Annotated in this window: 173 protein-coding genes, 2 tRNA genes and 2 pseudogenes (1 of these 177 cut by a window edge); 77 read left to right on the top strand and 100 right to left on the bottom strand. The window is 37.9% G+C overall.

Annotated features, from left to right (window positions below):
- Positions 1–134: the 5' portion of a hypothetical protein gene (locus IPP64_00885; protein MBL0327989.1), read on the bottom strand. 70 nt of this gene lie to the left of the window's left edge; the window shows 134 of its 204 coding nt (coding positions 1–134); the start codon lies at positions 132–134; its stop codon lies beyond the left edge, outside the window.
- Between the two features lie 118 nt (positions 135–252).
- Here IPP64_00885 and IPP64_00880 point away from each other — a divergent pair, with 118 nt between their 5' ends.
- Positions 253–522: a hypothetical protein gene (locus tag IPP64_00880; protein ID MBL0327988.1), complete on the top strand. Its 270-nt coding sequence runs from the start codon at positions 253–255 to the stop codon at positions 520–522.
- Between the two features lie 49 nt (positions 523–571).
- On the opposite strand, the gene IPP64_00875 is transcribed toward IPP64_00880, so the two are convergent.
- The 3 genes from IPP64_00875 to IPP64_00865 form a co-directional block, all read right to left on the bottom strand.
- Complete coding sequence (locus IPP64_00875; GenBank protein ID MBL0327987.1) at positions 572–7,639, bottom strand: PKD domain-containing protein; 7,068 nt, start codon at positions 7,637–7,639, stop codon at positions 572–574.
- Positions 7,640–7,771: 132 nt separating this feature from the next.
- The gene (locus IPP64_00870; protein MBL0327986.1) at positions 7,772–8,518 is read right to left on the bottom strand and encodes an SIMPL domain-containing protein; all 747 of its coding nucleotides are present in this window, start codon (positions 8,516–8,518) and stop codon (positions 7,772–7,774) included.
- A 50-nt stretch (positions 8,519–8,568) separates the two neighbouring features.
- Complete coding sequence (locus IPP64_00865; GenBank protein MBL0327985.1) at positions 8,569–9,294, bottom strand: DNA/RNA non-specific endonuclease; 726 nt, start codon at positions 9,292–9,294, stop codon at positions 8,569–8,571.
- 125 nt (positions 9,295–9,419) lie between these two features.
- Here IPP64_00865 and IPP64_00860 point away from each other — a divergent pair, with 125 nt between their 5' ends.
- The 4 genes from IPP64_00860 (at position 9,420) to IPP64_00845 (ending at position 13,260) form a co-directional block, all read left to right on the top strand.
- Positions 9,420–9,914, top strand: coding sequence for a histidine phosphatase family protein (locus tag IPP64_00860; protein MBL0327984.1), 495 nt, complete (start codon positions 9,420–9,422; stop codon positions 9,912–9,914).
- Positions 9,915–10,003: 89 nt separating this feature from the next.
- Positions 10,004–10,261: a hypothetical protein gene (locus IPP64_00855; GenBank protein MBL0327983.1), complete on the top strand. Its 258-nt coding sequence runs from the start codon at positions 10,004–10,006 to the stop codon at positions 10,259–10,261.
- Positions 10,262–10,296: 35 nt separating this feature from the next.
- Positions 10,297–12,357 carry a polyphosphate kinase 1 gene (gene ppk1, locus IPP64_00850; GenBank protein MBL0327982.1) on the top strand — a complete coding sequence of 687 codons (2,061 nt, stop codon included), beginning with the start codon at positions 10,297–10,299 and terminating at the stop codon, positions 12,355–12,357.
- A gap of 6 nt (positions 12,358–12,363) precedes the next feature.
- Positions 12,364–13,260, top strand: coding sequence for a rod shape-determining protein (locus IPP64_00845; GenBank protein ID MBL0327981.1), 897 nt, complete (start codon positions 12,364–12,366; stop codon positions 13,258–13,260).
- Here the strand turns inward: IPP64_00845 and IPP64_00840 are convergent, their stop codons facing one another.
- The 10 genes and pseudogenes from IPP64_00840 to IPP64_00795 form a co-directional block, all read right to left on the bottom strand.
- Positions 13,261–13,953, bottom strand: coding sequence for a DUF2071 domain-containing protein (locus IPP64_00840; protein MBL0327980.1), 693 nt, complete (start codon positions 13,951–13,953; stop codon positions 13,261–13,263).
- Positions 13,950–14,428 (bottom strand): annotated as a pseudogene (locus IPP64_00835) (SRPBCC family protein). Before IPP64_00835 ends, IPP64_00840 begins: the two are co-directional and overlap by 4 nt.
- The gene (locus IPP64_00830) at positions 14,421–15,335 is read right to left on the bottom strand and encodes a TIGR01777 family protein (protein ID MBL0327979.1); all 915 of its coding nucleotides are present in this window, start codon (positions 15,333–15,335) and stop codon (positions 14,421–14,423) included. The pseudogene IPP64_00835 and the gene IPP64_00830 overlap by 8 nt, the downstream one beginning before the upstream one ends.
- Before the next feature lie 455 nt (positions 15,336–15,790).
- A complete protein-coding gene (locus IPP64_00825) occupies positions 15,791–16,231 on the bottom strand; it encodes a hypothetical protein (GenBank protein MBL0327978.1) in 441 nt (146 codons plus the stop codon).
- A 12-nt stretch (positions 16,232–16,243) separates the two neighbouring features.
- Positions 16,244–16,606, bottom strand: coding sequence for a hypothetical protein (locus tag IPP64_00820; protein ID MBL0327977.1), 363 nt, complete (start codon positions 16,604–16,606; stop codon positions 16,244–16,246).
- A 52-nt stretch (positions 16,607–16,658) separates the two neighbouring features.
- A complete protein-coding gene (locus IPP64_00815) occupies positions 16,659–17,165 on the bottom strand; it encodes a transcriptional regulator (GenBank protein ID MBL0327976.1) in 507 nt (168 codons plus the stop codon).
- Between the two features lie 120 nt (positions 17,166–17,285).
- The gene (locus IPP64_00810; protein ID MBL0327975.1) at positions 17,286–21,485 is read right to left on the bottom strand and encodes a gliding motility-associated C-terminal domain-containing protein; all 4,200 of its coding nucleotides are present in this window, start codon (positions 21,483–21,485) and stop codon (positions 17,286–17,288) included.
- Between the two features lie 133 nt (positions 21,486–21,618).
- A complete protein-coding gene (locus IPP64_00805; GenBank protein MBL0327974.1) occupies positions 21,619–24,927 on the bottom strand; it encodes a gliding motility-associated C-terminal domain-containing protein in 3,309 nt (1,102 codons plus the stop codon).
- Between the two features lie 315 nt (positions 24,928–25,242).
- The gene (locus tag IPP64_00800) at positions 25,243–26,217 is read right to left on the bottom strand and encodes a gliding motility-associated C-terminal domain-containing protein (protein MBL0327973.1); all 975 of its coding nucleotides are present in this window, start codon (positions 26,215–26,217) and stop codon (positions 25,243–25,245) included.
- 2 nt (positions 26,218–26,219) lie between these two features.
- Positions 26,220–26,750 carry a sigma-70 family RNA polymerase sigma factor gene (locus tag IPP64_00795; GenBank protein ID MBL0327972.1) on the bottom strand — a complete coding sequence of 177 codons (531 nt, stop codon included), beginning with the start codon at positions 26,748–26,750 and terminating at the stop codon, positions 26,220–26,222.
- Between the two features lie 116 nt (positions 26,751–26,866).
- On the opposite strand from IPP64_00795, the gene rnr reads away from it, so the two are divergent.
- On the top strand, positions 26,867–29,284 hold the full coding sequence (gene rnr, locus IPP64_00790) for a ribonuclease R (GenBank protein ID MBL0327971.1): 2,418 nt from the start codon (positions 26,867–26,869) through the stop codon (positions 29,282–29,284).
- Positions 29,285–29,371: 87 nt separating this feature from the next.
- On the opposite strand, the gene IPP64_00785 is transcribed toward rnr, so the two are convergent.
- From IPP64_00785 to IPP64_00750, 8 genes are all read right to left on the bottom strand, one after another.
- On the bottom strand, positions 29,372–30,124 hold the full coding sequence (locus IPP64_00785; GenBank protein ID MBL0327970.1) for a response regulator: 753 nt from the start codon (positions 30,122–30,124) through the stop codon (positions 29,372–29,374).
- Between the two features lies 1 nt (position 30,125).
- Entirely contained in the window at positions 30,126–33,839 is a 3,714-nt protein-coding gene (locus tag IPP64_00780) for a PAS domain S-box protein (protein ID MBL0327969.1), read from the bottom strand.
- Between the two features lie 173 nt (positions 33,840–34,012).
- Positions 34,013–35,617: a toxin-antitoxin system YwqK family antitoxin gene (locus tag IPP64_00775; GenBank protein MBL0327968.1), complete on the bottom strand. Its 1,605-nt coding sequence runs from the start codon at positions 35,615–35,617 to the stop codon at positions 34,013–34,015.
- Between the two features lie 81 nt (positions 35,618–35,698).
- Positions 35,699–37,705: a hypothetical protein gene (locus IPP64_00770; protein MBL0327967.1), complete on the bottom strand. Its 2,007-nt coding sequence runs from the start codon at positions 37,703–37,705 to the stop codon at positions 35,699–35,701.
- Positions 37,706–37,708: 3 nt separating this feature from the next.
- Positions 37,709–38,725, bottom strand: a complete 1,017-nt coding sequence (locus IPP64_00765; protein ID MBL0327966.1) for a PorP/SprF family type IX secretion system membrane protein — start codon at positions 38,723–38,725, stop codon at positions 37,709–37,711.
- The gene (locus IPP64_00760) at positions 38,722–39,087 is read right to left on the bottom strand and encodes a gliding motility-associated C-terminal domain-containing protein (protein MBL0327965.1); all 366 of its coding nucleotides are present in this window, start codon (positions 39,085–39,087) and stop codon (positions 38,722–38,724) included. Before IPP64_00760 ends, IPP64_00765 begins: the two co-directional genes overlap by 4 nt.
- On the bottom strand, positions 39,087–42,704 hold the full coding sequence (locus IPP64_00755; GenBank protein MBL0327964.1) for a gliding motility-associated C-terminal domain-containing protein: 3,618 nt from the start codon (positions 42,702–42,704) through the stop codon (positions 39,087–39,089). Before IPP64_00755 ends, IPP64_00760 begins: the two co-directional genes overlap by 1 nt.
- A 72-nt stretch (positions 42,705–42,776) precedes the next feature.
- Positions 42,777–44,666 (bottom strand): tetratricopeptide repeat protein, encoded by a 1,890-nt coding sequence (locus IPP64_00750; GenBank protein MBL0327963.1) that lies wholly within the window; start codon positions 44,664–44,666, stop codon positions 42,777–42,779.
- A 115-nt stretch (positions 44,667–44,781) separates the two neighbouring features.
- Between IPP64_00750 and IPP64_00745 the strand changes: the two genes are divergently transcribed.
- From IPP64_00745 to IPP64_00705, 9 genes are all read left to right on the top strand, one after another.
- On the top strand, positions 44,782–48,483 hold the full coding sequence (locus IPP64_00745; protein ID MBL0327962.1) for a GHKL domain-containing protein: 3,702 nt from the start codon (positions 44,782–44,784) through the stop codon (positions 48,481–48,483).
- Between the two features lie 94 nt (positions 48,484–48,577).
- Positions 48,578–48,985: a cobalamin B12-binding domain-containing protein gene (locus tag IPP64_00740; protein MBL0327961.1), complete on the top strand. Its 408-nt coding sequence runs from the start codon at positions 48,578–48,580 to the stop codon at positions 48,983–48,985.
- Between the two features lie 10 nt (positions 48,986–48,995).
- Complete coding sequence (locus IPP64_00735; protein MBL0327960.1) at positions 48,996–49,775, top strand: enoyl-CoA hydratase/isomerase family protein; 780 nt, start codon at positions 48,996–48,998, stop codon at positions 49,773–49,775.
- A 6-nt stretch (positions 49,776–49,781) separates the two neighbouring features.
- The gene (locus IPP64_00730; protein ID MBL0327959.1) at positions 49,782–51,257 is read left to right on the top strand and encodes a polysaccharide biosynthesis C-terminal domain-containing protein; all 1,476 of its coding nucleotides are present in this window, start codon (positions 49,782–49,784) and stop codon (positions 51,255–51,257) included.
- On the top strand, positions 51,254–51,688 hold the full coding sequence (gene dut / locus IPP64_00725) for a dUTP diphosphatase (protein MBL0327958.1): 435 nt from the start codon (positions 51,254–51,256) through the stop codon (positions 51,686–51,688). Before IPP64_00730 ends, dut begins: the two co-directional genes overlap by 4 nt.
- A 25-nt stretch (positions 51,689–51,713) precedes the next feature.
- Positions 51,714–52,715: an NTP transferase domain-containing protein gene (locus IPP64_00720; GenBank protein ID MBL0327957.1), complete on the top strand. Its 1,002-nt coding sequence runs from the start codon at positions 51,714–51,716 to the stop codon at positions 52,713–52,715.
- A 7-nt stretch (positions 52,716–52,722) separates the two neighbouring features.
- Positions 52,723–54,492 carry a tetratricopeptide repeat protein gene (locus IPP64_00715; protein ID MBL0327956.1) on the top strand — a complete coding sequence of 590 codons (1,770 nt, stop codon included), beginning with the start codon at positions 52,723–52,725 and terminating at the stop codon, positions 54,490–54,492.
- On the top strand, positions 54,485–55,363 hold the full coding sequence (locus tag IPP64_00710) for a DUF4292 domain-containing protein (protein MBL0327955.1): 879 nt from the start codon (positions 54,485–54,487) through the stop codon (positions 55,361–55,363). The genes IPP64_00715 and IPP64_00710 overlap by 8 nt, the downstream gene beginning before the upstream one ends.
- Positions 55,332–56,588, top strand: coding sequence for a peptidoglycan DD-metalloendopeptidase family protein (locus tag IPP64_00705; protein ID MBL0327954.1), 1,257 nt, complete (start codon positions 55,332–55,334; stop codon positions 56,586–56,588). The genes IPP64_00710 and IPP64_00705 overlap by 32 nt, the downstream gene beginning before the upstream one ends.
- 3 nt (positions 56,589–56,591) lie before the next feature.
- Here IPP64_00705 and IPP64_00700 read toward each other — a convergent pair whose 3' ends face one another.
- Genes IPP64_00700 through IPP64_00690 form a run of 3 tightly spaced genes read right to left on the bottom strand, consistent with a single transcriptional unit; the run spans position 56,592 to position 63,200 of the window.
- Positions 56,592–57,584, bottom strand: coding sequence for a type IX secretion system membrane protein PorP/SprF (locus IPP64_00700; protein MBL0327953.1), 993 nt, complete (start codon positions 57,582–57,584; stop codon positions 56,592–56,594).
- Positions 57,574–59,193: a PD40 domain-containing protein gene (locus IPP64_00695; protein ID MBL0327952.1), complete on the bottom strand. Its 1,620-nt coding sequence runs from the start codon at positions 59,191–59,193 to the stop codon at positions 57,574–57,576. Before IPP64_00695 ends, IPP64_00700 begins: the two co-directional genes overlap by 11 nt.
- Before the next feature lie 2 nt (positions 59,194–59,195).
- Positions 59,196–63,200, bottom strand: coding sequence for a PKD domain-containing protein (locus IPP64_00690; protein MBL0327951.1), 4,005 nt, complete (start codon positions 63,198–63,200; stop codon positions 59,196–59,198).
- Positions 63,201–63,406: 206 nt separating this feature from the next.
- Between IPP64_00690 and tatA the strand changes: the two genes are divergently transcribed.
- From tatA to IPP64_00635, 11 genes are all read left to right on the top strand, one after another.
- Entirely contained in the window at positions 63,407–63,601 is a 195-nt protein-coding gene (tatA, locus tag IPP64_00685) for a twin-arginine translocase TatA/TatE family subunit (GenBank protein MBL0327950.1), read from the top strand.
- Between the two features lie 73 nt (positions 63,602–63,674).
- The gene (gene gatA, locus IPP64_00680) at positions 63,675–65,102 is read left to right on the top strand and encodes an Asp-tRNA(Asn)/Glu-tRNA(Gln) amidotransferase subunit GatA (protein MBL0327949.1); all 1,428 of its coding nucleotides are present in this window, start codon (positions 63,675–63,677) and stop codon (positions 65,100–65,102) included.
- A gap of 191 nt (positions 65,103–65,293) precedes the next feature.
- Positions 65,294–65,740 (top strand): hypothetical protein, encoded by a 447-nt coding sequence (locus tag IPP64_00675; protein MBL0327948.1) that lies wholly within the window; start codon positions 65,294–65,296, stop codon positions 65,738–65,740.
- A 6-nt stretch (positions 65,741–65,746) separates the two neighbouring features.
- The gene (locus IPP64_00670) at positions 65,747–66,733 is read left to right on the top strand and encodes a LysM peptidoglycan-binding domain-containing protein (GenBank protein MBL0327947.1); all 987 of its coding nucleotides are present in this window, start codon (positions 65,747–65,749) and stop codon (positions 66,731–66,733) included.
- 62 nt (positions 66,734–66,795) lie between these two features.
- A complete protein-coding gene (locus IPP64_00665) occupies positions 66,796–67,251 on the top strand; it encodes a CHAP domain-containing protein (protein ID MBL0327946.1) in 456 nt (151 codons plus the stop codon).
- A gap of 129 nt (positions 67,252–67,380) precedes the next feature.
- Positions 67,381–68,637 carry a hypothetical protein gene (locus IPP64_00660; GenBank protein MBL0327945.1) on the top strand — a complete coding sequence of 419 codons (1,257 nt, stop codon included), beginning with the start codon at positions 67,381–67,383 and terminating at the stop codon, positions 68,635–68,637.
- A gap of 2 nt (positions 68,638–68,639) precedes the next feature.
- Positions 68,640–68,906, top strand: a complete 267-nt coding sequence (locus tag IPP64_00655; protein ID MBL0327944.1) for a hypothetical protein — start codon at positions 68,640–68,642, stop codon at positions 68,904–68,906.
- Positions 68,828–69,466, top strand: coding sequence for a hypothetical protein (locus IPP64_00650; protein ID MBL0327943.1), 639 nt, complete (start codon positions 68,828–68,830; stop codon positions 69,464–69,466). Before IPP64_00655 ends, IPP64_00650 begins: the two co-directional genes overlap by 79 nt.
- A 31-nt stretch (positions 69,467–69,497) precedes the next feature.
- Positions 69,498–70,052 (top strand): T9SS type A sorting domain-containing protein, encoded by a 555-nt coding sequence (locus IPP64_00645; protein MBL0327942.1) that lies wholly within the window; start codon positions 69,498–69,500, stop codon positions 70,050–70,052.
- Between the two features lie 19 nt (positions 70,053–70,071).
- On the top strand, positions 70,072–71,742 hold the full coding sequence (locus IPP64_00640) for an SBBP repeat-containing protein (protein ID MBL0327941.1): 1,671 nt from the start codon (positions 70,072–70,074) through the stop codon (positions 71,740–71,742).
- Between the two features lie 21 nt (positions 71,743–71,763).
- The gene (locus tag IPP64_00635) at positions 71,764–72,582 is read left to right on the top strand and encodes a T9SS type A sorting domain-containing protein (GenBank protein MBL0327940.1); all 819 of its coding nucleotides are present in this window, start codon (positions 71,764–71,766) and stop codon (positions 72,580–72,582) included.
- A gap of 65 nt (positions 72,583–72,647) precedes the next feature.
- Here the strand turns inward: IPP64_00635 and IPP64_00630 are convergent, their stop codons facing one another.
- The 6 genes from IPP64_00630 to nadA all read right to left on the bottom strand — a co-directional run bounded on the left by IPP64_00630 (position 72,648) and on the right by nadA (position 79,314).
- Entirely contained in the window at positions 72,648–73,805 is a 1,158-nt protein-coding gene (locus IPP64_00630) for an aminotransferase class V-fold PLP-dependent enzyme (GenBank protein MBL0327939.1), read from the bottom strand.
- A 23-nt stretch (positions 73,806–73,828) separates the two neighbouring features.
- Positions 73,829–74,197: a DMT family protein gene (locus IPP64_00625; GenBank protein MBL0327938.1), complete on the bottom strand. Its 369-nt coding sequence runs from the start codon at positions 74,195–74,197 to the stop codon at positions 73,829–73,831.
- Between the two features lie 797 nt (positions 74,198–74,994).
- Positions 74,995–75,879, bottom strand: a complete 885-nt coding sequence (locus IPP64_00620) for a class I SAM-dependent methyltransferase (protein MBL0327937.1) — start codon at positions 75,877–75,879, stop codon at positions 74,995–74,997.
- 36 nt (positions 75,880–75,915) lie between these two features.
- On the bottom strand, positions 75,916–76,314 hold the full coding sequence (locus tag IPP64_00615; protein ID MBL0327936.1) for a hypothetical protein: 399 nt from the start codon (positions 76,312–76,314) through the stop codon (positions 75,916–75,918).
- A 13-nt stretch (positions 76,315–76,327) separates the two neighbouring features.
- Positions 76,328–78,232, bottom strand: coding sequence for a tRNA uridine-5-carboxymethylaminomethyl(34) synthesis enzyme MnmG (mnmG, locus tag IPP64_00610; GenBank protein MBL0327935.1), 1,905 nt, complete (start codon positions 78,230–78,232; stop codon positions 76,328–76,330).
- Positions 78,233–78,327: 95 nt separating this feature from the next.
- On the bottom strand, positions 78,328–79,314 hold the full coding sequence (nadA, locus tag IPP64_00605; GenBank protein ID MBL0327934.1) for a quinolinate synthase NadA: 987 nt from the start codon (positions 79,312–79,314) through the stop codon (positions 78,328–78,330).
- 506 nt (positions 79,315–79,820) lie between these two features.
- Here nadA and rpiB point away from each other — a divergent pair.
- From rpiB to IPP64_00580, 5 genes are all read left to right on the top strand, one after another.
- Positions 79,821–80,255, top strand: a complete 435-nt coding sequence (gene rpiB, locus IPP64_00600; GenBank protein ID MBL0327933.1) for a ribose 5-phosphate isomerase B — start codon at positions 79,821–79,823, stop codon at positions 80,253–80,255.
- 77 nt (positions 80,256–80,332) lie between these two features.
- Positions 80,333–81,874: a M28 family peptidase gene (locus tag IPP64_00595; protein MBL0327932.1), complete on the top strand. Its 1,542-nt coding sequence runs from the start codon at positions 80,333–80,335 to the stop codon at positions 81,872–81,874.
- Between the two features lie 40 nt (positions 81,875–81,914).
- Entirely contained in the window at positions 81,915–83,297 is a 1,383-nt protein-coding gene (locus tag IPP64_00590; GenBank protein ID MBL0327931.1) for an iron-sulfur cluster-binding protein, read from the top strand.
- A 7-nt stretch (positions 83,298–83,304) separates the two neighbouring features.
- Positions 83,305–83,733: an rRNA maturation RNase YbeY gene (gene ybeY, locus IPP64_00585; protein ID MBL0327930.1), complete on the top strand. Its 429-nt coding sequence runs from the start codon at positions 83,305–83,307 to the stop codon at positions 83,731–83,733.
- Positions 83,730–85,676, top strand: a complete 1,947-nt coding sequence (locus tag IPP64_00580; protein MBL0327929.1) for a glycosyltransferase family 39 protein — start codon at positions 83,730–83,732, stop codon at positions 85,674–85,676. Before ybeY ends, IPP64_00580 begins: the two co-directional genes overlap by 4 nt.
- Before the next feature lies 1 nt (position 85,677).
- Here the strand turns inward: IPP64_00580 and IPP64_00575 are convergent, their stop codons facing one another.
- Entirely contained in the window at positions 85,678–86,868 is a 1,191-nt protein-coding gene (locus IPP64_00575; protein ID MBL0327928.1) for a phosphoglycerate kinase, read from the bottom strand.
- Between the two features lie 111 nt (positions 86,869–86,979).
- Here IPP64_00575 and IPP64_00570 point away from each other — a divergent pair, with 111 nt between their 5' ends.
- From IPP64_00570 to IPP64_00525, 10 genes are all read left to right on the top strand, one after another.
- Positions 86,980–87,948, top strand: a complete 969-nt coding sequence (locus IPP64_00570; protein MBL0327927.1) for a T9SS type A sorting domain-containing protein — start codon at positions 86,980–86,982, stop codon at positions 87,946–87,948.
- Between the two features lie 98 nt (positions 87,949–88,046).
- The gene (gene holB / locus IPP64_00565; GenBank protein ID MBL0327926.1) at positions 88,047–89,186 is read left to right on the top strand and encodes a DNA polymerase III subunit delta'; all 1,140 of its coding nucleotides are present in this window, start codon (positions 88,047–88,049) and stop codon (positions 89,184–89,186) included.
- A gap of 143 nt (positions 89,187–89,329) precedes the next feature.
- Positions 89,330–90,697 (top strand): hypothetical protein, encoded by a 1,368-nt coding sequence (locus tag IPP64_00560; GenBank protein MBL0327925.1) that lies wholly within the window; start codon positions 89,330–89,332, stop codon positions 90,695–90,697.
- A 5-nt stretch (positions 90,698–90,702) separates the two neighbouring features.
- Positions 90,703–91,194 carry a gliding motility lipoprotein GldH gene (locus IPP64_00555; protein MBL0327924.1) on the top strand — a complete coding sequence of 164 codons (492 nt, stop codon included), beginning with the start codon at positions 90,703–90,705 and terminating at the stop codon, positions 91,192–91,194.
- A gap of 22 nt (positions 91,195–91,216) precedes the next feature.
- Positions 91,217–93,469, top strand: coding sequence for a transglycosylase domain-containing protein (locus IPP64_00550; GenBank protein MBL0327923.1), 2,253 nt, complete (start codon positions 91,217–91,219; stop codon positions 93,467–93,469).
- 27 nt (positions 93,470–93,496) lie between these two features.
- Positions 93,497–94,204: a CoA transferase subunit A gene (locus tag IPP64_00545; GenBank protein ID MBL0327922.1), complete on the top strand. Its 708-nt coding sequence runs from the start codon at positions 93,497–93,499 to the stop codon at positions 94,202–94,204.
- Positions 94,205–94,299: 95 nt separating this feature from the next.
- Positions 94,300–94,956 carry a CoA transferase subunit B gene (locus IPP64_00540; GenBank protein ID MBL0327921.1) on the top strand — a complete coding sequence of 219 codons (657 nt, stop codon included), beginning with the start codon at positions 94,300–94,302 and terminating at the stop codon, positions 94,954–94,956.
- 78 nt (positions 94,957–95,034) lie between these two features.
- Entirely contained in the window at positions 95,035–96,945 is a 1,911-nt protein-coding gene (locus tag IPP64_00535; protein MBL0327920.1) for a hypothetical protein, read from the top strand.
- A 3-nt stretch (positions 96,946–96,948) separates the two neighbouring features.
- Positions 96,949–97,671, top strand: a complete 723-nt coding sequence (locus IPP64_00530) for a glycosyltransferase family 2 protein (GenBank protein ID MBL0327919.1) — start codon at positions 96,949–96,951, stop codon at positions 97,669–97,671.
- 786 nt (positions 97,672–98,457) lie between these two features.
- Positions 98,458–99,279 (top strand): hypothetical protein, encoded by an 822-nt coding sequence (locus tag IPP64_00525; protein ID MBL0327918.1) that lies wholly within the window; start codon positions 98,458–98,460, stop codon positions 99,277–99,279.
- A 46-nt stretch (positions 99,280–99,325) separates the two neighbouring features.
- Here the strand turns inward: IPP64_00525 and IPP64_00520 are convergent, their stop codons facing one another.
- Positions 99,326–99,988 carry a hypothetical protein gene (locus IPP64_00520; GenBank protein ID MBL0327917.1) on the bottom strand — a complete coding sequence of 221 codons (663 nt, stop codon included), beginning with the start codon at positions 99,986–99,988 and terminating at the stop codon, positions 99,326–99,328.
- A gap of 400 nt (positions 99,989–100,388) precedes the next feature.
- On the opposite strand from IPP64_00520, the gene IPP64_00515 reads away from it, so the two are divergent.
- The gene (locus tag IPP64_00515; GenBank protein MBL0327916.1) at positions 100,389–100,598 is read left to right on the top strand and encodes a hypothetical protein; all 210 of its coding nucleotides are present in this window, start codon (positions 100,389–100,391) and stop codon (positions 100,596–100,598) included.
- 276 nt (positions 100,599–100,874) lie between these two features.
- Here IPP64_00515 and IPP64_00510 read toward each other — a convergent pair whose 3' ends face one another.
- The 5 genes from IPP64_00510 to IPP64_00490 all read right to left on the bottom strand — a co-directional run bounded on the left by IPP64_00510 (position 100,875) and on the right by IPP64_00490 (position 107,928).
- A complete protein-coding gene (locus IPP64_00510; protein ID MBL0327915.1) occupies positions 100,875–102,818 on the bottom strand; it encodes a hypothetical protein in 1,944 nt (647 codons plus the stop codon).
- A gap of 52 nt (positions 102,819–102,870) precedes the next feature.
- Positions 102,871–104,376, bottom strand: a complete 1,506-nt coding sequence (locus IPP64_00505; GenBank protein MBL0327914.1) for a hypothetical protein — start codon at positions 104,374–104,376, stop codon at positions 102,871–102,873.
- Between the two features lie 389 nt (positions 104,377–104,765).
- On the bottom strand, positions 104,766–106,100 hold the full coding sequence (locus tag IPP64_00500) for a hypothetical protein (GenBank protein ID MBL0327913.1): 1,335 nt from the start codon (positions 106,098–106,100) through the stop codon (positions 104,766–104,768).
- Entirely contained in the window at positions 106,100–107,524 is a 1,425-nt protein-coding gene (locus tag IPP64_00495) for an MBOAT family protein (GenBank protein ID MBL0327912.1), read from the bottom strand. The genes IPP64_00500 and IPP64_00495 overlap by 1 nt, the downstream gene beginning before the upstream one ends.
- Positions 107,525–107,526: 2 nt before the next feature.
- Positions 107,527–107,928, bottom strand: a complete 402-nt coding sequence (locus IPP64_00490; GenBank protein ID MBL0327911.1) for a hypothetical protein — start codon at positions 107,926–107,928, stop codon at positions 107,527–107,529.
- On the opposite strand from IPP64_00490, the gene IPP64_00485 reads away from it, so the two are divergent.
- Positions 107,927–108,070 carry a hypothetical protein gene (locus tag IPP64_00485; GenBank protein MBL0327910.1) on the top strand — a complete coding sequence of 48 codons (144 nt, stop codon included), beginning with the start codon at positions 107,927–107,929 and terminating at the stop codon, positions 108,068–108,070. The two genes, IPP64_00490 and IPP64_00485, sit on opposite strands and share 2 nt — an antisense overlap.
- Positions 108,071–108,144: 74 nt before the next feature.
- Here IPP64_00485 and IPP64_00480 read toward each other — a convergent pair whose 3' ends face one another.
- The 7 genes from IPP64_00480 to IPP64_00450 form a co-directional block, all read right to left on the bottom strand.
- The gene (locus IPP64_00480) at positions 108,145–109,491 is read right to left on the bottom strand and encodes a hypothetical protein (GenBank protein MBL0327909.1); all 1,347 of its coding nucleotides are present in this window, start codon (positions 109,489–109,491) and stop codon (positions 108,145–108,147) included.
- Positions 109,488–111,422 (bottom strand): hypothetical protein, encoded by a 1,935-nt coding sequence (locus tag IPP64_00475; GenBank protein ID MBL0327908.1) that lies wholly within the window; start codon positions 111,420–111,422, stop codon positions 109,488–109,490. The genes IPP64_00480 and IPP64_00475 overlap by 4 nt, the downstream gene beginning before the upstream one ends.
- Before the next feature lie 19 nt (positions 111,423–111,441).
- Positions 111,442–113,247, bottom strand: a complete 1,806-nt coding sequence (locus IPP64_00470; GenBank protein MBL0327907.1) for an ABC transporter ATP-binding protein — start codon at positions 113,245–113,247, stop codon at positions 111,442–111,444.
- A 108-nt stretch (positions 113,248–113,355) separates the two neighbouring features.
- Entirely contained in the window at positions 113,356–113,895 is a 540-nt protein-coding gene (locus IPP64_00465; protein ID MBL0327906.1) for a hypothetical protein, read from the bottom strand.
- A 74-nt stretch (positions 113,896–113,969) separates the two neighbouring features.
- Positions 113,970–114,686 (bottom strand): 3'-5' exonuclease, encoded by a 717-nt coding sequence (locus IPP64_00460; GenBank protein MBL0327905.1) that lies wholly within the window; start codon positions 114,684–114,686, stop codon positions 113,970–113,972.
- A gap of 26 nt (positions 114,687–114,712) precedes the next feature.
- Entirely contained in the window at positions 114,713–115,117 is a 405-nt protein-coding gene (locus IPP64_00455; GenBank protein MBL0327904.1) for a hypothetical protein, read from the bottom strand.
- 180 nt (positions 115,118–115,297) lie between these two features.
- Positions 115,298–116,467 carry a serine hydrolase gene (locus tag IPP64_00450; GenBank protein ID MBL0327903.1) on the bottom strand — a complete coding sequence of 390 codons (1,170 nt, stop codon included), beginning with the start codon at positions 116,465–116,467 and terminating at the stop codon, positions 115,298–115,300.
- Between the two features lie 122 nt (positions 116,468–116,589).
- Here IPP64_00450 and IPP64_00445 point away from each other — a divergent pair, with 122 nt between their 5' ends.
- The gene (locus IPP64_00445) at positions 116,590–117,573 is read left to right on the top strand and encodes a lipid A deacylase LpxR family protein (GenBank protein MBL0327902.1); all 984 of its coding nucleotides are present in this window, start codon (positions 116,590–116,592) and stop codon (positions 117,571–117,573) included.
- Here the strand turns inward: IPP64_00445 and IPP64_00440 are convergent, their stop codons facing one another.
- The 3 genes from IPP64_00440 to IPP64_00430 all read right to left on the bottom strand — a co-directional run bounded on the left by IPP64_00440 (position 117,574) and on the right by IPP64_00430 (position 127,368).
- Positions 117,574–120,540, bottom strand: a complete 2,967-nt coding sequence (locus IPP64_00440) for a GAF domain-containing protein (GenBank protein MBL0327901.1) — start codon at positions 120,538–120,540, stop codon at positions 117,574–117,576.
- A 121-nt stretch (positions 120,541–120,661) separates the two neighbouring features.
- Positions 120,662–121,726 (bottom strand): PorP/SprF family type IX secretion system membrane protein, encoded by a 1,065-nt coding sequence (locus tag IPP64_00435; protein MBL0327900.1) that lies wholly within the window; start codon positions 121,724–121,726, stop codon positions 120,662–120,664.
- 17 nt (positions 121,727–121,743) lie between these two features.
- Positions 121,744–127,368: a gliding motility-associated C-terminal domain-containing protein gene (locus tag IPP64_00430; protein MBL0327899.1), complete on the bottom strand. Its 5,625-nt coding sequence runs from the start codon at positions 127,366–127,368 to the stop codon at positions 121,744–121,746.
- Positions 127,369–127,773: 405 nt separating this feature from the next.
- Between IPP64_00430 and IPP64_00425 the strand changes: the two genes are divergently transcribed.
- On the top strand, positions 127,774–129,240 hold the full coding sequence (locus IPP64_00425) for a hypothetical protein (protein MBL0327898.1): 1,467 nt from the start codon (positions 127,774–127,776) through the stop codon (positions 129,238–129,240).
- Between the two features lie 206 nt (positions 129,241–129,446).
- Here IPP64_00425 and IPP64_00420 read toward each other — a convergent pair.
- The 5 genes from IPP64_00420 to IPP64_00400 all read right to left on the bottom strand — a co-directional run bounded on the left by IPP64_00420 (position 129,447) and on the right by IPP64_00400 (position 135,753).
- Positions 129,447–129,517: transfer RNA gene (locus IPP64_00420), tRNA-Cys, on the bottom strand.
- Between the two features lie 62 nt (positions 129,518–129,579).
- Positions 129,580–133,485 carry a T9SS type A sorting domain-containing protein gene (locus IPP64_00415; protein MBL0327897.1) on the bottom strand — a complete coding sequence of 1,302 codons (3,906 nt, stop codon included), beginning with the start codon at positions 133,483–133,485 and terminating at the stop codon, positions 129,580–129,582.
- A gap of 58 nt (positions 133,486–133,543) precedes the next feature.
- Complete coding sequence (locus tag IPP64_00410; GenBank protein ID MBL0327896.1) at positions 133,544–133,714, bottom strand: cysteine-rich CWC family protein; 171 nt, start codon at positions 133,712–133,714, stop codon at positions 133,544–133,546.
- Between the two features lie 87 nt (positions 133,715–133,801).
- Entirely contained in the window at positions 133,802–134,155 is a 354-nt protein-coding gene (gene folB, locus IPP64_00405; protein ID MBL0327895.1) for a dihydroneopterin aldolase, read from the bottom strand.
- A gap of 65 nt (positions 134,156–134,220) precedes the next feature.
- Positions 134,221–135,753 (bottom strand): glutamate--tRNA ligase, encoded by a 1,533-nt coding sequence (locus IPP64_00400; GenBank protein ID MBL0327894.1) that lies wholly within the window; start codon positions 135,751–135,753, stop codon positions 134,221–134,223.
- A gap of 122 nt (positions 135,754–135,875) precedes the next feature.
- On the opposite strand from IPP64_00400, the gene IPP64_00395 reads away from it, so the two are divergent.
- Positions 135,876–137,891 (top strand): SpoIIE family protein phosphatase, encoded by a 2,016-nt coding sequence (locus IPP64_00395; protein ID MBL0327893.1) that lies wholly within the window; start codon positions 135,876–135,878, stop codon positions 137,889–137,891.
- Positions 137,892–137,927: 36 nt separating this feature from the next.
- Positions 137,928–138,803, top strand: a complete 876-nt coding sequence (locus IPP64_00390) for a class I SAM-dependent methyltransferase (GenBank protein MBL0327892.1) — start codon at positions 137,928–137,930, stop codon at positions 138,801–138,803.
- A 10-nt stretch (positions 138,804–138,813) separates the two neighbouring features.
- Here the strand turns inward: IPP64_00390 and IPP64_00385 are convergent, their stop codons facing one another.
- The 5 genes from IPP64_00385 to IPP64_00365 all read right to left on the bottom strand — a co-directional run bounded on the left by IPP64_00385 (position 138,814) and on the right by IPP64_00365 (position 141,625).
- Positions 138,814–139,002, bottom strand: a complete 189-nt coding sequence (locus IPP64_00385; protein ID MBL0327891.1) for a hypothetical protein — start codon at positions 139,000–139,002, stop codon at positions 138,814–138,816.
- 96 nt (positions 139,003–139,098) lie between these two features.
- Entirely contained in the window at positions 139,099–139,590 is a 492-nt protein-coding gene (locus IPP64_00380; GenBank protein MBL0327890.1) for a hypothetical protein, read from the bottom strand.
- Positions 139,580–140,824, bottom strand: coding sequence for a hypothetical protein (locus tag IPP64_00375; protein ID MBL0327889.1), 1,245 nt, complete (start codon positions 140,822–140,824; stop codon positions 139,580–139,582). The genes IPP64_00380 and IPP64_00375 overlap by 11 nt, the downstream gene beginning before the upstream one ends.
- Positions 140,808–141,290 carry a hypothetical protein gene (locus tag IPP64_00370; protein ID MBL0327888.1) on the bottom strand — a complete coding sequence of 161 codons (483 nt, stop codon included), beginning with the start codon at positions 141,288–141,290 and terminating at the stop codon, positions 140,808–140,810. The genes IPP64_00375 and IPP64_00370 overlap by 17 nt, the downstream gene beginning before the upstream one ends.
- A gap of 134 nt (positions 141,291–141,424) precedes the next feature.
- Positions 141,425–141,625: an HTH domain-containing protein gene (locus IPP64_00365; GenBank protein MBL0327887.1), complete on the bottom strand. Its 201-nt coding sequence runs from the start codon at positions 141,623–141,625 to the stop codon at positions 141,425–141,427.
- A 269-nt stretch (positions 141,626–141,894) separates the two neighbouring features.
- Between IPP64_00365 and IPP64_00360 the strand changes: the two genes are divergently transcribed.
- The gene (locus IPP64_00360; protein ID MBL0327886.1) at positions 141,895–142,287 is read left to right on the top strand and encodes a hypothetical protein; all 393 of its coding nucleotides are present in this window, start codon (positions 141,895–141,897) and stop codon (positions 142,285–142,287) included.
- On the opposite strand, the gene IPP64_00355 is transcribed toward IPP64_00360, so the two are convergent.
- From IPP64_00355 to IPP64_00325, 7 genes are all read right to left on the bottom strand, one after another.
- The gene (locus tag IPP64_00355; GenBank protein MBL0327885.1) at positions 142,288–143,535 is read right to left on the bottom strand and encodes a TlpA family protein disulfide reductase; all 1,248 of its coding nucleotides are present in this window, start codon (positions 143,533–143,535) and stop codon (positions 142,288–142,290) included.
- Positions 143,536–143,667: 132 nt separating this feature from the next.
- Complete coding sequence (locus IPP64_00350) at positions 143,668–145,224, bottom strand: aldehyde dehydrogenase family protein (GenBank protein MBL0327884.1); 1,557 nt, start codon at positions 145,222–145,224, stop codon at positions 143,668–143,670.
- Positions 145,225–145,300: 76 nt separating this feature from the next.
- On the bottom strand, positions 145,301–145,534 hold the full coding sequence (locus IPP64_00345) for a hypothetical protein (protein ID MBL0327883.1): 234 nt from the start codon (positions 145,532–145,534) through the stop codon (positions 145,301–145,303).
- Complete coding sequence (locus IPP64_00340; protein ID MBL0327882.1) at positions 145,531–146,085, bottom strand: hypothetical protein; 555 nt, start codon at positions 146,083–146,085, stop codon at positions 145,531–145,533. The genes IPP64_00345 and IPP64_00340 overlap by 4 nt, the downstream gene beginning before the upstream one ends.
- Positions 146,086–146,105: 20 nt before the next feature.
- Entirely contained in the window at positions 146,106–147,422 is a 1,317-nt protein-coding gene (rseP, locus tag IPP64_00335; protein MBL0327881.1) for an RIP metalloprotease RseP, read from the bottom strand.
- A gap of 122 nt (positions 147,423–147,544) precedes the next feature.
- Positions 147,545–148,699, bottom strand: coding sequence for a 1-deoxy-D-xylulose-5-phosphate reductoisomerase (locus IPP64_00330; GenBank protein ID MBL0327880.1), 1,155 nt, complete (start codon positions 148,697–148,699; stop codon positions 147,545–147,547).
- Between the two features lie 98 nt (positions 148,700–148,797).
- Positions 148,798–149,667 carry a M23 family metallopeptidase gene (locus tag IPP64_00325; GenBank protein MBL0327879.1) on the bottom strand — a complete coding sequence of 290 codons (870 nt, stop codon included), beginning with the start codon at positions 149,665–149,667 and terminating at the stop codon, positions 148,798–148,800.
- Between the two features lie 173 nt (positions 149,668–149,840).
- Between IPP64_00325 and IPP64_00320 the strand changes: the two genes are divergently transcribed.
- From IPP64_00320 to atpG, 10 genes are all read left to right on the top strand, one after another.
- Positions 149,841–152,525, top strand: coding sequence for a tetratricopeptide repeat protein (locus IPP64_00320; protein MBL0327878.1), 2,685 nt, complete (start codon positions 149,841–149,843; stop codon positions 152,523–152,525).
- Positions 152,526–152,596: 71 nt separating this feature from the next.
- Positions 152,597–152,998: a polymer-forming cytoskeletal protein gene (locus IPP64_00315; protein MBL0327877.1), complete on the top strand. Its 402-nt coding sequence runs from the start codon at positions 152,597–152,599 to the stop codon at positions 152,996–152,998.
- Between the two features lie 22 nt (positions 152,999–153,020).
- Positions 153,021–153,182, top strand: coding sequence for an AtpZ/AtpI family protein (locus IPP64_00310; protein MBL0327876.1), 162 nt, complete (start codon positions 153,021–153,023; stop codon positions 153,180–153,182).
- 36 nt (positions 153,183–153,218) lie between these two features.
- On the top strand, positions 153,219–153,599 hold the full coding sequence (locus tag IPP64_00305; protein MBL0327875.1) for a hypothetical protein: 381 nt from the start codon (positions 153,219–153,221) through the stop codon (positions 153,597–153,599).
- 146 nt (positions 153,600–153,745) lie between these two features.
- A complete protein-coding gene (gene atpB / locus IPP64_00300) occupies positions 153,746–154,912 on the top strand; it encodes a F0F1 ATP synthase subunit A (GenBank protein MBL0327874.1) in 1,167 nt (388 codons plus the stop codon).
- A gap of 86 nt (positions 154,913–154,998) precedes the next feature.
- Positions 154,999–155,256 carry an ATP synthase F0 subunit C gene (gene atpE, locus IPP64_00295; protein ID MBL0327873.1) on the top strand — a complete coding sequence of 86 codons (258 nt, stop codon included), beginning with the start codon at positions 154,999–155,001 and terminating at the stop codon, positions 155,254–155,256.
- A gap of 110 nt (positions 155,257–155,366) precedes the next feature.
- Complete coding sequence (locus tag IPP64_00290) at positions 155,367–155,861, top strand: F0F1 ATP synthase subunit B (GenBank protein ID MBL0327872.1); 495 nt, start codon at positions 155,367–155,369, stop codon at positions 155,859–155,861.
- Positions 155,862–155,931: 70 nt separating this feature from the next.
- The gene (gene atpH / locus IPP64_00285) at positions 155,932–156,438 is read left to right on the top strand and encodes an ATP synthase F1 subunit delta (GenBank protein MBL0327871.1); all 507 of its coding nucleotides are present in this window, start codon (positions 155,932–155,934) and stop codon (positions 156,436–156,438) included.
- Positions 156,439–156,546: 108 nt separating this feature from the next.
- A complete protein-coding gene (locus IPP64_00280; GenBank protein ID MBL0327870.1) occupies positions 156,547–158,124 on the top strand; it encodes a F0F1 ATP synthase subunit alpha in 1,578 nt (525 codons plus the stop codon).
- Positions 158,125–158,197: 73 nt separating this feature from the next.
- A complete protein-coding gene (gene atpG / locus IPP64_00275; GenBank protein MBL0327869.1) occupies positions 158,198–159,076 on the top strand; it encodes an ATP synthase F1 subunit gamma in 879 nt (292 codons plus the stop codon).
- A gap of 61 nt (positions 159,077–159,137) precedes the next feature.
- On the opposite strand, the gene IPP64_00270 is transcribed toward atpG, so the two are convergent.
- Entirely contained in the window at positions 159,138–159,731 is a 594-nt protein-coding gene (locus IPP64_00270) for a CvpA family protein (GenBank protein MBL0327868.1), read from the bottom strand.
- A gap of 162 nt (positions 159,732–159,893) precedes the next feature.
- Between IPP64_00270 and IPP64_00265 the strand changes: the two genes are divergently transcribed.
- Complete coding sequence (locus IPP64_00265) at positions 159,894–162,905, top strand: T9SS type A sorting domain-containing protein (GenBank protein ID MBL0327867.1); 3,012 nt, start codon at positions 159,894–159,896, stop codon at positions 162,903–162,905.
- A gap of 32 nt (positions 162,906–162,937) precedes the next feature.
- Here IPP64_00265 and IPP64_00260 read toward each other — a convergent pair whose 3' ends face one another.
- Entirely contained in the window at positions 162,938–164,443 is a 1,506-nt protein-coding gene (locus tag IPP64_00260; protein MBL0327866.1) for a hypothetical protein, read from the bottom strand.
- Between the two features lie 267 nt (positions 164,444–164,710).
- On the opposite strand from IPP64_00260, the gene IPP64_00255 reads away from it, so the two are divergent.
- The 12 genes from IPP64_00255 to IPP64_00200 all read left to right on the top strand — a co-directional run bounded on the left by IPP64_00255 (position 164,711) and on the right by IPP64_00200 (position 183,492).
- Positions 164,711–166,261: a T9SS type A sorting domain-containing protein gene (locus IPP64_00255; GenBank protein ID MBL0327865.1), complete on the top strand. Its 1,551-nt coding sequence runs from the start codon at positions 164,711–164,713 to the stop codon at positions 166,259–166,261.
- Between the two features lie 595 nt (positions 166,262–166,856).
- A complete protein-coding gene (locus IPP64_00250; GenBank protein MBL0327864.1) occupies positions 166,857–168,983 on the top strand; it encodes a HEPN domain-containing protein in 2,127 nt (708 codons plus the stop codon).
- Between the two features lie 147 nt (positions 168,984–169,130).
- Positions 169,131–169,907, top strand: a complete 777-nt coding sequence (gene cobA, locus IPP64_00245; protein ID MBL0327863.1) for a uroporphyrinogen-III C-methyltransferase — start codon at positions 169,131–169,133, stop codon at positions 169,905–169,907.
- Between the two features lie 332 nt (positions 169,908–170,239).
- Positions 170,240–171,742 carry a TSUP family transporter gene (locus IPP64_00240; protein MBL0327862.1) on the top strand — a complete coding sequence of 501 codons (1,503 nt, stop codon included), beginning with the start codon at positions 170,240–170,242 and terminating at the stop codon, positions 171,740–171,742.
- Positions 171,742–172,389, top strand: a complete 648-nt coding sequence (locus tag IPP64_00235) for a phosphoadenylyl-sulfate reductase (protein MBL0327861.1) — start codon at positions 171,742–171,744, stop codon at positions 172,387–172,389. Before IPP64_00240 ends, IPP64_00235 begins: the two co-directional genes overlap by 1 nt.
- 99 nt (positions 172,390–172,488) lie before the next feature.
- Complete coding sequence (locus IPP64_00230; protein ID MBL0327860.1) at positions 172,489–173,694, top strand: homoserine dehydrogenase; 1,206 nt, start codon at positions 172,489–172,491, stop codon at positions 173,692–173,694.
- Positions 173,695–174,044: 350 nt separating this feature from the next.
- Positions 174,045–174,401 carry a GxxExxY protein gene (locus IPP64_00225; GenBank protein MBL0327859.1) on the top strand — a complete coding sequence of 119 codons (357 nt, stop codon included), beginning with the start codon at positions 174,045–174,047 and terminating at the stop codon, positions 174,399–174,401.
- 252 nt (positions 174,402–174,653) lie between these two features.
- On the top strand, positions 174,654–177,164 hold the full coding sequence (locus IPP64_00220) for a TonB-dependent receptor (protein ID MBL0327858.1): 2,511 nt from the start codon (positions 174,654–174,656) through the stop codon (positions 177,162–177,164).
- A 44-nt stretch (positions 177,165–177,208) separates the two neighbouring features.
- Entirely contained in the window at positions 177,209–180,067 is a 2,859-nt protein-coding gene (locus IPP64_00215; protein MBL0327857.1) for a histidine kinase, read from the top strand.
- A gap of 76 nt (positions 180,068–180,143) precedes the next feature.
- Positions 180,144–180,887 carry a response regulator gene (locus IPP64_00210; GenBank protein ID MBL0327856.1) on the top strand — a complete coding sequence of 248 codons (744 nt, stop codon included), beginning with the start codon at positions 180,144–180,146 and terminating at the stop codon, positions 180,885–180,887.
- Between the two features lie 92 nt (positions 180,888–180,979).
- Entirely contained in the window at positions 180,980–182,284 is a 1,305-nt protein-coding gene (locus tag IPP64_00205; GenBank protein ID MBL0327855.1) for a hypothetical protein, read from the top strand.
- A 41-nt stretch (positions 182,285–182,325) separates the two neighbouring features.
- Positions 182,326–183,492: a hypothetical protein gene (locus IPP64_00200; GenBank protein ID MBL0327854.1), complete on the top strand. Its 1,167-nt coding sequence runs from the start codon at positions 182,326–182,328 to the stop codon at positions 183,490–183,492.
- A 117-nt stretch (positions 183,493–183,609) separates the two neighbouring features.
- On the opposite strand, the gene IPP64_00195 is transcribed toward IPP64_00200, so the two are convergent.
- The 15 genes from IPP64_00195 to IPP64_00125 form a co-directional block, all read right to left on the bottom strand.
- The gene (locus IPP64_00195; protein MBL0327853.1) at positions 183,610–184,167 is read right to left on the bottom strand and encodes a YdeI/OmpD-associated family protein; all 558 of its coding nucleotides are present in this window, start codon (positions 184,165–184,167) and stop codon (positions 183,610–183,612) included.
- A gap of 48 nt (positions 184,168–184,215) precedes the next feature.
- Positions 184,216–184,800 carry a hypothetical protein gene (locus IPP64_00190; GenBank protein MBL0327852.1) on the bottom strand — a complete coding sequence of 195 codons (585 nt, stop codon included), beginning with the start codon at positions 184,798–184,800 and terminating at the stop codon, positions 184,216–184,218.
- A gap of 109 nt (positions 184,801–184,909) precedes the next feature.
- Positions 184,910–186,691 carry a prolyl oligopeptidase family serine peptidase gene (locus IPP64_00185; protein MBL0327851.1) on the bottom strand — a complete coding sequence of 594 codons (1,782 nt, stop codon included), beginning with the start codon at positions 186,689–186,691 and terminating at the stop codon, positions 184,910–184,912.
- A 194-nt stretch (positions 186,692–186,885) separates the two neighbouring features.
- Positions 186,886–187,794 (bottom strand): hypothetical protein, encoded by a 909-nt coding sequence (locus IPP64_00180; protein ID MBL0327850.1) that lies wholly within the window; start codon positions 187,792–187,794, stop codon positions 186,886–186,888.
- Between the two features lie 223 nt (positions 187,795–188,017).
- Positions 188,018–188,959 (bottom strand): prolyl oligopeptidase family serine peptidase, encoded by a 942-nt coding sequence (locus IPP64_00175; protein ID MBL0327849.1) that lies wholly within the window; start codon positions 188,957–188,959, stop codon positions 188,018–188,020.
- Between the two features lie 263 nt (positions 188,960–189,222).
- On the bottom strand, positions 189,223–189,603 hold the full coding sequence (locus tag IPP64_00170; protein MBL0327848.1) for a hypothetical protein: 381 nt from the start codon (positions 189,601–189,603) through the stop codon (positions 189,223–189,225).
- A gap of 188 nt (positions 189,604–189,791) precedes the next feature.
- A complete protein-coding gene (locus tag IPP64_00165) occupies positions 189,792–191,042 on the bottom strand; it encodes a DUF2029 domain-containing protein (GenBank protein ID MBL0327847.1) in 1,251 nt (416 codons plus the stop codon).
- A 323-nt stretch (positions 191,043–191,365) separates the two neighbouring features.
- Positions 191,366–193,252 (bottom strand): cation-translocating P-type ATPase, encoded by a 1,887-nt coding sequence (locus tag IPP64_00160; protein MBL0327846.1) that lies wholly within the window; start codon positions 193,250–193,252, stop codon positions 191,366–191,368.
- Positions 193,230–193,619, bottom strand: coding sequence for a DUF3703 domain-containing protein (locus IPP64_00155; protein MBL0327845.1), 390 nt, complete (start codon positions 193,617–193,619; stop codon positions 193,230–193,232). The genes IPP64_00160 and IPP64_00155 overlap by 23 nt, the downstream gene beginning before the upstream one ends.
- 11 nt (positions 193,620–193,630) lie before the next feature.
- Positions 193,631–194,905: an efflux RND transporter periplasmic adaptor subunit gene (locus IPP64_00150; protein MBL0327844.1), complete on the bottom strand. Its 1,275-nt coding sequence runs from the start codon at positions 194,903–194,905 to the stop codon at positions 193,631–193,633.
- Between the two features lie 12 nt (positions 194,906–194,917).
- Positions 194,918–199,273 (bottom strand): CusA/CzcA family heavy metal efflux RND transporter, encoded by a 4,356-nt coding sequence (locus IPP64_00145; protein ID MBL0327843.1) that lies wholly within the window; start codon positions 199,271–199,273, stop codon positions 194,918–194,920.
- A 781-nt stretch (positions 199,274–200,054) separates the two neighbouring features.
- Positions 200,055–201,047, bottom strand: a complete 993-nt coding sequence (locus IPP64_00140) for a hypothetical protein (protein MBL0327842.1) — start codon at positions 201,045–201,047, stop codon at positions 200,055–200,057.
- Between the two features lie 189 nt (positions 201,048–201,236).
- Entirely contained in the window at positions 201,237–202,802 is a 1,566-nt protein-coding gene (locus tag IPP64_00135; GenBank protein ID MBL0327841.1) for a T9SS type A sorting domain-containing protein, read from the bottom strand.
- Positions 202,803–202,889: 87 nt separating this feature from the next.
- A complete protein-coding gene (locus IPP64_00130; protein ID MBL0327840.1) occupies positions 202,890–206,156 on the bottom strand; it encodes a SpoIIE family protein phosphatase in 3,267 nt (1,088 codons plus the stop codon).
- Between the two features lie 9 nt (positions 206,157–206,165).
- Complete coding sequence (locus tag IPP64_00125) at positions 206,166–207,515, bottom strand: hypothetical protein (GenBank protein ID MBL0327839.1); 1,350 nt, start codon at positions 207,513–207,515, stop codon at positions 206,166–206,168.
- A 113-nt stretch (positions 207,516–207,628) separates the two neighbouring features.
- Here IPP64_00125 and IPP64_00120 point away from each other — a divergent pair, with 113 nt between their 5' ends.
- Positions 207,629–208,015, top strand: coding sequence for a glyoxalase (locus IPP64_00120; GenBank protein MBL0327838.1), 387 nt, complete (start codon positions 207,629–207,631; stop codon positions 208,013–208,015).
- Here the strand turns inward: IPP64_00120 and IPP64_00115 are convergent.
- From IPP64_00115 to IPP64_00075, 9 genes are all read right to left on the bottom strand, one after another.
- The gene (locus IPP64_00115) at positions 208,007–208,597 is read right to left on the bottom strand and encodes a pseudouridine synthase (GenBank protein ID MBL0327837.1); all 591 of its coding nucleotides are present in this window, start codon (positions 208,595–208,597) and stop codon (positions 208,007–208,009) included. The genes IPP64_00120 and IPP64_00115 overlap by 9 nt on opposite strands.
- 103 nt (positions 208,598–208,700) lie before the next feature.
- Positions 208,701–209,369 (bottom strand): hypothetical protein, encoded by a 669-nt coding sequence (locus tag IPP64_00110; GenBank protein MBL0327836.1) that lies wholly within the window; start codon positions 209,367–209,369, stop codon positions 208,701–208,703.
- Between the two features lie 68 nt (positions 209,370–209,437).
- The gene (locus tag IPP64_00105) at positions 209,438–210,280 is read right to left on the bottom strand and encodes an ABC transporter permease subunit (GenBank protein MBL0327835.1); all 843 of its coding nucleotides are present in this window, start codon (positions 210,278–210,280) and stop codon (positions 209,438–209,440) included.
- Positions 210,280–211,200: an ABC transporter ATP-binding protein gene (locus tag IPP64_00100; GenBank protein MBL0327834.1), complete on the bottom strand. Its 921-nt coding sequence runs from the start codon at positions 211,198–211,200 to the stop codon at positions 210,280–210,282. The genes IPP64_00105 and IPP64_00100 overlap by 1 nt, the downstream gene beginning before the upstream one ends.
- A gap of 42 nt (positions 211,201–211,242) precedes the next feature.
- Complete coding sequence (locus tag IPP64_00095; protein ID MBL0327833.1) at positions 211,243–212,556, bottom strand: deoxyribodipyrimidine photo-lyase; 1,314 nt, start codon at positions 212,554–212,556, stop codon at positions 211,243–211,245.
- Positions 212,557–212,646: 90 nt separating this feature from the next.
- Positions 212,647–213,153, bottom strand: coding sequence for a sigma-70 family RNA polymerase sigma factor (locus IPP64_00090; GenBank protein MBL0327832.1), 507 nt, complete (start codon positions 213,151–213,153; stop codon positions 212,647–212,649).
- Positions 213,154–213,339: 186 nt separating this feature from the next.
- Complete coding sequence (locus tag IPP64_00085) at positions 213,340–214,209, bottom strand: MerR family transcriptional regulator (protein MBL0327831.1); 870 nt, start codon at positions 214,207–214,209, stop codon at positions 213,340–213,342.
- A gap of 70 nt (positions 214,210–214,279) precedes the next feature.
- Positions 214,280–214,981 (bottom strand): lipoyl(octanoyl) transferase LipB, encoded by a 702-nt coding sequence (gene lipB, locus IPP64_00080; protein ID MBL0327830.1) that lies wholly within the window; start codon positions 214,979–214,981, stop codon positions 214,280–214,282.
- Between the two features lie 154 nt (positions 214,982–215,135).
- Positions 215,136–216,119 carry a bifunctional phosphoglucose/phosphomannose isomerase gene (locus IPP64_00075; protein ID MBL0327829.1) on the bottom strand — a complete coding sequence of 328 codons (984 nt, stop codon included), beginning with the start codon at positions 216,117–216,119 and terminating at the stop codon, positions 215,136–215,138.
- 133 nt (positions 216,120–216,252) lie between these two features.
- Between IPP64_00075 and lysS the strand changes: the two genes are divergently transcribed.
- The 4 genes from lysS to IPP64_00055 are packed head-to-tail and all read left to right on the top strand — an operon-like array spanning position 216,253 to position 223,279.
- The gene (gene lysS, locus IPP64_00070) at positions 216,253–217,959 is read left to right on the top strand and encodes a lysine--tRNA ligase (GenBank protein ID MBL0327828.1); all 1,707 of its coding nucleotides are present in this window, start codon (positions 216,253–216,255) and stop codon (positions 217,957–217,959) included.
- A gap of 20 nt (positions 217,960–217,979) precedes the next feature.
- Positions 217,980–220,223, top strand: coding sequence for a hypothetical protein (locus IPP64_00065; protein ID MBL0327827.1), 2,244 nt, complete (start codon positions 217,980–217,982; stop codon positions 220,221–220,223).
- A 44-nt stretch (positions 220,224–220,267) separates the two neighbouring features.
- Entirely contained in the window at positions 220,268–221,266 is a 999-nt protein-coding gene (locus tag IPP64_00060; protein MBL0327826.1) for an NAD(P)H-dependent glycerol-3-phosphate dehydrogenase, read from the top strand.
- Between the two features lie 9 nt (positions 221,267–221,275).
- Positions 221,276–223,279 carry a glycosyltransferase family 39 protein gene (locus tag IPP64_00055; GenBank protein MBL0327825.1) on the top strand — a complete coding sequence of 668 codons (2,004 nt, stop codon included), beginning with the start codon at positions 221,276–221,278 and terminating at the stop codon, positions 223,277–223,279.
- On the opposite strand, the gene uvrC is transcribed toward IPP64_00055, so the two are convergent.
- The 6 genes from uvrC to IPP64_00025 all read right to left on the bottom strand — a co-directional run bounded on the left by uvrC (position 223,251) and on the right by IPP64_00025 (position 228,400).
- A complete protein-coding gene (uvrC, locus tag IPP64_00050) occupies positions 223,251–225,038 on the bottom strand; it encodes an excinuclease ABC subunit UvrC (protein ID MBL0327824.1) in 1,788 nt (595 codons plus the stop codon). The two genes, IPP64_00055 and uvrC, sit on opposite strands and share 29 nt — an antisense overlap.
- Positions 225,039–225,131: 93 nt before the next feature.
- Positions 225,132–225,335: a T9SS type A sorting domain-containing protein gene (locus IPP64_00045; protein MBL0327823.1), complete on the bottom strand. Its 204-nt coding sequence runs from the start codon at positions 225,333–225,335 to the stop codon at positions 225,132–225,134.
- Positions 225,317–226,102: a hypothetical protein gene (locus IPP64_00040; protein ID MBL0327822.1), complete on the bottom strand. Its 786-nt coding sequence runs from the start codon at positions 226,100–226,102 to the stop codon at positions 225,317–225,319. The genes IPP64_00045 and IPP64_00040 overlap by 19 nt, the downstream gene beginning before the upstream one ends.
- 17 nt (positions 226,103–226,119) lie before the next feature.
- Positions 226,120–226,686 carry an aminoacyl-tRNA hydrolase gene (locus tag IPP64_00035; protein ID MBL0327821.1) on the bottom strand — a complete coding sequence of 189 codons (567 nt, stop codon included), beginning with the start codon at positions 226,684–226,686 and terminating at the stop codon, positions 226,120–226,122.
- 69 nt (positions 226,687–226,755) lie between these two features.
- Complete coding sequence (locus IPP64_00030) at positions 226,756–227,385, bottom strand: 50S ribosomal protein L25/general stress protein Ctc (GenBank protein ID MBL0327820.1); 630 nt, start codon at positions 227,383–227,385, stop codon at positions 226,756–226,758.
- Positions 227,386–227,464: 79 nt separating this feature from the next.
- A complete protein-coding gene (locus IPP64_00025) occupies positions 227,465–228,400 on the bottom strand; it encodes a ribose-phosphate pyrophosphokinase (GenBank protein MBL0327819.1) in 936 nt (311 codons plus the stop codon).
- Positions 228,401–228,614: 214 nt separating this feature from the next.
- Here IPP64_00025 and IPP64_00020 point away from each other — a divergent pair.
- Positions 228,615–228,694, top strand: a tRNA-Leu gene (locus IPP64_00020).
- Here IPP64_00020 and IPP64_00015 read toward each other — a convergent pair.
- The 3 genes and pseudogenes from IPP64_00015 to IPP64_00005 form a co-directional block, all read right to left on the bottom strand.
- Positions 228,648–229,754, bottom strand: coding sequence for a recombinase family protein (locus tag IPP64_00015; protein MBL0327818.1), 1,107 nt, complete (start codon positions 229,752–229,754; stop codon positions 228,648–228,650). The two genes, IPP64_00020 and IPP64_00015, sit on opposite strands and share 47 nt — an antisense overlap.
- Positions 229,728–230,255 (bottom strand): annotated as a pseudogene (locus IPP64_00010) (recombinase family protein). Before IPP64_00010 ends, IPP64_00015 begins: the two are co-directional and overlap by 27 nt.
- Entirely contained in the window at positions 230,230–230,460 is a 231-nt protein-coding gene (locus IPP64_00005) for a hypothetical protein (GenBank protein ID MBL0327817.1), read from the bottom strand. The pseudogene IPP64_00010 and the gene IPP64_00005 overlap by 26 nt, the downstream one beginning before the upstream one ends.
- Between the last annotated feature and the right edge of the window lie 226 nt (positions 230,461–230,686).

Here is a 230,686-nt window from a genome sequence, read left to right as displayed (position 1 = left end):
TCGGTGCATTTCATCGGACATTGGTATTGTTCTGCAGCAACTTCTGTAGGTGTTTCCGCTTTTTTGTCGGAACTTGAACAAGCAGCAAATGTAAGTGCTGTGATTGAAAATAGGACAAGGACAATTCTTTTCATTTGATAAATAAATTATTAATTATTCACTAAATTACATATTTTTATCAGCTAATGAAATAAAATTGAAACTAATAATTATATTTGTCGTTAACATACATTCAAAACATTTTTGTAGATAATGAAAAAATTAATCTTTTTACTTTTAGTGTGTTTCGGGTTAAGCACGGTTGGTTACTCTCAGGCCGCGGGAAAAGGTGGAGCGGAAAGAGGTTCGGAGTCGAAAGTAAAGCCGCGTGGACAAATGCGCCACTTTGAAAGACGGAAGAGAGACCCGAAGATGAAACACAACGGAACAGCTTACAACAGAAGAAAGAAAAAAGAATACAAAGTGGATGGTGATGGGTTTAGCAACTCTCCCGGAAAAGGAAAAAGAAGAAGAAAAAAATAATTCAATCCTATAAAAAAATCCCTACTCCTTTCGAGTGGGGATTTTTATTTTACTTTACAATTGTCACACTTCCTATGTAGCTGTGGTCGTTCCGTAGCAAATCTTTTGTAAATATCTTGTATACATAAACATCTTGCTGAACGATTTCACCAACACCTTTTACACGTCCGTTCCAGCCTTCGTTCATGTCTTCTGTCCTAAAAATTTCATTGCCCCATCGGTCGAAAATGAACATTTTAAATTCTAAAACTCCATACATTTTCGGTGCAAACACATCATTTAATCCATTGTTATTCGGAGTGAATGCATTCGGGATGTAGGTTGTTGTTTCCCCATAAATATGAATATCGTGTTCTGCTGTATCTGTACAACCATATTGATTGATTGCAATTTGGGTGATGGTATACGTTCCAGTATCAGGATAAACATGATACGGATTTTGATCGATGCTCGTTTCGTTGTCACCTAAGTTCCAATCCCAGAGCGTTGCACCGGAAGACAAATCGGTAAGCTGAATGTTTGGTTCATAGATAGATGCTTGCCATGGACTTGCTGAAAACTCCGCAACGGGAACCGGATAAACTACAATTGGGAAATTGAGTGTATCGCTCATCACACAACCATAGGAAGAGGTTACTGTTAATCCAACATAATAGTTTCCGGCCACATCGTAGGTATGAATTGGGTTTTGAGAGAATGTAAAATTTCCATCGCCAAAGTCCCATAACCAATTAACAATCGTACCACCGCTGACCGTTGTATTGTCTGTAAATTGAGTTGTAAATTCCACACAACCACTTGTAGCTGCTGGGCCAAAATCAAAAACAGGAAGAGGATGTGTTGTTACAATTTGTGTAACAGTATCCACACAACCGTAACTGGTCACAATGGCCAATGTCACATTAAATGTATTTGTTGTTGTTCCTAAAACATGATCCGGATTATAGATTGTAGACGTACTTCCATCACCAAAATCCCACCATGTGGAAACGATAACGCCATCAGTAGTGGTAGAGGTATTTACAAAAGTGGTGGTATCACCCCAACAAACAACATTGCTGGTAAAGGATGCATTCGGTTGTCCGTAAACGGTTATCAATTGATTTGTTGTATCTGCACAACCAGCAGCAGTATTCACAATTAATGTAACGTTATACGCCCCGTTTGTTGCATATGGATGTGTAGGATTTTGAAGCGCGCTGGTTGTCGCATCACCAAAATCCCAATCCCATGCTGTTACACCACCGGTTGAACTATCAGTAAAAATACTTGGCTGAATTTGGCATGTGTTAGCGGATGTAAAGCTTGCCACCGGCAATGGGTTGACAACAATGGTATCTATAGCTGTGCTTGCACAACCGCCATCCGAAATAACCACATGTGTGATGATATAAGTTCCAGGTGTTGTGTATACATGCGTGGTGTTTAATGTGTTTGCAATAGGAGAGCCGTCACCAAAATCCCAGGTATCCGACAAAATAAATCCAGATGTAATTACAGAGTTATCGTTAATGGCAACCAATTCATTTACACATGCACTGTTGTTTGCTGCAATATCTGCCTGTACATCACTTCTCACCACAACAATTTGGAAAGTTGCATCTGCACAACCTACTCCACTGGAAACGGATAAAGTAGTAATGAATGAACCTGCTGTTGCGTATACATGTGTTGTAACAGGACCGGTTGTGCTTGTTGTGCCGTCACCAAAATCCCAAGTCCACGCTGTTGGACTTCCTGTTGAAAGATCTGTAAAAGTGGTTGGCGTTCCAATACAAACGGTGTCGACAGAATAGTTTGCTACCGGCATTACATTCACTGTTATTGGCATTGTAAATGTGCTATCACAACCATTAATGTTTGCAACCGTTAACGAAACATTGTAAGTGCCTGCAGCAGCATAAATATAGTTCGGATTTTGTGATACGGAATTATTTCCATCACCAAAATCATAAAACCAGGATGCAATTGCAACGGCATCGGTTGATAAATCTGTAAACGATGTGATGGTTCCTTGACAGCTTACATTGGCTGTAAACAATGGTGTTGGAACGGTGTTTACAAGTATTGATTGTACAACTGTATCCAAACAACCGGATGCATTTCCAACAATTAAGGTCACATTATACGTTCCACCAAGTGAATAGATATGTGTTGGATTTTGTAAGTTGTTGATTGGTGAACCATCACCAAAATCCCAGCTCCAGTTTGTCATTAAAGGGCCAACGGTTGCATCAGTAAACAAAACGGATTGTCGTGCACATACTGTGCTAAATGTAAAATCAGCTTGTGGTTGTTGCAATACAGTTATTGTTTGCGAAGACGAATTGGTACAACCAAAACTGTTTGTAACAAGCAATGTTACAGTGTAATTCCCGGGGTTTGTATACGTATACGCTGGCGATTGATTTGTGTTTGCCGCAGTCGCATCACCAAAATCCCAACTCCACGAAACAGCAGCAGTAGATAAATCTGTAAAAACGGTTGGATAGGTATGGCATGCTGTTGTTGCCGTATACGATGAAACAGGATTCGGATTTACGATAATCGAATGCGTGATGGTATCAGTGCATCCAAACATATTTGTTACGATTAAAGTAACGTTGTATGTTGCTGCAGCAGGATAAATATGTGTTGGCGAATTGCTTGTACTTGTTATTCCATCACCAAAATCCCATGCCCAAGAAACTGCTGCTGTGGATTGATCTGTAAATGTTGTTATTGCTCCTTCGCAAACTGTATCAAAGACAAATGCTGATACTGGCAGTGGATTGACAATGGTACTAATTGTTATGGAGTCCTGACAACCAAATACGTTTTGTGTAAGCAATGCAACGGCATAGGTTCCTGCTGCTGCGTATACATGCGTTGGGTTCTGCAAGGCACTCGTATTTCCGTCTCCGAAATTCCAATTCCATTGTGTTGGAGAATTTGTGGTCAAATCTGTAAAGCTTGTTGAAACATTTAAACAAGGCGTAGTGCTTGTAAAATTTGGAACAGTAAGTGGAAAGGCAGTGACAGGAATGGTAAGCGCATTGGTACATCCTGTAGCGGCATATCCGACAGTGAGCGTAACATTATACGTTCCTGCAGTTGTATATACATGTGTTGGTGAAGGGTTGTTGGTGTTGTCAGAAAAGCCATCGCCAAAATTCCAAACAAATGTATCTGGTGTTCCAATGGATGTGCTGTTAAAAAACATGGTATCGTTCGTACAAACCGATGCAAAATTGAAGTTTGCTGTTGGAACAGGATTGACAGTAACCACATTTGTAATGGTATCCGAACAACCGCTTCCTCCGAAAGAAATTAATGTAACGTTAAATGTTCCGGCTGTCGCATATATATGCGTTGGATGCTGTGTATTGCTTATCGGAGAAGCATCACCAAAATTCCAAATCCAATTAATGGGAGTGCCGCTTGTTAAATCTGTAAACGCTGTTGGTTGACCCAAACAAACTGTTGTATTACTAAATGCAGCCACAGGAACAGCATTCACAACAACCGCTTGCGTGATTGAATGTGTACAACCAAAAACATTTGTCACCGTTAGTGTAACATTGTATGTTCCGTTAGACGGATATGTATGCGCTGGGTTGGCCGTTGCTACAATAGGAGAACCGTCTCCAAAGTTCCAGCTCCATGATACAATACTTCCAATGGATGTGTTTGTAAACTGTGTTGCAAAGCCTAAACATTCTGTTGTATTTGTAAATGCTGCAACAGGAACGGTATCTACCACAATTAATAATTGTGTGGTATCCAAACATCCGAATGCGGAAGATGCAATGAGTTGGGTTGTATAAGTATTTGGTATTGGAAACGTATGTGTTGGATTTGTTGTTGTACTTGTAGTTGCATCACCAAAACTCCATTGATATGTTGTTGCTCCGGTTGATGTATTAAAATAAGAAATGCTGGTGTTCGCACAAACAGTATCGTTGCTGACACTAAAATTAGCAACCGGATTCGCGTGAACTGTAATGGTTTGGGAAACACTATCCTGACAACCATTTGCAGCAGAAATTACTAATTGAACAACATACAAACTATCAATTGTTGTTGCAGTATATGTTTGTGATGGCGGATTAAAAAGTGTAGAAGTTGCACCATTATCAAACGTCCACAAATACGTATCACCGGCAGTAACACCGCTGGTATTATTAAACACGGTAGTAACCGGTGAGCATCCGGAAACGGGAGTTGCAGTAAAACTCGGAGTTGGTAATGGAGCTATGTTGATAAACGCTGTATCATTTGTAATACAGCCCAGCACATTCACAACTACATACACCAGTTGATTTCCGGAAGTATTAAAAGTAATAACCGGTGGGGAATAAAGTGTAGATGAGGCCGGTGTAGCACCGTTGAATGTCCAATTATAAGTCCCACCTAAAGTAGAATTGTTGTTAAATGTTACTTGCAAACCGGCACAACCGGCATTCACATCAGGAACAATATCTGCAATTGGCATCGGGTTTACTGTAACGATAACCGGTGTTAACGGACTAATACAACCTGATATGGTTGTTTGCACATAATACGTTGTTGTGGAGGTTAATATCGGAGTGGTGTAGGAAGCGCCTGTGTTTAATAGTGTTCCGGCAACCGGGGCATCAAACCATTCATATGTTCCCCCTGGAGCAGTGGCAGTAAGCGTTGCTGTGTTCCCTGTACAAATATTTATCGGGGTAACTGTAGGTGCCGCAGGAGTAGGAGTTACAATCACCGTAACAATTGTTCGCGGACTTGTACATCCGGCAACTGTTGTTTGAACAAAATAGGTCGTGGTAACCACTAGTGGCGGAGTGTTAAAAGAAGCTCCTGTTCCTAAAAGCGTTCCACCAACAGCCGCATTGTACCATTGATAGGAACCACCCGGAGCAGTTGCGGTGAGTGTTGCAGAATCGCCTGCACAAATGGTTGTTCCAATTGCTGTTGGCGCAACCGGTGTTGGGGTTACAACAACAGGAACTGTTGTCATTGGACTCACACAACCTAAAACTGTTGTTTGAACATAGTAGGTTGTTGAAGCTGCCAAAACTGGTGTGGTATAACTGGCGCCCGTTTGTAAAAGTGTTCCGGCAACCGGTGCCGAATACCATTGATAGGTTCCACCTGGAGCGGTAGCTGTTAATGTTGTATTTGTGCCCGAACAAATATTTGCACCCAATGCTGTTGGAGCCACCGGAATAGGGTTCACCACAACAATTGCAGAGGCGGTATCTGTTCCACAAAATCCGGTAACAGTTAACAACACATTGTATGTCCCGGCTGTAGGATACGTTTGTGCCGGAGGAGTTGCAGATGCGGATGTATTCCCGTTTCCAAATGTCCACGCATATGTTAACAATGTTCCTTGTGAGGCTTGTGTAAATGTAACACTGCCCCCTGCACAAATTGTAGAAACCAGTGGTGCAACGGTGGCGACTACTGGCGGATGTACCGTTATGGTAACGGTTGTATCGTCAACACCACAATGATTGGAAACTCTTAAGCGGATGGTATGCAATGCAACTGTTGTTCCTGCAGGCGCTGTAAATATTTGATTCGGTATCGTCACCGATGTATATGTCAATACACCATCAATAAACCATTGATAGGATAATGCACCACCGACAGAACTATTCGTTGTGGTTACCGTTAATGGAGAACAGCCAATCAATGGTGTTGCGGTCATGATTGCCGTTGGAATTGTATCCACCACAATCGTACGATACATAGTATCCGAACCACACGCGTTTCCTGACACCATCATGATGGTCCAGGTTCCTTGATAATACACTTGAGGTGGGGGAAATTTCACGCCACTTAATGTGTTTCCATTTCCAAAATCCCAATAAAAATTATTGATTGGAGAAGCGCCTGTGGTAGTGTTTCCAAAAGTTACTGTTTGTGGTGAGCAACCCAGTGCTGGTGTGGCAGTGAAATTAAGTATTGGTGGACCAACAATGGTGATAGGACCTACAGTTGAAGTAGAAGAGTTACAGCTATTGGACGCCACAACAGAAATAGTATACGAACCTCCAGTAGTATACACGTGACTTGGTGCAACAGGACTTGTTGTTGTCACAGATGGCGTTCCATCACCAAAATTCCAAACATATAAATTTGCATTTTGAGATGCATTAACGGGTGTTACGGTATGTGGCACACAACCTGAGAATTCGGCCAAAGGAACCACAAATGATGCAGAAACAAATTTATCAAAGACAACGGTGAGAGTTGTTGTTGTTGTACATCCGTTTGCACCAGTTGCTGTCATCGTAACGGTGAAAGTTCCGTAGGAACTATAAGTGTGCGTAAAACTTGCCAATGATGCAGTTGTGAAAACAGGACTTCCATCACCAAAGTTCCAACTATAGGAAACCGCACCAGTTGTGGTATTAAAAAACGTTACGACTTCTGAAGTGGTATTGTCAACAGGCGATAAACAATATTGTGTGTCGCCATCGCCATCGTCCCCTGAAATGGCTGCGACTGGGCGCGGCAACACGGTAACTGTTGTATTAAAAGTGCTGGCACAACCCGCTCCGTTTGTAACGGTTAATGTAACATTGTATGATCCGCCTGCTGCATAGACATGCGTTGGGCTTACTGCGGTTGATGTTCCTGCATCTCCAAAATTCCAGGCATAGGTTGTAAAGGCTCCGGTTCCAGTTGATGAATTCGTAAATACAATGGTTGTTCCCGCACATTGATTGTTGGGAGTAAATGTAAAATTGGCCACTGGAATCGGACGAATAATCACTTGTACAATCGCTGTATCTCTGCAGCCAGAAGGGCCATGTGCAATCATCATGTAATTGTATGTTCCGACTAGTGATATGGTAGAAGTATTGGGAGCAGACAATCCGCTGGAGGTGTCGAAAAATGTCCCATTCAAATACCAAAAGTAATTTGCTCCTGCCGCATCAACACCCGTACTCGTATTTGTAAAACTAATGACATTGGGTCCAGGACCGCAAATAAGAACTTGAGAAGTTGTGAAAGAGGTAACAATTCCCGGACAATCCGCTTTTGTTGTTTTAGATAAAAAAACAAAGGCAACAATACAAAGCAGTGTTGTTAGGGATTTAAGCCCTTCTGGGAGTATGTTTTTTGCTGTTGGGAGCATGCGCTATATTCAGATGTTTTTTATCGCTTTTTAGTTGCATTCAAAAGCGACAAAAAAACCTTTGTATCAATCTGTTAATGATTGATACAAAAGCATTATCAAATATAGAAATTTTATTGAATAAAAATAGTATTACTGAATGGCAAATTCAGCATTTATGACATAATTCAGTTTTATGGTTTTATCACCGATGGTATTGTCTGATCCACTCTCATCTCCACTTCCAATCATATAACGCGTTTGTACAAGCGAATTTGACATGCTTGAATAATTATTAATATAATCTCTTCCGTTGCGCGTTCCATCATCCACAGTAACAAAACCTGTCTTCTCTTCAACAAAGATCGCCTTTCCAGCTTTTTCACCAATCGCTTCCAGCAAATAATTTGCTTTCTCTCTTGCTGCCTTTATCGCTTTTATTTTGATTTCCTTTTTGTATTCATCCATTTTACTATGTGAATACTTACTTACAAAAGCTTTGCTTATTCCTAATGAATCCATTGCCGAATAAAGCATATAGACTTGTTGCGAATTTTTAAATTTAACATCATAACTTTTTGAAATTATTTCATCTTTGTTCTTGCGCTTCATGCTCAACACATATGCACTCATGTTGTCCATTTTGATATCTTTCTTGTCCGTAACTGTTACTTTTTCAATAAAGTTTACCAAATTTTTTTCCAGTTCCTCTATTGTAAATTTCTTTTTGTCTTTGGTATATTCTCTCAATGTAACCGACATGTATATTTCATCCGGAACGATTTCCATCTCTGCTGTTCCAATCACTTTGATACTGTGTTCCGTTTTGGTGTCTTGCGCTTTTGTAGTAAACGCCAATGCCGAAATTGCAACTAAAATTAGAATTGTTTTTTTACTCATGGCTATTATGTTTTTAAATGAATTCGTGAATACTTTATACTTCATATGTTTTAATTTTTCCATAGTTCAACGTTCAACATCGACTCTAAATTGTTTTCAATATTATCCGGCAATGCAGGAAAAAAGTTGATTTGAGTTAATCGTTCTACCGAATCAATGGTAACTGCAAAATCAAAAATGGATTCTTTGCTTCCTTCATTGGGCATCACAAAGGCAATAGCCTTCTTTTCCTCACCCTTTACATCCAAAATAATTTTATAGTAATATTTCGGGATGGCTACTTTATTTTTTTCTCCAATGGTTGGAAGTCCCTTCTCCAGAACACCGGCTGTAACGATATAAATTTCTTCTTCATTTTTAGCCCATTCGCGCACTTGTGTCTCCAACGTTTTCCATATGCCACGATTGAATTTGGGGGCTTGCGGACTCATATTACTCATAAAAAAAGATTCACTCATGGCAATTGGGCTCCAGCTCATATCACCAGCCGGACAAAGATGTCCTCGATCATAACCGGATTTTTTATAATCATCGGGGATAGCAGAACCTGTTTTTATAGATTTGTCTTCACGAAAATCATCTGTCCGCTCTTCCTCATTGTTGTTGCACATTCCAGCCGTTAAACGATACGCGACCCATTTTGCTTGTTCATAATTTTCATCATAACAGAGTGTATATCCCAGATGTTTTATCACTTGTTCCTTCTTCTTAAATTTCGGGTAAAATGTTTTTGAAAAATTTTTAATGCTATCTGAAAGAGCTACCTGAAAAGGCATAGACGAGGAGACGTTTTCCCCGGAATTTAAATTGCCGAAATAAGAAATAACCAAAAGTGGAAGGAAAATCCTTAAAAATAGCATACATTTACTTGTATAATTTCAGCTTAAAGATAGTTTAAAAAATGAAATCACTTTATTTCATCCGTCATGCAAAATCCGATTGGTCCATTAACCACCTCTCTGATATCGACCGCCCTTTAAATGAAAGAGGCTATAACGATGCGCAAAAGATGAGTCTGATTTTAAAAGAGAAAAAAATTATTCCGGATTTAATCATCAGTAGTCCTGCTATCAGAGCCATATCAACAGCATTAATTTTTTGCAGAAGTTTAAATTATGATCCGCAATCGATTCATATCACCCAAAAGCTCTATGATACTTCGGTTAAAGATTACTTACAAGTGATATCCAAATTAGAATCGAAACATGCAATAGTTTTATTGTTTGGGCACAACCCAACCATTACCAATACGGCCAATACATTGACCAATGCACTGGCGCAGGAAATGCCAACGTGTGGAATCGTTGGAATACAATCCGAAGCAAAAGATTGGGAAACATTTTCAAAAAAAAATAATGCATTAATTTTCTTTGATGTTCCCAAAAACCATCCCTAACGGGCGGTTAAAAAATTGTTAAGGTTGGGTTAAAACGCTTTTTGCATGCATTATTTTCACACATTTAACTATTATTAAAACATTAAATCATGAACAAAAAAGAACTCCGTAAAGAACTTGAGCTTACTTTGGTAAAAACAATTGAAGAAGTGTTAAGTAAAAAAAATGCTGAATCGGCAAAGAAAGTGCGTAAAACAACACATGACGCAAGTAAAACAATTGCTAAAAAGTTTTACAAAGCATTGAAAGAAAAAACAGTTACTAAACCTGCTGTAAAAACAAAAACAGCGGTGAAAACAAAAGCGAAAGTGGCTGCTCCCGTTAAGAAAACAAAAAGCAAAAAATAAATTTAGTACTTTTGTGATGTAATTTTTTGTGGTGTATGGCGAAGAAAAGTATTGTTTTAATCAATCGAGAATTAAGCTGGCTGGCCTTTAATGAAAGGGTTTTACAAGAAGCCGAAGATAAAACTGTTCCGTTGATTGAACGCCTGAAGTTTTTAGGAATCTATTCAAATAATCGGGATGAGTTTTTTCGGGTTCGGGTGGCAACACTTAAACGTGTTGTAAAGCACCAGAAAAAAGCCGAAGAGTTAATGGGTGAAAACCCTGTTCGTCTTTTAGATAAAATTCAAAAAGCGGTTATTACTCAACAAGAAAAGTTTGAACGCACGTATCAAGTTATTATCCGTGATTTAAAAAAGCACAACATTTCCATCATTAATGAAAAGCAATTGACTCCCATTCAAGGTGCTTTTGTTAAAGACTATTTTAGAGAAAAAGTAAAATCGTCACTTTTTCCAATCATGCTGGACAATACACCAGCATTTCCTTATTTAAAAGACCGTTTAGGTTACTTAATTATTAAACTAGGCAAAAATGATCTTTCCAAAAAAAGCAAATTTGCAATAGTAGAAGTACCAACAGATAACATTTCCCGTTTTTTGGTTTTACCGAAAAACAATGAAAATAGTTTTATTATTTTACTAGATGATGTCATTCGTTTTTGCTTAGAAGATGTATTTCAAAATTTTGAGTACGATTATATTGAAGCCTATAATATCAAGTTAACAAGAGATGCAGAAATTGATATTGATACAGACCTTTCTAAAAGTTTTGTAGAGAAAATTTCTAAGGGACTAAAAGCGCGTAAAAAGGGACAACCCGTTCGATTGGTATACGATAGTGCTATTAGTTCAGACATGTTAGATTTTATTATGAAAAAAATCAAACTTGGAAAAGAAGACAACCCTATTCCGGGAGGAAGATACCACAACTTTAAAGATTTTATCTCTTTCCCAAATGTTGGCCACCCCAATCTGAGCTACAAGAAAATTATTCCAATCAAACACCCTGATTTAATAGACCAGTCCTCTATTATTAAAATTATTAAAAAGAAAGATGTCCTCTTAACCTACCCATATCAGTCATTCGATCATATTATTGACTTGTTAAGAGAAGCCTCAATCGATCCAAAAGTACAAAGTATTAAGATTACGCTTTACCGAGTTGCAAAAAACTCAAACATCGTTAAAGCGCTAATCAACGCTCTAAAAAATGGGAAAGAGGTGACTGCAGTTATTGAATTACAAGCGCGCTTCGATGAAGAAGCAAACATTTACTGGTCTGATAAATTGCAGGAGGAGGGCGCTAATGTAATCTACGGTGTTCCTGGATTAAAAGTACATTCAAAAATGTTTTTAATAACCAGAAGAGAATCGGGTGTACTTAATCAATACGCTCATATTGGAACGGGTAATTTTAACGGTGATACATCCAAAGTATATACCGACCATACACTTCTTACTGCAAACAAAAACATAACGGACGAGGTTGAAAAAGTGTTCAATTTTTACTCGGATAATTTTAAAGGCGGAACCTACAAACATCTTTTGGTTTCACCATTTTTTATGCGTAAGCGTTTAGTGCAACTTATTAACAAAGAAATCCAGAATGCAAAAGCGAACAAGCCAGCGTCTATTGTCTTGAAATTAAACAACTTAGTAGATGCTGACATGATACGAAAACTTTATGATGCCAGCTCTGAGGGTGTAAAAATAAAGTTGATTGTACGAGGGATTTGCTCACTTGTAGCCGGGGTTAAAGGATTGAGTGAAAATATAGAAGCCATTAGTATTGTGGATAAATATTTGGAACATAGCCGAGTGTTCATATTTCATAACAATGGTGAAGAGAAATACTTTATATCTTCGGCAGACTGGATGACACGAAATTTAGATCATCGTTCGGAGGTTGCTGTTCCTATTTATGACAAAAATGTACAAAAAGAGTTGCGCAGCATCATTGATACATTATGGTCAGACAACACAAAGGCTCGAGTATTGGGCAGTCAGCAAAATAATGAATACCGTAAACCCCTAGGCAAGTTAAAGGTTCGTGCACAAGAGGAAATGTTTAATTTAATGAAATCGAAAAGAAACTAATATCCATTGAAGTTTGCTGCTATTGATATAGGCTCCAATGCCGTTCGCTTATTGTTTTGTAATGTATATGAAGACAATGGCAAAACATTTTACAAAAAAGCAGAACTCATTCGTGTACCCATTCGTTTGGGTGAAGACTCCTTCCTAAATAAAAGAATTTCCACTAAAAAGGCCGACAAACTAGTAACAGCGATGAAAGCATTTAAACATCTGATTGATGTGTATGATGCTGTAGATTATCGCGCCTGTGCAACATCTGCGATGCGCGATGCAGAAAATGGTTACGATGTGGTAGCACGTGTTAGAAAAGAAGCAGGTATAAAAATTGAAATCATTGACGGTAAAACCGAAGCAGATATTATTTTTTCCAATCACATCGAAGAGCATTTAGATAAAGCCAACAACTATTTATACATTGATATTGGTGGTGGCAGCACAGAGATTACATTGTTCTCTAAAAATAAAGTGGTGGTTTCTCAATCGTTCAACATTGGAACCATACGAATGTTGCACGAGCAAATCGACAAAGAATACTGGAATTACTTTAAAAATTGGGTGAAAGAACAAACAGCAGGATACAAGCCGCTCATCGCAATTGGTTCTGGTGGTAACATTAATAAGCTTTTTAAAATGATTGGGCGAAAACCCAACAAAGCAATTTCAACCTTAAAAATAAAGAATCTCTACGAAGTACTCGAATCGTATACATACGAAGAGCGGATGCAGGTGTTCGGGTTAAATCCCGATCGGGCAGATGTTATTATTCCCGCATCAAAAATTTTATTGAGCGTGCTGAAAAAAGCGGAAATTGAAAAGGTGCTTGTTCCACAAATCGGCCTTTCTGACGGAATTGTGCATCAACTTTATGAAAAACAGCTGGAGAAAAAAACAGCGAATGCATAGCTATTTTTTGTCGAAGACTTTTACTTCCGACCCTTTTGCCAATAGCACGTTGAACGGTTTTTGAGAATCCAAAAACGCCCACTTCTTCCCGTATATTTTTTCAAAACACACATTCGACTCGACCTTCGGGTTTGGATAAACTTCCCAAACAGGATGTTCCACCAGATATTCTATTGTTCTATTTTTTTTACTTTTTCCAAAACCAATATCGTGCTCTTTAAAAAAATGTTCCATGCTTTCAAAAGGCGGAATTATGCTTTTGTTTTCTGCTGTTACACTTATGTCAAACCATTCTTCCTGCAGACAAAAAGAGTGTTTTACACGAATCTCATTGTTGCTATTTTCAACTGTGTTTTTCATTTTAATAGATGAATAGGGCTCATTATAAATCGTGTTTGCAATCCGTGCAACAAAATATTTCGGAACAAACTCTTTTATAAAAACCACTCCACGTTTTCCGTTTTTATTTACATAAAAACGTAAGTTGATTTCCGGAAAGCTCCTGTGAAAAGGGATTCTAAAGCCTTTTACGCAAACATCATTAAATTCAAAGGCGACAAAACTAACAAATGCTTTTCCATCAATAATATCTAAATTCAAGCCTTTCGGCAAATGTGGCAAGAGTATTTCAGGATCAACAGCGTAGGTGATGTTGATAAGGTTGTTCCATTTTGCAGTTAAAAAAACGCTCATTGTTTCAAATATTTTTTCCAGTTTTCTGTTTCAGCGACCTTCTTAATTTGTTGATTTCTCTCTTCTAAAAAAAGCGATACATGTAGTTCGTTAGGACAAACTGATTAAACAATTTTCCAAAAATGCCTAGAGGCGATTCAAACTCAAACACGTCTACCATGATGGTTCTTCCATCCTTTTCTTCGAACAAATGTTGGTGTTGAATCTTTTTAAACGCCCCTTTCAACATTCTATCTTCAAACATAAAAGGCGGATTCATTTCTGAAATTTCGGATGTAAGTGTTTGAACAATTCCAAAATGTTTCGCTTTCCAGGTAACGGTTTTTCCTTTATTTATAAGTCCTTTCGTTTTGCCGGCAATCGCTTTTTCTCCTGTTCGTGCAGAAGTGTATTGATGTAAATCGATACTTCTAGCCAGATCAAAACAGCGTTGAATGGGAGCTCGGATTTCTGTTGAAATGGTGATTTTAGGCATCGCATAAATTTTTTAATGCTTGTTCCACTGTCGGATATTTAAATACAAAACCCTCATTTTTCAATTTTGTAGGAACCACTCTTCTACTTTTAAGAATCAACTCTGTTTCTGTGCCGATGAAAAAAGCTCCGACTTCCAGCATCCATTCAGCAGCAGGCAATCCAATACCTATGTTTAATTGTTTCCGCATTAACTGCATAAATTCCTTGTTTGGCAAAGGGTTAGGAGCTGCAAAATTGTATGCTCCTGAAGATGTTTCATGTTGAATTAAATGTTCCATCGCATCCAAAAAATCTTCTTCATGTATCCAGCTAATAAACTGCTTTCCATTTCCCATTTTTCCTCCCAAGCGTGCCTTCACTAATTTTGTCATTACAGGAAGAACACCTCCGCCCTTTCCCATTACCATGGATATCCGCATAATTACTTTTCGTGTTTGAGGGTTCTGGATTTCGTTGAATGTTTTTTCCCATACTTGACAAACACCAACAGAAAATCCTTCTCCAACTTCTCCGTCAAACTCATCCATTGCTCTGTCTTCCGCATTTCGGTAAATCGTTGCAGAGGCAGCATTCAACCAAACTTTTGGTGGGTGAGCGGTTTCATTGATGGTTTCACCCAAAATTTTTGTGGCGTTTACACGAGAAGAAATTATTTCGGCTTTGTTCTTTTCGTTATATCTGCAATCGACACTTTTCCCGGTCAGATTAATCAACACATCCGCACCATCGAGTTCTTTTGTCCACTCGCCTTTTGTTTTCCCATCCCAGTGAATGTAACGCACCTTGTTTACAACTTTCGTTGTGCCCCGTGTGAGTAAAATTATTTCTGTTCCAGTTTTAAAGTATCTGTCGACAATTGCTTGGCCGAGAAAACCTGTTCCCCCAGCTAAAATAAGTTTATTGATTTGCATTTATATAAGTATAAAAATTAATATTAAAAAACGATATAGCACCCATGTATAAGAAATATACCAGGGCATGCATAGTAAGTAGACTCTTCTTTTATGTTCAAAGAACATAAACAACACAACCGCAAAAAAGTACAAACAGTTTAGTATATTGTTTAAAAAAAAGAAGTGATTAAAAACAATCAATGGTAAAAGTAAAATTGAACCCATCATAGAAACAATTAACATATTAAAATAATAGTTCCACTTTTGTTCTGTCGTTGTTTTATAAATAAATGGGAATTGAAAAATAAGCTGTCCTAACACCATGTACAATTCAAACTTCCAGTCATATTTTATTGTTATTAATTCTTGAATCAACTTAGCAAACTGATTTAAGCTAGCAGAAGTAATCACAATACATAACAACATGATTGTTATTTTATATGTTATTAATTTCTCTCCGTACATTTTTACACTCCTTTCGCTACTATATTTTGGGAAGGAGTGTAAGTAGTTTGAGTGCGTGGTTTTGAACCGCTTCTAAGAATTAGCAATAAGAATAAATTGATGAACAACATCAATCCTAAAATTAAAATAAAAGAGCCCAACTTATAACTCAACTCTTCAATCATGCTTTGTGAATTGTTAATTTGTTCCTGAAAATTTTGTCCTGTAACCTTATCGTATTCCCATCTTGGGTTTATTTCCAATTTAATAATAGCAAAGCCTAAGCTTATTAGATAAAACCCTACTTGTAACAATTTGTTTACGGAAATGGCCAATTCATTTTGTCCATGGAAGATGTCCACTAAAAAAACTTTTCCGTTGGCGTGAAGGGTGCGAGCCACCCAAATGGTTAATGCAACTGCAATTGGCAGATAAATGCTGTAAGCGAGTACAATGTAGTCCATGATTTCTAGTTTTTATTGGTTAGTAATATGTTGTTTTCTTTTTTTACCGAATAGCACAAGGCTGACAATATTTATAAAGTGCATCATTCCAAGTGTTATCACAATTGCTCCTATTTTTAGACTCAATACATTTATCATAACGATTGGAGAAGGAACGTGTTCCCAAATTTTTAGTGCAATTATGGTATATCCGATATTCGTGAGGTAATAGCCCGCTAAAAGAAATTTATTGACGGCATCGGCCAGCGTTTCATTTCCTGAAAAAGTGTTCACAAGAAAAGGTCGGCCATTTTTGTACAACGTTTGACCAACGTACAGTACAACAAACAAGAGTACTATAAAATAAAGGGCATACGTTAGAATGTTGTAATTCATTTTTTCAGAACTTTCAATAATTATTGAAACTTGTAATCAAAAAAATATTCTACTATTTCATCAATTTCATAAAAGAGCCAACCAGCCAATTTTCATCTGCCTTAATCATTGTTTCCAAAGTGCGGTCTGCCTTTTTGGTAAAGCGCTCAATGTCTTCAATCGCATCTACAAAGGATTTAATGTTTTTATCACGTTTATCGCCTTCCACATTCTTCACCTCATCCAACACCTTAAAAATTGGCTCTAATTCGCGTTTTCTGCGCTCTTTGGCAATTTGCTTGAATACTTTCCAGATGTCTTTTTCGGCTGTAAAAAACTCCTTGCGTTCGCCTGAACGAGTTTCTTTAAATACCAACCCCCAATCAATCAATGTTCGCACATTCATATTGGTGTTTCCTCTGGAGATCGTTAATTCTTCCATAATGTCTTCAGCACTGAGCGCATCCGGAGAAACCAATAACAAAGCATGCACCTGCGCCATGGTGCGATTAATTCCCCAGCTGGTTCCCAAAGTCCCCCAGGCATTGATGAATTTCTCTTTACTTTCTATTAGTTTCATTATCTAATTCTCATTTAACGATACAAATATATAACTCTTTTCTAACTTTCAAAACTTTCTGAAACTTTATTTTTATTTTTTCATAAAAAAAACCCGAGCGGTTGGCTCGGGTTTTCGTTTTTACTTGATTAACTGAACAAATCCGGTTGCATCGTATTCCTTGTCATCAAATCCGATGGCTTTAATCACATAATAATACGTTCCGTCTTCTGCTGCTTTCCCATTGTGCTTTCCATCCCAACCCATTGTTGGAGCACCATCCCATTCGTATATCTTGTTTCCCCAACGGTTAAAGATGGTTCCACTTAATTGTTTAATTCCTTGCGACTGCACAACAAATAAATCGTTCGTTAAATCGCCATTTGGTGTAAACACATTCGGCACAATTAGTATAGCCTCATCAAATACATTAATGATAACCGTTGTGGTATCTGCACAAGCAAACGAACCATTGTATGCGATTAACAAAATTGTATATGTTCCGTTTACGGTATATACTACAGATGGGTTTGTAAGTATAGAAGACGTTCCATCACCAAAATCCCAAATGTAATCACTCGCTCCGGTTGATGTATTTGTAAGGTTTACGGTAAGTGGGCTTGTACCTGATGTTGGACTTGCAGAGAAGGATGCGTTCACACCCAGCACTCCTCCAACTACAACGGTCTGCGTAAACGTACAACCGGCATTATCAGTCACCGTTAACGTATACGAGCCGGAAGCTAATCCGGTAAATGTTGCGGATGATTGTGTTGGGCCGCTATTCAATGAATATGTAAAAGGAGCTCCTCCACCGGTAACCGCACCTGCTGTAATTGTTCCATCCGTGTTTCCACAGGTTGCACTTGTGGTGGTTGCTGTTGCCATCGACAAGGTCGAGTTCACAGTAACGGTGACCGTTGCGGTATTTGTACAAAATCCATTCGAAACAGAAACCGTATAGGTTGTTGTTGCACTTGGCGATGCTGTTGTTGTGGCAGATGTTGTACTACTTAATCCTGCAGCCGGACTCCAAGAATAAGTTCCTCCTCCACCAGCAGTTAATACCGTTGAAGCACCATTACAAATGGTAACATTTGGACTGGCTGTTGCCGTTGGCACAGCATTAACAGTAACAACAACACTTGCAGATGCTGTACATCCGCTCGCAGCTGTAACGGTTACTGTATAGGTTGTAGATGTTGTTGGTGAAGCAGTAGGTGAAGCAACGGTAGAACTGCTCAGTGTTCCTGAAGGAGACCAAAGATAGGTTCCTCCTCCAGAAGCACCTAATATTGTTGATGATCCGTTACATATACTTACTGCAGAACCTGCACTTGCTGTTGGTAATGGATTAACAGTTACGGTAACTGAATTGGTTGAAGTACAGCCGTTCAAATCTGTACCAACAACTGTATATGTTGTGGTTGTGGTTGCCGAAGAGGTTGGTGTGGCTGTTGTTGCACCTGTCAATGAGCCTGCTGGAGACCAAACATATCCTACGCCTCCCGATGCTGTTAAACCCGTGGTTGTTCCTGAGCAAATTGAAACCGGACTACCTGCACTAATGATTGGTAATGCATTTACATTTATTGTTACAAACGCTGTATCGCTGCAACCCACACCAGCTGTTCCTATTACCGTATATGTTGTAGTTGTGGCTGGTGTTGCAATTGGATTAGCACTTGTTGAGCTACTCAAGGAACCAGCAGGAGACCAGAGATAACTTGTTCCACCCCCACCACTCAAGGTCGTACTTGACCCATTACAAATTGTAGTTGATGCGCTGCTTGCTGTTACTGTTATTCCGCTTACGTTGATTGTAACTGTATCTGTTGATGAACAACCATTAATGTCCGTTCCAGTCACGGTATATGTTGTCCCTGTTACTGGTGTCGCTATAGGGTTAGAAATTGCTGCGTTGTCTAAAGATGCGGCTGGTGTCCATAAATAATTGCTTCCTCCAGTAGCGCTTAGTGTAGTGCTGCTACCCGGACAAATACTCAAACCTGTTCCAGCATCAATTACCGGTAAAGGATTTACTGTTATTGTAACATTATCTGTTGAAGAGCACCCGCTTACATCCGTTCCGACTACCGTATAGGTTGTGGTTGTGGTTGCGCTAGATGTAGGATTAGAAACGGTTGTGCTGCTCAATGTTGCACCCGGTGACCATACAAAACTTGTTGCTCCTGTTCCACTCAATGTCGTGGTCGTACCTGTACAGATTGCTGTCGCAGGACCTGCATCTACAATAGGTAGTGGATTTACAATCACAGTTACAAACGCTGTGTCGTTGCATCCTGCACCACCTGTACCAATAACAGTATACGTTGTTGTGGTGGTTGGTGTGGCAACTGGTGTTGGAATGGTTGAGGCACTTAAGCTTCCGGCAGGAGACCAAAGATAACCAACTGCACCACCAGCAGTTAATGTTGTGCTGGAGCCAGCACAAATTGCACTGGTTCCGCTGGTTGCAGTAACTGAAATTGGAGTAACAGAAATAGTAACGATATCCGTTGATGAACATCCGTTAATATCAGTACCTGTTACTGTATATGTTGTTGTTGCTGAAGGTGATGCTGTTGGACTCGCAATTGCGGCATTGTCCAATGAAGCCGCTGGTGTCCACAAATAACTTGTCCCTCCTGTACCGGTTAAAGTTGTGTTTGAACCCGGACAAATACTTACGCTTGTTCCGGCATCAATTGTTGGCAAAGGATTAACGGTAACCACTACGTTATCAGTAGAAGTACATCCATTCACATCTGTACCAACCATTGTATAGGTTGTCGTTGTTGTTGCACTTGAAACCGGGTTGGCAATGGTAGAGCTACTTAATGTTCCTGCCGGAGACCAAACATATCCGGTAGCACCTGTTCCATTTAATGTTGCAGTTGAGCCGATACAAAGTGATACCGGTGCTCCGGCATCTACTACTGGCAATGGATTAACCGTTACTGTAACAGAAGCTGTTGATGTACACGCCAAAGCTCCTTGTGTAACAGTTACGGTATAGGTTGTGGTTGCAGTAGGCGTTGCCACAGGGTTTGAAATAGCCGGATTGCTTAATCCTGCCGCGGGGCTCCAAGAAAAAGAAGAACCACCGGTTGCATTCAAGGTTGTGGACGCGCCTGCGCAAATCGCGACATTAGATCCTGCATTTGCAATTGGATTTGCCAAAGCAACGGTAACCGTATCTGTGCCTGTACAACCCAAGGCATCAACTACAGAAACGGTATAAGTTGTTGTTGCGCCTGGTGTTGCTGTAGGATTTGAAATGGTTGAGCTGCTTAAACTTCCTGCCGGAGACCAGAGGTATCCAGTTGCTGTTGCAGAAGTTGCACTTAAACTTGCTGTTTGTCCGGCACAGATTGGCGTATAAGCACCCGCATCTACTGCTACTGAGTTTGAAAGAACAACAACGGTATCTGTATTGGGAGCTAATCCGGTAGGACAAGCATTAATATCCACCACCTCTGCATAATAAAACTGTGGAGAGGTTGGCGGTGCAACGGTAATTGGAGATCCTGTTCCAATCAATGTATTTGCCGGTAAAATATACCAATTGATTTGGTAAGATGAGGTTCCATTTGGTGTATATCTCCATCCTTCATTTGAGGCAGTCCAAGCGGTACTGTTTCTTCCTGGAACAGTAAACGCAACGGTTCCTGCTGCATTGTGAATCCCTTGAACGGCAGTTCCTCCTGCCCAAGCTAAACAAGCAGGCTTTGTTTCAATATGGTTTTCAATGATGTTACTCGTTTCATAAATGATAATTTGAAATCTACCCAATGTTGTAGTACACGAAAACATCGGACAGTTGTTCCAAGAAACTACTAACCTTCTGTTTGGCGCAGTTCCTAATGTCTGGTAGTTAATGTAAGGGCCACCGGCAACGCCCGGGTGCCAATCTTGCCAAGGACCCATGATGCAATTCTTAGGTATTGCTGCTGCTACAGAAGGTATTGGAGCTGATGTAAAGGTAGTTGCCGTTGGTCCAAAAGCAATCCAACCATTTGAACCAATGTGAAAATTGGTATAATTGTTTCCAAAAAAACAGAATGTAAACCCAATAGGAAGTGCACCTGTTTGAGAGTCATCCGATAGTGTAACAAATGTTCCAGTATTGTATGGATCTGGTGCATACCCAATCGAACTTACAGCATAGCTATTTGTTGGTGCGCTTCCGCCTCCACCTCCGGGAGTAACAACAGCCGTAAGTGTCGCACTGCCTCCTGCACAAATTGTTTGTGTCTCAGGAGAAGCATCTATTGTTTGAGCAACAACATGTGCTAAGCCGAATACTGAAGCTATAAAAAGTGTAGTAATTTTTTTCATGTATCTAAGTAATTTTTCCTTTACAAATATAGTTAGTAATGCCCTCTTTTCAGCTGTTTTATAGAGGATTTGTTAGAAAAAAAACCCTCAAATAGGTATTTGAGGGTTTTTTAGAGAGATGTGAATCTTTTTATTATTTTTTTCCTAATAATTGAAGGTATCCCTTTTGATCAAATTGTTTTCCATTAATTGATTCAGCTTTAATAATGTAGAAGTAGGTTCCATCTGTTGAATCTCCTCCATCCCAGCTCTTGGTAATGTCTTCGGATTCAAAAACGCGAGTTCCCCAACGATTATAAATCGAGATAGAGAATGTTTTGATTCCGTTTGCAGAAATCAAAAAGAAATCGTTATTCCCATCTCCATTTGGAGTGAATACGTTTGGAACATTTAAGTCGCAATCTAAAATTACATCCACCACAACCGTGTCGACTGTTATATTACCGCAAGCATCTACCACTAAAACCTGATACACATTTGTTGCCGGTGCAGAAGGAGTTACTGAGGCTGATGGTGAATTTGAATTTTGAATTGAATCCCCAGCAAAACCTGAAAGTTGGGTCCATGAATATGTATTGCTTCCAAAACCACCACTGCTGCTTGAAATTAGTCCAAACGGAGAACCAACACAAACTTCCTGACTTCCTCCAGCATCAACACTGAGAGGGCCAACGATTGGAACGATCACCGTAACACTATCAACACCGGCACCGGCAGCACATTGACTTGTACCTGAAACCGTATAGGTTGTTGTAACCAACGGACTCGCTACCGGGTTCGAAATAAGAGGATTTGAAAGTGTTGCAGCAGGCGTCCAGACGAACTGAGATGCACCGGTAGCATTTAAGTTTGTAGGTGCACCCGGACAAATAGTAACATCTGTACCAGCATCCACAGAAAGGGTCGTTACGTTTGCAATCACATCCACATAAGCTGTATCAAAACATCCGCTTACAGAATCTGTTACAATTACATAATATTGGGTGTTTGCAGCAGGAACAGCACCTGTAGTTTGATTGGTGGTGTTGAATACTCCCGCTGGTGGCGCCCAGATATAGGTATAATTTGTTGAATCCGGAGCCGCTCCACAATAGTGAAAACGTACGTTTGGACGATTGCTGATTGCTGTGGCAAATCCTAAATCCGGACACATTGGTGATGAGTCACTCAAGTTGTATAAACACGATACAAATGGAGTGGTTGTGTAAGGTGATGTACAGCTTTGTGTATAATTTGGAAATGGTGGACCTTCATTAAAACAGATTTCAACAATCAAGTTTGAGATTCCATCCCATTCGTAAGCCACATCAAAATTGTGTGCATTCCAACCCACACTCACCGTATGTGTTTTTGGTGTATAAACATTCGACAATCCTGTAACCCAAGTAGTAAGGGCACTCAAGCTGGTACAACCCATATTAATTGTGTAATTGTGATATACCGAAATACCATTTATGGCAACTACGTTAAAATCGAGCTGATCAATTTTCCCGCCTGTAATTCCTACAGCGTTTAATTCAGATGCTCTGAATAACATTTGATGTTTTCCGGAGGTATACCAATTTGCATAAGGTGCTGGCCATGTGGTTGCGGTGTTTGTTGCAGTACCTGTTCCAACTTGTCCCATTAACGATGCTGAACAACCAACAGGATTTGTTCCACAAACAGAAGGAACACCGGCTCCAAAAGTAACACCCAATTGCACGGTATCTCCAACACAAACAACGGAATCAGAAATATACGAAACAGGATTCGGAGGATAGCTGGCATTGATTACAATTGTTGCGGTATCCACTTTTGTACAACCCAAAGGACTGGTAATTTCAACATAATAAGTGTATGTTCCCGGACTGGTAATGGTTGCTGTTGGGTTTGAAATAGAAGTGTTATCGAGATATGTAGCAGGTGACCAAGAATAGGTATATGTTCCGCCTGGTGTTGCTGTCGCATCAAATTCGATAGGCTGCAACAAACAGGAAGTTGTTGCACTTTGCGCTGTTACATAACTGAAATCTGCCACAACAGTAACGGTAACAGTATCTCTGTTTACACAGGTTCCGCTCAAATCACTGACAACCTCATATACAGTTGTAGAAACAGGCGAAGCAACAGGGTTATCACAAGGATTACAAGAGAAGTTTGTACCCACGACCATTGGTGGACCACTTAAAACACTCCAAGTAAAAACGTTTCCACCAGTTCCGGCCAAAGTTGCTGTTTGTGTTCCACAGATGATTTGATCCGGTCCACCAAGTGTACGCGGGTTTACATTTACATCATACACGAAGGTTTGTTGCCCCATAATCGGACAAGCCCCATCATTCACCGTAACACTAAAGTTTGTATTGGTTCCCGCACTTCCTCCAGGAGCGGTCCAGCTAATTGAAACGGTAAGTGGATTTACTCCGGTAACAGTAATGGTTGCACCAGGTAAAACAGACAACAGATTGGTAACAATAGAAAGTGAATCTCCCGGATTCGCATCGGTGTATGTTGCAGTAAAGTTGAAGTTAGCACCTTCACACATTTCGATTTCGTAAGGACCTGCCAACACCGCTGTTCCAGTCATTCCGGTAATTGCCCCGGCAGTAGGGGCGGGATCGGGAACAATGTTCGAGCACGTTTGAACAATAAACTGAATATCTCGCATCACTGTGCCAATGAGGTTTCCGGCAGCATCGAACTCTTCCACGAGCACCACCACCACAAAATTTCCGAGTGTCATGGGCGTAAAAGTTAATTGACCTGTTAATGGGTCGATTGTGATTCCTGGGATTGGAGATGTTGCAGAGTATCCTGCTGTATAAGTCAACAATGTACCTCCTGCTCCCATAGCATTGATTAATGAAAAGTGCAATGAGTCACCATCTGCTTCTACCACACCATAGTTGTAGTTAACCAACTGTCCTTGACAAACATAAGGGATGGGTTGAGACGTAAAATAAGGAGAGTTATTACAAGAGTCGGTTGCGCTGTTTATTGTTGCTTCAATATAAGAACCTAAACTGGCTGGAGTAACAAGATTAACAATGGCTCCATTTCTACAACAAACTTCCCAACTCATGGTCCATGTATCGCATGGAGGCGCTAATGTTACTACGCCTGTAAAGTTAAACAACCACATTCCTGGTAAGGTTCCACCACTGCACGTACTGTTTCCTATTTGAGAAGGACACAACTGAGAGATTTCTGTTCCGCCTGGATTGGTAACGTTAACGGTAGCTGTAGCTGTTCCGCCACATGTACTGGTAAACGAAATGGTTTGACTTGCACCTGGATCAAACCCCAAACAATCTACGAATAGATTTAAGTTCAGCTGATATTGATTTCCACCCAAGCACGTATAACTCAAATCGCCTCCGGCAATATGAGAAGCATTTACTTTGTTTGAAAACAAGATTGCAAATGAAATCAGAAAAAAGAGTGTAATTTTTTTATTCATGTTTTTCTTTTTAAGAAATTGGTGATCCACTTTCATCCAATTCATTGAGAGGATGAATTTAATATTTAAAAAGCAAATATAGCAAAAAACAAAAACGGTATCAAAACCTCACTTGGTCATTGATACCTTTTTGTTTAAATACCTATTGGAGTAGCAACAGGTTTCAAAAATAGAACTAAAAAATTGGAGACACCGGAAACAAAAATCGTGTATGTAGTGGTGGTAGAGCTAAAAACAGGATTAATATTTTTGAACTTATTTTTGCTTGACGTTGGACCAAGCTCCATTAAGTTCTTCCCGATGCCCCAATTTTTATTATCTCGTTAATTTAATTTTTCCTTCTTGTTTGTATTTTTTTCCATCTGCACCATCCGCTGCAATCACATACAAATAAATACCATCTTTTGCTTTTTCTCCGTTTTTCTTCGTTCCGTCCCACTTACCATCAATCCCTTTGTATTCATAAACAACATTTCCACTTTTATCGTAAATCGTTGCATTCATATTAACAATGTTTTTACTTGTAAAAGCAAAGAAATCATTCACTCCGTCACCATTAGGAGAAAACTCTGCTTGGTTTGGTGCTAAAGAAGAGTTGCTGAACGCTTCTACTTTAATACTGTCTATTGCTACTTTTCCTTCCGAATTTGTAGAGGTAAGTGTAATGGTGTAAATTCCCGGTTCATCGAAAAACTTAACTGGATTAGCACCTGTCATCGGTTTACTACCATCGTTAAATGTCCATTTATTGATTTTTCCGCTTCCAATATTTGAAAGATTAATAATTAATGGAACCGCTCCACCAACACAGCTTGAAGAAATTGATGCGATACGATCGTTTGATAATAGCGCCTCAATTGCTTTTTTATCTTTTTTAATTGTTGATGTTTCGTTCGACTTTGGTGTTGTTTCCGGTTGCGCTTCTGTTTGCGATTCCGGTTTAACATCTGTTTTAGCAACACTGTTTTCGGGAGCTAAAAAGGTTTTGATTTCTTCGACCGTTGGTTTTTCAGCTACAATGTTTGGTACAACTGTTTCTTTAGGTGTTTGTTTTTTCGTTTCCGTTTTTGTTCCATTCATTACAAATACGGTAGCAATAACTGCCGCAGCCGAAGAAACAATTGAAATAACGGCACTTGAGCCAAGCTTATTCATGAGCATTTTGCCCAACAAGCCCAAGCCAACCCCTTTTAGGGCAGTTTGTACGTTTTTCCAAACACTAGGATTAACGTCTGCTTCAAAGTTCTCGAAAGAATCTTTAAATAAATCTTCAAAATTGTCTTTCTTCATAATTACTCCTTATCTATGGGAATGATTTTCTGTAAATGTGCTTTTGCCCTTGAATATTGTGATTTAGAAGTTCCCTCTGAAATGTTCAGCATTTCTCCTATTTCTTTATGTGAATAACCCTCAATGGCATAAAGGTTAAAAACTGTTTTAAATCCGACCGGTAGCGTTTGTATAATCTTTAACAAATCCTTTGCCGCAAAGCTATCGTTCTGATGTATATTGGAAGGAAGCATAAACTCTACGCTGTCCAACTCAATGTTTTGTTTTAATTTTTTGTTTTTACGGATATTAGTAAGCGCAGTGTTTACCATTATCTTTCTAACCCAACCTTCTAAAGAACCCGTCCCTTTAAAGGACTCAATATTTTCGAAGATGCTAATGAATCCATTTTGCACCACATCCTCTGCTTCCTCTGTACTATCGCAATATCTGAGGCAAACCCCCATCATCTTGCGAGAAAATTTTTCGTACAAATTTTTCTGAGCAATTGCATTTTTATCGATGCACCCTTTTACTATTTGCTCATCAGTCATAATCGATTTCTGTTGTATAGATGCAAAGTTGCATTATTTGGTTGCACGAATAAAGTTTTTTTTAGTTTTTATCAACAAATCTTTCTTTATCCATAAATCCATAGCACATTTGGGGTATGGCAAAGAAGTTTAAAAGCAAAACAGAGGGAAAGAAAAAGAGCTTTTTTTTCGAAGAAATACTAAAAGTATTATCCGCAAATAAAAATAAAGCGCTGAACTACAAGCAGATAGCTGCAGAATTGAACGTGACCGACTTTGGTCAGCGCCAGATTATCAATGTCATCCTGGAAGAATTAAAAAACAATGGTTCTGTTGTGGAGCCTGAGCGTGGCAAATTCAAAATTAAACGAGTAGAACTCTTTATTACTGGCCGTGTTGACATGACCTCTTCCGGAAATGCATACATTGTATCGGACGAAACCGAAAAAGATGTAATTATTGCTCCTAAAAAAACACTCAATGCCATGCATGGTGACATCGTGAAGGTGCGCATTTTCCCACAAGGAAAAGGAAAACAGGAAGGAGAAATTGTGGAGGTGATTGAGCGGAATAAAACGGAATTTGTGGGAACAGTCCAAGTTTCACCAAAATTCGCATTCCTTGTCCCAAGCAATATAAAAGTGCATGTTGACATTTACATTCCGATTGAAAAGCTGAATGGAGCAAAAGATGGACAAAAAGCTATTGCCAAAATTGTGGAATGGCCGAAAAATGGGGTTAATCCCATTGGCGAAATTAAAACCGTTTTAGGTGATGTAGGAGAAAACAATACCGAAATGCATGCTATTTTAGCTGAATTCGGGCTTCCTTATGAATTCCCCAAAGATGTGGAGCGCGCAGCAGACCTTATTCCGATTAAAATTACCGAAGAAGAAATTTCCAAAAGACGCGATTTCAGAGAAATTACCACCTTTACAATCGACCCTGTTGATGCAAAAGATTTTGATGATGCACTTTCCATTCAGAAATTAAAAAATGGTAATTGGGAAATTGGCGTTCACATTGCCGATGTGAGTCATTACGTAAAACCGGAATCGATGATTGATAAAGAAGCGATTTCACGCGCCACCTCTGTTTACCTTGTCGACAGAGTGGTTCCTATGCTTCCGGAAGTTTTATCAAATAATGTTTGTTCGCTACGGCCAAATGAAGAAAAATTGTGTTTCTCTTCCGTATTTGAAATGACGGACGATGCAGAGGTGGTAGCCGAATGGTTTGGAAGAACCATTATTAACTCCGACAGACGTTTTACATACGAAGAAGCACAACAGGTAATCGAAACAGAGGAAGGAGATTTTAAAGAGGAGATTTTAACCTTAGATCGATTAGCAAAAATATTACGCAGCAATCGTTTCAAAAAGGGAAGCATCGCTTTCGAAAAAATGGAAGTAAAATTTCATTTGGATGAAGTTGGAAATCCAACCGGTGTGTTTTTTAAAGTAGCAAAAGATTCCAATCAATTGATTGAAGACTTTATGCTTTTGGCAAATCGGAAAGTAGCGGAGTTTGTTGGGAAAAAGAAAAAAGGGAAAGAGGAAATACAAAAAAAGGAAGATCCGAAAGAGTCGCAAAGGCCATTCATATATCATATTCACGACAAGCCAAATCCTGATAAGTTGCAGAATTTTTCGGAGTTTGTTGCAAAGTTTGGTTATAAGCTAAATCTAAAAAACATTAATACCGTTGCCGATTCAATGAATAATTTATTGAAAGAAGTAAATGAGAAAAAAGAATCGGGAATGATTGAAATGCTTGCTATCCGTACGATGGCGAAGGCGGTGTATACAACAAAAAACATTGGCCACTACGGATTAGGGTTTGATTATTACACACATTTTACTTCTCCTATCCGAAGATATCCGGATGTGATGGTGCATCGTTTATTACAACATTATTTGGATGGCGGGAAAAACCCGGACATCGATAAATTGGAAGAACAATGCAAACACTCCTCCGACATGGAGAAGCTGGCGGCAGATGCAGAGCGTGCTTCTATCAAATACAAACAAGTACAATACTTAACGGATAAGATCGGTGAGGAGTTTGACGGTGTGATTTCAGGTGTTACCGAGTGGGGAATTTTTGTAGAAATTATTGAAAATCATTGCGAAGGCATGGTGCGTTTGCGTGAATTGCGTGACGACAATTATTATTTTGATGAAGATAATTATTGTTTGCGCGGAAGAAAGTCGGGAAGGGTATTAACACTTGGAGATACTGTGAGAATAGAGATCAAACGTGCCGACTTAGTAAAAAAACAATTGGATTTTGCCTTGGTGGAGGTGTTGGAAGATTCAAATAAGAAGCAAGACACAAGAAGTAAGAATCAAGACAAAGGACAAAATAGTTCACGATCAAAACGCGAACAACACAAGGCTAAAACGAAGAACTTTAAGGAGGAAATGAAGTCGGCAACGGAAAAGAACAGACAAAACAAAACTGTTTCGGATGCTGATGATAAACCAGCTGAACCAAAACCACAAAAGCCTTCTACCGGTAATCCGTTTTTAGATGAGTGGGGGTTTGAGGTGTAAAAAACAAAAATGCCACCTCATCGGTGGCATTTTTTATTTGTGAAAATCTGTGCTCCCGATAGCTATCGGGACTGTGGCTAAAACTCACTAGATCATATTCAATCGCTTCGCTAAATCATCTTTGTAAGAACCACCGATTGGAATTAATTTTTTGTCTTCTTCCAAAATTAGATTCGGTTGTTCGATTGCAACAATTTTATCGATGCGAACGATGAAAGAGCGGTGAACGCGGATAAAATCGCTGGTTGGCAATTTTTTCTCAATGTCTTTCATGGTGCTATGAATCGTGTAACGAGCGCTGTTGGTGTTAATAACAACGTAGTCTTTTAATGCTTCCACAAAATAAATATCGCTGGTTTTTACTTTCACCAAACGGGAATTTGATTTTACGAAAATGATGTCTTTTGATTCTTTATTTTCTACAATCGAGTAAAGGAAATCTCTTTCTTTTTTAACATCTGTTTCCTTCTCATGCTTGTAAATCGCCATTTCGATGGAGGTGTGCAAATCGATTTCTTTGAATGGCTTGATAATATATCCGTAGGGTTCTGACACTTTTGCTTTACTCAATGTGCTTTCGTCAGCGTAAGCTGTTAAGTAAATAATAGGAATATTGTATTTTTCACGAATTTGTCCAGCCGCATCAATTCCGCTCATATCGCCTTTCAGCATGATATCCATCAACACTAAATCGGGTTTTGTTTCTTCTGCTGTTTTAATCGCATCTTCTCCTGTTGAACACATTCCAACAACGGTGTATCCCAGCTTTTTAAGGCTATGTTGAATATCTTTTGCAACAATGCTTTCATCTTCAACTATAAGAATGTTTGTTTTTGACATTTTATATGCGGTTTTTTACTTGATTATGTTTAAATATAATGGTGTAGTTTGTTCCTTTTTCTAAATCCAGTTCAATTGTTCCACTCAATTGGTCGGTCAAAGTTACAACTAATTGTAATCCGAGCGACTCTGTATTTCTGTAATCGATGTTTTTCGGCAAGCCTTTTCCGTTATCTCCAATTCTCAACTCGAGGTAATCGCCACTGGTTTTCATTCGAATGGTAATCTCACCGCCATCGGTTTTGTCGACAAATGCATATTTTAATGCGTTGGAAACAATTTCATTGATGATGAGTCCGCATGGAATCGCCAGGTCTAAATTAAGAAAAACATTTTGAATGTCAAGATTTAATTTTATTTCATGATCAAAGTTTGAATAGGAATGAATTAAGTTTTGCGATAAGTTAATCACATATTCCGTAAAATTAATACTTGAAAAATCCTTCGTTTGATACAAACTCTCATGGATAAAAGCCATTGATTTGATACGGTTCTGGCTTTCCTTTAAAATTTGCAATGTTCCTTCATCTTTTACATAAGACGACTGAAGATTTAAAATACTTGAAATCACCTGTAAATTGTTTTTCACGCGGTGATGTACTTCTTTTAAAAGCACTTCTTTCTCCTGTAATGACAGGCGAATGCGTTCTTCCGAAAGTTTCTTTTCTGTAATATCGTGGCTGATTCCGGAAACCTCCATCACTGCTCCATCTTCAGCAAGAATAGGATTGAGGTAAATTTCTCGCCAGTTTTCTGTGCCGGTGGCATCCAAGAAGCTGATATCAAAATATTGCGGCTCTCCCTTAAATGCTCCTTCGTATTTTTTGATTAAAAATTCATTGTATTGCTTACCGGTGCCTGAACGAGCAAAGAACATGGACTGTCCAATTTTTGCACTTTCTCCATATCTGGATTCTACTTCTTTGTTGAAATTCTGGTTAAAAGTGGTCAGACAAAAGTTTTTATCTACCGTCCAAATAAAGTGAGAGCTACTTTCAATGATTGCGTTAAACTTTGCTGACTGCGTTCTGAGGGCTTCATCGGCACGTTTGAGTTCAGAAATATCTCTGGAAACGCCCATTGCACCAATTACTTCTCCATCTTCATTTTTTAGGACAGATGCAGAGAGGTAGGCAACAAATTTTTCCCCATTCTTTCTGATGTTTACGACTTCTCCTGCAAAAACTCCTTTTTTGTAGAGTTCATCGTCTGTGATTTTTAATCGTTGATTTGGATCAGCATACAGCATGCTAACATGTTTGCCAATGACCTCTTCTGCAGAGTAGCCGAATGTTCTTTGAGCTGCTTGATTAAATTCGGTAATAAAACCTTTTCGATCGGAGGCACAAATCATATCAATAGAACCGTTAATAATTAAGCGGGTATATTTTTGTGATTCCTGAAGTTGTAATTGAATAACCTTTCGTTTGGTAATTTCCTGCTCTAGTAATTCATTTGTTTCTTCCGCAATTTGAGCACGTGCTTGTTCCTTTAACAAAAGCTTTTTCTCGGAGATATCATGAAAAACGACTTGAATGGCTTCATATCCATTAAATTTAATCAGAATTGATTTCGTTTCAAGAGTAATGATTTCGCCTTTTTTGTTTTTTATCTTCACCTCCACAAAATCTAAGTCTTCACCGGCTTTCGTCCGTTTTATCCGATCAATAATCAGCTGATGATATTCCGGTAAAAAGAAATTAAATGCAGATACATTTTCAAGTTCTTCGAAACCATTGACCCCAATTATTCTGATTGCACTTGGATTCGCAAATTTTACGATTCCATCCACATGAATAATTACTCCATCGGGAGAATAATCTACCAAACTTTTATAATTTTCTCTGCTTCGTTTTAATTCTTTTTCAAATTGTTTTTTATCACCAATATCTGTGATAAATCCTTCTAAAAACAGAAGTTTGCCTTCCTCTGAAAAAACGCCTTCCCCTTTTTCCCATACCCACTTTTCTTCACCGTTTGCGGTAATCAAACGGTATTCAATTTCAAATGGGGCTTGATTTTTTAATGCTCTTCGGATGTCTTCTTTTCCTAAATGACGGTCTTTCGGATGTATAATATCAGAAAACGCGCGCTTTTTATTATTTATAATTTCCTTTGGACTATATCCGGTAAGTTCCTGAAAACCTTTGCTTACAAATCGCATGGTCCACTTATCATCATTTTCACAACGATAAGCCATGCCGGGAAGATTGTTCATGAGTGTAGAAAGCGTTCGCTCGCTTTCTCTTAAATTAAACTCGTATTGTTTCCGTTCTGTAATGTTATAAATAACAGTGGCTCGAATTGTTTTTCCAAAATAAGGAATATTTTGCCCTTTGGTTTCGACAGTAATTCTTGTTCCATCTTTACGAATGGTATCTACTTCAAAAGGTTTAGAGACAGGTAAACGAACATACTTCTTAGCAAGTGACTTTTGATCATCAACAACAAAGTCATCAATGATGCTTTTTCCTAAAATTTCTTTGGCAGATTTATAGCCATACATTTTTACAAACTGATCGTTTGCATCAATGATTTTACCATTTTCAGAAAACACAATCCCTTCGAATGTTGCATTAGAAAGAATTTTAAAGCGCTCTTCGCTGTCTTTGGATTTTTCCTCGCTTAGTTTTTGTTTGGTGATATCACGAGATATGCCTTCAATCGCCACGAGTCGACCGCTACTATCAAATATTGGTTTGTTTCGTGTTTCTGTCCAAATGATCGACCCATCCTTTTTAATCCAACGCACGGTCACTTCTGGTCCTTTTACATTTCTTAATTTTAATTTATTCTTGATGAGGTTTTCAGAATCTCCCAAAAGGTGAACATCTTCCGGATGCACAATCTTAAATCCTAAAAAAGGCTTTGCATAAAATTCCTCTGACGTGTAGCCAGTAATTGCCTTTACAGAAGGACTAATATACTCATACTTAAAATCTGGGTAAACGCGACACCGATAAATTAAATCAGTCGCGTTTTCGGTGAGCATTCTGAATTTCGCTTCGCTTTCAAGAATTGCAGCTTCTGCCTTTTTTCTTTCGGTAACATCTCTTGATATTCCTTCAAACGCAACAATATTCCCTTTTTTATCTTTAATAGGATTATTAATTGTTTCAAACCAAACAATTTTTCCTTTTTTATGTAATAATCGAAAAACAACCGGCTTCCCTAAATTCTCCTTTATGGTTTGTGTTGTTACCAATTGTCGGTCATCAGGATGAACAATTTTTAATCCCAAATATGGATCCTTATAATAATCTTCAGGGGTGTAACCTACTATATTCTTAATAGAAGGGCTGATATATTCTTGCTTATTCTCCGGAAAAATTTGATAGCGAAATATAACATCCGTTGCGTTTTGAGCGAGCGTTCTAAAACGTTCTTCGCTTTCCTTTAACTTGAGTTGTATGTTTATTTCATTGGTTATTTCGGTAGCATCAATGATTGCTGCTACTACCTTTTTATTCTCTATGATTGCCGTTGCTTTGCTCTTGTAATACCGGGCAACACCATCAATATCTTCTCTCCAACTATTGTATTCCTCTGATTTTTTTGTTTTAAACACTTTTTCGATTGCCGCCTTCATGTTTTTTGCAGCATCTTTCGAAACAAATGCATAGGCACTCTTACCAATAACATTGTTTTTTGAAAATGGCTTATCGACTTTATTGAGATCCAGAATTATTCCTTTCTTATCAACGATAAAAATCATGTTAAGTGAGTTTAAAAAAAAGGACTCCCATTTGGAATCCTTTAAACTCGGCTTTTGGGGTGATGATGACGCCCCTTTTTCTTTTTGAACAGCATCTAACTTTCGCTGAAGTTTTTTAACTTCTGCAACCAATTGAGATTTTGTTTTATTAGAAAGCGTCATGAATACAAAATTTATTTGATACTCGGCTCAGAAGAAGATTCAGGGAGCACTTTGATTCCATCGAATCGGATTTCAATATCGTTTTTGAAAAGAATTGTAAGGAATAAAAAGCCCGCTTCATCATAAAACTTCCATTCCCCTTCCTTTAATCCACCTAAATATTTTCCAGTTTGTCGCTCCTTTCCGTTTAGGTAATAGTAGGTATGAACGCCATCCGGAATGCCATCAACAAATTTTCCAATGAATCTTAGTTTTCCGTTTTCTGTATAATAATGTTTCCATTCTCCATCGCGTTGATCTGCCTTAAAAACACCTTCTTCTTTATATTCTTGAAGTTCGAGCATCCAAGGCCCTTCTTTTAGGCCATCAATGTAATCGCCTTTTGTAATTACTTGTCCTGAATCACTATACTCGGTCATTGTTCCATCTTGTAAATCGTTCCGATAGTTTTCTTCACGAAGCAGGTTTCCGCTTTCATAATACCATTTCCAAGGACCTTGCGCTCTCCCTTTTTTATCATATTTTCCCTTTTGTTCGAGTTTTTTGTTTGAATGATAAAAGGTCCAATCACCGATTCGTTTGCCATTCAAATATTCTCCTTGTGATTTCAATTCCCCATTTGGATGATACTCTTTCCATGGACCTTGTTGACGGCCTGCGGTATCCAAAATCCCTTCCCCTGTTAAATAGCCATCCACATATACTTTTGCTGCAATAACCTTCCCTTCAGGAGAAAATTCTCTGTGTATTCCCTCCGCAACACCATCTCTATAGGTTCCTGTAAATTTTATAGCTCCGGTTTCATGATATGATGTTTTAACATCCAGTTTTGCTAATTCAGGTGCATTGGTTTGAAGCACACCATTCGTGTATTTTGTTGTATTGAGCAAACTTCCGTTGATTCCATACTCTTTGAAGTATCCATTCATTTTGTCATCCGAATAGTTTACTTCATTTTTCACAAGTCCGGATGGATAAAATGTTTTCCACACTCCTTGTTTCCACCCATTTGCATCTCTACGATTGACTTTTTCTTCCCGTTGAATAAATCCCATTTTATATTGGGTGAGTGTAATAACAGTGCTGTCTGAAGCCAATTCATAACCTTGACCCTCTTCTTTTCCGGCAACAAAAGGTATAATTTGTTTTACTCTGGAAGGTCCAAGTGTTGAGTCTGCTTGTTTTTGTGGTTTATAATAAACGGTAGTAATTCCTTGTTTTACATCATTCTCAAAGTTTTCGGCAGTTGTAATGAATCCGTCTTTGGTATCGAATGATTTTTTTAACCCATTCTTCTTTCCCTCTTTATAATTGAACTCAAACGCAAGTTTTCCTTGTTCACTATAAAATTTCCAGGTGCTGTCTAATTGAAAGTTTTTTCTGTTTCCTTCCGATTTCAGAACACCGTTCTGAGAATAGGTTTTCCAGTATCCATCGGGCTTCCCATCGCGCATGGATCCTTCACTGGAAACTTTTCCGTTTTCATAATAGAACTTATTGTATCCGTTGGGGTCAATATTTTGTTGCGTTTGAGCAATCAAAACGGAAGGAACCACCACGAAAAAAAACTTTAAAATACTGCGCATAAAATAGTCGTCTCCTACAAAATTAAACAATTTAGGGGATTTTTGAAAGGAAAAAAGGGGCTGATTTTTCCTTAACGTTCAGATAACAAACGTTGGTCATCTGAAAATGTTTTACTCCCTATTGGAAGAAAAAGTAGAGATGGCAATAATCTGTATTTTTCGCTCTAACGCGGCCACAGGATTGTAGATAGAATTTTTTGTATCATAGTAGTCATCACTGACATTGGGCCGTGCTTTCAGCTCACCAATGTCTTCATCCAAGAAAGTGATGCTCCCTTCGTTTGGGTTTTTATTATCAATATACTTTACAAAAACACCATTCTCATATTCTCTAAAATAGTTTCTCAAACTAGATATTCTTCGTTTGGCAAGGTTTACATTGTAATCGGTAGAGGCAAGCGGACTGCAAAACCCTTTCATTGTTATCGTAACTTTTTCGCTATCTGCTAATACTTTTTTGAGCAGTTGCGCAAACTTTTCCAAGTCCTGCATTCCAGCATCTACTGAATCTTCGAAGAGGTTATCAATGTCTCCGATTGCTCTTTCCAAGTCAGCATCTTTGGCTCCTTTTGAATATTCTTTTTTATACAAATCACGCATAGCAGAATAGTCTTCGTACGTTTTTTTGTAATTTTTTGGGGTGGTAATGGCCAACGTTTTTTTATCCGGCTCATCGTTATGGAAATATAATGTAAGCGGAACCAATAACTTCATTTGTGTAACAAATACCTGCGTACTATCCACCTTTTTAGGTGGTTCGTCCACCTTAGGAAGTTTAATCATATAAATATCGTTGCAGCAACTTTCCTTTTCTTCGAAATAAGAGCCGATTCGATTAGATGAAATAAACGCTTCGGTTTTTTTTGAATTGATTGAAAAGTAAATGTCATTTAAGTTGCTGTTAAAGGGCAATCCTAGATTTTTAGGATCTCCGAGTTCATCATTTTTAAATTCGCTTTTAAAAATGTCAAACCCTCCCAAGCCTTTGTGCCAGTTAGAACTAAAAAACAATTCCTGACAAGGTTTACAATAGTACGGTGTAATTTCATCATCAATAGAATTTACTCTCTTGCCAGCATTTACAGCTTTTCCATAACTTCCGTCTTTGTTAATTTTACTATACCAGATATCCATTTTACCTTGACCTCCGCTGCGATCAGAAGCAAAAAACAACACCTCTTCGTTTCCTAAAAACCCAACAGCCGGCTGCGTATTTGTGTATCCCTTTGTATTAATTTCAGAAGGAAGTTTTTGCAGTGTTCCCCAGTGCCCATTTTTATATTCAGATGAATAGATGTCGCAATTGAATTCCATTGAATTTTTGGGGACACATCGTGTAATGTATACTTTTGTATAATCGGCATTGAAGGACGTGTTCGCATTGTGTATTCCATTGCGGTTAAACAAAGTATCGAGTTCAATCGCTTTTTGCCATTTAACAGAATCGTTTTGAATGGCTGTATAAATTTTGTTGTAGTTCACACTGTTTTTTTTGTCACGGTCTTTCCCATCCCTCAAGGACGAGAAGTACAAAAGGCTATCAACCTGAAAAGGCGCATATTCTGAAACTTTACTGTTTATATTGGTATCTAAGTGAACAATGCTAACGGTTTTGTCGGGGCTCGCCATCAGAAGCTGAGCAAAATCACAAGCGGCTACTTCCTGAATTGCTTTTTTTACAAAATAACTATCCTTCTTTTTTTTGTTTTTCTTGGCATATTTGTCAAACATTTTTTTTGCATCCTTGTAATTCACTTTGCTTTTTTTAAGTGTTGCGAGCCAAAATGAACACTCCGGATACAACTTCCCTTGCGCATCTTTTTTAAACACTTTTGTGTACCAGTGTTCGGCAATATCATAATCGAAATTTAATCTACTTGCTTCTGCGTATTTGTATTGCACCGCAATATCAGTGGAGTCTTGAAGGATCGCACGGTTATAATAAGCTGCTGCAGAAAAAAAATCCTTGTCTGCAAAAGCTTTGTCGCCATCCGCTAGCAGTGTTTTTGTTTTCTGTGAGAATACAGGGGAAACAAACAGTAAAATACAAGAAGCAAGAAAAAATATTTTTTTCAGTTTCTTAAAACGATTGGGGTTTTCTTTTGTCTCAACACGCATACACTACATATAAATTGGACAAACACGTTTCTTCGCAATAAACGGAGTAACTTTTTTGAAAATATAGATCACCGAAATTTCAAAGCCTCCTCTACGATTTGTGGCTTCAATTAACTTGGATGTGTTGATGTCATAACTTACTCCAACATTAAAATTTTTATAGTCCATGTTCGCAACTAATATAAATGCATCCTTCATCCGGTAAAACCCACCGAGTGATACGGCTGTTGTCATTCCATTAATCGGTTTTAAATGATATTTGCCAAACAATCCAACAACTGTTTCTTGAAATTTGCCTTGTCGTTGATACATTATAGAAGGCAATACATCCAATTGGGCTGCAACCGGAAATTCTGCAATACCGCTTACGCATGTTTTCATATCCAAACGAATGTCGTCATTATTAAAAAACGATTGTTTCGGACGATTTAGGTGAAGAACGGACACGCCAACATTTACAAGCGTTCGGTGATTTTTTCTCCAGAGATAGGCAATTCCACCTCCTAGATCAAAATAGGTCATCCGTGTTTTCGGAAAGTTTTCTCCACTTGATAATGAAGCATTGTAAGCATCACCATCGTATTGATTGTCGAAAGTAAGTGCTGATAAGTTGAAACTTTTTGTCGTTATTCCCGGCTGAATTCCCAGCGAAACAAAGTGTGTAGAATCCTTATTCAGTTTTTTTATGTATGCTCCCGAAACCAGTATCTGTGTTGTAGTAAATTTTGAGTCTCCCGATTTGTCTGTATTAACAATAAGTCCGGCAGCAGGTACATCCTTTTCCAATTTTGTTTTTAAACGCGTGTCAGCTGCGAAAGAAAATGTTCTGTAGGGAACAGGAATAACAGACCATTGACTTCTAAAATTTCCAACAAAGCGCCAATCGCCATCAAACAAGCCTGTTTGGGCAGGATTTAGATTTTGTGGAGAAGCATTAAACTGAGAATAATGAATGTCTTGAGCACTCAGAAAACCGGTGCTTAAGACAAATAAAAAGAGTATGATCTTGTATTTTTTCATTTTCTTACTAGGGTTGTGCTCCCTTGTTTTTTTAGTTCTTCCCCATTATTGCATTTCACAATTAAATACCAATAATAAACTCCCTCTTTAGCGTCTTTGTTTTTATATCTTCCATCCCAACCATCGCTCTGATAGTTTGTTTCAAACATTTTTTCTCCCCACTTATTAAATATTATAAAATTAAACTCACTTATCTTAAATGCGCTAGCATATAATACATCGTTTTCACCATCAGCATCCGGTGAAAAACTCTCCGGAACGATTAGCTCTTCTTTAGAACATTTCTTTGCCTGCTTTTGAGAATAGATGTTAACAGCCCAGAAGTTCAGAAACAAAAAGAGTACAATCTGGTTTGTCTTCATTACCTAATTAATGTTGTATTTCCTTGTTTTTTTAGTTCACCTCCATTATAACATTTTGCTCTTAAATACCATGCAAATACGGCAGGATCCGCTTTCATGCCTTTATAAATTCCATCCCAACCAACCGTTTGGCTGTTTGTTTCAAACACCATTTCACCCCAACGATTATAAACAGCAAAGTACATTTCGGTAATCATGTTTCCTCGTACAAATAAAATATCGTTTTGTCCATCCCCATTCGGAGTAAACGTATTGGGGACAAAAACATCTGCCGGATCGCATTGCATCGATACAACATAAATGGTTACGGTTGCTGTTTTCGGACAGCCCAAAGAGTCTGTAATCGTCACCGTATACGTTGTTGTAACCGTAGGCGAAGCAATCGGATTAAACGAAGTTGGGTCGCTGAGTGAAGCAGATGGGCTCCATAAAATTGACAGTGTTGTATCGGTGATTGCGTGGATGATTGTTGTTTCACCCGCACTTAGTGTATCGTCATCTACTGTTGCAGAAAGCAAAAATGTAGAAGGATCCGAAACAAAAATGGTTGTTGTAAGCACCTGAATACACGTATCACCTAAACCATTTACAGTTGATATTGAAACCGTATAGGTGGTTGTAGAATCAGGATTTGCCATCGGGTTGGGAATGGTGGTACCGCTTAAACCGGTTGAAGGCGACCACAAATACGCAAAACCTCCTGTTGCCAGAAGTTGTGCTGTATTTCCTTCACAAATAGAAATATTTGGATTAACCGTAACGGGTGTCGCTCCAACAAAATTGACGGTAACATCCGTGGTGTCGGTACATCCATTTATATTGGTTGTTATAAGAGAAACCACATATGTTCCGGTGGTATCGTATAAATGAGCAGGGTTTTGAAGTGTTGATGTATTTCCATCATCAAAATTCCAAAGCCAAGAAACGGGTCCAACAGCGGATGAATCGCTGAATGTAACTTGATTGGTACAAGGTACTGTTACAAAATCAAAATCGGCTGTAATCGGAGGATACACCGTTACATATTGAAAAGCGGTATCCCACAAGTTACAGCTGGAAGGATCGTTCACATAGAGTTCAACTAAATACGTTCCTGGAGTTGGATATACTCGGATCGGATTCACATCTGTGGACGTAGTGTCGCCTCCACCAAAATTCCACATATACGATGATCCGGCTGAACTTTGGTTATCAAATTGAACAGTGAGCGGTGCGCAACCATCCAAATAATCCAATGTAAAGTTTGCATCGGCAATCGCCACTTGAAAATCGAATTTAAACGTTCCATTGTTGCAATTCGAATTCATGTTGATTCCTGTTGAAGGCACACCGGGGGTGAAAGGTGTGTAAATCGGACTGGTATATGGCCATGAACCAGGAGTTACAGGAAAATCATCATTGCCGCCACATCCTGCACAAACCGATTGGTAAATAATTCCCTTTTTATCAAAGCGGCTTGTTCCTCCATCCACATGTTCCCAGCTACTCGCTCCACCAAAATAAGTTGCATACAGCAAAGATGTTGCGTTGGTGGAAAGCACCATTAAATAAAAATTATGTCCATCTGTGGTCGGTTGGATAGCATCTGCAGTAACGGGCATTCCGGTTGTACTTGTAATGGGTGGTACAATTTTTCCACCCCAACCGGAAATGTAAATGTTTTCACAATAATCGATTAGAAAGGCCGAAGGAGAAATATTTGGAATACCACCACCGTTACCAAAAACGGTAGAAAAGATAAGGGTGCTGAGCGACTCATTCATTTTTGTAATGAACTGGCCACTACCGGGATTGTTGTAAACGCCAGCTGTTACAGGCATCGGCCCTTCTGTTTGTCCAACCACATACACATCATTGTCTTTGTCCAATTGCACAAAATAGCATTGATCGTAGGCGCCTGTACCCCAATAAGTAGAAGATAAGATGGCGGAACCATCATTTTTTATTTTTGTAATGTAGCCATCTGCTTTCCCTGCGCCATACGTTGGTTGTAAAACACCTGCAGTTGTTGGGAAATTGTTACTTCGGGTTCCACCAGTAATAAAAACATTGGTTGAATCATCAATCGACAAAGCGTATCCGGCATCGTTGTGACTGCCACCCAAGAATGTGCTCCAGATCAGAGTAGAAAGTGTGCTGTTAAACTTGAACGCTACTGCATCTTGTTTTCCACCCAGTGTGTTGTCAAATGCACTCACTGTTGGAAAGTCTCCGGAGCGTGTAGAGCTTGCGATATAGGCGTTTCCGAATTGGTCAACATTGATTTCCCCACGAAACTGATCTCCATAATTGTATTGCAAGGAGTCAGATGGAAACTCATAAACAGCGGGAGGTCCGGCAGAAAAAAGAACACTGTCGTTGTTCACATTTACACCATCATTCAATCCACCACCAATGTAGGTTGATGCTAAGAGCGATGTTCCTGTGGAATTAAATTTCGCAACATAAATATCGGTTCCATTGTCAAAGTAACTTCCGTTATATACAAACCGCAAAAGAATTCCTCCATTGAATGTTGTATCGTAAGCTGTGGAAGTAACAGGGAAATCAGACGATCCTGTAGCTCCGTAGAGAAACAAATCATTCGATCCGTCAACGACCAAACTAGTCACAATTTCTGTACTTGTAGCACCTCCAATGTAAGTAGAGTATTGCAAAAAAGTTCCGGACGAATCGTATTTTGTAACCACAACATCTGTTCTTCCATAAGCTGTTGCGCCATTAAAGGTAACATCATAAGCCCCAAGGGTTGTTGGGAAACCAACGTCAAAACAGGTTCCGCCAGAATATAAGTTCCCATCAGCATCATATGTTGCTGTCATTCCAAAATTGTCGGCAGTAGAGCCGGAGGAGCAGGCAAAAACCAAAATCGGGTCAATCACTAATTCGTAGCCCTTATCATATCCTCTCGGAAAAGAAAAACTTACCTTGTTGTTACTTAATATAAATTCACATGGCACCTCCACACGTTTCCCGCCAATCCATTGATAGGCGTATGGGTGCTGTTCCGTCATTTCATTTACGCTGGTTTTTAATAGCAAGGCACCTTTTTCAAGTGTGATTTTGTCTAAGCCTTCATAATACAAAACAATATTATTGGGATCGGCCATTGGCGCCACAAACAAGTTATACTTTAAACTGTTTTCAAGTCCAAGTACTTGTAAATTAATTCCTGTGTAAAGATTTTTGTAATTTACTTCACGGTAATTTTTAGCACCGCCCACCCACTTTTTTTTATCTTTTCCCAAATAAAAATTGCAATAATCGGAGGTTTTTTGAGTAGAAGAGGTTTCAACCGTTTTTAATGCATTTAAAAAGGTCATTCGAAAGGCGTGTGAACGAACAGGTGAGCCGGAAGGCTTATTACTCTTGCCCATGTGATTATTCCGTAGCGTTTCTTTGTCGTAAAAGTTATAGGTAAACGCGTTTTTTTCAAGAAACAAAACTCCACCATCCAATTGGGCGCGATAGACTACTTTTTTATCCCACTGATTTTTATTTTCTGTAAATTTTATAGCGCTTTGTGATTCGTTGTTGCTTTTCACTTGAGCATTGCTGCACAAAACAAACAGGCATAAAAAAAAGGAAAGAATATATTTTTTACCTGTAAACGACATTTTAAAAGAGTAGTTATGGATTCGAAATACAATGTTATAACCAAAAATAGTAATAATTTTTCGCTTTTCAAACTATTGTGCCGGTATCGCCAACAAGCCTTTTTGGGCTTCTGCGTGATCCGGTTTATATTTTAATGTTTGTGTCCATGCATTTTTTGCTTTCACAAAATCTTTGTTCGTAAAACAAGCGCCACCTAAGTTATACCAATACTCCACATTTGTGGAGTCGATGCTGATTGCTTTCTCAAGCCAGACAATCGCTTCGGGGATGTTTTGTGCACCAATCGTCATTCCTTGATTGAAGTAGGTTGCACCTAAAAGCTCTATGTTTCTTTTGACAAAAGGGTTGTTCGGATAAATCTCTTTTGCTTTGTCCCAATTTGCTTTTGCTTTGTCATACTCCTTTAACTTAAAATAACCTACACCAAGGTTTAAGTAGCCGTTAACGTATTTGTCGTGGATACTCACGGCTCGACTTAAATGATATATTCCTTTGTTTATAAGCGCTATTTCTTGCGTTTTGTTCTCAGGCATTTCAGAAAGGTCGATGTATGCTTTTCCTGCATTCCCGTTTACCAATGCACTATTGGGAACTGTTGCTGCATCTGCGATAAAAAGAGTTTTATCGTTTTTCCATTCTGCATTTCTGTTTATTGTTTTTGCGCCACACCACAAAACCAGCAGCGAGGCGAGGCTCAAACCAATTACCTTTTTTGTTTGAACAGCTTTTATTTTTTCGGAAATCCAAACAATGAAAACGGCCATTGCTATTGCAAAACCAAAGGAAGAATGATATACCATCCGTTCGCCCATCGTTGCACCGACATTAAAAATCAAGTTGGATATTAAAAACAGGTGCAACAAATAAAACGCAATAGCAAAGGACAAGATGTTGCGTTTAAAAAACAAAACAACTGCGGCTACACAAAGTGAAACATGAATAACAATAGATAACCAAACACCGGCAGAACTAAAATTTGCAAATGGTATGGTACTGTAGGAATAATCGCTGGAAAGCGGTGTTGGATAGAACAGCAATTTTAAATAACGCAACAACACTTCAATTTTAGTAGCAAGTTTTTCTGGTTGTGAAGCATATAAATATGGGTTGTTCAACACATCCGGGTTTTCAAATTTCGCTCCTGCTCCAACAATTTTAAAGCGGATTAGCAAATAAACAAGTGCTACTAAAAAATATGGTAAGGCAACTAAAATTGATTTTATAAAGGTTTCATTCAATACGATGTAAACCAACATCGGAATTAAAATCAACAATGTGATGGCGTATTCTTTTGAGAGAAGAGCTAAAAAATAAAACAAGAGCCCGACCGCGAGCTGGCGTTTACTGCCGGTTTCCCGATATTTAAAAACTGAAATAAAGGTAAGCACAATAAACAATAGGGATAAAATTTCATCTCTACTCTTCACATTGGCAACCACTTCGGTATGCATTGGGTGAATCAAAAAAATTAAGCATGCAACAAATGCAACAAGGTGATTTTCTTTAAAAATGTATTTTCTAAGGAAATAGAGCAACAACACAATTGACAATAAATAGTACACGACATTCATGAAATGTCTGACCGTTGCCGCATCGTCCGGAGGCTTAACCTTTTCGCTGCTTCCGAAAAACTGCTGTTCAATTGCAAATGTGACAACAGAAAGCGGACGATATCTTCCTCCTTCGAGCTGTTGTTTTGCCCCCATGTGTCTGTAAAAACTTTCGTAAGCATCCGTGCTTAATATCTTAAAAATGCCACCAAAACCATCTTGAACATAATCGTTGTTTTGTATGACAATTCCGTCATCCAAGGCGTATTCATTTGAAAAAGAATTTGCATAAAAGATAAACCCAATCACAACAAGTACGATTGCTTGCATTTTAAAGCTCCACCAGTTATAACCTTCGGCTTTTTCAATTGACAATGCTGGCGATTCTTTTTTTACTTTTTGACGAGACATATTCTTTGGTACAATTTCTGTGGCTGAAAGTGCCTTGTTTATTTATTTTATTCGCACCTTTGTTATTCGTGATGTTCTGTTTTCGTAAGCACTAAATGTATTAATAATAATTTTCTTGAAAAAGTTTTTTAAAAATAAATATTCTCTTTTTCTTTTTTCCTTTGTTTTTTTTGCTACTGGGGCGCTACTTTATTCTGCATTTTCAGATGGAGCCGCACCCACGATTAGTGTTTTTGAAAAGGTTTTGCACGAAAAAGAAATTCGGTTAAATACCGAAATGCTTTCCTTAGCAAAACGAGCAGAAACAGAAAGCTACAATGAACTTTTTACCAAAAGTCCGGGCTATTACAGCCAGCTGATGAATGATGAAGGCATTGCTTTGCTCATCTATGAAAATGACACATTAAAATTTTGGAGCGACAATTCAATTGCTGTTGAAAACTGGGTAAAAGAAGTTTGCTTGGATTCAAAAATGGCAAAGCTCCATAATGGTTGGTTTGAAGTGGTGCGCCCACATACAAACGCAACAACAACAAAAGCGATTGTTGGCTTGGTGCTTATTAAAAACGAATACCCCTATCAAAATAATTATTTAGTAAATGAGTTTCAGAAAGATTTTGCGCTTCCTGCTGCCACCAAACTGATTACGGATAATCCCAATGCCAGCAACGGTATTAAAAACTTTTCCGGCAACTATCTGTTTTCGCTGGAGTTTAATCCTGCCAATAATTCTGTTTCGTTTGCTACGTATCTTTCTGTTTTTCTAAGTCTGTTGGGATTTCTTTTTTTTATTGTCTTCCTTAAAGCCTTCTTCCGAGATCTATTTTCGAAACAAGGAAAAAATTTTTCAACCATTATTTTTCTCCTCAGCATTGTTTTGATACGCTATTGCTCACTAATTTTTGGCGTTCCCGAAAGTTTTTACTCATTTGACCTTTTTAGCCCGACCATCTTTGCAAATGCCAATTCCATTTGGTTGACGTCCTTAGGTGATTTGTTGCTCAATGTAATTCTATTGTTTTATTTAACGTATACCTTCTTTAGTGATTGTGAATTTGATGCGCTTGTAAATCGTTTACAACGCATCAATAAACTGATTATCTCTTTCACTTTTTTCCTTGCCTTTTTTTGGTTTTCATGGCTTATCAATGGTTTGTTTACCGGATTGATTAAAAATTCAAACATCCCATTCGGTATAAATAATTTGTTTACACTTAACCAATACAGCTATGTTGGCATTGTTATTATTGGACTTTTATTATTTATCTATTTTTTGTTTGCCGACAAACTTGTTTCGGTTTTAAAACAGCTGCGACTAAACAATAAGCAGTATTTTTTCGTTTTTGTTGTCTCGTCAGGTGTACATATTCTCATCTCACATCTACTTGGAAACCTTGATTTAATTGTAATTTTTTGGCCATTCCTCTTGGTTCTATCCATCGCGTTAATCAAGCGTAAACAAATTATATATCCGTTTTCGAGCATTATCTTTTTGGTCTTTTTGTTCTCACTATATTCTGTACATATTTTCATAAAACATTCCGGCCTAAAAGAAGTAGAAAGCAGGAAAATCTATGCGGAGAAGTTGGCTGCAGAGCAAGACCCTGTTGCAGAATTACTCTTTAAAGAAGTAGAAAACAAACTGCAAGCAGACACCATCCTTTTATCCCTTGTAAATGGTTTAGAAAAGCAGCCGGAAGCATTTGAAAAAAGAATCAAACAACAATACTTTAGTGGGTTCTGGGAAAAATACGATGTGCATGTCGCCCTTTTTGATAGCGCTTGTGCTCCAATTATTCGTTCGCAAAATCCCTTGTTTGACAACAACTTCTATTTTGATGAATTGATTGAAAAGCGCGGCCAACAAACGACCTGTGAGGGTTTTTACTTTATCAACAACTCCTCCGGCAAGATCAGTTATCTGGCAAAACTTCCGCTTTATAAATCGGCAAACTCAAAATACGGAACCATTTATGTGGAGTTGGATGCAAAATTTATTTCCGATGAAATTGGTTTCCCGGAACTGTTACTCGATAGAAATGTCGGGCTCTCTCAAGAGTTGAGTAACTATTCATATGCGAAATATAAACACAATCAACTCTTAAACCAATACGGGAAATACGCGTACCATTTAACTGCTTTCGATTTTAAAATTTCCTCCGAAGATTTTATTTTTCAAAATAAAGACGGATTCAACCACTTGCTTTATCGTCCCAATCCGGAAACACTGGTGGTGTTAAGCAAAAGAAACGAAGGGCTCATCGGAAAGGTGACAACCTTCTCCTATTTATTTGCTTTCTTTAGTTTGCTGCTTTTGTCGATTTTATTTTTTCGTCAAGTTTCGTTAGGCCGTTTATTAGAAAATTTTAGTTTTAAATACCGTATTCAAGTGCTGTTGGTGTTGATTGTTTTGGCGTCTCTTGCCTTGTTTGGTGGTGGAACAATTTATTATATCAAACAACAATTTGAAGTAAAAAACCAAGAAAACATCAGCGAAAAAATACATTCTGTTTTGATTGACTTGGAGAGTAAATTGTCGACAGAAACGATTTTAAACAAAGGGCTAACAGAATATGTGTCGTTCACGCTTAAAAAATCTTCTTCTGTTTTTTTTACTGACATCAACTTTTATGATGTAGAAGGAAACCTTTACGCTTCCTCCCGTTCAAAGGTTTTTGATGAAGGGTTGACGTCTAAAAAAATGAACCCTGAAGCCTATTTACAAATTGCTGTTTTAGGAAAATCCGAATTTATTCATGACGAGCGGATTGGGAAACTGGAGTATTTGTCGGCCTACATTCCTTTTAAAAACAAAGATGGCAAACTGCTCGCCTACTTGAATCTTCCTTATTTCGCAAAGCAGAGCGAGTTGGAAAAAGAGATTTCCGGATTCTTGGTGGCGTTGATAAACATCTATGTATTATTGTTTGCGCTATCAATTGTAACAGCCATCTTCATTTCAAATTATGTAACAAAACCGCTTAAATTAATTCAAGACAAGCTGAGTAAAATAAAGCTCGGAACCACCAATGAACCCATCGAGTGGAAAGAACATGACGAGATTGGAAACTTGGTTAGCGAATACAACCGGATGATTGCGGAACTATCGAAGAGTGCGGATTTGTTAGCCAAATCTGAACGAGAAAGCGCTTGGAGAGAAATGGCAAAACAGGTGGCACATGAAATTAAAAATCCGTTAACACCAATGAAGTTAAGTGTTCAACACTTGCAACGCACTTGGAAAGATGATGGACCGGATATGGATGAAAAAATGGAGCGTTTAACCAAAACAATCATTGAACAAATAGACACACTTTCGTCCATTGCAACAGAGTTTTCCAACTTTGCGAAAATGCCAAAAGCCAATTTAGAAAAAACGAACATCAAAGATGTTATTACAAATACAATTGCTTTGTTTCATGATTCTGAAAATTTGGCAATTGTTTTCGAAACGAAAATAGATTCAGACGTATTTGTTTTTGCCGATAAAGAACAACTTTTGCGTGTTTTCAATAATCTCATCAAAAATGCTGCGCAAGCCATTCCGGAAAATCGAAAAGGAAACATTGTTGTTGCATTAACCCAAGAAAAGCAAAATTTTTTAGTTTCAGTCACCGACAATGGAAACGGCATTGACGATGATGTGTTGGACAAAATTTTTGTTCCAAATTTCACGACTAAAACCGGAGGAATGGGTTTAGGATTGGCAATGGTAAAAAACATTGTTGAAACCATTAACGGAAGAATCTGGTTTGAAACGAAAACAGGAGTTGGAACCACATTTTATGTTTCATTGCCTTGTTATCAGGAAGACTAGTTTTTCCTTTCTTTTTTCAGGTTTTTTCTTCTAGTAAAAACCCACATTCCAAGCAATACATTTTGTATATTCGTATCCTATAATTTTTGTTATTATGAACAGACCAATACGTGTTTTAGTTGCTAAAGTAGGACTTGATGGACATGATCGCGGTGCAAAGGTGATTGCTTCTTTTTTGCGTGATGCAGGAATGGAAGTAATTTATACCGGACTGCGTCAAACACCCGAAATGGTTGTAAACGCTGCCTTACAAGAAGATGTAGATGCAATCGGTGTCAGCATTTTGTCAGGAGCACACAATACCGTTTTCCCTAAAATAATGGGCTTGATGAAAGAAAAAGGGTTAAATGATGTGTTGTTAACCGGAGGAGGAATTATTCCGGATAACGACATACAAAACCTCAATAAATTGGGCGTTGGAAAGCTTTTTCCTCCGGGAACCGACACCAAAGAAATCATTGAATACATCACAAACTATGTTAAAGAACACAGAAACTTTTAATTCTTCCGTTATGACCTTCGAGAACCTTTTAACTCAAATAGAAAATAATATTTTAACGATTACCATTAATCGTCCGGATAAACTTAACGCGCTCAATAAAAAAACGGTAGAGGAAATTGGCGTGGCTGTAAAAAATGGCGAAACCAATAATGATGTAAAAGCAATTATCATAACCGGAGCTGGACCAAAATCATTTGTTGCGGGTGCCGATATTGCTGAGTTTGTTGGTCTTTCTGTTGAACAAGGAAAAGCATTGGCACAAGCAGGACAAGGTGTTTTTAAACAAATTGAAAACTGTTCGAAACCTGTAATTGCTGCTGTAAATGGGTTTGCTCTAGGTGGTGGCTGCGAATTATCAATGGCTTGTCATTTGCGAATTGCTAGCGACAATGCAAAATTCGGTCAGCCAGAGGTTAACCTTGGTTTGATTGCCGGATATGGCGGAACACAGCGGTTAATTCAATACATAGGAAAAACAAAAGCAATGGAATTGCATATGACAGCAGATATGATTAATGCGGAGCAGGCTTTGAATTTGGGATTAGTAAATTATGTTGTTCCCCAAGATCAGCTGATGGCAAAGTGTTCTGAGGTAATCGAAAAAATAAAAACAAAGTCACCAAAAGCAATCACCGGGGTGATTAACAGCGTGAATGCTTACTTTGAAGAAGGAGTAAATGGTTTTGATGCCGAAATAAATGAATTTGGAAAATGTTTCGCAACAGAAGACTTTAAAGAAGGGACGTCTGCCTTTTTAGAAAAACGCAAAGCGAATTTTACAGGAAAATAATTCAGATTGAGCCCTTTAAAAAAACTTGCTTCTCAAACAGCCATCTATGGCCTTCCTACGATTGTCGGACGGCTGTTGAATTACTTTCTTACACCGATTCATACTACCCAATTTCCTAATCCGGCAGAATACGGTGATGTCACTTCTGCTTATTCCTATGTTTCTTTCCTGCTAATTTTTCTGACTTATGGAATGGAAACCACGCTTTTCCGTTTTTCTCAATCCGAAATTGAAAAGGAAAAAGTGTATTCTACTGCACTGACTTCTCTGTTAATTTCTTCGTCCTCTTTTATAGTTTTAGCGTGTTTGTTTGCTGCACCTATTTCGGATTGGCTCAAATTTGAAGGGCATCCAGAATACATTATCTGGTTCGCAGTCATTCTGGGATGCGATGCCTTCTCTGCTATACCGTTCGCAAAGTTGCGCGAACAAGGGAAAGCCAAGCGTTTTGCAATTATAAAATCCATAAACATTGCAATCAATATTGGATTGAATGTTTTCTTCGTTTGGTTTTGTAAAGACGTGTATGATGCTCCGGAATCAGACTACAAAGCATTTGTAGAAAAAATTTATGACCCAACAATTGGCATCGGATATATTTTTATTTCCAATCTATGCGCTAGCGTAATTACTCTTCTGTTGTTAGGTCCTGAGATTTTAAACGTTAAATGGAAGATTGACCCAGAGCTTTGGATGCGCATGATGAAATATGGGTTGCCGCTACTTATTGCAGGAATGGCGGGAATGATTAACGAAACACTCGACCGTACCATTATTCCTCACCTCATCCCTGGTGAGCTTGGAAAAAGCATGAACGGAATTTATGGCGCTTGTTACAAGGTTGCTATTCTTATGACCATCTTTATTCAGGCGTTTCGATTTGCTGCAGAACCTTTCTTTTTCAGTCAATCGAAAGAAAAAGATTCGAAGGAAACGAACGCCATCATCATGAAATATTTTGTACTCATTTGCTCTGTCATCTTTCTTGGTACAACCATGAATCTTCCTTGGATACAATATTTTGTTGGTGAAAATTACCGTGTAGGAATGAATGTGGTACCAATCCTTCTTCTTGCAAACCTCTTCCTTGGTATTTTCATTAATCAATCGATTTGGTATAAACTCACGGGGCAAACAGGTTATGGTGCTTTGCTCACCATTTTTGGCGCAATTATCACCATTTCACTTAACTTTTACTGGATTCCGCGCATTGGATACCTCGGCTCTGCTTGGGCCACGCTTATTTGTTATGCCAGTATGATGGTTCTTTCCTACTTCTTGGGTAATAAACATTACCCTGTTAATTACGACCTTAAACGAATCTTCACTTACTTGGGTTTATCCTTAACTTTGTACTTTCTGACCCTTTTAATTCAAACGGAATCCGTGGCGATAAATCTGGTTGTGAATAATGTTTTTCTTGTCGGATTTATTTTGTTTGGGTGGAAAATGGAAAAGCATAATTTTAAAAAATTAACATGAAAATCAAAGTCATAAATAAATCAAAACACGAATTGCCGAGCTATGCAACAGGAGCTGCTGCCGGAATGGATTTGCGTGCAAATATTTCTGAACCGATTGTATTAAAATCTCTGGAAAGAACACTCGTTGCTACTGGTCTATTCATCGAATTACCCGTTGGCTTTGAAGCACAAATTCGTCCGCGAAGTGGGTTGGCGTTTAAAAACGGACTAACGGTTTTAAACTCTCCCGGCACAATTGACGCAGATTACAGAGGAGAAATCAAAGTAATTTTAGTAAACCTTTCGAAAGAAGATTTTATTATAAATGATGGTGAGCGCGTTGCTCAAATGGTAATTGCAAAACACGAACAGGCTGAGTGGCAAGAAGTGGAAGTACTTGAAGATAGTGCCCGAGGCGATGGCGGATTTGGAAGCACTGGTAAAAAATAAATTTAAAACACAGAAAACACTTTTTATGAAGATTATTATCCCGATGGCAGGAATGGGCAAAAGAATGCGCCCACATACGCTTACTACTCCGAAACCACTTATTCCGATTGCCGGAAAACCAATGGTTCAGCGCATTGTTGAAGACATTATAAAAGTTTGTGATGAAAAAGTGGATGAAATCGCTTTTGTGGTTGGCCGATTCGGAAAAGAAGCAGAAGACAACTTAATTGCTGTCGCAAAAAGCCTCGGTGCAAAAGGAAGTATTTTTTATCAAGATACTCCGCTTGGAACAGCACATGCGATTATGTGTGCCGAACCATGCGTAACAGGGAAAGTTGTTGTGGCGTTTGCTGATACCTTGTTTAAGGCTGATTTTAAAATGGACTCATCCCTAGAAGGAATCATTTGGGTTCAGAAAGTAGAAGACCCAAAGCCTTTTGGGGTAGTTAAAATTGATGCCAACAATGTTATCACCGATTTTGTTGAGAAACCACAAGAATTTGTTTCTGACCTTGCCATTATTGGTATTTACTACTTTAATGATGGCGATTATTTGAAACGAGAATTAAAATATTTGTTGGATAACGACATTAAAGAAAAGGGCGAATACCAGCTAACAAACGCTTTAGAAAACATGAAAGCGAAGGGAACGAAGTTCTCTCCCGGAAAAGTAACCGAGTGGTTGGATTGCGGTAATAAAGATGCAACCGTGTATACCAACCAGCGAATTTTAGAGTTTATAAAAGGTACGGATATTGTTGCTGCCTCTCATAAAAATAACAATTCAAAAATTATTGAGCCGTGTTTTATTGGTGAAAATGTACAGCTGATTGATTCGGTAATAGGGCCGCATGTATCAATTGGAAATAATTCCATCATCGAAAATTCGGTTGTGAAGAACAGCATCATTCAAACAAACAGCAAAATTAAAAATGCCGAACTGAGCAACGCAATGGTTGGAAACTTTTCGGAATATACAGGGAAGTCAAGCGATTTAAGTCTTGGCGACTACAGCACAATTAGATAAAACGATTTTGATAAACAAGAACTCCATTTTCTTTTATTTCTTTTCTAAAAACAAGACCTTTTTTTTGTTGTTGGTTCTTTTTGCTGTTGCTTGCAAAGCGCCCAAAAGCAGTCAGGAACAAGGTTCCGCAAAGGGCTCTGTTAAAGGTTCTGACAAGGATATTGTTCTGTTCAAGCGTTTTTTCTTTGACGCAAACAAAGAGCGCATCCTAGGAAACTACGATATGGCTGAAACGCTTTTTTCACAAGCGTTAAAAATCGACCCCAACAGTGCTGCAACCATGTACGAGTTGGCAAACATTTATTCTTTTCAAAACGACAAAAACAAAGCGCTCTATTACAGTAAAAAAGCGGCATCCATCGACCCCAAAAACGTGTGGTACCAGCTACTGTATGCAAGTTGTTTGAAAGAAAATAAAATGATTAACGAGGTGGCGACCGTGTATGAGCGATTAATAAAAGACAATCCCGACAACTTCGACTTTTATTACGAGCTGGCAAACGTTTATTTATACCTGAACAAAACAAATGATGCAGTAAAAATTTACAACCAAATTGAAGCGTCTATCGGTATTACCGAAGAAGCATCTATGCAAAAGCTGAAAATCTATAAGCGCACCAATCGTTTTGAAAAAGCTGTAGAAGAAGCGAAAAAGCTCATTAAAACGTTTCCGAAAGAATCAAAATATTACGGCATACTCGGAGAGCTGTATCAGGAGAACGGCATGAACGAAAAAGCGTTCGAAGCATATACTGATTTAATTAAGCTGGATTCTACAAACGCTTATGTACACCTTTCGTTGGCAGATTATTACCGCAACATCAAACAAAACGACAAAGCCTTCCAGGAAATAAAAATTGCTTTTAAGAGTAAGGAGTTGGACATAGACACAAAGGTTAAAATCCTTTTGTCGTACTACGACATTACCGAAAATTTTCCTGATTTAAAGTCCGATGCTGATGAGTTGTGTAAAATTATTGTAGACGTGCACCCTGATGAAGCAAAAGCTTTTGCGGTTGCGGGGGATTTTTTATTTCGAGATAAAAAGTATGAATTGGCCCGAACACAATATCGAAAAGCCATTTCTCTTGACAAAGAAAAATATGCCTTGTGGAATCAGTTGTTGGTAATTGAATCAGAATTGAGTGATTTTGTTTCTATGGAAAAAGAAAGCAAAGAAGCAATGGAGCTGTTCCCTAACCAACCGCTTCCCTACTTCTTTAATGGTGTTGCCAATTATCAAATGAAAAAGTATGACGATGTTGTTTCTGTTTTGATGGAAGGAAAAGAGTTTGTTTATGACAATCGTCTTTTATTGGCTCAGTTTTATTCCACAATGGGCGATGCTCACAATCAACTTAAAAAACACGAAGAGTCAGATGCGGCCTACGACAAAGCATTAGAGCTTGATCCAACCAACGTTTCTGTATTAAACAATTATGCGTATTTCCTTTCGTTACGGAACAAAAATTTGGAAAAAGCAGAAACGATGTCGAAAAAATGTAATACGCTGGAGCCGAACAACAGCTCTTACCAAGACACGTATGGTTGGATTTTATACCAAATGAAAAAATACGATGACGCAAAAGTATGGATTGGCAAGGCAATTGATGGTGGTGGAAAAACAAACGGGACGCTTTTAGATCATTATGGCGACATTTTATTTCAACTAGGGGATACAGATAATGCGGTGAAGTTCTGGATAGATGCTAAAAAGTACGGTGGAGGGTCACCGTTAATTGACAAAAAAATTGCAGACAAAAAACTCTATGAATAAGTTTAATACTAACTTTTCTTTCATAAATGCAAGGCAACCGTCTTGGGTACTTTGTCTGTTCTTTTTAATTTCATTCTCCTTTTCCGCTTGTAAAACACAGAAAAAAATCACCCTAAACAACGGCAGATGCATTCTGGATTTTAAAAATGCACGAACCCTTTCCTCCAATTTAAAAGCAAACGAATTTAAGTTTGATCGTTTGAATGCAAAACTTTCAGCAGATGCAGAAATCGATAGCACCTCCGCTTCTTTCACGGTTACTTTGCGAATGAAAAAAGACAGCATTATTTGGATGTCCATTTCTAAACTCGGTATTGAAGGAGCCCGCGTTTTAATCACAAAGGATTCGGTAAAGCTATTGAACAGAATTAAAAACAGCTACTTTGTTGGCGACTTTGCTTATATCAGCAAACTTGTAAACACCGACCTTGATTTTGAAATGCTCCAGTCTATTTTAGTGGGTAATAGTGTTGAGTTTTACGATGAAGATGAAAAAATAAAACCGGGAATCGATAATTGTCAGTATACTCTGGGAACCATTCGCAAAAAGAGGCTTCGGAAAGTAATGGAAAAAGGTAAAGAGTTAAAGGAACCTGCACAAAGTATTTATATGGTTCCCGAAACGTTTAAAATTGCGAGAGTTCTATTCTATGAATTTGCTCCGGATCGAAGTTTCGATGCCGTTTATAGTCAATATGAACAAAAAGACTCTACGCAGCTGTTCCCGATGAAAATGAATTATACGATTCGGGCACAAAAAAACGTTAAGATAGACATCGCTTATAATAAAGTGGTTTTAAACGAAGAACAAACATTTCCTTTTAAGATCCCGGATAACTATGAAGCCATTACGATTAAAGAAAAAAAGTAGTTTCTTTTTGTTTCTTTTTCTTTTCTCTTTCGCATTGTTAAATGCTGGCTCTGCCTTTGCTCAAAAACAAACAAAAAAGGAATTAGAAAATAAAAAGAAGCAACTTCAAAAAGAAATTGAGCAAACGAATCAGCTACTTGCTGAAACGAAAAAAAACAAAAAACTTTCTCTGAATCAATTGGTGATGTTGAATAAAAAAATCAGCGCACGTGAAGAGTTAATTGCAACCATTAACAACGAAATTGCCGTTTTAAACAAACAGATAAGAGAAAACAACGAGTCGATTAACGGACTCCAAAAAGACCTCACCAAGTTAAAAGCAGAGTATGCTAAAATGATTTATTACGCCTATAAAAATCAAGATTCATACAGCCGATTGATGTTTGTTTTTGCGGCATCTGATTTTGAACAAGCCTATATGCGTTTGAAATATCTTCAACAATACAGCGAATACCGACACAAACAAGCCGAACGAATTATTTCTACAAAAAAACAGTTGAACGAAAAAGTTCAAGAGCTGGAAACAAAAAAATCTGATCAGCGCGTTTTGCTGGGCAGCGAAGAATCGGAAAAACAAAATTTAACGTCTGAAAAAACAGAGAAAGAACAGGTGTTTTCAGAATTACAACAACAGGAGAGCAAACTCAAAAAAGACCTTGAAAAGAAAAAGAAAGATGCACAAAAGTTGCAACAAGCCATTCAACGCGTTATCGAAAAAGAATTAGAAAAAGCACAGGCGCAGGCCGTAAAAGAAAACAAGCCGAAACCACAAAAACTGGTTTTAACTCCGGAGTCGCAACAGTTGTCCAACTCCTTTTCTAGCAATAAAAGCAAACTCCCTTGGCCTGTTGCAAAAGGTGTCATCAGTGAACGATTTGGTGTGCACCCACACCCATTAATGAAAGACATTGATATCAACAACAACGGTGTTGATATAACAACAAATAGCGGTGCACTTGCGCGAGCAGTTTTTGAAGGCGAAGTAAAGGCGGTGGTAAGCATGCCGGGAGCCGGACAGTTTGTTTTGTTAAGACATGGTGAGTTTTTGACGATTTACTCCAATTTAAAGGATGTTTATGTTGCTGTTGGTGACAAAGTAACAACCAAGCAAAATATTGGCTCAGTGCTCCTGGATGACGATGACAATAAAACCGTCATGCACTTTGAAGTTTGGAAAGGCCAAACGAAATTAAATCCGGAAGACTGGTTGTATAAAAACAATTAGTTTTTAAAATTTCGGACAGCTTACATACACCCGCTTTCTCTTGCTTTTCTTTGCAATTTCATAAATAATAGAAAGCTCTGCTGCACCAAATGACTGTGCTGCCAAACGTGAAAGAGTAACATCATAACTCAATCCGATGCGCATATCGTAATCTTTGATGTCCAAGCCCACCAAAAAGCTAAGTGCATCCGTATTCGGATACGCTGGTTCGTAGTGCTTCAATGGCAATCCACGATACCACACACCCAAACTGATGGGTGAATAAAAATAATACGCACCAATATCTAACTGATCAAATTTATGTTGGTGGCGATAATTAAAAGCAGGAGCAAAATATTTTTCAAGAAAATTTCCTTTTTTAGAAATAATAAAACGATATCCTCCATGCATTGAAAATTTCATCGGTAAAGGGTTGCTCCCTTCTACGAGTGAAGTGTTGGGCTTATTGATGTTGTGAAGCGCAACCCCCGCCCACAACAGTCGTGTTGTATAAAGAGCGCCCACATTTGCGTTGATAAAATTAATTTTCGGGGTTACTTCCATATCGTTGGAGGAAGAAGAACCGGTATACAATTGATCGTTAAACGTTAACCGATTATAATCGTAATACTTACTGATATACCCCAGCTGCAAGCCCATGCGAATTTCTTTGAACTTTTGAACTTGGTAATAATAGGCATACGAAAGATTAAACCCGGTGGTTGTCAACAGCGATGTTCCTGCTCTGTCCCGCAAAATTTGAAGACCAACTCCGCTTTTTATTTCCGTCATGTTGTAATCGTATGAAATAGCAAACGTATTAAAGGCTTTAGTAATCCCGGGCCATTGATTTCGATAATTGGCAACAAAACGATGCTCAAATGTTGCACCCGTATAAGCAGGATTTAAAAAAATGGGATTCGCATAAAACTGCGTAAACTGCACATCTTGCGAAACAACCTTGATGGTTGCTATCGCAAAAAAACAGAGCAGGTAGTATTTAATTTTAGTTATCAAGTGTTTTAAATTCTAATGTTAATAGATCTACCTCCACCTCATAGTCTTCTTGTTCTACAAGTGGAATAAAGGGAATTGTAAGCGTTTGGTATCCTTTTGCTTCGGCAATAATTTTATACTTATCATACGGATTAACGGTAAAAACAAAACTGCCGGAACTGTTCGGCTTGTAGGTTCCAATTACTTTTTGTGTCACCTCATCATATACTGAAACAAGAACTTGCACCGGCTGATCCTGCTTTCTATCAAACACACAACGCCCTTTTTTAATACAGGTCTCGTTTTCTCCGTAACGCATGTCAATTAAAAAGATGTCATCACTTAAATAGTTTGGGTCGGTTTTGTCTTCGTTCAAAGAAGAAAAATAACCGTGTTTTCGGTCTGCACTAATCACAAAAAAGATATCGTCACCAACTGAGTTTATTGGGTATCCTAGGTTTTGCGGTTGACCAAATGTGAAATCGGAAAATGCGTCAGCTTTAAAAATATCATAGCCACCGATTGTATTGATTCCATTTGAACTAAAATATAAATACTGTCCGTTCGCAGAAAAGAAGGGTGCGTCTTCGTCATACTTCGTGTTGATGGTTGGGCCGAGGTTCTGAGGTGTACTCCACTTTCCGTTTGGCAATGTAACAATTCGGTATAAGTCTTTCCCTCCAAAGCCTCCCGGACGATCGGAGGTAAAAATAATCATTGTGTTATCATTGTTATTACACGCGCTCAACTCTTTAAATTCAGAATTAATTTCTTTACCTAACACAACTGGTTCTCCCCAGTTCTTTCCATTCCAAAAAGTAGAATACAAATCTCCACTGCTCAAATCTTCGCTTGTTCTAAAAATTAACATCTGTTGGGCGTCCGGAGACAAACTAACACAGGCATCGTGTTTTTCTGTGTTTACGGGACTTCCGATGTTTTCCGGTGTTGTCCAAGCACCATTCTCCTTGTAGGAAACATAAACGTCTTCATTGTAGTTTCCTAAAACATCTGTTTCTCCACCAACACTTCCTGGTCTGCGTGAAGTAAAAAACAATTTCGTTTCATCTGCAGAAATCAGCGGAACGTACTCCGGATACTTGGTGTTAATGGCTGCGCCCACATTTTTAATCAATGCTTTGTGGGGTTGCTGCATTTCGCTTTTTGCAAGTATCGACATTTGTATAAATCGATTTACTTCTTCATTGTTTTGTTCTCGTGATTTTTCATCAAATGATTTATAGCGATTATAATGTGCAATTGCTTCATCAAAGCGACAAGCAAGATGATAGGTTTTTCCCAAATAAAGTTGTGTATTTGCGAACGAACTTTTTTCTGCTTTTAATAGATAAGGAAGAATTTCATCCGGAAATTGCTTCAGCTTAAATTTACAGATAGCAATATTTAAATTAATTTCTTCGTTGAGTGAGTCGTTCGGTAAAATACTTAAATAAAGGGCTTCAGCACTTTTATAGTCTTCCATTTCAAAAAAATCGTCTGCTTCTTGTAGCTTTTTCTTAAACTGAAAACTATTTTTTGTCGACTGAGCAGCAACAACAGAACACGAAAACGCAAGAAGGAACAGCAACGCTATCCACCGGTTAATTCGTATTTCTTTATTTTTTATCATTTTTATCGTAACAAGGTTACATCACCTGTTTTAACAATTACTTCATCCGAATTGCTTGTCGCTTTAATCTTCCAGATATATACATCTTGTTGACAAAGCTCGTTTCTGTAATAACCATCCCAACCAATCTTAGGGTCAAGACTTTCAAAAATTAATTCACCCCAGCGATTATAAATGCTCAGCTGGTATTTCTTCACTCCTGTTACATTTGGGTGAAACACATCGTTTGATAAATCGCTTGGATCAAAGCCACCGCCATTGCCTCCACCTTCGTTTGGTGTAAAGGCGTTCGGAACCTCAATCTCCGTTGATGCCTCAACAGTTACCAGGCTTGCTAAATTAAAGGTATCCTTACATCCAAAAGCATTTGTTGCTATTAATGTAATTTGATATTGTCCTTGGGTTGGGTAAATGTGGCTCGGACTAACACTTGTTGAGCCGCTTCCATCGCCAAAATCCCAGATATAGCTTGTTGCACCAGTACTTAAATTAAGGCATACCACCGGATCACCTGTGGCGCTTACCAATAATGGATTCGCAACAAAAGCCGCAGTTGGAATATCGTGAACAATCGCGCTATCAACACCAACAACGCTAACAACACCTCCCGGACCGGTTGCGGTGAGTGTGATTGTAAAGTTTCCAGCATTGTAATAGGTATACGTTGGATTGGTGGCGGTTGATGTTCCAATGCCATCGCCAAAATCCCAAAGATAGGATGTTGCAAACTGTGATGTATTTATTGGGGCTATCGTTAATGGTCGACACCCTTCAAAAACACCAAGGAAACTGGCAACCGGAGGTGGCGGAACAATTGTAACAACTTGAGCAGTCGTATCAAAACAAAAACCGTTGGTTACGATTAACGTCACATTATATACACCCCATGTTGCATAAACATGCGCTCCCGGTGTAATCAATGTTGAACTATTACCATCACCAAAGTCCCACGCATGTGTATAACTCGCAGCGTTTACGGTTGTGTTCGTAAAAGTAACTGTTGTTGCTGGAAACGTTTGTGTTAATGGTGTTGCGATGAAAGTGGCAACTGGCGTTGGGTAAACGGTATATGGTTGTGAAAAAACAGAGCTGCATCCAAAAGAAGATGTAACGGTTAGTGTAATCGTAAAGTTGATGGAGGCTGGTCCGGGGTTGGTATACGAGTTGGTTGGTGAAAACAAGTTGCTGGTATTTCCATCACCAAAATCCCAACTATAGGTGCTTCCGCCTAAACTCAAATTATTGAATGTTGCTGCACTTGGTGAACAAATTGGCGTGTTTGCAGTAAAATCAGAGACCACAGAAGGGTAAACAATGATGCTTGTGGTGGTGGTATCAATACAACCAAATGCGCTCGTGGCAATCAATTGAACAGCAAAGGTATCCACAACACTTGTGGAGGCGTTGTTAAAAATATGAGTCGGATTAGCGGAAGTATCAATTGGTGATCCATCGTCAAAGTTCCATTGATACGAAACACCACCGATACTTGTATTGGTAAAATTAACAGAAAGTGCAGGGCAACCTTGAGTAACAGAGGATGTAAATGCCGCTTGTGGCTGCGGATAAACCAGCACATCTCCATAGGTTGTATCCTGACAAGTAAACGCATTTGTTGCAATCAATTGAACGGTATACGTTACCGGAGCGGCAGTTGCATTTGTAAAAACATGTGTTGGGTTTGCTCCTGTTGATGTAAATCCATCGCCAAAATCCCACATATATAACACGGCACCCAATACCGATGGAAAGTTCACCGTTAAGGCTGTACAGCCGGAATCGGGAACCATTGAAAAACCAAAGATGGGTTCAGGATAGGCTTGCACAATCATTGTTGCAGTATCCGTGCATCCTCCTGCATTGGTGGCAATCAATATTACATTGTAATTTTGAATAAACAGTGTCGTGTTTTGAAAAAGATGTGTGGGGTTCACTGCTGTTGATGTTGCGGAACCATCACCAAAATCCCAGAGATAGGTGATTGCTGCAGTAGAAGTATTTGTAAAGTTAACCAAAACCGGTGCACAGGCTGCAACGGCATTAGAGGTAAAAGAAGCCAACGGCTTTCCGAAAACGGTTACACTGTCCGATATACTATCGGTACAACCCAATGCTGTTGTAGCAACCAAGGAAACAAAATAGGTGGTATCGGTGCTGCCGGGGTTCGTGTATGTTTCCGTAGGGCTTACTGTTGTGGATGTGTTTCCATTTCCAAAGTTCCAGAAATAGGTTGATGCGCCAATAGATGTATTCGATAATGTTACAAGCAATGGTCCGCAACCGTTGGTCGGTGCCAATGTAAACGTAGCTGCTGGAACCGGATTAATGGTGATGGTTGCTGTTGTTGAGTCCGAACAGTTTGCTGTGTTTGCAAAAAAGGTTATGGTAAATGTTCCTGCTGTAGAATACGTATGTGATGGGTTTTGAAGAGTGCTTAATGGAGAACCGTCACCAAAATCCCAACTCCAAGACGTAAGTGGATCACCAACAGAGCTTGTCGAAACATCTGTAAAATTAACTGGTGAGCCTTGGCAGGTTGGTCCGGTTGTAAAAGCAGCCACAGGAGTTTGATAAACGTTGACTGTTTGTTGACTATTATCAGGACAACCATTAGAGGAAACCACATCCAAAGAAATGACATACGATCCGACTCCATAATTTTGAACGGGTGGATTTTGGAGTGTAGATGTGTTTCCGTTTCCGAAATCCCAGCTCCAAGAGATTGCTGAAATAGAAGCATCTGTATAGGTAACACTCAGCGTATCACAAGCAACAAGTGATGATGCGTTAAATGCTGAAATTGGACTAGGAAAAACAGTAACCACAACGGTAGCGGTATCTCTACATGTTGCTCCGGCACCTGGCACAAACGCAACAACACTTACAGTATACGTTCCAGCAACTGCGTATGTATAATTCACGATTCCCAATGGTAAAGTTGTAAAACCCGGTGTGTCGCCAAAGTTCCAAGAATAGCTATATCCGGGCGAGCTGGTATTGTTGAAGCTGAACACTTGTCCTACACAGCCCGTTGCAGCAACAACATTAAGTCCTGCTGTTGGAGGATTTACGATGCTAACTGTAACAAATGCAGTATCTAAACCACACATGCTGCTATCCACCAACATCGCTGTGTAGCTGCCAACACCTGGATAAGTTAAAGAATGTGGAAAAGTTGGTGGCCAGATCGTCCAATTGATAATTGAATCATGACCAAGCCCCCAATAGTCGCCAAAGTTCCAATATTCATAACGTTGTTGAACATTTCCCTGTGCCAAACAGTTTCGTGCAGTTGTGTTGGTAAATGTAAACGTGTTATCCGGGAAGCACTTCAACACAGCATCTGGAGTAATGGCCGCATCATCAATATCATAAATTTGAATTGGATTAAAGGATGCAAGTGTTGCGCTACCAAAGCTGCAATAGTTTTCAGCAGTGAGCATAACTGCTGTTTGGCAGTTTACGGTCCCTTGCAAATAAGTGTGACTCACTGTTTGTCCAGCATTTGTATAATCAAATGTTACCGGCGGAGAGCCGTCACCAAAGTCCCAAATAAAGGTGGTTGTTGGAGAAACGTCTGTGCTGGAATTTGTAAACAGAAGCGCTGCCGGAGCGCACGCGGTAGTAACACCACCAATTGGAATTTGAATGGATGCATTTACGGGTTCTTCCATAACGACCGTTCCCGTAAGCACACAAGCAATGCCGGTGTTCGTTGTAATGGTCACCAAGAAGGTATCAATGGTGGCGGTATAATTGTGAACAATAGGGGTGTTTGCCGGTTGCGGTCCACCTGCGGTTACGGGCGATCCATCACCCCAATCAATGGAATAAGTAATAAGCGGTGAAGGTGATGAAACATTCAGTGTATAGGCTCCACCCGAACAGCTGATCCAATAGGGCGCAGAGGAGGGAACGCCCAAACCATCATAAAACTGGGGGCATTGCGCCTTTAGTGTTACGGTAGACAAACAAATAAAAAAAAGTAGGTAAAGTTTTTTAATCATGCGCCTCGCTTTATATCACAGTTACAACAGTTAACCTATACGTAAGCAAATATACGAAGTTCCGTCATTTTCCGTTTTCTATTCACCGATTTAATCCAGAGGTAAACCGACTTTCTTGTGTTGTTGTTTCCAAATACCGGAATTTTTATTGAAAACGGGATAAGAATTTTTAGTATCTTTGTGGCTCATAACAAAATCTTAACATCATGTTAAATAGTATTTTTCTTCTTTTCGGTTTAGGTGGTACAGAAATGATTATCATTTTGGTAATTGTTTTATTGCTTTTTGGCGGTAAAAAAATTCCAGAACTTATGAAAGGGCTTGGTAAAGGCGTTAAAGAATTTAAAGATGCATCGAAAGGCGAAGATGCTGGCAGCGCTTCTGCAGATAAAAAAGACTAATTTTTATTTTTAATAAAACCCTCTCCTCTTCCCACCGGAAGAGGATTTTGTATTTAATAATATTCCTTCGTTTGTGAAGCATTACAATTCCTTTTCCGAGATAAAATCTGATTTAGAAAGCGGTAACACATCCTGTGTTGCTCTTGTGAATGCGTATACAAAAACCATTGAAGCAAACAAAAACTTAAATATCTTTTTAGAAGTTTTTGAAACATCTGCACGTGAACAAGCAAAACGCGTTGACGAAAAAATTAAATCCAAAACGGCAGGAAAGCTTGCCGGAATGGTGATTGCGCTGAAAGACAATTTGTGCTACAAGGGACATCACGTTACTGCTTCGTCAAAAATTTTAGACGGGTTTGAATCGCTTTACAGCGCTACCGTTGTGGAACGCCTTTTGGCAGAAGATGCCATTATTATTGGGCGCTGCAATTGTGATGAGTTTGCGATGGGCAGTTCAAACGAAAACTCTGCTTATGGCAACGTATTAAATCCATTAGACATTACACGTGTTCCTGGCGGATCTTCCGGTGGCTCTGCTGCTGCTGTTGCTGCAAACATGTGTATTGCTGCGCTTGGAACAGACACGGGTGGCTCGATTCGTCAACCGGCATCTTTTTGTGGCGTTGTAGGATATAAACCGAGTTATGGTCGCGTGTCGCGTTATGGCGCCATTGCTTATGCCTCTTCGTTTGATCAAATCGGACCACTTACAAAAAATGTGGAGGACACCGCTTTAATCATGGAAGTAATTGCTGGTCAAGATGAGTTTGATAGTACTTCTTCCTCAAAACCTGTTGAACACTATTCTAAAGAATTAAAAAATATTCCAACAAAACTTCGCATTGCCTACATTAAGGATTGTTTGGAAAACGAAGGATTAAATCCTGAAATAAAAACACGTATCAACGACATTATTGGAAAACTCAAGGCGGCTGGCCACACGGTTGAAGCGGTTGATTTTCCCTACTTGGATTATTTGGTTCCAACGTATTATGTTTTAACCACAGCAGAAGCTTCTTCTAACCTTGCTCGTTTTGACGGAATTAATTTCGGATACAGAAGTAAAAATGCAACCGATCTTGAATCCACTTATAAAAAATCGCGTAGCGAAGGATTTGGAGCAGAAGTCAAACGAAGAATCATGCTTGGTACATTTGTGTTAAGTTCCGGATATTACGATGCATATTATTCTAAAGGTCAAAAGGTGCGCAAATTGTTGCAAAACAAAACCAACGAGATTTTAGAAAAATTCGATTTTATTCTTTTGCCAACCACACCTGGAACAGCATTTCAATTCGGACAAAAAGGTGCCGATCCGATTGCAATGTATCTAGAAGATATTTTTACAGTACAGGCAAATATTACTGGGCTTCCTGCAATTTCATTGCCAATGGGACAACACTCCAACGGCTTGCCATTTGGCGTTCAAGTGATCGGAAAAAACTTTGCAGACAAAGATGTGTTTGCCTTTTCCGAATACCTGATGAAAAATTGCTAATGACTTTTTCTGTCTAATTTTTCTCCTTTAACAATTTTTGGTTAATAAGTACGCTTTACTAATGCGGTAATTGCTTGTTATTCTAAACAATCATTGCGATATTTGTAATGGTGGTAAATTTTATTTTTTCATACAAAAAAACGAATTCAATCGTTGGGGCTCTCCTTTTTTTGTTTGTTTGCACAACCTCGTTGCGCGCTCAAACAGCTGTGGGGTATGCACCCGAAACAATGATGGACGACCCAATCGCGGCAGCGCTTGATAGTCTTTATAAACTCAATCTTTTCGAAAAGGGGTATGGCAAAATTGCATACCCCAAAAATCCGAAATACAATTTTCCGCACGACTCTGTTCCACGCTACGATGAGATGGTTTTGGAATCCCGCTTGGCAAAATTAGATGCCGCCTCCCCATTTGATTTGCAATACAATCCGGTTGTGAAAGGTTATATTGATATGTATACACTCCGCAGAAGAGAGTTGGTATCAAGGATGATGGCCTTATCACAATTTTATTTTCCGATGTTTGAAGAGCAACTCGACAAATACAATTTGCCATTGGAGCTTAAAAATCTTGCCATTTGTGAGTCGGCTCTTAACCCTTTGGCAAAAAGCCGTTCGGGAGCAATGGGATTGTGACAATTCATGTATCCTACCGGAAAAATTTACGGACTACAAGTATCTTCTTATGTTGACGAACGCTGTGATCCCTATAAATCAACCGTTGCAGCTTGCGAGTATTTTAAATACTTATATGGCTTGTTTGGCGATTGGCAAATGGTAATTGCTGCATACAACTGCGGCCCCGGTAATATAAACAAAGCCATTCGCAGGAGTGGCGGTAAAACCACCTATTGGGAAATTCGTCCGTTTCTTCCCAAAGAAACACAAGGGTATGTTCCAGCATTTATTGCTGTGAATTATGTGATGAACTATACATCAGAACACAATCTTTACTCGGCTGTTCCGAAAAAAACTTTTTTGCAAATTGATACTGTTGCTGTTAAAAAGCAAGTTTCTTTTTCTCAAATCTCCAGCGTGCTGGGCATTCCAGAAGACGAATTGCAATATCTAAATCCAAGCTATAAAAAAGGGGTGATTCCTTTTTCTCCGGATGAAGTCAATACACTAGCGCTTCCATCTGCAAAAATGGGCATTTTTGTTGCCAACGAAGACAGTATTTACAACAAGGGCTTAAGCAAAATTCACAGTCAGGATGTGCTTGCAACACAGGAAACAGTAAAGTATCATACCGTTAGAAAGGGCGAACACCTGAGCACAATTGCCAAGCGTTATGGTTGTACAGTAACTGACATTAAAAATTGGAATAGTTTAAAATCAACCACCGTAAAGCCAGGAAAGAAACTAACCATTTATGTTTACGGGAAAAAACCGGTTGTAGAAAACAAAGCCGTTGTTGCAGATAATAAACCCGAAAAAACAACAGAGGCCCCAACAAATACAACAACCACATCCGGAAAATATAAATATTACACCGTTAAGAAAGGTGATTCGCTTTATAAAATTGCACAAATGCACAAGACCACCGTTCCTGAATTAAAGCGCTTGAATAATTTTGGAGACAAGTTTTCGTTATTGCCGGGAAAGAAAATTAAAGTGGGAACAATTTAAGTTACATAAAGTAGCTGACCAACAATTCCATTGCATCTATTCACTTCATAAATAAGTTAAACATGTTTGCTCGCGTTCCCTTATTAATCCTATTCCTCTTCTTTGTTGCGTCTACAAACGCGCAAGAATCAAATTCCATTGCTAAAAAAATTCTTTCATTTTGTGATGCCAACAAAGGAAAAAAAGTGGGCAAGGGAGAATGTTGGGACCTTGCAAAAGAAGCACTAAACAATGCAGAAGCAACCTGGACACCACCCTACGCTTTCGGAAAGGAATTGAAAAAAAAGGATTTGATTTTGGCTGGTGATATCATTCAATTTGAAAAAGTAACAATTGAATATCCTGATGGTGCTTGGAAAGACTTGCCACATCATACAGCCATTATTTACAAGGTTGTAGAAGGCCAAAAGCTTATTGTGGCAGAGCAAAATGCCAACGGAAAACGATTCGTTATCTTTTCTGAAATCGATTTATCGTATGTCAAAAAAGGTAAATTCACTATTTATCGCCCGCAGTAAGGGCCTCTCGCCCCAGCGGATCCCCATAGCAATCGAGACGAATTAGCGAACAAAAAGAGCTTTCCTATCCGACAAACCTTTTCTTTTGTTTTTCCGGATTTTGTTATAAATTAGCAAAAAACTCTTCACATGCAAAAGATGTTACGTTGCTTATTTATTGCGCTGGTTGTCTCTTCATTCAGCGCCACAGCTCAGGATTTTTCTTATTCGAATGTTGATTTGGTGAGCGCCACTTTTAGTGGTGGAAACCTAAATATCCGCAAGGATGATGGAACCGGAATATATTCCGCTCCACAATATGTTGCCAGTGCAGCAACACAAAATCCTGTTGCATATGTTAGTGGAAACGCACCAACGGTTGCTGCTGCCTTTACCATTGATTGTCCAACAGTTCCTACAACAATAAATGTAAGAGGGTTCGGTTCCGATTTAATTAATTTTGCTTCTGTAACCTGTACAGTAAACCCTTCTGCAACAAGCGTCCATACGTTTAACTATCCAGCAACTGTTGGCTCTCATGTTTTTACCGCAGCTATCGTTCGTTTCTTTAAGCCATACACGATTAACTGGGAAGTTTCTTTTGACGGAGGCACCACCTGGAAACCTGTTGGAACAAGTTCCAACACACTTTATGTAACGCGCAGTATGCCTCAGTCTGAGGGCACAAACTATAAATGGTATCATACCGTATTTGATTTAAGTTGCCGAAACGCACAATACATGAGCTTAGATACTGCTATCATCTCTCATGTGTGGAGTGAGTTTACCGATCAAATTGTGTTGAACTACAACAATGATAGTTTGTTTTATTATAAAATCATGAACTCTCCAAACGTAACGCTGGGAAGCCTTTTGCAATATCGTGATGCCGAATGTTATACGTTTGCTCAACTTTTTTTAGCAGCAATTAAAATTCAAGGAGTTATCAGAACGAGTAACTATGTTTACATAACACCCATCAACAATACGGTGTGCGGATATACAGTGAATCGTTTTATTGTAAAAAACTGGAACTTTGGGACCGCAACAGGTGCTGCAACTTGTTCTTCCTTTCCTTGGAAAAACACCTATAATTCGGCAACGGGATCCATTCCCCCGCCATACAATCAATATGTTTTTCTAACCTCTGATGTAACCGATCAGTCGGGAATACCAGGATCTTGTAACATTCGTCCGGCTTCTTATTTCAACAACCATCAGATTGCAAAAATTGATGGTGTGTATTACGATGCTTGTTATGGTGTTACGTTTCCATCGCTTGTATCAATTAAAACTGCTGCATTTAGTGGTTGGAGCTTCCGCTATACCAGTGGCGGAACAACAAATTGTTTCTTTACAAACAACATGTCATTATCCGATTTATCGGAATCGATTAGCACATTTTAATAATGCAAAAAACGTTCTTTGTTTCTTTTTTTATTTTCCTTACTTCTCTGTTATTGGGGCAATCCATCGAGCGAAAAATAATTATCCAAAACGGAAACTATTTTTTTACAACGATTGACGACAACAATCAGCTGGCAACATTGCATACCGGAAAAGATACTGCAGCGATTAGAAATGCAAAAAGCTGGCCATGCCTGTTGGAAGAAATTATGATGATCCGATTGTTCCTTTTGCTTGGGATATTGTTGACACAAGTGTTTATGCGGTGAGCTTTTTGCTTCACCCTTTAAACGATAGAAACGAAGCCATCAAAAGGCTTTTGATTTCTTCTTTAAAAACATGGGATCAATCGCCTACGCCTATGGAATTAATAAACCTAAGCATTGACATGAATCCATATGCATACAATGATCCATACTTGTTTGTAACCAGAAGGTCGAATCTGATTGAGGGTTTCTTTTATGATTTGGTCGCTCCCGACAACAATTCAATGACGATGGCAATTAGCAATAATGGTGAGTTGAGCATCTGGAACTATACTGGTGCCGCTTGGGAACATGGAGAAGTTGTAAAATTTCCTGTTGATGGTTATTTTTCACTCTTCGAGCTCAACAAAAAAAGCTATTTAATTACCAACAGTGGAATATTATTTGAGGTATCAACAAGCGGGACAAAGCAATTAAAAAAGGATCTTAACATTTCTTTGAAAGACGGTTTCTTAATTGTAAACAAAGACCTTCAGACCGTTTCTTTTATGAAGAACAGCGACCTGAATCAACAAACACCATTGAATGAATTGATCACAAAAAAAGCAAAACGTATTTTATAACTCTTATTTGAAATCTTTAAAAAAAATTAAAATGAATAAAAAAATTATTCTTTCCATCTTCTCGGTTTTCTTGTTTATTGGCGCTTTTGCGAGCGACTTAACATTTACTGTAGTAAACACCACTCCAGGATTATTTACGGGCTCCATTGACCTTTCTGTTTCGGGAGGCGTTGCTCCGTTTACATATAGTTGGACTGGGCCATCTGGTTTTACTGCAACAACAGAAGACATCAGCGGTTTAGAATATGGGAACTACACTGTTACCGTAACGGATAAATATTGCGGAATAGCAACCATTACGGTGCTTGTAGACAATGATTTAGCGAGCACCATTCAAGAAAACAATATTAATCCGATTGCCGTTTTTCCCAATCCGGCCAGCGGTTCTGTGAATCTTGTTTCATCAAAACCATTGACCGATGCAACATTTAAAATGGTAAATGTTGCTGGACAAGTGGTGCTTGAAAAAAAAGAGATTGGCGGAAACACATTTGTTTTTGATGCTTCCGAGCAAGCTGCAGGAATTTATTTTATTGAAATAAACAACGAGGGTGTTATCTCAAGAACACGTTTTGTAAAGAATTAAGATATAAAAAACTTTTTTATTGAGTAATTCAATTCGGCTAATTTTTTCTTTTCTTTCTGCATTACTTCTTTTTTCGAACGAGAACAGTTGCGCTCAGTCTGTTGATTTTTTGTGGGCAAAAACGGCCCCTGGACCTGAGTCATTAGATTTTGCAAAATCTGTTTGTACAGATTCGCAAGGGAATATTGTTGTGGCAGGCTTTTTTACAGACACTATAATTTTTGACACCGATACACTAATAAACCACTCCACACAATGGGATGCCTTTCTTGTGAAATACGATCCATTAGGAAATGTTTTATGGGCCCGCGGAGCAGGTGGCTCCGAGCACGATTGGGCCGAAAGTGTTTGCGTTGATTCTTTAGACAACATATATATTACTGGCTCCTTTCAAAGCCCTCAAGCTTTTTTTGAAAACGACACACTACAAAATGTTGGTACATGGATTTATGCCGATTTTTTTCTCGCTAAATATAGCGCAGGAGGAGACCTTCTTTGGGCCAAAAGTGCTGGTAGCAACAGTATAGAAGCAGGCCTTTGCGTTACTTCAGATGGTATTGGTGGAGTTTATGTTTCGGGGGAGTTTGCCGGAAGCACACTTATTTTTGATGGAGATACCCTGTTTAACTATGGTGATCGAGACGTTTTTGTTGCTAAGTATGACTCTATAGGAAATGTGCTATGGGCAAGAAGTGCGGGCAGCTTTTCTGAAGACAGGGGGCTCGGAATAGATTGTGACATTTCAGGAAATGTTTATGTAACGGGGTGGATGGATGGTGTTACCGCAGACTTTGGCGACACCGCCTTCGCTTGCAGTGTTGATTTTTTTCTAGCAAAATATGATACGCAAGGCTCCTTTGTTTGGGTTCGGAGCGCTGGTGGTACCCAAGACGACCGCGGTGAAAGCGTTTGTGTTGACCCCAACGGCAACATCTTGGTGACGGGGCTTTTTCAGAGTCCACAAGTTGTTTTCGGAAACGATACAATAATAAATTCTTCTTTTGCTCGTGACGCACTTGTTGTAAAGTATGACTCTCTGGGAAATGTAATTTGGGCAAGGGGTCTTGGCGGACCAGGAATGGATTATGGAGAATCCGTTACTTCTGATTTATTTGGTAATGTTTATGTAACAGGTCCGTTTGGAAGTGCTAGTTTGGTTTTTGGGACGAACTTTTTGACCAATATAAACCCCGGATCAGACGATTGTTTTATTGTAAAATTTGATCCTTCGGGGGCCCCCATTTGGGCTGGCAGCGCAGGCGGTCCTAGCTATGATAATTCATACAGTGTTACTACAGACTCACAAGGAAATGTTGTTATTTGTGGTCTTTTTTCTGACTCAACCTTTCAGGTTGGATCAATCCCGCTTGTTGGCCAAGCAAGCTCTTACAACATTTTTGTTGCCAAAATGGACAAATCCACGATGGTAAACGAGCCTTCACATTACCCGAACAAAGTCGCATTTTATCCAAACCCTTTTTCCAACAACGCTATTCTTGAAATAAAAGATTATAAAAACGATAATTCTGTTTTATATTTGTTTGATATTGCCGGCCGGGAAATTTTTAAAAAACAAATCACAAACAGTAAAACAGAAATTCAAAAAGGGAATTTAAGTCCGGGAATGTACTTTTACAAGGTTCTATCTCAGCGTAATCTAATTGATTCTGGAAAAATTATTATTCAATAATAAACTTAAAACTACTACTACATGAAAAAAAACTACTTAACGATTCTTGCCCTTGCCTTTGTGTCTTTTGTTTCAGCACAAACGGTTTGTAATCCATCCGGAAACCTTGTCATCTATGCAAATTATGATGGTGGAACATTAAACATTAATGTAGATCAAAACATACCGAATTTAAAAATCGGGATTGTTAGCTACGAAGCGGTGAGCGTTACCATCTCTGGTACATTTGCCAGCAACCTTACCGGAATTGCTTACGCAGGTTATAACAACAGTCCAAACACCAACTGCAGTCCAAGTATAGCAACAACAGCGTTTTATGGCATCGGAAGCGCAACTTCAAACATCGCTTTTTTGCCTCCAGCAACACTTGCAAACCCAAATGGCTACACCTCCATCGATTGTGCCTATAGCTGTTCAACCACAACCAGCCAAGGTGGATGCAATACCATCGACCAAGTAGAGAATTATTTTTTAACGTATTTTCCGGGAAGTTCAATTTTTTCCACCACAGCTCAATATGGCTGCTGGAGCGCAACAGAAGTTGTTTCCTCTGGAGGAAATTGCTGCCCGCTTTCAACAGGAATAACAACGTTTTCTTCAGAGAACACCCTTTCTGTTTTCCCAAATCCTGCAACAAACACCATTACGATTTCATCCGTAAGCCCTTTAAATAAAGCAAGTGTAAAGATTTTTAATGTTTCCAGCCAGGTAGTTAAAGAAACAAACGGAATAAGCGGTAACGCTACAACCCTTGACATTAGCGAATTATCACAAGGAATCTTTTTTATAGAAACAACAAACGCTGGAGTAGTTTCACATACTCGATTCATAAAAGAATAAAGCCTTTTCAACAAAAAAAGCCCGAATCAGTTCATGTTTCGGGCTTTTTATTTTTTAGCAACTGACTAAACTTTATCCAGCGCTTGTTTTAAATCTTCAATCAACAAATCGGCATCTTCGAGTCCAATGTAAAGTCGAACCATGTTCCATGGCAAAGGGTTCTCAAAGCTTTTGCTGGCTGCCAAAGCGCAAAGCGGAAACAATAACGATTCGTAACCACCCCAAGATGTTGCCATTACAAATCGTTTTAAATTATCACAAAAACGCTCTATTCCTGCTTCATCTTTTGCATCAATCACAATCGACAAAAGTCCTCCTCCCTGTTTCATTTGTTTCTTGGCAAGTTCCAATTGGGGGTTTTTGCTTGCAAAAGGATAGTTCAATTGTTTTATTTTAGGGTGGTTTTCTAAGAAACTAGACACTTTTTGGGCGCTGTTGGCACTTTGGTTCACCCGAAGCTCAATTGTTCTTAAACCACGCAAAATCAAGCCGGCATCGTGAGCCGAAATACAGCTTCCAATGGTCATGTATTCTTCTGCCATCATTTTCATAATTCGCTCGTGGGAACCGCAAACAACACCACAAACCACATCGCTGTGTCCATTTATGTATTTCGTCCCGGAGTGAACCACCAAATCGATTCCCATTGTTGCCGGATTTTGGTTGATGGGTGAATTATAACTGTTATCAATAATGGTCGTAATGTTTTTGCGTTTTGCTAATGCAGCAATTTCGGTTATATTTTGCATCTCAAACGTTAATGAATTCGGGCTCTCGAGATAGATCAGCTTTGTGTTGGGTTGTATTGCCGTTTCAAAATCTGTCGCCTCTCCCCCACTTACAAATGTGTGTGTAACACCGTATTTTGCAAGGTATTTCGATAACAAATTGTTGGTCCAGCTATAGGGTTTTTGAACACAAACCACATGGTCTCCTGCCTTCACCACACTCATTACAGCAGCAGCCACAGCCGCGCTACCACTTGATAACACTAATGCATCTTCTGTTTTTTCGAGCGCAGCCAGCTTCTTTCGAAGGGTTGCTACGGTTGGATTATAACCTCTTGTATAAAACGGTGTTTCTAATTCTTTCGTTAGTTTCTGCCGCATTTCTGCAACAGTTTTAAAACAAAAGTTGGTGGTTTGAAATATTGGCGGTGCCACGGAGCCGTAGTATTCATCGCGTTCTTCGCCAAGGTGGTTGAGGATAAAAGAGTTGTCCATTAGATTCAAAATTAGAAAAATTTTTATTTTTTAAAGATGAAATATACTGCCAGTACCAGGAAACAAAAGCCTAACAAATGATTCCATTTTAATGTTTCGTTTTTAAAAAAGATCAGCGTAAAGCCGACAAACACTACCAGTGTGATGACCTCCTGAACTACCTTTAGCTCTACTAAACTGAACGGCCCTCCGTTTTCCTTGTATCCAAGCCTATTTGCGGGAACTTGAAAAAAGTATTCAAACAGGGCAATTCCCCAGCTGATCAGCACAATGGCAATGAATCCAAGGTTTTCGAACCATTTCATTTCCTTGAATTTGAGATGTCCGTACCATGCGAAAGTCATGAATGTGTTGGAAAGCACGAGTAAAACGATTGTCCAAAGTCCTCTCATAAATCGAGTTTATTGTTCTCCCTGGAGGGGTCACTTTGGACAAAAGTAATAAAGTCTTTTGTTTGGGCTTCAAAATGGCCTTGTTTCTGAATCATGATTTAAAAAAAGTTCAATCGTTCAAGTTTTTCCATTTTCAAAAACTTGAACGATTTTTCAGATTTTATGGTTTTTATGTAAAAAAGCAGGCAAAATCAAGCAAAAACGGCTGCAATCGGCACCCAGAAAGACCTACAGAAAAGCGCGTTTTTAAGCGATTTAAGCGCGTTTTGCCCTTCCGGACAACAAAAGGTGCTTACGAAGGGGTTTAAGCGGTTTTGGGGCCTAATTTAAGGTTTTGTTTGCGTTTTTTGAAGATTTTGGGGTCGGTTTTGATCTCGATTCAGAATTCTCGGCTTTTTGCCGCTTTTCGCCATTCGACTCCGCTCAGGGTTATAAGCTCAAAATGAAAAATCAAAAAAACACCCAGAAGTAAAAACCAAATCTAAAATTGTGATTTAAACTACTCAGTTTCTTAATTCCCGGTTTTTGATTTTCTTTTCAAATTTCTGTCTTTAGAGCTTCTGTGGTTTTTTCGTTCCACGTGGAACAGAAGAATATTTGATTTCAAAAACAAGTCTTTAGGTTTTGAAAAAGCATGAGAAAACATCCCACAAGTAATTTTCAGATTATGAATCTGTAGGCCAAAATGTCTGTGACAAAAATCAAAAGATACGAATTATTCGTGCATAAAAAAACCACCAATTTGGTGGTTGATTTCTCGACTTCACTCGAAATGACAAATGGAAAAGGTCCGGGGGTTATTTTTTACTGATGAGATAAATTTGACTAGAGTATGTCTTACCCGTTTTAAGTGCTGCTAGGTTAGATCTAAATCCGTTCCACGTGGAACGTATAATATTTGTTTTACCGGTTTTAATCTTTTCACTCAACATTGCTACATAGAAAGAATCAAACACCATAGGTAAAACTCGGTTCACCTTTAGCTCATGTTTTAAGAAGAGAGTATCAATGTCTTTTGGGGTGAAATGATAAAGGTGTCGAGGAACATCATATGCTGCCCATTCTTCTTTATACATTTTTGCATCTAATGAACTGCAGTTTGGAACAGCAATAATGATCACTCCATTTGGTTTAATTAAACGCTTTAATTCTGACACGCGCTCGTTTAGTTTTGGGACATGTTCCAAGACGTGCCACATAGAAATAATTTCAAAACTGGCATCCGGGAGATTAGCCAATTCGGATTCATCTCTAACATCTAATCCATAATTTGAGATCGCCATTTGTCGCGCATCCGAATCTGGTTCGATTCCAATTGTGTTCCAATTTGCCTTTTTGCAGGTATTTAAAAACTCACCTGTTCCACATCCTATATCCAAAATTTTTCCTGTTTTAAAGTACTTCGATATGAGCTGAAGTTTCTTTAATAAAGTATATTTTCTGACAGATTGATAGGTTGAATTTATAAACCCCTTCTTCGTATTTGAATGAGAAACATAGTCCTCCGACTTATAGTATTTCCCTAAATCCTTTTCTTCCGGACGAGGATTTGTAAACTTAAATCCGCACAATTCGCATTCCACAATCTGGAATGTTTCACGTGAAACAGTGTGATCGATACAAGACAAAAAAGGCTTGTTTCGAATCGAATTACATACGGGACATTGTTCTAATTTTTCCATTTCTAAACTACCCTTTCTTTGAAAGGAGCAGATAAACTATTGTTGTGTTCCACGTGGAACGTTTGTATTGTTCTTAATATAATTTAAAATAAATGAATGGTGTTCGCCATAATAATCGTCCTTATCCATCTTGGCATTTATATAATAAATCTGCTCTCCTATTGTTTGCTTAGGACCACACTTTTTCCTCAAAGATTCGAAAACAGTTGTAGTAATTTGCTCGCCATTATTTCTTAAAAATAGAGTCGGACGGTTACCTCTTTGCCACCAGAAATCAAAATCAATTGTTCCGTTCGAGTAAATGATATGTTTCTCTGAACCCTCAAAAGTAAACTCCGATGTGAAGCCTTCCTTTGCAAAAAGTTCACTCAAATAATAGTTGACGTCTCGAGCGTTCGCATTTGTTTTCCAAAAAAGGGTCTTAAATATACTCATGTTCCACGTGAAACTATCTGCCTAAATAAACCATTAAAATAGAAATATCTGATGGCGTTATACCAGATATTCTTGATGCTTGTCCGATTGTCCTCGGACGAACTTTTGTTAGTTTCTCGCGCGCCTCTTTTGATAATGATGTCAATCGGATATAATCAAAGTCCTCATGCAATACCAGATCTTCCAAACGTATTTGTTTATCCGCTAACTCGTGTTCTTTTGAAATATATCCTTCGTACTTCATTAAAATTTCTGCTTGCTCAATGCTCTCCAAATCAAATTGTGAAATGAATTCTTTTACCCTCTCGGAAGCAATTGCAAAATCTAAAAGCGTAATAGTTGGACGAGTTAATATGCCAAACATTTTGACTTTTTGAGAAATAGGAGCGGAGCCAATTGTTTCCAAAACCGGATTTATATCCGAAGGGTCAATGCTTTCTTTCTTAAAATAAGTAATGATTTCTTGAGTCTGTTTTTGCTTCAGATTAACCCGATCCAAACGATCTTGTTTTGCTAATCCCAGTTCAAATGATTTTGGGGTTAACCGAATATCTGCATTATCCTGACGTAACAAAATTCTATACTCTGCACGTGACGTAAACATACGATAAGGTTCTTCTGTACCTTTTGTAACTAAATCATCGATTAGAACGCCAATATATGCCTCAGAACGCTGCAAAATAAATGGCGCTCTACCATCAATTTTTAAATGCGCATTTATCCCGGCCATCAAACCTTGACATGCTGCTTCTTCGTAACCTGTCGTTCCATTAATCTGACCAGCAAAATATAAATTCTCGATCAACTTCGTTTCCAACGTTAATTCCAACTGCTGAGGAGGAAAATAATCGTATTCGATTGCATAACCAGGACGAAACATCTTTACGTTCTCAAATCCAGGAATTAATTTCAAAGCTTTGTATTGAACATCTTCGGGTAGGGAAGTAGAGAATCCATTTACATAGATTTCAACAGTATTCCAACCTTCTGGTTCAACAAATATTTGATGTCTTTCTCGTTCAGCAAAACGAGTAATTTTATCTTCTATACTTGGACAATATCTAGGACCAAGTCCTTGAATTCTTCCGGAAAACATAGGAGATTTTTCGAAGCCTGTTCTTAAAATTTCGTGAACTGCTTCGTTTGTATATGTTGTGAAACAAGGAATTTGTCCTTCTGGTCCGTTTTTAAAAGCATCTTTTCTTTCTACTTTAAAACCAAATTGATCAACATCCAAGTAAGAAAATTTATTTGGGTTTTCATCACCATGTTGAACTTCCATCTTAGAATAATCCAACGAACGACCATCCACTCGGGGAGGCGTTCCTGTCTTCATTCTCCCTGCTTCAAAGCCTAACTTTACTAATTGTTCAGTAATACCAGTAGATGATTTTTCACCTGCTCTTCCGCCACCATATTGCTTTTCGCCTAAATGTATTAATCCATTTAAAAAAGTACCATTGGTTAGAACAACTGATTTACCACGTATCTCAATGTCCATTCCAGTAATTACACCACAGACTTTATTATCTTCCACAATTAATCCCTTCACCATATCCTGCCAAAAATCCAAGTTGGGCGTGGCCTCTAACATTAATCTCCATTCTTCAGCAAATTTCCAACGATCACTTTGTGCTCGCGGACTCCACATTGCCGGCCCTTTAGAACGATTTAACATTCTAAACTGAACAGCAGTTCTATCTGTTACAATTCCTGAATAACCTCCCAAAGCATCAATTTCACGAACAATCTGACCTTTCGCAATTCCACCCATAGCAGGATTACAGCTCATTTGAGCAATCGTTTGCATGTTCATGGTTATCAACAATGTTGAAGAACCCATGTTTGCAGCGGCAGCAGCAGCTTCACAACCGGCATGGCCAGCACCAACAACTATAACATCGTATTCTTTAAACATTTTTTCTTTTCAAAAAGTCCGTAAAACTAATAATTCTAAAGGACTTTAACACTATAAAATATTATAAACACTTAATTTTCAATAACTTATAAAAATTATAAACCAAATTGTGCTGATAATTCAAGCATTTTAAGAATTGGCTTTTTTGCATCACGAATCAATTCGTCTGATAACAGTATTTCAGGTTGCTCATATTTAAGGCAATTATAAAGCTTTTCAAGTGTGTTTAATTTCATGTGAGGACAATCATTACAAGCACAAGAATTATTCGGTGGAGCGGGTATAAACGACTTATTTGGATTCTTTAATTGCATCTGATGAATAATTCCTGCTTCTGTTGCAACAATGAATTCTTTTGCATCCGATTTTGTAGCATAATTTAATATCCCAGTCGTACTCCCAATATAATCAGCTATTTCAAGAAGATTCGCTTCACATTCCGGATGTGCCAACAAAAGTGCTCCTGGATGTTGACTTTTTAATTTTACAATTTTCTCCAACGAAAAAATTTCATGAACCATGCATGCTCCATCCCAAAGAATCATGTTTCTTCCCGTTTTTTTATTAATGTAAGCACCTAAATTTTTATCAGGAGCAAATATTATTTTCTGATCTTTTGGTAAACTCTCAACAATCTGAACTGCATTGGTAGATGTACAAACAATATCTGTTAACGTTTTTAAATCAGCAGAGCAATTGATGTATGAAATTACCAAATGATCAGGATGTAGTTTTTTGAAAGCTGAAAATTTATCGGCAGGACAAGAATCAGCTAACGAACAACCTGCTCTTAAATCTGGTAATAAAACTTTTTTTCCGGGTGAAAGAATTTTTGCAGTTTCAGCCATAAAATGAACACCGGCAAACACAATGATATCGGCATTTGTTTTGGCTGCTTCCTGTGATAAACCAAGGCTATCTCCGATATAATCGGCAATGTCTTGAATGTCAGCATCCTGGTAGTAATGGGCGAGTATAATTGCATTTTTTTCTTTTTTGAGCTTGGTAATTTCAGCGAACAAATCTAGAGAAAAATCAATCGGAATGTCAAGAAAGCCTTTTGTTTTCAAATCATCACCCATAATAACAATATATTTTTTTATTTTAAATATTTAAAAATTTGTTGTTGTTGTTGGTCTGTTAGTTGAGTGTAAAAAAAATCATTAAAAGCATTGCATTTATGAGTTCTAACATTCAACCAACAACAATTAAAAAGTTCTTAGAGGATAACAGCTTGAAGACGAGATTTGTTTTGGTTTATCAACAGGCTGTTAGTATCCTTTTCATCTAATAACTTCTTTACAAAAGTACGTTAATTTATGTTACCAAATTGTTGATTAATCGTGTTAAATTCTGAAAAGAAAAAGCTTGTAGATTCAAAAATTAATGCAAGCAACACCTTGTTTTAACAAAGCAAGAAAAATGTTCTACACATTTATAACAAAACCTTTTGTTATCAACAGAATCCGTGTTGATAAAATAAAAACTAGAGCGCTAATTATCAGCACATTATTTTTCAACTTTACAAACGTGTTCACAAGCCCAAAAAGCTGTTAATAACGTTGTAAAAAAACCAAATTTCACGCATATGAAGATAGCAATCGGTTGCGATCACGCAGCATTTTCTTTAAAAGAAAAACTAAAACCCTACTTGGTATCAAAGGGTTATGAAATAAAAGACTTCGGATGTTACTCAGAGGAGCGAGCAGACTATCCTGATTTTGCTCATCCTGTTGCTAATGCAGTAGAAAGCAAAGACTTTGATTTAGGTTTATTAATGTGCGGTAGTGGAAATGGTATAAACATGACGGCCAACAAACACAAGGGTATTCGATCGGCTTTGTGTTGGAATGCAGAAATAGCCGAATTGGCGCGTCAGCATAACGATGCGAACATTTTAACGTTGCCGGCAAGATATATGACCGAAGAGGAAGCAAAAAAATGCATCGATGTATTTTATACTACCGCTTTTGAAGGCGGAAGACATAGCGACAGAGTGAAGAAAATTAGCGAAGGTTGCTAAACGTCAAGGAACCATCCTGCAGCAGGAAGGCTATTAATTCATACGAAAAAGACGAAAAACGAATCGGTGTGTAAGGCATGATAAAAAAAACAATTCTTCTATTATTATTTCCAATGGCTCTTTTTGCACAACAAAAGGACACAACAGCCATTCGCTTTTCGCAAACGATAACAGCAACAGACCTAAAAACGCACCTTACTATTTTAGCATCGGATGAATATGAAGGTAGAGAAACCGGCAAAAAAGGTCAGAAAATGGCTGCAGAATACATTCAATCAAATTTTAAAAGTTTTGGCATTCCTCCTTATAAGGAGAACACCTATTACCAAACCTACCCGCTAAACATGATGATGCCATTTCCGGCAGACGTTATGATTAACGAAAAAAAATATACCGGAAACCAAGACTATTATAATTTTCCGGGAATTACAGAGCAAACCGTTTTAACAGCAAATGTTTTATTTATTGGCTATGGAATTGAAGATGAAAACTACAACGACTATAAAGGGCTAGATGTAAAAAATAAGGTGGTGATGTTTTTACAGGGCGAACCATATGACGCCTCAGGGAATTCATACATTACCAAAAGCAAAGAGCCTTCTGTTTGGACATTGCGTGCAAGAGGAAAAGCAGAAAACGCGAAAGATGCTGGTGCATCAGCCATATTGGTTGTTGTAGACGATGTTAAAAAGGGAATCGCAGACAATAAACACCGTCTCGAGTCCTCGTCCTTGAAATTAGACATTTCGAAAAAAGAAGCTCCAGTAATTTACATTTCGAAAGAAATGGCAAATAGCATTTTGAAAAAAAACACCACTGAAGAAATTATTGCAAAAATTTCGAAAAGCGGAAAACCATTGAAAATAAAGGCAAAGGCGAATGTGGTCATTGACGTAAAAAACAATGTTCAAAAAATTGAAGCCGAAAATGTTTTGGGTTATATAGAAGGAACAGACCTAAAAGACGAAGTGATTGTTATTACCGCCCACTACGATCATCTTGGAAAAGAAGGCGATGTGGTTTACAACGGTGCAGATGATGACGGCTCCGGAACTGTGGCCGTGATGGAGCTGGCACAAGCCTTTGCCAATGCGAAAAAAGAAGGGAAGGGGCCGCGCAGAAGCATTTTGTTTATGCCTGTTTCTGGAGAAGAAAAAGGATTACTCGGATCAGCGTATTATACCGAAAACCCTGTTTTCCCGCTAAAAAATACGGTTTGCGATTTAAACATTGATATGATTGGACGATTGGATGAAAAGCATGCCAACAACACAAATTACGTGTATTTAATTGGGTCAGATAAATTAAGCTCACAATTGCACAGCATCAGCGAAAACGCAAATAAAACGTATTCAAATTTAGAGTTGGATTACACCTTTAATGATGAAAAAGACAAGAATCGTTTTTACTACCGTTCGGATCATTATAATTTTGCGAAAAAGGGAGTTCCGGTCATCTTCTATTTCAATGGTGTGCATGCAGATTACCACAAAGAAACAGATGAAACAGAAAAAATAAATTTCGAAAAAATAGAAAAGATTACGCGCTTGGTGTTTTTCACCGCATGGGAATTAGCGAATCGGAATGAGCGAATTGTAGTAGATTCAAACAAAAAATAAAAGCGTGGCGCCTTTGCGTCATTGCGGCAAAAATATCACGATGTCACACGCAGAAGAATTATTTTTAGAAAAGGCAGAAATAAAATCGTTCGATTTAGAACATCGCAAAACCATATTGCACAACATTTCGCAGTATGACAAAAAAGTGGTGGAAGGGAAGGAGCAATTTTCCAATTTAGAGTTGGCGAAAACACGCGCAGCTGCGCTGAAACAAAAAGCAATTGAAAACCTGGATAAATATTTAATTGAATTTGAAGCCAACTTTATTAAGCGTGGAGGAAAAGTAATTTGGGCGCAAGATGCGGAAGAGGCTGTTGCGGAAGCGCTTCAAATCATGAAAAAAGCCAATACCAAAACCGTGGTGAAAGCGAAATCCATGGTATCCGAAGAAATTAATTTTAACGAAGCACTCGAAGAGCAAGGAATAGAAAGCATTGAGACCGATCTGGGAGAATACATTGTGCAGCTCCGAAAAGAGCCACCCTACCACATTGTAACGCCAGCCATGCATCTTTCAAAAGAAGAGGTTGCCAAAACGTTTCACGAAAAAAAACAAACACCTTTAGAATATACACCTGAACAAATTACCAATTTTGTTCGTCAGGAATTGCGTCTGCGCTATAGCAAAGCGGAGGTTGGTGTAAGTGGGGGAAACTTTTTAATTGCAGATGCAGGAGCAATTGCGGTTACTGAAAATGAAGGCAATGGCTTGATGTCTGCCGCGTTCCCTAAGATTCAGATTGCAATTGTTGGAATAGAAAAAGTAATTCCATCCATTGCCGATTTAGATTTATTTTGGCCATTGTTGTCTACTTACGGCACAGGACAAGGCTTAACGGTGTACAACACCATTTATAGCGGCCCGAAACAAGCGGGTGAAAAAGATGGTCCGGATGAAATGTATGTGATTCTCCTAGACAACGGACGAACAAACGTGTTAGCGGAAACAGAGCAACGCAGAGCAATGTCTTGCATTCGTTGTGGAGCATGTTTAAATGTTTGTCCTGTTTATCAAACAGTTGGCGGTCATGCTTATGGAACAACATATAGCGGACCAATTGGCTCCATCATTACACCACACATGCAAGGGATGGAGGAATTTAAACACTTAAGTTTTGCCTCTACACTATGCGGAAGATGTACAGAAGTTTGTCCTGTTAAAATCGATATTCATAAATTATTGTTGATCAACAGAAAACAATCGGTAGACACGAAGCTTTCCACCAAAACCGAAAACTGGGTTTGGCACTTTTGGAAAAAAGCCATGCTAAAACGCAGTAAAATGGACAAAGGTGGCGCGAAGTTGAAAAACTTTATGATAAAACAGTTCTTCAAAAAACAATGGGGAGAACGCAGAGATTTGCCACAAGTAACCAACAAATCGTTCAACCAAATTTGGAGAGAACGGAAGGGGATAAAGTAAAAAAAACATGATTTCATTCAACAACGAAGACGTTCAATTCAATTTAAAAAACAAGGCCAAGCTGAAGAGTTGGATTGTTGCTACCATTGAAAAGAAGAAACAGAAGGCAGGCGACATTTCTTTTGTGTTTTGTTCAGATGCCTTTTTGTTGGAAATGAATAAAGAATACTTAAACCACGATACCTATACAGATATTATTACGTTTGATTATTCGAAGGACGACACTCAATTGCCCATAAGTGGAGACATTTTCATCAGTATTGATCGAGTAAAAGAAAACGCAAACAAATTTTCGAAGACGTTTGAAGAGGAATTGCACCGTGTAATTATTCATGGTGTGCTGCATTTGTTGGGGTATAAAGACAAAACAAAAGTGGCAAAGGGAGAAATGACCAAGCAGGAAGATCTTTGTTTAAAAGCGCTAAAAAAGGCGTGAACCGCCTAAAAAAAATAACGCACAACCATTTCTTACTCCTCTTTGTAATAGCGGTAGCATCAACCCTTCGTTTCTGGGACTTTTCGTCCATGCAATTCATGCATGATGAGCTGAGTGCTGTTATTCGCTCGCAAGCCAATAGTTTTTCAGAACTGATTTATAAAACAAAAACAACAGACGTGCATCCGGTTGGTGTACCTGTTTTTGTTCACTATTGGACAAAACTGTTTGGCACCAACGAGATGGTTGTGAAATTTCCGTTTATTATTTTTGGTTTAGTTTCTATTTACTATTCGTATAAAATTGCTGAAAAATGGTTTAATGCAACCGTTGCGATTTTCACTGCTGCATTTTTAGCGACTCTGCAATTCCCCACCATGTATGGGCAACTAGAGCGACCTTACGCCACCGGGATGTTGTTTTCGGTGTTGATGGTTTGGTGTTGGACACAATTTTTATTCTCTGAAAACAGCAAAAACAAACACGCAATCGGCTTTGTGTTGTTTGCTTCGCTGTGCACCTATAACCATTATTTCAGTTTGTTGTTTGCCGGATTGGTAGGAGCAACCGGCTTATTTTTCTTGACAAAAGAAAATGCGAAAAAATATATTTTGATGTGTGTGATGGTATTGATTTTGTTTCTTCCTCATGTTTCTATTCTACTTTTTCATTTATCAATAGGAGGAGGAGGAGAAGAGAGCTGGCTCGGAAAGCCACAGCCAGATTGGCTCATCACATTTTTACAATACGCGTTTCATTATTCCAAATTCGTTTATCTCTTAGTAACGATTTTGTTTTTAGGCGGGTTTTATTTTTATAACAAAGAAAAAAAAGTGTTGTATAAAATGCGCATTGTCGCATTGGTATGGGCCGTTTTTGTTCCCTGTTTGGCCTATTTTTACTCCATTACAAAAACCCCGGTATTGCAATTTTCCACCTTCACATTTTCGTTTCCGTTTTTATTGATGTTTATTTTTTCGTTTTATGGAACACTGAAAACAGCTGTAAAAACAAGTCTTTTGGTAATCATTGTTTTTGTGAATACATATACGTTATTTGCAAACCGAAAACACCATCCGCTTTTTTATAAACATCCGTATGAAGAAATGGCGAGAATCAGTGACAAAGCCATTGCTGCTTTTGGCCCAAGCAAAGTGTCGGTTGCGCATTTTGCAATGGAAGGATTTGTTGATTTTTATTTTAAAAAGCTCGGAATGCAGTTTAATTATTTCCGTGTAGACAAGCATGATACGAGAGCGTTTATTACTTTTTTAGAAAACGAGCGAACCGATTATTTTGTTGCCGGAAATTTGCATTTGGAATATTATCAGTTGATTAAAGAGCGCTATCCTTATGTTATCAGCAAGAACGAAGGCTTCACGTTTACCGTGTATTGTTTTTCCAAAATTAAGCCGAAGGAGGAAATTAAAGAAAAGGTTGTATTGTCTGAAAACCAGAGTGAGCTCTTTTTTGTGAAGAACAAAAAGAATCACTGGGAAAAAGCAAAAAATATGTCGGAGGATCCTGTTTATCCTGGAACATTTTATATGCGATTGGATAGTACAGAAGAATTTAGTGCGGGCTTTTCAGCGAAATTAATAGACATTGTAAAATCGCGACATTCAATTTTGAATGTAAGTGCTGAAATCAGCACCGGAAAAGAAGCGTCCAACCCCACAGTTGTTGTTTCAATAGATGAAGGTGGAAAGTCTTTGTTGTGGAGGGGCTCAGAGCTGAATCAATACAAAACAAACCCGCTATTTTTTAATTCGGTGTATGTTTCCCATTTGTTTTCGGGAATGGATTTGGAGCAACACCCGGATGCAACCCTAAAAATATACATTTGGAATCGGGATAAAAAGGCAACCTTGATTCGCAACTTTAAAGTAGAAGTAATTGAAAGTAATCCGATGATTTACGGCTTGTATGAGCCGATAGAGTGATCTATTTCTCCACCGCTTCTACACCCGGCAAACTTCCACTCTCGATGTATTCCAACAATGCACCACCACCGGTAGAAACATAGGAAACATCGTTAGCGAATTTATATTTGTTGATGGCCGCAACAGAGTCGCCACCACCAATTAAAGAGAATGCACCTTTTTTTGTTGCAGCAACGATGGCTTCAGCAACGGATTTGGTTCCACTTTCAAACGAACTCATTTCAAACACGCCCATTGGTCCGTTCCACAAAATGGTTTTCGAATTCGCAATCACATCGGCATAAATTGCTTCTGTTTTTGGTCCGATATCGAGTCCCATCCATCCGTCCGGAATCGCTTTTATATCAACGGTTTGTTTGTTAGCCTCGTTTGCAAAGTTATCAGCAACAATTGCATCTACTGGAATGTAAATGTTTACGCCTTTTGCTTTTGCTGTTTTCAAAATGTTTAATGCTGTATCCAATTTATCTTCTTCCACCAACGATTTTCCAATTTGTCCGCCTTGCGCTTTCACAAAGGTAAACGCCATTCCGCCACCGATAATGATGTTATCGGCCTTGTTGATGAGTTGTTCTAAAATCAAAATTTTATCTGATACTTTTGCTCCACCCATAATAGCTGTGAATGGCTTTACTGCACCATTTAATACTTTGTTTACACTTGCAATTTCTCCACTCATTACATAACCAAAACATTTATTATTCGGAAAAAACTGTGCAATCACAGCTGTGGAAGCATGCGCTCTGTGGGCCGTTCCGAAAGCATCGTTCACATAAAATGTTCCAAGGGTTGAAAGTTGTTTTGCAAAATCAAGATCCCCTTTTTCTTCTTCTTTGTGAAAACGTAAATTTTCCAAAAGCAGCACTTCGCCAGCGTTTAAAGCTTTTGCCGCGTTAGTTGCTACATCACCAATACAATCAGAGGCAAACGAAACAGGGACGTTTAATAGCCCTGACAAATGATTTACGGTATGTTTTAGGGAATACTTTTCGGTTGGCCCTTCTTTCGGTCGACCCAAATGCGACATTAAAATGACGCTTCCGCCATCTTTCAAAATTTTATTGATGGTCGGCAAGGCCGCGCGAATGCGGGTATCATCAGTAATATTATATTGAGCATCTAACGGAACATTAAAGTCTACACGAATCAATGCTTTTTGTCCAGAAAAATTATAATTGTCAACGGTTTTCATTTCTAAGAGATTTTGTTTGGTGGTGCAAAAATAACTTTTCTCGTCAAACGAAAAAATGATTTTGAACGGAAGCAAAAATTTGTTAGATTTGGTATACCTAAAAACCGCCCAATGAAGCGAATAATAATACTTTTAGTAGTTGTTTGTTTTGCAAAAATAACAATTGCTCAGCTGTATCAATCATTTCCAACTGATAGTGCGGTATGGCGACAAGCAAGCGCAAACTGGAACTATCCAAACCACTTTCAAAGAGATTACAACTATAACATTCAGGGCGACACACTTTTTTCAGGCAATACTTATCATAAGGTGTATAAAACCTTAGTGGCATCCGATTATGTTCTTGGTTCGCCAACAGGGCCTTTTAATCTTGTTAATGGGCCAACATTGGTTGACAGCAACAAATATGTTGGTGCAATCAGAGAAGATTTATCCAAACACGTATATTTTTTGCCCGACACCATCACAACCACTTCAGAGATATTATTGTACGATTTTAATTTGAATGTGGGTGATACGCTTGCCTATTCTTATAACAATAGTTCTTACTTTCTTGGCTACAACTATGTTTCAGGAATTGACTCCGTTTTGGTTGGAACACAATTTCATAAATGTTTCCACATAACATCCAATGCTGGGTACCCAAATTATGTTTCAATCATTGAAGGGGTTGGTAGTACATTTGGCTTATTAGAAATGATGATTGATCCATTTGAGTGGTCGGACAATTTAATTTGTTATACGTATAATGGTCAGCATGTTTGGGCTGACTCGATTGGTCGCCCTCCAACATACATTCCTGCAAACTGTTCACTTCCTGTTGGGATTAGTGAGCACGGAGAAACGTTTCCTGTTGCCATTTTCCCAAATCCTACAACTGGAATTGTAACAATAAAAACATCGTTTTTGGAAAAATCTTCCGTAGAAATAGTAGATGTTTTAGGCAAACGAATTTATCAATCGGAAGAACAGGGTTTTGAGTTCGTCATCGACTTAGCACATCAGCCCAAAGGCATTTATTTTCTAAAAGTCCGGTCGGGCAATAAAATCAGCAAAACCCAGAAAATTGTTTTGCAATAATCAGCAAAAAACTTAGACACATTTCAGTGTTCAAAATTTCTCGAAAAGCCGTTTTTTGAGTGAAATGATTTATTATCTTTGAAAGCGTTAAAAACACAATGTTATTCAAAGAAATCATAGGTCAGCAAGCGGTGAAAGAAAGGCTTGTTCGTTCTCATAAAGAGGGTCGAATCAGTCACGCCCAGTTGTTTCTTGGTCCGCAAGGTTCTGGAAATTTACCAATGGCATTGGCCTACGCTCAGTTTATTTCCTGCACCAACAAAGCCGAGGACGACTCATGCGGCACTTGTTCTTCCTGTGTGAAATACAACAAGTTGGTGCACCCCGATTTACATTTTGTTTACCCTGTTGCACTTTCCAAAGATGTGAAAACGAGTACAGATGTGGCAGCAGAATGGAGAGAAGCCTTTTTGGACAACCCTTACATTACCCTGTTCAGTTGGTTCGAACAACTCGCGGCAGAAAACAAACAAGCGGTTATCGGGGTAGAAGAAAGCGGTGAAATTTTACGAAAGCTTAGCTTAACGACTTACGAGTCGGAATATAAAATTATGATAATCTGGCAAGCCGAAAAGATGAACCCGGCAGCGGCAAACAAGCTGTTGAAGATCTTGGAAGAGCCGCCTGACAAAACCTTGTTTTTGTTGGTTTGTGAAAACGAAGACCAATTGTTGAGAACGATTGTGTCGCGTACACAGCTCATTAAAATCAACAAAATTAGCGATGCCGATTTGATAGATGCGTTGGTTTCACAACACGGTCAAACGCCCGATGCAGCAGAGAAAATAGCACATTTAGCAGATGGAAGCTATGCTGAAGCGCTTTTGTTGGTAAGTGAAAATGAAAATGCTGGACAAAATTTAGTGAGTTTTCAGAAGTTGATGCGAGCAAGCTTGAAGTTTGATCCCAAAGCGGTTATTTCATGGATTGATGAAGTAAATGCCGGTGGAAGAGAGCGTCAAAAAAACTTTTTAAATTATGCCCTTCACATTATGCGTGAAAGCGCAATGATGAATTATGGCGATGATAGTTTGATAAAGTTGAGTGCAGACGAACAAGAGTTTGTAAAAAAATTCTCTCCCTTTATTCATGGCGCCAACATTGAACGATTTATAGAAGAATTAAACAAAGCACACTTTCACATGGAGCGAAATGCAAGTGCAAAAATATTATTTATGGATTTGGCATTTAAGTTCAACGAGTTGTTGAACGTACCGAAGCCAGAGATGATTAATTAGACGATTAAGGGATTAGGTTAATTGGGTTAAATCAGGCCCAGCCGAAAAAAGAAGTAAACAAAAAAAAGAAGAAGTTAGGCTAATTGAAGTGAAGGGTTTTCCCAAACACCTCAATTAACTAAATCAACATAATTAACTAAAATATGGGATGTAGTGGATGTTCAACAGGTAGAGGATGCAGCACTGCTAGCAACGGTTTGCCTGGTGGCTGTAAAAATAATGGATCGTGCGGAACGGGTGGATGCAACAAATTAAATGTATTCGATTGGCTTGCAAACATGGAGTTGCCAAGTGGTCAAGCACCATGCGACATTGTCGAAATTCGTTTTAAAAACAGCAGAAAAGGATTTTATAAAAACGTAAACAACCTTCAATTGAATGTAGGGGATGTGGTTGCAGTAGAAGCAACAGGCGGTCACGATATTGGTGTGGTTTCCATTTCCGGAGAGTTGGTGCGTTTGCAGATGAAGAAACGCAACGTAAAAGCCGATTCAGAAGAAGTAAAGAAAGTTTATCGCAAAGCAAAACAAGCCGACATCGAGAAATGGCAAGAGGCACAAGGCCTTGAGCACGCAACGATGTATCGCGCCAGAACCTGTGCCGTGAAACTGAATTTGCAGATGAAAATCAGTGATGTGGAATATCAAGGCGATAGAACAAAAGCGATTTTTTATTATACCGCAGACGACCGAGTTGATTTTCGTGAGTTGATAAAAGTGTTGGCAGACGAATTTAAGGTTCGTATTGAAATGCGCCAAATTGGAGCAAGACAAGAGGCCGGAAGATTGGGTGCAATTGGTTCTTGCGGAAGAGAGTTGTGTTGTTCTACATGGCTAACCGACTTCCGTTCGGTATCAACAAGTGCAGCACGCTACCAGCAACTTTCGTTGAATCCGTTGAAGTTGGCCGGACAATGTGGAAAGTTAAAATGTTGTTTGAACTTTGAGTTGGATAGTTACATGGATGCGCTTCAGGATTTCCCGGAAGTAAACAATGTGAAACTGGAAACCGAAGCGGGAAGGGCATTTCACCAGAAGACAGATATTTTCAGACGGACCATGTTTTTTTCGTATACCCACGAACCTGACAATTTTATTGCGTTGCCGGTCGACCGCGTGAAAGAAATTATTGAGATGAACAAAAACAGCCAAAAGCCGGCAGATTTGTTGATAAAAATGGCGCCTAAAATTATTGAGAAAAAACCAGATTACGAAAACGTAGTTGGTCAGGATAGCTTAACGCGATTTGACAAGAGCAAAAAAGCGAAAAGCAAAAACAAAAAGAGAAGTGGTTCGAATCCGAACAAGCCGGGTGTGAATCCGAATGCGAACAAACAAGCAGCAGGACCACAAAATAAGCCAAATCCAAATCAGGCGAAGCCGAATTCGAATCCAAACCAGAACAAACCAAATCCTAACAAACCAAACAATAATCGTCCGCGACCGAATAACAACCGTCCGCGTCCGAACAACAACAACAACAACCCAAAACCACCACAAACTCCGGCATAGTGTTTATGAATCACGTTCAAAAACAAATTTCAAAATTAATACAGACGACACTTTTTCTGTTGAGTGTGATGCTGTTAGCGTCTTGTGACGGAGGCCGTATTTTTGAAAAAAACCAAGAAATGCCACAGAGTGGTTGGGCGCAAAGCAACAAAATAACATTTGATGTCGAGATCAAAGATCCAGCAACACCGGCACACTTCTATGTGAATGTGCGCAACTCAGAAGGTTATCCGTATTCTAATTTGTTTTTGTTTATTAAAACCGTTTTCCCGAATGGAAAATTTTCCAATGATACCTTGGAGTGTGTTTTGGCAGATGAGAAAGGAAAGTGGCTGGGAACAGGTGTGGGAGATATTTATGATAATCAAATACCATTTAAACGAAATGTGCGTTTTCCAATGGCCGGGACATATCGTTTTGAAATAGAACAAGGCATGCGGTCAGAAACCGTTCCATTGATTATGGATGTAGGGTTGCGAATCGAGAAAGCAGAATAAGTACAGATAACGAATAAAAAGAATGGCTGCAGAAAAAGCAAAAAAGAACAACAATAAAAAATTTATCCTGTGGTTTTGGATTCTCTTTGGGGGTCCGATTATAGGCGTTTTTGTTTTTGTGTTATGCGTTCGGATGTTTAGCGAACTGCCCAATACGGAGGAATTACAAAACCCCAAAACATTTTTAGCAACAGAAGTATACTCCAGCGACATGAAAGTGTTGGGAAAATTTTATGCTGAAAACCGTACAAATGTAAAATACAAAGACATTTCTCCTCATGTTGTAAACGCCTTGATTGCAACGGAAGATGCTCGTTTCTTAGAACATTCCGGAATAGACTTGCGAGCACTTGCAAGAGCTGTTTCTGGAGCATTAACAGGCCGCTCGGCCAGTGGTGGCGGTAGTACTTTGTCGCAACAATTAGCAAAAATGCTTTTCCCACGTGAGGATTTGAGTAAAGTTGAATTGGTGTTGCGTAAATTTAAAGAGTGGATTATTGCCGTTAAACTAGAGAGAGAATACACCAAGCAAGAAATCATTGCGATGTATTTGAACAAGTTTGATTATGTGAACAATGCGGTAGGAATCAAATCGGCAGCACAAATTTATTTTGGCACCACACCCGATTCACTTCGCATCGAACAAGCAGCAACGCTTGTGGGGATGGCGAAAAATCCGGCATACTTTAATCCGAATCGTTTTCACGATAGAGCAGAAGGCAGAAGAAATACGGTTCTTCAGCAGATGGAAAAATATGGCTATCTGACAAAAACGCAATCCGATTCATTACAAAAAATTCCCTTGAAATTGAGCTTCCATCCCGAAGACCATAACGAAGGTTTAGCGCCTTACTTTCGTGAATATTTGAGAGATGTGTTTTTGAAAAAATGGTGTGAAGAAAACCGTAAGCCGGATGGAACCAAGTACGATGTATATCGTGACGGATTAAAAATTTATACCACCATCGACTCACGCATGCAGCGATATGCGGAAGAAGCGGTTGCAGAGCACTTACCCGTTTTACAAGCACAATTTGAAAAAGAGTTGGCGAAAAAACGAAACGCACCTTTTGCTTGGAACGTGAACAAAGAGGAAATAGCGAGTATTTTGAAACAAGGGATGAAGCGTTCGGAGCGGTATCGTGTTTTGAAAAAAGGCGGTATGACCGAAGAGGAGATCACTAAAATCTTTGAGAAAAAAATCGACATGACGATTTTTACCTGGAAAGGTCCGAAAGATACATTGATGTCGCCTAAAGATTCTATCCGCTATTACAAAGCATTTTTACAGTCGGGATTTATGTCGATGGAACCTCAAACGGGCTATATCAAAGCGTGGGTAGGAGGAATCAATCACAAATTTTTTCAATACGATCACGTACAAATCGGGCATGCGCGACAAGTGGGTTCTACCTTTAAACCCTTTGTTTATGCATTGGCTATTCAAGAAGGGTATTCACCATGTTACCGGTTGCCAAACGTTCCAACAACGATTACATACGATGGAAAAGACTGGACGCCTAACAATTCCGACAACAAGAAGAATGGCCGGATGATGACACTGCAACAAGCATTGGCAAACTCCGTGAATTACATTACCGCATATTTGATGAAACAATTTGGCCCACAAGCAACAGTTGACTTGTGCCGAAGAATGGGTATTGTATCTCCAATAGAAGCGGTTCCGGCTATTTGTTTGGGAACACCTGAGATTTCGGTGTTTGAAATGGTGGGCGCGAATTCTACATTTGCAAACAAAGGAACATGGATTGAACCAACATTCGTAACGCGCATTGAAGATAAAAATGGAAAAGTAATTGCAGATTTTGTTCCACGTACCGAAGAGGTGATGAACGAAGAAAAAGCATATGTGATGATTCAATTGATGAAAGGTGTTGTACAAATTGGAACAGGATCACGACTGCGTTATCGCTTTAAATTAAACATGCCGATTGCAGGAAAAACCGGAACAACACAAAACAACTCCGATGGTTGGTTCATGGGAATTACTCCGGATTTAGTTTCTGGATGTTGGACCGGTGCGGAAGACAGAGCAGTGCATTTTGACAATACGTTATACGGACAAGGAGCGGAAATGGCGTTGCCTATCTGGGCGAAATTTATGCAGAAGGTGTATGCAGACAAGTCGATTAAATTGACTCAAGGTGATTTCGAAAAGCCGTCAAAAAAAATTGATATAGAAATGGATTGTAGCAAATACAACAAAGAGTTGGAGGGAGAAGAAGATCAATTTAATACAGGAGAGTTGGAATAAAAAATTTGGATTTCAAAAGAACAGAACATGAATAAAACAGTAAAAAATGCCGAGGAGGCAATCAAAGACATTCAGGACAATGTAACCATTATGCTTGGTGGATTCGGTTTGTGTGGGATTCCGGAAAACAGTATTGCAGCGCTTGTAAAAAAGGGCGTTAAAGGATTAACATGTATTTCAAACAATGCCGGTGTAGATGATTTCGGGATCGGGTTGATGTTAAAAACACGACAAGTGAAAAAAATGATTTCTTCGTATGTGGGTGAGAACGCAGAGTTTGAGCGTCAGCTATTGAGTGGAGAATTGGAAGTAGAATTAATTCCACAAGGAACATTAGCAACACGCTGTTTGGCTGCTGGATATGGCATGCCGGCAATATTCACACCGGCAGGTGTAGGAACAGAAGTGGCCATTGGAAAAGAGTCGCGTAAGTTTATGGTGGATGGGGTAGAAAAAGAATTTTTAATGGAGATGGCATTTGACGCGGATTTCGCTATTGTAAAAGCATGGAAAGGCGACCCTCACGGAAATTTAATTTTTAGAGAAACGGCCAGAAACTTTAATCCGATGATGGCGATGGCAGGAAAAATAACTATTGCTGAGGTGGAAGAGTTGGTGCCTGCAGGTTCGTTGGATCCAGACCATATTCACACTCCAGGAATTTATGTGCATCGTATTTTCCAAGGCGTGAATTATGAAAAAAGAATAGAGCAAAGAACAGTACGGAAAAAGTAATTTGAATGTTATTGTGAACTAAGTTAAGCAATCTCATTCATGATTTGCAGAGATTGCTTCGTTCCTCGCAATGACGCAAACAATAAACATTAGTTATGCTAGACAAAATTGGAATCGCGAAACGCATCGCAAAAGAAATAAAAGACGGCTATTATGTGAATTTAGGGATCGGAATTCCGACCCTGGTAGCCAATTACATTCCACAAGGAATGAACGTTGTTCTACAGTCGGAAAACGGCCTTTTAGGAATGGGTCCCTTTCCGTTTGAAGGAGAAGAAGACGCAGATTTGATCAATGCAGGAAAACAAACCATTACCACCGTTCCTGGATCAGCGTTCTTTGATTCCGCAATGAGTTTTGGAATGATTCGTTCCAGAAAAGTGGATTTAACCATTTTAGGTGCGATGGAAGTGGCCGACAATGGCGACATTGCCAACTGGAAAATTCCGGGCAAAATGGTAAAAGGTATGGGTGGCGCAATGGACTTGGTGGCATCTGCAAAAAACATTATTGTTGCCATGCAACATGTAAATAAAGCAGGAGAGTCAAAACTCTTGCCCAAATGCGACTTGCCGCTTACTGGCATTCATTGTGTAAAAAAGATTGTTACGGAGCTGGCAGTATTGGATGTTACTCCACAAGGATTTAAATTATTAGAACGCGCACCAGGCGTTTCGGTTGAAGACATTAAAAAAGCAACCTTAGGAAGATTAATCGTGGAAGGTGAAATTCCGGAAATGATTATTGATTAAATAGAAGTATAAATAAACAAGTCTTCGACTTTGCGGAGCCAGCCTGTCATCAGACAAGCCGAGTCGAAGTGTTTAGGAATGACCGACAGTTACATTGCAAAGCATACGAACAAAATAATCTTTCTGCTTGCCGCAGCCCTTTTCGCTTATACAAGCTATCGAGCTGTTGTTTTGTCCATTACCTGGGATGAAAGCCAGTCCTATCACGAATACATAAAAAATCATATTGTTCTCACCAACAAATATGATTTTATGTCGGCCAACAATCATATTTTAAATACTCTTGGCGGCATTTTTTTTACAGAACTTTTTGGTGTAAATGAATTTACTTTGCGCATCACCTCCTTAATTGCTCACCTCTTTTTTTTATTTTTCTCTGCAAAACTGGTTTTAAGTTTTGTCCGAACGACCCCTTTCGGGGAAAATAAATGGTTGGCTGTTTCTGCATTCATCATTCTGAACATCAACCCTTACTTACTCGATTTCTTTTCGTTGTCACGCGGATACAGTATCTCTCTGGGCTTTATGATGGCAAGCGTCTATTATTTATATCTGTTTCACAAAAACGAGTTAAAGACAAAAGATGCTGTTCTATCCATTTTATTTGCGGCATTGGCGACACTCGGAAACCTAACATTACTCAACTATTGTTTGGTTTTATTTGGAATGATTGGAATCTTGCAAGTATATAACCGGGTGCTTTTGAAGGAACAGTTTCTACTGATCATTAAAACAACGCTCATAAAAATGGCTTTGCCTACTGTTCTTCTTGCCTTGTTTTTATGGTTTATACTTCCGATTTCGTTTGGTTTAAGAGGAGCGGGAGCCTTGTTTATGGGCGGTGAAAATGGTTTGTGGAAAGATACCATTGGCACGATTGTGCCTCGACTTTGGTACAACGTGGACTTTAACTATTGGCTGCAGCGCTTAACAAAAGCATTCTTCTTTATCATTCTTTTTGCTGCAATGGGCTATGTTGGTTTTAAACATGCCAAAAGACAAACCACAAAAAACAATTTGTTTTTAGGAACCTTGGTGATGACACTTTTGTTGATTGTGTTATCAACGGTTGTACAACATTATCTGTTGGATACCTTGTATTTAATTGAACGTACCGTATTGTTTTTATATGTGTTGTTGATGTTGATTTTTGTGTTTTTAATGAACGAATTGTCGGCTGTAAAAAAGATTTTTCAAACGATTGCGCCCGTTTTTGCGTTTGTGTTTCTTATTCATTTTCTGTTTGCATTTAACTTAAAACACGTGTACGAATGGAAAGATGATTGTGAAACGAAAGAAATGTTGGAAGATGTAAAAAAATTGAAACAGGATCCACAGGATAAGTTCAACATTTCCATCGGAATTCCGCTCGCTCTGGAATCCAGCATAAATTATTATCGAGGCGTTGATCACTTGACTTGGCTGAATGAAGCACAGCGCTCGGTGAATGTCAATTACCTAAACGACTATGTATTTCTTCGCCCAACAGAAATTGCAAAAACGAATATGGACTCCTTGGAGGTTATTAAAACCTATCCGGTTACGCAAAATGTTTTGGCAAAGCCAAAATATCCGTTTACGAAACGAACACTCTTTTTAGATAGCCTGCTCGCGTTGAGTAACACCCCGTTCAAGATTGACACAGGACTTGAATACAGTCCCGGATATAGCATTGTTGTGTCAGAACAATTGCGCACAAAAAACAGCGTCTTATCCTGTCACATTGAGTTTCAGCAACCGGGGCGCTTTACCGAAAATGTCTATTACATCGTGTCTTGTCAAAATGCAAGCGGCATGTACGAGTGGCGAAACCTGCGATTGAATGATTTTTGTTTTGATAAAAACGAAGCGACTATGGCAAATTTTACTACATTTATTCCAGAAGAAACGAAGGTGGGTGATGAAATAAAAATATATTTGTGGAATCCGGGCAAACAGCAATTGTCAATTAGCAAAATTCAATTAAAGTGGATTCATTATTCGTATTAAGAAATGAAAATAAATAAATTATCAATTGTTATTCCTGCTTACAACGAAGCAGCAACCATTCACTTTATTTTAAACAAAGTGATTGCCGTAAAACTCTTGAATGATATTCAAAAGGAAATCATTATTGTGAACGATTGTTCCAAAGATGCTACGAAGGAAACAATTGAAAAATACATTGCAGACCATCCGGACCACAACATTCGTTTGTTTAATCAAGAGTACAACCAAGGAAAGGGAGCTGCGCTACACAAAGGAATTTCGTTGGCAACTGGTGAGTATTTAATCATTCAGGATGCTGATTTGGAATACGATCCGGAAGAATACAATATTCTTTTAAAACCAATTGTGAACGGCTTTGCAGATGTGGTGTATGGATCACGCTTTGCAGGAGGAGAACCGCATCGCATTTTGTTTTTCTGGCATACCATAGGAAACAAAATGTTGACGTTTATGTCCAACATGTTTACCAACCTGAACTTGTCGGATATGGAAACCTGTTATAAATTATTTCGCACCGACATAATTCAAAGCATAAAGTTGAAAGAAAAACGTTTTGGTTTTGAGCCGGAAGTAACCGCAAAGATTTCTCGTGTGCACAAAATCAGAATTTACGAAGTGGGAATTTCCTATTATGGAAGAACCTATGAAGAAGGTAAAAAAATTGGCTGGAAAGACGGTTTTAGAGCGATTTGGTGCATTTTAAAATATAATGTGTTTAGTAAATAGTATTATTTATTAATCAACAGACAGGAGTTGCGCATGCTAAAAAGACTTAATAAAATAGAACCTTTTGTTTTTTTATTGGTTTTGATTGTGAATGTTGCCCCAGTGTTTGGTGTAAAATATTTTGTGACACTTGATGGTGGTTCCCATAACAACAATGTTGCAATTATTAGTAGTTTGCTCACTGACCCCTCCAGCATTTTTTCATCAGTTTATAGCATAAACTCAGAATTAGTTCCTAATTGGTCCGGTCATTTTCTGTTGTTGATTCTTTCTTATTTTTTCAAATATTCTATCGCTGAAAAAATATTGATTTCCATTATATTAATTCTAATGCCTATTTTTTTCAGAAAAATAATAGGCCAAATTGCCCCACAAAACATTCTTTTTTCTTATTTCTTCTTTCCTTTTACACACTATGGTTTGCTTTATCTTGGCTTTTATAATTTTACAATAGGAGTGTTGTTTCTTACAATTTTAATTTCATTTTGGCTAAAAAACAACGAAAAGAGGAGTGTTTATTTTTATGTGATTCTTTGGTTTTTGTTTTTTGCCATATATTTTTCACATTTATTCATCTTCATTGTATCTGTTCTTTTTATTGCTGTTCATATTTTAGCTACATCCAATTATAAAGAAGAAGGAAGCTTTAAAAAAATACTAAAGAGGGGGCTTCCGATTTTAATTTGTGCTCTCCCCTTTTTATATCTTACAGCAACCTACTTTCTAAATAGACCAGCAAAACAACTGGCAGACATTCAGTATTTGGGCGCCAATAATGTCATTCAAATGATAATAAATGGTGACGCATTTAGCTTAGATGTTTATAAAGAAAAAGCATATTCTGCGCTGTTTGTTCTGTTGCTTACCTTTTTGTTTTTATTAACAGCAATACAAAATAGTATATCTGTAAACCATCAAATAAACAGGAAACAAAAAGTGCTTGCTCTTTTAAAATCTCCAGGGCATCTTTTTTTATTGATGTGTTTACTAATGTTTATTTTAGCATTTGTTATGCCGAATGATGATGGTTATGGAGGCTACATCACAATTCGATTTGTTTATCTAGGTTTTTTCTTTTTATTATTGTTTGCCAGTTTTCAAAAACAGCCGGATATCAAAACTCGTTTATTGTTGTTTTCTGTTTTGATTTTTTCTTATACCAATTTAATGGATATAAAAAAAGAAGGACTATCTGAGCGGAATATAGAAAGAAAAAAGCTTGAGCCGGCTTTTGATAAAATTTCACCGAATTCAGTTGTTCTTCACTTTAATCTGACGGGACGGACAAAATGGGATACTGGACATCTTGTTGAAAATATCGGAGCAGAAAAACAGACACTTGTATTAAGCAATTATGAGGCGACAAAAGGATATTTTCCCGTTGTATGGAATTGCTCTAAAAACATACACTTTATAGCAGGGGGATATACTATCGCCCCCGGGAATTGCCAGAAACAAAATATAAAAGAAACAAAGGACATTGATTTCGTACTTGTTTATGGTGACAAAACAGGATGTATCGAATACGATGAAATCGTAAATAGGATATCTGATGGCTATCATGTTGTTTACCAATCTTCTTCCGTTAGCCTCTTTAAGAAAGAATAGTCCAGAAATTTTATATCACCAGCATGTTTGATTTTTTTAAGCACCATTAGAATTTTCTCACAGGAATATTCAAAAGGGCTAAAAAATCGATTGTTTTAAGCGAATTATTGGAGATAATGTAATACCCATTTATATTTAAGTAGTGAATCGATTTTGCGCTCAGCAGAGGCAGCAGATGTGCGAGTTTCTGGTGTTCGTCAACAACAATGATATTAGCATAAATGGTTTCTTTATCCTCTACTAAACGCCATGTTCTTCTTTCAAATTCGGGGCGTAACGTTTTTGGAAAAGAGTCTATGCATGCAGCACAACCAAAATCTATAAAATCATAATACCCATGGCTGTTTATGACAACTAATTCGGTTTTGTTTTTTTGTGAATAATAATTTAATTTTTGACAAACCGTATTTACATATTCAATCGGGTCAACAGCGATGGTGTGTTCTTTTTTGTGGTCAACATTGCTGCTGATGGTGTCAGGTAAAAGGTGAACCTTAGCAACAAAAAAGGCAAGAGAAACGATAACAAAAAGCGAGGAGACCCATTTAGATGTGATATTCAAAAAAGGAACAAAAAAGACAAATCCAATAGGGATGGCCAAAAACATTCTAGCATATGAGAAATATACAGAATCGGTTCCATTGTAAATTTTCTCTAATCCAAAGGAGGCAATGATGCACAGTGTAAATATAAAAGCAACAGCTGCCAACACCTTTTTTTTCTGCTTAATGAAAAGGAATATAAGCAGAAGTAAGAGTAAAAAAACGAGCACCCCGGAATTCCAAAAAAGGGGAGAAACAAAATTCAAATGTTTATTCGGCTGCTGAAATAACAACTCGAATAGTTCCGTTCGAATTTTAAATGATGGCACAGGCATCGTGCTGTAACTTGGGTTTTTAACGTAAAAATTATTTGAAAGAAACAAAACTAATCCGCCAAGGACAACCCCAATTCCACCGTAAATGTAGAAAGACAGCTGCTTTAAACCGTTTAAGAATAAAAAAACAAAAAGAGGAAATGTCAGGAGTAAAGCGTTTTGATTTAACAGATAGCCACACAAGGTGAAAAATCCAAAACAAAAATATGCCCAAGGCTTTTCTTTATAAAAGATGGCAATCCAGCCAAAGGATGAGATGAATATTCCGGTTACAAAGCCCCTGGAAAGGCTCGTAAGAAAGTCATATTCTATGGGTAAAAAAAGTGGAAGACAAATAACAATAATGGCTTGTGTTTTTAGATTTTTTGATAAGCAGATACTACTTACAAGAAAAAAAGGAAAGAGAGCAAGAAAAGAGGTTACTACTGGAAGTGCTTTGTAAACAGGAATAGATAAATAGATTAGCGGCACCGCAAGTAACCCTTCAAGCATGGAGTTATAGCTTTGTCCCCAGAATTTGGGTTCATAAAAGTGACCCTTAGAAAACTCGATGGCAGAGTTCCACATTATTGCTTGATCGCTATCCGGATATTTAAAAGAAAAATCTCTAAGGACAAGCCAGCGGAAGGCGACAACAAAAGAACAGATAATGCAAAATAGAAAATATGGGAATAATTTGGAGAACTTTTCAGGTTGCAGCATCATATTTTAGTCGGAGTTAATTTTTTGAAAAGCCCCAAAAATCAATTTTAATATCATCAATGTAAAATTCTTTTTTTTCTTTGTTCCAGATATAGATCTTCATAGTATCCTTTTTTTGTTCGTCTTTGATTGTTTCAGAAATTAGAAAAGAAGCAGAAACAGTAGTCCAGCCGGCTGAATCAGGTTGTTCCTTTTGAATTGGTTCCCCGACCCACAATAGATTTTTTTTTGTTTCATCGTCTATGGATAAAACCGTAACGGCATTTTGGGAATTGTTGTTTGGGTCAAAGAGTTTAAAATTAACAATTACTTTTTTTGTACCAGAAGGAATCGAAGAAACACTTCTATTAATCGTAACGCTATATTCATTTTGTGCAGAAAGCATGCTACTGTTTTTGCCAGAAAAAGATTTACTTGTTGAAATCGTATTTGTGTTTTCAAGAAAGGGTTGTTGCTCTTCTAGTTGAATAAAATCAGATGAAAGGACCTCCATTTCTTTTGGCTTTTCGAGTTTTAAAAAAACATAAACAGCAAAATCATACCCTCCAAGAACCTGAAAAGGTGTTGTGGGTTTAAATGTTTTTATTAGCTCAAAATTAGGATCATTCATAATGGTATCCAACGGAATTTTACACTCATTGGGTCCGAAATGAGCATCCCAAAAAACAATGGTGCTGTCTGGAATCGCCCCAATTCCCCACTCTTTTATTGTTGGATATAATCCCCAAAGTTCACCAACTTTATTCGGGTCAAATGAATCAACATTCAACACATGAGCCAAGTATGGATATAAATAGTAAACCTTCTCTTGCGTGTATTCTGATGACTTAAACCAATCTCCGGCTTCTTTTATAAGCTCCTGTTCTTTGTCGAGCTTATATGGAAAATATTCATGCTTAAAGGGGCTTCTGATTACCCAGAAAGTAAGAATGGAAATTACAGCCCAATGCAGTATTTTCTTTTCACGAACATATGGTATCGCAATAAGCTGAAGCCCTCGCAAACAAATAAGTGCAGAGCAGGGGGCAACACCAGCAATGACCCTCAATAAACCGAGTGAGTTTGCAAGTCCTTTCCACCACATAATAGAGTGTGCGATAAAATAGACTGCAAAGCTACCGTAGATTAAAATTAACTCTTCTGGCAACTTAGACTCTTTTAATTCCCTTGCTTTGATTGTTTTAATACAAAACAAAAGAAGCATAAGAAGCCCACAACCAAAAAGAATTGTTAATGCCGACCCCCAAATAAAATTATAACTTTTAACAAAGTGTAGTAACTCCCCACTTCCATAAAAAGCCCTATTTGCGCCATCATAGGGGTTTTGGTTTTTAATCCAAAAGAAGTCGTTAAAATAAAAATATCCAATCAGACTATAAACGAACGTTCCGAAAGCAAGAAGAGGGATAGACAGAAATTTTTTTCGGTAAATAAGCACAATAAAAAAAAGAGGCAAAATCATATTGCCCTCGGTTCTTATAAATGGCAAAAAGGAAACAAGAATACAGGCAAAAAAATAGCGCTCGATAAAGACTAAATAAATGGAAGCAATCAAAACAAAAGCAAAAAATGGTTCGGTTAGGCCACTATTTAGTGTTGGGAAAAAGCAAGGTGTGAAAAGTAAAAAGGGGATTGCTAAAAAGGCGTAATTTAGATTGAGTTGTTTGGCAATTTTATAAGAGAAAAAGGCAGCTCCAATTCCGCAAAGAATATTGAATACGGCCATTCCCATAAAACCAAATTGTGAAAAAGGTGAGGAAACAATTGTAAAGAAAGGTTTGCCCCAGCTGTACAAAAGTAAATCGGGGTGTTTCCACGAGTATCTAGAAACCAGATAATGACGAATTCCATCTCCTGCATCAAATGTTGCATCGGAAAAATATGCAACACAGAAAAAGAGAGCGAAAAGCAGAATACAAAGAAATAGTACCCCTTTGCTATAAATAGTATTTTTGAACATATACAAAAATATGTATCTAAATTGATTTAAGTCTCTTTTTGTGAAGTAAAAGCTAATTCTTTAAGCAAAAAAGCCTGTTTCCTTGCAAAAGAAACTCTTTTTTTTCTTTGTTCCAAACAAAAACCTTTACAACATCAGACGTATAGAAGGCGTCTGGCGAAAAATTAAAAACCGCCTCGCCTTTTTTAATGCCACTAGAATCATTAGAAAACGTTAACGGTTGACCTTCCCAATAAACATTACCACCCTCTTTTTTATCAACAGTTAAAACAACAATTGCGTTTTTCGCTTCGTTGGCTCCTGAGATAAAATCAGTTTGAAAAATCAATTTGTTTGTATGCAAAGGGAACTCGGAAGTTTTCTTTTCTAATGTTTTTCCGTATTCGACTTCCTTGTTAAGCTGATCGTTTCCATTTGAAAGATTAAAAGAGAATGATGCAAGTTCATTTTTTCTGGAATCTTCGACTATTTTAGGGCGACTTCTTTTTTGAAATACACTTACAGAAAAAGGAAATCCGCCTAGTGTAGTAAATCGTTCTCTTGGATAAAACGATTTGAGCAAATCAAAATTTGGATCGCTCATTAATTTTTCAAGAGGAATACCACATTCATTTGGACCAAAATGTGCGTCCCAAATAACAATTGTACCATCAGGAATACTTTTAATTCCCCCTTGCTTAATATGTCTATAAATGCCCCACAACTCTGTTGCCTTGTTTTCGTCAAACGCATCAATATCTAAAAGAAGAGGAAGATAAGGGTAGAGATAATACAACTTCTTTTTATCATGGTTTTCTGCTTTCATCCATACGGACACATCTTTTATAACTAATTGCTCCTTGGTAAGTCGGAAGGGGAAGTACTCACTTACGAACGGTTTTTTAAGAATAAAAAATAGAACAAGGACCGTGACTAGAATTTTTACGTACTGATTTCTGAACCATGTCGGAGTTAGTAAGATGTTAAATCCTTTTAAACAGATTAATGCAGCACAAGGCATTACGCCAGCAAAAACGCGCACCAAACCCATTGAATTTGCTAGCCCTTTCCACCACATAATACTGTGTGCCGCAAAATAGACCACAAACGATCCGACAATTAAAACGGTTTCAATGTTTATAAATGAGGAGAGTTTTTTCGTTTCAAGTTCTTTTGGAAAAAAGGTCCTATAGATAATTGTTAAGATTCCAATTATGAACAAAATCCCTAACGTAGGTCCCCAAATGTAGTCATAGGAATAGACGAAGCTTAACAGTTCCCCACTACCATAAGATTCACTACTGGTGCCGTTATATGGATTCTGATTTTTTATCCAAAAAAAGTCACCCCAAACCAGAAGTCCAATAAAACTATAAAGAAGCGTTCCAAAAGAAAGTAACAAGGCAGGTCGAAAAGAACGAGAATAAATCAAAACAACAAAGAAAAGCGGCAACAATAAAAAGCCCTCCGATCTTACAAAAGGAAGAAACGAAACGAAAATGGCAGCAAAATCATATCGATGTTCTGTCATTAAATAAATCGAGAAAATAAGCACAAATCCAAAAAATGGTTCTGTCAATCCGCTATTCATCGTAGGAAAATAAATGGGAGCGAAGAATAAAAATGGAATTGCAAGTAATGAATTACCATAGTTTAGCTTTTTTGAAATTTTAAAAACAAGATAGGCTGAAGCGATACCGCATAAAATATTAAAAAGAGTAATCCCAGTAAAACCAAACTGAGAAAAGGGTGAAGAAATGAGCGTAAAAAAGGGTTTCCCCCAACTGTCTAAAAACAAGTGCGGATGATTCCAAGAATATTTTGAAATTAAATAATGTCGAATGCCATCCCCAGCATCAAATGTAGCCTCAGAATAAAAAGTTAGAAGAACAAACAAGCCGAATGCAAGTATAAGGCAGAAAGCCAGGAAGAATTTTTCAGAATAAAATTTTGATAAACGCATTTGATCTAGATAAATTTTTTATTCTTCAATTCTTGTTCTTGATACAACCACAGAGCAACGTTGATGCATTGATCTAGATATGAAATCCTCAGCTCTTTAGCAGCACGTTTAATATCGTTTTTCCAAACCTTGTTCTTTTGTATACTTTTGAAAGCACCCGCAACAAAAAAACGAAATTCTTTGTCTTTGATCAATTTATAGGATTTGTCTTTTGGTGCGTATACCTCATATGCTTCGTTTATAAAGTTAAAAGGAAATTGTGATAAAGAAGCATCCGTTGCAAGGATTAAAATAACGTCTCTTTTTTCGATTTCATTTTTAAAATTAAAAGGCCCCTTTTTCTCGGAAGCATTTCGCCTTTCATATATCCAATAGTCCCAATCAGAGAAGAGGCTATCAACAAGTGATGTTGCAACGATTGTACTAAAGTAGCTATCAGCGACAGTAAGCAATTGGGGCCTAATAGAAGCGCTATCTCGTTTGCAGAAAAAGGTTAAGTAGGGCAACGTGTAACCCTGGGGAGAAGAAAAGAGGTTCATTAGGCCGGCAGCATCTTTATCTGTTCTTTTTATAGAGTCTCTATGTTCAATCTTAGAAATATATATTTCCGGCATTTTAATGTCGCGTAATTGTGAAATGTATTTTGAAATAGTGTCAGCAGCAAGAAATGCGGCATAGTCACTCCAATGAACACCAATTTGTGAAAAGACAGGGTGTTTGATGTTTGTTTTGTTTGAAATAAAAAAATGGTGAAGATCGAGAAAATGAAGTTCGGATTTTGCAAAAGCACTGGCGAAACAATTGTAATTTGTTGTGTCGGTTTTTTTATAATAATTTATAGGAATGTATTCTGAGAAGTAGCTTCCTTTACCAGGTGCAATAGAAAAAACAAGATCAATGTTTTTTTTCTTTAATTCACGCTGCACAACAGTTGCTTTTTCAATCATAATGTCAATTCGTCTCGACCCAATAAAATCAGCACCGTTGGTGGCATTAACATAATTCTCGACAAATAAATAGCCATGTTTCCCAATGATTACGGAACCCGCTTTGGAAATGTTGAACACCCGGTAGTTTATTTCATTTTGAAGGCGCACCATTGTTTTTCGAAATCCAATGTTTACGTCCAATGTCGGCTCCAACTCCTTTTGAAACGCTCCTGAAAACCAGCGAGAAAAGGAAAAAGTCGGGTGTGAGATTGAATTGTCAACGTTCTCTAAATTTCTTTCTTGTACGATTTTGAATTGTTGCTGCATCATTGGTGCAAAAAACAACAAAAAGAAAAACACCAAAACAGCCTGTTTTAGTTTCGTAGATGATATGTTCCGTTTTTTCCCCATTAAAAGCGATAGTAGATAAATGGATTAAAACCACCCCCCAAAATTCCACTAATGGAAAGAATCAACAGCGCAACACAAAGAAAGCCAATAATCATTGTTTTACTATTCGTATAGGTGTTGAACAAAAAAGAGTCTTGAAAGCGCTTAATGGCAGTAAAAACACTCGTAAAAGAAAAGAGAATAGCCAGGGTCAGCACAGCGAAAAAATCATTTAGATAAATAAAGCGGGTGGTTGAAAAATCGAAACAAAATAATTTGTAAAAATAATCGCGTGCATCCTGCAAATCATCTGCTCTGAAAAATACCCACCCCATCATCACAATAAAAAATGTGATTAAAATACTTGGAAGCTTTCCGATAGCCGCATAAAATTTTAAAAGGAACAGCCTGTCGGCAATTAAAAACAATCCATGAAAACATCCCCAAACAATAAAGTTCCATGAAGCACCGTGCCAGAATCCGGACAACAAAAAAACAACAAACAAGTTAAAGAACATGCGAACTTTTCCTTCCTTGTTTCCACCCAAAGGAATGTATAAATAATCTCTCATCCAATTCCCCAATGTAATGTGCCATTTTCTCCAAAATTCGGTAATGCTTTGAGCTGTGTAGGGGTTGTCAAAGTTTTCTGGGAAGGTAAAGCCCATCATTTTTGCTAAACCAATGGCCATATCTGAATAACCTGAAAAATCAAAATAGATTTGAAAAGTATATGCCAGAATTCCCAGCCAAGCAATTGGTGTGCTTAATTCCAAAATGTTTGAATCAAAAATTTTATCAACTTCAGTACCCAAGACATTTGCAATGAGCACCTTTTTTGAAAGTCCGATGATGAAACGAAACAAGCCGAGCAACCTATTATCGATTGTTTCTTTCTCTCTTCTGTCAATTATTTGGTCTGCAATTTCATTGTATCGGACGATTGGCCCGGCAACGAGTTCTGGAAACAACAAGATGAATAACGCATAGTTGACAATGCTCTTAAAAGGTGCATGTGTGTTTCTGTAAACATCAACAGTGTAACTGATTTTTTTGAAGGTAAAAAACGAAATACCAATGGGAAGAACAACATCTTTCCAACCCACGATTCCGTTTGCCCCCCAATTAGAAACGAGATTGTTTACGTTTTCCACAAAAAAGTTGGCGTATTTAAAATAGGTGAGTAGTGCAATGTTGAAAAAGACAGACAGAAATAAAAAGAGCTTTCTTTTTTTGTCAACACAATTTGAAATTTGCTGAACAAGAAAATAGTCAACAATAATTGACAAAAGTACAACCCCAATAAAGACTGGCGCTCCCCAGGAGAAAAACAGAATGCTGGCAATTAATAGTAACGCATTTTTAAAACTTGTCGGAATAGTAAAATATACCAAAAAGAAAATGGGAAAAAAATATAGAAGAAAAAGAGAGCTACTGAAAACCATTTTTACTCAATCGTTAATTCAAAAATTTCTCCAGGAATATCGTTTAGTGGAAACGGTAAATTATCTTGTGAGTAAGGCGCTCCCGGCCACCATTTCGTGTTGTGATACTCTTGTGTTATGATTAACAGCATTTGATTGTTTGGAATAGAAGTAACTTGGTCGTTCATATAACCCACCACCCGCATTTTGTCGGGTTCGGCACCAATGCGCCAGATAATTTCTGTGGGGCGCCAATCAATTTCAAAATAATAGTAATCACCACCAAATAATTCATCATCACTTTCTTCTTTCTTTTCGGTAAGCGCACGATAGTTATGATCCCAACGGTGTGTTTGAAACGTTTGGTTTTGATAAGTTATCGGATTACAACCCACACCAAAGTTTTTCGGTTCATGACAAGCCATGTCCCAGTTGGTACACGCAACCGTTACGCTTCCATCTGCATTCGTTACTTCTTCCGGAAAGGGAACATTCCAGCTGCTGTTGTTTTTGCTGTTATCACCAGGGTTTTTATATACAGGAGGAAAGGCGTTGTCCGGACAATAAGGTGGTGTTTTTAGAATTTCAAAATCAATTTCGGTATAATCAACAGCGGGAACGCGTTTATCGTTTGGCCCACCTTAGTATGTTGCCATGTAGCCGCCATCCTTGTTACAGTTTCTTCTGTTGTTCCATTCACCACCGCCTTGTGTAATTAACCAAATGGCATTTGTTAAACCATTCCAGACATTGTTTTTGTTTAAGAGTTCCGTAAGTTTCACTTTTACTCTATATTTTCCATAGGTAAATCCATGACGGGTAATGATTCCAACGCTTTCTTTTTTCCATTCTCCAAATTCCGTTTTTGGATTTTTAATGATAATCTTTTTTTCTTTCGGGTCGGAATACACCGTTGCACAAGGATGTTTGGATGTTTGTAAAATGGTTGGAATCAGTTCCTCTTTTGTGTAAAAAGCACGGTTCCAGTTATAATCCATTTTCGAATAATTATCTTTTAGAATGTCCGCTATCACAGGAATGTTGTCCATTTTAGTAGACATATCTACATAATTTATAAATTGTTGAATGGGCGCGTTGTTATACAGATTGCTGTCTTGTCCGCATGTTGCACAAAAATTGGATTTGTCCACATCACCATTAAAACGGCTATCGTCAATATAAATTCCACCACCTAAGTTAGGTTGAGCAACAACTTTTAGAGTCGTTGGCGAAATGGTTGAGATTGTTTGCTTGAGCTCTTTTCCATCACCATAGTTGAAATAGTAAAACGGACTTGAAAAACGATTGTCGATTTTTTGAGCAATGTTTTGAATATGACTTGGAATGTTTTTAAGGTCTGCTTCGGTAGCAACAACCAGTAAAAATCGGTATTCGCCAACGCGCGGATTTCTTTTCCAACGATCGTTTTCGCCTTTGTAAAAATAGCGCTCTTCATTTCTTGGGTTACCGATAATGCGGAAAGCATCGTTGATGGTGTGAAAGGTGCCATCTGCATTTACAACAATTTTTTTAAAGGTGGTTGAGGTGTTTTCCCAACTTCCGTAAAAATTTTCTTCAGCAAATTTGTGTTCTCCTTTTGTAATTGAATCGTATTCTTCAAACTTATAGCTTTCGTTTTGATAATAGATTTTATAATACAGGTTTTGTGAAACGGTGGAGGTGTTTTTTATCTCAAATTGAAATGAAAACAATCCATTTGAAAGGTCTTTAAAAGTAGGAATAACAAAACCATTGTTTGCGTTATTATAATCTAAGAAAATGTTTTTTTGTTTGATGCTATCTTCTTGCCAGTTAGATAAAGGTGTAAAATTTTGTATCGTAAATTCGGAGCAGGTGAGCGTTTCGGATGTTGATTCTTTGTTTTGGTTGCAGGAGAAAAAGATTGTGAGTGCAAGAATGAAGACCACATTTTTAACCGCAGCGGACAAAGATTGTCTTAGATGATATGTTTTAAGTGCTTTTTTCATTTGGATTTTATCTCAGTCATCTGTGGTGAAATGGTATACAGCTCAACCTTATTCGGTAAAAAAGTCAACTCTTCAATTTGTTTGCAGTGTTTTCCCTTAAAAGAAACATCTGCACAGTTGCACATTACAATTAACAGTGAGGTTTGGTTTTTGGATAAAAAATTTCCGGGAACAATTTTAACAAACTCATAGTACTTAGGATTGTAATCGTTGGAATATCCTTTAAAATCAACATTCCCAAGGATATTGTCGCCATCCAGCAACTTCAAGTCAAAACGCCATTCGTTGTTGAGCTTTATAGTTGTTTTTTTATTTTCAAAGTAGTTTCCCGGGAAAACGGTTTCGTTTTTATTTTTGTTCAACCATTCACTTTTAGGATTACTTCCCTGAGCCTTTGCGGTCCAAACTTTTCCGTTGAATGTTTGGATGCTCCACTTTTTGGAACTCTTATCCACCACCAAAATGTCTAACTTACCGTCAACATTAAAATCTCCGGAATAAAAATTATTATTGTTGTTCCAGATAGAGTCTGCAACCAATGGAGTGCTCCAGAGTACTTTAAACTGTTTTTCCTCCAAAGAATAAGTGTAAAGCCCTTTACTTCCTTCTGGCCCAACACAAAGAATTTCATCCAAGCCACTCTTATCCGGAAAAAAATCGCCAACAAAGAATTCATCATTCGGTGAGAAATAGACTCCTTCTTTATTCTTATCAATTGGAGTAAGTGAGGAGGAATTAGCATTCTTTATTTCTTGTTTTTCAAACAAGATGGTGCGGAATGGCGGTTTGTTTTTTTCACCAACGAACCGTTTTTCATAAATCGAAATCGGATCAACTTTAGATGTAGAGCCTCTCCGCTCGGCACTTTCACCGTAAACAATTTCTAGATCATCTACAATAAGGTCTGTTTTTCCTTTGTTCCAAATACCAACTCCCAGTATATCTTCAGGGGTAAATTTTTCTATCGGAAGTTTAAAGGAGGTGTTTATTTTAGTCCATTGATTTTTTGGAAAGGATTTATTCTCTGAGCTCTCTCCATCCCAAAAAACGGCTTCGCTTTTAGAATTCACAACCGAGGCGGTTAAAACAATATTAGGATTATCTGTTAAGGGATACACCCAAAGACTCATGCTGATTTTGGTTATAAGTGTCGAAGAAATGTCGGCCAACTTCTTGTTGACGGAAGGTCCGTATTCTTTTCCACCGCTTAAATCACACGCTTTTTTTCCTGAGTGTGACGTTGTTTCTTTTACATTGTCCGCAGTTGACAATCCGGGTTCGGTTTCAAAATCAAAAAACAAATTTGATTTTTCCGATTGATTTGGCATCGACTCTTGATAAACCGCTGTTCCAATGTAATCAATTTGAATATCGTCTACATAAAAAGCGTTTTTGTTTTTATTCCATGGATAAACGGAAAGTTTATTTTCTGGATTTAGGAATTTTGCCGGGATATCAAAGGTGATGGTTTGTTCTGTCCACTCTTTGGATGTGGTATATACTATTGGTTTTCCATCCCAGAAAACGTTTTTCCCACTACCATCATCAATAGTTAGAACGTAAACCGCTTCTGGATCTTTTTTTTCGAATAGCGCTTTGAACGTTACCGAAATGCTTTTCAGATTTGTAAAGGTTGGAATGTCTTTCGCGATTTTTGCTTGAAGAAAACCAAATTCACTTGTTGGGGAAAGTTTGCAACTCTTTTTTCCACTGGCTGCTTTTTCTAATGAAATATAGCCATCCCCATTGTTTTCTAGGTCGGTAAAAAAGGACGCGAGTGCAACAACAATGATGGAATCTTTTTTCGGAGGAGCGACATTGGTTGCGGTTTCAGCGACAGGATTATTTTTTCGGAGAAACAAAAAGGCAATCAAAAAGCCCAATGAGATAAATAGAAAATATACTGCAAGTCGTTTTTTCGGACTGTTCATTTCAGCAATTGCTTATGAATTAACGAACACGCAAACTGTTCTTTTTATCAATCGAAGCTTTAATGTCTTCCAATTGTCCTTTCGGAATTGAGCTAATTAAATTTTTGGTGTATTCTGTTTGTGGGTTGTTGTATATTTCATCTGCATCACCCATTTCTTCTATTTTCCCTTTGTTCATCACCACCATTCGGTCGCTCATAAATTTAACGACCGAAAGATCGTGGGAGATAAAAATATAGGTAAAGTCAAACTCTCGTTTTAACTCGTTTAACAAATTTAAAACTTGCGCTTGAACGGAAACGTCCAGTGCAGAAACAGATTCATCACAGATGATAAACTTTGGTTTTAACGCCAATGCTCTTGCGATACAAATACGTTGGCGTTGTCCACCGGAAAACTCATGTGGATAGCGGTAGAAATGAGATTCATTCATGTTTACGCGTTGCAACAACTCAATCACCCGTTCTTTTCTGGCTTTATCATTTTCTAAAATACCATGCACTTGCATAGGTTCCATAATGGCTTGTCCGATAGTAATGCGCGGATTTAAAGAAGAATATGGATCTTGAAAAATGATTTGTATGTTTTTACGCATATCGCGTAAGGTTTTTAAATCTAAAGCAGTAATGTTGGTTCCGTTGAAAAGCACCTCGCCTCCGGTTGGTTCTACCAAGCGGAGCAATGCTCTGCCGAGTGTTGTTTTGCCGCATCCCGACTCACCAACCAAACCAAGTGTCTCACCGGGGTAAACATCGAAAGAAACATCATCTACTGCCTTTACAAAATCGGTTGCTTTTCCAAACATCCCCTTTTTAATGGGGAAGTAGGTCTTTAAATTTTTTATCCGAAGAATTGGTTCTTTGGCGTATAGTTTTTTATGTGCTTCTTCGCGTTCCGATTTAGATACAACTAAGTTGTTTGTTACCTCTTCAACAGATTGTTTACTTTCAATCATTTCACCACTATCGCTGGTTTTCATAAAATCACCAACGGTAGGAAGCCAATGCAAACGTTTGTTCAATGGTGGACGGCACGCTAAAAGTCCTTTGGTGTAAGGGTGTCGTGGATTTGAAAAGATATCCATTACACTTCCTTGCTCTACAATTTTTCCTTTGTACATCACCACCACTTTGTCGGCAAGCTCAGCAATTACACCTAAATCGTGGGTAATAAACATAATTCCCATGTCGTGTTCCCGTTGAAGCTTAAGCATCAAATCGAGGATGGTTGCTTGAACGGTGACATCGAGCGCAGTGGTTGGCTCATCGGCAATTAAAATATTCGGTTTGCAACTCATGGCCATTGCAATCATAACCCGCTGCTTTTGTCCACCGGAAATTTGGTGCGGATAACTGTCAAAAATATCTTCTGGTCTAGGAAGCTGTACTTCCTTAAAAAGGTCAATAGTAATTTGTTTGGCAACCTTTTTATTTACTTTTTGGTGAAGTAAAATCGCCTCCATTACTTGGTCGCCACAGGTATAAACAGGGTTTAAAGAGGTCATGGGTTCCTGAAAAATCATGGCAATTTCGTTTCCACGAAGCTCGCGCATTTCTTTTTCAGAAATCTTTACCAAATCAATAGTGCCTTTTCTTTTGGAGTGGTAAATGATTTGCCCGCCCGTAATTTTACCCGGAGGGTTTGGAATTAAGCGCATGACAGAAAGAGAGGTAACCGATTTTCCGGATCCGGATTCACCAACAATACCAATGGTTTCGCCTTTTGCAAGGGTAAATGAAATGTCATTTACGGCCTTTACCGTTTCTTCTTCCGAACGAAACTCGGTAACCAGGTTCTTAACTTCTAATAAGATTTCATTTGCCATACGGATGCCACTTTTACAAGAGTGCTAAAAGTACGTTTTGTTAGGGAAATATGCAAGTGCAATACGACCGAATGGCTCTAAAACCGATAAAGCATTAAAAAGAAAGGACTATTGTTTGTCGGGGTATATCCAAAGGGCAATTTTACCCGGACTGCCAGGAATTGTAAAGTCGGAGCTTTCATCACTCAGGTTGATGCGAACATCGCCATATTTTTCAGACTTAACGGTCCACACAAAGAATCCCTGGTGGTTTTCATTTTCTCCGAAATGGTCATCGAAATAGGATTTAAAAGCGTTGAATACCTTTTCGGTGTTGTTTGGATTTTTGATATACACGTCCGATTGGATTTCGTTTAAGCCTTCATCATCAAAGCTGTAGGAGATATTGTACGAGTTGGAGTCCTTCAGTTTAAATTCATAATATAAATATCCTTCATCGGCATCCATCCCCGGTCCTTCTTCTTTTGCAAGAATGGTGTCCATTTTTTCTCCTAGATTAAACCCTCTGAATGTACCGAAATCACTACGCATAACGCCTTCCAATTCGGGCCCGTATTTGCTTAATGCTGTTGTTGGTTCTTTGCAGGACTGAATGAACAATGCAAACAAGATTGCACTGAAGAGGACTAATTTTTTTGAGAAATGCATGTGAATGATTTGTATACAAAGATAGTGAGAAACAAAGGTTACATGGTGGATTCTTGCAAATAAAATTTAGAATACTATTCGGCAACAACCACGTTTTTGTTTTCAATGAGTGGTTGACCCATGAAGCGAAGTAACAATTGCGCAACGGTTAACACATCTTTTTGACAATAGGTAACAATGCGTTTTAAGTTCTTCTCTTCCCAGTAAACACGGGCAACATCCGACCCGTCAATATCGTCTTTCGGTGTAGGAATATTAAAAATTCCGGCCAATAAATTGAGGGAGGTAAAGTTCTTGTAATCACCGAATTTCCACAATTCCATCGTGTCGAGATGGTTTACTTCCCATGGCTTTTTGCCCGAAATGTTCAATGTTTTCGGAAGCTTGAGTCCGTTTATAAGCATTCTGCGGCATAAGAACGGAAAATCAAACTCTTTCCCATTGTGTGCACACAAGAGGTGTTCTTTGCGATTGAAGTGCTTATTAAGAAGTGCAGAAAAGGCTTCTAAAATCTCTTTTTCATCGTCACCGTAAAATGATTTTACGCGAAAGGTTCCTTCATTAAAATAGCCAACAGAGATGCAAATAATTTTTGCAAACTCAGCATAAATCCCTGCTTTCTTGTAAAGTGTCTCGGGCGTTTCGGCTTGCGAATCTCGGTATCGATCGGGACGAAATTTTGAATCCCATAAGGGTTTCATTTTTTCTGATAAGTCTTTGTATTTATAAACGAGGGGAGCAGTTTCAACATCTAAAAAAAGAACATTCGTAATCTTGATTGTGTCTAACATAGGTTAATTTATAGTTTTTAAAAATGCTATTTAATCATCACCCCTTTTTTGTTGATATATGGAATCAGGATAAAATTTTCTTCTTTTATCGTTTCAGGCAAAAAGATGTATTTCTTATCGTACATCACATTGTTCAGAAAAAAGCTTACCCAATATTCATTGTTTAAACCGAAAAGGGTTTCCATAATGGGTTCAAATTTTACAAATGATTTTGGCCCAACTTCATCTAAAAAATGACGAAGTGTAGAGGTTTTAACAGCTTCTTCGTTAATGGTTCCATAACCATGCGAAGAAACCAATACACCTTCAATTTTTTCTTTTTTCAAATTGAGGAAATAAACGTTCCATTCTAATTCTTCTAAATCATTTGTCTCACGAACAACAGCAATAGCAATGTCTTCAACGGTAGGCGGGGTAATGTCTTTCTTCATAAAATTCCAACGAATTACTAATTTAAACGAAATATACGAATTACGAATCGTAATATTAATCTTGTATTTTAACTAATTCATTTCTCAATCACGATAATTATCGAGAGGGTTAGGTATGTGTTTTTGAATAGACAAAGCAGCTTTGCAAACCGCTACAAACGCCACTCTTTCGATTCCGAACTAATCCCCATACATTTCTAAAGCCGCATCAATATAAACATATACATCCTTAGGGTGATCTTCTGTAGGCAATTGTTTTTCTCGTTTTTTACCCAATCGCACCACCACCATTTTCTTATCGGGAATGCATAAAATGTATTGACCTAAAATTCCACGAGCATAAAAAATGTTGTGACCCTTATAGTTTGGAATCAACCACCAGGCGTAACCGTATTTTTTTTGTTTGCCTCCGTTTACATCTGCCAAATCAGCTACTTTGATAGAATTCGCAACATAGTCGGCAGAAACAATTGGTCGGCCATTCCACTTTCCGCTGTCTAAAAATAATTCTCCAATACGGGCAAAATCCGGGGCATTTGAGTTGAAACAGCAATACGATTTTTCTTCTCCATTGGCGTGATCTAAGCTCCAAAATGCTTTATTTTTAGCGCCTAACGGAACCCATAATTTTTCGGAAGCATATTCACTGATGGTTTTACCGGTTGCTTTTTCTAAAACAAAACCTAATAGAACCGTGTTCCCACTTAAGTATTTAAATGTCTTACCGGGCTCTTCTGTTACAGCATATTTAGCGGTTAATTCTTTTAAGTCGTTGCCATAATAAGCCATTGCAGGGTAGGCAAATGGGCTTACATAGTTCTCATCAAAGTTGATTCCGGAAGACATGGTTAACAAATGTTTCACGGTTAGCTTTGTGTTTTCTCCTGTTTTGTATTCCGGTAAAAAATCGCCCACAAGTTGGTCCACATTTTTTATTTTTCCTTCATCAATAGCAATACCAATCAAAATGGAAACAAATGTTTTTGCCATTGAGAAGGAGTTGGTGTGGGAGTCTTCACCAAAACCATCCCAATACTGTTCATGAATCATCGAATCGTTTTTGATGATGACATAAGCGATGGATTGATTTTTTTCAAAACTGGAAAGCGCTTCGGATGGGATTGTTTTTGTATTGTATTTTTTGGAATGATACCAAGCGAGGTGAGTTCCACTAGCGACTTCTCGGTTTTCAAAAATAGGATATTCTTCAATGCTTGGACCCGAACGGCCTTTTAGATAAGTGTTTCCAATCGCTTTGTAAATATACGTTCTACCGGAAATGATGATGGCAAGGTTTAATAACACCAAGATGATGAGAAACCATTTTCCTATTTTTTTAAGCAGATTCATAGCGGTTTAAGTTTTAATCGTTTTCAAAAATACACCATTCTCATAAATAAAACGGAGAACTAAGTACTTAAATTTATAAGCCATCAAAATCTGATTAGCTTTGTATGTCGTATATACACTCGATGAACAAGAAAACAACCCTTTTTTTCAGTTGCTTTTTTATGCTATCCATTGCCTCTCAATCGCAGGTGGATAGTGTTGTATTGCCCGATCGTTACTATCGCCACAACTATGAGAACGATTTTTTTGCATCCACCGACCGCTATTATACGCAAGGTGTTTACTTAGAGTTTTTCTTACCCGTTTTTAAGAAAACGTTATTGGCAAAAACGTTGATTTCGTTGAACCCCCGAGGTAGAAGAACTGGAAAAAGAGTCGTGGACTATTATGGAATGAGCCTTGAACGGCAAGGGTTTACTCCGAGAAGCATCCGGCACGAAGGCATCTTTTATGGCGAGCGACCGTTTGCTGCTGTTGCCTATGTTACTCATTCGTTGATTTCGATTGATATGGAAAGGCGGATTCGTTTAACATCTCGTATTAATTTAGGTTTTATGGGTCCGAATTTAAGAGGCGCACAAGAACAAAAAGGAATTCATTATGCGTTGAATAACATACAGCCGTTGGGTTGGGAAAATCAAATAGAAAATGATTATGTATTGAACTATGATGTGTTTTTGGAAAAGGGATTGATAAATGGGAAACACATTGAACTAACAGGAATTGCGGAGGCAAGGATTGGAACCTTATACGATGATTTTGCTTTGGGAACAATGATTCGTGTAGGTTGGATGCAACCGTATTTTAATAATCTGGGAACAACGCGACAAAAAAATGTGCGGAAGTTTCAGTGTTATCTTTATGCAAAAGGAAAACTGAAAGCGGTGGCGTATAACGCGACCATGCAAGGAGGAATGATTAACAGAAACAGCATTTATACGATTCCACCAAGCGATATTGAACGAATTGTGGGTTTGGGTTATGTAGGAGTTGTGGTGGCTTATAAACGATTAGGACTCGAATATTCACGAGCAATTGTTAGTCCGGAATTTAAAAACGGATTGGTACACGAGTGGGGAAGAATTGGGATAAATGTTTGTTTTTGATTACACCGCCACACCAATAATACAAACATCATCAATTTGTTCGAAGCCGGTTCTCCAGGCTTCAAAAAATTCGTTGATTTTTTCTTTTTGCTCCGGCATCGGGCGTTTGTGATTGTCCAGTAACAATTGACGGAAATAATTGTATTTCAATTTCTTTCCATTCGGACCACCAAATTGATCCACAAAACCATCCGAGAAAATATAAATTTTGTCTTCCGGAAGAAGATCGATTTCATTGTTGGTGAATTCATATTCTTCAACACCCACAAAGTTTCCAATCGGATGTTTGTCGCCTTTGAATTTTAAAACTTCGTTGTTGCGTAAAATAAACAACGGACTGAATGCCCCTGCGAACTCGAGTTTATTATTGTCTAAATCAATCGAACAAATCGCCACATCCATTCCATCACGAATTTTCGAATCCTCCACGTGTTGTTTTAAGGTATTGCTGATACTTTTGTTGAGGTGTGTTAAGATATCTGCAGGTCTGGTATAATTGTACTCATTCACAATTTGATTGAGCCCGTTAAAACCAATGATACTCATGAATGCGCCCGGAACACCATGTCCGGTGCAATCTACTACTGCGAATAAAATTTTATTCCCTTTTCGTTCAATCCAATAAAAATCTCCACTCACAATATCTTTTGGTTTGTACAAAATGAATGCATTTTTTAAATGCTCTGAAATACTTTTTTCGCTTGGTAAAAAGGCTTCCTGAATTCGTTTTGCATACTTGATACTATCGGTAATGTGTTTGTTTGTTTCCTCAATAATTTCTTTTTGTTTGACAACTTCGCTGGTTCGCTCTTTCACTTTGTCTTCCAAATTTTCAACCAGGTTTGCATTTTCTAATGCAATAGCGGTGTAGGTTCCCAGTGTTTTTAAGATATCAATGTGTTGTGGTTTGTACGCGAATTTTTCAAAACTCTGAACAGTGATAACGCCCATAATTCGCTCTCCAATCATCATGGGACAAAAAATTAGTGAGTTGGGCATGTCTCCTGTTGGAACAACAATTTTGCTGGTATATTTTTGATATTCGTTGAGGTTGTCATTAATAAATATTTCTTTTTTGTTGGTCATACACCAAACAGAAAAGTTGTCGATGTTGTCCATAGAAACAGAAAGAGATTCCTGCAATTCACCGTTTTCAATTTCATACCGGTATTCAATTTCGTTTTTATCCAGATGATAAATGCGTACACCAAAGCAATCGGCATTCATTAATCGACTTACATTTTCGTGTAGGTTTTTAAAAATGGCGTTGAAGTTAACACTTGAAATAATCTGTTGTCCCATTTGCCCCAGCAATCGGGTATTTTCGTGTGCTTTTGCAATCTCTTCTGTTCTTTCAACAACACGTTCTTCCAGCTTTTTATAGGAGGAAGCATTTTCAATAGCGATTGCACAATAAACAGCAAGGTTTTTAACAAGGTTAACATTGTATTCACTATACGCATTTGTATTGAAGCTTTGAACAGTCAATACACCGACTTTTTTAACGCCTATTTTGAGAGGCAAATAAATGATGGATTGAACACTTGCCCCTACGACCGGGTTTAATCGTTTTTTGATGTATTTGTTTAATTCTAAATCGTAATCATTAATAATGATTTCCAGTTCTTTATTAAAACAAAGCGGTGCCAGCCGGTCGTTATCGCTCAGGTCGTAGCCGGAAGATTCCAGAATAACACCATTTTCGATGTACCCCGGGAAAATCAATCGCTGCTGGTCTTCCGTTACTATCCCAATTCCAAAACCGGCAGCATCCATCAAATTGTTGATGATTTCGTAAACAGTATTGTTAATTGTTTCCACAGAAAGTTGGGAAATGATTTTTTTCCCCAAATCGCTTAATACAACTAGATCGTTGGATTGTGCTTCCAACTGTTTGTTTTTGATACTCAGCAATTCTTTCTCTTTCTCCATTTGCGTAATGCTGAATTGCATTTCCGCTCCTTTCAATTTCTGTTTGTTTTTTTCGCTGAAGTATTCTTCTTTATAAGCGTAATATTTTTTGAAGTGCTCTACAAATTTTTCGGTGTTTGTATGTTTTTCATAATAAAGCGAAAGTGCTTCATGTGTTTTATAGATAACCTCTTTTGTTTTTGTTTCTTCTGCAATCAAAAGCGCTCTTTTTAAGTGTTGGAGCGCTTTCTCATATTCTTGAGTTTTAAAAAATAAGGAGCCAAGGTGTAAATTGGTTTCCGCAATTCCGGATCTAAATCCTAGTTCTTCGCGGATAGAAAGACAATCTAAAAATAATTTTTCTGCTATTTTATTTGCATTTGCTTCGGCATAGATGCGTGCAAGTCCATCAAGAGCATATGCTTCCACATTTTTTAAACCGATTGGTCGAGCTGTTTCTAAACTGCGCTCTTTAAAATCGATTGCTTTTTCAATGTCCTTTAAATTAAAATAGGCTGAGCCAAGTCCATCAAGAATTCTTGCCAGCAAATGTTTATCATCTTGTTTTTCGGCAACCGCTAAGCCTTTTGAAAGTGCTTCAACAGCTTTTTGATCTTCTCCGGAGGTATAATATACCGAGCCAATCCCATTCAATGCATTTGCCTGTGCATTGATGTTGCCATTTTTCTCTGCGCGTCCAAGCATATCAAATGCATATTTCAGCGCATTGTCATAATCCGCTAAAAAATAAAAAGCACAAAAAATGTGATACAAGGCATGTGATTCAAACTTACTGTCTTGGAATGCATTGAACTCATGTAGTGGTTCAAAAAGATTTTTGAGTGCTTCTTCATAATTTCCAAGCCACACTTGACAAGCTCCTTTCGACACTGTTGCTTGCGCTTTTTGAAGGGACCCAGGGAGTGCAATAGCAAGCGCTTGGTCTGCAAGTTCAATTCCTTTAGTAGGATTTGTTCTGCAAACAGTGTATGATTCTGCAATCCATTTTTCCAAAGATGCAGTGTCGATAGTAGTAGTAGTTTCTTTTAAGTTCATTTATCCTTCGAAACGAGGGGTTAAGATAAGAAAAAAAAGGAATTTCCAAAAGCGAAACAAAAAAAGGGAGTCAACAAAATGTTAACCCCCTTCTTCACCTGAATTTACAACTTAAACAAACTCATATAAATTTCGAGCGACCACTTAAACGCTTACTGAATGCACTTGGCGAAATGAATCGTAAGGAAATTTCGAAGCCACCTCTTGCTTTACTTACGGTTTTTAATTTGGATAAATTCACATCGTAGCTCAAACCGATTGAATAGTTCGCATATTCGAATTTGGCAACAGCAATAAACGCATCTTGAACACGATAATAACCACCAATTGAAAACGCTGCTGGTTTTTTATTTTTTGTGTATTTCGAACCTTCTTGTAAAATGTATTGGAATGTAAGTCCAGGAGTAATTTCTTTTGTTGCTCCTTGCAGAAAAACAATATAAGAAGGCTTCAAAACCAAGTTGGTGTTTTTAACACCAATTGCTGCATTTCCATGGAACACATATTTGGTATGTAAAATTTGTCTGCTGTCACCATAAAATGTATAGTTGGGGTTGTGCGGATGAAAAATGGATGCACCGATATTTATTCTGCGTGCATCGTTTGCAGAAATATACATTTCACTATTTCCGTAACTGTATTGAATCCCGGCTCCTAAATCAACAAAGCTGAACGTTTGGGGAATCGCTGTTTCCCCGGTTGGAAGCGCTGCGTTGTAGTTCATTCCATCATACTGACTACCCCATTCAAGTCCATCTAACGTGATGCTTCTTTGACCAAATCCGGTCATTAATCCTGCAGACACCTTACTGTACTGACTTACATTGATTACACCTGAAAGTGAAAGATTCACCTGATTGGATTTTAAGTTAGCATCTCCAGCTTTATCCGAAAAAACGTCAACGCCTAAACCCAAGTGATGCTTCTTGTCTTTTAAGAGACGAGCGTCAGCAGAAAGCGCAAATGTTTTATAAGGTGAGCCAACACTTTGCCATTGATTTTTATAATTGGTAACCACTCTAACTTCATGTTGAACACCGGCATCAGCAGGGTTGAGTTGCAATTGTGTTTCATCAAATTGCGAAAAGTGAATATCCTGAGCAACACTGGTGACAGAGATGCATGTGATTAAGAATACACACAAAAGGATTGAGTTAGAATATTGTTTGGCGAATTTCGTTTTCATGGTTCGTTTGTATTAACTTATTTTACCAATGTTATGTTTCCGTGTTTGCTCACATCAATCCCTTTTACTGTTCCTTTCAGGTAATAGACAAAAACAGCAGCATCCATCATTTTACCATTAAATCGGCCATCCCATGTGATTGCAGGATCTGTAATTTCAAACACTTTTTGTCCCCAGCGATCAAAAACAACAAATTCAAAATCGACAATACAATTGCCATATACTTTTAGTTCATCGTTATTACCATCACCATTTGGAGAGAAAACATTTGGCACAAACAATTCACCACATTCAATTTCAACAAATACGGTTACCGTATCGTATGATGTACAACCGTTAATGGTAACCGTAAGTGTATAGGTTGTTGTTTGCGTTGGTGATGCAACAGTGGTGGCACATGTTGGGCAGCTTACTGTTGCTGCCGGTGACCAACTAAACGTAACACCCGGACTACCGGTACCAGATAAGATGGCTGTTCCTCCTGAAACAATCGTACTTCCGGCTCCGGCATTAACTGCAGGCCCCCCAACAGAACCTACAGTGCCGGAAGCCGAACTTACGCATCCCAATGAATCAGTTATTGTAACAGTATATAATCCCGAAGGAATTCCGGTGATGGAAGCGGTTGTTGCTCCTCCCGGTGACCAAGAATATGTCAACGCGCCTGTTCCTCCAGATGCAGCAACAGCAGCAGCACCATCGCTTAATCCGCATGTTGCGGTTGTTGTGCTTACCACTCCTGATACTGGAGAAGGTTGTGTAATAGTAATGATTGTTGTGGTTGAACAGCCTGCACCGTCAGTTATAGTAACCGTATAGCTTCCCGCTGATAAACCTGTAGCACTGGCGCTAGCTCCTGCTCCTCCTGTCCATGAATAAGTGTAAGACCCAGCTCCTCCGGAACCGGCAACCGTTGCCGCTCCGCTGCTGTTTCCATTGCAATCCACATTCGTTTGTGAGGTCGTGCTAACGGATGGCCCACCTGTATTGTTAATGGTGACAGTACTTGTAGAGCTCGGACAAGGTGGATTCGAAATGGTCCACATAAACACATTTGCTCCTGCACCTAATCCGGTTACTGTCGTTGTTGGTGATCCCGGTGTTGTAATTGTTCCTGCACCACTTACCAAGGTCCAAGTTCCTGTTCCAACAGCAGGAGTGTTTCCTGCAAGTGTTGCAGTATTGCTACAAATGGTTTGGTTTGGTCCTGCGAGAGAGGTAGATACTGGATTCATTTGTATAATGATGATGGTGTCAGTAGATGGTGCACAAGGCGGACTAGAGATTGTCCACACAAAAACGTTTGGTCCAACAGACAATCCGGTTACTCCGGAGGTTGGAGAGGATGGTGTTGTTACTGTTGCTGTTCCACCAATGACAGTCCATGCTCCTGTTCCTGTTAGAGGCGTGTTTCCAGCCAATGTAGCCGTTGTATTACACACCGTCTGATCGGTTCCCGCAAGGGATGTTGTTGGCCCACCGGTATTAATTAATGTAACCGTATCCGTGCTTGCTGGACAAGGAGGATTATCAATGGTCCACATAAAGACGTTTGTTCCTGCCCCAACGCCTGTTATGGTTGTTGTTGGAGAAGATGGAGTGGTAATTGTTCCTGAACCACTTATTACTGTCCAGGTTCCCGTTCCAACGGTAGGCGCATTCCCTGCCATGGTGAATGTTGAACTACAACCAACTTGTGTTGCACCGGCATTTGAACTTGTTGGGGCAGCAACACCTGTGATGGTAACTGTAGAGGTGGATGGCGTACACGGAGGATTCGAAATGGTCCATTCAAAAACATTCGGACCAACACCCAATCCGGTTACTCCAGAAGTAGGTGATGCAGGTGTTGTAATTGTTCCTGCTCCACTCACCAAAGTCCACAAACCTGTTCCAACGGTTGGTGTATTCCCGGCCAATGTTGCAGTTGTTGCACAAACCGATTGAGGAGAACCAGCAATAGATGTTGTTGGCCCACCTGTATTTGTAAGGGTTACGGTGCTTGTTGAGTTCGGACATGGAGGATTTGAAATTGTCCACATGAATACGTTTGCTCCAGCTCCAACAGATGTAATAGTTGTTGTAGCAGATCCAGGTGTTGTAATTGTTCCTGCTCCACTTACCAGGGTCCATGTTCCTGTTCCTGTTGCAGGGGCATTTCCAGCCATTGTAAAAGTTGTACTACACAATGTTTGATTTGGTCCGGCTGCTGCAACGGTCGGTGTTGCAACACCTGTAATGGTTACCGTGGATGTTGATGGAGGACAAGGGGCATTTGTAATCGACCATTGAAACACGTTAAGACCAACGCCTAAGCCGGTAATACCGGAAGTAGGAGAAGATGGTGTTGTAATGGTTCCTGCACCACTCACCAATGTCCATGTTCCAGTTCCTGTTGTAGCAGCATTTCCGGCAAGAGTTGCTGTGGTTCCGCAAACCGTTTGAGCTGGTCCTGCATTAGCTGTTGTTGGTGCTGCAACGCCTGTAATGGTAACCGTTGATGTCGAAGGAGGACAAGGCGCATTTGCAATAGACCATTGAAATACGTTTGGTCCAACGCCCAATCCAGTTATACCGGATGTAGGAGAAGACGGTGTTGTAATGGTTCCAGCACCACTTACTAATGTCCATGTTCCGATTCCTGCAACGGCTGTATTTCCGGCAAGTGTAGCAGTTGTTCCACAAATTGTTTGAGCCGGACCCGCATTCGCAACAGTTGGTGTTGCTACTCCTGTTATTGTTACAGTACTTGTTGTAGAAGGGCAAGGTGGATTTGAAATCGTCCACATAAATACATTTGGTCCAACACCTAATCCCGTTACTCCTGAATTAGGTAGGGAAGTGCTGGTGATTGTTCCTGCACCACTTACAAGTGACCAAGCTCCTGTTCCTACGGTAGCAGTATTTCCGGCCAATGTAGCAGTGGTTCCACAAACGGTTTGATTCGGACCAGCATTCGCAGTTGTTGTTCCTGCTGCTGGCTGTGTAATGGTAATGGTAGCCGTTCCAGGGCAACCATTATTATCCACAATGTTTAACGTGTAGGTTCCTGCAGGTAAACCAGTGAATGCTTGGGTTCCTGCTACGTTTGTAAATGTGGCAACAGTCGTAGCTCCATTTAATAATGTATAATCCCATGGTGTTGCTCCTCCAGTTGTTGAAACATTGAAGCTTCCGGTAGATGCGCCAAAGCAGGCAACATTTACTTGTGCTGTTATGTTTGCTGTTAAGGTCGGACACCCTGAACAAGGAGCTAATGCAGCATAAGCAGCTGCATTGGCTATGGTGTAGATAGTTCCAGCAGCGTCAACTATTTGAATCGGATAGGTTCCTGGCAATGTTGCTGTTGAGCCTGTGAAAAAAGTTGTCCATACAGTCACTGGCGGGCCAGCAACACTAAATGGGCTTCCGCCACAAAATCCTAAACCAGCAACACAAGGATTCGTAGTGGATGATGTTTGCCATTGGTATGGACCAGTTCCACCAGAAACGGAAGCAGATAATGCTCCAGGACCTTGACAAAGAATTAATGCAGTACACGGATTTACAGTAATAGAAACGGTTTCAGATCCACAAGGTAATGTATATGTAATTATAAAAGTTCCTACTCCTGATACAGCAGGACTGAATGTTCCTGCGGATGCATTTGTAATTCCTGTTCCACTCCACGTTCCGCCAGTTTGTGCGGAAGTCAGGTTAAATGGTGCGGCTGTTAAACAAACGGATGGGACGGTACAAATAGCGGTATTACAGCAGGTAAGAGCTAAAACGGCACATGCTCCAGCAGTAATTTGTTGGATGTATCCTGTTCTGATTGCGGTTCCTGAATTTCCGGTTGTTCCACAAGCAATAATATCTCCGCCAGAAGTAACATGCACATCATAAACATTAAAAGTAGTAGGATAGGTTGCGAGTAAAACAAGGTTGGCATCGTATTTTAAAACTGCATTGGTTGAGCCAACATAAACATTTCCACAATTATCAATGTCGATGCCGGCATTTCCTACTTGATTGCCTCCGAATCCGCCAATAAATGAGCCTCCAGGGATGGCTGCTGAAGTAATAATGTTTGCGGTTATTAAATCACGTTTGTGAATTGTATTTCCTTTGTGAGTATATACAAAATTGGTGTTCGCTCTGATGGCATTAATGCCAGTATTGTCATATCTCCAGTTCTCACATTTATAGCCAAAACCATAAGTGTTGTCGCGGTGAAACTCAACTGCACTTCCACCACTTGGACAAAAGGAAAAATTTTGATTAAAGAAGCCAATGGAGTCATGAGTTAACCAATAAAATTTACCATTTCCACAAGCAGTAATTGATCTTACTTCTTGAGTAGGAAATAAGGCTCCGTCTGTTACTTGGATATTTGCAGTCACATTTCCTGTAGCAACATCCACATTGTATACATGTGGAAGTGGAGGTAAAATATTACCAGTTCCCCCAATTACCAATTGTGATTGATCACAATTAAAAGCGATGCTCCAGAATTCGGTACTCGTTAACAATCCTCCAGGACTAGGGTTGTTCCATACAAGTCCGCCTGCGGTATTTACTTTTATAATTGCAGCAGTTGAACCGTTTGCAACATAAGAATTACCAATGTTGTCGGTTGCAAAAGTTCCTAGCCAGCTAGTAGTGTCGTATGGTGTGTTGTAGGTCCACTGAATTGCTCCAGTTGAATTGTATTTTATTAATTGTAATGGAGTAACACCGCCAATAATATAAACGTTTCCCGCACCATCTTTTTCGCATTCCCAAACACAATCCCAATTAGTTGTGAAACTTGGAGTTACAGTCCACGGATCAATAATAACAGTTTTGGTATTATCGTAATTGTCTAACTGAAAAGAAATACTGTTTCCTGTTTTTACAAAATTTGATTTGATAACAGAGGGAACGTTTCCTCCATAAAAGGTAATGGGAGCGTGGTCAATGATTTTTCCTAGTTCTGTTGCAATAGTTAGGTTACCATTTTCAATTGCTAGCTTTTTTGATTCATCGTATTTCATTTTTATTAACGATGGATCAGCACCAGGGTGAAGTGTGATGGAATACTTAATTCCTTCTGATGGATGAAACACATACTCCACATCAATGTTTGGATAAAGATTTTTATAAGTAATCTTTTCGTACCCAGCCAAGAAGTTTTCATTTACTTCTGCTCCTGTTTTATTTTTAAAAGTATAACTGAAATAACTCGAGATTTTTTGTTCTGCTACAATCTGCACGTTTGGGTTGGAGTTTTCCCATTCAATAGTAACGTAATCGGCAATGAATTTTGGTTTGTGTTCTTCTGCTTCTTTCTTTTTCCATTCTTCCAATGTTCGTACATCTTGAAAATGCGGCTTCTTGGTGTCTCTGTCTTTTTCACCCTCTTCTTCCTTGTCTTTCCACATCTTTAAGAAACTATAAGTTAAGCCCTTTTTTGTGAAATAAATTCTAGTTGAACTGTTGTCATATGCAAATTCAACCTGGTCAGTTGTTTCATATGGTAAGTTAAATTGGCCTTTATTTTCTATAAAACTTTTTGAGTGCTCGTACTTGTTTGCCCATGCCGGATTGCCTCCACTTGCATTAGCGTTAGAAACAGAAAAAGCAAGAAGCAAAAAGGTAAAAATTTTGGCTAGGTGTTTCATGTTGGGAAAATCTTAAAAATTAAATGTTATATTATATGTATGTCGAGTGCAAAGAGATAAAGCAAAAATAATCCATTGACCGCTATAGCAACAAGAGGGGTAGCCCTCTATTGCAGAAATGAATTGTGATAAAAAGGAGAAGGGGAATGCCCCTAGGTGTCTTTCTTATCAAGGCATTTCGGACGGTGTTAAAAAATAACGATGCAAATAAGCTGTGTGTTTTTCATAGTAGTTTTTTAAGTAGTTGGGCGAATAATAAATCAAATTTAGAATAGCACGTCTCCCGAAGCAAACCCAAAAACAAATTATTATTGGAAGTCTGATTTGCTATTTTTAAATAATAAATCTAAATTTATAGATACTTTTAAGGGAGTAAATCCATTTCATTATTAATAATCAGAAGGCATGAAACCATCGGACGAGTTACATCAATTGGTTAAAAATTTAAGTATGTCGGAGAAAAGATATTTTAAAATCTTCTCTTCCCGACACGTAATTGCTGGTGAAAACAACTATATCCGCTTGTTTGATGCAATTGACAAACAAGAACAATACGATGAGGAAAAAATCAAAGCACTATTTAGTCAAGAAACCTTTGTTTCACATTTGCCTTCCGAAAAGCATTATTTGTACAACCACATCTTAGATGGTTTAAATGCGTTTCATAAAGACCGAACTTTCCTGACGAGGTATTGCAATATTATTATGACGATAGAAATATTGTATAATAAAGGATTGTTCAATCATTGCAAGAAACTGATTAAAAAGGCAAAGGCTGAAGCGTACTCATTGGAAAAGTTTTCCATTTTGAAACTGATTGTTCGTTGGGAAATATTGGTGTATATCAAGGATGAAGATGTTGAGAATCTGTATAAAAGTTTTGATGAAGAGTTACGAATTCTGGAAGTGATCAGGATTCAATCGGCATTAATGCGAATTGCATTTAAGATTCAAATTGAAATGTATCGTGGAAAAGTTCCTGCTTCCTTTTTAAGGCAGCAAGAAGCAGAACTTAAAAAACATTATCCTCCGGCAAAAGAGGTTAATAGTTTTTGGGCGCGATATTATTATTTTTCTTCGATGGGATTGATTTACTCCGTTGAAAACAAAGCAGCACAGCGATTAGCGTGTTATATAGAAATAAATTCTTTACTCGAAAACACCAAGCAGTTTATTGTTGAATTGCCCAATATTTACCAATCAAACAACAACAACTTGGTGAGTTTAATGTTTGCCATGGAAAAGTACGATGAGGTGATGCCAATGCTTTACAAGCAACGTAGCTTTATGCAAACGTATAAAATAAAAAATCCTACTCTTTCAAAAATGGTTTTTATTCATACCCATGAAAGCGAATTGTTTTTATTATATAAACTAGGCGAAACAAAAGAGGGGGCAGCACTGATAAAACGAATTGAACCGGAAATAAAAAAAATAAGCTTGTTGTTTAGTCCGGCTCTTTTCGACTTGTTTTTCATGATGGCAGTAATTGCTTTTTGCGAAGAGGATTATCGAGGAGCCATTAAGTGGCTGAATAAAATTCTGAATACCGAACGAGATATTAGTATTCGAATAGAACAGCGCATCAACACTCGGTTGTTGTATTTAATTGTTTTATATGAAAAGGAAGATTTGTTTTTCGATAATCAGTTCCAGTCTACAAAACGTTTTTTGAACCAGGAAAAAAAGCATACAACCGGGATAAATATACTGGAGGCAATTCGTTTGATTTGGGATGGAAAACCTACTGCACAAAAGAAAGAGAAGCTGAAACAACTGCACAAAAAACTCAAAAAGGAACAGTCGAAAGCAAAAGCAGACACCTTAGATAAACAGTTTGATTTTGTGGAATGGATTGGGAGCAGGATGTGAGTTTGATAGATTACTTTTGAGGTTCCCTGCACCAGCCCGTGCGGATTAAATCTCCTTTGGGCAAGCCTAAAGTCAAAAATCTGATTCCGGCATATCCATGCCGATTTTCTTTTTTGGATTTCACCAGTCAAAGCCAAAAGGCTTTACTGTCTTATCCTAAAAAGAAAATTCCATTCGCGAATAGCGAATGGAATCAGATTTTATTGAGGTCCCGTGCGGATTCGAACCGCAGTAGGAGCTTTTGCAGAGCTCAGCCTAGCCACTCGGCCACAGGACCTTATTAATTGTCGGCAAAAATACTAAAAATAAAGAAACCATCTAGCACGCATAGTTAAAAAATTATTTTTTAACTATGGTTTTTGATCTGCGGCCGCTTTGACCAATAACTACAATTTGATATGCTCCAGAAACCCAGTCTCCAATATTTGTCGTAATTGTTTGTTCTCCAGCTTGAATGAAGTGTTTTCTTTCATAGACAATTTCGCCAAGGACATTATATACAAGGAGTGTAACATCTTCATCAGTTGAACTATTTAAAGTAATATTCAAGAGATCCTCTGCAGGATTAGGAAAAATAAAAATGTCTTTTGCGTTGGAATCGGAATTGTCAGAGGCAAAAATTTCTTGATTTGGGTCTTGGTATAGAATAGGCATATGGCAGGTTGTAAGACTTTTTTGTCTTGTACCACTTGTGGCTCCGCACATGTTTAGAATAGCAACCTTTATAAGTGATCCTGTAACAACAGTTGTATCAAAATGAACCAGAATTGTATTCGTCCCTCCTCCAGATACAATTGTTGCTCCTGATGGTATTGTCCAAATATATGATAGGGCAGAAGAGACAAAAGGAGTAGAATAAACCACATCTGTTCCATTTGTTATTTGTGTACAAATACTTCCATCTCCACTAATTGAAGCAGGTAATGCTGCCGCATTTGTAAGTGCTATTGATGCAGGATTACTGTTTATACAGGTTCCTACTGCGCAAACGGTTACTGTGCCAGAAACGAAAGAGGGGTCAAAGGAAAGTGAAACACTCGTTGTGCCTTGTCCTGACAACAAGGTAACCCCCAATGGAGTTGTCCATTGATAGGAACTAACGCCAGCTAGGGCAGTAATGGAATAAGTAAGAGGGGTTCCGTTCTGAATGTTTGCACAAACGTTTTTAATACCTGTTATTGCTCCAGGAGTTGCAGGTTTTTTGGAAACAGCATACGAAACCGTGGAGCTGTTAGAACATTGATTTACAGATTTAACGGTAATTGTTCCAGAGGCGAAAGTTGCAGGGAATGAAACTGATAAAGAGGTTGTTCCTTGTCCGGAAATAATTGTTGTTCCACTTGGTACAGCCCAAGTATAGGATGTTGCAGATGCAACGGGAGTTGTTGTATAAGTATAAGTTGTTAAAGGGCATAAATTATTTTTTGGACCCGCTATTGGACCTGGAGTAGTTGCCAAGGTTTTGGTTAATCCTAAAGAACTTATTCCACTATTTCCTCCACAACTTGCGGAGGCCATAACAGTTATGTTTGCAGCGACAAAAGCGCTAGAATAACGCACATTAATGGAATTTGTTCCTTGCCCTGAAAGAATTGTGGCATATGCAGGAACGGTCCATATATAGACAGATGCGCCAACAACAGGACTAACAGAATAAGTTACTGCAACGTTAAGTCCAAGATAAGGGCAAATATTTGATGCACCGGAAATTGGACCTGGTGTTGCTGGTGTTATTAGTTGAACAGGTTCTACACTTAAGTTTACGGTTGGTGTATTTATATTTCTGCATGTATTTGATACGTTACAAAAATAAAGGCCATTATTTATAGTATCAGCGGAAAGAATATCGTAAGTCGCAGATGTTGCACCAATAATTGCTACTGCATCTTTATACCATTGAAAGGAAATCCCAGCACCAGGCGTTACCCCAGAATTAATTGTAACAGGATTACCAACACAATCTTGTATTAGCGTTGGCTGTTCCACAATATAAATAGATTGACAAACCTCAATGAAACCAATTGTTGAATTAGGGTTGTGACCAGTTGTTGTGTTAAAGTCGATTTTTTTTGTAAAAACATTTGAAATATAATCATATTGAAAAGTGGTACCACCACCATTTGCCCCTCCCAAAGATGTTAAACCATAAAGCTTTCCATCATTTGCCAAAAACAAATTTCCGCATGGGGCTTTCCCTGATGTACTAGTAACAAAATCAAATTTTTTTGTGAATGCGTTTGTTGTTGGATTAAATTCAAAAATGCACCCCGCTCCAGAAGTGCCACCTTCACTGGTGGTTCCGTAAAACATTCCGTTAGGCGCTTCTGTTAACTTTCCATAAGGGTAGGCAGGCGAACCAGAGCTAACTGGGAAGTCGTATTTTTTTGTAAATACATGAGTGCTCTGATCAAATTCGAAAATAACACCAAGGTGTGTTGCATCAGCACGAGAGGCCATGCCATATATTTTGCCATTGCTACCAAGCGTCAATTCACCTCTAGGCAATTGACCTTTCGTTGATCCATCAAAGTCTACCCATTTTGTAAAAATACCAGACGTGATGTCAAAAGAAAACAAGGTTCCCAGTCCGAAGGATCCACCACCATTACACATCCCGTATAAAAGACCTCCAGATTCAAGCAGCGCCCCGAAAGAATAGCTTCCAGCAGTGTTACTAAAATCAAATAGCTTTGTATATAAGGAAGAAAGGGGATCATATTCATAAATTACTCCATAATCGTTTGCACCACCAGTAAACGTAGTGCCATAAAATTTGCCATTGGATGCTTGAATAATTCTGGCGTAGGGCGTTCTTCCTGTTGCAGTTGTAAAACTATACACAATTTCATGGGTATTGGCATTGGTTGATGGATCAAATTTGTAAATTGTTCCGAAGCCGTATGCGCCACCCCAGCCCGCTACACCATAAATTAACCCGTCATTTGCAAGTATTACTCCTGATTTAGGTTCACCACCTGTTGCTCCCTCTAAAAGATCAATGATTTTGGTATAACTATCTGAAATGAAATCATATTTAAAAAGGGTTCCTAAAGAAGCAGTACCACCTTCGGAGGTTAAGCCATATGCTAAACCATTGTATGCCAAAACCATTGCGCTCATTGGATGTGCACCATTTGCAACGGATGAAAAATCCATTTTTTTAATAATTGTAGTATTGATGGGGTCGTATTCAAATAATGTTCCCACTCCAGCTGTGCCGCCTTCACTCGTAAGTCCATACAATAAACCGGATGGACTTACAAAGATGTCTGTTTTGGGATAAGCTCCTGTTGAAATGCCATTAAAATCATGCGTTTTTGTGTACAGGTTGGCAATTGCATCATACTCGAAAAATACTCCCTCATCATTCGCTCCTCCTCCACCAGTCATTCCATATAATACACCATCAAGTCCTTTTGTTAATCCTCCATTTGGATATGCACCAGAAACACTTCCGTTGAAGTCAAATTTTTTTGTGATTGTTGATGTTCCAATAGTGAATTCGAACAAGATCCCGCTGTCATATGCCCCTCCTAAAGGCGTTAATCCGTATAGCTTTCCATTAGATGCTTGGGCAAGAACTCCTCTTGGTTGAACTCCGGTTGAATTGTTAAAGCTATATCTTCTAGAAACAGTGGTGCTTCCTACAGTATATTCGAATAGGGTTCCAAGGTTTGCCGATCCTCCGCCTTCTGTTGTACCGTAAAGCTTTCCGTTGGAAGCAAGAAACAGGGTAGCCATAGGATACGCGCCATTCGAACTACCTAAAAAATTTACTTTTGTAATGAGCACGTTTGTTGTTGGGTCATATTCAAACAACGTTCCCAATCCCGAAGTCCCTCCAGAATGGGTAACACCATATAGTTTTCCATTCGCAGCTTTCACTAATCCCCCTTCGGGTTGAGTACCATTTGTGCCATTGAAATCAATTTTTTTAGTATAGACTTCTGTTAGTGGATCGAATTCATACAAAATTCCTTGTCCATACGAGCCACCAAACATTGTCCCATAAAGGCGTTGTGAATTTGATTCGCATAGTTTGTTATAATTTGGATAACGTCCGGGAACACTTGAACTAAATGCAGGTGTTACTATTGGACCATTACCCGCAGAATCTGTTTTAAAAAGGGAACCCATGCCATCTTTGCCGTAGGTGGTGGTTGACCAGAGCTCTGATTGTGCTTTGGATGGTTGGAATGTAAAAAGTAGGGAGCAGGTAATTAAGGTAAATAAAAATGCTTTCATAGAGTAGAGTATATATTAGCAAATATACTTAATATATACAACCTAGTAGCCAAAACAATCAATCCTTCTGATATTCCTTTAAACACTTCGGACACAAACAATTGTCGTAGGTTGCTTTTAGTGCTTTAAGGGTTTCCAAACCAATAAAAACCTCTTCACACCAGCAGCCCGAACTGTTGTTTCCGCATTCAAAAATAGATTGACATTTTGAGCATTTTTTGACTGACATGATAAATCAATACAACTTCTGGCTTAATATTACTTTGTTGGTGGTAACGCCTACGAATTAAATTTTTATTTCGCCATTATCCGGCTTCTATTCGGCATCAATAACAATGCTTACCCGTTCAACATTCCCATTCATAGGCGGGTTGAGCTTGGTCACTTTTACAGATACTTTTTTGAGTGTGGCAAATTGTTTTTTTAATTTGTCAACAATACGCTGTCCAACTTGCTCAATAAGCTTGGAGCGAATAGCCATTTCTGCTTTAACAATATCGTAAACAACAACGTAATCAATGGTTTTGCTCAGGTCATCATTTTTGGCAGCTTCCGTAAAATCGGTTTCCATGGTTACATCTACAATGTAATTGGTTCCAATTTTCCCTTCCTCCACCAAACAACCATGGTAGGCGTATACTTTTATCCCTTCTACGAGTATTTTATGCAATTTGATTTAGGATTTGGATTTTATAATTTGGGATTTATATTCCTAAATGACAAAATCCGTAATTATTACTTAATACTAGTTGTTGCTGTTTCTAATCGTTTTATTACTTCGTCTTTCCCTAACAATTCCACCATTTCAAACAACATTGGTCCACCACCAACACCACTCAAACAAACACGGAACAATTGCATGACTTGTCCGGGTCCCATCCCTAATTTTTCTGCAGTTGCTTTAAATGTTGCTTCTGTTTCTGCTGCTGTAAACGTGTTTAATGTTTTATATGCAGCTGTTACTTCTTTGATAAATGCAGCACTTTGTTCGTTCCATCGTTTTTTAATTACATCGGCATCGTAGGAGGTGGGTGCAATAAAAAAGTAGTTTCCGTTGGCCCAAAACTCAGAAACAAAATGTGCTTTTTCTTTTACCAATTTACACACTCCTTCTACAAATTTAGGAGCAGCATCAATATTGTGTTCTTTTAAAAACGGAGCAAACAGCTCTGCAAGTTCTGCATCGCTCTTCATCCGCAAATACTGTTGATTGAACCATTTTGTTTTTTCAGGATCAAATTTAGCACCCGATTTATTTACACGTTCGAATGTAAAAGCTTGTACCAATTCATCCAATGAAAAAATTTCTTGTGTGGTTCCCGGATTCCAGCCCAACATCGCGAGCATATTGATAAATGCTTCAGGAAAGAATCCGTTTTCACGATAGCCGGTATACGTTTCTCCGGTGCGTTCATCGTGCCAGTTTAATGGAAACATTGGGATACCGGACTTATCTCGTTTCGATAATTTTCCGTTTCCATCTGTTTTTAAAATAAGCGGAAGATGCGCTAACAAAGGCATTTTATCTTCCAACCCTAAAAAGCGATAAATCAAAATATGTGCAGGTGCTGATGGCAACCATTCTTCTGCTCTTACACAGTGGGATACTTCCATTTCAATATCGTCCACAATGTGCGCCAAGTGATAGGTTGGCATTCCATCACTTTTTAATAATACTTTGTCGTCTACTTGTGTAGAATTTACAACTACCCATCCGCGGATGATATCATGGAAACGAATTTCCTCGTTGCGAGGCACCTTCAATCGAATCACATGAGGTGTTCCGGCATCCAACAATTTTTTTACTTCATCTTCCGATAGGGTTAATGAGTTACGCATGTTTTGTCGGCTCACCGAATTGTACTGTGGAGCAACAACCTTAGCGGCTTCTAATCGTTTGCGCATCGCATCCAACTCTTCGGAGGTGTCAAACGCATAATAAGCATTTCCGCTGTCTATCAATTGCTTTGCGTACTTTGCATAGATACCCAATTCTTTTCGTTCGCTCTGACGGTATGGTGCATGCGGGCCGTCACCAAAACCAACGCCTTCGTTTGGTTCTATCCCACACCATTTTAATGCAGCAATGATATACTCCTCAGCGCCTTTTACATAGCGGGTTTGGTCTGTATCTTCAATACGGAGAATAAAATCTCCACCATGCTTTTTTGCATATAAATAACTAAATAATGCTGTGCGTACGCCACCCATGTGTAATCCACCTGTTGGGCTTGGTGCGAAACGCAATCTAACTCTTTTGTTTTCCATAGTTTTTTTAGTTTTGCAAAGATAATGGTATATTTAAAACCGAATCAAAGAATTAAGCATTCTCCTTGAAAAAATATAAGATACAAATTCTGTTATTGTCATTGGTTTTGTTGCTTAAAACCATGGCGTTTTCTCAGGAAGACTCTCTGGTCATATATTACAATAGAGCGAAAGCAGCCGACCTCATAGCCGGAGAACGCATCTTACAGAAATATACAGCAAAAGACTCCATCCAGTTATTTTGGGTGGCCTCCAAACTTTCCAAAAAAGAGAATAAGGTAAAATTTTATCATGCTTTAGGTTATCGTTTTTATCAAGAGGATAACTATGAAATGGCGCGAATGTATTATTCCAAAGCACTTCAGTTTGCCCGTTTAACGCTTGATAAACGAACGATTGCCGATCAACTGTCGGATGTTGGGGACATGTTTCGATTGCAAGACCAAAACACCAATGCATTGAATTTACTTTTGCAGGCAATGTATTTGTACAAAGAATTGGATTCACAAAAAGAACTGTCGCATACACTCGCTCTAATCGGAGATTTGAACAGATGTATTGATCAGCAGGAAGATGCATTGAAATATTTGAATGAAGGTTTAGCACTGGCAATAAAGAATAACTATCTAAAAGACCAAACCTTTTGCTACAGTTCCATGGGAGGAACGTATCAGGCAATGAAAGAATATGTAAAAGCAAATGCTTCTTACGAAAAAGGTCTAAGCATTGCCCTTGCCGAGAAAGATACCATGCGAATAATTGATTTTTATTATTCGAAAGGGGATTTGTTTTTGGATCAAAATAAATTGGATAAAGCAATTGAATACTTAAGTGAAGGAATTCGTCTTTGTATTATCCATAAGGATCGCTATTACCTCGCTTATTGCCGTATCGGTCTTTCAAAGGCGTATTTAAAATTAAGAAAGTTTGATAAATCAATCGAAGAGGGAGTAACTGCATATAAAATTAGTGAAGAAATGAGCGTGTATGGCTTGTGCTCTGAAGCTTCTGAGGTGCTGTATCAGGCATACTCAGCGAAGCAAGATTACACAAATGCGTTTAAGTATTTAAAAATTACAAAAGACAATGCCGACAGCTCTATTAGTTCTTCCATTATAAAGCAACAAGCGCAGATGGAAATTAATTTCAAAAATTCCTATCAGGAAAAACAAGATAGTTTACTTCGATTCTCTGCTCAAAAACAAAAAGATTTAGAACACGAAGCGGCATTGCAAAAACAAAAAATGTTTGCAACGGCCGGAATTGCAGGGTTATTGATTGTTCTCGTAATTGCCATAATGGTGTTTCGATCTTACAAGAAAGAAAAGAGATCCAGCGAAATTATCAATCAACAAAAGCTGATTGTGGATACCAAGAATAAAGAAATTTTAGACAGCATTAATTATGCAAGAAAAATCCAGCAAGCTATTATCCCTTCTCATGCTGAGCTAAAAGCAACGTTCCCGGATAGCTTTGTTCTTTTAATGCCGAAGGATATTGTGAGTGGTGATTTTTATTGGGTAACGAAAACCGGACAACAAGCATTTTTTGCTGTTGCCGATTGCACCGGTCATGGAGTTCCCGGAGGTTTTATGAGTATGTTGGGAACCGCATTGCTCAATGAGATTATTAATGAAAAAAAGATTTACGAACCGGCAGACATTCTGGATATGCTTCGTTTGAAAATTGTTGTTGCCTTGCGACAATCAGAAAATGCGAATGAAAATAAGGATGGAATGGACATTGCTTTGATTCAGATTAATCTGAATACACAAGAATTGACATTTGCTGGAGCCAATAATTCGCTTTACCTCTTACGCGATAATAAATTGCGCGAGTTCAAAGGGGATAAATTCCCGGTTGGCTTTGTTGGGAAAAACGACAAACAATTTACACAACAAAAGTTTAAATTGGAGCGCAACGACCTACTATACATGTTTACAGATGGCTATCCGGATCAGTTTGGAGGACCGCAAGGAAAAAAATTCAAGTATAAACCACTGGAAGAACTGTTGGAGAAAATGGCTAAACAACCAATGGATGAGCAACGCCATCTTTTACTAAATAAACACGAAGAATGGAAAGGGAAGTTGGAACAAGTAGATGATATTTGTGTGGCCGGAATTCGCATAGTTTAAAATAATACCTTTGTTCTATAATTTTCAAACTAACGTATGCAATTACTTACACCACAAAATTTTTCAGATTACGAATTAATCGATGTTGGCAATTTTGAGAAACTGGAACGCTTTGGACAATACATTACCATTCGTCCGGAGCCACAAGCAGTATGGGATAAAACATTAAGCAATGCTGAATGGGAAAAACGAGCACACATAAAATTTATGCCACGCTCAAGTTCTTCCGGAGAGTGGAAAAAGTTTAAACAAATGCCCGATCAGTGGCCAATAAAATATGCAATCAATAACTCCGATGCAGCCATAAAATTTCGTTTGGGATTAACCTCTTTTAAACATGTTGGTATTTTTCCGGAACAAGCTTCTAACTGGGATTTTATATACGAGAGCATAAAGAAGATGTCGACTCCACAACCTAAGATTTTGAATTTGTTTGCTTACACGGGAGGCGCTTCCTTAGCAGCAAAAGCAGCAGGAGCTGACATTACACATGTGGATTCAATTAAGCAAGTAGTTACATGGAGCAAAGAAAACATGGAGCTGTCGAACTTAAATAATATTCGCTGGGTGGTGGAAGATGCCTTAAAGTTTGTAAAGCGCGAAGAAAAAAGAGGAAACAAATACAATGGAATTATTTTAGACCCTCCGGCTTTTGGTCATGGCCCGAATGGAGAAAAATGGAAGTTAGAAGATAACATTAATGAAATGATGCACGGAGTTTTGAATTTGTTGGACGACAAAGAACATTTTTTAATTCTGAATGCCTATTCCTTAGGCTTTTCAGCCCTTATCATTGAAAACATGTTAAAAGCAAAGGCAGGAAAAAATTTAAATATTGGCGAGCTTTATTTACAAGCAACAGAAGGAAACAAATTGCCCTTGGGCGTTTTCGGTCGATGGAGAAATTTTTAGTTAATCCGATTTACATACATTTTACATAATCCAAATAGGCATTTATTCTTATTCTTTCTGGAAGTGTATAGTCGTTTATAATATTACGAATTGGTTTTCCGGTAAACTCTTCAATGAGTTCAACTTCGCGCAATTGCATCTCATTTGCCTTTTCTTTTTTATCAATACCATTTTCTAATTCAAAAAAAAATGTGCTCATAGACGATTCTTTAGGAGGTGTATGTTTTGTTAATCTTTAAGGGCATTCCCTTGGGAGCACGTTGGTTGACCTTAAATCGATACGTTGTAAGGATAATTAGTTGGTATACTTCATTAGTTCTTCAGCATTTGTAATTTCTTTCACAGGCATGCTGTAAACAATCGAGTCGGTAGCATAATTGTAAATAGTTAATAGTGAAACCCCAACTACGTTTTTTTTGTTAGCGTCAGTGCCAACGGAATGAAATGTATTTTTATTCCACAAAATAACTTTGTTGATGCTGTCGTGAAGATTGATTGCCGTTGAGGTTTTAATCAATTCTTTTTTTTCAATTTCCCGATCAACCGCTAAAATGTAAATTTTTGAATTCGTGATTTCGGATAACCGTTTATTAATTAGTGAGAAACCATATAAACAGTTGACACAATCGTTTGGATTGATTGAGTAAATAAAGATATTGGTCGTTTTATCAATTGCCAACGAATCTACTAAGGCATGCAGATAGGAATCGCTTGTTACTGATTTTTTTGAGCAGCCGAATCCAAGCAAGAGTATAAAAAGTGCAGCAATGCACAGATTATTTTTCATGATAATTAATCTGTTTGAAGTAATAATTTTGATGGTCACGGTCGAGATAAATGACTTTGTTTTCTGTAAGTGTTACTGTTGAACTTTTAATGTCTAAGACTTGCTCTTTTAATACAATAGAAGAGATTGGGTCAATTATTTTTATTTTATATTTTGGAAATACTGGCTTGCTGGGATCGACAGGTTGCTTCAAATCTATTTCATAAGTAATCAATACAAGCGATTCGTTTTCTAGAAAACAGAAATCAGCAATCCATTCATTGGCAGACAAGATTTTTTTATCAAGCATCTTTTTTTCATTTTCTATTTCAGATATTTCTTTCCCATTTGAAAAGAGAAAATTGCTTTTGTGCTCCTTAAAACGAAACCGGGCTTCGATATAATCCCGCAGTGTAAAATCGGTAAAGTTGATGTTTGAGAAATGTAATTTATAGGCAATTTTATCTGGGTCCAACAGGTTGATTTTTGCCAAACAGTAATTATCAGGACTTACATTTATCTTGTTTTCGAGTCGATTAAACGATTCATCCATTTTACCAATTGGGGTATGAATACAATTGTTGAATACAAAGAAGCCTTTGTTGTAATAAGGAAAGTAGTTATTCTCTTTCAAAACCTCTTCTCCGTAAAGGGGATGAATGGCTTTAACGATAAAGTTGTTATCTGTTTCAAAAATGAAGTTTAAATAACCCATTTCGATGATGTTGATGCTATCGTATTGTTTTTCTAACTCGATGATTTTTTCATTGTTTTTGTGTTTTGGAAGCGTTTTTGCATCTTCTTTCAGGTGGTGTACTTCAACAATAACGCTTGCATGAATCCAAAACCGATTGTTGGAATAATCGAATGCTGTTAGTTGATAATTTTCTCCATTGAGTTCAAAACCGTTTGAATATGTATACGTTTTACTATCTGCATACTTTTTTTGGAATGTATTTTGGATTAAGGAGTCGAAGTTCGTTTTCTTCAAATTAAAATTAGCGATGTTCTTACCGGAATAGATGTTGTATAATGAAACACTCTGAGCAGAATTAATTGCTCCAACAACAGAATCATTTATTTTTTTCATCTCAGCAGGGAAGCGTGTCAAAACGAGTTGCGACTCATCTATTTTAGAGGTTTGTACTCCATCAAAGATGTATTCATTTGTTTTATGGGTGCATGCACCCATAAAACAAATAAATACAATAAAACAAAAATGTTTGTAACCCATAGTGTTAGTTGTAGTTAACATAAAAGATACCGTCTGAACCCTTTTTAGCACTGAAGGACGTAATCTCTATGCTTTCAGCAGGTGTTGAATTAAGGATAAGTTTTGCAGATGTTTCTCCCGTAAACGTTTCACTATAACTTTCAGTAATGGTTGAGGTTATCGTTTGAGGTTCTCCCGGATCTGACATTTTGCTAGCGCTTACAATCACCATACATACGTTGTAAGAAGGCCAGCACGTAGCATTGTCAATTCCTCCGGCTGGGATGTAAAATATACCCGGAAGCGATTTAATGGAAATGATTGGAAACTTTTGGTTGGGTGATGGATTGTATAGTTGATTGTACAAATCCTTGTCTGCTTTTTGAATCAATGCAGCAACTTGAGCATCGTAAGATGCATTTCCATTCATTGATGATGATACACCCGCTTCTTTTTTACAACTCACAATCGTGATTGCAAAAAAAACAATGAGAACTATTTTTTTCATTTATAAATTGGTTTATTCGTTTGTATTCACCCTGCACACGCGGCCTGGTGTTATTTTGCAGACCCAGCTAGCATGAATTTGCGATGCAAACCTAAACGCGCTCACGGACAGATTTTGACCGCGGACAAATTTGTTTAATTTTTTAGTACATATGATTGTGTCTTTCGACAAAAGTAAATGGACTTATTTTTTACTTTGAGTCGTTCAATTAATCGTCTGATGGTTCGCTCCGAAACATTTAAACGATTCGCAAGCTCTTTGGGAGAACCAGTGTTGGATTGTTGGATTAGTTTTTCAATTTGTTCCATCTTCTCCTGATATACATCAAATTTCATAAAGCAGAGTTTTAAATAAAAACTTAGTTGTTTGAAAATTTCTGAGGAGTAGACAGAAATGTTTTTTTCTGATAGAAGTTTGTCCGAGCTGATTGTATGCTTATAAAGGTACTGCGGACAATTAAACGCGATGATTAAATCAGCGTGTATTGTAATGTGGAGCAAATATATAAAAAAGTGATTAGATGTATCATTAAATGGTGCAATAATGCACTATTATATAGTGCAAGTTTCGGAACTTCTTTTTTGTCAGGCACTTATCTTTGGGTATGGCTATCCATATCGGTAAAAAGATAAAAGAGGAATTGTTTAAACAGGGAATTTCCGTGAGTACGTTTGCTAAAAAAATCAACCGTAGCCGAAATGTTATTTATGATATCTTCGAAAGAGAAAGTATCGATACTGCCTTGTTGAATAAAATTGGGATTATTCTTCGTCTCGACTTCTTCTCCATCTATTCCGATCAGAAAGAATACAAAAAGGGTGGTGTGGTGTCGTTTGTGAAAGATGATAAGCCGGTTTATAATACCAGTTCCGAACACATGAAAGCGCTCGAAAAACAAAATGAACTTTTGTTGAATGAGATTGCCTATTTGAAGAAGATTGTCGCTTTAATGGAGACCAAGAAAGCAACACCAAAGAAAAAGGCAAAAAAGAAATAGCTACTCCGCCAGCAGTTTTTCTACAAATCGTGTCGTCTCTTCCACAAATTTAGTATGCGCATCACCGGTAGCAGGGCCATTAAATCCGGTGTATATTTTACGAACAATCCCCTTTTTATCAATGTAGATGGTCGTAGGAAAAGCCATCACCTCATTCAACATCGGCAATGCTTCAGAGGCTTGATCTTTGCCTGTTTTCATGGTAATTAGAAATTCATACTTCGCATTGAAACGCGTTTTCGAACGCTGAACATTACTTATTGCTTTGTTAAAATCATCCGTCCGCTCAAATGCCAATGCCACCACTTCTAATCCTTTTGAATTGTATTTATCATAAAAAGGAGCAAGAAATTTTGTTTCGTCCATACAATTCGGACACCAGCTTCCCATGATTTGAATGATGACTACTTTGTTCTTGAATTTTTCATCTTGCAACGAAACATTTTTTCCTTCTACGTTTTTAAAATTGAAATCGACCTTTGAGAAACCGGGTTTTAAATACGTTAGTGAATCCGGATTGCGTAGTTCAAATTTATCATTGCGTTTCGCAACCCATGTTTCGTGGTGGTGTGCTCCGGAATAAAAGTGGCCATTGATAATAGAATCGCCTTTTATTTTTCCTTTAAATAGAAATGCATGGGAGCCATCGAAACAGGAAAGCTCAAAATCCTGGTCGTATTTTAGTCCAACTAAAAAGCGGTAATCACCGGTTTCAGTTAAAAAGGTTCCTTGTAAATCAACAACATTTATGTTTTCAAATATCCCAATAGCTTTGGAGCTTTCTTTTGTGCCTGGACTGAAAGTTGCTTCCCAGTTACCTTTTCCGAGAATGTCACAATCAAAACAAGGTAAACAATTTTGAACAAATCCTTTAAGATGCGCATTGAAAGGGATAACATTTTTATCCTTTCTCCCATGATTTATCCAAACTCCATTTAGTGCACCATCCGAAATTTTGCACTTGAACTCAGAATCAAAAACAGGCATTTTTATAAAAACAGAATCTTTTTGAATGGCAATTTCGTTCGTGGTAATTCGTTCAGATGCATTTATAAAATCGATAGTGTAAATTCCTAAATCATATTTTACTTCGAAATCAAATGGGAGAGAAGTAGAATCATTCAGTTGTAAATACCCTTGCCATAAACCCGTTTTCAATGAGTTTTCTTGTGCAGTAATCTTACAAAACAACAAAAGCGAAATAACCAATGTTATTCCGCTTTTGAAAATGATGTTTTGTCTTTGCATTTATGTGTGATTGATTTCTCTAACCCATTCGACTCCGCTCAGGGTGACGAGAAGATGTTGAGTGCTTCGAAATATTGTTTTAAAACTAGTCTCACTCCCTCTCCTTGAACAAGGAGAGGGCTGGGGAGAGGTCTAAATATTAAAATTAATTCCTTGTGCCAACGGCAAACTTGTTCCGTAGTTAATCGTATTTGTTTGTCTGCGCATATAAGCTTTCCAAGCATCTGAACCGGATTCACGACCGCCACCGGTTTCTTTTTCTCCACCAAATGCACCACCAATCTCCGCTCCGGAAGTTCCAATGTTTACGTTTGCAATTCCGCAATCTGAACCTGCATGTGATAAGAACAGTTCCATTTCACGCATGTTGTTGGTGAAGATAGATGATGATAAACCTTGAGGAACGCCATTTTGCATTGCAATTGCCTCTTCAATGGTTGTGTATTTCATCACATATAAAATAGGAGCAAAAGTTTCTTCTTGAACAATGTGATATTCGTTTTTTGCTTCAATGATGCATGGTTTCACATAACAGCCACTTTCATATCCTTCTCCTGTTAATACACCACCATCCACAATCATTTTTCCGCCTTCTTGTTTTGCTTTTTCAATCGCATTCAAATAATCTTTGGTTGCATTTTGATCAATCAACGGACCAACGTGATTGTTTGAATCCAATGGATTTCCAATTTTTAATTGGCCGTATGCATTTTTCAAAACAGCAATGGTTTTATCGTAAACACTTTCGTGGATGATTAATCTGCGCGTAGATGTACAACGTTGTCCGGCTGTTCCTACAGCACCAAACACCGAACCTACCAACACCATGCTTAAATCAGAATGTTCAGAAATAATAATTGCATTGTTTCCACCCAATTCTAAAATGGTATTTCCAAAACGTTCTGCTACGGTTTTTGATACGTGTCGTCCAATACGTGTAGAACCCGTAAAAGAAACCAATGGGATACGTTTATCGTTGTTGATTAAATCACCGGATTCGTTTCCAATTACTAAACAGCTTACTCCTTCCGGAACATTGTTTTTCTTTAAAACGTCTGCAATGATATTCTGACAAGCAATTGCACACAAAGGAGTTTTCGAACTTGGTTTCCAAATACAAACATCTCCACATACCCATGCCAACGCAGCATTCCAGCTCCATACAGCAACAGGGAAATTAAATGCAGAAATAATTCCTACAACACCAAACGGATGCCATTGCTCGTACATGCGGTGCATTGGGCGTTCACTGTGCATCGTTAATCCGTATAGTTGACGAGATAATCCAACTGCGAAATCACAGATATCAATCATCTCTTGAACTTCACCTAATCCTTCTTGCAAGCTCTTTCCCATTTCGTAGGAAACCAATTTTCCAAGAGGTTCTTTGTATTTACGCAATTGGTCGCCCATTTGACGAACAATTTCTCCACGTTTTGGTGCAGGCATTAATCGCCATGTTTTGAAAGCCTCATCAGCAGCCTTCATCACGTTGGTATAATCTTCTGCTGTAGCAGCATTTACACAACCAATTAATTTTCCGTCAACCGGAGAATACGAATCGATTTTTTTTCCTTTTGTGGAAGTATGTTTTAATCCGGTAGATGCACCGTAATTATTTTCTTTGATACCTAATTCTTTCAGAACAGCTTCTATTCCAAAAGATTGTTTTGTTAATGTTTCCGACATAGCATTTGTTTTTTTGTTGGGAAAGCAAATTTAAGGAAAAAGGGGGACGGAAACGCTTAATTCAAGAAAAATTCGACTAGTTTTTTGTACTTGTAGTTTTCGGATTTACCGTAGCGGTAAACTTAGCGGCAATATAGGTTGCAATAGGAGAGAAGCAAAGGGCAACAATTTTTTTAGGATTGTTTTCCATAGACGAAAAGCGAGAGGTGGCTACTCCTGCATTGATTGTTTTTCCGGTAGCATCTAAAATCGAATAATGAACAGTAACTTCTCGTTGATAGCTATCGGTAGCGATATCATAGGAGTTCAAGTCGTTTTTATGTCTAGTTGGTTTACAAAAACAAAATATTCGCTCAAATATTTTTTGTTTAGATACGCAATCACCTCGGCATTGGTGAGTTTGGTATTCATAAATTTTTTATCGCTGTTTTGTTCTACAGTGATTTGCCCGTTTGAAATTCCTGTTTTGGTGGTTTTGGGCGCTTTTGCATCGGTTGGCTTGCTTACCAGGTCGTAGGACAAGCCGGTTGAATTGTAGGTAAAATCAAGGTCTTTTGCCATTTTTGCAGAATCTGCATAAAAGGTTAAAACCGGGAAAGTGCTTTGCAATTTTAATTTCAATTGGGCATCCAGCTGATGTCTGAAATACTCACGAATCGTTTCCCAATCCCATTTTGTAGCTTGATTGACTTTTTGGTCAATCTCGCTCATGTATAATTTGGGTTCGAAGGGAACCAAACAAATTTTTCCGGTCAATGTTTTTCCGGCAGTTTCATTCGTGCGGGTTCCTTCTTGAGCAAAGGAAGATGCGGAAGAAGCAATAAAAATGAAAAAAAAGAAATATTTTTTTAATGAAATCATCCTGTTAAAGGTACAAAATTTTATCCGAAAATTGCGCGATAGATATCGTTTCCATTTGCATACAACAACAATGCCAGCAACAAAAACATACCTACATATTGTGCATATTCCATAAATTTTTCATTCGGTTTTCTGCGTGTAATCACTTCGTACAATAAGAACATCACATGTCCGCCATCCAATGCCGGTATTGGTAAAATGTTCATGATAGCAAGTGCAATACTTAAGAAAGCAGTGAATCCCCAGAAGTTTTCCCAGTCCCATTCTTTGCTATATGCAGAGGCAATGGTACCAAATCCGCCCAATTGTTTGTGTGCGTCTTTTACAGTAAAAATCACAGAAAACTGTTTGATGTAATCAACAAATGTCTTTTTTGCTTTCGCTATACCTGCTGGGAACGCTTCAAAAAAGGTGTAGTTGATCGTATCAAGTGTTAAAAATTTATTGATGGGTGTAGGATAAAATCCGATTTGTCCATCACCATTTATAGGCGTACGAATTAATACAGTATCGGAACCTCGCAACACTTCAATGTTTGCAACAGTATAAACATTTGATTTTATGATACTCGTTACATCATTATAGAAAGGAGTAGGTTTATTATTGATTGCAACAATTTGATCTCCTTTTTTAAGATGCATTTTTTCGGCAGGAAGTCCCGGTATAAGAGAATCAATAAAACATGGAATGCGTGGTGCAATTAATGGACTTTTATTGCGCTTAATCATTTCGCTGATGTTGTCGTCCGTAACATTGATGTCCATTTTCTGGCCATCGCGTTCTACTTGAATGGTTTTAACTTGCCCCAATACAATTTCACCTGTAATTCTTGAAAAGCTTTCTACGGGCTTGTTTCCAACGGCCAAGATTTTATCTCCATCTTTCAATCCCATTTTTAATGCGAGTGAATCACAAGCAATTCCATATTTTACATTTTCTGTTGGAAGATATTCTTCGCCCCATGCAAACAGCACCATTGCATAAATTAACACGCCTAATATTACATTCACGGTTACACCGCCTACCATAATAATTAAACGCTGCCAAGCCGGTTTTGATCGGAATTCCCAGTCTTGCGGAGGTAATTTCATTTGCTCTTTGTCCATCGACTCATCAATCATTCCGGATATTTTTACGTATCCACCTAATGGCAACCAGCCGATACCATATTCTGTATCTCCTTTTTTAACTTTGAAAAGAGAAAAGTAAGGGTCAAAGAATAAATAAAATTTCTCAACGCGAGTTTTAAAAATACGAGCAGGAATAAAATGTCCCAACTCGTGTAATACGATTAGGATAGAAAGACTTAAAATAAATTGTGCTACTTGTACTAACATGGTTACGGATAACTAATTAAAATATTAACTGTCATCCCGCGCTACGACACGGGATCTGCCAATTGGCAAACGTGTGCTTAATAATGAGATACCGTGTCGTGGCACGGTATGACGATTTATAACTAAATCATCTTTTCTGAAATTCTTCTTGTTTCCTTATCGGTCTCCACATAATCTTCATAACTTGGTTTGGCAATATGGGCAACAGTTTGCAAGCACTTTTCTACCACATCACTCATTTGTAAAAAACCAATTTTGTCTTTTAAAAATGCTGCAACAGCAATTTCGTTTGCGGCATTTAATACACAAGGGGCGTTTCCACCTTTGTGCATCGCTTCAAACGCAAGTGCAAGATTACGAAATGTTTTTGTATCGGCTGGTTCAAATGTAAGTTGCGGATATGTTAAAAAATCAAAACGTGGAAAATCCGATTTAATTCTATCGGGATATCCCATTGCATATTGTATTGGGAGCTTCATGTCGGGGAGGCCCATTTGTGCTTTCATACTCCCATCGGTAAATTGAACAAGCGAGTGGACGATGCTTTGTGGATGAACAATCACATCAATTTGTTCGGGTTTTAAGCCGAACAACCATTTTGCTTCAATCACTTCAAGCCCCTTGTTCATTAGGGATGCCGAGTCGATGGTGATTTTTGCACCCATTTCCCAGTTGGGATGTTTGAGTGCTTGTTCTTTTTTTACGGACTTTAAAAATGTCGTGTCTTTTCCTCTAAACGGTCCACCAGAAGCGGTTAAATATATTTTTTCAATCGGGTTGTGAAATTCACCGGCTAAGCATTGAAAGATAGCGGAGTGTTCAGAATCCACCGGATAAAGATTCACGCCTTTTTCTTTTGCGAGTGCCGTTACAATGTCTCCAGCAACAACCAGTGTTTCTTTGTTTGCCAAGGCAATTTGTTTACCGGCTTTGATTGCAGAAAGAGTAGATTCCAAGCCTGCATAACCAACAATGGCCGCCAATACCATGTCAATGCTGTCCATTTGCACCACCTCTGCAATGGCTTTGTTTCCGGCAAAAACTTTAATATCGTGAGCCGACAACGCTTGTTTAACGTATTGGTATTTGCTTTCATCCGCAATTACAACTGTGTTGGGGTCAAATTCGATGGCTTGTTGGATGAGCAAATCGGCATTTCCATTGCCGGTTAACACCTCAACAGTAAATGCTTCTTTGTTCGCACGAATCACATCAAGCGCCTGTGTTCCAATAGAACCGGTACTTCCAAGTATTGCTATGTTTTTTTTATCTGACAATTTCGTTTTGGTAAATCATTTTAAACACCCAATCAATTTGCAAACAGAGTACAATAAAACCCGTTTAAATCTGTTTTATCCGTTTTATCTGCGTTCCATCAAAAAACCATGTATCCTTGCGGATCAATCGCGCTTCCATTGTACCACAATTCAAAATGCAAATGCGGACCGGTTGTTTGTTCGCCCGAATTACCAATAATGGCAATTGCTTCACCCGCCTTAACATAATCGCCTACTTTTTTTAATAATACCGAATTGTGTTTGTAGACGGATATAAGATTGTTTGTATGTTGAACAGTAATTGTATAGCCGGTTTCTGACGACCAGGTTGCGAGAATAACTGTTCCGTCTAACGTTGCTTTGATGGGTTCGTTTTCCGGGCCAACAATATCTACTCCGTAATGGCGCTCTTTGCTTTTAAATTGATCAGAGACAACCCCTTTAATGGGGGTAAAAAAGAAGAAATTACTAATCCCACTTTTACTGCTTTCTGCTCCGTAGGCTAAACTGTACTTGTCTTGCGACTCAATAGAAGACTTTAATTGTGCTTCCTTTTGTGAAGCCGATAATTTCAGTTTTTCGTATTCTTTGCTTTTGTCCGGTTGATTTTGAGTAGTATCTGTTTTGAGGTCTCCACGAAGCACATGGGCCAGATTTTCGTTGAATAAATTTTGTTCAATAAGTGCTTGCTCCAATGAATCGGAACGCATGGTCAGATTAATCAATTCTCTTCGCATACCCACATCCGCATAACCGGGGATGTATTCGCGCAAAGGTGTAAAAGCGATTAATGAGGTTACCAACATCACCATCACAATGGTAACAGAGCCGAGCAAAATTACTAACCCCAATGGAGTTAAGCGAAGCGAGAAATTTTCTTCAAACGTATCGTCATTCATCACCACCAATCGGTAGCGATGACGCAATCGTTGCAAAAATTTCTTCTTATTTTCCTTTTGTTCGCTCATATAAGCTACAAATATCGCAAAATAATTTGGTTAAAAGGAGCATAAATTCTCGTGTTAAATCCCCTCATATTGAGGAATAATTAGTATTTTGTGTCGTTTTTAGAGAAAAATAAAATATTTTTGCGATTCTGCAGTTATAAGGTGTTGCGACAATGGTTTTAAATCCATTTTTGATGCAGAAATTTACATACAGAATGAAAACGAAACGTAATTATTTTTTAAAAGTAAGTTTGTTTGTTTGTTTGCTACTCGTTTTAAACGGTTGTAAAACAAATAAAAACACCTTTATGCACCGCGGTTGGCATAACATGACTGCGCGTTTTAATGGCTATTATTACTCAAACGAAAACATTAAAGAAACAGTTAAAAAGATTGAGAAAGCCAACAAAGACGACTTTTCTAAAATCATTCCGCTGTTTATTTATACCAACAATACTTCCGCAAAATCCTATTTTAGTGATTGTGATAAAACAATAAAAAAATCATCCTTGGTGATTCAGCGTCACACCATCACCGAAAAAAAATCAAAAAAAGAAATTCCGAATGCCTGTAAATGGATTGACAATAATTATGTGTTAATCGGGAAGGCTCACTTTTACAAACGCGATTTGTTTTCAGCTTTAGAAGCGTTTGAATATGTTGCCAGAATCTATCCCAATCCGGAAGCAAAGTATACCGGAATGCTTTGGATGATGCGCACCAACAATGAAATTGGAAGTTATTCGCTCACAGAAGCGAGTTTGGATGAGATACGAAATGCAACCGATTTCCCAACTGACAAATCGTTTCAAAGGGAATTGGCATTGGTAACAGCCGATTATCATATTAAACGAGAAGACTATAGTGCATCTATTAAACACCTTACAAAAGCGATTGCGCTTACACGTAAAAAAGCAACAAAGGCTCGTTATACTTACGTTTTAGCCCAAGTGTATGAAAAGTTGCAAGACAATAAAAAGGCGTCCTATTATTATTCGTTGGTTCCCGGACTTCATCCTTCTTATGACATGGCATTTAATGCACAAATCAACCGTGCGAAATTATATGATATCTCTTCCGGTGGAAGCAAGGTGATTAAAAAGCAATTGAACAAAATGTTGCGCGATGATAAGAACATCGAATTTCAAGATCAGATTTATTATGCATTAGCAGACATTGCTCAAAAGGAGAACGACATTCCATTAGCTCTTACTTACCTTGGAAAGTCTATAAAAGCGAGTACCAGCAACAATACACAAAAGGCATTGTCGTATTTAAAACGTGCAGATATTTATTTTGAGAAGCCGGATTATAAAAATGCACAAGCGAATTATGATAGCACAATGACTGTGCTTCCAAAGGATTATGTGGATTATGTTGTGATCGATGAAAAGAAAAAAAGTTTGACAGCATTGGTGACCAACTTAAACATCATTACACTCGAAGATAGTTTACAACGTTTAGGAAAAATGAGTGATAAGGAACGTGAGCGCACCATCGAAAATATGATTTCGAAAATGGAGGAGGAAGAAAAAGCAAAGGAGGAAGCACGATTACTTGCGCTGACCAATGCGTCTAACAATACTCCTCCTGTGAATGAAGTTGCGTCTTCCGGATCGGCATGGCAGTTTTATAATCCTACCACCATGAGTTTTGGGGCAACCTCCTTTAGAAAAAAATGGGGTGATCGTAAGTTGGAAGACAACTGGAGAAGAAGTGATAAAGACCAGGTAATTGCAAATGCTGTAAATGAAGATGGAGTAACGGATATTAGTGATTCAGCCCAAACATTAAATGGAGGAACATCCTTAGCATCGAAGTCGAAAACAAAAAACAAAAAGGATAAAAATTATTATCTAAAAAATATTCCACTTACTCTGGAAGCATTCGAAAAATCGAACATTCGAATTGTGGATGCTTATTATAATGTAGGTTCCATTTATAAGGAGCAGTTGATGAACAGTCAGAAATCGGTGGAGTCGTTTGAGGAATTGTTGCAACGCTATCCTGAAAACAAATACAAACTAACCACCTACTATCAGCTATATCGAATTTATCTTTCGATGAACAATCAGCCGAAAGCAGACTATTATAAAAATCTTCTCCTTAAAGATTATCCGGATTCGGATTATGCAACCATTATTAAAAACCCGAGCTATGCGGCTGATATCGCTGCAAGCAAAAGTCAAGTAGAAAAGTTTTACACCGAAACCTATCAGCTATATGGTTCCGGAAACTATTTGCAGGCCTATGAAAATTGTAAAAAGGCAGACTCGCTTTATTCTAAAAGTAATTTAATACCCAAATTCAGCTTTTTAAAAGCATTATGTATTGGACGCACGCAAGACATCACGGCTTTTGAAAACGCGTTAACAAGTGTGATTATTCAATATCCGAAAGATCCTGTAAAAGAAAAGGCACAGGAAATGTTGGACATGATTAAAAAGCAAAAAAATCCTGCTGTCGCAACAAGTTCTGATTCAACAAAAACAACGCCTCCTGTTAAAAGTGTAAAATTTGCTTTTAATGAAGATGGTGAATATTATTGTTTAATTATTGTTGAGAATGGAAAAGGAGACATCAATAAGTTTAAAACCAAGCTTTCGGATTTTAATACGGAGTTATATAGCACGGCCGACATTTCCATTTCCAGTTTATTTTTAGATATCACTCACCAAATGGTAAATATCAAAGCGTTTGATGGGAAAGAAAAGGCAATGGATTATTTCACAGCAATGAACGCTCGGAAAGACTTAACATCGGATTTGGTTGAAGGAACCTACCAGGTTTTTGTTATTTCGGCAGACAATTACACCATATTTTATAAGGACAAAAACATTGTAGAATATGAACAGTTTTTTAGTCAAAATTTCAAATAAATTGGCTTTTTTGACGAAAAATGACTAGTTTTACATAAAAACAAGCAAAAAACACTAAAATGTTCAATCAAATGGCAAAAAATAACATTTCAGAAGGCCAATCGGTAAATTTAATCGGTGCAGGTACTACTATTGAAGGAGATATTACCACAAATGGAGATATGCGTATTGATGGGTCATTAACAGGATCTATTAATGTGAAAGGGAAGTTGGTTATTGGAGCTTCCGGAATGGTAGAAGGGGAGATTATTTGCCAGAATGCTGACATTTCCGGAACCATAAAAGGGAAAATTGGGGTGGCGGAGTTATTGGCGCTGAAAGCTTCTTCGAAGTTAAGTGGGGATATTATCACCAACAAAATAGCCATTGAACCGGGGGCAACATTTACCGGCACCTGCAGTATGGGTGGAGTAATTAAAGATATAAAAGGTGAACGAACAGAACAAACCAAACTTGCCGAAAAAACAGCTTAACAGCTATGTAAAATATTCGGGAATGGCGGCCCAAATGGCCGCCATTATTGTTGGTGGAGTATTGGGAGGTATTTATTTAGATAAATGGCTCGTGCTTGGATTTCCCCTTTTTACACTTGTACTTACATTGCTTTCCGTTTTCTTGGCCATGTATTATTTTATCAAGGACGTCATTAAAAAATAACCCTTTCGGCATTCAATTGTCCATCGATTTTTACCTATGAACACACTCTCAAAATCATTTTATTTAAAACTCGCTATTTTTTCCGTTTTTACATTGGGGATCCTGTTTTTGTGGAAAGGCTATGCCAGCGCTCGCTTTCAAAGTGATTTATTGCTGGCTTTGTGGGTGTTTTTTATTGTTACCACAGCAGGAATACATTATTTGCTAACCAGCGTTTCTGAAAAGGAACCGAAACGATTTGTGGGCTATTTTATGGGCATTACCGCCATGAAACTATTCGGATATTTGATAATTATCGTAATTTATGCTTTATTGAAGAAAGAGGCAGCCCTTGGTTTTACACTTTGGTTCCTGACCTTATATCTTTTATATAGTGGTTTTGAAGTAGTTATGTTGATGAAACACTTCAAGAAATAATTTTTGTCGTTAATAATCAGGCGTTTATATTCGTGATTATCCCGCTGACAGAAATCATCAAAAAAACACCCCTAAATTTTTTCAAATCGTTGTTATATTGACTAAGTTTGCACCCGAATTTAAAAACGGAGAAACGCATTTAGGAAATGGCTAATAAAATCAATACATCCAAGCATTTTTTACTTATAACAGCAATGCTTTTTAGTTCGTTTGCATCATTTGCTTACGAACCAATCGATAAAGACCAGACGGTACATGCAGCTGCAACTGAAGCTCACCCTGCTGAATCGCATGAAAAAAGCACCTTTGATGCCGGGAAAATGATTTTAGAGCACGTTGCCGATTCACACGATTGGCATATGTGGGGCGAACACGAACACGCTGTCTCTATTCCGTTACCAATTATTATTTATTCAGACAAAGGGTTAGATATCTTTTCTTCTTCTAATTTTCACCACGGTCACGCTGCTTATCAAGGGAAATACAATTACCGCTTACACGAAGGAAGTGTTGTGGTATTTGACGAGTTAACCCAAAGCGTTGATAAAGATGCAACAGCAAAATTGACAGATTTGTCAATTACCAAAAATGTAGCATCGATGTTTGTTACCATGCTATTGATGTTATGGGTTTTTCTTTCGGTTGCAAAAGCTTACAAAAGAAATCCGGGCAAAGCACCAAAAGGATTACAATCGTTTATCGAGCCGTTGATTATGTTTGTGCGTGATGATGTTGCGAAACCAAGTATTGGTGAAAAACGTTATGAAAAATTTATGCCTTTCTTATTGACGGTTTTCTTTTTCATTATGTTCAGCAACTATTTAGGTTTGGTTCCTTTCTTCCCGGGAGGCGTTAACTTAACAGGAAGTATTTCCATTGCAATGGTATTGGCTGGATTTACATTATTGATCACCTTCTTTATTGCTAACAAACATTACTGGCGTCACGTATTTGCAATGCCGGGTGTTCCAATTCCGGTATTAATTATCCTTACTCCTATTGAAATTTTAGGTGTGTTTTTACGTCCGTTCGTATTGATGATCCGATTGTTCGCAAACATTACGGCTGGTCACATCATTGCATTGGCGTTCTTTAGTTTGATTTTCATTTTTGGTGAAATGAATGCCGGTTTAGGATTTGGCGTTTCGCTTTTCTCATTAGTATTTACAGTATTTATGGGCTTCTTAGAATTGTTAGTTGCCTTTTTACAAGCATACGTTTTCACTTTGTTGTCAGCGATTTATTTTGGTGCAGCCATTGATGAAGGACATGATGTTCACAATCATGTGGATGACCATGCGACTGCACATTAATTGATATTTATTCTGACTGGGTAGCTTTGCCGGCAGTCAGGATTTTAAAAACTTCCGGTAAGGCAAAAACATAAAATAATTACACAATGTTATCATCAGTATTATTACAAGAAGCTGCAACAGTAAGTACTACTTACGGAATTGCTGCTTTAGGCGCTGGAATGGCTGCAATTGGAGCAGGTCTTGGTATCGGTCGTATTGGCGGATCAGCACTTGAGTCAATCGCTCGTCAACCGGAAGCGATCAACGACATTCGTTCGAACATGATTCTTGCAGCGGCACTTGTTGAAGGTGCAGCGTTCTTTGCAATGGTTATCGGACTATTGGTAGTTTTGATCAAGTAAAGAAAATGAAAATTGTCTGCAGGGTTGCTGCAGACAATTTTTTTAAATTACAGAATAAAAAGGTTCCTCCGTGTTGGTAGGAATGATACTAAAATATAAAAACTAAAAAAATGGAATTAGTAAAACCCTCGATTGGCTTAATTTTTTGGATGGTGGTATCCTTTTCAATCATTCTTTTCTTATTAAGAAAGTTTGCTTGGAAACCAATTCTTGGAATGATTAAAGAGCGCGAGCTTTCAATAGAAAATGCATTGGCAGCAGCTGAAAATGCAAAAGCAGAAATGAAAGCATTGCAATCAAACAACGAGAAAATTTTAGCAGATGCACGTTCAGAACGCGATCAATTATTAAAAGATGCGCGCGAAATCAGAGAGAAAATGATTGCGGATGCAAAAGGAATTGCAGCAAAAGAAGGAGAACGTTTGTTAACCATTGCTCGTGAAAACATTCAAAACGAAAAGATGGCTGCCATCACTGAATTGAAAAATCAAGTGGCAACCTTATCGATTGAAATCGCAGAAAAGATTTTGAAATCAGAATTATCATCTGACGAAAAACAAAAAACGTTGGTAAATACTTTATTGAAGGACGTTAACTTAAATTAGTTGTTAGTTGCTTGTTGTTAGTTGATGGAACACTAACAACCAACAACCAATAACCAACAACGATAAAAACATGCAAGGAACAAGAGTAGCATCGCGATACGCAAAATCATTCATCGACTTAACGATGGAACAAGGCGTATTTGAGCAAGCGTATGGTGATATGAAAACAATCAGTGATTTGTGTCATTCTAATCACGATTTTGTAGTATTCCTAAAAAGCCCAATTGTTAAAACGGATAAAAAACAAGCTGTTTTAAAGGAAATATTTGCCGGCAAACTAAATAAAGTTACCGATACCTACATTCAATTAATTACTGCTAAAAAAAGAGAGATCTATTTGGCAGAGATTGCAAATGAATTTGTGAATCAATACAAAGAGAAGAAGAAAATTCTTACTGCAGTTGTTACAACAGCAAATGGAATTGATGATGCAACACGCAAAAAAGTAATGGAAATTGTGAAAGGTGTGAGCTCGAGTGAAGTGGTATTGGAAGAAAAAATTGATCAAAATTTAATTGGTGGATTTATTATCCGCGTAGGCGACAAGCAAGTGGATGCAAGTATTGCGAAAAAATAAACAGCCTTAAACGCACATTTAAAGAAAACCCATTTATAAAAGAATTTTAAGTACGGATGATTATCTGTACCAACAACAAACAAGTAATAACAAACAACCAATAATAAAATGGCAGAAGTAAAACCGGCAGAAGTATCTGCAATCTTAAGACAACAATTATCAGGATTTAAATCCGAGCAAGAATTAGAAGAAGTTGGTACCGTGTTGCAAGTAGGTGATGGTATCGCTCGTATTTATGGACTTTCAAAAGTTCAGTCCGGTGAGTTAATTGAATTCGCTAGCGGATTAAAAGGAATTGTATTGAACCTTGAAGAAGACAACGTTGGTGCGGTTGTACTTGGTTCATCAAATGATATTAAAGAAGGTGATGTTGTAAAACGTACCGGTAAAATTGCTTCATTACAAGTTGGTGAAGGAATGTTAGGCCGCGTTGTTGATACAATGGGTCACCCAATTGATGGTAAAGGACCAATTACCGGTAAATTATATGAAATGCCATTGGAGCGTAAAGCACCGGGTGTTATCTACCGTCAACCGGTTACTGAGCCATTACAAACAGGATTGAAAGCGATTGATGCGATGATTCCTATCGGTCGTGGACAACGTGAGTTAATCATTGGTGACCGTCAAACAGGTAAAACTGCGGTTGCAATTGATACCATCATCAATCAAAAAGAGTTTTATGAAGCAGGAAATCCTGTATTCTGTATTTATGTGGCAATCGGACAAAAAGGTTCGACTGTAGCAAACATTCAGCGTGTATTAGAAGAGAATGGTGCAATGGCGTATACTGTAATTGTAGCAGCAACAGCATCAGATCCTGCTCCAATGCAATTCTACGCTCCTTTCGCAGGTGCAGCAATTGGTGAGTTCTTCCGCGATTCCGGAAAACCTGCATTAATTGTTTATGATGATTTATCAAAACAAGCAGTTGCTTACCGTGAGGTTTCTTTGTTATTACGTAGACCTCCGGGACGTGAGGCGTATCCTGGTGACGTGTTCTACTTACATAGCCGTTTATTAGAGCGTGCTGCGAAAATCAACTCGAATGATGAGATTGCAAAAAACATGAACGATTTGCCGGATTCTATTAAGGATATCGTTAAAGGTGGTGGATCATTAACTGCTTTACCAATTATTGAAACACAAGCAGGTGACGTTTCTGCATACATTCCAACAAACGTAATTTCGATTACCGATGGACAGATTTTCTTGGAGTTGAACTTGTTCAACGCTGGTGTTCGTCCGGCTATCAACGTAGGTATTTCTGTATCACGTGTAGGTGGTAACGCTCAAATTAAATCCATGAAAAAAGTGGCTGGTACCTTGAAGTTGGATCAAGCGCAATACCGTGAGTTAGAGGCGTTCTCTAAATTCGGTTCCGACTTAGATGCTGCTACAAAATCAGTATTGGATAAAGGTGCACGTAACGTGGAAATTTTGAAACAAGCACAGTTTTCTCCGGCACGTGTAGAACAACAAATTGCAATTATTTACTGTGGAACAAAAGGTTTATTGCGTAACGTTCCTGTAAATAAAGTAAAAGAATTCGAAGCAGAATACATCGCATTCTTAGAAGCAAAACACAAAAATATCTTGAACGATTTAAAAGCAGGAAAATTCACTGACGAAATCACAAACGTGTTGGAAGCAGTAGCAAAAGATTTATCTGCAAACTATAAATAAGAATTGAGATTATAGATTTGAGAGGTGAGACTTTTGTCTCCTATCTCAAATCTCTTTTCTAACATCTAATAAAATGGCAAATTTAAAAGAGGTTCGTAACCGAATAGTATCTGTAAGTTCAACGCAACAAATCACAAGCGCTATGAAAATGGTGAGTGCGGCTAAGTTGCGTAGAGCACAAGATGCAATCACACAAATGCGCCCATATGCAAGTAAGTTGAAGGAAATTCTGGAAAACTTAAGCGCAAGTTTGGATAGCTCGGATGGAGCATATTCAAAACAACGTCCGATAAAAAATGTATTGTTGGTTGTGATTACTTCTAACCGTGGGTTGTGCGGTGGATTTAATGCAAACGTGTTGAAAGCAGCAATGAAATTGGCACGCGAAGATTACAAAGGAAACAATGTAAGTGTATTGTGTATCGGTAAAAAGGCGGCAGATTATTTTAAAAAGACAGATTACGGAATCATTGGTTCGGACATGCCTCGTGGCTTAAACGAATTGTTTGATGAATTAACATTTGTAAATGTTGCTCCGGTTGCAGAAAAAATTATGCAAGTATTTGTTGACGGACAATTTGATAAAGTAGAATTAATCTACAATCAATTTAAAAACGCAGCAGTACAAATCCCTACAACAGAACAATATCTGCCGGTTCAAGCACCAGCTGCATCCGATAATAAAAAAGTTGGAGAGTATATTTTTGAACCAAGTAAAGAATTTATCGTTGCAGATTTAATTCCTCGCTCTTTAAAAACACAATTGTTTAAAGCATTATTAGATTCACATGCGGCTGAACATGGTGCACGTATGACATCAATGCACAAAGCAACTGATAACGCAGGAGCATTGATTAAAGAATTGAAATTAACATACAACAAAGCACGTCAAGCAGCCATCACAAACGAAATCTTAGAGATTGTTGGTGGAGCAGAAGCGTTGGCTGGATAACCGGTATTAATTATCAGGTATCAAGTATTAAGACTTACAGAGATGTAAGTCTTTTTTATTTTTATTCTTTCAATTTCAATTTCACATCCACTTTTGTTGTATCTAACAAACTGGAAGGATCCACTTCAATTTCTACTTTCACATCTTCCGCTTTCGGCATCATTGCAGCAACTTTGCTTTTATTCAATGCTGGAATCAACGTAGGTGCTATCTTCCCAACAGGACGATAGAGTAATGATTCTTCCTTTGTTGTAAATGAAATCATGGGATAACTTTCTTCCACAGCATCAATCATAAAAATAACCACACTCATCATCAACGCAAATTTCAAGGCACCAAATACAGCACCGCCAATCTTATTGACCGCACTTAGTGCAACACCATCCACCATTTTTTGAATCATTTTTGCGACTAAAAAAACAAAAGCAATAATCACTAAAAAAGTAAGCGCAAACGCAATGATGGGTAAATAGGGAGATTTCCAGTCGAAGCCTTCCGACATTTTTTGAGCAATGTAATCAGAGAATGTAATTCCACCCCAAACTCCTAAGCTGAATGCAACCAAGGTGGCAGCTTCAATCACAAGTCCCTTCGTAAAACCTTTGTAGAGGCCCCAAACAAGCGGAATACAAAGTAAGATATCGATGTAATTCATAAAAATGATTTTTAAAAGATGACCAGAGCAAATTTTGAATGCAACTAAAATCAAAATTTAAACATCTCTATGCAAAGAAAGCGTGAAACACTTTTTGAAAACCCCATAAAGGGTAAAACTTATTAAACAAACATTGTTCAATTACTCTCAAATACTATCCAAATGAAAAAATTTACACTTTCCTGCTTACTTGTTTTTTCAAGTGTAGTAGCAGCCTTTGCAACTGGTCACGTTGCCACAGCTATCGGAACAAATCCTACTTGTAATGGCTCATGCGATGGTTCTGCTGTTGCAATGGCTTCCGGTGGTATTGGTCCTTATGGGTATACCTGGACAGGTCCTGCGAGTTATACAGCAACGGGGGCAAATATTTCAGGGTTATGTGCAGGAACGTACATTGTTACAGCCATTGATAGCAGTGATATGAGTACAGCATTTTATACATTAAATTTAACAGAACCGGCAGCGGTAGTTGTTTCAGTGAATTCCACAACAACCTGTTTGGGTACAGGACCAGTTACGCTATTGGCTACCGGAGCAACAACCTATGTATGGAGCACCGGTGCAACAACAAATCCGATTATTGTTACGCCTGCAACAACAACCTCTTATACCGTAACAGGAACAACTGCCGGATGTACAGCAACTGCGGTTGCAACAGTTACTGTGAATACACCTCCTGTTGTAACATTATTTCCACTTCCCGATGCCTGTGGAACATGCAGTGGATCGATTACAACATCCGCAGCAGGGGCAGTTACGTATTCATGGATTGGACCGGGTTATGTTGGTACAACGATGAATGCCTTTGGATTATGTCCCGGAACTTATACGTTAACAGCAACGGGACTTGGAGGGTGTTCAACCACAGCAACAGCAACAGTAATACCATTGCCACTTGCAGTGGCTACAGTATCAACTACGCCAGCTTCTTGCGGTGCATGTGATGGAACAGCAACGATTGCAGTAACAGGAGGAGTGCCTCCCTATACTTTCTCGTGGTCGATTGGTGCAACAACCTCAACAATAACAGGGTTGTGCCCTGGCACCTATACGGTTGCCGTAACAGATGGAAACGGATGTACTTCTACCGCTTTGGGCACAGTTGCAAGTACGTCATCTATCACAGCAATAACAAGTACAACACCAACCGGTTGCGGTGTGTGTAATGGTAGCGCAAACGTAACGGCAACAGGTGGAACAGGAGGTTATACCTACGATTGGGCACCAGGAGCACCAACAGGAGATGGAACAACAGGTATTTCAAATTTATGTTTAGGAGGTTATACCGTTACAGTAACAGATGGTGCAGGATGCTCTTCAACGGCAGTAGCAACCATAACAAATACAACACCTGTTGTTGCAACGGCAGTAGCAACCCCTTCTGCTTGTGGAGTATGTAATGGTACGGTGAGTGTATTCGAATCAGGTGGTACTGCCCCATATGTATATGATTTAACAGGATTTCCTCAACAAACCAACGGTAACTTTTCAGGTGTTTGTCCGGGTACCTATATAGCAACCGTTACCGATGTGAATGGTTGTATTGGAATCTATACGATTGTTGTAAATTCGGTGAATTCAACAAGCTTTGCGGTTACCAGTGTTCCTCAAAACGAAACCGGATCAGGCTTAAGCAATGGGTTTATTGACTTAACCGTTTCGGGTTCCGCTCCTCCATATACCTTTTTGTGGAGCAATGGTGCAACAACAGAAGATATTTATTCATTATCAGGAGGAATGTACAGCGTTACAATTACTGATAATAATGGTGAATGCGCCATGTATACATTTTTAATTTCAACGATTCCGGCTTACGGATTTATTACTGGGTATGTATACAACGACATCAATACCAACTGTCTTTTTGATGCAGGAGATAGTCCTATCGCTGGATATTATGTTACAGTTACCAGCGGAACATCAACATATTATGGGTATACCAATGCTTCAGGATATTATTCTGTTTGGGTACCCAATGGAAGTTATACAGTTACACCAACAACGCTGACGGATTTGGAAGCAGCTTGCACAGCTTCTTATCCCGTAACGGTTACTTCAGGAAGCACGAGTTTAAACAATAATTTTGCATATACGTTGCCTCCTATTTACGATGTTTGTATCACGACCTATAGTACAGGAATTGTTCCCGGATTTAATGGAGCCTATTACACAACTCTTCATAACTATGGAACCCAAACAGCAATTGGAGTGGCTTATCTTGTGTTGCCAAGTATCTTAAACTATGTGACTTCATCACCTCTGGCCAGCAGTGTTTCTGGAGACACCATTTTTTGGAATTATACAATCAATCCGTTTACTGCGCAATTCTTTTCTGTTACTTTTTATACCCCTCCAACTACTCCGCTGGGGACAGTAACAATGGCCCATGTGAATGCCACTGTTACCAATGGAACAGATATTAATCCCGGATGTAATAACTATGTGTATACACGCTTTGTAACCGGTTCATTCGATCCGAATGCAAAAACGGTTTCTCCATCGGGCTATGGCGCAACAGGGAATATCGGGTTAACGGAAACAGAATTTACCTATTTGGTTCAATTCCAAAATACGGGTTCTGGTCCTGCAGTAAACATCAATGTGACAGACACCATTTCTTCGATGTTGGATTTGTTGAGCTTTGAAATGCTTGAAGCAAGCCATTCTTATGTTGTTGAATTTTTACCGGGCAATGTTATTCGTTGGAAATTCGATAACATCATGTTGCCGGATAGTACCAGCAATGAACCAGGAAGTCATGGACATGTTTTATTCAGAATGTCGAAAGCAGCAGCGCCAGCATATGGTGAGGTCATCGAAAATAAAGTATTTATTTACTTCGACTTTAATGCACCTGTGATTACGAATACAGCAATCAATACGTATGCAATGCCGATGTCTATTGAAGGACAAACAAGTGAAAATGGTAACATTACGGTTTATCCAAATCCGTTTACAGACAATGCCACGTTTGTTATTGAATCGGAAAAGGTGAATGAATTGTATTCATTTGAGTTAACAGACATATTGGGTAAAAAAGTGAAAGTGATGAGTGGAATTTCTCAAAAACAATTTGAAATTTCAAGAGCGGATTTACAAAACGGAATCTATTTCTATAAGATATACACTTCTGAAAGTATTATTGGTATTGGGAAAGTAGTGATTAAGTAAACTTATTTCAAACAGATTGCTTCAACCGGTAGTTAGTTCTCTACTGGTTGAAGCAATTTTATTTTATCATTTACCCAACTTGAAAAATCAAAATTGTCTAGCAAATTTTTTTCTAGATTGTCTGAAAAAATTTCATCAAAGGCAGCACTTAATTTCACCAACTGTTGCAATTCCTTTTGTTTGCCAACATCTTCTAGTTTCCGCATTGTAGCCAACAGAGCTGTTTCTGCACGGTATAATTTTTTCGTGGATTTTAAATAGCGAGTTGTATTTATAATGGCAAATGGAAGTGCCTCCCAATCTTTTGAATCATAATAAATAATAATTTGTAGCATTCGCGCACAACAATAAATGTCTGAACGCACCTCTTTGTTTGGATTGTTGAGTAGCTTATTTACCCAACGTAACGATTCTTTGTACTTTTTGTTTGCGTGCAATAAACGTGCAAAAGCAAAGCTGAATTGTAGTTCGTGAACCGGACTAACATGTTTTTCTAATCGCTCTAATTCGCTTTGTATTTGAGGGATTAAGGCGATTCCTTTTGTATAGTCATCAGACTTTATATATACATCCAATTCTAAGGATGAGGTGATGGTGAATAGTTTTGTTTGCCAATCGATGCTATTTTTTATGTGGAATGTTTTGGTAGATGCGCGCAATTTTTCAATTGCAACCAGGGCTTCATCGTATTGTTTAATTTTTGTTAGTCCAATTGCTAAGTTGTTCATCGAGATTAAATAAAAGAGTGGTTTCTTTTGTATTTGATGTGGATTCGCTTCCAAAAGAGAAACTACTTTTTGTTGATACCCAATTGCTATTTCAATCTCACTTTTTAACGTTCGATAAGCCCCATGTAGTTGATAAAAGCTTAGTTTAGAGCGAAAGGTAGTGGCCTTTGCTTCGGATTGCAACAGGGACGAAAGAGCAATTTTGTCGATGTCTCGCATTTGTTCTTTATCGCGATACATTCCTTCTGAGCGTAAATTGAAAAACAGATCGCTGGAAATTTTTTTGTATTCAATCGTGTTTTTATGAGCATTCAAACTATTTAATTCATTTTGATATAGTGTTATATGGTCGGGGAATGATTTGTTATCCGCCATTACCTGACGGAGTTCGCCATACCAATTATAAACTTCCAACAAAACAAAATGATTTTCATATTTCAATGCCGTTTTTTCTATTTGATTTAATGTGCTTCTGCACTGCTGATACAAGCCTTTTCGATATAAAATTTCTACATCGTTCAATTGGTTTTTTATTTCAATTTCGATACTGCTTTCGGAATGGTAATTACGTAAACACTTTAGAATTGCGTGGTACAGATAGTTTTCAGCTACATGAATTTGATTTAAAACGGCTTCTCCTTTAAATTCTTTTTTAATAAACGCTTCATTGTAAGTCCGCATGCGCTCGTAACAATCAAAGAGACGTGTAGAATTACTGTCCTCTCTGAATTCAGTGGATAGTTTGATATAGCGCTTCTCCGATCCGGAAAGTGATTTTATTAAACCAATGATAGATTGTTTTGAAATCATAAATTATTGAAAAGCAATTGATTGTGTAAAAATACTATAATTTAGATAACTACAATCTGATTAATCTAAAATATGTGTTTTTTACATTGTTTTATGCCATAATATATGTCAATTTATGAATATATATTTATTATTAAAATATTGAGATATAATAATATAGCTGTTTTATAGTCGTAAATAGAAACCTACAAATAAAAAATTAAACAATTGCTTCAATTGTGAGCAGCCATTTTCTTTGCTTTATCAAACCAACAAATCCAATTAAAAATGAAAGCAAGAAAAGTTTTATTAATCATCTTTATGTTGATTTTTCTAATCATTGCAATTACAGAAAGCTCAAATGCACAATGCAATTGTGAAATTGCCTTACCTCCCGGTCCCGGTGCAGTTGTTACGCTATCTCCAGCGGTGAGTATTGCAACAATTAATTCAACCATTGCAGCCGCAACGGGTCCAACAACAATTTATTTGGCAGATGGAACGTATAACATTCCAGCAGGAACGTATATCCTTGTTTCCAAGCCTGATATTACCATTCGTTCCTTATCAGGGAACAGAGACATGGTGATTATTAACGGTACCGGAATGCAATCGCAGAGCGGGGATTATCATGGAATACAAATAGCAAGAGGCAATTGTACCATTGCGGATATCACGATTAAGGACATTGATTGTCACCCGATACAAATCAATTTCAACACCACGTTTGATATCGACAATGTACTGATTCATAATGTACATATTGTGGATGGCGGACAACAGCTTATAAAAGTGAATGTAAGTGGAACAGGTATGTTTAGTGATAATGGTGTAATTCAATGTTCGTTGTTGGAATACACAACTTCCTTGCCAACAGGTTATTGGTATACCAACGGAATTGATTTGCAAGGGGGCAGCAATTGGGAGATTCGCGACAATACCATCAGAAGAATTAAAGCATCAATGGATCAATATACATCAGGCTTTTCTGCTGGTCCGGCTATTTTATGTTTTAAGCAAGCATCAAATACATTGGTTGAACGCAATACCATTTTAGATTGTGATGAAGGAATCTTTTTTGGAAATTGGGGAGATGTTGGGCCGTCCCATTCGGGAGGAATTATTAGAAACAATTTTATCCGAGGGGATAACTACACACGAGCAGGAATAGGTGTTTCCCGTTCTCCCAATGCCTTGATTATAAACAATACCATTTATTCTCCCGGCTCAAATGCGTATCAAAGTCAGTCGTTAACATCTATAGAAATTACGGGTTCAGAAGCAACGGGCTGTGTTATTCAAAACAACATGATGGATGAATACATGAATATTACAGGAGCTGCTCCAACGCCATTACAGATTACCAACATTGTCTCTTCAGGTGCTGCACATTATGTTAATCCAGGTGCAGTGCATCCGTTGTTTCCTGATTTGCATTTGATTTCCAGCTCTTCGGCAATAAATGCAGGAACCGCTCATATTAATAGGACTGATGATTACGACTGTCAAACACCTACAGCAGCAGTTGATATAGGAGCAGACGAATTTAGTATCACAACCAACATTAACAACAATTCAAATACAATAGCCATGAACATATTTCCAAATCCAACAACGGATGAGTTGAACATCACCTATTCATTAAATCAATCTCAAAATGTTTTGATAGAACTATTAAATGTTTTAGGTGAGAAAATTGTTCTGTTAAATCAAAAACAATATGCAGGAGAACGCACATTTAATCTGCATATGAACGAACTATCATTAAATGACGGAGTATATTTTGTGCGCATTTCTGTGGAAGGGAATACCTATGTTCGCAAAATTGTAAAGCAGTAAATGCTTCTCGGCTCCTTCCGGAGTGACTTACAGAATGTCATTTCAGGGGGAGTCGAGAAATGGAGCTTTAAACGGACTGAAATATTGCCTCCGAAAAGCCTGTTAATAGTATGAAAATCAAAATAATTAAAAATAAATTTGGAAGATTAAAAATTTGCGTCATATATTTGCAGCGCAATAAGAAACAATGAACAACAACTTTACATATACGTTAACTACTTCAAACAGCTCAATGATGTGCTGTATGATGTGTGCGTAATTATGGAAAGCCTGTTGTAACAACATATATTTTAAATCACATTTAAAAGGCTTTCCAGAAACGGGAAGCCTTTTTTGCATTCTCCCTCTCCTTTGGAGAGGGTTGGGGTGAGGTAAACAAACAAAACAAAAAACAAAATGACAATTTTAAACTTTATACTATTAACATTAAACTTATTTACAATGTGTATGTGTTGTATGATGTATCTGCGAATGCGGAAGGCAACCATATTGCATTATTGTAAAAGATAAAAAACGATAAAGCAAAATTTGAAAGCCCTTCCGCAGCAATGCAGAAGGGCTTTTGATTTATACACATTTAGACAAAATAAAAAACATGCAAAGCTTTCAAACAGAAATAGAAAATCTCCCGAACAAATCGGGACAGGCTCTGGTAGAAAAGGATATAATTGAACTTGAACAAAAAATTCACGCCTTCCGAAATGGAACATTGAACGAAGAAAAATTTCGCTCTCTTCGCTTGGCGCGAGGTGTTTACGGTCAACGTCAGCAAGGTGTTCAGATGATTCGAATTAAATTGCCATTTGGTAAGGTAACCGGGAAACAATTGTTACGCATTGCGGATATATCAGATGAATATTCAAATGGTAATCTACATTTAACTACGCGTCAGGATGTGCAAATTCATTTTGTGAGTTTAGACAAAACTCCCGAATTGTGGGCAAAACTCGAGCAAGACGATATCACCTTGCGGGAAGCCTGCGGGAATACTGTCCGCAATATCACTGCATCTGCGGTTGCGGGCATCGATCCGAAAGAACCATTTGATGTTTCTCCGTATGCTCAGGAAATGTTTAAATACTTTTTGAGAAAACCATTCGGACAAGAGTTGGGCAGAAAATTAAAGTTCGCTTTTTCATCGAACGATGAAGATACTGCTTACACTTTTATGCACGATTTAGGATTTATTCCAAAAGTGAAAATCATAGACGGGAAAATCACCAGAGGCTTTAAAGTGCTTGTTGGCGGAGGATTAGGAGCGCAACCCTTTTTAGCGAAAACAGCATTTGAATTTTTAGAAGAAGATCAAATCATTCCGTTTACGGAAGCATTGGTGCGCGTTTTCGATAGACATGGTGAACGCGCAAGTCGTCATAAAGCAAGAATTAAATATTTGGTGAATAAAATTGGAATTGAAGAGGTGTTGCGATTGGTGGCGGAAGAGCGTTTGGCATTGGGTTATTCAACATTTCCCATTAATTACGATGCAGTGCCGGTGAAACAAAACACGTCAGCCGCATCTTTCACGACATTTAAAATAAGTGATAATAAAAAATATCAAGATTGGTTAGTTAGTAATGTATTTGAGCAAAAGCAGCAAGGCTTCTATGGTGTGAACATTAAAATTCAGTTAGGTAATATCAGTTCACACACCGCACGTGAGTTAGTTAGTTTAGTTAATACCTATGCAGCAGACGACATACGCGTAACGGTAAATCAAGGTTTGTTGTTGAAATTTGTTTTAAAAGAAGCCTTGCCCGCTTTGTTCAAAGCATTGGATAAATTAGGATTAGCCGATCCAGGATTTGATAGCGTTGGCGATATTACTGCTTGTCCGGGTACCGACACCTGCAACTTGGGAATATCCAGCAGCACTGGAATCACCAAAGAGTTGGAAAGAGTGGTGAAGGAAGAGTTTCCGGAACTATTGTTTAACAACGATATCAAAATAAAAATCAGTGGTTGTATGAATTCGTGTGGGCAACACAGCTTGGCGCAAATTGGATTTCATGGAAGCTCATTTAAAAATGGAACCGCTGTTGTTCCGGCATTGCAACTGGTTTTGGGTGGTGGAATTGTTGGAAACGGAGAAGGGCGAATTTCAGAGAAAATCATTAAAGTGCCCAGCAAACGTGGCCCAGCAGTGCTAAGAACCCTTTTGAATGACTTTGAAAAAAACGCTGTAGAAGGTGAATACTTTAATAATTACTATGATAAACAAGGGAAAGATTATTTCTATCAATTGTTAAAACCACATGCTGATAATAGCACCTTGTTGCCGGAGGAATACCTGGATTGGGGACATACGGAAGAATTCAAAACCGAGATTGGAGTGGGAGAATGTGCCGGAGTGATGATTGATTTGGTGGCGACCTTGATTTTTGAAGCAGAAGAAAAGTTGGATTGGGCAGAAAGCGCATTGAATGAAGAGTTGTATGCCGATAGTATTTATCACAGTTATGCAAGTATTATTAGCGGAGCCAAAGCATTGTTGTTAGATAAAAGTTTAAAAACAAATACACAAAACGATATTATCAATGATTTTGATAAACATTTTGTGGATACCAACGAAATCAATATAAATGGCAGTTTCAGAACCTTTGTTTTACAGATTAACCAAAATGAGCCCACAAAGCAGTTTGCAGAGACGTATTTAAAAAACGCAAAAGAGTTTATTAAACAAGCAAGTGCATTGAGAGAACAAAATAGAATAGCATTATGAAAAAAGAATTTAAACATCATATAAAGCATGGGAGTTGTTGGTACGATAACTTTTTTAAGATCAGTACACGACAAATTCAGAACAGACAAATAATCACAAAATCCTCCAATGCAAAAACGCTAGAGGGTGAAAAAAAACAAAAAGAAAATGAACTCACATAACAATAAAATCCCACAATTAACATTGGTAGGCGCAGGTCCTGGAGATGTTGACTTAATTACTGTTAAAGGCGTTGAAGCCATTGGCTCCGCTGATGTAATATTATACGATGCATTGGTGAACCCCGAATTATTAAAATATGCGCCTATTGGAACCTTGAAAATATTTGTTGGAAAACGAAATAACAATCATGCTTACACACAAGAACAAATCAATGCATTGATTATTGATTTAGCTTTTACACATGGACATGTGGTTCGATTAAAGGGAGGCGACTCATTTGTATTTGGAAGAGGATATGAAGAGTTGGCACATGCAAAACTATTTAACATTGAAACAGCAGTAATCCCGGGAATCTCCAGCTCCATTGCTGTTCCTGAACTACAGGGAATTCCTGTGACCAACAGAGGAACAAGTGAAAGCTTTTGGGTAATCACCGGTACAAAGAGCAATGGACAACTTTCGGAGGATATAAAGTTGGCTGCGAAGTCGACAGCAACAGTCGTGATTTTAATGGGCTTAAGCAAACTCAAAGAAATAGCGGATGTGTTTATCAAAGAAGGGAAAAGTGATACGGCTATTGCATTGATTCAGAATGGGTCTTTGCCAAGTGAGAACATCGCTTTAGGAACCATCGAAACGATTGTAGAAATAGCGAAAGAGGAAAAAATAGGAGCACCGGCAATTATCGTCATAGGTGATGTTGTAAAACTTCATGAGGCGTTCCCCGTAAGTTTAACGGATTGGAAATATTTATTGAACTAGATGTAAAAGGGGTGATCAGAATTGAATTTCTTCCGGAATTGGATACAAGCACAATGATTTGCTCAATATTTCAATTTCGTACATGAAAGATTTTATTCAAAAATCACAATTAGACGCTTTTGAGAGCAATAATGTGTTGGTTATCAACATTAACCATAATTTTGATTTCAGGGAAAAAGCCAATAAAAACATGAATTAAAAGACTTTTAAATGGTATAAAAACAATAAATTAAGTGTTAAAACAATAGTTAAACAATAGTTAAGTGTAAAATTGAATAGAAATTAACATTGTTTCAACAGGAAATTGACAAAAAGACTATTTTCGTAATCCAATGAGTAAAAACGCATCCACCAATCATTTATTTCCTGTTTTCTTCAAATTAGAACAACTACATGTTTTGATTGTGGGTGGCGGTGCCATTGGTTTGGAAAAAATTTCTGCTGTTTTAAATAATAGTCCGCAAGCCAAAGTAACCCTTGTGGCCAAAACCATCCTTCCGGAAATAAAAGCATTTCAGGAACAATCGACTCAATTGATTTTAATCGAGCGCGCTTTTGAAGTAAATGATTTGGACGGAAAAGATTTAGTGATAGCCGCTACGGGCGACAGAGCCATCAGTGTGCAGATTCGCGAAGAAGCAACCAAGCGCAAACTATTGATCAATGTCGCAGATACGCCTGATTTATGTGATTTCTACTTGGGCTCCATTGTACAAAAAGGCGATTTAAAAATTGCTATTTCTACCAATGGAAAGTCACCAACACTGGCCAAACGATTGAAAGAAGTTTTTAATGAAGCACTTCCGGATGAAACACAACAAAGCATTGATAACCTCAATAAATTTCGGAATCAGTTAAAAGGCGATTTTGCGCATAAAGTAAAGCAACTCAATGAAGCCACTGCAATTTTAATTGATCAAAAAGATGTTCAAAAAAAACAGTTTAATAAACGCATTTTGTTCGTTACGCTGTATGCGCTATCGGTCATTGCCTTAATGCTTGTTGGCCATTTGTTTTTTACCCTTGTCCCGTTAACCACTATTGGCACTTACTTTTCGGATGTCGCTTCCAGTGTCGACTCCTCTATTCTACTTTATATCTTAGGAGGATTTGTTGCTCAAATGATTGATGGAGCATTAGGAATGGCTTATGGAGTTAGTGTCACTACTTTTTTATTAAGCCTTGGCATTCCCGCAATTACGCCAGCTGTGGCTAGTGCAAGTATGCATGCATCTGAAGTTTTTTCAACCGGAACATCCTCATTAGTGTATATGAGATACAAAAATGTAAACAATAAATTATTTAGAACATTGTTAATCCCTGGAGCATTGGGTGCTATTGCTGGTGCATTCGCCATTTCGTATATCAGTAAAGACAATATCAGTTATGTTAAACCATTCGTATCTATTTATACATTGGTTTTAGGAGTACTTATTGTGCGTAAGGCACTGAATTTACATATTAAAACACGAAAGAAAATAAAACGTATTAAGCCGGTTGCTTTGATTGGGGGCTTCTTAGACTCTGTAGGAGGAGGAGGGTGGGGCCCGATTGTTACTACAACTCTCATTGCTGGTGGAAGAAATTTTAAATATGCAATTGGATCGTCTCATGTTGCTAAATTTTTTGTTGCACTGATTAGTACTGTAACTTTTATTTCAATTATCGGGTTAAGTCATTGGCAAATTATCTTCGGTTTGGTTATCGGAAGCATGATTGCTGCACCAATCTCTATTTATGTGTCTACAAAAATTTCAAATAAATGGGGATTGATTTTGGTTGGAATGCTTGTAATAATTGTTAGCTTTAAAACACTAATCTTTTCATTCTTTTAATGGACATCGAAGCATTAAATAAAAAGTACATTTTACTTTCTCCGGAAGAGCGGATTCGAGAGCTATACAACGATTTTGGTAAAGTGTTGTTCACTTCTTCGTTTGGAACCACGGCTGCTTTTTTATTGCATCTGTTTCATAAAGTACGTCCCGCAGAAACGGTTTACTTTTTAGATACCACGTATCATTTCAATGAAACAATAGAATATAAAGAAGCTCTTACAACACTGTTGAACTTGAAGTTGATTGATGTAAAACCGGAAGAGTGGAAGAATAAATTTACACAACAAGATAAAACGTGGAACTCTGATCCCGACTTGTGTTGCTCGATTAATAAAGTGGAACCCATTGATAAAATAAAAGAAAATTTTGAGGTTTGGGTTTCCGGTTTAATGGCCTCACAAAATGTACACCGACAAAATTTAAAAGTGTTTGAACAGAAAGACGACATCATTAAATTTTTTCCGTTGATTGATCAAAATGAAGCCATTGCAAAAGAATACATTCTTAAGCACAAATTACCGGAGCACCCGTTGCTTTCGCAAGGATATAGCTCTGTGGGTTGTTTTCATTGTACGGTAGCCGGTAAAGGAAGAAGCGGCAGATGGGTGAATAAGTCGAAAACGGAATGCGGACTGCATCTGTAAAACGAATCAATTACTAAGAAACAGATTAATTTAGATTGAGTAGCAACAAGTCGTGAGGTATTTTCGCAACGAAAAATTAAAATAGAACGGATTAAAATTATGGGAAACAAGAATATTACAATTGGATTATTTGGCTTTGGCTGTGTTGGACAAGGATTGTACGATGTATTAAATCATTCGCAAGGATTAAAAGCAACCATCGAAAAGATTTGTGTGAAAGACAAAAACAAAAAGCGAAAGATTGATGCTGCTTTTTTTACGTATGATCGCGAAGAAATTTTAAAAAGAAATAATTTAAATGTGATTGTAGAGCTGATTGACAATGCAGACGAAGCATTCGCGATTGTGAAAGATGCGATGAACAACGGTGTAAGTGTGGTAACGGCCAATAAAAAAATGTTGGCAGAAAATTTCAAAGAACTGTATCAACTGCAAGAGAAAAACAATGTTGCTTTAATTTATGAAGGATCTGCAGGCGGAAGCATTCCAATTATCCGGAATCTGGAAGAGTACTACGACAATGAGCTTTTGAGCAGCGTGAAAGGAATCTTAAACGGTACATGTAACTATATTCTTACGCGTATGGAGTTGGAGAATAAAGATTACGCGGAGGTGTTGAAAGATGCTCAGGTAAATGGTTTTGCGGAAAGCGACCCATGGTTAGATGTTGCGGGATTTGATACCAAATTCAAAACATTATTATTAACTGTGCACGCCTTCGGGATTGTTTTAAAACCGGATGATATCTTTAATACCGGAATTCAGAATGTGAGTTATGATGATATTTTATACGCTAAACAAAGAGGTTTGCGTATTAAAATGTTGGGTGTATCTCAAAAAGTAGGAGATAAATTCAGAGCGTATTCATTGCCACATTTTGTAGACAGAGAAAGTGAATTGTACAATGTATTGTATGAGTACAATGCTGTTGAGGTGGAAGGCGCATTTTCATGTAAACAAACATTTGTTGGGAAAGGTGCCGGAAGTCACCCAACCGGAAGTGCTGTGTTATCCGATATTTCGGCATTAACATACGATTATAAGTATGCTTACAAAAAGCTGAAAAAAGCCTTAGATGGCAACAATAAAATTGAAGACGGAATCAAACAAATGGAATTTGATTTTCCAATTAAACTATATATCCGTTTTCAAAATAGAAAAGAGTTGAAAGACTTGGAAATACTATCTATTGAGGAAGAATACAAATCGGCACATACCAACTACATTATTGCGAGTGTCAACTTTAACTCGTTGTTTAATATCTTTAATAAACGCGATAATAAGTTGTTTATCTGCGCGATTTAGTAGTAGTGTTTTTATTGCCACAGATGCACAGATTATTCGTTTAAAGGAAAAAGAAGGATTTTAATAATAGCCAAGGCTATTATATGGATTTCAACTACATTATTGCGAGTGTCAACTTTAACTCGTTGTTTAATATCTTTAATAAACGCGATAATAAGTTGTTTATCTGCGCGATTTAGTAGTAGTGTTTTTATTGCCACAGATGCACAGATTATTCGTTTAAAGGAAAAAGAAGGATTTTAATAATAGCCAAGGCTATTATATAGATTGAGAGACGTAATTTAAATTTAAAAAGGATGATTATTTGGGAAGAACCGGAAATTATTTACAATACAAAAGATAATTTCCCGATGAAAGAAGAAACGTTTGAAATTATTGGTTTATGCATGGAGGTACATCGCGGTTTGGGAAAAGGCTTGCTTGAGGTAGCATACAAAGATGCTCTTGAACATGAACTAAAATTAAATCAAATAAATTTTGAACGTGAAAAGAAGTATGAAATCGAATACAAAGGGATTATACTTCCTCATTATTTTGTTGCAGATTTTGTGATTAATAATATAATCGTAGAAATAAAAGCTCAAAATGGAATTTCCCCTGATCAACAAGCTCAAATAATTAACTATCTAGCAATATCAAAAAGCAAAGTCGGACTGTTAATTAATTTTGGCGAAGCCTCTTTAAAATTTAAACGTTATGTTTTATAATCTGATCAATTCAAAAACCGAAAATAAATCTGTGCATCTGTGGCAAAAGTCTTAATCTGATTATATTCAAAAAATTAAAAAATCTTTGCATCTGTGGCAAAAATCCGAGATTCCATTAATTCAAAAAATCGCTTTAATTCTAGAATCTTAGCCAAAAAGCGATTAATCTTGGCGTTTAGTGTCGAAATTTAAACCTTTTTAACAGTAGCTAGTCGAAAACACAATTTTGCAAAAACTAAAATTCGTATTTTAGTGAACGAAACAATTGTGTCCCCAGTGTATATTAAAAAACTACTCTTTATCAGTTACCTGATTTTCATTTCTGGATTTGTTACTGCTCAAAACCGGCCAAATGCTGATGGATCAACCCCTCCGGCTATTGGAAAAATCAAAGGCAGCGTAGCAGACAATAAAACCAAAGCACCGGTTGAATTTGCGACCATTGCCCTTTATAAACTGAAAGATTCATCCTTGGTAACAGGTGTGATTGCCGGCTCAAAAGGTGATTTTCAACTTTCGGAGGTTCCATTCGGACGCTATTTCATGAAAATTAATTTTATTGGTTACAAACAACTGGTAATCGATTCCATTGCAATTCGCCCCAAACAAACGGAAGTAAATCTCGGTGAAATCAAATTAAAAAGTAATACGGAACAATTGGGTGAAGTGGAAGTAAGTACTGAAAAGAGTACACTTCAATTGGGAATCGACAGAAAAGTATTTAATGTAGAAAAAAGCATTGTTAGTGAAGGCGGCTCCGCTTCTGACGTTTTGCAAAGTATTCCCAGTGTGTCTGTGGACATTGATGGAAACATCAGTATGCGAGGGAGTGGAAATGTGACCGTTTTAATTGATGGAAAACCTTCCGGAATCACCGGTTCCAGTCGTGCGGCCATCTTACAACAAATTCCTGCAAGCAGTATTGAAAGTATTGAATTGATTACCAACCCTTCTGCAAAATACGACCCCGATGGAATGTCCGGAATCATCAACATCATTACAAAGAAGAATAAATTGAATGGATTTAATGGTTCCGTTACAGTTGGTGCCGGAACGGGCGACAAATACAATGCTGCTGCAACCTTGAGTTATCGAAACTCAAAGGTGAATGTGTATGCGAATTATGGATTTCGTTCCAATAACAGAACAGGCAGTGGCTCCACCTTACGTCAAAACTTTTTAACAGACACCACCTTTTTTCTTCGTCAGAACTCTACATCTCTCAATAAGAACATCTCACATAATATAAAAGCTGGAGTTGATTTTTACTTAAATGATAAAAATACAATAGGTGTTTCTGTATTATACAATTTAGGTGATGAAGCGAGCAACGAAACGGTAAATTATTTTGAGGCGGACAACAACGATATCACATCGGCAAGTTATAGCAGGGATATTGTTACCGGTGACATTCCTACCAATACGGATTACAATTTGAATTATCGTAAAACGTTTGCAAAACCGAAGCAGGAGTTTATTGTTGATGTAACCTATTCGGATGCTGCAGGAAAAAGAAACGAAAATTATTTGGAACGGAATTATACCTTGAAGTATGAGCCGAAGAATACAACTCCATTTAAACAGGAAACAAAAACAATTTCATCAAACACGATTCTTTCAGCGCAAGCAGATTATGTTCAACCGCTCAAGAATCAAATGAAATGGGAGCTGGGCGCTAAATCAACATTGAGAAATATTGGGAGTGATTTTACGTCTAATTTGTTTGATTATACTTTATCCGAATTTACGTTGGATACAAATTTGAGTAATAATTTCTTGTATACAGAAGATATTTATGCTGCTTATTCCACATTCTCAGGTGCAATTAAAAATTTCGGTTACCAAATTGGATTGCGCGCAGAGCAGGCGAATACCAGTTCTAAATTATTAACGACCGAAGAAAAATTTGTAAATAATTATTTTAATTTATTTCCTTCTTTACACCTTTCACAAAAATTAAAGAAAGAACAAGAGCTACAAATCAGCTATAGCAGAAGAATAAACAGACCTAACGTCAGAAATTTAAATCCGTTTAAAGACAATTCCGATCCCTACAATGTTCGTTATGGAAATCCGTATTTAAAACCGGAATACATAAACTCGTATGAGTTGAGTTACATGAAATATTTTCCAAAAGGAGTGCTTACCACAACTGCATATTTTCGTCAAACCGATGGTGTAATTCAACGCTATAAAACCATTTCAGACAGCACCATTTCAGAAATTACCTTTATCAACTTAGATAAATCACAATCCTACGGTTTGGAAGTGATTATTAAATCGGATATTACTAAATGGTGGAATGTTACGTTTAGTGCGAATGGTTTTCAAACAAAAATTGATGGTGGAGCACAAGCTGATTTACAAAATGAGAATCTTAGTTACATTATCAAATTCTTGTCAAATATGCGTGTTTGGAAGAATATGGATATCCAATTTACTGCAAATTACAATGGCCCAACAGCTACATTGCAAGGGGAAGTGAAATCTATTTTTTCGATGGATTTAGGATTGAAAAAAGAACTTTTTAAAAATGCAACTTTGAGTTTGAATATTACTGATTTAACCGATGCGCGTAAAATGCAGATTATCGGAGCCAATGATCCTGCTTTCTATCAGGAAATGAATCGTAAACGAGAATCACGTGTGGCAACGCTTACATTTAGTTACCGTTTTGGTAAAATGTCCGAAACCAGAAAGTCGCGCCCCGACAGACAAAACAACGGTGGATTTGAAGGTGGTGGTGGAGACATGGGCATGTAATTTTTCTTTTTATCTCCGTCTGAAAAATAAATTATCTTCGTGAAATGAAATTTCACATTTTAATTGTTTCATTTTTTTTCGGAATTCAATCGCTTTTTTCGCAACAACCTGCCTATTTCATTTTGGGGGAAAATGAATTTGAAGGTGTTCAAATTTATGATGTTATCCAAGACAATAATTTGAATTATTGGTTTGCTACCGACCAAGGCTTTTACAAATACAATAGCTATACCTTTGAAAGGATTGAATGTTCTGACATGAAAGGCTTGTCGGCATTCGGTTTTGTAAAAAACAAAGAGGGAACAATTTTCTGCTACAATCTCAATAGCCAACTCTTTAAAATTGAAAACGATGTTTGTTCTGTTTTTTATGAATTTAAAGACAATGAGCGCGCCAGTGATGTATACCTTTCCATCACTGCAAACAATCAGTTACTCGTGGTTTCAAGAACCGCATTGCTTTTTGAACCTTCCGGAAAGAAAATCGACATTGCATTTGCTCCCCCGAGTTATTACTGTTTCCCTTTTCTCACAAAGTCGGGTAGAACCATCTCCTACATGTTAGGCAAAGACTCATTATTAATTATTGATAACACGAAGATTAGTTTTACTCCAATTCTTTGTGATTCAGAAAAAATTGATGGAGTATTGAAATTTTTTCGGATGAATAATCAGGCATATGCTATTTCAACTGCAGGGAAAGATGTGTATACGTTCAATGAAAATACGTTCGAACTAAAAAAATTATTTGCAAGCCCAGTTATGGACAGCAAAGAATTTTTCCGATTTTATGATGAAAACAACCAACTTTGGTTGGCCGGAACAAGATCGGGAGTTAGGTATATTGGTGACATATCGAAAAATCAACTTTCCGAAACATTGTATTCGGATGCATTGATCTCAGATGTTTTTCAAGACAGCGAAGGAAATTTGCTTTTAAGTACTTTTAATAAAGGAGTATTGGTAATTCCTGATTTTGAAATTCCGGATGTTGTTCCTGCCTTGGAAGGGCAATCGGTTGTGAGTATTGAACAAGATAGTGATTTAGGAATCGTGATGGGGACATTGCAAGGGCAACTGTTATCATTTCAAAACAATCAGTATAAAGTAATATCAAACAATGGCATCAGGCCACTGCAATCGGTATTCAGTTGGCCCAATTTTCCTTACATCATCTTTGATGATGGTCAAGTGAAAGCGTATAATAGAAAAACAGGGGAAATAAATACAATTTTAGAGGGTTCTTTAAAAGATGCAACCTTTATTGATGAGAAGAATATTTTAATAGGATTAAATACCAACATTTGTAACATAACAGTAGTTGGAGAAAACTCATTTAAATGTGAGCGTTCTAATGCCTTTAAAACGCGAACGTATTCCATTGAATTGGAGCCGGCAACAAAAAGCGTATTTATTGCAACTTCTGAAGGGTTGAAAATTTTAAAAACAAATCTTGCAGTTGAAAATGCCACGTATAAGGATGAAATATTATTTGCGAATGATATCACCGCTGACGGGAAATCCATTTTTGTTTCAACCAAAAATAGAGGAATTATTGTCTTTGAAAATGATCGTGCCATTCAACAAATTTCTCCTATTCTAAATCAGAAAATGATTGAAGTGCACAAGCTGGTTGTGCATAAGAATCAGCTATACACCCTTTCTTCTGAAGGACTTGTTGTGTTTGATAAAACAGGAACTGTTTTAATTCAGCTGAATAAAGTGCAGGGTTTTTCTACCAATAAAATATTTGATTTCGAAATCATTGACGATCAACTTTGGATCAGTCATTCAAAGGGTGTCCAAAAACTATCCATCCATCAACTAAAAAACAGCACCGAACCACCATTAATTAAGTTAATCAAGATTGAGGTGAATGATCGTGCAATAGATGGATTAAATGCACAAGAATTTGACAATGATCAACGAAAATTTCGATTTGTGGTTTCTTCGCCAACACTCCGCAACAAAGAAAATATCAAATACCATTATAAGTTGTTGGGGTATGAAGAAAATTGGGTGATTGGGAATTATTCTAACAACGAAATTGTTTATAATGGTTTGGGTCCCGGTACCTATACATTTGTTATTAAAGTAGAAAACCGTGGGAAGTACAGTCAGACTGTTTCTTACTCGTTTTCCATTTTATCACCCATCTATTTGAGAGGATGGTTTATCATTGGTACAGCTTTACTGGTGATTTTAATTATCACCTTGATTTATCGGTATATGTTGAATGCCCAACGAAAAAAATCTGAAATGATTAATGAGCTCAATTTCTCAAAGCTCACAGCGATTCAATCGCAAATGAATCCGCATTTTATTTTTAATGCCTTAAATTCTATTCAAGATTTGGTATTGAAAGGAGATATTGATAATTCGTATACGTTTATTACTAAATTTTCCAATTTAGTAAGACGTACCTTAAACTATTCGGATAAAGATTTTGTGGATTTTGAACAAGAAATAAAATTGCTGGAGCTCTATTTATCATTGGAAAAATTACGATTTAAAAAGGAGTTGGAGTATACCATCACCATCGACAATACTGCCGACATTATGATTCCACCTTTGTTGATTCAACCGTTTATTGAAAACGCATTGGTCCATGGTTTACTTCATAAAGAAGGAAACAAGAAGTTGACGATTCACTTTCAGATGAAGGAATCACTTATTTGTACCATTGTAGATAATGGTATTGGAAGAGAAAAGGCAAAAGCAATCAAAGTGCGTCAACGTTCTGAGCACGAATCCTTTTCAGGAAAGGCGATTCTGAAGCGGTTCGAGATATTAAGCAATGTGATGAACAGCAAGTTTGGATACGAATACGAAGATTTATACGAAAATAATATTCCGACTGGCACCCGAGTAACTTTAACCATCCCCGTGAAACATAAATTTTAGTCTATTCCTGAATGAAAAAGGTTGATTCCTGAATTTTATGTGGAAAGAACAGGAATCTCGATTAGATTTGCAACAAATGAATAAAATCAGAGCCATATTGGTTGACGATGAGGAAAGTGCACGTGATGTGCTCCAAAACCTCCTGCTCCGCTTTTGTCCGGATGTAGAATTGGTTGCCAAATGTGAAAATGTTTTAGAGGCGGTGGAGGTCATTAAAAAAGAAAAGCCTGATCTGGTATTTTTAGACATCGAAATGCCCAACTATGCCGGTTACGAATTGGTAAACTTTTTTCAAGAAATTGAGTTTGAAATTATTTTTGTAACCGCGTATGATCAATATGCTGTTCGTGCTTTTGAAACAGCCGCAATTGATTATTTATTAAAACCGATTGATATCGACCGATTGAAACGCGCCATTGGAAGAGTTCAAAATCAATATAATCTGGAGCAGCAAGCACAACGTTTGTCTTTGTTAAGCAATACGCTTAAAAACAAACAATTGAAAAGTATTGTTGTGAGCGACAAAGGCCAACAACACATTGTTCCAATCGAAACAATTATCGCCATTGAAGCGCAGGAGTCGTATTCTTTTGTACATACTACCGATAAAAAGTATACCGTTAGCAAGAATCTGAAACACTTCGAAACCATTTTTTCGGAAAACACTTCGTTTATACGTGTTCACAAATCATGGATCATTGCAAAAAATCATATTCTTAACTACTCAAAAACAGAACTTTCCATTCAACTAACGAACGGTTTAATCGCAAAACTTTCGAAGTATAAAAAAGTTGAATTCGAAGAAGCGGTGATTGCTTAAGTCCATTCCTGAACTAAATTGGCTATTGGTGAAGTATGCCGAAATGAATAACAATTCTCACCTATGTTTGCCCCGTAAATATGATACAGGGAATGAAACATACATTGATCATGATTAGTTTAGCACTTGCTCCTTTCGTTCTGAAAGCGCAAGAAAGCCAAAACACAGAACTCTCAAAATTGACTTCCGGAAATTTCACAGTTAATAAAGTGGTGGAGAATGGAAGCAATTTCAAATTTGAAGTGGCTGCAAAACAATGGCCAATCAGCTTTAAAAAAGAAGGTGAAAATTTTACAGAAGTACTTGTAAACAGAGCGGGCATCATCGAAGAAAAATATCAAGCCGATTTGCCGGGGTATCCTGCCTATTTTAAATCAGAAACAAGCGAAATTGTTATTTCTGCAATCGATAAAAAAATCTACTACTATTCCTATAGTGTAAAAACAGGTGCAAGCATAAAATACATTTTCTCTGATTCGAAAGTGAGAAGCTATGCAGATGAAAAAAGCACATTGGATGAATATCGTACAAAAATCAAAGAACTTCAATCTACCACACGGACACAACGCATAGAAGAGAACAATGCACTACTTGCAAAACAAGAAGAAGAAAACACCTTAAAAGGCAAAACAATCAAATCGATTAATGTGGTACCGGTAACAAAACCAACGGAAGTGGGTTTGTTGAGCATCATTGCCATTGGTGTGGAATTTACATTGGATAACGGAAAAGTTTTGAAAACAAAAAATTTAGGTGGCTTCACACCTTATATTGATTTTGATGTAGAAGTAAGTGGTGGAGATTTTGCAGGTGGTGATTTTAAAGTGGCGAGCGATAGCAGAAAAATTCCAGGAGATAAAATTGAAATTACCGTTTGGTCGAAGTACGATGCAAAAAAAATAAAAGGCAAATACAGTTGTCCGGCTAATTACAAAACGGATGTAAACTATAATTTTTCAGGAAGTTCAGGAGCTTCTGGAAGAGGCGGTACCGTTGGATATACAATCAACGGGAAAAACGGAGCAGATGGAAAGAGTGTGAATGTTTCTGTTACCACCATGCAAATCAATGGAGAGCAAGTAAACAAAATTGTGATAACAGATACGTATTCCGGAAGTGTGCTGGTAGAATCTAAAATGAACATCAACAATACACTTACCATCAATGCAAATGGTGGAAATGGTGGAAGTGGCTCTGTAGATTTCGGTAATGGTGGAAATGGTGGCGATGCAGGTAATGGCGGAAATGTAGTTGTTTCAGGAAGTGGTGCAGCATCGATAAAAATTTCAGTATCGAATAACGGAGGAACAGGTGGAGTGGGTGGAAAAGCAAAAACACAGTCGTATTCTCCAGGGATGAATGGAAGAAATGGCAACAAAGGAATCTTTAGTAAATAAATCAATACAATTAAATCGTTAAAAAACAAAAACAGATTACTATGAAAAAAACAAACATTATTCTAACAATAGCAATGCTATTTGTTTATGGATTTCAGATGAATGCGCAGATAAAAGGGAACTTTGAAGCATTCAATGCAGAGAAAGATGAATTGGGAATTACCGGACAATACTTTGGAAAAGTAGATAAAAAATCATTCGGATTCAGATTTGTAAAAGAAGCGAATGGTAAAATTGTGAATGAATTGCATTATTTCGAAAAAAAGAAAAGTGCTGAGCCGCAATTGAAATTGTCTATGAAAGAAAGTTATTTTAGCAAAAACAATGTGAAACTTTTTTATGCTTGGGTAACAGCTAGTGCAACAGGATATGTTGAAGTAATTGAGGTAGAGCCAGGAATCTTAGCTCAAATTTCTCAATCATCAGAAAGCGCAAATGGCGGACCAGCAACATTGGATGCAAAAAGAAAAGTGGTGGATGTAATGGCAAAAGATCAAGCGAAATTAGAAGCTTGGGATGTGGAAACAGCACAAGCTAAAGTGGATATGATTATTGCTTCGTTAAACACTGAAAAATTAGAGAAAGAAAAAGCAGAGTGGATGAAAAACGAAGTGTATGCAAAAAACGTAGACAAAGTTGTTTTTGCTGCGCAATGGTATCATCTACAAAAACAAGGGTATCCTGATAAAATTGGTGTAAACGGTGCTGACTTCAAAACAGAATTAGACATGGCTGGAAACATGAACTTCATGGCTTTCTTCAGCGTTCCTCCAAGTGTTAAATACCCTGGACAACAAATCAACATTGAGTATGAAATGGGTGGCAAAAAAACAAACAGAGAAACCTTAAGAAAAAAATCTGCAGCTTGGAGTAACATGGTACCGGTTATCGAATCAAAAAAATTCGAATACCGTCAATCACCAACCAGAGCAATTCGTGAATATAACCAATACCAAAGTCAATTTGTTCAAGATTATGCAGCGATTCAATGTTTGTATGATAACAAAGACAAATTAAAAGTGGGTCAAACCTACGATTTTACTGTTAGAATTTATTCTCACCGCGATGGCGAAAACGGAGCATTAATTGCTGAAGGAACTGTAAAATTAAAATACACGGACAAAGCAAAAATTGCTTTTGAAGGTGATCCTGCAAAACCTGAAGTAAAAGGTGTATTCGGACAATTTGAAGATTTCTTAAACGAATAATAAATCGTATTGATGTAATTCAAACTGCTCTTTACGGTTCACACGTACCTTGAATTATATTAGAAATCCCCGCTGAATAAGCGGGGATTTTTTTTATTGGTGAAAGAAGTTAGAAATTTACAACACACGTTTCTGTTCGGCACTCGTGCGTATTGTTTTCTCCAGTCGTGCTTGCTGCGTCTTTTCCTGCTTTGCACTCATGATCCAATGAATCATTACTTTTTTATAAGAGGGTGGTTGATTCTTAAAAAAGTTCCAAGCCACTCGATTCTTTTTAAATTCTTTTTCATACGTAGCAGAAAGGTCCACCGGTTCTTTTTCATGCGAATAGATTCCCGATTTATGCGCTTTGCGTAATTCATACGCTTTTATTCCGGCAGGTTTCATTAGGCCGGCTTTTTTGAGTGCTTCTACTTTTTTAATATTGATTTCACTCCAGATGCTGGTCGTTCTTCGGGGTGTAAAACGGATGCAATAACTTTCTGCATTAATGGACCTGCGCACACCATCAATCCAACCGAAGCACAATGCCTGATCAACCGACTCCGACCACGTCATGGAAGGCTTACCGCTTGTTACTTTATAGAAACCAACAATCAGTTCCGTTTCTTTGGTAGCATGTTTTTCCAACCAGGCTCTGAATTTTGCTTGTGTCGAGAAAAAAGTGGCGTTCATTTAGGATGTTTTTGTTGATGGGATAAAATAACTATTTAAGTCTTGTATTTATTTCTCAAAGTCAAGATTGGTTGGTTCGTCTTGTGTAGCAGATTTTTTTCCGTTTTTCGAATCCGTTGTTGGAACGCTGTTATCAACGATTTCAATCGTAATGTTGTCGAACCAAATTTGTCCTTTGCCATTTAACAAAGCGCCATATGCAATAAGCGATGCATTGCTCGGAACGTCCAAAACGATTTCATACTTCGTCCATTCTGTTGTTCCTTTGATGGGTCGATCACCCATATTATCAAATGAAAGCGATTGTTGTGAATTCGCTTTGTCAACACGAAACCAAAGTCCTGCCCAGTTTGCAACATTTTCCGATTTCACATATCCGGTCATTTTAATTCGTTTACCGAGATATTTATCTGGTTTGCTTTGTTGCATCAACGTCCCAAACCCGTCAATCTTTTTGTCGATGGATTTTATGGTTGCTGCATTTTTACCATCATGCACAACACCTTTGTCAATTCCCATTTCGTAGCTTTTAGGCTTGCTTCCTGCAGCAAACCAACCGGTAGGTAAATCAAATGATAAGAGTGCTAATGTTGTTCCCAACAAGAGAAGGCTTTTTAGTATTGATTTTGTCATTGTTGTTAGTTTAAAGGTTAATATAATTTGTCTTACGGAGTATGAAGCCCGTATGGCGATAACCTGATGTTAGCGCCAGTACTTTTCTAGCTTAATAAAAAGAATATTCTCATTTGATAATAGTATTATAAATAGTTTCTATATCACTTATATCAGGTTCTTTTTTCATCCATTCCTTTCTTTTGTTTGAATCTGACATCCATCTATAAAACCATGAAATTCCCCATTTTTTATAGTAATTATTATTTTGATAATATGCAGAATCTTTAATGGCTTCGTCAATACTAACGAATTCATAATTTTCTAATTCTAATAAGGCTATGATTTTTATAAGGTATTTAGCATTAATTGAATTATCGTGGCATAAGTAAATCTGATTAACATTTCTTCCGTATATGGATTGAGATAGCGAGTCGAAAAAATGAATGTACTCTATCGTTTTAGAAACATACAATTCACCAATTTTATTTGCCTCTTCAAATTTTGAATTTGAAATGTAGTACTCATAAATCGCATTAAACTGCCAATCAGAACTTTCAACAGTGAAGGGCGCAATTTTATAATTCATGGTGGACAATAAACTATCCATTTTTATCTGATGAATTGAATCAATCCCCAAATCGTTATATGGAAATCGAAAATAGTCAACTGGCTTGTTGAACTTATTAGCTAATTGATGTAGCATGACTCCTCCCTTTTCAATGTCCTTCTTGAATTTATCGAATTCAACATCGGAATAGCGTAAATGAGAATACGTGTGATTACCAAGCGTAACGTATTTTCGTTTTGCCCATTCTTCTAGGAGCATCACATTTTGTGCTGTATCTGAAGTTCTGGTGATTAATCCTTCATTGACAAAAATTGCAATTGGAATATTTAAGGAGTCTAAACTCTCAAGCAATAAGGATTTATATCGATTATCTTTAAATAGCTTTGTATTTGGAACATCATCAATTGTTATTGCAATTTTAGAGCGTTCTTTTTTCAGGGGAACATTTAAATGAGTATCAAACCAATCTATTAATTCAGCATTTAACTCCTTGCTTTTCCCTTGAAAGCCATGATTTGCTTCATACACTTTAAGTTTGTACGAGTAATTAATTGCATCAAGTTTTTTGGCCATATTTAAAGATTGCTGGTAATCAACCTGAGCGTCCAAAGTGCCACAAAGCAGAAGTAAACTACTTTTTCTATTTAAGCTGTCAGCCCAAAATAGTGCTGATCTTTTCCTTAGCTCTATTTCCTTGTTTTGTGAATAGTTTGGAATACATTCACTAATCACATTTTGTTCTAGTTCAGCTCTTTGTTCAATAGCTAAAAACAAATCAGATACACCATTCCCAATAACAGCAGTTTTTATCCGATCTGATTCTTTTAAGGATAAATACGTCATCATGCCTCCTCTAGACCACCCAAACATTCCAATTCTTGAGGTATCGGCATATTCCAATTGGTCTGCAACATGAATTAAATTAAGCACATCATTCAAGTCTTTACCACCGAACTCGTCACGAGTTCGGTAATTGCTCGCTAAAATTATGTAGCCTTCATTTGCTAAGACTGCCGTAGAGAAAAATAGCATTTTTAGCGTTAATTTATTGAAGTCGCGATTACCACCTCTATTAAAAATGATTACTGGATAGTGCCCTTTTGCTTTGGGCGAAATAACAAAACCCTCAACAGTTAGTGAGTCGCTTTTATATACTAGTTCAGAATAATTTAGATTATTAGCATAATGGTAATCAGGTAATATAGAATCATTTGACGAGATGATTTCCCAGAGTTCCGTCTTTCTAACATCCAACGTGTTTTTGGATACAATGCAACCGTCTTGACCGAAAGTCAATAAAGCCCATAGTATTAACGTTAATAAAATTATAAATTGTTTCATTAGCAAAAGTCATTTGATAAAGGCTGCTTGTAACGTTTCATACCCAGGCAATGCTACCCCTTGTAAAACCTTATTCAAAACTACAAATATTCCACTTAATCTCTGCACTATAATTCGAAGAACAATGATGGCAGAACCATAAGCACTGTTATAATGCGCGCCTTTATTTTTTGAGCCGTTTTCAATTTCAACGTTTATATTTTAGCTAACCCAAGCTTAGACCTTCTTCTATTCATATTGAATTTTCTTTTTACAGGGAATAATGTGAGTTCACCTTCATTGTTTTTTTGCATTTGTGTACCATAAAGTTGTTTTTTCCCTTCATCAATGAGTAATCGATCGAGGTACATAGCAAAATATTTTTTTTCTAAATGATTGTTTTCCATTGCCATTTTTATGGTTTTGTAGTGTTTTTTTCTTACATCATAACTGGAATGTTGCAACATTAAAAAGGCATACCTGCTAGCTGTATTGCCGATTTCTGAAATACTTGGAAATAACATTGAATTATGATGAATAAGATTCGTGATGTATTCACAACTTATAGAATCCTGCTTATATTGAATTGTCCATAGACTGTCAAGTGTTGATTTTTTTTCACCAATTTGTTCTGAGCGTAAAATTTTTTGACGACCATTTTGATCTTTGAATCCCATCTTACATATTTCGATAGCTAATTCTGGCTTCAAAATGGAACTATTTTTCTTCTTAAATTCATCTTCAACTATTTTTGTTATTCGTTTCCACCGGTCTTCATTTCGTAAAACGTTCAAATCATCATCAACTAAAAAATAGATTTCTTTTAAGCCTAAATTCATAGCATAATCTAAGAAGATGAATGCTGAATCAACATTTCCAACTTTAGCATAACGACAAGCAGTGTTATATGCTAACGATTTATTATATCCATGAACACTTATGTATTCTAATGTCAATTGTAATGCTTTTTTGGTGTTGCCATAAATATCTAATGAATCAATTGTTTCAATTCTAATTTGTGAATTCATTTTATTAGAAGCCAAACAAAATAAAATGATAGCTAACCATTTCAAAGATTTATTTATTTTTACAATTATCATAAATTGATGAATAACGTTTGTCAAATAAAGTGCGTGTTAAATCAGTCAAACAAAACACTTCATTTAGGATGGTTATAACGGTCTGCAGCTTTGCGAAGTGCTCGATTTTAGGGTGCTTCGCTACCAACCAGCTTCAAAGTTAAAAATGAAAAGTCGAACTTAAAAGTTTTAGCTTCGCCCGCGTTTATTGCATATGTGTTGTTAACAAAGGGCTCTCTATTGTCCAACGTTGTTCTGCCTAGTCGTTTTAATTCCGCTTATACTTTGTTATGCTCTTTTTTTCTTTAATTAATTCTAAGTAATATCTGCTTATTTGCCAATATAATTCTCTATCAGAAGTTAACCCATGGTTTCCATTCTGAAAAGTTTCTAGTATTACATTAACATCATTCTTCATTAAATTTTCATACAGTTGCAGTGCTTCTTCATAGAATGCTCTTTTGTCATCTGTTCCATGTAATATTACAACGTTCGTATTTTTGGAAAACTTGTTGGTCCAAAAAACGGGTGAGCGAGCAATTAAAATTGAATCCCTATTCTTCCAATAATCAGGCAGAAATTGAGGCAAAACAACGTTTTCCATCTCGGGATTTTTACTCACATTCGTGAATAGATTAGCTGGACTATACATGAGAATGGCAAGTTTAATTCGATTTGTCTTTGTAAGAGCCTGACAAGTGTTTATACCTCCTCTGCTAGCTCCAATCATCACTATTCTAGAGGTATCCACATTTGACATGTGGTCAATTATTGGAAAAAGGTTCATCACATCATTTATATCTTTTCCACCTATTTCATCATTCCCTTCACAGTCAGAACAGCCACCTCGGTATTGTGTTGCGATTACGACAAAGCCCATTGAGGCATATTCAATTAATTTACCAGTGAATGCGTCTGTCATATTCGAAAATTCTCCATGACCACCTCTGTTGTATATGATGCAAGGATAGAACCCTGCTGCTTTAGGTTGTATTAAATAACCTTTTACAGCAATGGAATCACTTTGATATACAATTCGTTTACAAATTACGCTTGAACAGTTTTCTCTATGATTTGGGAACTCCTTGATTTTAGAATTAATTAATGAGTCAGATAGATAATAAACTTGTTCCTCAATAATAGTTCCGTTTTGAGAAAAACCAAAGTTTCCAGAAAGTAAAATGGATAGAAATATGATTGCTTTATACACCGATATGTCCTTTTTATTGTCAAACAATTATGTTACATTTTAAAAAATGTCGATAGAAAAATATGTTCAAATAACCTTTTGCTAAAGGTTTGCAGCTAGAACTTGTGCGGTTTTGGAACACTCGTCTACCGAAACGTTTAAATAAAGATACTATGTTTCTATGCATTTGCAAAATGAAAATACTTTTCGCGGAGCGACCTTGAATTTGCAAATGCTTCGATGTCTGCCCGTATAAGTTTTAGATGTTGCTAATAGCTGGCATTTTATTCTGCGGTTAGAAAAGATTGCATTTCGCTTGGCATTGGATAGTGTCCATTTTGTCGCATTATTAAAACTATTTCGCCCAAATGGAATGATAAATGAACTGTTAAGTCTTGAACTATTTTTAACTTCTGCTCAATGCCTTTTTGGTCCATTGTCATTTTGCCTAGTTCCACTTTAACATTTTCAATTTGCTTTTCAAACTTTGCTATGTTGTCATTTAGTATGCTTTGGTCTGTTATGTTTTTGTCTGCGCGCCATGTGTCAATTTCATTTATATCTTCTGTCGTGATGTCACCCAGCCTATTTAGTTGATTGTCTTGCCAAATTATTAAATGATTTAATATTTGCCATACACTTTTAGGGGAATTGTTGTTAGTCAAACTAGCTTGTTGAATGTCTCATTTATTAAACACTTTAAACGTATCAAAAGAGGTGGAAAATAATGATTCTATATTCATAGGTTATTTTTTTACGCTTACCACTAACGTTTTCCTAGCAGGTGTAGTTTTTTGCTTGTCCAAGTTATGCATTTGAGCGTTAACACGCAAAAAATCACGTTTGCTTTTTGTTATACACTATGTGCCACATACAGATTTGTATCCCCCTCTTTATTGTCAATGTTTTTAAAAATTAGGTCAAAATAAAGCTTAATAAGAATTAAAATTGGAAAGAATGATTTGATGAATTTTAAGTCAATAAAATTATTTTTAATTGAATTAGGAATAATGTCGGTAAACCAAATAGATGTAAAAAGAAGAGTCAATATTGCAAGGATTGAATTAATTTTTGATTTTTTTGATGTGAATAGCCAAACTCCAATTCCAGCCATAGCTATCACATAGGTGGGTGATTCTGCTTTGTAATTAAACACAACCATCCAAATTAATATTAAAGCCATGTATTGCAATCTGAACTGTTGGCATGCAAATAGTTTAAATTTTAATAGTGGCGTGAAAATAATAATTGTTCCAAATGCTAGGGTTATTAATTTGAAGTAATTCAAAGGAAATGCAAATTGCGTAAATGAGAAAAAACTCATACCAATTGATTCGTTTTGGTCTGCTCCAAGTAAGGTGTACCAATTTTTATATTGCCAAATGAGTTCAGAAAAGTCAACAACTAACAAAGGAAGCAAAAAGAATAATACAAGCCATACTGATAAGGAAAGGATAGATTTAAGTTTGTTTGGATAAAGCAATAACAAAACACAACCAACAATAGAATAAATTTTAATAAAAGTGCCTAGTACAATAAATAGAGTGGCCTGCGTATTTTTACCTTTTTCCAACATATTAAAAGCCGTAATTGTCAAACCCGCTAACATACTATTGCATTGTGAGTTTTGTGTTGATAGTATTAATTCAAACAGAAGATACAGGATTATAATTATTTTTCTTGATGGATCAATTGATTTAATTGAATAAAGAGCGTAATACAAGACGAAAATGTTTAATGAGTTCCAAACAATGAGTCCTATGCTGTCAGGTAAATAGTAGAAGACTGCCATAATACTTGCAAACGTTGGACTATATTTATACAAGTCAGCATATTCATTGCAATAATAACTATACAAATTTTTATTTTCAACCAAATGAAAAAACGAATTTTTAAAAAGCACATAATTATTGTAGTGCGTATTTTGACCCCCCCCGAAATTCTTTACGCCAAGACTTATATTTTGAAGGGACAATAAAAGAGAAAGCAGGAAAAGTAGTCCTATAATAATCCATTGATTTGTTTGAAGGTAAAAAAAAATGTTTTTAGGTCTAAATGTCATAATTTTTGGTAGAATGTCTTTTCGTGTGTCTCCTTGGCGCATTGTGTATAACGTTTTGCGGCTTGGCGAAGGTGGCGTTTTACCATTGAATTTTAATATGAAGCACACACTTCAAATTTACGAAAAACTGTCCTACGAAGCACAGAACCGCCACTTTTGCCAAACCGCTGTTATCAGCTGCCCTTCTGTCCGTCCGAAGTGTTGTCGGTCGTGTTTGCAGGGTCTGTCTGCGATGAACGGGTGCGGTTGCTTGCACTCTCTTTTACTTTTGCTGCGTCTGCCTGTGCGTTGAGGCAAAAGCAAATGTGAGTGCAAATGCGTTGGCTTTAGATGCAGACGGTTTTGGGTTTGCAGGTCTCTCCATTTTATCCTTTGTAATTCATCAGTCGTAAACTCGTCAAAATTACTATTAGCGTTACTCCCACGTCTGCGGCAATTGCAAAAACTAAATTGCTGTAACCGATGAATGCAAGTGTTATGAATATCAATTTTACTGCTATTGCTCCAATGGTGTTGAGTTTTATTCTGCGTAATGTTTTTTGACTTAACCGAATTAAAAACGGTATGAGTGAAAGTTTGTCGTTCATCAATGCAATATTTGCGGTTTCTATTGCTGTGTCGCTGCCTGCTGCTCCCATAGCTATTCCTACGGTGGATTGTGCTAAAGCTGGTGCATCGTTTATGCCATCGCCTACCATTGCTACGAATTTATACTGCTGTAAAAGTTCTTTGATTTTGTCGGCTTTGTTTTCGGGTAACATATTTCCGAATATTTTTTTGATGCCGACTTGCTGTGCAATATAGTTTGCTGCTTTTTCGCTGTCGCCTGTAAGCATAACGGGTTCTATGTTCATTACTTCTATTTCTTTTAATGCTGCTGCACTGTCGGGTTTTATTTCGTCCATTAAACCTATAATACCTGCCACACCTTCGCCAAAACTTACGACTACACTTGTTTTGCCTTGTGCTGAAAGTTCTGCTACAATTTTCTCGGCTTCTTTGTCAACAGGTTGATGTTCATTTATGAAATCTAACTTGCCTACATAAATTGTTTCGTCTTCACACACCAAACATTTTGCAGTCGCACCTTTGCCCATTATGCTTTTAAATGCTTCGGTTTTGTGTGGTTCAAATCCTTCTTTTTTACTTGCATCAACAATGGCTTGTGCTAATGGGTGTTCTGAAAATATTTCTGCTCCTGCGGTGCAAGCCAAAAGTTCTTCACGGGTTGTTCCGTTTAAAGGAAATACATCTGATACAATCGGATTTCCAAAAGTAATGGTTCGTGTTTTATCTAATGCAATTGCTTTGATGCTTGCCAATGCTTCGATGTATTTTCCGCCCTTTACTAATGCTCCTTTTGCTGATGCGTTCCCGATGGCTGCATAGATTGCAACGGGTGTTGATATGACTAATGCACACGGACAAGCGATAACCAAAAGTGTAATTGCCTGTTGCAACCAATGATTGAGGTCTAATTGCAAAACGAAAACAGGAATTACGAAAACTAAAATTGCCATTGCAATAATGGAAGGTGTGTAATACTTTGAAAATTGCTGAATGAATTTTTGTGTTTCGCTTTTATTGCCCTGTGCTTCAAAGGTGAGGCGAATGATTTTTGAGAAAGTTGTATCAACAGAAAGTTTTGTTGTTTCTATTTCTATAAAACCATTTTTGTTTAGTGTTCCTGCAAAAAGATTGTCGCCTGTGTGTTTGTCTTTGGGTATGGGTTCGCCTGTGATGGCAGCTTCGTCAACGGTGGTTTCTCCTGAAATTATTTTTCCGTCAAGCGGTATCATTTCACCTGCTTTAACTTGAATGATTGTGCCGACTGTAATTTTATCAATGGCAACATTTGCGTTTTCTGATTTTACAAAAGCGGTCTTTGGTGCTTTGCTTACTAATTCATCTAATGCAGATTTTGAATTTTCAATTCCAATATCTTCCAAGCGTTCACCTAAAACATACAATACTATTACTACTGCTGCTTCGGGATATTCGCCTAAATAAAATGCTCCAATAACTGCAATTGTCATTAGTAAATTGATGCTACTGAATTGGAGTTTGAAGATTGCTTTTAAACCGTTCCACAAAACATTGTAGCCAATGCCTAAAATGAATGCAGCGAAAACAAATGGTGCATAAGGCATTGGAATATGAATGCCGATGATTGAAAGAATTTCTAACGCAACTACTATTATGATTGCTGAAAGTAGAAAAATGAATTTTTTATCGTTGATTGGTAATTTCATTGCTTGAATGTGTTTGAATAATGATTAATAAATCTTCGGGTATTTCCATTGGTTGCAGTGGCGGAACATTAGCTCCGCCTGTATTTCCAAGTGGAATGTTCCCGACAAAGGATTTTACGCCACCTATTAAAAGGCGGGGAATTTGTCCGATAATTTCTTTTGTATTTTTTGTTTTGATGCCGAACTCTAACATTTTCCAATGCACAAAAGAATGTGCAATTGGATAGGGCTGTCCAAGTATGTGTGCCCGTTCTAAGTGTCGCCAACTTTGCTGAAAATGCCTTTTGGTAAAGGTGTTTTCAGCTTCGGTTAGTTCCTTTTGAAAATATGGTTTTAGTGATGTTGGCATTGATGTGTTGAATTTCATTGTTTTAAATTTTAATGTGCGTGTGCCTCGCCTTTATTATTCATTTTTGCAAGAATGAAAAATGCTCCATTCACAACTACTTTGCTGTTGGCAGGAATTTCTTTGAGCAAAGTAATTTCACTGTAACCTACATCGGTAGTGCCTTTACGAATTGGAATTTTTTCAAAAGTTGTTCCTTCTTCTTTGTGTTCAGGTTCTTCTTTTTCGCTATGCTGATGTCCGCTTTCATCGTGTTTGTGTTCGGCTGTTTCAGTTTCGCTGTGGTGTTCTTCTTCGCTATGAGCATCGGTAACAATAAAAATATAGTCCTGCCCTTCGTGGTTTACAATGGCATTGGTAGGCACGGCATCAACAGTAGCATTTTCTAAACTTACTAATGCAGTTATGCTCATTCCGTCAATCAATCCTTGCTTGTTCCCTTTCACCATTGCATGAACGGCAATGGCTTTTGTGTTTTGTTCAAAGGTGTTACTAATGGCGTAAACATCGGCATCATATTCTTTACCAGGGTTGTTGGTTAGCGTAAAGTGAATAGTTTGCCCAACTTTGAGTTTTTGCAAATCCTTTTCATACACATACAAATCCAGATGCAGTTGGCTGTTATCCACTATTTCGGCAATGGGGTTGTTGGCATCTACATAGCTGCCGATGTTTACCATTACATTGCTTATTGTGCCGTTTATGGGGCTTGAAATATTTACAACTGATTGGATATTTTCGCTTGTGAGTGAAGCGGTGTTGATACCAATAAGTTCTAACTGCTTTTGCAAACTCGCTTTTCTTGCCTTCAATGTTTTAAGTTCAGCATCGGCTGACTGCAAATTTTTCAATGCTCCTGCGTTGCCTTGTTGCAATTCTTTTTGTCGGGCAAATTCCAATTGTGCCAATTCTGTTTTTGAAGAAACACTTAAATATTCCTCTTGCATTGTGATAAAAGAATTGTTTGAAATGGTGGCAATGGTTTGTCCTTTACTAACCGAATTTCCTGTTTGAACCAAAATAGATTTTATTACACCGCCCAATGATGCTGTGGCATTTGCTCTGTTTTGATTTGGCACTTTTAAAATTCCGTTGGCTTTAAGTGAGGCGGTGAGTTGCTTTTTCTCAATGCTGCCAAATTCTATTTTTATAGATTTCATTTGCTCGGCTGTAAGCATTTCCGTGTTGGTGTTTTCGTGTTCATCGTGATGCTCTGTTTCTTCACCGTGAGTTTCGGTTTTATTGCTGTTGCAGGATGCAAATACGATGGATGTTGCAAGGGCTGCCATGAAGATTATATTTTTCATTTTTGCGAAATTTTATTTATTGATTAAGAAATTGATGTTGACAATGGATTGGTTAATTAGATTGATGGATTGCAGATAATTTAATTGCACATCGGTAGCGGTTTGTAAGGCTTGCAAGTATTCAATGTAGCCAATGTCGCCACTTTTGAAACCAACCTTTGCGGTGCTGATAATTATTTCGGCATTGGGCAAAGCGGTTGATTTGTAGTAGTTGTATTGCGACAAATTTTGACTGTATTGTTGAAAAGCATTTTGCAATTGGGTTTGTAAAATCAGTTTTCCGTTGTCAGCTTCTTTTTGCAATGCCTGTTGTTTATAGTCAAGCGATTTTATTTTGGAAGCGTTGCTAAAAAATGTAATAGGAATACTGATACCTACATTAAAACCCTGAAAACGTTTGCTACCGTCAAAATTTACATCTGCTCCATTGATGCTTTGCACTCCGATTAACGACTGGTTGAAATAACCCACATTAAAATCGGGTAAAGTTGAAGCCGTTTCTAACTTTTTGTTTTGTTCTGCAATTACTGATTGCTGATACAATACTTTAAGCGTTGGATTATTTGCAATTAGGGTTGTGTCAAATGAACTGCTAAAAATAAGCGGTTGCCAATTTTCATTTACGGTTATTGTAAAATCTTCGCTTGTATTCATTAGTGTTTTAAGGGAATTGTAAGCCGTTGCAAAATCTGTTTCGTTTTGTTTGAGCAACTGTGAAAGTTGTCCCCGCTTGGTTTCGGCTGTGGTTTTCTCCAACAAATTTGTTTCACCTGTTTTGTATCGCAATGCTGCTGCACTCACAAAATCATTATACAAACTGTCTAAAGATTGCAGTTGCTTTTTAGTTGTTTGCAAATACTGCAACTGATAAAACCAATATTGAACCTGTGCTTTTATTTCGTTGGCTGTGGCTTGCTGTTGCAATTCACTACTTTGCAATTCGGCTTTATACAAACTTGATTTTGCGGAATAGTAAGTAGGGAATGGAATACTTTGCGAAACCTGAAAAGCCTTGTCCTGATTAATGCTGTTGTATTGCCCAAACTGGAAATTGACATTTGTTTTAGGTAATTCAAACACTGATTTTTTCAAGATGGTAGAAGATTGTACATTGAGTTGTTGCGATTGTAATTCCAAATTATTTTTCAATGCTGTGGTTATTGCATCATCAACAGAAATACTCTTTGTTGTTGGCGATTGTGCATTGGCAGCATTAAAAGAAAGCAAAGCAAAAACTAAAATGCTTGCCGTTGAAATATTGATTTTTCTTTTAGGTGAAAATAGAACATACAACAAAGGCAAAACAAATAGAGTTAAGAAAGTTGCTGTAAGCAAACCGCCTATTACAACGGTTGCCAATGGTTTTTGCACTTCTGCTCCTGCACCGTGTGAAAGTGCCATTGGTAAAAATCCCAATGATGCAACGGTGGCAGTCATTAACACAGGTCGCAAACGGATTTTAGTTCCTTCTTTTATGCGTTGGATTATGTCTGTCATTCCATCTTTTGCCAACTGGTTGAAAGTTCCAATCAGCACAATTCCATTTAAGACTGCTACACCGAACAATGCAATAAAGCCAATACCTGCCGAAATGCTGAAAGGCATATCACGAATGAGCAAAGCGAATACACCACCAATTGCACTCATTGGAATGGCGGTATAAATTAGAGCTGCCTGTTTTACTGAACTGAACGTGAAATAGAGCAACATAAAAATGAGTGCTAAAGCTACTGGCAAAGCAATCATTAGTCGCTTGGATGCTGCTTGTAGGTTTTCAAATGTTCCTCCATAGGTGTAATAATAACCTTCCGGTAATTTTACTTTTTCATTCAGTTCTTTTTGTATGTCGGTAACTACACTTTCTACATCTCTGCCTTTGATGTTGAAGCCCACCACTATTCTACGTTTGCCATCTTCACGGCTAATTTGTGCAGGCCCCAATTCCATTTTGATTTCTGCAACTTGGGATAATGGAATTTGCGTTCCGTTGGTAGTTGGGATATACAAATGGCTCACATCGTCAATGTTGTTGCGGTGTGTGCTGTCAAGACGAACTACTAATTCAAATTTGCGTTCGTTTTCATATACAACTCCTGCACTTCCTCCAGCAAAAGAAGTAGAAACAATGTGGTTGATGTCCTCAATATTCAACCCGTAATTGGCAATTTGAGAACGATTGTATTTGATTACGATTTGCGGAAGTCCTGCCACTCGTTCAACACTTGGTTCTGTTGCACCGTCCACACTTTGCACAACTGAATTTACTTTATTGGCATAGTTTAAAAGTGTGTCCATATTTTCACCAAATATTTTTACTGCAACGTCTTGGCGAATACCTGTCATCAATTCATTAAACCGCATTTGTATGGGTTGGTTCTTTTCAAAGAATACCCCAGGGATTGTGTTTAATCTTTCTTCAAACTCTTCTGCCAATTCATCATAAGAAACATCACGTTTCCATTCGCTTTGTGGTTTCAAAATTATCATCATATCCGTTGCTTCGGGTGGCATTGGGTCGGTGGGAACTTCGGCAGCACCTGTTTTGCCAACTACCATTTTTACCTCGTCAAATTCTTTGATAAGTCTTGATGCTTGCATTGAGGTTTCTAAACTTTGTGAAAGTGATGTGCCTTGCGGTAATATGCAGTGAAAAGCAAAATCGCCTTCCTGTAAGGTTGGGATAAATTCACCGCCCATTCTTGAAAACAGGAACACGGAAACCACAAATACGGCAACTGTTACACCTACAATTACTTTTTTGAAACGGATTGCTTTTTCCAAAAGTGGTGCATAAATGCGTTGGAAAAAGTTCATCATTCTATCGCTCAATGTTTTCTTGTGCGAAACGTTTTTAGAAAGGAACGCTGCACACATCATTGGAATATAGGTAAGTGATAAAATCAACGCCCCAATAATGGCGAAAGAAACCGTTTGAGCCATTGGGCTAAACATTTTGCCCTCGATACCTACCAAGGTAAGAATTGGAATGTAAACAATAAGGATAATTATTTCTCCAAAAGCGGCACTGCTTCGGATTTTAGATGCGGAAACGAAAACTTCATTATCCATTTCTGATTGTGAAAGTTTGCCGATGGCTTTTCGCATTCCTAAATGGTGCAAAGTGGCTTCTACAATAATTACTGCACCGTCCACAATTAGACCAAAGTCAATTGCTCCTAAGCTCATTAGGTTTGCACTTACGCCAAATACATTCATTAAGCCCAATGCAAACAACATTGATAAAGGAATGGCAGAAGCTACAATCAATCCTGCACGAAGATTTCCAAGAAACAAAACCAAAACGAAGATTACTATTAATGCTCCTTCAATCAGGTTTTTTTCAACTGTGCTGATTGCACGGTTTACCAAATCTGTTCTATCTAAGTAGGGTTCAATTACTACATCTTTTGGCAATGATTTTTGAATGGTTGCCATTTTATCTTTAATACGGCTTACCACATCGGCACTATTTGCACCTTTCAGCATCATTACAACTCCACCTACTGCATCTACTTCACCGTTGTAAGTCATTGCACCATATCGCACGGCACTACCTAAATGCACTTCGGCAACATCTTTTATTAAAATAGGAATGCCATTAGGATTTGTCTTTACCACAATGTTTTTGATGTCGTCAAACGAACCAATCAAACCAACTCCACGAATAAAATAGGCATTTGGCTTTTTGTCAATGTAAGCCCCGCCTGTATTTTCGTTGTTCTTTTCTAAGGCGGTAAAAATCTCTGGAATGGTTATTCCCATTGCAATAAGTCTGTCGGGGTTTACGGCAACTTCATATTGTTTGAGTTGTCCGCCAAAACTATTCACCTCTGCAATACCGGGTGTTCCATAAAGTTGTCGGGCAACAATCCAGTCTTGCATTGTCCGCAAGTCCATAGCGGTATATTTGCTTTCGCTGCCTTTTTTTGGATGAATGATGTATTGATACACTTCTCCCAAACCTGTGCTAACGGGTGCTAATTCGGGTGTGCCAACACCTTTGGGTATTTTGCTTTCGGCTTCCTTTAGTCGTTCGTTAATCAATTGTCTTGCAAAGTAGATGTTCACTTTGTCGTCAAATACCACTGTAATTACCGAAAGTCCGAAACGGGAAATGCTCCGCAACTCTTCCAAGTCGGGAAGGTTGGCAATGCTTTGTTCTATTGGGTAAGTTACCAACTGTTCAACCTCTTGTCCTGCAAGGGTTGGGCAAACCGTAATGATTTGCACTTGATTGTTGGTGATGTCGGGAACTGCATCAATAGGCAGTTTAGTTGCACTCCACACTCCCCAAACAATGAGAGCAAGTGTCATCAGTGCGATGATGAATTTATTTTTTATGCTGAACGCAATTATTTTGTCTAACATTTTTTTAATCAGTTTGATGAATGAATACAGGATTACTTGCGGTGCGACAGCACTGCAAGTAGTTTTGTTTTGTTCCGTTTTCAGCGGAATATCAGAAATTCATTAACTGAGTTTTGGCGGTTGCCAAATAGACAAATACACCTCAGAAACAAACGAGGCGTTGTAAATAGGAAATTTTTTACTGATAATATGGAAAAGCGGCAAGAAGCGGCAGGATAAAATTGAACTGTTGAAAGATTGTCCGCAGCAAGCACACATACAAAACGGGGTGCAATGTTCTGTGTCGCTGTCGTGGTCAGAATGGTCGGTTGTGGTGAATGTAGATTGGTCGGCACTCAGATATTTACAGTCGTCCTTGTCGCTGCACGGCATAACTGCCAGTGTCAACAAATAAAAACTAAATATGAGTGTAAAGACTTTTTTCACGGGGTCAAAGATACGAAGAAATATTGTTGGGTGTGCAGAAAATTGTCGGGTGGCGCGTTAGTGCGGTTGGGCAAAATAAAATGTGCTGCAAAAGCGGGTCGGCTTGTGGGTGGCTTTGCAGCTCTTTTTATTTTGCGAAGGGATAGCCAAACGGCTTTGCCGAAAATTGCATTGTCGGTCGGTTTATGTCTGTCGGTTAATGGTCGCACTGTCGGGTTTTAGGGTTGCTGATAACGGTTTGCGTGCAAACGAAGGCCGCGAAACCAAAGCGCTGAACTGCAAACCTAATACAAACTTAAAAGAAATATCTGAACTTTCAAATTATTGCAAACCAGCGGCTTTCGTTTGCACGCTGTTAGCTGCTGCTGCTTTTTTGTTGTTCACTTCTCTCTCTAATTATTTCTAAAATGTTTTTTTGAATGTCTCTCATTATTAACTTACTCCAAAGTCCACTGTAAAAATTAAATCTTGTTGAAAGTCTAAATTGTGAAGTCAAATGTAAAGTTAATTTGTCTTCATTTATTTTTTCAATTTCATACTTACCTTCTAAAACGTCAAAATATTTACCACCAACCGTAACATGTTCGTCAAGTGCTTTTGGTGGAATTGATTTTGGGTCAGCGACAATATTAAATGCTAATATTTTGTCTGGTTTCATTTGAGTAACAGTCTCGGTAAAAAATAATCCACGAGCAAAAATGGCTTTCCTTATTCCTCCTATTGCAATTGTGTCAAGTTCAGCCTTTATTGGTCTAGGAAAACCCATGAATTGAAAAAGCGAATTGTTGTTCTCTCTTTCTGAAATTGGTTTTACTCTTGTAATATTGCTCCAAACAATTTTGTCAGTTGAGTTGATTTCAATTGAAGTGTGTTCTGTAAATATTTTGTCAGTCAGTCCAAGTTGATTTTCAAATGGCGCAATTAAAAATGGAAGAAAAACAAATAATGAAACATACAATTTATCTGTTTTGTTTCGCTTGAATACTCTTGTTCCAATAAGTCCACCAAGTAAAGACATAAAAAGAAAAACCGGTAAGGCCATTAATGCACAAATTATTCCTTCTTGTCCAAAAAGTAATGAAACTCCCACAAGTCCAATAACTGAAAAAATTGGCATTGTTATGATTGCAATTTTTCTAGAACTTGTTATTTTGTCTTGGTGATAAGATGTAATTAGGCCAATTACAAATGGAACTATAAACATAAATGAAATTGTCATTAGTCCAAATGTTGGAAAAAATGGCTTATCCTCTGTGAAGTCTTCCATTGAAAAAATTGCTCTTGCAAAAAGTCCATAAGCAACTCCATAAAATAATCCTTTCCAATTTTTTATGTCAGTATAAAACATGCTAATTCTGTCAATGGTTTTTCAATGTTAAGATTTTGGCGGCAGTTGCAGCTAACGTTCCCAGGCCTGGCGCTCGTTTGGGTTTCTTACTATAATTTCAATTGCGAAGCCTGATTATCAAATGTACTCAAATTTGTATTCCGAAGCAAAATGCCCAAATGGCGCCAGACCTGTGTTACCAGTTGTGCTTTATTCAATTATCAATTTACCATTCATTTCAACTCCAGCGCCTGTTATAAGTTGGAAGAAATATAAACCATTCAATAAATTCTGTCTCTCAAGAATTATTGTTTCTGTTGTTACTTGCTCAATTTTACGAACCAATTGTCCTTGAACATTATATAAATTAAAAATGTATTTTCTATTTTCAGGATTTTCAAAATTCAGTGTAGCATAATCTGTCAAAGGATTCGGAAAAAAATTAATGTCTACGTTTTCCTTGTCGATTATTTCTATTCCAACATTTGTGCACAAAGTGTTTACTATTGTTCCGCTATTTAAAATTGGAATTACGCTATTCACAGTCCCGCCACTAGAAATTGTCAAAGTTGGAATAGTTACAGTTGAGATTGGAGAGTTCACGATTGTGGCTGTAGTATTTTGATTGCAAATTCCATTTCCATTACTGTCGGTTTTCACAAAATAAAAATCATGACTTCCAGCACCAAAACTTTGCCCATAACCAACAATGGCGTAGCCATTGTCGGGAGTTTGTTTTACGTTTGTTGCATAGTCATCCATTGAACCACCGAATGTTTTTGTCCAAGTTGTATCTCCGATTGAATTGGTTTTGATAAAGTAATAATCTGAACTCCCTGCTCCAAAACTTGTTGTATATCCCGTCAATATATATCCTAAATCATTTGTCTGCTGAACACAATAAGACCATTCATTCCCAACTCCTCCAAGTGTTTTTTGAAAAGTAGGATTTCCGCTACTATCTGTTTTGATTAAATAAAAATCGTAATTCCCAGCGCCAAAGCTGTTCGTTACTCCAGAAATAATAAATCCTCCATCGGAAGTTTGTTGAATTGAATTTGCCCTGTCATCTCCTCCACCTCCATAAGTTTTCATCCACGTCACATTTCCATTTTTGTCAAATTTAGTTGCAAGAAGGTCGTTGCCCCCAGCTCCAACACTTGAAGTTAAACCAACTGCGATATAACTGCTGTCGGTATTCTGAATAATTGAATATGCATTATCATTTCCAACGCCTCCAATACTTTTACTCCAAACAATATTTCCGATTGAGTTTGTTTTAACAATATAAAAGTCATTGAGTCCTGAACTAAAGCTATAAGTATTTCCAGCAATAATAAATCCTCCGTCCAATGTTTGCTCGATTGAATTTACAGTTTCATCAGCACTTCCTCCAATCGCTTTCGTCCATTGGTTGTTTCCATTAGCATCTAATTTTATTAATAACATATCTAATCCTCCTGCTCCAAATCCATTAGTTCGTCCTGCTGCAATAAATCCGCTGTCGTTAGTTTGTTGAATTGTATAAATCAAATCCATTCCTCCGACATTAATATCTCGTGTCCAAGATGTGTCTCCGATAGCAGTTAGCTTGATTATGTAAGCATTTCCAAATCCAGTATATCCACCTAGAACAAATCCTCCGTCATAAGTTTTGTCGAGACCCCAAATTTCTTCGTAAGCTGTCGTTCCAAATGTTTTTTGAAAAATACTCTGTCCTGATACTGTGAAGGTCAGTAAGCTAATTGATAGGATTATGGTTGTTCTTTTTAGCATTACTGGTAACTTGTATATACTCGCCATAACATGGCGTAAATATGCCCAATATGGAAATGTTTACGCCATAGCGTGGCGATTTTTTGTTTACACTCTTACCCCAATCACCAACATATCATCCACCTGTTGCAATACTCCTCTCCATTCTTCAATAGAACGCTCCAAGGCAATTTGTTGTTGTTCCATGGAAACTCCGTTTAAGTTGAGGAGCATGGTTTTGAATTGTGCTTGTTTGAATTTTTTACCATCTGGTCCACCAAACTGATCGGCAAAACCATCGGAGAAAATATAAATGGTATCGCCTTTTTGAATCGGAACAATGTGGTTGGTATAATTTTGTGTTTGTGCATCGGTATAACTTCCAATCGCAATGTTGTCTGCTTTTACTTCAATCAATTCTTTTCCGCGCACAATAAACAACGGATTGTAAGCTCCGGCATATTGCAATTCCATTGTTTTGAAATTAATAGCACACAAGGCAATGTCCATTCCATCGCGCAAACGCGCATCCACCGAAGTTTGATTCAAGGTTTCGCTTACGCCTTTGTTTAATTTATCTAACAACTTAGAAGGAATCACCGCAATGTTTTCGTTCACCGCTTGGTTTAAAATATTGTAACCCACAATACTCATAAACGCTCCGGGAACACCATGTCCGGTACAATCTACTGCTGCAAATAATATTTCATCTCCTTTTTTCTCTAACCAATAGAAGTCGCCACTCACAATGTCTTTCGGTTTAGAGAATACGAACGAGTTCGGGAAGTGCGATCTGATAACATTTTCCGGAGGAAGGATGGCTTCCTGAATGCGTTTTGCATAACGGATACTATCGGTAATGTCTTTGTTTTTTTCTGCCAGCTCAGCATTTTTAATCGCCAACTCTTCGGTACGTTCTTCTACTTTGTCTTCCAATAATTTTTTTGCATTCTTTAATTTTTGTGTACGCATCTTATCAAATACATACAATCCAAAAATCGCGAAGGCAAATACTAAAACATAAAACACCGCTGTTTGCCAAAATGGTGGAGCAATTTGAAATTTATATTCTGTTGCTCGGATGTTTCCTGTTCCATCGTTATTAAATGCACGTACTAAAAACGTATACGTTCCCGGAGGCAAGTTGGAATAAACTGCTTCGTTGGCTGTTGTATAGCCCGGAAGCCAATCTTTATCAAATCCTTCTAATTTGTATTGGTATTTTACTTTTTCGGGATTGTTTAAACTCACTCCCACAAAGTTGAACGTCAAATGATTTTCGTTGTACTTGAATCGTGCATCATCCGGAAATTCAAAATCTTTCATAAACAATTTTAAACCGGTGATGAACGTAACCGGCTCAACCGAGTTCGGTTTGTCTTCTTTCGGAGAATAGCGAACTGCGCCCATAATGCTTCCATACCAAAGGTTTCCTTCTTTGTCCATGCATACGGCATTCGGGTTGGTTTCAACACCTAGGAAACCTTCCGACTTTCCATAGTGCACAAACGTTTTCGTTTTTTCATCAAAACGATCGATGCCTCTGCTGCTACCAATCCAGATATGATTTTCTTTATCAGCAATGATGGAGTAGGGTGAGTCGGTTGTTAAACCTTCTTTGATGGTATAGTTGGTAAACGTGTTTCCATCGTATTTGTACAAGCCACCACCGTAGGCGCCAAACCACAAGTTGTGATTTTTGTCTTCGTTGATACATAAAATAAAACGGTGACGCATGCCATCTTCTTCATCAAACGATTTAAAGCTGGAACCATTAAATACCGACAATGTTCCGCCCAATGCACCAAACCATAAGTTTCCTTTTGAATCTTTAAAGATGCGGTAGACATTGTTTCCGCCAAGACCATCGGCAATTGAATAGTTACGAAAGGTTTTTGTTGTGGGGTCAAACTTGGAGGCACCTTCTTTTGTTCCAAACCATAAATTTCCTTGGTTATCGTCACTGATCGCATACACCATATCACCTGCTAATCCATCGGTAGTGGAATAGGATTCGAAGCGTTCGGTGGCTTTGTTGAATTTACAAACCCCGCCAAAGCCTGTTCCAAACCAGATGTTTCCGTTTTTGTCTTCGAAAGAAGAAAGGATCACATTGCTTGGTAATCCGTCCTTGGTAGAATAATTTTTGATGGTGTGATTTTCTTTTCTGTTAAAATCAGAATAGCTGAACGAAATTTTAGAAATACCATCGTTTGTTCCCAACCAAATATTTCCTTCTTGATCGCATAGAGTGGTCCATACTAAATTGTTGACGATCAAATCGGCTTCATCATAAATCTGAAAGCGTTCACCACGGTATTGATTTAATCCAATGTCGGTACCAATCCAAACGGCTCCTTCACGGTCTTGGAAGATGGTGTTTACATTAAAATAATTTAATCCTTGTTTGGTATTGTAATTATAAATGACCGCTTTGCTAAGCGATGTTGTACGTTCTTGTGAAGGGTAAGGCGTAATTTTAGTTGCACCGCCACCGGTAGTTCCTACCCAGATGTTGTGTGATTTGTCTTCAAAAATGCAGTTCACAAAATCGGCACCCAATCCATTTTTTGTATCGAAACGATTTCCTAAACCATCAATGGTTTTTGTGGGAAGCTTTACGCTAAAATCGTCTTTTACGATCAATGCCATTACACCGGCATCGGCCGAACCAACCCAGATTTCGTTATAGTTGACCAAGGCAAGTGTGGTGATGCGGTTGCTATGCAATCCATTCCCGATATTTAAAATGCTATAGGAAGTGGAAGAAGTAATGTTTGCTTTGATATCATAAATGGTAATTCCGATATCCGTTGCAATCCATACATTTCCTTTTTGATCCAAACATACATCGTAAACATTATCGCTGCTGAGTCCGTCTTTTTTGTTTAACGAAATCATGTTTTTGTTGGCCGGGTCGTACACAAAAATTCCTGCGCCTTCCGTTGCAATCCAAAAACGTTGATTCCCATCTTGAACGATAGAGGTTACGGTTTTAAAACGAGTGTATTCTTCTAAGTTTAAATTTTCAATTTTTTTGGTTTTATGATTGTACATGGAAACGCCACCTGCCCAATGTCCTAACCAAATATTTCCTTTTTTATCTTTACACAAAGCGGTTACCCAATCTTCTGCTAATGAATCTTTGCGAGAGAACGTTTTAAATTCTCTTCCATTGTATTTGGTCAATCCTGAAAGCGTTCCAATCCACAAGTTGCCATCATCATCTTGCGCAAGGTCTTGTACTTGCGATTGTGACAATCCTTGTTCCACGCCATAATAAATGAAACTTGTTGTTTGGGCATGAAGTTTATTCAGAGAGAGTAGTATGCATTGGAGTAGCAATACATAACCTACCAAGTATATTTTTTTCATCGTTGCCATTTATTTATTTTGATAAGCTGAGAAAAATGCAATTTCTTTATTGTAAACTAATTCGTCAATTTCAACACCATTTTTATAACAATACACCGTTCCCCAGAAATAGGTTTCTTTCACGTAGGTATCTAATTTTTTTCCTTGAGTAACAACAGTGGTACGAGTTGTTTTGATCATGCCTTCGTCAACAGTTACCGCAAAATTCGGAGGATCTTTTTGTGTATATCCGCGCACATCCGGCAATGTTTTTTGTTTGCTGATGCGGACGGATCGCTCAGCAAATGCAGCAGCTTCCACCAACTTTTTCATCTCGTTGTTTTTCTGTTGTTGGTTGGCAAGCAATTCTTTTTTCTTCAATTTTTGTTCTTCGCGCAGCTTATCAGATTTTGCTTTTACATCCGCTTCCTTACGCATTTGTGTGATCACGGTATTGGTGCGAGCGTCTTGTTTTTGTTTGTTGTGTGCTTTTTGTTTTGCGATGCGTTCGTTTTCGGCAACCATTTTCAACAGATTATTTTCATAATCGGTTTTAATTTCTTTGTTCTTTTTCGCCATTGCATTTTTGGCTTCTTTTTCGCGTTGCAAGCGAATGGCTTCTGTCTCCATGGTTTCATCCACAGGTGTTTCTTTGTTGGCATTTTCTTTTAAGCGCGCCAACTCAGCAGCTCGTTCTTTCTCTTCTGCTTCCAGGCGAGCCAGATAAGCAGCTTTGGCTTCCGCTTCTAAGCGTGCTTTCTCTTCGGCATCCTTTTTTGCTTTTTCTGCTGCAAGGAGTTTGTCTTTTTCCGCTTTCTCTTTCGCTGCTTTTTCTGCCAACAATCTGTTTTGCTCTTCCAGGTCAATCAATAAGTCTTTTGTAAACTGCGCCAGATAAGCTTCATCATCCATGAATGCTTTTTTACCATCGTAGATGACTTTGGTGAATGGATTTTTAAATTTGGTGATTCGTACGGAGGTGTTGTTCGTTTCAAAAAACGGCACTTCGGTAAGATAAAGCGGAAAGATGTTGTTTTTCTCTTTTGGCAATTTACTGGTATATACCATGAGGTGCATGTCCACACAGCCGGGATAAGAAAATGCGATTTTATAATCGACACCAAAAACGAGTGAGAAAGAAAATTTCCCGTTTTTCCCTGTTTTAATTTTCTCTTGTTCGATGGTTCCGTTGCGATAAACGGTAACGGTTGCTCCGGATAAAACCTTTCCATCTTTCACTGTTTTCCCTTCAAACTCGAGCATTCCGGGAGCTTGTGCAGAAAGTTTAGCGGTAAAGGAGGAGAAAACAAGGCATACGAAGAAGATCCTGATGAGAGGAGATTTTAGTTTGTCGATAAAATGCGCGACTTGGTACTGCATAAGGATTGTTTTATCCGAAAACGAAAGTAAGCAAAAATCTCCTATTTTTCAAGGGTGTTTCAACATTATTAAACAAAGCATTGTTAGGATTGTTAGCCTATCTTAGAACCTCCATGGAAAACCGAAACGCACACTTAAAAAACATCCGACCGGAAATTTCGATAGAAACGGGGAATGCCTCTGTTGCTGAGCTTTTCCAGAGTCAAACACTTCGTCCGATACTAAAATTTCAGAATGAAATGATACTCGCTGCATTTAAAAATTATTTGACGGATGTAAAAATTGATTTTCGTCAGTTGACAGATGAAAAGAAAGAAACCTGCATTCATCAAGCGATGAAAAAAGATTTGGGTTTAAAAAATGTATTGTTGGGTTTCATCATCGGTTATTTTACAAGTGATGAATACAGTATTTACAGTCAGCAGAAACCGGAATTCAATAAACGAATTGTGGAAATGTTGATCAAGCGGATTTCAGATCAAAAAGAAAAACTAGTCTAACGGAATGTTTAACCGTTTGTAAATCGCATCCCTTTTTAATTCACGCACTTCATTGGGTTGCATTTTTTCCAGTCGAATGTCTTCAATCGCAATGCGAATCAATCGCAGGCATGGAAACCCAACACCTGCCGTCATTTTACGCACCTGGTGAAATTTCCCTTCGGTTAATGTCAGCTCAATCCACGATGTTGGTAGTCGGTCGCTAATCGGATGTGCGCGAGGTGGAAGGCTTTCCGGCTTTTTTACTTGTTTGGCTTTGCAAGGTTTGGTGAGGTATGGACCGGCATCCAATGCAATCGTTACGCCTTCTTCCAATTGTTTGAGCGCTTCATTGGTAATGATTCCTTGCAGCTGAACCAAATAAATGCGTTTGTGTTCAAACTCTGGTTTTAATAAACGGTAGTTTAAATTTTTATCGTTGGTTAAGATTAAAAGTCCTTCGCTGTTCTCATCCAATCGGCCGAGTGGATAAACATCTTTCGGAAATGAAAATCCGAGTTCACCCAAACACTTTTTCTTTTTATGAGAAGAAGTGAATTGAGAAATCATTTTATACGGTTTGTAAATGATGTAATAGTTCACAGGGCGAAATTAGAAAATTAATTCCAATTGACACCGAATAGAATCGGCATACACACTGCTAAACTCAAAACATCCTTCAGATAGTTTTGCGCTAAGCAGTGTATTACTTTTTAAAGATGGAATCGGGGATGCCTTTATTTATCTGGTAATTGGTGAGGGTGATAAAAATCTGACCTTTTTTATTGTCTTTCTTTTTATCCTCTTCCTTCGGTTGGTTGTTAATGTCTGCTGCAACACTTTTTGGAATCTTGAATTTTTTCACGTCTACGGTAAAGGTCATTTTATCGGGTAAGCCGTATGCAATCTGTGTTCCGTAAGTATACTCCGTTAAAATGGTTCCATTCGATTTGGTGGTGAGTTGTGATTTTAAGATGATGTTTTGTTTGGTGTCTACCCATAATTTTCCTAAAATCAAATCGCTGGTATCTGCATTAGGAATGATGTTGATAATGATGGCTTGAGTGGTTCCAATCATTTCTTTTCCTTGAATGATGGTGGAAAAAGAGTTGGTATCCGCCAACATTTTGGATGCTTGGTCAAATCCTTGTCGCGGTACAATGGCAATGCTTTTCGATTCTACTTTAAATTTATCTTTTTGTTTGGAATACACTTTTGCATCAATCGGCATCATACGAATAAAAGGCATGTCCACTTTCACATTAATGTTTACGGAATAATCTTTTGCCTTTTGAATTTTCGAATATACTTTATTTAAAATAGCATTGGCGTTTTCCTGCGCAGAGATTGAAGAAGCGGAAAGGAGAATTAGCATGCCAATAAAAAAACATGCCCTTCGACTCCGCTCAGGGTGACGTTCTATTGAACGAATCGAATTTTGTATCATGATAAAATATCCTTTCTCTTAAATTTATAAACGGCAATGGCAAGTAACCCAACAATGTGTAAAACCAAAATCCAGGTGGATTCAATAATTTTATCCATTGGGAGTGGATCTTCAAAGAAGTTGCGCCAAGCCACCATGTGTGAAGTAAACAAATACGGTTGAATTTTTTGTAATGAAGGAACATCCAAGGTTCCGATAATGGTAAACAAAATGATGATGGCCATGGTAGTTACAATCGGACCGATGGAATTTTCTGAAAAGCAAGAAAGCGTTAACGACAACGTTGCAATCATCACCATGGAGAGATAAGCAACACCAAAGCCGCAAATGAATCGCCACGCTAAATCGTGTTCCTGCAGAACGATTAATCCATCGCTGTTGAGCACCATCAAATCACCGGTTCCAAATAACCATTTGCCTACAATCAACGCCATGAAGGCCATCCACAATAAAATCACAAGTGTGTATGCGCAACCCGCCAGGTATTTTGAAAATAAAATGCTGGTACGTGAAATGGGTTTTGTTAAAAGTAAACGAATTGTTCCCATGGCACCTTCACCCGAAACCAAATCTCCGGTAACCAAAGCAATTAAAAGTGGAACATGAATGATGAGCATTTGTAAAATAATAAAGGCGATGAGGTTGCCATTTAAAATATTTCCTTCAAAAGCAAGTGATTGTTCGAAGGGTTGTGTTACAAATGAAATAAAACTCATTCCATCCGATTTCATCGCAAATAAAATAATCACAATGATGAGTGTAATTGCGCCAACACCAATATAACTGCGAGGTTTCGCAGCAATTTTAATAAATTCGTTATAGGTGCTTTTCCAGAACATCAGGCGTTAATCAGTTTTAAAAAGTAATCTTCCAGTTTTCGTTTGGCTTCAATTGAATACACATTTACTCCATTGTCGGTAAACAATTTATTCACCACCGGAATTTTTTCTTGCGAAAGATGCAATTGCAAGGTTGTTGTTTCTGTTTTATCAATGAGTTCACTCATGGATGCATTTTGCAGAAGTTGTTTTGCTTTATCAAGGTTGTCGACAGTGAAGGCAACAATCAATTCTTGTGCGTTCAACAATTCTTTAACGGAGCCTTGCACAATGGTTTTACCTTTGCTGATAATCACCATTCGGTTGGCAATCAATTCAATTTCCGAAAGAATATGTGATGAAAGTAAAACGGTTTTGTTGCGTTCGTTTTTTAGTTGAAGAATTAAATTACGGATGTCGATGATTCCCTGAGGATCTAGTCCGGTAGTGGGTTCATCTAGAATAATTAATTCAGGATCGTGAATAAGTGTTTGTGCAATGCCCAAACGTTGTTTCATTCCATGTGAAAATCCACTGAGCTTATCTTTCTCTCTGCCTTTTAAGCCAACAAATTCAATGATTTCGTGCACTTTACTTTTGGTGACATTCATTCCCGATAAGCGCGCAAAAATTTCAATATTTTTTTCTGCAGATAAATATTTATAGAAATCGGGTTTCTCTACGATACAACCAATACGTTGTAAAATATAATTTCGGTCTTTTGCTAGATCTTTTCCAAACAGCTTTAACTCGCCACCACTGGGCTTAATCAGCGAGAGCATGGTGCGGATGGTGGTACTTTTTCCGGCACCATTCGGACCTAAAAATCCAAACACATCACCACGGTACACGTCAAAACTAACATCTTTCACCGCTTGGAATTTTCCAAAATGTTTTTCAAGATGTTTTATTTCAACTATTTTTTCGTTGGTATCCGACATAAAAGCGGGGAGGAATTATACTGCAAAGTTAGGGTTAAATCGCTACACGGGGATATTTCCCAATGCATTTTTATAAGTATTTAACACTCTTTCACGAGCAACTTTATGATCCACGATTGGACGAGGGTAGGTAAGTTCTTCGAATTCGGGAACCCATTTGCGAATGTAGTTCAATTGAGGGTCGAAGCGTTGGGTTTGGGCATCCGGACTAAATACTCTGAAGTAAGGAGCAGCATCGCAACCGGAGCTGGCGGCCCATTGCCAGCCACCATTGTTGGCCGAAAGGTCGAAGTCCATTAGTTTTTCGGCAAAATAGGCTTCACCCCATCTCCAGTCGATGAGCAAATGTTTCACTAAAAAGCTGGCAACAATCATCCGCACACGGTTGTGCATAAATCCGGTGGTGTTGAGTTCCCGCATTCCGGCATCCACAATCGGGTAGCCGGTTTGTCCGTTGCACCAAGCAGCAAACTCGGCTTCATCATTTCTCCAGGGAATACGGTCGTATTGCTTTTTGAAAGAACCATTGACCACATGCGGGAATTGAAAAAGGATGGTCATGTAAAACTCACGCCAGATCAACTCGTTGAGCCATTGGTCGTTTAAGAGTTTTGCTTTTGCTGTAAGGTGGCGAATGCTAACCGTTCCAAAACGTAAATGAACACTTAATCTGCTCGTCCCTTCAATCGCAGGAAAATTGCGCTGCTCATGATAATTGGAAACAATCTTTTCATTCAGTGAAGGTGCAGCATACGTCATTCCGCTGGATTGAAATCCAATTTCGTTTAAGGATGGAAAATGGAAAGGGGCTGTTTTGAAAAAATTCGAAAAATAAGTTTCGGTGTCAAAAGATTTTAAATGAAATTCAGCAAGTCTGCTTTTCCATTTACGCATATACGGTGTGAAAACTGTATACGGCAAACCATCATCTTTTGTAATTTCATTTTTTTCGAAGATCACTTGATCTTTAAAAGAATAAAAGGGAATTTTATTTTTGTTGGCAATAAACTTGATGGCTTTGTCGCGCTCAATAGCCGCAGGTTCATAATCACTATTGCTATAAATATTTTTTATGGTATGCGTTGAAAGTAATTCCTTAAATACAGCTTGCGTATTTCCGTGAAGCACAAGTAAGGAGCTTCCGATTCCAACGAGTTGTTTGTTGAGTTCGTTGAGTGCAAGGTGAATAAATTCTACACGTTTATCTTCCTTGTTTTCGAGACGATCGAGGATGTCGGTATCGAAAATAAAAATCGGAAGAACCGTATCATTGTTTTTTAGTGCATGGAATAAACCGGCATTGTCATTCAATCTTAGATCTCTTCGAAACCAAAAAATAGTTTTAGCTACTGTCACGTTTTGTTTTTTATAGATGATATACGCTAATAAAGCGCTTGTAGATTTTCAATGAGGTGCTTCCTCAATTTTTTCTAAAACAGAATTTTGTTAGTTCGCATATTCTTTTAAGTCTTGCATCAATTTTTTACGTGCAAGAAAAATTCTGCTTTTCACTGTTCCTATTGGCAAGTCCAACTCATCTGCAATCTCTTTGTATTTGAAACCATCGCTGTAGCGCGTGAACGGAATTTTATATTCATCCTCCAAAGCATTGATGGCATTGTTGATTTGTTTAAGATTGATTTGAGAGTTGGCATCAGGACCGTTACTTCCGTTTACCGGACGCACGATGGATAAGTCATCCGTTTGTGTAATGATTTGTCTGGTTTTCACCGATCTTCTATACGTATTAATAAACGTATTTTTCATGATGGTATACAACCATGCTTTTAAATTGGTGGCGTCAGCAAATTTTTCACGGTATTTTAATGCCTTCAAAAAAGTTTCCTGAACAAGGTCTTGTGCTTCTTCGCTGTTCAGCGTTAAGCTATATGCGAAATTTTTTAACGGTGTTCGCTGATTCACCAACTGTTGATTGAATTCGATTGCTGTCATGTAGTTTTTTGTTTAACGTTTTGACTAAAATGTTTAACAAAAGTAATCAAAAGTTCAACAAAACAAAGAAATGTTTAACTAATTATTCAAAAAATTAAACAATTTTAACAAATGGGAGCATAAAAAACAGATAATCAGTTGGTTGCCAACTGGAGTAAATGAAAAAAACTGATAAGTGATTGAAAATTAAGAAATTAAAGCAAGAAGCTCGGCAGGAGTTTTGAATGTTTTGACGTTGGCAGGAACGGTGATTTCATTCGAAAAGATCTGATAACCAGATAATAAGATCGTCTTGTCAGGGAAAGTGGTCGAAAGCTGATTCACATAGCCTTGTATTGAGTCCATCGAATGGGTTAAAACCGAAACGATGTACTCTGAATTCTTGATTTCCACCACTCTTTGAACATCAAGAACGGGAACCGATTGGCCCAAATAGGTTGGTAAATGTCCTTTTGACTTTAACAAATACGTAAAATAGAGTAAACTGATTTCATGCAGTTCGTCTTCCGGCAAATAGAGTAAGAATTTTTTTGAATTTGGTGTTTCAACTACTGCTTGGCCGTCAATCGCAACAATAATTTTTTGTCGTATTAAATTAGAAATAAAATGTTCTTGAGCGGGATTGATGCTTCCGGTTTGCCACATCACACCAATTTTATGTAGAAAAGGATAGATGACTTCTTCGATGGTATTCGCAAATCCTTTGTGTAAAATCTGATTGGAAATAATTTTTTCGAAACGTTGTTCATCCATTTCCACCATCGAAATAATCAAGCTGCTAACTTGTTCGCATTCGTTGATTTCGCTGTCTACAATTTTGGTTACTTCCGAAGCAATCTCCGCCTTTGTTAATTCTGCAATTTTTGAAATCTTATACCCGTGGTTGTTTAATAAACTAACATTCAGTATGTTTTTCAGTTCTTCGTTGCAATACCATCGGATGTTTGTATCCGTACGGTGGGGTTTCAAAATTCCGTAGCGTTGCTCCCAAATGCGCAGCGTATGTGCTTTTACACCGGAGAGCTTTTCTAAATCTTTTATTGAAAACTTGCAAATCATTGTTGAGTATTCTGTGTTGACTTACATGCCGAACAATCAAATTCAGATAATGTTTAAACAAAAACGATTATGTGAATTCACATTCGAATAAATCTGCAAAATGCTTTTTTAATTTTTCTTTTACTTCTTCCTCGTTTACTTTATGTCCGAGTTCTTTATCCAATGAAGTTACTGCTTTATCTGCAATTCCGCAAGGGATAATATTTCCAAAATAATCCATATCGATGTTGACATTCATTGCAAAACCATGCATGGTGACCCATCGGCTGGCTCTTACGCCCATTGCACAAATTTTTCTGGCTTTCAGCGGATTGTCGGCATCCAACCAAACTCCGGTTTCACCTTTGCTTCTGCCGGCAACAATGTTGTATTCTGCTAAGGTGCGAATCACCATTTCTTCCAGAAAACGCAAGTATTTATGAATGTCGGTAAAAAAATTATCGAGATCTAAAATGGGATAGCCAACAATTTGTCCGGGGCCATGATACGTGATATCGCCCCCGCGATTGATTTTGTAGTAGGTCGCTTTTTTTTCTTGGAGTTGTTGCTCGTTGATGAGTAAATGTTCTTTATCACCTGTATTGCCAAGTGTGTAAACATGCGGATGTTCACAGAATAATAAATAGTTGTTGGTGAGTTGTTGTTGGTTGTCGGGAAGGGAACGATTATCTACCTTGGTTTTCACAATGCCGCTAAACAAATTTTCCTGGTAATCCCAGGCTTCTTTGTAGTCCATTAAACCAAGATCGATGTACTTAACTAAAGGCATGTGCGAATAAAAAATTTGTTTTAGAATTAGTCGCTTCTGGAAGCGTCATGCCGTGCTACGACACGGCATCTTATGAATGTTCGCAGTTTCCTAACCAAGGGATCCCGTGTCGTGGCACGGGATGACACTTAAGTTGGAGAATCATCTCCGAAAGTTATAGTTCCGACAACTTTGATTTCAAGTGGTTGATCACATTCACTTCCACCGCATCAACACCTCTCAATTCAGCCAAGGCAACAGAAATCCAATCGCCTAAGTGAATGAAGTAAATGGCTTTTTCAATAATGGAATTTCCTTTTGAATAAATATCGGTAATGGAGGAAACGTGTTTTTTAATGACTTCTTTATTGATGTCTACACGCGCTAAATTGCGAGCATAATCATCTTTATCTAAAAAGAACAAGACACTTAAATTTTCGTTTTTTTCTGTCCAGCCTACTAATTCATTATGGTTCATTTCCGGCACAATGTGGTGCCAGCAAAGAATTTTAGCGTTTTCGTTTAATTGTTGACGGAAACGAATGGCAATTCCTTCATTATATGTTGTTGCATAAATAACAGGAATTTTGCCTTGAATAGTCGCTGCAATTTTTCTTGCTTCCGAAATAATCGAAGTCTCTTCTTTGTCGATTAATGTTACAGCAGCTTCTAATTCAGCTTTATAATTGTTGCGGATGATTTTGTGGAAACCAAGAACAAAAAATAATTGTGTTAAGGAATAGCCTAAGCAAGAGCGAGGTGGCATTCCACCGGGAACAACAATGCAGTCGAAGTTTTTAGCCTTGCAAATTTCCAATACTTTCCCCGAAGAGGTGATGCCTACAATTTTTGCATTTTTTGCCATGGCCAGTTCCATGCAATTCAAGGTTTCTTCAGTATTTCCCGAATACGATGAAATAATCACCAAGGTGTTTTGATTCACATAGGCAGGAATAAAATATCCTTTGGTAACATTAATTGGAACGGTTGCATTTCCAACAACCAGCTCGGCAACAATGCTCCCGCCAATACCGGAACCGCCCAATCCGCAGATCAATACGTTTGAAATGTTGTTGGCAGAAGCCGTTAATTTTGCATTGCTGCCAATAGCAATGGCTTCTGTCAATTGTTTTGAAAAGTTCGCGACTAATTTTTGCATATCTAAAATTTCTTCAAGGGCAGTAAAAATACGACTTTTTTGAAATATAAGCCTAAAAAAGGGCAAATAACATGACTATAAAAGCGCTATTGCGTGTATATTTGCAATTATTAAAAAATTAAGAAAAGCAATCATGAGTACTGAATTGAGTGAACAAGAATTATTGCGCAGAGCGAAATTAGAAGAGATTACCAAAATGGGCATTGATGCCTATCCTGCTGCTTTGGTAGAAGTAAATGCCACAGCAAAAGATATTTTAGAAAATTTTACACCTGAAAAGGCGGATCAATATGCCAACGTTTGCATTGCTGGTCGTGTGATGAGCAACCGCGATATGGGAAAAGCATGTTTCGTGAGTTTACAGGATGCTACCGGACGTATTCAAGTATATATCCGCAGAGATGATATCGGAACCGAAGCGGATCGATCCACCTTTGATTTATTATTTAAAAAACATACCGATTTAGGAGATATTGTTGCCATCACCGGGCATGTATTTGTGACCAAAGTGGGAGAAATTTCCATTCATGCAACATCGTTTAAAATGTTGAGTAAATCATTGCGTCCTTTGCCATCTGTAAAACGCGATGATGAAGGAAATGTATTTGATGAAGTAACCGATCCGGAATTCCGTTACCGTCAACGGTATGTGGATTTGATTGTAAATCCTTCGGTGAAAGAAACATTTATCAAACGCACAAAAATGGTCAATACCATTCGTGACTTTTATAATGAGAAAGGATATTTAGAAGTAGATACCCCCGTTTTACAAGCTATTCCAGGTGGTGCATCTGCTCGTCCGTTTACGACACATCACAACACATTAAACATTCCAATGTATTTGCGTATTGCAAATGAGTTGTATTTAAAACGATTAATCGTTGGTGGTTTTGATGGTGTTTATGAATTCTCCCGCAACTTCCGCAACGAAGGAATGGACCGCACACACAATCCTGAATTTACTGTAATGGAATTGTATGTGGCCTACAAAGATTACAACTGGATGATGGATGTAACGGAAGAGTTGCTCGAAAAAATTGCCATCAATGTGAATGGAACAACCGTTGTGCCGGTTGGCGATAAAATGATTGATTTCAAACGACCATTCAAACGCATTACCATGTTTGATTCCATCAAAGAATTTACCGGAATTGATATCAGCGGCATGGATGAAAATCAATTGCGTGATACCTGCAAAACTCTACACATTGAAGTGGCAGACAACATCGGAAAAGGAAAATTGATTGATGAAATTTTTGGAGCGAAGTGCGAAGGAAATTATATTCAACCTACATTCATTACCGACTATCCAGTAGAAATGAGTCCGCTTACCAAAAAGCACCGCAGCAAACCAGGATTGGTTGAACGTTTTGAGTTGATGGTAAATGGAAAAGAATTGGCCAATGCGTATTCAGAATTAAACGATCCAATCGATCAACGTGAACGTTTTGAAGAACAAATTAAATTGATGGAACGCGGTGATGACGAAGCAATGTTTATTGACCACGACTTTTTACGTGCTTTGGAATATGGTATGCCGCCAACTTCTGGAATTGGTATTGGAATCGATCGTTTGGCAATGATTATGACCAACAATGTATCCATTCAAGATGTATTGTTCTTCCCACAAATGAGACCGGAAGAGGTGAAAAAAGCGGTTGTTGTTTTAACCGAAGAAGAACAGAAAGTGTTGGATGAGGTGAAAAAACAAAATCAGGCAACGGTAGCAACAGTGAGTGAAGCGACAGGAATATCAAAAAATCAGTTGAATAAAATATTCACTTCGTTGACAGAAAAAAATGTAGTGAAAAGAGAAGGACCGATTTTTGAATCGATATAGGCATTTTATAAATCCATTGCATGTTGCTTGAACAACAAAAAGCAAAAGAGAATCATTTTATCTACATCACCTTATTGCTGATTATTGCAATTGTGGGTTACTGGCAGATTTCATTTTTGAAATATTCGGTGACGCATGATATGATTAATTGCTGGATTCCCTGGCGACATTCCATTTCTGAGAGCATTCAAAATCACGTATTCCCTTTTTGGAATCCTTATCAACAATTGGGTTATCCCATTCATGCCGATTTACAAGGTCCTACCTGGTATTTGGAATCATTGCTTTTGAGTATGACCATCGGACAAAGCAATTATGTGGTGCAACTACTATTTGTTTTTTATGCATTTGTCGCAGGTGTTGGAATGTATTTCTTTTCCTTGTGTTTTCATGAGAATAAAAAGGTGGCATTTATTGTTGGGGTGAGTTATATGCTGAGCGGATTTTTTGTTGCTCACGTTCAGCATTTTTACGCAGTAATTGGTGCAGCTTGGTTGCCTTTTATTTTGTTGAATTATTACAAAATGCATGTTGAACGTAAATTCAAATATGCGGTGTATGCCTCCTTATTTATGTTTTTTAATTTAACAGGAGGGAATCATACGTTCACTTTTATTCTTGCTTATTTGTTTTTAGCAATAACAGCGTATTTTATAATTGTAGCGCTACGAGCAAAAAAGAAAGAACTTGTTTTTCGATTACTAAAACTAAATGCGCTTTTTGTCTTTTTAACCACCGCTCTTTCTACCGTTGTGCTTGTTGTATTTTTCCAAGTAAAGCCCTACATCGATCGCTTGAGTGGAATGGATTATAAAAGTGCATCGGTCAATCCCTTGTCGCCACAATCTTTGCTTTCATTGTTGGTTCCATTCTCCACAGTAAACAGCACCGATTTTTATAATACGGACCCTTCGATGAGCAATGTTTATATTGGAATAAGTATTCTCCCATTTATTATTTTAGCATTGATTAGAAGTAAAACCGGAATTGAAAAAGTATTATTAGGTTTTGCTTTTTTCTGTTTGCTTGCTTCTTTTGGTTCGTATACTCCCGTTCATAAATTGCTGTACAGTGTTTTTCCGTTTATGAACTTGTTTCGTTTCCCGAGTTACTTCAGTTTGTTTAGCATTTTAATACTACTCTTGTTGGGCGGAAAGCAACTAGCATTTACTCTTTCTTCGTTTGTCATCAGCAAAGACAAGCTGGTGAAAACTATTTCTGTTTTAATCGGTTTAGTCCTAATTCTGTTAATTGTTGCTGTTATAAAAAACAACAGTGCATCCTTCTTCTTTTTCGCAGATTACGAAACAATTTTTGATTTTATCCGGGCGGCAAATTTTTATCAGAACATTGTTTTGCAAGGAACAATCCAGTTGGTAGTATTGGTAGCGCTTTTATTAACGATTATTAAAGTATCTGAGAAATATCGATTAACTGTAATTGCACTTTTTGTTGTTGTGGATATGGTGGCAGCAACTCAATTGAACCTTGCGTATGTAGGTTTTTCACAAACATCACCAAAGGAGCTTCACGATTACGTAGCTACCTTACCAAAGGGATTTCCAATTCCTGCGATGAATACTATTTCTGAAAACACCGAAGAGATTGGACAAAAACACGGACTCTATCGCAATACAAGTGGTTTCCACAAACGTGTTTCAGCAGATGTGTTTAATTCATTTTGTTTTAAGAATCAAGTAATGATGTTGGATTCGCTGCGTCCGCTTTACGATTCAATGTTGCACAATCCGTTGGTGTATTTTTCTTCCGAAGCTTATTCGGAAATAGATTTGAAGCAAAAAAAGATAAAAATTTCTCCGGCAACGGTTGTACTGAAGGATGAGGATTTGAAAAAGATTGCATCAGCGATGAAGCCTTCCGTCTTGGAGATGTCGGATGCATGGGTGGCTTCTTTTCAACCTGACCAAATTGTGGTGGGAGGAATTGCTCAATCACCACAATTATTGACGTTGTTGCAGAATAAATATGTAGGCTGGAAAGCATATATTGATGGAAAAGAAACAGAAATACTTTTATCAAATTATTTGACCATGTCGGTTTATTTCCCGCCTGGTCAGCACGAAGTCGAATTTGTATACAAGAACAATGCAGTAGTGGTGGGCGGAATAATTTCCTATTCTGTTTTCACAATACTGCTGATCATCATAAGTATTATTTGGATAAAAGAAAACAAAAGCTATTTGCTAGTTGGATTCATTTGGTTGGTTTTGCTAGGAAGCACTGCACATTATTTTTTACGCTAATTCCCATAAAAAACATAAATTAGGACATTATTTAATGACTACTCATGAGTGAAACACATAAAATAGCCGTAATTGGTGGTGGAAGTTGGGCAACAGCCATTGTTAAAATGCTGTGCAACAATGCAAAAGAAGTGCATTGGTGGGTGCGTAATCAAACCGTTGTTGACCACATCAATAAATACAAACACAACCCGAATTATTTAACATCGGTTGAGTTTGAAACGTCTAAATTGGTTTTGAGTCCTGATTTAAAAAGTGTGATTTCAAAAGCAGACATTTTGATTATGGCGGTTCCTTCTGCCTTTTTAAAAGATGCCTTAAAAGAACTTACTGAAGCAGATTTTAAAAACAAAAAAGTTTTTTCTGCCATCAAAGGAATTGTGCCCGAACATAATTTAATTGTCGGTGAATTTTTTAATACGCAATTTAATATTCCTCTAGAAAACATTGGTGTGATTACCGGACCATGTCATGCTGAAGAAGTGGCCATGGAAAAATTATCGTATTTAACCATTGCTTCTCAAAATACGGAAATGGCAAGCTATGTAGCATCGCAATTAAACTGCCGTTACATCAAAACAACGGTTTCGGATGATATTTTCGGGACAGAATATTCGGCCGTATTAAAAAATGTATTTGCTATCGCTAGTGGAATTTGTCACGGTTTAGGGTATGGTGATAATTTTCAAGCGGTTTTGATTTCAAATGCCATTCAGGAAATTAAAGCATTCGTAGATGTGGTGCATCCCATCGATCGTGATATTAAAAGTTCAGCCTATTTAGGCGATTTGCTGGTTACAGCGTATTCACAATTCAGTCGAAACCGAATGTTTGGAAACATGATTGGTAAAGGCTACTCCGTGCGTTACGCACAATTGGAGATGAACATGGTGGCGGAAGGATATTACGGAGTAAAGTGTATTTACGAAATCAATAAGAAGTACAAAGTAAATATGCCCATCACCGATGCGGTTTACAATATTGTATACGAAAAAATCTCTCCGGCAATTGAAATGAAGTTGCTGACCGATAAACTATCTTAATTTTTCAGAATGAATCGCGCCAATAAAAAGTCGATACTCTTACTTGTATTGTTTTTATTTGCTGTGAGTGCATTGTTGTATCGCACAACCATTTTTCTTCCTCCTTCGTTTATCCATGCTTGGACACAAAGCGAACGCTATGCAATTGCCTTGCAGTTTTTGCAAAATGGATTTGATATCTTCCATCCGGCAACGTTTAATCTTCAAACGTTGGATGGCGTTACCCGAATGGATTTTCCATTGAACGAATTTATTGTTGCGCTGTTAATGAAGCTGTTCGGGACAACCTCTCCAATTGTATTTAGGTTGTATACGATTTGTATCAGTATTACCGGATTAACATTCTTGTATCTGCTGGCTAAAAAGATGACTCAATCTGAATTGAAATCATGGGTGGTTGTTGCTTTTGTTTTCTTTTCTCCTCTCTATACGTATTATCAAGCAGGATTCATTCCTTGCGTTCCTGCAATCGCATTTGTGTTTATTGCCTATTATTTTTTTCACGCTTATAAAACGGAAGGGAACAAAACACATTTTTACTGGAGTATTTTGTTTTTTCTCCTCGCAGCCCTCATTCGTTTGCCCTTTTTGATTTTTCTAATCGGACTGGTGATGCAACAATCCTATGTGGCAATAAAACAGAAGAAAATTGTCAAGCAAGAAGTGATTGCTTTTTTGTTGGCATTTATTCTGTTTGGCATGTATTTCAGATACAATGTGCACATCGGAATCGTCTATGGCAATATGTTTCTAGATAAATTTTTACCAGCAAAGAGTTTTTCTGAATTCATTGTCATTATTCAATACATCTATGATCATTGGTTGCTACAATATTATACCTTTTGGCATCTGGTCTTGTTAGTATTAGCGGTTGCTTTAACATTCTTATCCTTCCGAAGGACGAGAAGTATTGAAAATAAAGCCATGTGGTTTAATTTATTTTTTGTTGGAGGAGGTGCGGTGCTTTATTTTTTATTAATGGCAGCTCAGTACTTCGATCACGATTATTATTTTTTAGATTCCCTTTTTGTCCCGGTCGTACTGCTCTTTTTACTTTCCATAAAAAATATTTCCATCGAAACGGAAACTCGAAAGTTGTTCTTCTTTTTCTTTAGCGTGATCTGTATGATGTTTATGTTTGGAGATTCACGAAAAAATCAGCGGGAACGATATACAGCAGGGAATGACGATCGGGTAGAGATTACACGGAAAAATTTTGAAGGAGCAGCAACCTTTTTAGACCAAATTGGAATACCGGCTGATTCAAAAATGCTGGTGATAGATGCCTATTCTACCAACATTCCTTTGTACATGATGAATCGAAAAGGGTATACGGTGTATCAAACAAACCGCGACAATGCAGCAATTACCTTGTTTTGGTCGAAATGGGATTATGTTGTTATCCAAGACCAATTTTTGTTTTCGGATGTGTTGAGGTATTATCCAATTGTGGCATCGGTAATTGAACCGGTTGCGGGAAATGGGAAAATAACGGTGTATAAGCGAAGCACAGGATTTAAACGAAAATCAATAGAAGAGCTGTTGCAATTAGAAAAAAAGCAGGTAGTTGCGAATGAATTCACCGACTTTGAAAAAAATGAAAACAAACATTTTACCGGCTTTGATCAAGTGATGTATTCAGAAAAATTCCGTTCATCCGTTTCAAAATTGGATACCTTAATTGAATTTGGTGTTTCCTATCAGGTTGGTGTAAATGAATTGAATAGCAAAAATAATCTTTCACTAAAAGTGGGATTTGATTTTATGAGTCAAGATCTTACAGGCATAAAAGTGGTGGTGACAACCGCAAACAGAGGCAAAACAAAACACTACCAAAGCTGTTTGCTTGCTGATTTTTATAAAGGGAGTTCAGGAATTCAAAAAGGAGAATTTTATTTTAACTTACCTGCATTTTACAATGCCAACGATATTTTATCTGTTTACTTGTGGAATCCAGCAAACAAAAAACTGCAATACGATAACTTTAGGGTTGCGATTTATAAAAATCAATAATCAGTTTGGCTTTTGCTTTTCCGGCAATCTCAGCTAATTCAACCTCTGTTGCTTCTTTTACTTTTTTAACGGACTTGAAATGCGACAATAATTTTTGTGCCGTGGTGTCGCTGATTCCTTTGATTTCAGTAAGTTCTGTTTTGAGTGTTCCTTTATCACGTTTGCTTCGGTGATGCGTAATTCCAAAACGATGTGCTTCATCGCGAATCTGCTGAATAATCTTTAAGGATTCACTTCGTTTGTCGAGGTACAATGGAATAGAATCTCCTGGGAAATAAATTTCTTCTAATTTTTTAGCAATCCCGATAATGGCTACTTTCCCTCTTAATCCTAATTTATCCAGACTTTCTAATGCTGAGCTTAACTGTCCTTTCCCGCCATCAATTACAATCAGTTGTGGCATCGATTGGTTTTCTTCTTGTACACGTTTATAGCGTCTGTAAATAATTTCTTCCATCGATGCAAAATCATCAGGGCCTTCAACGGTTTTAATATTGAAGTGACGATAATCTTTTTTACTTGGTTTGCAGTCTTTAAAAACAGTCATGGCCGCAACCGGATACGCACCTTGAAAGTTCGAATTGTCAAAACATTCAATGTGGCGAGGCTCTTCCGTCAAACGCAAATCTTTTTTCATTTGTTCCAAAATGCGTTTGGTATGGCGTTCCGGGTCGATTAAACTTTCTTGTTTTATTTTTTCACGTTTGTAATAATTCACATTTCGTTCGGACAGCTCTAACAAATGTTTTTTATCACCACGTTGCGGAACAGTAAATTCGATTCCGGGAAATTCAGTTTCAATTTCAAATGGAACAATTACTTCTTTGGCATCGCTGTGAAAACGTTCGCGCAGCTCAACAATGGAAAGGGCCAATAGCTCCTGATCGCTTTCGTCCAGCTTCTTTTTTAATTCAATGGTATGGCCTTGAATGATGGAGCCATTCACCACTTTTAGAAAATTAACGTAGGCGTTTTTTTCATCAGAAGTAATGGAAAACACATCTACATTGGTGATGGTTGGACTAACAACAGTTGATTTGCTTTGAAATTTTTCAAGAGCATCAATTTTTTCTTTGATGATGTGTGCTTTTTCGAATTCCAGTTTTTCAACATGCGTTTGCAAAATGCTTTTTAAATGTTTGGAAGCGGAATTGATATTTCCTTTGATAATTTCTTTGATGTTTGCGATTGTTTGATTGTATTCCTCTTCCGTTTCATTGGCGATGCAAGGTGCTTTGCAATTGCCGATGTGGTATTCCAAGCAGACTTTAAACTTTTTTGCTTGGATGTTTTCTTCTGTGAGGTTGAGGTTACAGTTTCTCAGTTTGAACAATTGTTTAATTAAATCCAAAACGGTATGCATAACTTTTACAGATGCATACGGACCAAAGTAGACAGAGCCATCTTTTACAATATTGCGTGTGGTAAATACACGAGGGAAGCGTTCATTTTTAATACAAATCCACGGGTAAGTTTTATCGTCTTTTAATAAAACATTATAACGCGGTTGATATTTTTTAATGAGGTTATTTTCGAGCAGGAGTGCATCTAACTCTGTATCAACAATGATAAATTTTATGTCGACAATCTTTTTGACAAGAATTTGCGTTTTACCGTTTTCGGATTGATCTTTATTGAAATAGGAGGAAACCCTTTTTTTTAAATTTTTTGCTTTCCCTACATAGATTATTTTTCCTTCAGCATCATAATACTGGTACACACCGGGGTTGTCCGGTAGTGATTTGACAATCGTACTGATGTGTTCGGTTTTTTCCAAGGTTAAACAAAGATAAAAACAAAAACGTCCTCCCACGAATATTCGGTTGAGGACGTTCTATTAAATGCGGATTGCTTATTTATTTACAACAATTTTCTTGGTTGTTGTAGTAGTGTTGTTTGTGATTGAAACAAAGTAACTTCCATTGGCAACGGTTGACAAGTCAAGTGTTTGTTTGGTGTTGGATGTTGTTTCAGAAGTGTGAATAACGTTTCCGACAATATCATACACTCGAATGGTTGATTTACCTGCAGCATTGTTTAAGTCGAGGGTAAACACTCCGTTAGAAGAAGGATTCGGATACACGTGATGGTGAAGTTGTTCTTTTCAGAGATTCCGGTTGCAAGAGTTGCGCTACCGATAAAATTTACATTGTCGATACTGAATGTTCCGGTTGGTGCTTCCGCATTCCATGCATAAAAGCGGAACGTAACAGGAGTAACCAAGTTAACGAAAGCAGCACCGAGTACAATGATGTTTCTGTTTTGAATGGTGGTGATGTCTTTTTTAAGGAAAAAGATATTGCCTGCTTGAACATCTACATTTGTTGTAGGAAGTCCGTATACAGCAGTTAAATTAGCAGTGTATCCATCTAAGCTGGAGCGAACAGCGTAGGAGCGAACACCGGTTCCTGAACGTTCGAAACTGAATTTAATGGTGTCACCGGTCATGGAATATCCTGCTTGTGGAGTTAAAGTAACTTCATAATATTCCGCAGTATTTATTGATCCTGTCATTCCGGAAAACAATGTATCTGCAAGACCACCAACAGAACCAAGTGACCAGTCGGAAAAATCAAAACGAGCTGCAGCCAAAGAGTTGGGAGGTGTTCCTGAGGCAGAGAAGCTACCACAAGTAATTCCGGTAACAACCGGAACAGGACTTGGATCAATTAATCCGGATGTTGTTTTAACACTATCAAAGGTGTACAAAAGTTGTGCACTTGCACAAAAGGATGAAATGATAGCTATCAAGAGGAGAGTAGTTTTTTTACTCATGTTTTTATTCTTTTCTCTGAAGGAATTCGTGAATACGGAGAATTTCATGTTTAGTAGTTTTGGAATTATTTATTGTTGTATGCACTCATGGTGCGCTGTAATCCAATGGTTGCAAATCCTTGAATCATTTCAATAGCGAGTTTAACACGTGGCTCCAGCGCTTTTTTTTCTTCATCGGTCCATTTTCCTAAAACATAATCCACTTGTTTTCCTTTTGAAAATTCGTTGCCTACTCCAAATCGTAAACGAGGATATTCGGAGCTGGCGAGAGTTTCCTGAATGTTTTTTAAGCCATTGTGTCCGCCATCACTTCCTTTTCCTTTCATACGCACGGAGCCGAAGGGGAGCGCGAGGTCGTCTGTTAGGACAAGGATGTTTTCCTTTTGTATTTTCTCAGCTTGCATCCAGTAATTTACGGCTTTTCCGCTTAAGTTCATGTAGGTTGACGGTTTGATTAAAATCAATGTTTTGCCTTTGAACTTATAGGTGGCAATGGACGCGAGTTTGTCAACTGTGAATTTGAAATTGTTTTCTTGCGCGATGGTATCTAAAATAGTGAATCCGATATTGTGGCGGGTATTTTCGTACTCGTCACCAATATTTCCTAAGCCAACAATTAAAAATTTGCTCATACTTCAAAATTACGAAAATAAAAAACCCCGAGGTAATTCCTCGGGGTTTTATTCTGTTTTAAGAAAAAATTATTTCTTAGCAGCAGGTTTCGCAGCAGCCGCAGCCGCAGGTGTTGCAGCAGCAGGCGTTGCAGTTTTCGCTTCTTCAGCAGCAACCGCACGTGTTACTTGAACACTCACAACAGTTACGTTTGGAGCGTTTAAGAATGTTAAGCCATCAAATTTAAGATCACTTACACGTACACCTTGTCCGATTTCCAATGTATCGATAGCGATATCAATTGTATCCGGCATTTTTTCTACTAATCCTTTTACTCTTAATGTTTTTAATTTTTTGTTCAACTTACCACCATTTCTAACTCCTGGAGATGTTCCGGTAGTTTTAACTGGGATATTCATGGTTACAGGTTTTCCGGCAACGATTTCTAAAAAGTCAACATGTAAAAGATGATCTTTTACAGTGTGGAATTGTGCTTCTTGTAAAATTGCTTTGAATTTTTTTCCGTCAACGTCTAAGTCCACTGTATTTACATGTGGTGTATAAATCAAGTCTTTAAAATCTGCTTCTAACACAGAAAAGTGAACTTGTTCTTTACCTCCGTACAATACACATGGTACTCGCTTTGCATTTCTCAAAGCAGTTGCATCTGTTTTCCCTACGTTCGCACGTGGCGAACCGCTAATAGATACTGATTTCATTTTGTTTTGGTTTATTTGTTAGTTGATTGTTGCGCCAGCCAATCAACGTTTATAAATATTTGGCGCAATGTGTTTAATATTATGATACAATAAAGTTAGAGCTGATGGATTCGAAGCTGTGTACGCTGTGTAACACTTTTGCGAATAAATCGGCAACCGATACTACTTTAATTTTGCTGCTTTGTTGCGTTAATGGAATGGTATCTGTTACCACCAATTCTGTTATTCTTGACTTTTCAATATTTTCGTAAGCTTTGCCGGACAATACAGCATGTGTACAGACAGCACGAACACTGTTTGCGCCTCTGTCCAACATCATATCCGCTGCTTTTGTTAATGTTCCGCCAGTATCAATCAAATCATCTACCAAAACAATATCTTTTCCTTCTACATCACCAATAACGGTCATGCTTTCAATCACATTTGCTTTTGCGCGTTGTTTGTAGCAGATAACGATATCCGACTTCAAAAACTTAGCATAAGCGTTTGCTCTTTTAGATCCACCCATATCCGGTGCAGCCATAGTTAAGTTTGGCAAGTTTAATCCTTGGATATAAGGTAAAAAGATAGAAGAAGCGTATAAGTGGTCAACCGGGAAGTCAAAAAATCCTTGAATCTGGTCGGCATGTAAGTCCATGGTAATGATACGGGTAGCACCGGCAGCAGATAAAAGATTCGCCACCATTTTAGCTCCAATAGCAACACGGGGTTGGTCTTTACGATCCTGACGGGCATATCCGAAATAAGGTAAAACGGCAATAATTTGGTGGGCAGAAGCGCGCTTTGCCGCATCAATCATCAATAAAAGTTCAAATAAATTGTCAACAGGAGGCATGGTCGATTGGATGATGAATACATCGCTTCCACGTACCGTTTCTTCATAAGAAGTCTGCATTTCCCCATCGCTAAAGCGAAGCAGGGATACTTTGCCCAATTCTTGTCCGTATGTTTTAGCGATGTTTTCCGCTAATGTACGGGTAGTAGATCCTGAGAATATTTTTACTTTATAGTTCATTGCCTTTTTTATAAGGGTTGCAAATGTAGCAAAAAATGCAGTTTGGGCAAAGAATTTTAACGGTTTTAGCGATATTTTTTTGCTAATCAAAAACATTTAGGTAGTTTTGCGTCCCGCTTTCCCAAAAAATCAATGCCGGATGGCGGTCCCGATAGCTATCGGGATGGTGGACAAAGCTGTTTTCTTCACAGCACAAAATGAAGAAAAATAAAATGCCCGGGTGGCGGAATTGGTAGACGCGCTGGTCTCAAACACCTGTGGGAAACCGTACCGGTTCGACTCCGGTCCCGGGTACTAGACCGGACTTCTCTTCAAAATTTGAGAAGTCCGGTTTTTTTATTTCCCCCAAACCCTTTGATAATAGGGCGATTTGGGCAATCACACGATTTACTTCAGGGGTTCGATAATGCTCGATTTTCGTATCATATACCAAACCGGAAGGAAATACCACATTTTGGAAAGTTTGCTTTTGGTAATAGTCCCCCGAAGCCCACACAGGTGCGAGGTTTGCCGATAATCGGCAAGCAAAATTTATCAATTCTTTAGGGTTCGATAATTTTTGTTCCAACTTTTCAAGGGACTCCATAATGCCCTCTTTACGCTTCTTCATTTCAGTCGAAAATTCCTCATAAATGTCCAAACTTACAGACCCAATTGCGTGTCTTTTACGCAAATTATAGAACTCCTCCTCAACCTCGTTAAGTTTCAAAGAAAGGGCTTTTTTCTCGCTCGTGCTGGTTTCTGTTAGGTTCTCCCAAGTATAGCGCAGTTGTTTTTCTAAAGGCTCCACGTAGGCGGAATTTACCGTATAATTTGAAAGCAATTCTTCAAACTTGCCGTGCATGATTTTAATGCTTCGGTTTACCTTAATTCCGATCCTATTTACCTTATAATAATAAAGCCCCTTCTTCTTCACGATATATCCGGTGAAAGGGGCTCCAGTTTCTGCATCTTTTACAAATACCTTCAATGGCAGGTTATCATTGGCTTTATTGACTTTAAAGCCATCGGTCTTCTTGAGTTCGTTTGCCCTTAGAAATAAATCTTCATCAATTAAAGGAGGGTGCTTTCCTTTAATCACTTCGCCATTCAATAAATTGTGCGACATGAACCCACAATAAAAAGGGTTCGAAAATATGCCGCCAAGGGTCTGCTTAGGCATATTAATACCCAAGCATTTTAATTTTTCAATAATTTGATCGTAGGTCATTCCATTAGCTCGCCAAATAAAAGCTTGCTTAATAGCTTCTCCTTTATCACTAAAAATAATAGTTTGGGTGGGCGCACCTTTTACAAAAGCATATCCTGTTGGTGCATTACCAATCCACTCGCCTCTTAATAATTTCTCTCGCATACCATCAATCGTTTTCTGTCTTCGCAAATCGTTATCGTATTTACCAAAGATGAATTGGATGTTTTGTTGCAATGCTCCGGCATGGGAGTTTGTATCAATTGGTTGTGTAACAGCCATGATACTTACTCCGGTCTTTTTTAATTCGCTCGCTATAAAAATTGCGCTATCTCCAGTCCTACTGAATCGATCCAAACTATAAACTAAAATGAAAGAGATTTTTTCTTTACTCGCTTTTACAAATTTGAGCATTCGAGTAAACTCTTTCCGTTCATCGCTTTTCGCACTTTCATAAGTTCCTCCAAAATAACCTTTAATGTCCAACTTGTTTTTAATGGCGTACTCGAGGCAGTACTTTTTTTGCCACTCCAAACTTTGATTGGTGTCCATTTGTTCTTTGGAACTCACCCTTGTGTAAATAACGCAATTTTGAATAGACTCATCTTTCAATGCTGCTCCTTTGCCTTTAGCAAATTTTTTAAGCAGCGTTTCGTTGTTCTCCATCAAGATCACCTCCTTTTATAATTGTTAGTTTTTGCTTGCTATGTTTTTGTTTCATGTATAATTCATAAAACAGGATTGATAATTTTTCCAAAGCAATTATTGTTTCTTCTGCTTCCGTATCAGAAATATTTTCAAAGCCTTTACATTTTCTCAATTCAGCAACGCTCAACCTTTTGTGTTTTTTATTACCATTAACACTTTCCATCTTCACGTTCTTTTCAATTTCATACTCCGTTTATTTGCTTGCTTTATTTGAAGTACGGTACACTTTTTTGAACGTGGTAGCGAATTCGACTTTCTTTTTTTGAGGGGAAAAAATCAAGGGAATAAACTTGCACGTTCAAAATATAAGTGCCATACTCAATGGCAAATACCACTAAGAATCGTCTATTTTACGGGGATATGGGGTATAACAAAACACAAGGCAAAAC

The sequence above is a fragment of the Bacteroidota bacterium genome, assembly GCA_016722565.1.
In the GTDB taxonomy this organism is placed as follows: domain Bacteria; phylum Bacteroidota; class Bacteroidia; order 2-12-FULL-35-15; family 2-12-FULL-35-15; genus 2-12-FULL-35-15.
The sequence above is the reverse complement of the archived record's forward strand: the minus strand, read 5'-3'. Positions and strand labels throughout refer to the sequence as shown.

What these genes read in the sequence shown, in the direction of transcription:
- IPP64_00350 (MBL0327884.1), bottom strand. Translation starts at nt 145,224, where the DNA reads ATGTCGGAAACATTAACAAAACAATCTTTTGGAATAGAAGCTGTTCTG.
- lipB (MBL0327830.1), bottom strand. Translation starts at nt 214,981, where the DNA reads ATGCCTTTAGTTAAGTACATCGATCTTGGTTTAATGGACTACAAAGAA.
- atpH (MBL0327871.1), top strand. Translation starts at nt 155,932, where the DNA reads ATGCAAGGAACAAGAGTAGCATCGCGATACGCAAAATCATTCATCGAC.
- IPP64_00270 (MBL0327868.1), bottom strand. Translation starts at nt 159,731, where the DNA reads ATGAATTACATCGATATCTTACTTTGTATTCCGCTTGTTTGGGGCCTC.
- IPP64_00870 (MBL0327986.1), bottom strand. Translation starts at nt 8,518, where the DNA reads ATGAGTAAAAAAACAATTCTAATTTTAGTTGCAATTTCGGCATTGGCG.
- tatA (MBL0327950.1), top strand. Translation starts at nt 63,407, where the DNA reads ATGTTAAATAGTATTTTTCTTCTTTTCGGTTTAGGTGGTACAGAAATG.
- mnmG (MBL0327935.1), bottom strand. Translation starts at nt 78,232, where the DNA reads ATGTTTAAAGAATACGATGTTATAGTTGTTGGTGCTGGCCATGCCGGT.
- IPP64_00500 (MBL0327913.1), bottom strand. Translation starts at nt 106,100, where the DNA reads ATGGGGAAAAAACGGAACATATCATCTACGAAACTAAAACAGGCTGTT.
- IPP64_00855 (MBL0327983.1), top strand. Translation starts at nt 10,004, where the DNA reads ATGAACAAAAAAGAACTCCGTAAAGAACTTGAGCTTACTTTGGTAAAA.
- IPP64_00435 (MBL0327900.1), bottom strand. Translation starts at nt 121,726, where the DNA reads ATGAAAACGAAATTCGCCAAACAATATTCTAACTCAATCCTTTTGTGT.
- IPP64_00025 (MBL0327819.1), bottom strand. Translation starts at nt 228,400, where the DNA reads ATGAACTATAAAGTAAAAATATTCTCAGGATCTACTACCCGTACATTA.
- IPP64_00475 (MBL0327908.1), bottom strand. Translation starts at nt 111,422, where the DNA reads ATGAACAGTCCGAAAAAACGACTTGCAGTATATTTTCTATTTATCTCA.
- IPP64_00460 (MBL0327905.1), bottom strand. Translation starts at nt 114,686, where the DNA reads ATGTTAGACACAATCAAGATTACGAATGTTCTTTTTTTAGATGTTGAA.
- IPP64_00190 (MBL0327852.1), bottom strand. Translation starts at nt 184,800, where the DNA reads ATGACAAAATCAATACTAAAAAGCCTTCTCTTGTTGGGAACAACATTA.
- nadA (MBL0327934.1), bottom strand. Translation starts at nt 79,314, where the DNA reads ATGGGTGATGATTTGAAAACAAAAGGCTTTCTTGACATTCCGATTGAT.
- IPP64_00235 (MBL0327861.1), top strand. Translation starts at nt 171,742, where the DNA reads ATGGACATCGAAGCATTAAATAAAAAGTACATTTTACTTTCTCCGGAA.
- IPP64_00615 (MBL0327936.1), bottom strand. Translation starts at nt 76,314, where the DNA reads ATGAGTATATTTAAGACCCTTTTTTGGAAAACAAATGCGAACGCTCGA.
- IPP64_00195 (MBL0327853.1), bottom strand. Translation starts at nt 184,167, where the DNA reads ATGAACGCCACTTTTTTCTCGACACAAGCAAAATTCAGAGCCTGGTTG.
- IPP64_00165 (MBL0327847.1), bottom strand. Translation starts at nt 191,042, where the DNA reads ATGCGCCAAGGAGACACACGAAAAGACATTCTACCAAAAATTATGACA.
- IPP64_00665 (MBL0327946.1), top strand. Translation starts at nt 66,796, where the DNA reads ATGTTTGCTCGCGTTCCCTTATTAATCCTATTCCTCTTCTTTGTTGCG.
- IPP64_00770 (MBL0327967.1), bottom strand. Translation starts at nt 37,705, where the DNA reads ATGCGTGTTGAGACAAAAGAAAACCCCAATCGTTTTAAGAAACTGAAA.
- IPP64_00865 (MBL0327985.1), bottom strand. Translation starts at nt 9,294, where the DNA reads ATGCCTTTTCAGGTAGCTCTTTCAGATAGCATTAAAAATTTTTCAAAA.
- IPP64_00625 (MBL0327938.1), bottom strand. Translation starts at nt 74,197, where the DNA reads ATGAGAGGACTTTGGACAATCGTTTTACTCGTGCTTTCCAACACATTC.
- IPP64_00535 (MBL0327920.1), top strand. Translation starts at nt 95,035, where the DNA reads ATGACCGACAGTTACATTGCAAAGCATACGAACAAAATAATCTTTCTG.
- IPP64_00040 (MBL0327822.1), bottom strand. Translation starts at nt 226,102, where the DNA reads ATGAAATTCTCCGTATTCACGAATTCCTTCAGAGAAAAGAATAAAAAC.
- atpB (MBL0327874.1), top strand. Translation starts at nt 153,746, where the DNA reads ATGGCTAATAAAATCAATACATCCAAGCATTTTTTACTTATAACAGCA.
- IPP64_00655 (MBL0327944.1), top strand. Translation starts at nt 68,640, where the DNA reads ATGCAAAAAACGTTCTTTGTTTCTTTTTTTATTTTCCTTACTTCTCTG.
- IPP64_00400 (MBL0327894.1), bottom strand. Translation starts at nt 135,753, where the DNA reads ATGGAAAACAAAAGAGTTAGATTGCGTTTCGCACCAAGCCCAACAGGT.
- IPP64_00410 (MBL0327896.1), bottom strand. Translation starts at nt 133,714, where the DNA reads ATGTCAGTCAAAAAATGCTCAAAATGTCAATCTATTTTTGAATGCGGA.
- IPP64_00875 (MBL0327987.1), bottom strand. Translation starts at nt 7,639, where the DNA reads ATGCTCCCAACAGCAAAAAACATACTCCCAGAAGGGCTTAAATCCCTA.
- IPP64_00160 (MBL0327846.1), bottom strand. Translation starts at nt 193,252, where the DNA reads ATGAAATTACCAATCAACGATAAAAAATTCATTTTTCTACTTTCAGCA.
- cobA (MBL0327863.1), top strand. Translation starts at nt 169,131, where the DNA reads ATGAACTCACATAACAATAAAATCCCACAATTAACATTGGTAGGCGCA.
- IPP64_00260 (MBL0327866.1), bottom strand. Translation starts at nt 164,443, where the DNA reads ATGATTTCAAAACAATCTATCATTGGTTTAATAAAATCACTTTCCGGA.
- dut (MBL0327958.1), top strand. Translation starts at nt 51,254, where the DNA reads ATGAAAATCAAAGTCATAAATAAATCAAAACACGAATTGCCGAGCTAT.
- IPP64_00240 (MBL0327862.1), top strand. Translation starts at nt 170,240, where the DNA reads ATGAGTAAAAACGCATCCACCAATCATTTATTTCCTGTTTTCTTCAAA.
- IPP64_00320 (MBL0327878.1), top strand. Translation starts at nt 149,841, where the DNA reads ATGCAGAAATTTACATACAGAATGAAAACGAAACGTAATTATTTTTTA.
- IPP64_00150 (MBL0327844.1), bottom strand. Translation starts at nt 194,905, where the DNA reads ATGAAAAATATAATCTTCATGGCAGCCCTTGCAACATCCATCGTATTT.
- IPP64_00055 (MBL0327825.1), top strand. Translation starts at nt 221,276, where the DNA reads ATGAATCGCGCCAATAAAAAGTCGATACTCTTACTTGTATTGTTTTTA.
- IPP64_00415 (MBL0327897.1), bottom strand. Translation starts at nt 133,485, where the DNA reads ATGAAAGCATTTTTATTTACCTTAATTACCTGCTCCCTACTTTTTACA.
- IPP64_00630 (MBL0327939.1), bottom strand. Translation starts at nt 73,805, where the DNA reads ATGGACAACTCTTTTATCCTCAACCACCTTGGCGAAGAACGCGATGAA.
- IPP64_00480 (MBL0327909.1), bottom strand. Translation starts at nt 109,491, where the DNA reads ATGAAAAAAGCACTTAAAACATATCATCTAAGACAATCTTTGTCCGCT.
- IPP64_00635 (MBL0327940.1), top strand. Translation starts at nt 71,764, where the DNA reads ATGAAAAAAAACTACTTAACGATTCTTGCCCTTGCCTTTGTGTCTTTT.
- IPP64_00130 (MBL0327840.1), bottom strand. Translation starts at nt 206,156, where the DNA reads ATGAAAAAAATATACTTGGTAGGTTATGTATTGCTACTCCAATGCATA.
- IPP64_00100 (MBL0327834.1), bottom strand. Translation starts at nt 211,200, where the DNA reads ATGTCGGATACCAACGAAAAAATAGTTGAAATAAAACATCTTGAAAAA.
- IPP64_00755 (MBL0327964.1), bottom strand. Translation starts at nt 42,704, where the DNA reads ATGTCGTTTACAGGTAAAAAATATATTCTTTCCTTTTTTTTATGCCTG.
- atpE (MBL0327873.1), top strand. Translation starts at nt 154,999, where the DNA reads ATGTTATCATCAGTATTATTACAAGAAGCTGCAACAGTAAGTACTACT.
- IPP64_00785 (MBL0327970.1), bottom strand. Translation starts at nt 30,124, where the DNA reads ATGTCAAAAACAAACATTCTTATAGTTGAAGATGAAAGCATTGTTGCA.
- IPP64_00750 (MBL0327963.1), bottom strand. Translation starts at nt 44,666, where the DNA reads ATGTCTCGTCAAAAAGTAAAAAAAGAATCGCCAGCATTGTCAATTGAA.
- IPP64_00375 (MBL0327889.1), bottom strand. Translation starts at nt 140,824, where the DNA reads ATGTTAACTACAACTAACACTATGGGTTACAAACATTTTTGTTTTATT.
- IPP64_00395 (MBL0327893.1), top strand. Translation starts at nt 135,876, where the DNA reads ATGGCGTTTTCTCAGGAAGACTCTCTGGTCATATATTACAATAGAGCG.
- IPP64_00650 (MBL0327943.1), top strand. Translation starts at nt 68,828, where the DNA reads ATGCCTGTTGGAAGAAATTATGATGATCCGATTGTTCCTTTTGCTTGG.
- IPP64_00720 (MBL0327957.1), top strand. Translation starts at nt 51,714, where the DNA reads ATGAAGATTATTATCCCGATGGCAGGAATGGGCAAAAGAATGCGCCCA.
- IPP64_00135 (MBL0327841.1), bottom strand. Translation starts at nt 202,802, where the DNA reads ATGCTAAAAAGAACAACCATAATCCTATCAATTAGCTTACTGACCTTC.
- IPP64_00465 (MBL0327906.1), bottom strand. Translation starts at nt 113,895, where the DNA reads ATGCATTTCTCAAAAAAATTAGTCCTCTTCAGTGCAATCTTGTTTGCA.
- IPP64_00305 (MBL0327875.1), top strand. Translation starts at nt 153,219, where the DNA reads ATGAACACACTCTCAAAATCATTTTATTTAAAACTCGCTATTTTTTCC.
- IPP64_00485 (MBL0327910.1), top strand. Translation starts at nt 107,927, where the DNA reads ATGTCCCAGTTGGTACACGCAACCGTTACGCTTCCATCTGCATTCGTT.
- IPP64_00380 (MBL0327890.1), bottom strand. Translation starts at nt 139,590, where the DNA reads ATGAAAAATAATCTGTGCATTGCTGCACTTTTTATACTCTTGCTTGGA.
- IPP64_00455 (MBL0327904.1), bottom strand. Translation starts at nt 115,117, where the DNA reads ATGAAGAAAGACATTACCCCGCCTACCGTTGAAGACATTGCTATTGCT.
- IPP64_00780 (MBL0327969.1), bottom strand. Translation starts at nt 33,839, where the DNA reads ATGATTTTTATCGTTGATAAGAAAGGAATAATTCTGGATCTCAATAAA.
- IPP64_00445 (MBL0327902.1), top strand. Translation starts at nt 116,590, where the DNA reads ATGAACAAGAAAACAACCCTTTTTTTCAGTTGCTTTTTTATGCTATCC.
- IPP64_00860 (MBL0327984.1), top strand. Translation starts at nt 9,420, where the DNA reads ATGAAATCACTTTATTTCATCCGTCATGCAAAATCCGATTGGTCCATT.
- IPP64_00280 (MBL0327870.1), top strand. Translation starts at nt 156,547, where the DNA reads ATGGCAGAAGTAAAACCGGCAGAAGTATCTGCAATCTTAAGACAACAA.
- IPP64_00840 (MBL0327980.1), bottom strand. Translation starts at nt 13,953, where the DNA reads ATGAGCGTTTTTTTAACTGCAAAATGGAACAACCTTATCAACATCACC.
- IPP64_00035 (MBL0327821.1), bottom strand. Translation starts at nt 226,686, where the DNA reads ATGAGCAAATTTTTAATTGTTGGCTTAGGAAATATTGGTGACGAGTAC.
- IPP64_00795 (MBL0327972.1), bottom strand. Translation starts at nt 26,750, where the DNA reads ATGACTGATGAGCAAATAGTAAAAGGGTGCATCGATAAAAATGCAATT.
- IPP64_00660 (MBL0327945.1), top strand. Translation starts at nt 67,381, where the DNA reads ATGCAAAAGATGTTACGTTGCTTATTTATTGCGCTGGTTGTCTCTTCA.
- IPP64_00065 (MBL0327827.1), top strand. Translation starts at nt 217,980, where the DNA reads ATGTTGCTTGAACAACAAAAAGCAAAAGAGAATCATTTTATCTACATC.
- IPP64_00210 (MBL0327856.1), top strand. Translation starts at nt 180,144, where the DNA reads ATGAATAAAATCAGAGCCATATTGGTTGACGATGAGGAAAGTGCACGT.
- IPP64_00205 (MBL0327855.1), top strand. Translation starts at nt 180,980, where the DNA reads ATGAAACATACATTGATCATGATTAGTTTAGCACTTGCTCCTTTCGTT.
- IPP64_00490 (MBL0327911.1), bottom strand. Translation starts at nt 107,928, where the DNA reads ATGGCTTGTCATGAACCGAAAAACTTTGGTGTGGGTTGTAATCCGATA.
- lysS (MBL0327828.1), top strand. Translation starts at nt 216,253, where the DNA reads ATGAGTACTGAATTGAGTGAACAAGAATTATTGCGCAGAGCGAAATTA.
- IPP64_00060 (MBL0327826.1), top strand. Translation starts at nt 220,268, where the DNA reads ATGAGTGAAACACATAAAATAGCCGTAATTGGTGGTGGAAGTTGGGCA.
- IPP64_00125 (MBL0327839.1), bottom strand. Translation starts at nt 207,515, where the DNA reads ATGCAGTACCAAGTCGCGCATTTTATCGACAAACTAAAATCTCCTCTC.
- IPP64_00185 (MBL0327851.1), bottom strand. Translation starts at nt 186,691, where the DNA reads ATGAAACAATTTATAATTTTATTAACGTTAATACTATGGGCTTTATTG.
- IPP64_00140 (MBL0327842.1), bottom strand. Translation starts at nt 201,047, where the DNA reads ATGTTTTATACTGACATAAAAAATTGGAAAGGATTATTTTATGGAGTT.
- IPP64_00315 (MBL0327877.1), top strand. Translation starts at nt 152,597, where the DNA reads ATGGCAAAAAATAACATTTCAGAAGGCCAATCGGTAAATTTAATCGGT.
- IPP64_00385 (MBL0327891.1), bottom strand. Translation starts at nt 139,002, where the DNA reads ATGAGCACATTTTTTTTTGAATTAGAAAATGGTATTGATAAAAAAGAA.
- IPP64_00225 (MBL0327859.1), top strand. Translation starts at nt 174,045, where the DNA reads ATGAAAGAAGAAACGTTTGAAATTATTGGTTTATGCATGGAGGTACAT.
- IPP64_00815 (MBL0327976.1), bottom strand. Translation starts at nt 17,165, where the DNA reads ATGAAACTAATAGAAAGTAAAGAGAAATTCATCAATGCCTGGGGGACT.
- IPP64_00820 (MBL0327977.1), bottom strand. Translation starts at nt 16,606, where the DNA reads ATGAATTACAACATTCTAACGTATGCCCTTTATTTTATAGTACTCTTG.
- ppk1 (MBL0327982.1), top strand. Translation starts at nt 10,297, where the DNA reads ATGGCGAAGAAAAGTATTGTTTTAATCAATCGAGAATTAAGCTGGCTG.
- IPP64_00825 (MBL0327978.1), bottom strand. Translation starts at nt 16,231, where the DNA reads ATGGACTACATTGTACTCGCTTACAGCATTTATCTGCCAATTGCAGTT.
- IPP64_00390 (MBL0327892.1), top strand. Translation starts at nt 137,928, where the DNA reads ATGCAATTACTTACACCACAAAATTTTTCAGATTACGAATTAATCGAT.
- IPP64_00145 (MBL0327843.1), bottom strand. Translation starts at nt 199,273, where the DNA reads ATGTTAGACAAAATAATTGCGTTCAGCATAAAAAATAAATTCATCATC.
- IPP64_00155 (MBL0327845.1), bottom strand. Translation starts at nt 193,619, where the DNA reads ATGAAATTCAACACATCAATGCCAACATCACTAAAACCATATTTTCAA.
- IPP64_00325 (MBL0327879.1), bottom strand. Translation starts at nt 149,667, where the DNA reads ATGAGCGAACAAAAGGAAAATAAGAAGAAATTTTTGCAACGATTGCGT.
- IPP64_00735 (MBL0327960.1), top strand. Translation starts at nt 48,996, where the DNA reads ATGACCTTCGAGAACCTTTTAACTCAAATAGAAAATAATATTTTAACG.
- IPP64_00880 (MBL0327988.1), top strand. Translation starts at nt 253, where the DNA reads ATGAAAAAATTAATCTTTTTACTTTTAGTGTGTTTCGGGTTAAGCACG.
- IPP64_00515 (MBL0327916.1), top strand. Translation starts at nt 100,389, where the DNA reads ATGGCAATCCAGCCAAAGGATGAGATGAATATTCCGGTTACAAAGCCC.
- IPP64_00030 (MBL0327820.1), bottom strand. Translation starts at nt 227,385, where the DNA reads ATGAAATCAGTATCTATTAGCGGTTCGCCACGTGCGAACGTAGGGAAA.
- IPP64_00015 (MBL0327818.1), bottom strand. Translation starts at nt 229,754, where the DNA reads ATGCGAGAGAAATTATTAAGAGGCGAGTGGATTGGTAATGCACCAACA.
- rnr (MBL0327971.1), top strand. Translation starts at nt 26,867, where the DNA reads ATGGCAAAGAAGTTTAAAAGCAAAACAGAGGGAAAGAAAAAGAGCTTT.
- IPP64_00575 (MBL0327928.1), bottom strand. Translation starts at nt 86,868, where the DNA reads ATGAAAACCGTTGACAATTATAATTTTTCTGGACAAAAAGCATTGATT.
- IPP64_00540 (MBL0327921.1), top strand. Translation starts at nt 94,300, where the DNA reads ATGCTAGACAAAATTGGAATCGCGAAACGCATCGCAAAAGAAATAAAA.
- IPP64_00370 (MBL0327888.1), bottom strand. Translation starts at nt 141,290, where the DNA reads ATGAAAAAAATAGTTCTCATTGTTTTTTTTGCAATCACGATTGTGAGT.
- IPP64_00695 (MBL0327952.1), bottom strand. Translation starts at nt 59,193, where the DNA reads ATGATAAAAAATAAAGAAATACGAATTAACCGGTGGATAGCGTTGCTG.
- IPP64_00530 (MBL0327919.1), top strand. Translation starts at nt 96,949, where the DNA reads ATGAAAATAAATAAATTATCAATTGTTATTCCTGCTTACAACGAAGCA.
- IPP64_00645 (MBL0327942.1), top strand. Translation starts at nt 69,498, where the DNA reads ATGAATAAAAAAATTATTCTTTCCATCTTCTCGGTTTTCTTGTTTATT.
- IPP64_00360 (MBL0327886.1), top strand. Translation starts at nt 141,895, where the DNA reads ATGGCTATCCATATCGGTAAAAAGATAAAAGAGGAATTGTTTAAACAG.
- IPP64_00495 (MBL0327912.1), bottom strand. Translation starts at nt 107,524, where the DNA reads ATGGTTTTCAGTAGCTCTCTTTTTCTTCTATATTTTTTTCCCATTTTC.
- IPP64_00365 (MBL0327887.1), bottom strand. Translation starts at nt 141,625, where the DNA reads ATGAAATTTGATGTATATCAGGAGAAGATGGAACAAATTGAAAAACTA.
- IPP64_00620 (MBL0327937.1), bottom strand. Translation starts at nt 75,879, where the DNA reads ATGGAAAAATTAGAACAATGTCCCGTATGTAATTCGATTCGAAACAAG.
- IPP64_00765 (MBL0327966.1), bottom strand. Translation starts at nt 38,725, where the DNA reads ATGAAAAAATACAAGATCATACTCTTTTTATTTGTCTTAAGCACCGGT.
- IPP64_00250 (MBL0327864.1), top strand. Translation starts at nt 166,857, where the DNA reads ATGCAAAGCTTTCAAACAGAAATAGAAAATCTCCCGAACAAATCGGGA.
- atpG (MBL0327869.1), top strand. Translation starts at nt 158,198, where the DNA reads ATGGCAAATTTAAAAGAGGTTCGTAACCGAATAGTATCTGTAAGTTCA.
- IPP64_00590 (MBL0327931.1), top strand. Translation starts at nt 81,915, where the DNA reads ATGTCACACGCAGAAGAATTATTTTTAGAAAAGGCAGAAATAAAATCG.
- IPP64_00800 (MBL0327973.1), bottom strand. Translation starts at nt 26,217, where the DNA reads ATGAAGAAAGACAATTTTGAAGATTTATTTAAAGATTCTTTCGAGAAC.
- IPP64_00470 (MBL0327907.1), bottom strand. Translation starts at nt 113,247, where the DNA reads ATGGCAAATGAAATCTTATTAGAAGTTAAGAACCTGGTTACCGAGTTT.
- IPP64_00215 (MBL0327857.1), top strand. Translation starts at nt 177,209, where the DNA reads ATGAAATTTCACATTTTAATTGTTTCATTTTTTTTCGGAATTCAATCG.
- IPP64_00425 (MBL0327898.1), top strand. Translation starts at nt 127,774, where the DNA reads ATGAAACCATCGGACGAGTTACATCAATTGGTTAAAAATTTAAGTATG.
- IPP64_00090 (MBL0327832.1), bottom strand. Translation starts at nt 213,153, where the DNA reads ATGACAGCAATCGAATTCAATCAACAGTTGGTGAATCAGCGAACACCG.
- IPP64_00810 (MBL0327975.1), bottom strand. Translation starts at nt 21,485, where the DNA reads ATGAAAAAAATTACTACACTTTTTATAGCTTCAGTATTCGGCTTAGCA.
- IPP64_00450 (MBL0327903.1), bottom strand. Translation starts at nt 116,467, where the DNA reads ATGAATCTGCTTAAAAAAATAGGAAAATGGTTTCTCATCATCTTGGTG.
- IPP64_00550 (MBL0327923.1), top strand. Translation starts at nt 91,217, where the DNA reads ATGGCTGCAGAAAAAGCAAAAAAGAACAACAATAAAAAATTTATCCTG.
- IPP64_00740 (MBL0327961.1), top strand. Translation starts at nt 48,578, where the DNA reads ATGAACAGACCAATACGTGTTTTAGTTGCTAAAGTAGGACTTGATGGA.
- IPP64_00710 (MBL0327955.1), top strand. Translation starts at nt 54,485, where the DNA reads ATGAATAAGTTTAATACTAACTTTTCTTTCATAAATGCAAGGCAACCG.
- IPP64_00005 (MBL0327817.1), bottom strand. Translation starts at nt 230,460, where the DNA reads ATGGAAAGTGTTAATGGTAATAAAAAACACAAAAGGTTGAGCGTTGCT.
- ybeY (MBL0327930.1), top strand. Translation starts at nt 83,305, where the DNA reads ATGATTTCATTCAACAACGAAGACGTTCAATTCAATTTAAAAAACAAG.
- rpiB (MBL0327933.1), top strand. Translation starts at nt 79,821, where the DNA reads ATGAAGATAGCAATCGGTTGCGATCACGCAGCATTTTCTTTAAAAGAA.
- IPP64_00355 (MBL0327885.1), bottom strand. Translation starts at nt 143,535, where the DNA reads ATGCAAAGACAAAACATCATTTTCAAAAGCGGAATAACATTGGTTATT.
- holB (MBL0327926.1), top strand. Translation starts at nt 88,047, where the DNA reads ATGTTATTCAAAGAAATCATAGGTCAGCAAGCGGTGAAAGAAAGGCTT.
- IPP64_00265 (MBL0327867.1), top strand. Translation starts at nt 159,894, where the DNA reads ATGAAAAAATTTACACTTTCCTGCTTACTTGTTTTTTCAAGTGTAGTA.
- IPP64_00290 (MBL0327872.1), top strand. Translation starts at nt 155,367, where the DNA reads ATGGAATTAGTAAAACCCTCGATTGGCTTAATTTTTTGGATGGTGGTA.
- IPP64_00570 (MBL0327927.1), top strand. Translation starts at nt 86,980, where the DNA reads ATGAAGCGAATAATAATACTTTTAGTAGTTGTTTGTTTTGCAAAAATA.
- IPP64_00110 (MBL0327836.1), bottom strand. Translation starts at nt 209,369, where the DNA reads ATGCTAATTCTCCTTTCCGCTTCTTCAATCTCTGCGCAGGAAAACGCC.
- IPP64_00255 (MBL0327865.1), top strand. Translation starts at nt 164,711, where the DNA reads ATGAAAGCAAGAAAAGTTTTATTAATCATCTTTATGTTGATTTTTCTA.
- IPP64_00510 (MBL0327915.1), bottom strand. Translation starts at nt 102,818, where the DNA reads ATGTTCAAAAATACTATTTATAGCAAAGGGGTACTATTTCTTTGTATT.
- IPP64_00310 (MBL0327876.1), top strand. Translation starts at nt 153,021, where the DNA reads ATGGCGGCCCAAATGGCCGCCATTATTGTTGGTGGAGTATTGGGAGGT.
- IPP64_00340 (MBL0327882.1), bottom strand. Translation starts at nt 146,085, where the DNA reads ATGATTTCATTAAAAAAATATTTCTTTTTTTTCATTTTTATTGCTTCT.
- IPP64_00075 (MBL0327829.1), bottom strand. Translation starts at nt 216,119, where the DNA reads ATGCAAAAATTAGTCGCGAACTTTTCAAAACAATTGACAGAAGCCATT.
- IPP64_00120 (MBL0327838.1), top strand. Translation starts at nt 207,629, where the DNA reads ATGGAAAACCGAAACGCACACTTAAAAAACATCCGACCGGAAATTTCG.
- IPP64_00230 (MBL0327860.1), top strand. Translation starts at nt 172,489, where the DNA reads ATGGGAAACAAGAATATTACAATTGGATTATTTGGCTTTGGCTGTGTT.
- IPP64_00560 (MBL0327925.1), top strand. Translation starts at nt 89,330, where the DNA reads ATGGGATGTAGTGGATGTTCAACAGGTAGAGGATGCAGCACTGCTAGC.
- IPP64_00200 (MBL0327854.1), top strand. Translation starts at nt 182,326, where the DNA reads ATGAAAAAAACAAACATTATTCTAACAATAGCAATGCTATTTGTTTAT.
- IPP64_00440 (MBL0327901.1), bottom strand. Translation starts at nt 120,540, where the DNA reads ATGAACTTAAAAGAAACTACTACTACTATCGACACTGCATCTTTGGAA.
- IPP64_00545 (MBL0327922.1), top strand. Translation starts at nt 93,497, where the DNA reads ATGAATAAAACAGTAAAAAATGCCGAGGAGGCAATCAAAGACATTCAG.
- IPP64_00705 (MBL0327954.1), top strand. Translation starts at nt 55,332, where the DNA reads ATGAAGCCATTACGATTAAAGAAAAAAAGTAGTTTCTTTTTGTTTCTT.
- IPP64_00525 (MBL0327918.1), top strand. Translation starts at nt 98,458, where the DNA reads ATGATAATAAATGGTGACGCATTTAGCTTAGATGTTTATAAAGAAAAA.
- IPP64_00760 (MBL0327965.1), bottom strand. Translation starts at nt 39,087, where the DNA reads ATGAAGACAAACCAGATTGTACTCTTTTTGTTTCTGAACTTCTGGGCT.
- IPP64_00670 (MBL0327947.1), top strand. Translation starts at nt 65,747, where the DNA reads ATGTATCCTACCGGAAAAATTTACGGACTACAAGTATCTTCTTATGTT.
- IPP64_00430 (MBL0327899.1), bottom strand. Translation starts at nt 127,368, where the DNA reads ATGAAACACCTAGCCAAAATTTTTACCTTTTTGCTTCTTGCTTTTTCT.
- IPP64_00555 (MBL0327924.1), top strand. Translation starts at nt 90,703, where the DNA reads ATGAATCACGTTCAAAAACAAATTTCAAAATTAATACAGACGACACTT.
- IPP64_00105 (MBL0327835.1), bottom strand. Translation starts at nt 210,280, where the DNA reads ATGTTCTGGAAAAGCACCTATAACGAATTTATTAAAATTGCTGCGAAA.
- IPP64_00690 (MBL0327951.1), bottom strand. Translation starts at nt 63,200, where the DNA reads ATGATTAAAAAACTTTACCTACTTTTTTTTATTTGTTTGTCTACCGTA.
- rseP (MBL0327881.1), bottom strand. Translation starts at nt 147,422, where the DNA reads ATGTTAGTACAAGTAGCACAATTTATTTTAAGTCTTTCTATCCTAATC.
- IPP64_00805 (MBL0327974.1), bottom strand. Translation starts at nt 24,927, where the DNA reads ATGAATAAAAAAATTACACTCTTTTTTCTGATTTCATTTGCAATCTTG.
- IPP64_00595 (MBL0327932.1), top strand. Translation starts at nt 80,333, where the DNA reads ATGATAAAAAAAACAATTCTTCTATTATTATTTCCAATGGCTCTTTTT.